Here is a 225815-nt window from a genome sequence, read left to right as displayed (position 1 = left end):
GCTTCAGCCCGGCCGAGGGGCAGCCGGGGCACACGCTGGCGGTCTGGCGCTACAACTTCACCTGTCGGCCCAGGTGGCTGGCACCGCTCGCCGAACGGATCGGCGTGCTCGTGCTGCAGCGGGACATCGACCGGCGCATCGCAGGGTTCGCGCGCGGCTGCTCCGACCCGGTGGTGCTGGCGCACGTGGCGGGGACCCCCGCGGCCTGAGTCGCGGTGCCCGGTCGGTGCCGAGCGCCGGCGGCGGGACCGGTCAGAACCAGCGCAGGACGAACTGCTCGAGCACGTTCCGGGCGACCGCGACCGGACCACTCGCCGGCTCGCCGCTGTCCTTGCCGATCGCCCGGAGCAGCGCGGTCTGTGCCTGCTCGTAGTCGCGCCGCTGCTCGCCGGAGTAGTCCTCGGGCGGGGTGGTCCGGCTCGTGCTGACCGACTCCAGCTGCCGCATGCCGTACCGGAAGCCGACCGGGCGCGGGGCGGAGTCGATCAACTGCGCCAGCCGCATGTGCGGGTAGCGATCGGGGGCGCCGGACGCCGCCGCGATGCAGTCCGTCAGTCCGCGCAGGCCGGCCTCGGCGCCACCCGTCCGCAGGTGCACGAGCCGCGCCCGGCTGCAGAGGTCGTAGAGCACTGCCTCGTCCATGCGGTCCCCTTCCGTCCACCGACAGCGTGGCACAGACACCGCCGCAGCGGGACTCCTCCTTTCGATGCAGGTCCGACAGGTGCCTCCCTCCGCCGGTCGTCCCGGAACGGCGGAGTTCCTAGCGTCGACGTCATGACGAACACCATCGAAGCCCGGTCGACGACCGGCACCCCGCGGCAGGACCGCCGCGGCGTCCGGGGCGTGATCACGCGGCACCCCCTGCTGACCTTCTTCACCCTCGCCCTCGGCCTGAGCTGGCTGGCCTGGGTGCCGTACATCCTGTCGCCGCACGGCGTGGGCGTGTGGGACCTCCACTTCCCCGAGGTCCTGGGCACCGCCCAGTTCAGCGGCGTCCTGCCCGGCGCCCTGCTCGGCCCGCTGGGCAGCGCGTTCATCGTGACCGCGGTCGCCGACGGTCGCACCGGCCTCCGCCGCTGGGTGGGACGGCTGTTCCGCTGGCGGGTCGCCTGGTACTGGTACGCGCTGGCGCTCGTCGTCGTGCCGGGCCTGGTCGTCGTCTCGGCGATCCCGTTCGCCGGCGGGGACGTGCACGCCCCCTCCGCCCTGGCGCTCTCGGCCCTGGTGCCCGGACTGGTCATCCAGCTGTTCTCCACCGGCCTGAGCGAGGAGCCCGGCTGGCGCGACTTCGCCCTGCCCCGCCTGCAGCACCGCTTCGGTGGACTCGGTGCCGCCGCGGTCCTCGGTCCGATCTGGGCGCTGTGGCACATGCCGCTCTACCTCAGCGACTGGGGCGGATGGCCGGACGCGCACTGGAGCGAACCGGTCGTGTTCGCCCTCTTCACGATCACGTTCAACGTCGTGATGGTCCAGGTGTTCAACAAGACCGGCGAGAGCCTGCCCCTGGCCATGCTGCTGCACGTCGGGCTGAACAACACGATCTCGTCGCTGTTCCCCGAGATGTACCCGAGCATGACCGGCGGCACGCTGATGATCGGCCTGACGATCATGTCGACCGTCGCCGCCGTGGTGCTGCTCGTCGTCACCCGCGGCCGACTCGGCTACGACCCGGCGCGTCGGGCGCTGCCGATCGACGCCCCGATCCCGTCGCGTGCCACCACGAGCCTCGTAGGATCGCACGATGGCAACCGCTGAGCCGCGCCGGAGTGCGCCCGAGGCGGCGCCCGCGTCCGTGTCGCCTGCGTCCGTGTCGCCTGCGCCCGCGCCGGCCGGCCGGCCCCGCGCGCTCTGGGTCGTCGCGCTCGTCACCTTCGCGGTCGCCCTCGCGCTGATGCTCGCCCTGCCGCCGCTCGACGCCGCCGATCCGGACCCGGTCGGCCCTGTCTCCCGCTACCCGGCCGTCGCCAGCGCGGCGTGGACGATCCTGTCGCTCGGCCTCGCCGCCCAGTCCGCCGGGTTGCTCCTGGCCCGACGGGCGCCGCGCACCATGCTCGTCGTCGCGGCGGCGATCCCGATCGCGGTCGCGGCGCTCGCCCCGCGGTCGTTCGACCTGTTCGGCCTCACCACCCTGCCGGTGGTCGTCGCCGTCGTGCTGGTCGCGCTGCGGGTCCCGCTCGCCCGGCTGTGGCCCGCGCTCGCTGCAGCGTCCGTCCTGGTCGTCACCGGGGGAGCGGTGTTGTGGGCGCTGAACGCGGGCGGCTTCCGCGCCGACTTCGTCCAGGGCCTGACCGGCTCGATCGGGCAGGGCGTCCTGCAGGCCGTCGGCGCGATCGGGCTGCCGCTCCTGATCACCCTGGTCGTGCTGTCCCGCCGCGAGGTCCGCGCCGCCCGCACCGCAGAGGCCACCGCCGTCGACCGGGAGGCCGACGCCCGCATCGACGCCGCGGTCTCCCGCGAACGCGCCGCCATGGCCCGGGAGCTGCACGACATCGCCGCCCACCACCTGTCCGGCATCGCCCTGATGTCCGCCGTCATCGACCGCCAGATCGACACCGACCCCGAGCGTGCCCACGAGGGGGTCCGCCAGGTCCGGGAGCAGAGCACCGCCGTGCTCGAGGACCTGCGCCGCCTGGTCGGCCTGCTCCGCGACGACAGCCCCGCCGAGCGCGCGGTCGAGACCGTCGCCGGGGTCGTCGACCTGGTCGAACGGGCCCGGTTCCGCAGCGACGTCCGACTCGACGTCCTGCCAGCGGCGGCCGGCCCCCGTGCGTCGCGCCCGCTCGGCGACGGCGTCGGACCGCTCGCCCAGCTCGCCGCCTACCGCACCGTCCAGGAGGCCCTCGCCAACGCCGCCCTGCACGCCCCCGGAGCGCCGTGCACCGTCACGATCGACGACCGCGCCGACGACCACCTCGCGATCCGCGTCGAGAACGGGCCGGCCACCGTCCCCGCGGTCGGCAGCACGCCGGCGGGGGGAAACGGGCTGCGAGGCATGCGTGAGCGGGCAGAACTGGTGGGGGCGAGCCTCCAGGTCGGTCCGACGGACGCCGGCGGCTGGACCGTCAGCCTGCGTCTCGGCCGGGAGGACCTGCCCACCCCCGCCCCGCCGGTCACGGACGCGGACACCGCGGCCCGACCCGCGACCGACGCCACGGAAGGCCCCCGATGACCGACACGACGCCCGACGGCCCGACGATCCGCGTCCTTGTCGCCGACGACCAGCCCCTCGTCCGCGCCGGCGTCTCCGCCCTGCTCGACGCGGAACCGGACATCGAGGTGGTGGCCGTCGCCGCCGACGGGGGCCAGGCCCTCGAGCTCGCCCGGAGCACCCGGCCGGACGTGGCGGTCCTCGACATCCGGATGCCGGTCCGGAACGGCATCGAGGTCGCCCGCGAGCTCTGCCGGCCCGACGCCGACCCGGCCGTGCCCGCGCTCATGCTCACCACGTTCGACATGGACGACCTGGTGTTCGGCGCCCTCGAGGCCGGGGCGTCCGGGTTCCTCCTCAAGGACGCCGAACCCGACGTCATCATCGGTGCGGTGCGGCAGGTCGCGGCCGGCAACGGCACCCTCGACCAGGCCCTCACCCGGCGGGTGCTCCGCGAGTTCGCCTCCCGCCGGAGCCTGCAGCCCGTCACCGGGGACCGGGTCGACGGCGTCCTCACCGCCCGCGAACGCGACGTGCTGCTGCTGCTCGCCCAGGGGATGTCGAACGAGGAGATCGCTGCGTCGCTCGTCGTCGAGGTCTCCACGGTGAAGTCGCACCTGGCGCGCATGCTGCCGAAACTCGGCGTCCGGTCGCGCCTGCAGGCCGTCGTCTGGGCCTACCAGAACCGGATCGTCACCGTCCCGGAACCGGACGCGTAGAGCCGATCGGCGCTGGCACGCGTGCGCCTCGCGACCTGCTGTCACTCCACGGGTGCATGATGAGCGCGGCCGTCGTCCGCACGGCCCGGACTGGAGAGCACCACCGTGACCGAGACCCGCGCCTCGTCGCAGTCGTCAGACCACCCCTCGGGTGGGCACGACTCCCAGCCCGGTGACGCCGGCCCCGGCGACGACGCCACGCACCCCGCCAAGGCCGCGCAGCGGCCCACCAGCCGGGAGGCCCCGGGTCGCCGTGGCAAGGCCGGTCTCGCCCTCGCGGCGCTCGGCGTCGTGTTCGGCGACATCGGCACCAGCCCGCTCTACTCGATGCGCACCGTGTTCAGCGTCGACGGCGGCATCGTCCGACCCGTCCCGGAGGACGTGTACGGCGTCATCTCGCTGCTCTTCTGGTCGATCACCATCGTCGTGTCGATCAAGTACGTGCTCGTGCTGATGCGCGTCGACAACCACGGTGAGGGCGGGGTGATGGCGCTCGCCGCACTCGCCCGACGCCTGCACGCCAACCGGCCCGGCGGCACGACGGTGTTCCTGATCATCGGCATCGTCGGCGTCTCGCTGTTCTACGGCGACTCCGTGATCACCCCGGCGGTGTCGGTGTTGTCCGCGGTCGAGGGCCTGGGTACCGCTGCCCCGTCGGTCGAGCACCTCATCGTGCCGATCGCGGCCGTGATCCTCATCGGGCTGTTCATCGTGCAGCGATTCGGCACCGCGAAGGTCGGCGCCTCGTTCGGCCCCGTCATGCTGCTCTGGTTCGTCGTCATCGCTCTCGCCGGCATCCCGCGCATCGTCGAGCACCCGGGCGTCCTGCAGGGCCTGTCCCCGACGTGGGCGATCGCGTTCCTGTTCGCGCACCCGTTCATCACCTTCATCGCGATGGGCGCCGTCGTCCTCGCCATCACCGGAGCCGAGGCGCTGTACGCCGACATGGGCCACTTCGGGCGGATGCCGATCCTCCGGGCCTGGTTCTTCGTGGTGTTCCCCGCGCTCGTCTGCAACTACCTGGGCCAGGCGGCGCTGGTGCTCGAGGACCCGACCGCCACGAAGGACCCGTTCTTCCTGCTGTTCCCGAACTGGGCGCAGCTGCCCGTCGTGATCCTGGCGACCGCGGCGACCGTGATCGCCAGCCAGGCCGTCATCTCCGGCGCGTTCTCGCTGACCCGTCAGGCCGTGCAGCTCGGACTGCTGCCGCCGCTGACCATCCGCCAGACCTCGAAGCGCGAGGGCGGCCAGGTCTACCTGCCGGCCGTCAACCTGCTGCTCTTCATCGGCGTCATGGCGATCATGCTGGCGTTCCGGTCGTCGGCTGCACTCGCCACCGCGTACGGCGTCTCCGTCACCGGTGCCCTGGTCGTCGACACCCTGCTGCTGCTCGTCGTCGTCAAGCCGCTCTGGCGCTGGGCGACCTGGAAGCTCGTCACCGTCGCCGTGGTGTTCGGCGGCCTGGAGCTGACCTTCCTCGCGGGCAACCTGTCGAAGGTCCTGCACGGCGGATGGGTGCCGCTGCTCATCGCCCTCGCCGTGATCACCCTGATGACGACGTGGCACCGCGGCCGGCAGCTCGTGCAGATCGAGCGGCGGAAGCGTGAGGGCTCGCTCGCCGAGTTCATCGAGACCGTCAACGCCGACCACATCCCGCGCGTCCCGGGCATCGCCGTGTTCCCGCACCCGAACAAGGAGACGACCCCGCTCGCACTCCGGGCGAACGTCGAGCACAACGGCGTCGTGCACCAGCGGGTCATCATCGTGTCCGTCCTCACCGCGAACGTGCCGCACGTGGCGCTGGAGGAGGCCTTCCGTCGCGACGAGCTCGGCTACGACGACGACGGCATCGACCACATCACCATCACGTTCGGGTTCTCCGACGACCAGGACCTGCCCGCCGCGATGCGTGCCGCGTGTGCCGGTGGCGTGATCGACCTGTCGCAGGAGGACATGTCGAAGGCGTCGTACTTCATCTCGCGCGGCGCACTCCGGACCGGGGCGGGCAAGGGCGGCATGGTGTCGTGGCGGCGGAAGCTGTTCGTCGCGATGGCGCACAACGCTGCCGACCCGGCCGCGCGGTTCGGGCTGCCGCTCCGCCGCACGGTGACGATGGGCAGCGACGTCGAGGTCTGACGCGCGCCGCGCCGCGCCGCGCGCCGCGCGCCGCGCCGCGCGCCGCGCGCCGCGCCGCGCGCCGCGCGCTGCGCCGCGCGCTGCGCCGCGCGCTGCGCCGCGCGCTGCGCCGCGCGCTGCGCCGCGCGCTGCGCCGCGCGCTGCGCCGCGCGCTGCGCCGCGCGCTGCGCCGCTCGCCGAGCCTCGGCTGGGCGGACACATTGCGCCCGTCGGCAGCCGCAGAGTGTCCGCCGGGCCGAGCCTCGGCGTGGGTGGCCGGCGCGCGGCGCGCGGCGCGGCGGCCGCGGCTAAGCCGGGAGGCGCTCGGCGGCACCCGGGACGACCAGCTGCCACGGGCCTCCACCCCGGACCCGCGTCAGGTACAGGCGGTAGCTACCGAACTCAGCGAGCGGGTCGCCGTCGACGTACTCGACGGGCTGGCCGCTCGACGTGCACTGGTCGGAGGTCGCGATCACCTCGATCCGGTCGCCCAGCGTCCGGCCCTTCCGCACGTCGGTGATCGCTGCCTCGTACACGCGGTACTCGCCGGAGGCCTCGACCGTCCGGTCCGTCGAGCGGACATCGGCGTCGACGATCAGTGACGACTGCTGCGCCTGCTCCGCTGGGGTCAGCGAGACGTGGTCGATGCACTGCCCGCTCCTGATCCCAGCGCACCCGGCGAGCCCGCCCCCGAGCACACACGCGATCCCGAGCGCCAGCGCTCGCTTCCCCCAGCCCATGCCGTCAGTGTGCGGCACGCGCCCGCCGCCGTCCAGGGCTCGCCGAGCCTCGGCCCGGCGGACGAGACTCGCGCCCCGGAGCCCGCAGAGTGTCCGCCTGGCCGAGGCTCGGCCGAACTTCCGGGCCGCGCCGCACCACCTACCGCCGCAGGCGCGCCAGCTCGCTCCGGTAGCTGCTCAGCTGCGTGACGAGCACCTCGCTGGCCCGGGAACCGCTGAGGTCCCCGAGCAGCCGGTCGACCCGCCGGAGCACCGCCTGCTGGTCCGACCGGGAGAGCCCGTGGAACCGGTCGGCGTCCGGCAGCTGCCCCGGCCACCCGCCGTGCTCCGAGGTCGCGGCGGTGGTCTGCACGGTCGTCGAGGTGGTCGCGGGACGCACGGTGTCCGACGAGGCCTGCGGGCTCGCGATGGTCGCCGCCGCGACGCCCGTCCCCGCGATCGCCAGGATGAGCGCCAGGGTGGCCAGGCTGACAGCGGTCTTCTTCTGCATCTCGTGCTCCGTTCGACGGCCGCTCACCGCGGCGCTGCCGCGGAGTGCGGCAGACCGCTCACTGCGGCAGGTCCAGCCTCCGACGAGGCGGGCGCAGGGCGCATCGGCGGAAGGTGGTGGGCCTCCCGTCCGTTCGACTGATCACCGGCCGACGCGCGCTCCGTCCTTCGGAGGAGGCGCGGAGTCGCCCTGGGCGGCTAGCCTCACGCCATGCGTCCACTCTCGATCCCGCCGTGGGCACGTGCTGCCCTGGCCGGGATCGGGTTCCTGGCGGTGGCCCTCCTGGCGATGGAGGGGCTGCACCGCGCCGGCTGGTACCCGACGAGCCTCGACGACTACCGGATCACCGCGGCCCTGGTCGCGCTCTGCATCGGCGTCGGCCAGCGCCTGCCGTACCCGCTGCTCGTGGTGGTCGGGGTCGTCGTCGGCTGGCCGATGTGGACGTTCGGCGTGCCGACGGTGCGGCTCATCCCGCTCGTGATCGCCGTCTACCTCGCCTGCGCGGCCGGGCGCCGGGTGCTCGCCGTGCTGGCGGTCGTGGTCGTGCCGACGCTGTCCGCGCTGTTCCTGCCGCTCGCGTTCGCCCCCGCGGAGTCCTGGGTGCTCGCCGTCCAACGGTGGCCCCTCGCACTGCTGCTGGGCCGGACGCTCCTGGAGACTTCCGACTGGTCGACGATCGTCCTGATGGGGATCCTGCTCGTGGCGTCCGCGTTCCTCGGTCGCGCCACCGCCCGCCGTCGTCGTTCCGAGCTCGTGCTGCAGCGGCGCAACGAGGAGCTCGTCCGCCTGCGGGAGGCCGACCAGGCCCGCATCGCCTCCGAGGAGCGGACCGCCGTCGCCCGCGAGGTCCACGACGTCGTCGCCCACCACATGGCCGCCATCGTCGTCCGCTCCCAGGCCCTGGTGCGGGTCGGTGTCGCGGACCAGGCCGAGTTCGCCGAGTACGCCTCGTGGGTCGCGGGCACCGGGCAGCAGGCGCTGTCCGAGATGCGGAAGGTCGTCCGGGTCCTCCGCGCGGGCGGGGACGGCGGCACGACCGACGCCCCGGTGTCGCTGCGGAGTGCCCTCGAGGCCGCCGTCGACCGCGTCCGCGCCACCGGTGTCCGGGTCGACGCCGACCTGCGCGTCCCCGAGACCCTGGGCGTGATGCAGGACTTCGCCGTGCTCCGCGTCTGCCAGGAGGCCCTGACCAACACCCTCGTGCACTCCGACGGCTCCTCGGTGCGGATCAGCCTGGCCGCGTCCGAGGACCGCATCCGCCTGGAGGTCCTGGACGACGGCGGCTCCGGCGGCAGCCCCCGGGTGCCCGAGCTCGCCGCCGGTGGCGCCGGGATCCGCGGGATGCGGGAGCGCGCGGCCTCGATCGGCGGGGTCCTGGACGCCGGACCGGCGGAGGGCGGCGGGTGGCGCGTCACGCTCGAGGCACCCCGGGAGGCCCGTGGCCAGACCGCGGGCAGCGTCCGGCCCGTCCCGGGGTCGGGTGCTGGGCCGGCCGGGCCGGCTGGGCCCGTCGGCCTGGCTGGGCAGGCATCGGCTGGCTCGGCTGCTGCTGCTGCTGCTGCTGCCGACCGTCGGGTGGTCGCGTCGTGATCCGCGTGGTGATCGTCGACGACCAGGCCGTGGTCCGCACCGGCCTCAGCATGATGGTCGACGCCGAACCCGACCTGACCGTCGTCGGCCAGGCACCGAACGGGGCCGAGGCGATCGCCCTCTGCGTCGACCTTCGCCCCGACGTGGTGCTCATGGACGTGCGGATGCCCGTGCTCGACGGCATCTCGGCCACCCGCTCGATCGTCTCCGCCGGTACCGCGGGGGCGGTCGTCATCCTGACCACGTTCGACGACGAGGAGTACCTGCTCGACGCCGTGCAGGCCGGTGCGCTCGGGTTCCTGCTCAAGGACGCGGGCCCGGACCTCATCGCCGCCGGGGTCCGCGCCGCCCACACCGGCGACACCCTGATCGCGCCGTCGATGACCCGCGCGCTGCTCGAGAACCGGTTGCTCGGGGTGCGGTCCGGCAGCGGCACTGCCGGCAGTGTTGCCGGTGGCGCTGCCGGCGGCGCTGCCGGTTCGGCCACGCCTGCGCCGCCCGCCGAGCACGCCCCAGCGCTGGCGTCACTGAGCGCACGCGAGCGGGAGGTCCTCACCGCCCTGGTCCGCGGCGCCAGCAACGCGCAGATCGCGAAGGACCTCTGGATCAGCGAGGCCACCGTGAAGACCCACATCAGCAGCGTGCTCGGCAAGGTCGGGGCCGCGAGCCGCGTGCAGGCCGTCGTGTTCGCCTACGAGAGCGGCTTCGTCCGTCCCGACTGGTCCGCGTAGCGCCGGGCGCGCCGGCGCGTTTCGCGCTGGGCGACAGTGCTCGCGTGCGGCGGTGCGAGCGCTGTCGCTGGGGCCGAGCCTCGGCCTGGCGGACAGTTCGTGCCTGCCGGGGGCCGCAGCATGTCCGCCCAGCCGAGCCTCGGCCGGGAGGCGCGGCGCGGGGCGGGGCCGGGGCGGGCCTCCCGTCCGGCGCGGTTCGCGCTGGGCGACAGTGCTCACGTGCGGGGGCGCGAGCGCTGTCGCTGGGGCCGAGCCTCGGCCTGGCGGACAGTTCGTGCCTGCCGGACGGCGCAACATGTCCGCCCAGCCGAGGCTCGGCGGGAGACGCGGGGCGGGGCCAGCGCGGTTCGCGCTGGGCGACAGTGCTCGCGTGCGGCGGGGCGCGAGCGCTGTCGCTGGGGCCGAGCCCCGGCCTGGCGGGAGCTGGTTCGAGCGTGGTGGGTGACAGCGCTCGACACTGGTGCTCGAGCGCTGTCGCCAGTCCCGACTCGGAGGTCGGTCAGTCCAGCGTCAAGCGGATGTGACGTTGGTGAAGTGCGCGATGAACTCCGGAGTGATTCCGTAGAACGTCTCGGTGAGGTTGCCCTTGCTCAGGCAAGACGAGTCTCCGGCGGCCATCTGCGCCGAGAACTTTACTTTTTGTCCTTCCTTCATGGCTACGAGGTTGTTGAAGAACGGAGCGGACGGATCTATCAACGTCTGGTCGTTTAGGTCCGAGAAAGCGTTGTTCCACGTCATGACGGTGATCCCAGATGCAATCTCGACCTCGACGTAGGCCTTCCCCTCCCCATTTGCGCCGATGTTCTTGATCTTCCCGGTCCAGTCGGTAGCGGCGGCGTCGCCAAGGGTCGTGCAGAGAGAAGCATCGCGATTCCGAAGCGCCTGAGAGCGCTGCAGGTCAGTGAGGTCGCCGCGAAGGTCAGCCGTGGTTGCCTGCACGCCCGCGATGAAGGCTGCTTCATCGGCTGGGTACGTTCCGAACTCGCCGTCTGCCGGCGATTCGGCCTCAGCCGGTGCTTTCGCTGCCGGTTCCGAAGCTGCCGGCGCCGGAACAGGTGCTGGCTTCGTGCTCTTCACCGGAGTTGTTTCTGCATCCTTTGACGGTGCCTGCGTAGCTTCGGTCGTGGATGCGCTGCGGCTGCGCTCGTACCCGTCTTTGAAACCGTCCGAGAAGTCGCCGGCACTGGCGACACTGACAGCTATAGCCACGACCAACGCAGCCGCTCCTTCGATGAGGCCGGCGAGGGCTCGCCCGTGCGGGTGCCCAGCTTTGCGGAGGCCGATGATCCCGAGGATTACCGCCGGGATTGCGAAGAGCCATGCAATGTACGAGAGGCCCGGAACGATCGACATGATCGCGGCGACGATGCCCAGGACCATCGCCGTCGTACCCACCCCGCTCCTCGCTGGCTTGGGCGGAGGTGACACCTGTTGGAAGTGGGGAGGGCCGTTCGAATCGAACGCGGGCGGCGTGAAGCTCATGTCGACAGTTTCTCAATCCTTGGAGTCACCTGAGTATCCCCAAAGTGGGTGACGTTCTACGACCCGAGCGATCGCTGTCGCTGGGGCCGAGCCTCGGCCTGGCGGACAGTTCGCGCCTGCCGGACGGCGCAACATGTCCGCCCAGCCGAGGCTCGGCGAGCCCGGCCCGCCGGCCCGCGCCGGCGTCAGGCGCCGCGGCCCCGGGACAGCGGCGCAGCCGCGACCTCGGTCGGCTCGGCCGGGGCGGCCTCGCGGCGGATCGCGATGACCGTCACGTCGTCGTCGTGCGGCACCTCGGCCGCGCGCTCCGCCAGGGCTGCGACGAGCGCCGCCGGCGACCGATCGGCACGCGCGAGCTCGGCGACCGAGTCCACGGCGTCGTCGCGTCCGCCGAACAGGTCGAGTACGCCGTCGCTGAACGAGATGAGCAGGTCGCCCGGCTCGAGGGTCCCGGTGGTGGTCGCCCACTCGTCCCGGAGGCCCATCCCCAGCGGCAGGTCGACCGAACGCAGGCGCTCCACCCCTCCGGCAGCACGGAGGATGAAGCTCAGCCCGTGCCCGGCGTCCGCCCACTGCAGCGACCCGTCGTCGTCGATGCGGGCGTGGAACAGCGTGGTGAAGGTGACGTCCGTGCCGGCACCCTCGGCGGCGAGGCCGTCGGAGGCACGGCGCAGCGCCTCGGACGCATCGTCGACCGTGCGGGCACTCCGGATCGTGGCCCGGACCGCGGCGGCGATGAGCCCGGCGCCGACGCCCTTGCCCATCACGTCGCCGAGCCCGACGGCGATGCCGTTCTCGGTGCGGTACCAGTCGAAGAAGTCGCCGCCGACGCTCTTCGCCGGCATGCAGGCCCCGGCGACGGTGACGCCCTCGCCCAGGCCGTCGCTCGAGGTCGGCAGCAGGGAGCGCTGGACGGCGGCGGCGCGGTCGATCTCCTCGCGGACCAGGCCCTCGCTGTCCTGGGCCGAGCGCACCGAGCGGCGGGAGCGGCGGGAGAGCTCGTGCACGATGACGGCGACGGTACCGAACACGACGACGGTGATGCCGAGGCGCACGAGCTCGCTCGGTCGGGGTGCCATGCCGGGCTGCAGGACGTAGGGCGCCAGGATCACGAGCGTCACGCCGATGACCGAGTAGACGATGGTCCGACGGCCGTTGAGCGAGGCCCACCACACCACCGGCAGCACCACGAGCGAGGTGAACACGGACGCCCCGGCCCCGGTGCCGGTGCGGAAGAAGGCGAGCGAGACGAAGTCGACGGCCAGCAGGATCGGCACGAGGGGGACCGCACGCGGGAAGTGCGCGGCGAACGCGGCGAGCAGGGTCGCGACTGCCGTGGCGACCAGGCTGGCGAGGAACATCGGCATGTCGCTGATCTCGAGCGTCGGCAGCAGCAGCGTCAGCAGCGCACCGAGGGCCAGCAGGCCGCTGATCGGAGCCTGCCGGACGAAGGGGTTGTCGATGACGCTGGTTGGGCGAGACATGCTCAGTGGAGGCTACTGGAGAACCGGGCGCACAACGGGGTGTCGGCCCGAAGAGGGGCCACGCCGATCGACAGGTGTCGGGCAGGACCGGCGTCGGGCACGACAGGTGTCGCGCAGCGAGGGGGGCCCGGACCGTCACCCGGCGCGGGCGCCCCCTAGACGCCCGCGTCACGATGTGGGGGAACTGTAGGGCCTCGAAGGTCCCGCTGGGAAGACCGCACGCGAGATGCGTCACGTCGTCGACGCTCCGCGGACCGGCCAGGAGGCGCGGGTCACGTCAGCAAGGCCCGATCGCGTCAGGCAGGAAGCCCGGTCACGTCAGGCAGGAAGCCCGGTCAGGTCTGGCAACGAGGCCGGGGCATGTCAGCGCGGCCAGGTCGCGATCACCGCGACGGCGTTGAACAGCACGTGCGCCAGGATCGCGCCCCCGATGCGGTTCGTCATCGCGACCAGGGTGCCGGTCAGCGACCCGAGCGCGAAGATCGTCAGGAACACCCGGAAGCCCTCGAGCTGCGTCCCGGCGGCGCCGAGCAGGACGTGCAGGACCGCGAACAGGAACGCGGTCAGCAGCACGGCCAGGAACCGGGTGCGCGGGGTGAGTTCGGCGGCCATCCGGCGCTGGAAGAGCCCGCGGAAGAAGACCTCCTCGAGGAACGGGCTGACCAGCACGATGCCGATGGCGGACACGATGAGCAGCGTCTCGTCCGGCGTCCCGAGGCTCGGCGCCGGCGCGAGCCCGGTCGAACCGGTGAAGGCCAGGCCGAGGAACACGTCGAACACCCGGCACAGGATCACGATGCCGATGGCGAAGATCGCGTCGCCGACCCCGAGACGCAGGCGTGCCGCACGGTCCGTGCTCGCCGATCGACGCAGCACCCACACGATGCCGGCGATGAGCGGCAGCCAGACGGCGACGTCGGCGACCAGCACCTGCAGGACGGGCGGCTGGATCGAGCCCGAGGTCGTGAACCCGGACGCGACCCGGGCCAGGATGACCGCCACTCCCAGGGCGACCAGCAGGATCACGAGGTCCCGCTGACGGCTGGTGTCGGGCTGGGCGCTGGCCACGTCGGACTCGGTGCTCATGGGCTCACCGTAGAGGACGGGAAGCCCAGAACGGCAGATACAGCCGAGCGTTGCTCGATCATGTGGCACTATTTGAATGCCGTACACCGGGACATCCCCGGTGCACCTGTGCTGGGAAACACAGGAGAGCGGCGTGATCGTCGGGGAAGGCGGGCCGCGTGGAACTACGCGACTACATCACCGTGCTGCGGAAGGGATGGGTTCTCATCCTGGTCCTGGCACTCGTCGGAGTCGCCGCTGCTGCGGGCTTCTCCCTGATGAAGAAGCCGGTCTACTCGGCGTCAGCGCAGGTGTTCGTGTCGACGGAGACATCGGGCAGTGCGAGTGACCTGGCGCAGGGGAACACCTTCACCCAGCAGCGGGTCCTGACGTACTCGAACCTGGTGTCGACGCCGATCGTGCTGCTGCCGGTCATCGCGAAGCTCCAGCTCGACATGAACGCCGACCAGCTCGCGACGATGGTGTCCGCGACCGCGCCGACGAGCACGACCCTGATCGCGATCAACGTCAACGACACGGACCCGGTCCAGGCGGCGGACATCGCGAACGCGACCTCCCAGAGCCTGACCAACGTCGTCGAGGACATCGAGGCCACCGACGCCGACGGCAAGAGCAGCGTCAAGCTCACCCGCGTGAAGCAGGCCGACGTGCCGAGCGTGCCGGTCAGCCCGAACGTGCCGGTCAACGTCGCACTCGGGCTGCTCGTCGGGCTCGCCCTGGGCGTCGGCATCGCCGTGCTCCGCGAGACGCTGGACAACCGCGTCCGCACCGAGCAGGACGTCGAGAAGATCAGCGACAAGCCGGTCGTCGGTGGCATCGCCTTCGACAGCAAGGCCTCGGAACGTCCGCTCATCGTGCAGGTCGACCCGCGCAGCCCACGCGCCGAGTCCTTCCGCACACTCCGGACGAACCTGCAGTTCCTGGACATCGGCACCGGCGCGCGCACCTTCGTGATGACGTCGTCCGTGCAGTCCGAGGGCAAGAGCACCACGGTCGCCAACCTGGCCATCGCGCTCGACAGCGCCGGGTTCCGCGTGATCCTCATCGACGCCGACCTCCGTCGTCCCCGCGTCGCCGAGTACATGGACGTCGAGACCCACGCCGGTCTGACCGACGTGCTCATCGGCCGCGCCGAGCTCGAGGACGTCGCCCAGCCCTGGGGCCGCGGCAACCTCGTCGTCCTGCCGGCCGGACAGATCCCGCCGAACCCGTCCGAGCTCCTCGGTTCCCGCGCCATGCAGGACCTGATCGAGCGGCTCGAGGGCGAGTTCGACTACGTCCTGTTCGACGCCCCGCCGCTGCTGCCCGTCACCGACGCCGCGATCCTGGCGAAGAAGGCCTCCGGCGCGATCGTCGCCGTGGCCTCGGGCAAGACGCACAAGGGCCAGTTCGCCGCCGCCGTCTCCGCACTTGAGAGCGTGGGCGCGCCCATCGCCGGCTTCGTCATCACGATGATGCCGGTCCGCGGCCCGGGTGCCTACGGCTACGGCCGGTACGGCTACGGGTACGGCTACGGCATCGAGGACGAGGACGCCCCGAAGGTCAAGCCGCCCAAGCGCGGCGGCAAGAAGCTCGGCGCGTTGAGCCGCGCTGAGCGCTGAGACGGGGTCGGGGGACATGGCCGCTCGCCGGGGGACCCGAAACCTCGGCTCGTCGCTCACGCGGACGACCCTGGTCTGGGTCGCCATCGTGATCGTCGTGCTGGTCGTCATCGACATCGCACTCGTCACGCTCGCCCTGGGGCGGACCGCCCCGAACGCGGGCGACCCGGCTGGTCCGATCCCGACCTTCTCCAGCTCGCCGCGCACCGACGAGAGCGCGTCGCCGACGCCCACGGGGACCGCTGACGCCGTCGCCTCGCGTCGGTCCCTCTCCGCGGTCGACGGCCAGGAGGCATGGCGCGCGTCCGGTGGGACGTGCGGCGGATCCGCACCCACCCTCGAGCACACGACCGACGCGGGCGCGACCTGGAAGCCGGTCGCGCTGGGTGCCGACGTGTCGTCGGTGATGGCGATCCGTGCCTCCAGTGCGGACCTGACGATCCTGGCCGGTGTCGGAGCCGAGTGCACGCCCACGGTCCGGTCCAGCACCGACGACGGCGTCACCTGGACCGCTGGCGCCGCCGGGGCGGCCGGAGCCGGCGTCTCGCCGGCGGGCCTGGTCCTGTCGACCGGAGTCGTCGACCCGCCCTGCAGCGAGCCGGTCGAGGCGTTCCAGGGCAAGCAGACCGCCGTCGTGATCTGCGACGGGCACCTCGAGTGGCGGGCAGGCTCCGGCGACTGGGTGGACGTGCCGCTCGCCGGTGTCCGCTCGATCGCCGACGCCGGCAACGAGTACTCGCTCGCACGTGTCGGCGCGACGACGTGTGCCGGGGTGCAGGTCGAGTCGATGCCCGCGATCAGCGTCACGCCCGCGACGACCACGACCCCGCTCGGCTGCGATGCCGACGCCACGACCGACGGCCCGATCAGCCTGGCCCGAGCCGGCGAGGACGTCTGGCTCTGGGCCGGCGACACCGTCGCGGTCTCGACCGACGGCGGGGCCACCTGGTGAGCCGGTGGTCGAGATGACCGCGGGCGCGGTGCGGGTCTCCCCGTCGACAGGGTCCACCGAGGAGTGGAGCCGGTCGTTCTCGCGCCGTGTCCTGGTCACCGACCTGCTCGCCCTGTTCTGGGTCGTGTTCGGCGTGCAGATCGCCTGGCTCGGCCTGGACTCCAACCTGGCCACCAACACGGCCGACCTGCGCCTGAGCTACACCGGCATCTCGATCGTCGTGATCGTCGTCTGGATGACCGCCCTGGCGCTCTACGACACCCGCGGACACCGCGTGATCGGTGTCGGCAGCACCGAGTACCGCCTGGTCGCCGACGCCAGCGTGCGCGTCTTCGGCTTCCTGGCGATCGTCGCGTTCCTGCTGCACGTCGACCTGGCCCGCGGCTACATCCTCATCGCGTTCCCCGTCGGCATCCTGGTCCTGCTCACCTCGCGGTGGATCTGGCGCCAGTGGCTGGTCGCCGAGCGCAAGCGTGGCAACTACTCGGCCAAGGTCCTGCTCGTCGGCTCGACGAGCAGCGTGCTGCACCTGGCCCGCGAGCTCGGCCGGTCCCCGGAAGCCGGCTACCGGGTCGTCGGAGCAGCCGTCTCCGCCGGCACCCACGGCGTCCTGCCCGGCTCGACCGTGCCGAGCTTCGGCGGCTTCGACGACCTCACCGCCGCCCTCGCCACCACCGGGGCCGACACCGTCGTCATCACCAGCGCCGACGACCTGCCGCCGGAACGCGTCCGCCAGCTCAGCTGGTCGCTCGAGCCCGGCCGCCAGCACCTGGTCGTCGCCCCGAGCCTGACCGACATCGGCGGTCCCCGCATCCACACCCGCCCGGTGCAGGGTCTGCCGCTCATCCACGTCGAGACGCCGACCTACACCGGCCGCAAGCTCTACACGAAGCGGGCCTTCGACATGATCGGCTCGACGCTGCTCATCCTGGTCCTGTCGCCCGTCCTGCTCGTCCTGGCCGTGCTGGTGAAGACCACGTCGCCGGGGCCGGTGTTCTTCCGCCAGGAACGCGTCGGTCTGAACGGCAGCACCTTCCGGATGATCAAGTTCCGGTCCATGGTCGTCGACGCCGAAGCCCGCCTGCAGGAGCTCAGCCAGCTGGACCGGGCTGCGGGCAACGACGTGCTGTTCAAGATGAAGAACGACCCCCGCGTCACCCGGGTCGGGGCGTTCATGCGGCGGTACAGCCTGGACGAGGTGCCGCAGCTGTTCAACGTCCTCATCGGCGACATGTCGTTGGTCGGGCCGCGCCCGCCGCTCAGCCGTGAGGTCGCGCGCTACGACCAGCACGTGCACCGCCGTTTCCTCGTCAAGCCGGGCATGACCGGGTTGTGGCAGGTCAGCGGGCGGTCCGACCTGTCGTGGGAGGACTCGGTCCGTCTCGACCTCTACTACGTCGAGAACTGGTCGATGGTCGCCGACATCGTGATCCTCTGGAAGACCCTCCGAGCCGTCCTCCACAGTAGTGGGGCGTATTGATGGCCCGTAAGGGGCGCGGTGGTCACCGCGGCCTGGCAGGGGTCCTCAGCAGCGCCGGCGCCGGTGTCGCCGGACTGATCGCCGGTATCGTCCTGCTGCCCGTCATCATCAGCACGGTGTCCGCCGAGCAGTACGGGATCTGGCTCGTGGTGTCGGCGATCGCGCAGTACCTCAACTACTCGGACCTCGGGGTCGGCACTGCGATCGTCCACTTCGGGTCGCGCGCTCGAGCCGGCGGTGAGGAGCGCGACCTCGGGGCGTTCCTGCAAGCAGGACTCATCTGGAACACGCTGGCCCTGGTGGTCGTGGCACCCGTGTTCATGGTCGTCGCCTACCTGTACCTCTGGTCGGGCAAGGCCCAGGACGTCCTCACGCAGCCCGAGTCCGTGACGTTGCTGCTCGTGGGTGTGGCGATGCTCGGAGCACTGCTCCTCAAACCGTTCGGCTCGGCGCTCAACGGCGCCGGACTCCTGCCGATCGAGCGACGCAACCAGGCGATCGGGGTGCTCGTCCGGGTCGTGCTGACGCTCGTCGCGTGCCTGGTCCTCCGGGACATCGTCTTCGTCGCGATGGCCGAGGCGATCGCCGTGATCGTGCCGGTCTGCTTGTCCTGGGCAACGGTCCGCACGCGGAAGCTCGCGCAGATGAAGTGGGCCGGGTTCCCCGGGGGAACGCTCCGCTACATGCTCTCGTACAGTGTGCGGTCGTTCGCGGTGAACGCCGTCGGCGCGTTGCTGCTGCAGGCGGGGACCATCGCGGCCGGCATCACGCTGCGGCCGCAGGACGTCACCTACTACAACGCTGCCTTCCGGGTCTACACCAGCGTCCGACAACTCATCGGGTGGGCCAACGATCCCTTCCGTCCGGCGCTGAGCCGTCTGAACGTGGCTGCACCTGCCGAAGCGCGACGGGCACTGTTGTCGATCTGCTTCGTGACCCTGTCGCTCAGCGTCGCGGGTTGCGCCGTCCTGATTATCGCAGCGCAGGACGTCGTCCGCATCTGGCTCGGTCCTGGCGTACCCATCGACACGATCGCCGTGACGATGGTCCTGCTCCTCGCCGGCCTCATGGTCAACGCGATCCACCTGCCGCTGATCCCCGCTGCAGACGCGTCCGGCGCACCGGGTGTGTTCTTCATCCCGCAGCTGATCTGGATGGTCCTCACGGTCGGCGGGTCGCTGCTCTTCGGAGCACTGCTGGGCCTGCCAGGCATCGCGCTCGGTCTGACGTTGCCGCTGATCGTGATCGAACCGTTCTACCTCTTCCGGGCCGCCCGGGTCCTGCGCTTCACCCTGCGCGACTGGTCCAGCGCGGTCGCCCGACCGGTGCTGCTCCTCGCAGCGGGCGGCGGTGCTGCTGTGGGCGTGTGGCTCCTCGTCGCGATGGCGAGTGACCTGCGCGGCTCGGGCATCCTCAACGCGGTGGCCTTCCTCGTCGGGAGTGGAGCCACCGCAGTCCTCCTCAGGAAGGTGTTGCCGTGGCGGAGTTTCGTGACCATGGGAAAGCTGGAGCTGTGAACCGATCAGGTGACGAGGAGACGGCCGCGCGCCCGCAGAGTCTCGAGCAGCTCCGGGAGGAGACTCGCTCTGTCCTGGAGGCGCTCATCGGGCCGCACCGGGACGTTGCCCTCCTGGACTTCCCCAACCACCAGAACGTGGGCGACACGATGATCTGGCGCGGCGAACTCGACCACCTGGCGAGTCTCGGCCTGCGTGTGCGGTACCGGACCGACATCCAGCGATTCTCCCGGGAACTGCTGGACAGGTTGGTTCCCGACGGTCCGATCCTGCTGCACGGCGGAGGCAACTTCGGTGACCTCTGGCCGGAATTCCAGCGGTTCCGAGAGCGCATCGTGTCCCTCTACCCGAACCGCCGTGTGATCCAGCTCCCGCAGTCCATCGAGTTCCGTGATCCCGCTGCAGCAGCGGGAGCGAACGCGGTGTTCGGGCAACACGACGACTTCCACCTCCTCGTTCGCGACTGGCAGTCCCACGCCCGCGCACGAGCGACCCTTCCCGATGTGCAGGTGCAGTTCTGCCACGACGCCGCTCTCGGGTGGCAACCCGCGAGCGGAGGCGTGCGCAAGGACGGAACGACCGACGTACTGGTCCTCGCGCGGCGAGACCACGAGCGCGGGGTCGGGATCAGCCGGTTCGTGCCGACGCGACCCGGACGTCGTGACCGCACGGCCGACTGGGGGCTGCGCGGCGTCGACGGGCTGCTCTGGCGGCTGGCTCGGATCCCGCTCGGACTTGCCCGGGCGGCTCCGGTGCTCGCATCGCTCCCGGCGTACTACCCGGCCATGTCGCTTGCCTACCGGGCGCTCGCGGGACTCAACCTCCGAGACGGGCTCCGTCTCTTCCGAGGAAGCCGGGTCATCGCCACTGATCGCCTCCACGCTCACGTTCTCGCCCTCCTGCTGCGGAAGCCCCACGTCGTGGCCGACAACAACTACGGCAAGATCGCCGGTGTCATGAACGCGAGTACCGGCGACCTGGGCGACTTCCTGTTCGTGTCGAGCGATGACGACGTCGAGGCAGCGACGACCTGGATCGACGAACGCCTCCAGCGGGACGAGGCGCGATGACGTCACGAGCCGGCGGTCACGACCCAGCGGTGAACATCGTCTTCGCTCAGGGACGGGATGTTCCGTCCTGGGAGCAGCGTCACGCCAGTGGGCTGATCCCCGATCGATGGCCGTACGGACTGGACGGCGTCACGCGACACTTCTCGGCAGCACGAGCTGTCGAAGTCGGCCCGCTCCGACCGCTGCGACTGCTCCGTGCTCTGACCAGTCGGCGAGAGTCGCAGGGCGACCCCGGACAGAGGACGATCTCACTCAGCTGGGAAGAGGACGTGGCGCTCCGGATGCTCGAGCAGTACCCGGCGGACGTCGCCCTGAGCGGCGTGATCTGGGCGACTGACCCTCCGGAGTCGATGGCTGCTCGGCTGAAGCAACGTCTCTCACGTCTGGCTCTCCGTCGGATGAGTCTGGTGTGGACGTTGAGCAAGCCGCAGGTCGAGGTCGTCGAACGTTGGCTCGGCGCCGGCGGGCCGCCGGTCCGGTACCTCCGCTTCGGGGTCGACCACGAGTTCTTCGCCGAGAAGCCGTTCCCGAGCACGCCCATGCTGTTCAGCGCTGGGGGCGACCGTGACCGGGACCCCGCGACGCTGTTCCGGGCCATCGAGATCGTCCGGCGTGAACACCCGGGCATCGAAGTCTCGGTCCAGTCGCGAACGCAGCTGCAGCCGCCGGACGGTGTCACGGTCGTCCCGTACCTGACGCACCAACAGCTGCGGGAGGCGTACGAACGAGCATCGGTCGTCGCGATCGCAACCCGACCGAACCTCCATGCTTCCGGCATGACCGTCTCCCTGGAAGCCATGTCGGTCGGGCGTCCCGTGGTGATCACCGAGACACCGGGCCTGGACGACTACGTCCGCGACGGGGACACCGGCTTCTTGGTGCCGTGCAACGATCACCGTGCCCTGGCAGCAAGGATCGGGACCCTGCTCGAGGACCACGCTGCAGCAGAAGCTATGGGGGAACGGGCTCGCCGACGAGTCGTCGCGAGCTTCACCTCCGCGCAGATGGCTGATGAGCTCGCGAAGTTCGCGGCCTCCTCCAGCGGCACCAGGGGACGGTAAGCGTCGTTGAGACGGGCTCTGGACCGACGGAACCCGTCAACGGGTAGCTGGACGCGCACAAGTGCCGTGTCGGTGCGCTGAAGGGCACACTCTGGTCAACGCGGACGGATCACTGCGAGGCGAAGACCCGGACCGGCTCGTCTGCCGGTTCCACTCGGTCTGACCGATCGGTGGCCGCGGTGAGGGCTCCGAGTAGACCGCCGAAGAGGAGTGCCGAGTTCGTGCTCAGCGCTACCGGCGCCACAACGGACACTGCCAGCATGGCGGTGAAGGCTGCCCCAAGAGCAAAGGACGTCTTTGACGTTTCCCGAAGCGATCTCAGCAGCGGACTCCCGACTGAAGCTACCAAGAGCAGCATGCTCAGTACGCCGCCTTTCACGGCGAGCCAGCCGTAGAAGTTGTGAGCGAAGTACGGGGCGTAGTCCAACAGGAAGCTGGCAGTACCCGCCGAAGGTTTGTAAGCAAATCCGAACCCGTGACCGAAAACCGGCGACGACAAGAAACCCTGCAGCAGGTATGAGTTCTCACGTGTCCGGAACTGCACCGATGGGTCGGTGGCCTGCACCGTGGAACTCAACCCCCCTACGACTCGGTCACTGTAGCTCTGCACCTGCGTGTTGATGAACTCCCCACCAGGGAGTTGCGCCAGCACGGGGCCGAGCGCAACGAGTAAACCGAACACCGCCAGCGCCGAGACGACAATGAACGAACCGCGGATGAAGGTCCCTGTGCGGCGGTTCGCGATCATGGCGAACAGGATCGCGACGGCGACTGCGAGGATCGAGTTTCGGGAGAAGCTGAGCACGACGATCAGGAGCGCAGGAGTGCTCAGCATCCATGAATCACGGACGCGTATCCGGTTGGCGATCGCCAGAGCGAGAACGCCGCAGAGAACCGCCAGGGCGGGGAACGTCGCCTCGGTGAGGAGACGCGTCGCCGCCGCGCTGTCCCCGGTCACCGACGTGAGTGACGCGTCCTCGGTGCGACCTCCCACTGCGAGACCGGTCGTCGCGCCCGCCAAGGTCACGACGGCCGAGATCCACAGCACCCAGCCAAGAACTCTGAAGCAGCGCTCGGCGATGGGGGTTCCGTACACGCGACTTGCGATGACCACGGCGGCAGCGGTCTCGAGGAGAGGCCGCACGTCGTAGAGGATCTTCGAGAGGGAATTCTGGTGCGCAAACCCCACGAGCAAGGCCACGGCGATCGACCCGGCGAAGGCGAGCAGGATGAGGTTCGCACGCCGGCTGGCCGGGAACTTCGCCACTGAGTAGGCCAGCCCGACGAGCAGGAAGGGTTCGTGCGCGTGCAGAGTGAGGCCAGCGACCTCGAAGGTGGTCGGCAGGAACGCCGGCAGTGCGATGCTCGACAGGATCAATGCGAGGTAGATGGACCACGTCGGCCGCATCACGAGCAGGAGAGCGACCGCTGCGCCGAGCACCACGAGGAGCGCCAATGGCGACTGCACGACCGCGTAGGCCGCCAAAGCCGTCGCGAGCACGCCCCCGACCGCGACGATGATTCTCTGCACACGGGCGACACTACAGGCAGTGACAAGCGCTCAGAAGAGCCCGTAGGCTACTGACCACCGGACGGAAGGGGCCTGGTGGCCGTCGAACAGCCCCGCGTGAGCCGCGAGAACAGTCTCGATTTCCTGCGCCTTGCCGCGGCGTCCGTTGTCGTCCTCGCTCACGCCCAAGCCGACTTCCGCACGAGCTTCCTGTGGAACGCGTCCCAACTCGTCGACGGCGTTGGCATGTTCTTCATCATGAGCGGCATGCTCGTGTATCGGTCTGGCGAGTCGACGTGGAGCCGGACTGGGCGTTGGAGAGATTTCTTCTGGAATCGGTACCTGCGAGTCGCGCCCGGTATCTACGCGTTCGCTGTGATCGCGCCGCTCGTCCTCGTCGCAGCCGGTGCCGTGACCCTCTCCAGCCTCTTCAAGTTCCCGCTGGTCGTCTGGCTCGGGAGTGCCTTCTTCCTCCTGCCGAACTACGACCCGCCGACCTGGCAACACGTGGGCACAGGCGTGATCAACGGTCAGCTGTACACGATCCCCGCTGAGGTCAGCTTCTACCTGATCGTCCCGGTGCTGGTTCTCGTCGCTCGTCGTTTCGGCTTCTTGCAGATGCTCGCCAGCTTCATCCTGGTGTCCATCGCCATCAGCATCGGGGTCACGCTCGGCGGTCACACCGCGGAAGCGATCGCGCACCACACGTTCGTCGAGCGCGCCGGGTTCTTCGCTGCTGGAATATTCTGGGCGAAATACCGCGAACGCGTTCCTGCCCGGTGGTGGCTCTTCGTCGCCGCCTGCGCCATCTACGTCCCAGTGAAGCTGTTCGCGCTCGATACGGATGTGCTCGGGCCCTTGTCTCCGTTCGTGATCGCAATCCCGTTGAGCTACATGGTCGTTTTCTTCGGCTACCACGGACCGCGAGCTCTCGGCCACCTGACGGAGAGGGTGGGCGATCTCAGCTACAGCACGTACATCTGGCACGTACTGGTCATCAACCTCCTGCTCTTCTTCGGTTTTTCAGGTGAATGGTGGCTTGTCCCGCTGACTCTCGCTGTCACGTGGTGCATCGCTTGGTTGTCCTGGCGGCTCGTTGAGAAGCCAGCGCTGCGGTTGAAGCGGATCTCGAGCCGCAACGTGACACGAGTATCGCGTTGAACTGAGTGCACCCCGTTGGAACGACTCTCCTGGCTCACTTGCGATGTAGGGCGTGCCGCAACCCGCTAGTCTTGAGCAGCAGTTTTAGTGACTGTTTAGCGTGAGTTCATTGCCGAGGTCTGGTGAATCGAGGTAATGAATTCACCGGAGCGACGCGAACGGTCCCTCATCGAGGCTGTTCAAAAAGCCAGCCCAGAGGTGCGTGGCCCGCTCTCGGGCATCCCGACTGAGCTCGTGCAGCTCCTCTGCAGAGAGATCGATCGCCGCTCCTGCGGCGCGCGTCCAATCCGCTGAGCGCTCACCCGCCAACAGCTCCTCGTGAGCGGCGAGGAGCGCCCGGAGCGAGCTGTTCCTCGGGCCTACCACGGGTGTACCGAGCTCCAGGCACCGAACCGCGATACCGCTCTGGAAGAAGCGTCGATAGGGGATCAGGACCACAGATGCGCTTCGGATCAGATCGTCGAGCTCGTCCTCGGGCACGAAGCGATCGTCAACATGCCACCCTTCGACCGCAGGCCAGCCGCGACCGGTGATCGCGTAGCGCCCCGCGGCGCCGTCTTCGGCGATCGACTTGAGGAGGTCGAGGTCTCTGTCGGCCTTGTACTGACCGAGCACCCGCACGACCTCGTCTTCGGGGCGAGACCGCCCGATCTCCGGTTCCAGGATCGGATGCGGCAACAGGACGAGTGTGGCTGCCGGCAGCGCCTTGCGGACCTCGTCGGCTGCCGCTTCGCTGAGGACGATGATCCTCGCGCGTCGACCGAGTAGCCGGGCGAAGGAACGGGACACCGGACCGTAGCCCAGTGACCGGACCAGGGGGACAGGATCGTGCACCGTCAACCAGGCGCCGGGCAAGCACGCCGCGATGATCAGCAGATCCACGTACCCGAGCACGGGCCAGGTGACCACGACGCGTGCGGGTCGCGACGGTCGGCGTCCCCTTCGACGGAGCTCCCACAGCGCCTGCACGTACCGGAGGACCCACCGTGAGCGAGACCCGCCACCAGCGGAAGGCTCAGGGAACTCAAGCACGTCGGTCGGCTGACCCGACGCCTCGAGCACGCTGACCAGTTCACGGCGGTAGTGCAGCAGGGCCGCGCCGAGCGGGTTCAGGACGACCGTTCGCGTCGTCATCGAGCGAGCCGTTCTGTGAGTCCGCGGCTGATGCCACGAACCACGTCGAGAACGGGCCGCACGGTGCGCCGTCGGATCGACTGCGGGAGGGCAGCCCGCAGCGCGACGAACGGCACGAATGCGATCCGCAGGCGCTGGCCGTTGAGGCGGAGAAGCAACACGAGGTTGCGGCCCAGGTAGAACATCGGTGTCCCGCCGGAGCTCTGGTGGACACGAGCGGCGGGCACCCAACCGATCGCATGGCCCGCACGTTCGAGGCGGAGGTGCAAGTCGACTTCCTCGACGTACATGAAGAAGGACTCGTCGATGCGGAAGCCGGCCAGGAGCGGAGCTCGGTAGAGGACGAAGGCTCCGTCGAGCCACACCCGGCGAACGACGGCCGACTCACGGCGGGCGAAGACGACATCGGGCGCCGCGCGATGGTCGTGGTGCCGCGGGATCCGAGCCCAACGGGTCAGCTTGCCCCCCGTCGACCACACTTCGTCTCGACCGTCGTCCGTTGTGGTGAGCAGCGTCGGGCCCACAGCACCCATGGCTGGGTCCGCGTCGAACGCCGCTTCGAGGTCGGTCAGTGAACCGGCTGCGATGCGGACCTCGTGCGTGGCGACCAGGAGGAACTCGTAGGAACCACGTGCCTGGATCGCACGTACTCCCTGGTTGACGGCCGCCCCGTACCCCTGGTTCGCAACGAACAGCAGAGTGATCTCCGGCGGTACGACGTCCCGCAGCTGCTGCTCCGACGTCTGTTCTTCACTGTTGTCGACGATCAGGATGTCGGCCTTCGCAACTCCTTCTGACATCAGGTCGGAGACGACTGCTCCGATGGTGTCGTAGCTACGGTGGTGCACCACGACTGCTCCGGTACGACCTGTCATCGTGCGTTCTCCTGTCCGACGCGGAGCCATCGATCGGCCACGATGCGTCCGTCTACGGTCGGAAGAGCCGCGACGACCGCCTGCGGATCGAGTGGCTGGGACAACGCAGTCGCTACTGCATCCGACAACGCACGGTCGGTACCGTCCGCGATGAGGTGACCATGGGCGGCGAGCCACGACGAAAGCCCGGTGTCGGATGTGCTGACCACGGTGACTCCGGCCGCCAGCGCTTCCTTGATGGGGAGCCCGATCTGCTCGCGCCAACGGCCGTCGCGTCGGGAAGGGGCGACCAGTACGGCGCTCTCCCGGAGGAGCTCAGCAACGCGAGCATGGGGGAGACGGCCCATCACCTTCCGGCGATCCGCATTGCCCCGAGCCCATGTCAGGACGTCGTCGGACAAGGGGCCATCGCCGACGATCGTCAGGACTTCTCCCGGCAAGGCCAGTTCGACCTGCTCCCACGCCGCTTGCAGTTCAGCGATCCCCTTGCGTGCTTCGAGCGCGCCCACGAAGATCGCGCCACGGCGTCCGCTCGAGCCAGGCACGTGCGTGGTCGGCCGACCAGGCAGTTCCTCGATGAGCGCGCTCCGCACCCGGCGGAGGAACGGCAGCGCCTCGTAGCTCTGCTGCGCCCCGCGCGAGCCGAAGGCGATCGCGTCGACCAAGAGCCGAGCGGTTCCTCCGACGAGCGCCAGGGCGAGGGTGACCGCCGGCTTCGGGAGAGACCTCATCCCGAAGAGCGCACGACGAGGATCGTTGTTCTCGATCGCGTAGAACACCCTCCGACTCGGACCGCGCGTGCAGATCTTGTGGACCACCAGGACCGCGACCGTTCGAGGAAGCTCCCTCGCCCACAGGAGTTCGGGCACCTCGAGAAGGCGCACGTCTCCGCGGGCGACCGCTCGCATCGCCGACCGAGTGGTCATCGCGACGAAGTGCTCCGGAACGTCCGCAGCCGGCAGATCGTAGTTCCTGCTGAAGAACCAGCCTTCCGCAGGCGTCAACCGGGAGTCCCGCTGCACCTGCGCCGCTCGGAGCTCCGGGTAGATGCGAACCGAGCGGGTCGCTGTCCTCATCGCTGTTTCTTGTCGATGAGATCGACCAGTGCCGTCTCGTACGCGCTGCAGACTCCGTGCCAGGAGTACTCGGTCTGCGCGCGGTCACGTGCGGCCTGCCCCAACCGTTCCCCATCGCCAGACGTCATCATCTCGTTCACTCGTTCGACGATCGAGTCTGCATCCGGCTGCACGAACACCCCGGTTCCAGCCAAGGTCTCGCGGTTGTAGACCGTGTCTCGTGCAACCGTCGGGGCGCCACTGGCCATCGCCTGGACCAGCGCAGGGTTGGTGCCGCCGACACTGTGCCCGTGGAAGTACGCTCCGGCGTGCTGCCAGAGAGACTTCAATCGATCGTCGTCGTTGACGTGCCCGAGCCACTGGATCTGCGACGAACCATCTGCGAGCGCCTTCGCAGCCGTGTCGAAGTCTCCGTGGAACCCGTCGCTTCCGACGATGACGACGGGCCACCGGCGGGAGAGGACCTCTGCTGCCCGGAAGAACTCGTTGACGCTGTTCTCCGGGACGAACCGGGCGACGTAGAGCACGTACCCGCGGTGCTGCAGGCCTGCGTCGACCGGGAGCTCCTCGTGCGTGTCGCCGCCGTACGGGATGAAGGTCCCATCCGCCTTGAACTCGTGCTTCCAACGATCGCCGATCGCCCGAGCATCGAACACGAGCTCGTCAGCCCAGCGAGCCGACATCACCGCTCCTGCTCGGAAGACCGACTTCGCGGCTCTGTTCCACTTCGCACGGTCCCACTCGATGCCGTCGACGTTGAGCAGCGTGGGAACGCCTCGAGCGCGGAGGGCAGGCAGGAAGAACCCGTTGGCAACGTTCATGATCAGGGCCACATCAGGCTTCCGCAGGACAGCGGATGCCGTTGCGGTGGCCCCGAAGGACAGTGTGCTGAGCGACTTCGAGTTCACTCCCCAGCTGTAGACGCTCCGCACACCATCGTGGCGCTCGGGGTCGTCTGCCTGGACCGAGCCCTTCCGGCCGTACACGGTCACGTCCCACCCGGCGTCCGCGAGGAACGGTGCGAGTCGGCGAACCGCAGTCTCGAACCCTCCGTAGTAACTGGGATACCCGCGAGTACCGATGATGGCCACGGATCGTTTCACAGATGGCTCCGCTCGATGTCTTGGACGGTCGGACCAATCGTAGGTGCAACGTGGAGGAAGACTCATTGCTCTCGACTGTCTTGCTGATGCGGAGACCCGCGTGAACGGCAAGCAATCCAGCGACGCGCTACCGAGCGAGGCGTCTCGGCGTGAGGAACCCTAGAATCAGATCATGTCCGACCTGCCCGAGTCGCGACGCGCTGCCGTACGCCGGGGGTCAGGGGCCCGCGTCGTGCTGTGGATCGTCCTCGCCATCGTTCTGCTCTTGCTCGCTGCCGTCGTCTGGGTCGGTGTCAGGGGACTGCTCGCCAAGCAGCACCTCGAGCGCTCGGTGAGCCTCGTCGACACGCTCAAGACGGAGATCGTGGCTGGCGACTCCGACGCCGCGAAGCGGACTGCGCAGGAACTGGAAGACAACGCCGGATCGGCGCGGAGCCTGACGGGTGACCCGGTGTGGGGTGCCGCGCAGTACACACCGTTCTTCGGGACGAACCTGCGCGCGGTCCGACAGGTGGCTGTGGTCGTCGATGACGTCGCGACCGGAGCGGTCCGCCCGGTCGCCGGCGTGATCGGGGACCTGAACACCGAGGGGTTCGCCCCGAAGAACGGGCGGGTCGACCTGCAGCCGCTCGTCGATGCGCAGCCAGCCGTGGCCCGGGCCACCACGACCCTGACGCGCGCCGACGCTGCCGCAGCGAAGATCGACACCACCGCGACGCTCTCGCCGGTCACCGCCGCGGTGAACCGGCTGCGCAACGCCCTCGGTTCCGTCTCCCAGCAGGCCGCCACGGCGAACAAGGTCGTGCAGCTCGCTCCGGCGATGCTCGGACACGACGGGGACCGGAACTACGTCCTGCTGTTCCAGAACAACGCCGAACTCCGCGCCGGCGGCGGGATCCCGGGAGCAGTGGCGCTCCTGCAGGCCAAGGACGGGGCGATCAGTCTTGGTGACCAGGCCGCCGGGTCCTCCTTCGGCCCGTACGACCAGCCCGTGCTGCCGCTGTCGGCCGACACGACGAGCCTGTACGGCAACATCACCGGGCGCTACATGCAGGACGTCAACCTGACCCCGCGGTTCGACGTCACCGGAGCGCTCGCCCGCGAGATGTGGAAGCAGAAGTTCGGCCAGCAGGTCGACGGCGTGCTCGCCATCGACCCCGTGACCCTGGGCTACATCCTCCGCGCGACCGGCCCGGTGCAGCTGGCGACCGGCGACACCCTGACGTCGGACAACGCCGTGAAGCTCCTGCTCAGTGACGTCTACGCGAAGTACCCGGACCCGACGGTGCAGGACGCGTTCTTCGCCTCGGCCGCGAGCGCAGTGTTCGACAAAGTGTCGAGCGGCGGGTTCGACGCGAAGAAGCTCATCGCTGCGCTGGCCGACGGGACCGCTGACGGTCGACTTCGGCTCTGGAGCGCAGACGCTGCCGAGCAGAAGCAGATCGCCGGAACAGCGGTCGCGGGCGCACTGCCCACGACGTCGAAGCGGACTCGTGAGTTCGGCGTCTACCTGAACGACGGCACCGCCGCGAAGATGGACTACTACCTCGACAAGAAGGTCTCGGTCGGCAGCTCGGTGTGCCGGAAGGACGGCCGACCGACCTCCGTGGTCGAGGTCACACTCAAGAACACCGCTCCGGCCGATGCCGCGACGAGCCTACCTCGCTACGTAACAGGCGGGGGCGCGTTCGGGACCGAGCCCGGCAAGATCAAGACCCTCGTCGCGGTCTACGCGCCGGCGAACGCGATCTACCTCGGCGCATCGCAGGACGGCAAAGGTGCGGCGCTCCAGACGACGGTCGACGGCGAGCACCCGGTCGCACAACTCGAGACGCTGCTGGCACCGGGGCAGAGCACCACCTTCCGCGTGGCGTACCTCGGCGACGCGAAGTACGCCTCGGCCGGTGTGCAAGCGACGTCGACGCCCGGAGTCCGGTCGTCGAAGGTCGAGCCGCTGCAGTTCGACTGCGCGAAGCCGGTCCCGGTCGGTTGAGACGCCCGTCGGCCGTGCGCTGGCGAACTGTAGGGTCCGGACCTCGTTCTCTGCCGCATGTGAGCGCGGTGAGTCGCCGCATAGCGCTGTGTTACGAGACCCCCACTCCTGGGGGTCTCCAGCGCGCTGAGTGGGTACCGAGGCTTCACATCTCGTTGCAAGATCGACGTTCGAGTGTCCGGATGTCCTCTTGACCTGGGGTTTTCTCGGACCCGCAGTCGATTCGAGTCGGATCCGGTGGTAACGAACGCTGTTGCCTGGGAGTCGATTCAGCCCCAGTTCACACATTCGTTGCATGAAGGGTGGCAACAGACTGAGAAAGTCCGCTAGATTGAGGGAACTTCGCCAATCGCACTCGCCGTCACCGGTCGTGGGGGATTGACATCTGCGGAGGCAGGACTCTGGTATCAGGGTCTGTCAGATCAGATAACTAGGGGAACTACTTCATGAAGAAGATCATCGCCGCGGTCGTGCTGGCTGGCGCCGCACTGCTCGCAACTCCGGCCGCCGCCAACGCCGCCGGTTACGCACCCGACTCCAGCGTTGCCGTCTCCGGCAACTACGTCGCTGGTGGCGTCGCCAACGTCAGCTTCACCGATGGCGCGTTCCAGAACAACGAGACCGTCAACGTCCAGGTCACCGGTGCTGGCGCCGTGACCCTCGGTGCGCTGCCGACCACGACCGTCTCGAAGGCGTACACCGCCTCCCCGACCGGCGCGCTCGTCGTCAAGGTCACCTTCCCCCAGGGCGCCTCGGGCACCTACAACCTGACCGCCACGGGCGCCACCTCCGGTGTCACCGGCCTCGCGTCCTTCACGGTCGCCCCGGCTGACGCTGCTGCTGTCGCCGCCGGCAACGGTGCGACCGGTGTCAACGGCACCAACGGTTCGCTCGCCTTCACGGGTTCGACCATCTCCGCCCTGGCCCTCTGGGTCGCCGGTGGCGCAGTCGTCCTCGGTGGCGGCCTGCTCGTCGTGCGCGGCTCGGTCCGTCGCCAGCGCGAGACCGTCTGAGCTTCAGCTCACTGAACGAAACCCCCGGGGCCGAGAGGCTCCGGGGGTTTCGTCGTTCGCGGGGCGTGGGTCAGGTCACGACGAGCAGGACGGCGACCACGCCGATGACGAGGAGTGGGGCGACCACCCACAGCCACAGCGGGAAGGCGGAGGGCCGACGGTACGGTCTGCGATTCGGGTTCACGTGCTGACCGTACGACCCCCGAGTGGTGGACAACGCTGGATCAGAGCCCGCGATGCTGAATACCATCGAGTTTTCGGCTGATCGTCACACGTCGGACACAGAGCCCGGCGCCTTCGGCAGTTCCCACACCTCGGCGTACCGCTCTCGCACCAGCGGCCACACCTGCGCCACGGCGTCCTCGACCGAGCGAACCGAGTCGCTGAGCGGCGGGGTGAGCACGAACTCGTGGGGGATCGGCCGGCCAGAGCGGTCCTGCCGTCCTTCGGGGTCGGGGAACCGCACGGCGAGGAACCCGGTCCGGCGCCGGATCGTCGCCGGCACGTCCCGGACACCGGCGAACGCCTCCTCGTAGCGGGCGAGCGGGTCCTGACCGGGCTGCTCGGTCGCCAGGAAGCGGAAGCCCCACGTGCGGCCGCGGGTGGCCCAGATGAAGCTCATGCGTCGTCTCCTCGGCGGAGCACCCGGTCGTCGACCCCGCGGTCCAGGTCCTCGGCGAAGCGGGCGAGGATGCGTGTGGTGAACTCCCGTTCGGCTTCGGCCTGGTCCTTCACCTTCGCGACCTTCTTGCTCGCGAAGCTGACGGCCTTCGAGCCGAGCCCGCCGCCGATCATGCTGACGGCGGCGCCGACCAGGTTCGACTTCACGAACTTCGACGTGCCGAGGAACCCGACGACCGGGCCGACGAACTTCAGCAGCTGCTCGGCGACCTGCGCGCCGCGCTGCCGGGTGGAGGCCCACTTCGCGAACCGCTCGAACGGCAGCATCGCCGTCATCGGCAGCAGCAGGTCGACACCGGTGCGGGTGGTGACGTCGATGGCGTCCGGCTCGAACTTCGCCGAGGACAGCAGCAGGAAGTCCTCGCCGACGTCGAGCGCGTCGGGGTCCTCGACGAAGCTCTGCAGCACGCTCCGCAGTTCGTCGAGCTCCCCGCCGGCCTTGCCGATGACGAGCTCACGGAACTCCTCGACGTCCAGGTCGGGCAGCAGGTCGGCCTTCGACAGCGCGAGGGTCCAGATCCGGGGGAACCGGGTCAGGCGCTTGCCGTCATCGAGCACGTCGTCCCGCAGGGCGTAGAGCCCGGTGTGGAAGTCGGTGAGCAGGGCCTTCAGGTAGCGCTCCTCCTCACCCGCGTTCTCGGCGAGCAGCTGTCCGTCGACGAGCACGAGGGCGACGTCTGCGCTGAGGAGGGACCGGAAGGTCTCGACACGGCGGGCTTCCTCGTCCGCCGAGCTCGGGTCCTCCTCGAACCACTCACCGGGGTAGTCGTGCCACACGATGCCCAGGGGCTTCGCCGCCCTCTGCTTCGATCGGCCCTTCGGCAGGTCGTCCGCCGACGGCTCGATGACGAACCGGTACGAGGCGGCACTGAAGCGGTTCGCACTCGGCAGGGTCGAGCTGTCCCGCATCCCCAGGTAGTTGCGGTGCAGCGCCCGCCCCTGCGCCCGGTCCTCGGCGGTCACGGCGTACCGGTTCGCCCGCCGCACCTTCGGCTCCTGCGCCGCACCGTAGAACGACGAGAGCAGCACGGTCTTCCCGCTACCACTGCCGCCGAAGACGGCGATGTGCTGTTCCATCGTGGTGCTGGTCGAGGCCATGCTCCGACCGTAGGCGCGTGCACCTGCGCGCTCTGCCCGCCACCCCGCCGCTGAGCGATCACGAAGGATAAGGTCGAGGGAAGCTCGGGCCCGGGCCGGATCCGCACGACGGGGGACGCAGATGCAGGTCAAGCACGTGATGGGGGTCGCCCTCGGGGCGGCGGTGCTCGCGACGACACTGGCGGGGTGCACGGCCTCGGCCTCGGTGTACCGCACGGTGAGTCCGGACAGCTTCGAGTCGACGGTGGTCAAGGCGCTGCAGAAGATCTCCGACGCCACACCGGAGGTCGACTGCGGGGACGACGACATCGCACTCAAGGACGGCGCGAAGGTGCACTGCGACGTCAACACCAAGGGGTACGACGTCGTCTACGACTCGGTCGTCACCATCAGCACGAAGGGCACCGAGTCCTACAGCGTGCACGTCGAGGTCGACGACCAGCCCAAGTCGTGACCGACCAGCAGCGCTAGACCCGCCGCCGCCTAGCGGCCGCCGCGAGCAGCACGACCCCGAGCACCGCTCCGAGGACCGCGCCCATCGTGTTCGCGACGACGTCGTCGATCGTGGCGAACCGCGCCGGCAGGAACAGCGCCTGGCCGGTCTCGATCGTCGCGCTGACGAGCAGGCCCGCGCCCGCGCCGGCCCACCACCAGCGTGCGCCGGCGAGCAGGACGACGAGCAGCCCCAGCGGCACGAAGAACGCCACGTTCGCCAGCGACTCGATCATCACGTAGTCGAACCAGCCCGGCGCGCCACGTCGTTGCGCGGCACCGATCAAGCGATCGAGCCACGGCTGCGCGCTGGCGTCGACGGGCGTGCCCCAGAAGCCGATGAGGACCACCGCCACCCCGTAGGCGACGGCCAGTACACCGGCGACCCGGCGACTGCGGCCGGTCGCGTGGGCGCTCGTGCCGCCGCGGCGGCGGAGCGCGTGTCCGGAGGCGACCACCCGTCGGACCGCGGCCGACGTCACGTCGGGCACGTCGGGTTCCGATCGGTCGGGGGTCACGGGAGCGACGCTACCGGTGCGTGCCTTTAGACCGGGTCCGCCGCGGGGCGGACCGTCGGACGGGAGGCGCGCCCCACCCAGCTGGATCCCGTCCAGAAAGCGAGTACCCCGGTTTGTCCCCTGTACCCCGGAAACGTGACGTTCCGTCCCGGTTTTCCGGGCTTCGATACCGGAGTGCATCAGGAGAACCCGTGAATCGACGGGGATGGCTCGTGGGGGATCGGTGCGCGCCGTACCGTTGTCCCGCAAGCAGATGTACCCCAGAACGTGAAGGAGCAGGGCCATGACGATCATCAGCCACGACGTGCACCAGGTCGAGGTGACGCTGGACACCGACACGGTGGACACGATCGCCGTGCTCGAGGCCCAGGTGGCCCACACTCCGTCGCGCGCCTCCCTGTCGTGGGCCGAGGTCGAACCCGGCCTCTGGTCCGCCAACTACGGCGGCTACTTCGGTGGCACGGTCGACAAGCGCGACGGGCACTACTTCGTGTCCGACACGTTCGGCCAGTACGTCGGGGACTTCCGCTCGCTGGAGGACGCACAGTCGCGTCTCGCCGAGCGTCTGCACATCGTGCTCCCGTCGGTCATCCGCCCGGTCGACTGACCGCCACGGACGACTGATCACGGTCACCCGACCACGAGGGATCGCGCGCAGCAGCGAAGCACCACCCGGAGCACGACCTCCGGAACAGCACGACCAGGGCCCCGCCGGAACACCGGCGGGGCTCCGACGTTCCCGGGACAGTCGGGCGCCGGTCAGTCGGTGCGGAGGGTGTCGTTCTCGTCGGAGGCCACCGGCTCGACCGGCTTCCAGCCGTACCAGCGGCCGTCCACCTCGGTGGTGAGGCGGCCGTCGCCGCAGGTGACGAGTGACGAGGTCGGCAGGCGATCGGGCAGGAAGCCCGCGGTCATCGCCGGGCCGCCCTTCGCGCCGTCGACCGGCTTGCACGCGCTCGTGTCGACGCCGTCCGCCGAGGTGAAGCCGATCACGTAGCCCGGCTTGCTCGTGTCGATACGGACGTCGATGTCCTTCGCGTCCGCCGGCACCCATTTCGGCATGAACCAGGCGAGGTCCTCGGAGTCGGCCTTCGACGGGGCGTCGGCGTAGGTGTCGTAGTGCTCCTGCTGCTCGGGCAGGTACGGCTTCACCACGCTGCAGCCGGCGAGGGCCAGGACGACGACGCCCATGCCGAGGACGCCGACCGCGGAGGTCAGGGCGGAACGCTCGGATCGGGTGGTGGGCTGGGTGGTGTCGTTCGTGGTGGGGTGCTGCGTCGAGGTCATGTGTCCATCGTCTCGGCGGCGTGCCTGCCCGGGAATGTGGCCACCTGCCGGACCGGGGTGGGGATGACCCCCGGGTGGCGGGATTACTGTGCGGGGATGGCTGACGATTCGATGCGCGCGCTGTTCTCGAGCGCGATGACCGTGGTTCCGGGTGGCGGCGACGTCGGGCGGGCGGCCGGGCTCGTGGGGCTGCTCGGGCTGCTCACCGCGATCGTGTCGGGGGTCGGCGCCGTGGTGGTGGGGGTCGGCACGTTCGTCGTCGTGTTGGCACCGATGGTCCTCGGGTTGGGTCTGTTGCCCGGCTTGCTGCCGAGTCCCTGACGGGTTCGTCGCCGTCGGATCCGTCGTGTCAGGCGATCCGTTGCCAGGTGGACAGCGCCTCCCAACGCGTCGGGTCGAACCGGAACGCGCTGCCCATGCCCGGCTGGTCGAGCTCACGGGTGATCGGGACCCGGGTCAGGCTCGCCAGCAGGAGCGCTCCGACCCCGCCGTGTGCGACGAACACGATCGAACGCTCCGGCGTCTCGGCGACGAGCCGACGGACCGCGTCTTCGACCCGGCGTTGGGCGTCGACGGCTCGTTCCCATCCGCGGACCGACTCGACGGGCCGAGCGAAGAACGCGTCCACGGTCGGCTCGAACTCCTGCGGGTCGAGGTAGCCCGTCGCGCTGCGGTCCATCTCGCCCAGCCGCGCGTCGACCTCGGCGTCGAGCTGCCACGACCTGGCGAGGACGCGGGTGGTGTCGAGCGCCTTCCGCTCGGCGCTGCTGACCAGGCGCTCCGGCCGGGGCAGGACGGAAGCGGCACGTCCGGCGCGGGCTTCGCCCTGTGGTGACAGGCCCCAGTCCTCGATCGGCACAGCGGGGTCCACGACGACCTCGGGGTGGGTGAGGAACGTGCAGTGCATCCGACGACAGTACTGTCGAGGTGTGGTCCTCGTCGGTGGTCGAACCGTGCTCGAAGTAATCTCGCCGGAGCTCGCGCGCCGCATCGTCGCCCGCGACGAGCAGCCGGGCGACGACTGGGATCCGGAGTACCCCTTCGCGGACGAGCTCGACCCCCTGCGTTCGCTCGCGGCTGCGTCGAGTACCGACCCGGTCTTCACCATGTACCTGGTCCGGCGGCGATCGGACGGCCTGGCGGTCGGCGGCATCGGATTCTTCGGCCCACCGGACGGAACCGGCACCGTGGAGTTCGGGTACGGGCTCGTGCCGTCGGCCCGGGGTGCAGGACTCGCGACCGAGGCCGTCGAACTGGCACTCCGGCACGCGGCGGACAACGGAGCACAGGCGGCCGTGGCGGACACGGACGTCACGAACCTCGCCTCGCGGCGGGTCCTCGAGAAGAACGGCTTCGTCGAGGTCGAGGTCGAGGTCGAGGTCGAGCGCCGTGCGGCGTTCCTGTACTACCGACGGGAGCTGGCCTGACGGACGGTCGCCGCGCCTCCCGACCGGTGCCCGTCGCCGTCAGACCTCCCAGTCCGACGAGTACGTCCTGCCCTGCAGCAGTCGTGCCAGTTCGACGTGGACCGACACCGTCTTGTCGAGACGACCGGCGCGGTCGGGCCGCAGCTGGTCGCCGTCCCAGTCCCGCTCGGCGAAGTACGCCGTGTAGGGGTTCACGATGCACTTGAAGTCGAGCATCAGTGACTGCGCGAGTGGTCCGGTGGCCATGGTGCTGTGCGGCAGACCGGCAGCGCAGACGAACGTGACGACCTTGTCGAACCACGCCGCGCGCCGACCTGCTCCGGTCGCGCCGGTGGACTCGATGAGCGACTTCACGGTCGACGACGGCGCCCAGTTGTAGATCGGGAAGGCGAGGACGACGCCGTCCGCTTCGTCGATGACGCGGTGCACGGTGCTGAACGCGTCGCTGTCGAAGACCTGGTCGTTGTCGAACTGCGGTAGCGAGACGTCCGCCAGGTCGATGACCGTGCTCCGATGTCCCTGCGAGGAGATGGCGTCGGCCGCGTGCTCGGCGAGACGGCGACTCACGCTCGCAGGGTCGAGGCTGCAGGAGAAGACCGGGAGGCTCAGCGACGACACACGAGCACGGTACCGAAGCGACGGGTCATCCGGCGGTGGGGTTCCCCAGCGGGATCGCATAGCGGCGGAGTCGGACGGCCCCACGGTCCTCCCGAGCGACGACGACCCCACCCACGTGTTCCAGCGTCGCGATCGACCCCGCGTTGTCGTCGTGACAGACGGCGGTGACCGAGTCCCACCCGTGCTCTTCCGCGAAGGCCAGCACCTCACGGAGCGCCCACGTGCCGACACCTCGACCGCGCGCGGACGGGCGGACGCCGTACCCGACGTGGCCCAGTCGCGGTACCCGCTCGTCCTCCGCGCACCTCAGGGCGATGCCGCCCAGCACGGTTCCGCCGTCGACGATCCACCAGAGGGACGTGGGGTCGTGCCGCCCGCGTTCGAGCCACGCCCGGAACCCGTCCGCGCTTTCGACGTCGTCCGTCGGTCCGATGCCGAACCCGTCCTCATGGAGGCCCGGCCTCCACTCGTGATGGGCCTCCAGCCAGGCGTCGCGCAGCTCCGGACTCGGCTGCACCAGCTCCAGCGTCGACCGAGGACGCGATGTCATCCAGCGCGACGGCTCCGCTGCCGCCGGACCTGCACGAGCATCACGACCAGTGCGAGCCCGATCAGCACCGGGATCCAGACGGACCCGGATGCGGCCGGAGCCACGACCACTCCGAGCACCAGACAGATCCCCGCACACACCGCGATGACGATGTCCCCAGCAGTCCACTTCATGGTCGTCCCCTCGTTCGACTTCCTGACACGCTACGACGTGGCTGCGCTGCAGTCACCCCGGGAGGCCATGGTCGAGAACACGAGGTCCCTGACGGTCGCCGCGTCCTGCGTCGCACGGTCGATCAGGACGCCTCGCATCCCGGCAGATCGAGCGCCGGCCACGTCGCGGACGGGATCGTCGCCGAAGAAGGCGCAGTCGGCGGGGCGGACCCCCACCTCGGCCGCGAGTGCCGCGAACGCACCGGCGTGGGGCTTCTGGAACCCGATCCGCTCCGAGACGCAGACGACGTCGAACAGCTGGTCGATCCCGGTCTGCGCGAGCTTGTCGAGCTGCTGCTCCTCGGATCCGTTGGTGAGGAGCCCGACGCGGTACCCCTGCGCGCGGAGGTCTCGCAGGAGGTCCGCGACGTCGGGGAACGTCCGCCACGCAGCCCGGTACGAGCGGAGGTAGTCCGCGAACATCGCGTCCACCCCCGCGTCGTCTGCGGCGACGACGCAACCGAGCGGCGGCAGGACGGTCCGGAGGCGCTGCCGACGTTGCTCCGGGAAGCTGACCTCCCCGAGGCGCCACCGTTCGAACTGCTCCTCCTCGGCGGCGAACCAGGAGGCGAGCGCGGCCTCCGTGCTCTCCGCTCCCTGACGCTCGAGGAACGCCGCTGCCCCGACCTGAGCTGCGCCGGCGTGGTCGAACAGCGTGCCGTCCAGGTCGAAGCAGGCTGCCAGTGGTGTCGTCATCCGAGGTCCAGACAGAACGCCATGACGGCGTCGAGGGTGGTGAGGGACCGCATGGCACCACCGTAGACAGTGAGTTGCCCGCTGACGGGTGGGACCTACGCCGCGTTCACCACTGATCCCGCTGTCAAGGCCCGTGACGCCAGGGCAGTCGCGAGGCCGGCAGCGATGACGGTGAGGACGAGTGATGCAACGATCGGGAGACCCGGGACCGCGGTGACGACGTAGTGCCCCGCGATCACCCGGAGACCCAGAGCGCTGCCGACGAGCCCGGCGAGCAGGCCGACACCGACGACGATCGCCGTCTGCAGGACGAGCACGCCGCGAGTCCAGGACGGCCGGATGCCGAGTGCCACCAACTGCTCCGAGTAGCTCCGGAGACGATGCGCCTGGTCGGTGATGACGAGGAGCAGGACCACGAAGCCGCCGAAGACGAGCCCCGCGAAGAACACCAGCGCAGCAGCCGGCAACTCCGGAGCCGGCGGTGGCACGTGGTAGTGCACGAACTCACTGTCGTACCCAGCACGGACGGTGGCCCGCACCGCGGAACGGATCTCGGTGTCGTTCACCGACGGGTAGAGGTACTTCACCGGAGGACTCACTGGCAGTCCGAGTCGACGAGCGGTACTGGTGAGGACAGCACCGGAGAACTGGCTGCTGAAGGCACGAGCAACGTGCGCCTTGACCGTCCGCAGGGCGGGGGTGGTCAGTTGTCGTTCACCACCGTTGGCGACCACGACGAAACCCTGCGCTCCTCGCGCACCGCTGAAGTCGACGACGCCGCCCGATCGGAGCACGGACTCGGCGTTCTGCGGCAGGCCATCGCCCACGAGCTTCCGGAGGTCGTCGGGGTTCGCGAGGGTCATGGTGGCCGTCCCGCCGTCGGCGGCATGCGAGAAACGTGCAGCCGGGCCCGCTGCTCCGGACGCGGTCGGTGGATCCGCGAGGCCGCGGACCACCACTGGCCGCCCGAGCCCGGGGACGGAGGCGACAGCACGGGACACGCCGTCCACGTCCCCGGTGTCACTCGCCTTCTCGACCCACAGCTGACCGGCCGGCACCGTACTGAACGTGAACGCGCTGTCGTTCGCTTGCTTGCTCGCCAGCTGCGCACCGACGGTGATCGGCACTGCGATGCAGACGGCGACCACTGCCGCGGCAACACCCTGTCGCACGACCGAGGCACGCATGATCCCCCGTGCGACGAACAGACGAGGACGACTTCTCGGAAGGAGCCACACCACGAGTCGGATGACGTCGGGTGTGAGCAGGACCACCGCCGCGATGGCCGCGTAGGCGCCGAGCAGCCAACCGCGCGACGTCGTTCCGAACGCGAACGCCGCGACGACGAGCAGCGCGACCAGCACACGGCGGACGAGCCCGACGTGGATGTCGTGCAAGAACGGAGTCAGCCCCGGGAACGACGACGCAGCCGCTCCCTGTCCTGGCCACAGCGCGCCCACCGCGAGGACTGCGACCGGCAGTGTGACGACCACCCAGGATGCTGCGGTCATCCCGCCGATCGGGGAGAACGGTTGCGTCGCCATCGGTGCGAGGACCGTGATGCGGAGGAGTGCAGCGACGGCCACGCCGACCACGACACCGGATGCGACGGCGACCGCGGCACTCACGGTGAGGACCCCGGCCTGCAGCAGTGTCACTGTGCGGCGGCGGAGGCCGAGCTGCACGAGCCGGTCGGTCATCACGAGGGTCGGTCGGCGCATCGTCGCGATCGCCAGGGCCGCGACGAGCAACGCGATGAGGAGCAGCGGGGCGTAGGACACGACGACCTGGTCGCTGCCGAACGCCACGGGGCGAGCGGCCTCCAGAGAGGCACGCGTCGCGTGGTTCGCCTTCCACGCATCGGAGCGATCGCCCTGTTCAGCCGGCAACGGCGGGAGGACTCGGTCAGCTGCACTGCCGATCTGGACCGCGTCTGCCGATCCACGCCAGAAGACGGTGATCTGGCCCTCCGCGGGTTGGTACTGCCGGGCTGCCGGTCGGGGTGTCAGTCCGGCCCAGGTACCGGGGCCAGCGACCATGCTGTCCCCGTGACGGTCATCGTCGTCGCGGATGACTCCGGTGACGTGGAACCGGGTCTGCCCGGACAACACTGTGAAACTCGATCGATCGCTGGTCGGCAATCCGTCGAGGAGGTGCTCGGACACGACGACGTCGTTGGACTTCGTCGGCCAGGCGCCACGCAGCAGTTCGTACCGACCAGGGAAGGTCGTCCGCAGTGATGCGTCTTCGAGGTACCGCACCACGTCGGTCGGTGCTTGGAAGTAGAACTTCGGGTACGCGTCGGGACGGAGTGTCCGCGACTCGACGAGGACATCGGAGTCGGCCGCTACTGCCGATACCGAGCGTCGCAACGCCGGTACGTCGCCGGTCCCGAGGTCGCCGACGTCGATCGCGTTGTACGTCGAGTCGTCGTAGACGCCGAACTGCTGCCGGGCTGTGTGCGACGGCGTCTGGGTGAACGAGTTCACGCAGATGACGACCGTCGTCAGCGCCATGAACGCGACACCGAGCAGCAGCGCTGCTCGACGCAGAGCGGCACCGCGCAGCCATCGTCTGACCAGCAACCGGGCTGCGGGCAGCGGCAAGGCAGTCACAGCGCCGTGACCTTCCCGTCCACCATGTGGAACGCGACGTCCGAGTACTCCTGGGCGATCGGATCGTGCGTCGCCAGGAGGATCGTCGTCCCATCGGAACGCGCACGTTCTCGGAGGAGGGCGAACAATGCGCGTGAGTTCTCGAGGTCCAGGGCTCCCGTTGGCTCGTCCGCCAGCAGGAGTTCCTGCTCTCCGGCGAGCGCTCTCGCGATCCCGATCCGCTGGCGCTGTCCGCCGGACATCTGCGCCGGGAGTCGGTCAACGAGGTGTTCGACACCGACCGCTGCCAGCGCTCGGCGTGCGGCGGCGCCCGCGGCCGCACGCTCCATCCCCTTCACGAGCAGTGGGAGGACGACGTTCTCCTCGGCGGTGAACTCGGGCAGGAGGTTGTTCGTCTGGAAGACGACACCGATCCGCCGCAACCGGAGATCGGCACGCTCGGCTTCGTTCCGTCGGGTCAGGTCTTCGCCGGTGACCATCACTTGCCCCGAGTCGACTGTCTCGATGCCGGCCAGGACACTCAGCATCGTGGTCTTCCCCGAGCCGCTCGCGCCGTACAGACACGCGACCTGGCCTGGAGCCAGATCGAGGTCGACCGCGTCGAGCGCAGTGACGACGTCTCCGTTCGTCGAGAACGTCTTCGAGGCGGCGCGGAGTTGCACGACCATGGGGTGCCTTTCCGGTGGGAGACGACCTTGCCTCCGGTCCTGCAAGGTGAACAACACTCGGTTCGAGCTTGGCCAGGATCAGCCGGGGCGTGGGGATCCTGTGGAGAGCGAAAGCCGATTGTGACCTGGAGTCGAGAGAACGGCGTCAGTCCGTGATGGCGAGGTCACCCGGCGCGAGTGTCCGCCCGTTCCTGGTTCCCCAGCCACTCGGCGAACCGCGGACCGATGACCTCGGCGTCTGCTCCGGGAACCAGCGCCCCGTTCCGGAAGGCCCGCCCCATCGCGCCCGGGATCGGCAACGGGACCGCGACCACACCGCGGTCGGGCAAGGACCGCGTCATCTCCCACAGCGTCGTCGTCTCCGGGCCCGCGACGTCGACCTCCGTCTCGGTCCGGAGGCCCGTGGCGACGTCGGCGACGACCGTCGCGACGCTGTCGAGTGCGACCGGCGCGATGGTCATGCCGGGCACGAGTGCGAACGGCCCGGTCCGCATCCGCTCGAGGTTCTGTCGCGCGAACTCGAACCACTGCGTCGAGCGCACGATCGTGAGTCGCGGGCTCACGTCCCTCGCGATCTGCTCCTGGATGGTCTTGCCGGCGAAGTACCCGTAGCCCTGCACAGTGGGCAGCATGCAGTTGACGATCGACAGGAGCACGTGGTGCGCCTGGAGGTCCGCCGCGGCTGCGGCGATCGCTCGTGTCGAGCGGCCGAAGAAGTCCGTCGCGCGCCGCCGGCTCGTGGTGAACATGCCGGTCGCCTCGACGATGACGTCAGCTCCCGCCAGTCGCATCGTGGCGTCTTCACGGAGCATGTCGAAACCGGTCGCTCGCGAGTGCTGCGTCACGTCGCACCCCCGTGCCCGCAGTGCCTGCTCGATCGCGCGTCCGGAAGCGCCCCCACCCACCACTGCAACCTGCATGCCGTCCCCCTCGTGTCTCTACAGATGTAGAGGATACTACGATCGACTGGTGTCCGAGCGGCGGAAGTCCCTGGCAGACGCTGGTCTGCGGCTGGTCGCACGCGAGGGTGTGCGCGCACTGACGCACCGGGCGGTCGACGCAGAGGCCGGGGTCCCAGCGGGATCGACCTCCTACTACGCGCGGAGTCGGAACGAACTCACGGCCCTCGTGGTCGCTCGGATCTCCGAACGGCTCGCGACCGCGCTCGAGACCGTGGCCGTCCCTCCCGTCCTCGACGTCGATGCCGCGACCGGCATCGCGGAGGCGTTCCTCGAGACGCTGGGGCGAGAGCACGATGCCCAGGCAGCGCGACTGGCGTTGCTCGCCGAACTGCGGGCCGACGATGCGCTGCGGACGCCCCTGACCGCGGCGGACCCGGTCCGCGCCGCACTCATCGCCACCGCAGAGCAGATCCTCCGGGCGCTGGGCTCACCCGACGCCCCTGCGGCCGCGGTCGACTTCGTCGGCCTGGTCGACGCACTCCTGCTCTACCGCATCGCTCGCGTCGGCCCGATCGACTCACGTCGCGTCCTCACCGCCTACCTCGGAGGCCTCGCGTCGCGGTGACGGAGGGGTGGATCCCCGGGGAGGATCGGGTGATCAGAACAGCGGCTCGATGAGGTGCGGCCCGTCGTTCCGCACGCTGTTCACGGTCCGCGCGACCTCGTACTGCTCGAGGCCCGCCGCGACCTCGAGGGACTCCCGGTCGAGGAGGGCGAGCAGGTCGTTGGTGCCGGCACCGTCGCCGAGCCAGGCGTCGTAGCCGTCGGGGGTCAGGAACGCCGGCATCCGGTCGTGCACCTCACCCGGAGCGACATGGGCGTCCCGCGTGATGATCGCGAGCGACAGTCGCCACTTGTCCGGATCGTCCTCGGGCTTCGTGGGGTCGGGCCAGGCGCTGACGACACCGGCCATCGCCAGCGCTCCGCCGGGCTCGTGGACGAAGTGCGGCTCCTTGCCGTCCTCGCGCACGACCCATTCGTAGTAGCCCTGCGCTGGCACGATGCACCGGTTCGTCGCGAACGCACGCTTGAACATGCCGCTCGTGGCGACGGTCTCGATGCGGGCGTTGATCGGCTTCGGGCGCTGCTTCTGGAAGTCCTTCGCCCAGCTCGGTACGAAGCCCCAGCTGATCTGCGGCAGTTCACGCTGCCTGTGCCGCTGCCGGACCGCGTACACGGGGTCGGTCGGCGCGACGTTCCAGCTCGGCGCGAGGCCGGCGTGGACCTCGCCGGTGTCCTCGTCGACGTGCTCGGTGCGCGCCGCGAGCTCCCCGACGAGTTCGGGCAGCAGGTCAGCGGTGGTGTCGGAGACGACGAAGCGGCCACACATGAGCCCAGTGTGCACGGAGCCGCCGACGTGTGCGCTGGTCAGCTGGCGCGGAACGCCAGTCGCGCTCGCCGAGGAACCAGGGGATGAGGACGTCGATCTGTGCTCCTCCTCGCACCCAGCGATGCTGGTGGCCCTCCAAGCTCTCGCCGTCGGCGACGAAGCCGAGCTCACGCAGTGCGGTCGTGAACTCGAGGAGCATGCGCGGCCGGGCTCGGACGTCGAGGGCAGTGTCGGCATCGTGGGTCGGACGGTTGGGGAGCGCGCCACGCTCCCAGCACAAGGACTGCACCATCTGGCCTCCGACCAGCGCCCAGCCGGTCGGGAGTCGGTCGTGGAGATCGAAGAGCGCATGCCAAGCCGCTGCCTGCACCGGGCGCAGGGGCGGTGCGACGACGGTCACAGCGCAGTCCTGACCAGGTCGCCCACGACCGAGCGCTCGCGAGGTCCGGCACTGTGCGCGAGGTCGAAGATCAGCGTCCCGAGCGGAACGGGTCGGTTCGGGCGCTCGTCGTCGACGTACAGCAGGACGTTTGGACGATCGGGCACCCGCACCAGGAGGAACTCCTGCTCGACCGCCCGCAGATCGGCGCGGGCGACGTGCGCGACCACGATCCCCGCGTCGCTGACGCCGACGCGCGGATCACTGACACCGGTGGCGACCAGCCGGTGGTCCTGCGCGAGATCGTCGAGGTCGCCGTCCGCCACCCGGTACCCGACCGGCGCAGCATGCTCTGCTCGCGTCCAGTCGGCGATGACCTGCCACGGGACCCGCGACTCGGGTAGCGAGTCCAGGCGAGCGCGGACCCGCGCTCGCTCGGTGTTCGACAGTCCGTCGGCCCAGTCGGGGTCGCCGGAGAGACGGCTGCAGAGCGCCCGGGACGAGCGTGCGGACAGTGGTCGTCCGGCCCGGCGCCGGCGTGGTGCCCCGACATCGATGAGCCATCGGCCGGCGAGCCGGCGGGCGGGGAGCGCTCCGGAGGCTGCTGCCGCCTGCACCCGGCGCACCGAGATCCCCTGGGCAGCCGCGTACTCGGCGGCGGTCATCTCGGCCATGGCTCCTCCGATCGCGTGACGATGAGTACCAGAACTGTACGCCGAGGCGAACAGTTGTGGTACCTACGCGATCAGAGCACGCTGTAGCCCGCCGGCAACGCCCCACGGCCCGACAGCGCCCGCAGCAGCAGCGGCCCGTCCCCACGCCGGACCGCCACCTCGGTGAGCAACAGACTGGAGGCCCGCACCGCCTCCACCGGCACCTCGACCGTCACGACGTGGCTGGCCCCGGCGACCGCACGCACCAGGTCGTCCCCGTGCACGACGAGTTCCAGCACCCGGGTGTGGAGGTACTCGTCCACGGGGAGACGGAGGCCGCCCACGACGGTGATGCGGGCCTCCCGTCCGGTGGTGTCGACGGCGGCGAGCGCACGGTCGCGGGCGAGGGCCACCGCGGCCGCCGGGGCGGAGCCGAGCGCAGCGCCGGCGGCGACGCCCCGTGCGGCGACGTCGTCGGGGTCGGCGACGGAGCCCGCGATGGCGCGGAGGTACCCGACGGCGTCCCCGACGTCGTCCCCGACCTCGGGGGAGTGGGCGGGCCCGTCCTTCGCCGAGAGGTAGGCGGCGACCGTCAGCAGTGCGCGGTTGGTGTGGCCGACGAGGGCGCGGACGTTCCAGACGCCGAGCGCCGGGGCGGCCCAGAGTGCCGGGTCGTCCTCCGGTGTCGGCAGTGCGCCGACGACCTCGACGAACCAGGCCGCGGTCGTGGCGAAGAGCTGGCGGGGGTCCATGCGCTCATCCTGTCCTGCGGGGCGGCCGGAGTCACCCGTCCTCCGGTCAGTCGCCGGGCAGGCTGATCTTCGAGCCCGACGGGAACCGGTTGCGGCCCGGGGGTGTGGTCGGGGCCTCGTGCGGAGCGAGTGCGGCCGCGGTGCGGTGCGCACGCTCGGTCCGGCCGAGCTGCACGAGTCCGGGCAGGAGGGTCCAGAGGAACAGGATCGTCATCGTGAAGCCCACCGTGTGCCGGTCGCCGGTGGTGAGCAGCGCGACGCCGGCGAGCGAGCAGCCGATCAACACCGCCGCGGCCCGTGCGACGTCGACCACGAGTGTCCGCCGCACCAGTGCCGTGTCGTGCAGGACGTCGGCGCGGTCCTCGGGTCGCATCTCAGGCGGCTGCCGGACCAGGTAGCGCTGCACGGAGTCGCGGGCCAGACGCATCGTCTCCGGCCGGACCGGTTCGCCGTCGATCGTGGCGCGCGGCTCCCGGGTCTGCGCGAGCGGGAAGCACCCGACGGTGACCAGGCCGGCCGCCAGCGAGGCGAGCACCACCACGATCGTCGCCCGCACGGGTCCGGCGTCTGTCCAGCCGGTGGTGGCTGCGGTGAGGCCGAGAGCCAGGGCAGCGACGACACCGACGGTGATGCCCCCGGTGATGGCTCGTCGGAAGCGCTTCGGCGAGACGTCCTCGCCGAACCGCGCACGGAACACCTGCCACCCCAGTCGGAACACGACCCCTGTCTACCGACTCCCGCTGAGGATCGCTCGGACACGCCCGGCCATGTGTGGCGGTGCGGTGCGTCGTCCGCGCGACCCCGGGCCTCCCCAGCGATCGTCCAGCGACGCTCGATGACCTGGCGGCATGAGTCTCGACATCGTCTACACCGCAGCCGCCCACGCCACCGGAGGCGGCCGCGACGGACACGTCCGCACCGAGGACGACCGGATCGACCTCGACACCCGACCGCCGAAGGAGATGGGTGGCAGCGGCGAGGGCACCAACCCCGAGCAGCTCTTCGCCGCCGGGTACGCGGCCTGCTTCCTCGGCGCGCTGCACGCCGCCGGCCGTGAGCTGACACTGGACACCACAGGCGCCGAGGTCTCCGCCGAGGTCAGCATCGGCGGCAACGGCTCCGGCGGCTTCGGCCTGGCGGTCGAGCTCGACGTGTACGCACCGAGCGTCGCCGGACCCGAACGGCAGCGACTGGTCGAGCTCGCGCACACGATCTGCCCGTACTCGAACGCCACGCGCGGCAACATCACGGTGACGCTCTCGCTCGTCGACTGAGGCCCTCGCGCCGCTCGCCGCTCACCGCTCCCTAGGCTGGAGCGGTGAGCACCGACCGCTGCCCCTGCCTGAGCGGCAACCCCTACGACGAGTGCTGCGGCCCCCTCCACGCCGGCGCACCCGCACCCACCGCCGAGCGGCTGATGCGGTCGCGGTTCTCCGCCTTCGCGCTCGGCCTGCCGGAATACCTGCTCCGCAGCTGGCACCCGCGCACGCGTCCCGCGTCGCTGGACCTGGACCCTGACCAGCGCTGGACGCGGCTCGACATCCTCGGCACCCGGTCGGGAGGCCCGTTCGACTCCGCCGGCACCGTCACGTTCCGCGCGTGGTGGCGTTCCGACACCGAGCGCGGGACGCTCGAGGAGACGAGCGACTTCGTCCGCGAGGGCGGGCACTGGTACTACGTCGACGGCCTGGTGGCCTGAGGGTCGGCCTCGGGGCGGGGTGCACACCACGCGGCGGCCTGCTGAGAAATACTGGTGCGTAGAATTTCAGGTATGGCAGGATCGATGGGCGACGACGACGTCGCGATCCTGAACGGAAGGCCCACCATGGCATTGCGGAAGTCCTTGCTCGTCCTCGTGAGCAGCATCGCCCTCTTCATCTCAGCAGTCGGAGCCAGCCCGGCGTCAGCGTCGACGATCGAGGGGGTAAGTTCTCCTGCGGCCGCATTGCTGCCCGACGTCGTTCTCGCTGACGGTTCCGTGTACGCAGTACCGACGCAGGCCGCAGCGCAACTCGAGCGGGCACGACAGCAGCTCTCCGCATCTGATCCCGTCCTGTTCGCCGAGGTTGAGCGCACGTACGAGCAGACAGTGCGGGCCCTGCAGGCCGATTCCGCATCGACAGCAGCTGTGGTCCTCGCGCCGAAGCGCGCCTGCGTCACCGTGACCAAGTCTGCCGTCATCGCTTTCGCATGGGTCGTCATCGGCTACGGGTCACTCCTGGCGGCGGTCGGTGGGTTCCTCGATCTGACGATCGTCGGGCTGCCCGCGGGGGCGGTCCTCAATGCGATCGGCATCGGGGACGTCTTCGTCGGCACCGTGTTGCTCGACCGAGCGAACCGGATCAAGTGGTCCAGCAAGCGCGTCTGCATCTGAGGCGCGGCTGATGGACAGCTCTGTCATCCTTGCTCTCGGTGTCTTACTGGCGGTCGTGGCCACCTCTGGCGCACAGGCGCAACGTCGGCGATCGCGACGTCGGAACGGCGAGGTGTCGCAGCATCGCAGTGGTCCCGTGACGACCGTGATCGTGGTGCTCGCGATCGCAGGGCTGTCGTGCCTCCTGATCGCTCTGCTCCTCCTGCCGATCATCTGACCCGCTGCCGTCCGTCCGCCGGGACGCCGCGGTCTGCTCGAGACGCCGCGGAAGTCGGCGGCGTCTCGGGCGAACGGCGGCGCCGGACGGAGACGGGGCCGTCTCGCCGCGGGGTGCCGCGGGTCCCGCGTCAGCCGATCGACTCCGGCAGGCCCACGGCCGTGCGCATGGCCCGGCGGACCTCGGCCTCGGCGGGCAGCAGCTCGTCGTCGTCCCCGGTCAGGAAGAAGCGGATCTGCCCGATCGCCTGCTCGACGAGCATGTCCAGGCCGTTCAACACCCGCCCACCCGCAGCCGTCCACGCCGCGGAGGCCCGGGTCGGCCACGGCGCGTACGCCACGTCGAGCAACACCGCGTCCGGACCCGACGGCACGAGGGGCAGCTCGTCCGCAGCACCGCCCGGCAGCGTCGACACCACGAAGCCCATCGGGTCCGCCGAACCGAGGTCCTGCAGGTCGTGCACCTCGAGCGTCACGCCCAGCCGAGCGGCCAGCAGCACCAGGTCGCCCGCCTTGCCGGTGTCACGCAGGAACACCCGGACCAGCGAGGCGCCGAGTCGCAGTGACGCGGTGAGGGCGCTCGCCGCGGTCGCCCCGCCGCCCAGGATGACGGCCTCGCCCGGCACGTGACCGAGTGCGGCGACCGGACGGACGATCCCCTCGACGTCGGTGTTCGCACCCGCCAGGACGACCGACGAGCCCTCGCGGCGGAACGCGACGGTGTTCGCGACTCCGAGCTCGTCCACGAGTGGGGTCGTCCGGTCGAGCAGGGGGAGCACCTCGCGCTTCAGCGGCATCGTGAGGCTGAGGCCACGCCATTCCGGGCCGAGCCCCGCGACGAACGCGGCGAGCCCACCGGAGGCGAGCTCGTGCCTCCCGTACGAGAACGGCAGACCGAGCACGTCGTAGGCCGCTGCGTGCAGCCGGGGGGAGAGTGAATGCGCGATCGGGGAGCCGAGAACGGCGAGTTCGGTGCGGTCGGCGTCGGGGAAGGTGAGGGCCACGGCCGCAGCCTATCCAGGCAGGACTCGGCGCCCACCCGGCGGGGGAACCCTTAGGTTAGGCTACCCTTCGTGATCCGTTCCTCCCTCTCCAAGCGCCGTTTCGGGCGTGTGCTCGCCGCGGCCGGCGCCGTCGTCGCGGCCTCGCTCGTGCTGGCCGGCTGCTCCTCGTCGAGCCCCTCGTCCTCGTCGTCCGCCGCCGGCTCGTCCGACGGCGCCTTCCCCGTGTCGATCACGACCGGGCTCGGCACCACGACGATCGACTCCGCCCCGAAGCGCGTCGTCGCCCTCGGCTGGGGAGACGCCGAGACGGCACTCGAGCTCGGCGTGCAGCCCGTCGGCGCCAGTGACTGGCTCGCCTTCGGTGGCGACGGCGTCGGACCGTGGCTCAAGGGGGCGTACAAGAAGTCCCCGAAGATCATCAAGACGCTCGAGCCCAGCTACGAGGACATCCTCAAGCTCAAGCCGGACCTGATCCTCGACGTGAAGTCCTCGGGCGACAAGGACCGCTACGACAAGCTGTCGGCCATCGCCCCGACCGTCGCGATCCCGAAGGGCGGCGAGAACTACCTCGCCTCCACCACGCAGCAGGTCGACATGATCTCGAAGGCGCTCGGTAAGGAGGCCGAGGGCAAGAAGCTGCTCAGCGACCTCGACGACTCGTACGCCGCCGCACGCACGGCGCACCCCGAATTCAAGGGCAAGACCGCCGCGATCGGCGCCTACACGTCGGAGGGCTTCGGGGTCTACGCCTCCCGCGACAGCCGCGCCACGTTCATGCAGAACCTCGGCTTCACGATCCCGTCCGCGATCGACAAGGCCGCCGGCAAGGAGTTCTCGGTCTCGCTGTCGAACGAGAACCTCGACCTGCTCGACGCCGACCTGACCGTCGTCCTGCCGATCTACGTCGACGCGTCGAAGGCCACCGCGGACCCGCTGTTCCAGAAGGTGCCGTCGGTCGAGGCCGGGCACTCCATCGTGGTGGACGACGCCGACGTCTCGAACGCGTTCTCGCTCGGGACGACCGCGGCCATCGAGTGGGCGCTGAAGCGGCTGCCGGACGAGTTCGCGAAGAAGCTCGGCTGACGCCGGGGCCGGCGGCGGCGGTGGCGCGCCAGCCCGGCGGCCGGCTGGCCGGCCGGCGCCGGGGCGCCAGCCGGACCCGCACAACAGAAACCGGCCCGCACCACGAGATCTCGTGGTGCGGGCCGGTTTCTGTTGTGCGTGGACGCGGCAGCGGCGCCGGCAGCGGCGCCGGCCGGGCGCCGTGGGCGCGGCAGCGGGGTGTCGGGGCGGGCGCCGGCGCGGGCTTCGTTGCGGGGGTGGGGCGGGCCTCCTGGCCGGGCGCGTCGCGTGCCGGACGGGAGGCGCGGGTCAGGATCCGAAGGTCGAGCCCACGAACGCGAACAGGAGCGCGAGCAGCGGGAAGGCGCCCTGCATCGAGGCGGAGCGCAGGTACTTGCGGCCGGTGCCGACGAGGACGACGGCGGCGCCGAGCATGCTCGCGCACGAGAAGACGACGAGCGTCCAGCCGGTCGCACCGTTGCCGGCGAGCACCAGCACGACACCGAGGATCGCGCCGATCGCCAGGAACAGGTTGTAGAAGCCCTGGTTGAAGGCGAGGGAGCGGGTCGCCTGCGCTTCGGCCTCGCTCGAGATGTTGAATATGCGTCGAACCCGGGGGCTCGTCCACGCCACCGACTCGAGGAAGAAGATGTACGCGTGCACCAGGCCCGCCAGGACCGCAAAGACACCGGAGATCGCCAGCAGAACCGTCATGATGACCATCCTCCCAGCAACGGGAGGATCCTGCCGTCACATCTCGTCCGGAACGACCTCGATCAGTAGGCTCTGACCATGAACGAGGCCCCAGGGATGACCGACGACGACGCCGTGGCCGAGCTGCAGGGCATCCGGCAGAGCATCGACAACATCGACGCTGCCGTGATCCACATGCTCGCCGAGCGGTTCAAGTACACACAGCGGGTCGGGTACCTCAAGGCCGCGGCGGGCATGCCGGCGGCCGACCCCTCGCGCGAGCAGATCCAGGTCGCCCGTCTGCGCGCCCTGGCGGCCGAGTCGCACCTCGACCCCGCCTTCGCCGAGAAGTTCCTCAACTTCATCGTGGCGGAGGTCATCCACCACCACGAGCGCATCGCCGTCGGTGAGATGTGAGCCTGCCGCCGCTGAACCTGCTCATCGGGTCGTACACGGCGACCGGGGGCGGGAACGCGACCGGCATCTCCATCGTCTCCGGTGGCCTGGTCTCGACGATCGCGGTGCTCGACGACCCGGCGTTCCTGGCGGTCGACGGTGACCGGGTGTACGCCGTGTCCGAGACCCTCGACGGCGGGGTCCACGCGTTCCGCCGGTCCGGGTCGGCGCTCGAGCACCTGTGGGACGCTCCCGCCGGTGGGGACGCGCCCTGCCACGTGCGGGTCGACGGCTCGGGTGCGCTCGTCGTCACGAACTACGTGTCCGGGACGGTGACCGCGATCTCGCTCGCGGCAGCCGAGGCGTACGCCGTGTCCACGGCTGACGGCGGCGCGGCCGTGCACGGGGTCGGCGGACAGGGAGCGGGGGTGTCCGCGGTCCTGCCGGACGCCGCCCTCGCGACCGAGGTCCTGCCCGACGCCATCGGCCCCGACGAGAGCCGGCAGGAAGGCCCGCACGCCCACCAGTCGATCGCCACCCCGGACGGCACCGTGCTGGTCGCCGACCTCGGTGGGGACGCACTGCACGAGTTCCGGATCCGCGCCGATGCCGGGTCGGTGTCGATCGAGCCGGTGCGCGTCCACCACGTCACCCCGGGGGCCGGACCGCGCCACATGGACTGGGTCCGCCGGGGACACGGCGCTGCCGACGCCGACGGCGACGCCGGTGCCGGTGGCGGTGTCGACGGGGGCGGAGCTGCCGGTGCCGGTGTCGACCTGATCGTCGCGGGGGAGCTCGACGGGCGGGTGTACCGGCTGCGCCGCGACGAGTCCGGGTCGTTCCGCGAGGTCTGCGCCACCTCGGTCCTCGACGGCCCCGGTGTGCCGTCGCTCCTCAGCCACCTCGAGGTCGACGAGCGCGGCCTGGTCACCGTCGCGGTGCGCGGCCGCGACCAGATCGTGGTCCTCGACACGGCTGACGACGGGCTCCGCGTGGTCGGGGCAGCGTCGGCCGGTGGGCTCTGGCCGCGCCACTTCGCCCGGGTGCCCGGCTACCTGCTCGTCGCGAACCAGCGGTCGGACGCGGTGGCGGTGCTGCCGGTCGGGGACGACGGGGTACCGGGCGAGGCCGTCGGGCAGATCGCCGTCGGCAGCCCGGCGTGCGTCATCCCGCTGGAGTAGCGCGGACGGACGGACGGACGGACGGACGGACGGACGGGCGGACGGACGGCGCGGCCGGGTGGGCGGGCGCCCGCCCGGGTGGGCGGGTGTCCGGGCCAGCCGGGCTGCGGCGGGCCCGACCGGGTGTCGGGTCAGCAGCGGGGTGGGGCCGGCCGTGGTCCGAGGCTGCCGTGGTTCGCGCGCTGCGCGGTCAGTCGTGCTGCCGCGGTCAGTCCTGGTGCACCGGCCAGTCCGGAAGCGGCGGTCAGCCCTGGTTCACCGGTAGGTCGATGACGTTCTCGAACGCCCGGCCCTCCGCCAGCGCGGCGACCTGGCGGCGGATCAGGTCGAGCGACCGCGGGATGCTCAGGTCCGTGTTGCCGCCGACGTGCGGGGTGAGCACGGTGTTCGGCGTCGTCCAGAGGGCGTGGTCGGCGGGCAGCGGTTCCGGGTCGGTGACGTCGAGCGCCGCCGAGATCCGGCCCGAGCGCAGTTCCGCCACGAGGGCGTCGGTGTCGACGACCTTGCCGCGGGCGACGTTCACCACGAGGGCGCCGTCGGGCAGTGCGGCGAGCAGGGCCGCGTCGACCAGCCCCTCGGTCTCGTCGGTGAGCGGCGCGATGAGCACGAGCACGTCCGTGGTGCGTGCGAGTTCCGGCAGCTCGCCGAACGCGTGCACGTGCCGACCGTCCTGGTCACGGGCCGTCCGGGCGACGACGGTGACGTCGGTGCGGAACGCCTCGAAGCGGGTCGCGATGGCCGAACCGATCGCACCGTAGCCGACGACGGTCACCCGGCGGTCGGCCAGCGACCGGGTCTCGCGGGCGTCCCACCGCTGTTCGGCGCGGTCGAACTGGAACGCGGCGATCTCGCGGAGCGAGGTCAGCGCCAACCCGACGGCCAGCTCGGCGGTCTCGTCGTCGTGGATGCCGCGGCCGTTCGCCAGCCGGGCGTGACCGGGCACGTGCGGGGTCGCCCACTCGTACCCGGCGCTCGGCAGCTGCAGCAGCTCGAGGTTCGGCAGGTCGTGCACGAACTGCCACCGGTGCCGTCCACCGAAGTAGAACGGCAGGAACGCGATGGCGACCTCGTCGGCCCGGGCGTACGGACCCTCGACGTCCCAGACGTCGAGCTCGATGCCGTCCGGCACCGGGCCGAAGCCGTCGACCAGTTCCTGCAGGGGCAGTGTGACGATCGGCACCGGGTCAGGAGTCCGCGCGCGGCGAGAAGGAGCCGTGGTCGTCCAGCGGTCCGCGGCCGACGTAGCCCTCGGTGACGTTCTCCTTGATGACGTCCCCGAAGTACGACGGCAGGGTCCCGCCGTGTGCACCACGGAGCTCGTCGATCGTCGCCTCGAACGCACCCTGGACCTCGAGCGAGCCCGACGCGGCGTCGGTCACACCGATCCGCAGCACCGGGTAGCCCCGGCCCGTGCAGAGGCCCTGGAAACGGACGTCGTCCTCGCGCCGGACGGTCACGATGACGCGGCCCGTCGACTCGGAGAACAGCGCGGTCGCGGTGTCGACACCGTCGCGGGACTCGAGCTCGTCGAGCACGACGCGGGCGCCGAGGCCGAAGCGGAGCACCGACTCGGCGAGGGTCTGACCGAGGCCGCCGTCCGCCAGGTCGTGTGCGCTCGTCAGCAGCTGCTCGTCGGCCGCGGCGGCGATGAGCTCCGCCAGGGCCTTCTCGCGGCCGAGGTCGACCATCGGCGGACGCCCACCGAGGTGGTCGTGCACGGTGCCGGCCCAGGCCGACCCGTCGAGCTCCAGGCTCGTGGTGCCGAGCAGGTAGATGTTGTGGCCGTCGTCCTGCCACCCCGAGGGAATGCGCTTGGCGACGTCGTCTATCACGCCGAGGACACCGACGACGGGCGTCGGGTGGATCGGGGTGTCACCGGTCTGGTTGTAGAACGACACGTTGCCGCCGGTCACCGGGATGCCGAGTTCCATGCAGCCGTCCGCCAGGCCCTCGACGGCCTCGGAGAACTGCCACATGACCTCGGGGTTCTCCGGCGAACCGAAGTTCAGGCAGTCGGTGACCGCCGCGGGCACGGCACCGGTGACGGCGACGTTCCGGTACGCCTCGGCCAGGGCCAGTCGGGCGCCCTGCTTCGGGTCGAGCTGGCAGTAGCGGCCGTTGGCGTCCGTGGCGATCGCGACCCCCAGGCCGGTCTCCTCGTCGACGCGGATCATGCCGCCGTCGTCGGGGAAGGACAGCGCGGTGTTGCCGAGCACGTACGTGTCGTACTGGTTCGTGACCCAGCGCTTGTCGGAGAGGTTCGGCGACCCGAGCAGCTGCAGGAACTGCGCCTTGAGGGCCGGACCGGTCTCCGGGCGGTCGAGCGACTCGGCGCCGTCGGCCTGCAGTGCGTCGATCCAGGTGGGGTAGGCGACCGGGCGGTCGTACACGGGGCCGTCGACGGCGACGGTGCGCGGGTCGACGTTGACGATCTCCTGGCCCTGCCAGTCGATGACGAGACGACCGGTGCCGGTGACCTCGCCGAGCACGCTGGTCTCGACCTCCCACTTGCCGACGACCTCGAGGAAGGCGTCGAGCTTGTCGGGGCGGACGACCGCCATCATGCGCTCCTGGCTCTCCGACATGAGGATCTCCTCTGCCGTGAGCGACGGGTCGCGCAGCAGGACGTCGTCGAGGGAGATGTGCATCCCGCCGTCGCCGTTGCTCGCGAGCTCGCTCGTCGCGCAGGAGATGCCCGCGGCGCCGAGGTCCTGGATGCCCTCGACGAGCTCCTTCTGGAAGAGCTCGAGGCAGCACTCGATGAGGACCTTCTCGGCGAACGGGTCGCCCACCTGGACCGCCGGACGCTTGGTCGGGCCGCCCTCGGTGAAGGTGTCGGACGCCAGGATCGAGGCGCCGCCGATGCCGTCGCCACCCGTGCGGGCACCGAACAGCACGACCTTGTTGCCCGCGCCGGACGCGTTGGCCAGGTGCAGGTCCTCGTGGCGCAGGACGCCGACCGCCAGGGCGTTGACCAGCGGGTTGCCCTGGTACACCGGGTCGAAGTAGGTCTCGCCGCCGATGTTCGGCAGGCCCAGGCAGTTGCCGTAGAACGAGATGCCGCCGACGACCCCGTGCACGACGCGTGCGGTGTCCTCGTGGTCGATCGCGCCGAAGCGCAGCTGGTCCATCACCGCGACCGGGCGTGCGCCCATCGAGATGATGTCGCGGACGATGCCGCCGACACCGGTGGCCGCACCCTGGTAGGGCTCGACGTAGGAGGGGTGGTTGTGCGACTCGACCTTGAAGGTCACCGCCCAGCCGTCACCGACGTCGACGACACCGGCGTTCTCGCCCATGCCGACCATCAGGTTCTTGGTCATCTCCGGCGTGACCTTCTTGCCGAACTGCCGGAGGTAGTTCTTGCTCGACTTGTAGGAGCAGTGCTCGGACCACATGACCGAGTACATGGCGAGCTCACCCGAGGTGGGGCGGCGACCGAGGATCTCGCGGATCTTCGCGTACTCGTCGGCCTTCAGCCCGAGTGCCGCGTAGGGCTGTTCCTTGTCGGGCGTCTCGGCGGCGTCCTGGACGGTGTCGGGCTTCGGGCGGACGGGCGTGGTCACGGTGTTGTCGTTCCCTGTCACTGGATTCGCGGGCGAAGGAGTCGCGGTCACTTGACGAGCGCGCGCTCGATCACGGAGGTGAAGAAGGTGAGGCCGTCGGTGCCCGAGGCCATGGCCGCGCGGGTGTCCGGGCCGAACCCGGGCTCCGTGGCGTGCTCGGGGTGCGGCATCAGGCCGACGACGTTGCCGCGCTCGTTCGAGACGCCGGCGATGTCGTCGATCGACCCGTTCGGGTTGACGCCGACGTAGCGGAAGACGACCTGGCCGTTGTCCTCGATGCGCTTGATCTCGTCCGCGTCGGCGACGAACCGGCCGTCGGCGTTCTTCAGCGGGATGGTGATCTCCTGCTGCGCGTCGAAGCCGGAGGTCCAGGCGGTGTCGGCGTTCTCGACGCGGAGCACCTGGTCGCGGCGGATGAACTGCTGGTGCGCGTTCCGCGTGTGCGCGCCGGGGACCAGACGGGCCTCGGCGAGCATCTGGAAGCCGTTGCAGATGCCGAGCACGGGCATGCCCTTGCCGGCGACGTCGATGACCTCGGCCATGATCGGGGCCTTGGCGGCGATGGCACCGGCACGGAGGTAGTCCCCGTACGAGAACCCGCCCGGCAGGACGATCGCGTCGACACCCTGGAGGTCGTGGTCGCCGTGCCAGAGCGCCACCGGCTCCGCCCCGGCGAGACGCACCGCGCGCTGCGCGTCGCGGTCGTCGAGCGACCCGGGGAAGGTGATGACCCCGATGCGCATCGTCACTCGACGACGCTCACGGAGACGACGTCCTCGATGACGGCGTTCGAGAAGACGTCGACCGCGATCTCGCGGACCTCGGCGAGCTTTGCGTCGTCGACGGGGCCGTCGACCGACACCTCGAATCGCTTGCCGATGCGGACGTTGGTCAGGTCGTTCTTGCCGAGGCGGGCGAGGGCGTTGCCCACCGCCTTGCCCTGGGGGTCGAGGATCTCGGCCTTCGGCATGACCTCGACGACGATCGTTGGCACGTGTTCACTCCAGCACAGGGGTCGGGTGGGGACGGCACCAGTCTAGGTGGCGCGCGAGGGGCGACGAAGCGGTTGTGGACAGATCATCGGCGACGTACTATTCGATGTCGAACAATCGGCATCGAACACCCGCTCGCGACCGGACACCGACTCGCGACCGAACCCCCGGAGACCACGTGACCGACCTGACGCCGCTCGCGTTCGCGGCGCTCGGCCTGCTCGCCGAGTCGCCGATGCACCCCTACGAGATGTTCCAGACGATGCTCCACCGCCGTGAGGACCGGAACGTCAAGGTCCGACCCAGCACGCTCTACCACCAGGTCGGGCGGCTCGCGGACCTCGGGTACGCCGAGGTCGTCGGCACCGACCGTGCGGGCAACCGACCCGAACGGACCACCTACTCGATCACGGAAGCCGGACGCGCGGCGCTCGAGGCGGGCCTCCGCCACATGGTCGCCGAACCCGCCGACGAGTACCCACAGTTCCGACTGGCGGTGTCCCACGTCGACAACCTGCCCGTCGAGGACGTGGCGGCCGCCTTCCGGGCGCGCATCGCCGCACTGCGCGCCCAACGCGACGGGTACGACGACGCAGCCACGGGCCTCCAGGCCAAGGGGCTGGCCGAACGGTACTGGCTCGACGTGTCGTACGTCCGTGCAATGCTCACCGCGCAACTCGAGTGGCTGACCGCCATCGCCGACCGCGTCGAGCGCGGCGACATCCCTTGGGACGGCCCGGCCGTCCCCGCAGAACCCACACAGAACAGCAAGGACACCACTCGATGACATCCGCATCAACCGCCGCCGACCTGGAGCACGGCAAGAAGCCGTGGCCAGCGCTCTGGGCACTCGTCGTCGGCTTCTTCATGATCCTCGTCGACTCGACGATCGTCTCGGTCGCGACCCCGACCATCGCCACGGCGCTCGACGCCGACATCAACGCCGTCATCTGGGTGACCAGCGCCTACCTGCTGGCGTACGCCGTCCCGCTGCTCATCACCGGCCGCCTCGGTGACCGCTTCGGCCCGAAGGTGCTCTACCAGGTCGGGCTCGTCGTCTTCACCCTCGCCAGCCTGTGGTGCGGTCTCGCCGGCTCGATCGAGATGCTCATCCTCGCCCGCGTCGTGCAGGGCCTCGGCGCCGCGATGATGACCCCGCAGACGATGTCCGTCATCACCCGCATCTTCCCGCCGCAGAACCGTGGCGCGGCCATGGGCCTCTGGGGTGCAGTGGCCGGTGTGGCCTCCCTCGTCGGCCCGATCGTCGGCGGCCTGCTCGTCGACGGCTTCGGCTGGGAGTGGATCTTCTTCGTCAACGTCCCCGTCGGCGTCGTCGCGTTCGTCCTCGCGCAGAAGTTCGTGCCGTCGTTCGAGCGCCACCGCCACCGCTTCGACACCCTCGGCATCGTGCTCTCCGCCGTCGGGCTGTTCCTGCTCGTCTTCGGCATCCAGGAGGGCGAGACCTACGACTGGGGCACCATCACCGGCCCGATCTCGGTCTGGTCGCTGATCATCGCCGGCATCGTCGTGCTCGTCGCGTTCGTCGTCTGGCAGGGCGTGCAGAAGGGCGAGCCGCTGCTGCCCCTCGGCCTGTTCAAGGACCGCAACTTCACCCTGGCGAACATCGCGATCACCGCGGTCGGCGTCGCCATCTCCTCCTTCGCGCTGCCGATCATGCTCTGGGCGCAGGACGTCCTGCGCTTCTCGCCCACCCAGGCCGCCCTGCTGCTCGTGCCGCAGGCGGTCATCTCGGCAGGCCTCGCACCGTTCGTCGGCAAGAAGCTCAACGTCTGGAACCCGCGCTGGGTCGCGTCCTTCGGCCTCGCCTGCTTCTCGGGTGGCCTGTTCTGGTTCGGTGCGCTGATCGCGGCGAACGCCGACTGGGGCTGGGTGCTCCTGCCGAGCGCCCTGCTCGGCCTGGCGAACGCCTGCATGTGGGGACCGCTGTCCGTCTCCGCCACGCGCAACCTGCCGCCGCGTCTCGCCGGCGCCGGCTCGGGCGTCTACAACACCACCCGTCAGATCGGTGCGGTGCTCGGTTCCGCCGGCATCGCCGCCCTGATGGAGGCCCGCATCACCGCCGAGTTCCCGCAGCAGTCCGGCGGTTCCGGCGCGGGTGCCGAGCAGACCGGGTCGCTGCCCGGGTTCCTGCTCGAGCCGTTCTCGCGGGCGATGGGGCAGTCGCTCGTCCTGCCGGCCGTCGTGCTCATCGCGGCGATCGTGGCGGCGCTGTTCCTGGCGAAGCCGAAGCAGACCGTCGCGTGGAAGCAGACCGATTCGGTCGCCACGCAGCCCGACGGGTCCGCCGACTCCGCGCACGCAGACGGTGAGCGGGAGCACGTCGGTGCCCACGCCTCGGCCGCCGCACCCGCGACCGCCGCGGACGAGCTCGCTGCCGGTCAGCACACGGGCAAGCACGTGGAGGCGTAGCCCGAGCGTCGTTCACCACCGGAGCCCCGGTCCCTCGCAGGAGGGGCCGGGGCTCCGTCGTGTCCGGGTGCCCTGGCGGTCCCGAGGCGTCTGGGCGTCCCGGTGTCTGGGTGTCCGGGAGTCTGACGGTTCCGGGTGCCTGGCGGTCCTGGTCGGCCGGCGTGGTTGCCGAGCGGGCGGAAGTGCGCCGCTGGCGTCCGCCGCACCAGGGTCTTCCGCCCGCTCGCGGGATGCGCGGCCCGCGAGCCGTCGCCGAGGCGGGCGCAGGGCGGCGAGCGGGCGGGAACGTGCCTCCCGGGTCGCCCGGGCCGGGGGATTCCACCCGCTCGCCGCGTCGCGCGCACTTCCCCGCCAGGCCGGGCCAGGCCGGGAGGCCCGCCCCGCGTCGAGCGGGCGGTTTCGCGTCCGCTGTGCTGACGCCACCCGGGTCTTCCGCCCGCTCGCGGGTCGGGGAGGCGGTGCCCTGACGGGCGGTCGTCGGCGAGTGGGCGGAAACGTGCGTCCAGGCCGGGCGGGGGGCGGGGGACTCCGCCCGCTCGCTCGCTGTCCGGGGCGGCGGTGCCGTGACGGGCGCGCATCGGCGGGCGGGCGGAAGCACGCCTCCAGACCGGGCAAAGCCCTGGTGTTCCGCCCGCTCGGCGGCGGGGCGGCCGGCGAGCTGACGCGCACCGGCGAGCGGGCGGATGTGCGGTCCGTGCGCTCGTCCGGCCCTGGTGTTCCGCCCGCTCGCGTGCGGCGGACGCTCGGCGCGGATCGAACGGGCAGATCTGCGCGGCCCGAGGTGCTCCGGCCCCGGTGTTCCGCCCGCTCGCGTGCGGCGGACGCTCGGCGCGGATCGAACGGGCAGATCTGCGAGGCCCGAGGCGCTCCGACCCTGGTGTTTCGCCCGCTCGCGCCGGGCGGCCGGACCTCCAGCCAGCGCACCGCGCCCGCCCGCCGCGCCCGTCCGCCCGCCCGCCGCGCCAGCGCGCCCGCTCAGGGCCGACGCTGCAAGTGCTCCCGCGTCAGCGCGTCCATCTGCTCGTCCGTCAGCTCGTCGACCTCGCGGGCCTCGCGGCGGTCGGACCGCTGCCACCGGATGAACAGGGCGATGAGCACGGGGACGTCCGCCACCTCCGCGATGAACCACAGCAGGTCGCCCGCCAGGTGCTGGTCCAGCAGCGGCGAGGGGGCCCACGGCACGTGCAACGGCACCCTCCCGACCCCGTCCAGCACGTGGTCGCTGACGCGCATCACGACCGCCGGCACCGCGTCGAGCACGAGCTCCACGAACGCCAACAGGAACTCCGCGGTGGCGAAGGCGGAGGAGCGGAGCACCCCGACCTCGGACAGCGGCGCGAGCAACCCGAAGCCGAGGACGGGCACCAGCACCGTGATCCCCACGCTGCTGACCACGGACTGCCGGAGCACGGCTGCCAGCGGGGTGAGCATCACGCAGAACAGCGCGAGGGCCACCAGGGGCGAGACGATCGCGTTGCCGAGGAACCGTGCCGGGCGCGACCGCAGGACGGCGTCGGCGGTCCCGGCGAGGCGGGTCGGGCCTCCCGTCCGCAGCAATGCGAACGGGCCGGACAGCGCGGCGAAGGTGGGGACCGCGAAGAAGAGGACGGCGATCCGCAGGACGAAGGCCCACCGCAGCTGCCGGTCGTACTGGCCGACGATCCCGAACTGCACGACGGCGAACAGGGTGAGCGCGGCGACGAACGCCAGCGTCCGCCACCACGGCCAGCGGGCGCCGCGTCGGTGCGCGGCGACCAGGCCGGCGCCGTACGCGACGGCGGCGACGACCAGGAGCACCGCCGCCAGGGGGTCGACGTGCCAGGTGCTCCAGAACTCGGAGGGTGACGGCGTGGGGTGCCTCCCGGTGGTCGCGCTGCGGGAGACATCTTCCTCCCGCCGGGAGGCGCCACCCGGCTCCGGCAGATGAGGATCCCTACATGGTCCGCACGCCCGGCGCCGCGACGGTCTTGCTCAGCAGCCACGTCCCGACCGGGATCGCGACCGCGCCGAGGAGCGCGAGCGGGAACGAGAGGTGCAGCTGCATCACCGCGAACGCCGGGCCGATCGTGCAGAGCGCCGCGACCGCGAGGACGGGCCACGCCGGCCGGTCGGCACCGGGGACGAGGCGGGGGAGCGGCCGGTCGAAGCGGCGCACGGCCCGGGCGACTCCGAGGGTCGCCGCGAGCAGCACGACCACGGCGATCACGCGCGTGGCCCACCAGGTCCGCGAGCCCGGGTCGGGGAACGGCAACCCGACGAGCAGTCCGATCCCGTTGAGCAGGATGAAGAGCGGCAGGTGCCACAGGTAGATCGTCATGCCGTCGCGGCCGAGCAGGAACACGACGGCCTGGGCGGGGCGGGTCTGCATCAGCCGGGTCAGGGGTGCGTGCACGAGCTGGACCAGGCAGGCCTGCCCGACCGCGAGCAGGGCCAGCGGCAGCATCGGCGGGTTGAGGTCCTGCAGCATGTCCGGCGCCCAGAGCCCGACCGAGGTGATCGGCACGAGGACGGCGTAGGCGACGGCCGCGATGCCCGCCAGCAGGAGCTTCGAGCGTCGGGCGAACCAGCCGTCGGCCCAGAGGAAGCCGAGCTGCTGCGCGAACAGCCACACCGGGCCGAGGTTGAGCAGCCCGACCTCGGCGACCCCGGTGCCGAGCCGGACCGCGTCGACCACCGTGGCCAGCAGGAGCAGCACCGCCAGGGTGCGCCACGGAGCGGTGGCGTGCAGCCGTGCCATCAGCGGCACGCAGCACTGCGTGATGCCGTACGCGGCGAGGAACCAGAGCGGCGACCCGATCCCGAACGCCAACTCGCTCAGCAGGTCCGCCGGTGTACCGAGGACGGTCGCGATGCCGAGCCCGACCGCGAGCACCGCGAACAGGGGTACCGCCGGCCGGTACAGCCGCACGAGCCGGGTTGCGACGTAGTCCCGCGCCCCACCGCCGCGTGTGACGGTGCTGCGCCAACCGACCGCGCTCGCGAAGCCGCCGACGACGAAGAAGAGGGGCATGACCTGGCCGATCCAGGTCGCCGCCACGTACCAGGGCAGTTCCTGCAGCGGGCTCGTCACCCGGAGCCCGGAGGCGTCCGAGCCGACGCCGACCATCGTGACGTGCACGATGACGACGAGGACGACGCAGGCCGTCCGGATGAGGTCGACGACCAGGTCCCGCTGCGCGATGGCCCCCCGGACGTCCTGAGCGGTGTTCGCCGACGCGTCGGCCTGCTGCATGGACATGGCAGGACGCTACCGGTCGTTCCACCCCTCCCAGGCCGGTTCCAGCCGATCGCGACAGGATCGTGACACATTGCATTCCGGGAGGCGCATGTGTCGCCCGCAGGACCGCCTCCGCCGTGTACAGTGGGCGTTGTCTTGAATCCTGCAAGAGAAGGGCTCCGCATGGTCGACGACACCGAACTGCTCCGCGGAGCCGGTCTGCGCGTCACCGCGCCGCGCCTCGCCGCCCTCCGGGCCATCGAGACCCGCCCGCACACCACCGCCGACGACCTGGTCACGGCGCTCGCCGCCGAACTCCCGACGACCAGTCACCAGGCGGTCTACGGCGTCCTCGGTGCACTGACCGGCGCCGGACTCGTGCGCCGCATCGAACCGGCCGGCAGCCCCGCCCGTTACGAACGGCGGACGGGCGACAACCACCACCACATCGTCTGCACCATGTGCGGCGCGATCGGTGACGTGGACTGTGCCGTCGGCCACGCGCCGTGCCTGACGCCGTCCGAGACCCACGGCTTCGCCGTCACCACCGCAGAGGTCACCTACTGGGGGATCTGCGAGCAGTGCGCGGCAGCCGAGCAGAGCGGCGTCGACTCCGACGCCGTCGCTGCGAACCGACCCGAGCCATCCTGACCGCACCTACGTTCCACCTGAGGAGGAACCGTGTCCGACCAGAACACGCCCACCACCACGACCAACAGCGGTGCCCCGGTCTCCAGCGACCAGCACTCCATGGGAGTCGGGGCCGACGGCCCCCTCGCCCTGCACGACCACTACCTGGTCGAGAAGCTCGCGCAGTTCAACCGCGAGCGCATCCCGGAGCGTGTCGTCCACGCCAAGGGCGGCGGTGCGTTCGGTACCTTCACCGTCACGCACGACGTCTCGCAGTACACCCGTGCCGCGTTCCTCCAGCCCGGCCAGACCACCGAGATGCTCGCCCGCTTCTCGAGCGTCGCCGGTGAGCAGGGCTCGCCCGACACCTGGCGTGACCCCCGCGGCTTCGCGCTGAAGTTCTACACGTCCGAGGGCAACTACGACCTGGTCGGCAACAACACCCCGGTGTTCTTCATCCGCGACGGCATCAAGTTCCCCGACTTCATCCGCTCGCAGAAGCGCCTGCCGGGCTCGCACCTGCGCGACCACGACATGCAGTGGGACTTCTGGACCCTGTCGCCCGAGTCGGCGCACCAGGTCACGTGGCTCATGGGTGACCGCGGTCTGCCGGCCAGCTGGCGGAACATGGACGGCTTCGGTTCGCACACCTACCAGTGGGTCAACGCCGAGGGCGAGCGCTTCTGGGTGAAGTACCACTTCAGCACCGAGCAGGGGCACAAGACCCTGACGCAGGAGGACGCCGACCGCATCGCCGGCGAGGACGCGGACTTCCACATCCGCGACCTCCACGAGGCCATCGAGCGCCAGGACTTCCCGCGCTGGACCCTCAAGGTGCAGGTCATGCCCTACGACGAGGCCGCCGAGTACCGCTTCAACCCGTTCGACCTGACGAAGGTGTGGCCGCACGCGGACTACCCCCTGATCGAGGTCGGCACGATGGAGCTCAACCGCAATCCGGAGAACTACTTCGCGCAGATCGAGCAGGCGACCTTCGCCCCGTCGAACTTCGTGCCCGGCATCGCGGCCAGCCCCGACAAGATGCTCCTGGCACGCATCTTCAGCTACGCGGACGCCCACCGCTACCGCGTCGGCACGAACCACGCGCAGCTGCCCGTCAACGCCCCGAAGAACGAGGTGCACTCGTACTCGAAGGACGGCGGGATGCGCTTCGACTTCCAGAAGTCGGAAGTCCCCGTGTACGCGCCGAACTCGCTCGGCGGTGCCCACGCCGACCCGGACGCGACCGACGACGCCCCCGGCTGGGAGTCCGACGGTACGCTGCAGCGCTCCGCCGCCACCCTGCACCCGGAGGACGACGACTTCGGCCAGGCGGGCACGCTCTACCGCGAGGTCCTCGACGACGCCGCACGTGAGCGTCTGGTCGGCAACATCGCCGGGCACGTCTCCAAGGTGACGCGCGACGACCTGCGCGAGCGCGTCTTCGCCTACTGGACCAGCGTCGACCCTGACCTCGGCGCCCGCGTGCGCGCGGCCGTCGCGCCGAGCGCGCCGGGCTCGAACGAGGACCCGCAGAAGGTCGCCGTCGAGGCGTAGCAAGCCGGACGAAGACGGGAGGCGCGGTGCGAGTTCGACTCGCACCGCGCCTCCCGTCTGTGGTCCGGCGGCCCGCCTGATCGGCGTGCGGCACGCGGCGAGCGGTCGCGACTCCCCGCTCAGTTCCGTCGAGTGGCCAGCAATCGTCGTTCCGGGAGGCCCGGTGCGACCGTTCCTGACCGCTCGGCGACCGCAGTCGGGCGCGTCGGGACCGGGCCCCTCAGACCTGCTGGCCGTTGAGGAGGATCGGACCCTCCGGCCAGTCCTCGAGCCGGGCCGTCACCGGACGGACCATCCAGCCGCCCTGCTCGGTCTCGACGATGCCGGCACCGTCCGCGGTGAAGGCGCTGAAGGTACCCACCGCCTCGGGGAACTCGTGCCAGCCCAGGTGGGCGTAGAAGGGGATCCGGTCCTCGCCGGCACCGAGGAAGCCGTACGGCACGCGGAGCCCGTCGAGCACGTCGTGCACCCGCTCCATGAGCTCGCGACCCACCCCGGAGCCCTGCAGGCGGGGTGAGACACCGACCAGACCGGTGTCGCCGACCAGGACGTCCTCGCCCCCGACCGTGACGAACATCCGGCGGATGCCGACGTGGGCCAGGACGACGCCGTCCTCGGTCCGGCCGAGCACCCGCCGCTCGGGCTGCATGCCGGCCCAGCTCCGACCGCCGACGTACCAGTGCGACCAGCTCGGGAACGCCTGCGCCAGCATCGCCGCGATCGCCTCGTGGTCGGTGAGCGTCAGTGCGCTCTCCTCGACCACCTCCCACCGGATGTCTTCGCTCATCCGACCATCCTGCCCGGGAACCGCCGCGCACGCTGACACGGCCGGTATTCCGGATACCGCGAACTGGCATTCCGGAGTCGGATCGCCCTACCGTGGCGCCGTCCACGAGAGAGCTCGTGGCGAGGGAAGGAACTCGGATGATCACGAAGTTGGTCCTCGGCGCAGCAGTCGTCGGCACGCTCCTCAGCGGCACCCTGGCGCTCGACGCCGCGACCGCACCCCGGGCAGAGGCGGCGGCCTGCTACGGCTCGGTCAGCATCTGGAAGGGCAAGAACAACACCTGCTCGTCTGCGCGTCACTGGGACGCGATCAAGAACGCGAAGTCGAAGTACGGCGCGTGGGTGACGCGGGGCCGGTACTCCACCCAGAACGCCTGCTGGGCGAACGTCGTCTCGTACGGGATGACGGCGAAGTAGATGCGTCGTCGAGAGCACGGCCGCGTCATGGCGGTCATCGCTGGCGCGGCCGTGGTCTCCATCGGCCTCGCCGGCTGTACCGGAGGGCAGCAGCGACGAGCCGCATCGACGTCCGACGCGAGATCGCTGACGGCCACCGGGCCGTGGGCGGACGAGTTCCGCGATGCGGTGCAGCACGGCGTCTCCTCGTACGAGGCAGCGATCCTCCGTGATGGCGAGATCACGCCGGCGGAGCTCGCGGACGCGCACCACCACGTCCGGCAGTGCCTAGGGGAGTCGGGGCTCGACATCGCGTACGCCACGGACGGCGGGTTCGAGCTGGAGTCCCGTGACGGCAAGTACCCGGATGACTTCTTCGAGCGGTCCGACCCGGTCCTCCGTGCCTGCGAGGAGCGGTACGACCAGTACGTGACGATGCTCTTCGAGGAGACGCGTCGGAACCCGCAGAAGCAGGACGAGGCCGCGATCACCGTCAGGTGCCTGCAGAAGGCCGGGCTGGTCGGCAAGGACTACAGCGAGCGGAAGTGGCGGGCCGAGTACGACGCGGGGGTGTTCTCGTTCCCGGAGTACGACACGGCAGCGAAGCAGTGCACGCTCGATCCGCTCGGGCTGTGGCGGACGCCGTGAGGCGGCGGCGGTGGTGCGTGGCGTGGGCGGTGTCCGCCTTGGCCCTGAGCGGATGCGCCCAGTCGGCTCCAGATCCCGTCGAGCCGACCCCTCATCGGATCGACCCAGCGGTCTTCGCGGCCGCTGGCCCCTGGGCGGCAGAGTTCGCGGAGGCAGCGGTGGCTCCGTACCAAGTGGGGATCCTTTCGGACGGAGTCATCACCGCCGAGGAACGCGCTGATGCACGAGCACGGACGAGCAAGTGCATGCGGGGCCACGGGTACCGGTACGAGGAGCACCGTGACGGTGCTGCCGACATCGACCCGTTGCATCGTCAGAGCGAGAGCATCGAGCAGGTGGCGTCGTACCTGGCTGACTGCTCGCGGCGGTTCGACCATGACATCTCGATGCTGTTCGACGCGGTCCGACGGAACCCGGAGCACCGGGCCGAGGCCGCGATCCAGGTGGCCTGTCTGCAGCGCTCGGGAGTCGTCGGCGCGGACTACACCGAACGGCGATGGCGGAGCGAACAGGCCGATGACCACTTCTCCTTCGAGGAGTGGTCCCCGGAGGCGACCCGGTGTCGACTCGACCCTCTCGGCCTCTTGCGGCAGGGATGAGCTGGCGGCGCACCAATGCCGTGTGCGGGCGGCGGCGTGACCACCGCGGAACTCATGGACTCGCACAGCAGCGGAGACACGCGGATGCGTCCGGGTTCCGCATCACGTGGTCCGAGGAGGACGCGTGCGAGATCGCCTCGATCGGAAACGAACTGACCAAGCGCGCACACGGCCCGCCTGCCCGGTCAGGGTGGGGTCACAGCATCGCGGGTGTGCCGCGCACCCGCCGCCCTCGGGCTTCGCCTCGCGCTGTGGGGCCGTCGTTCCTCCTGCGGCTCAGCGCGTAGTCACGCCAGCACAACAGTCCAGGGGTCATTGACGATGTCATATTCGAGTTGACCTGATGGAAGAAACCTAATACTTTGCACTTCACCGCGAGGCGCTCGCGGAGCGGAAGGAGAAACAAATGCTCATGAAGTTGATGGTCGGAGTTGCGAGCATCGGGACCATCCTCGGTGTTGGTGTCGCAATCGACACAGCGACGGCAGCTGATGCTGAGGCGACTGCGTGCTGGGGGCAGATCACCCAGATGAAGGGGAAGAACTACACGGGTTGCGGAATGGCCCATCACTTCAATCGCATCAACAACAAAGACCTCAAATACGGCAACAACGCCAAAGCAAACACCTGGTCCTACGAACCGCTTTGCTATGCGAATGTGACGCAGTACGGGATGGTCCGGGTCTGAGGTGGTACTGAGAAGGCGCGCTCGCGGCGTTGCGATCATGGTGTTGGCGACGCTCTTCATGAGCGGATGCGCCCATGACCGAGCGTCGGCACCGTCAACTCCCCAGCGCCTTCCGGCCGCCGGTCCCTGGGCACAGGAATTCGGAGAATCTCTGGCACTCGCCAGCGACTACGAGGCTCGGGTTCTGCGAGACGGTGAGATCTCCGCAGCGGAGCTCGCGGACGCGCAGGCCCGAGACCGTGCCTGCATGCGTGATGCCGGGTACGACCTGCAGGTGGCCGATGACGGAACTTCGAGCCTCAGTAGGATCGACGGAGCGGATCTCCCTGAGACGGGCATCGTCGACTCCGTGAGGCGGAGATGTGCTCACCAGTTCGACAGGAGTATCACGTATCTGTTCAACGAGGTGCGGCGGAACCCGGAGAAGCAGGACGAAGCGAAGATCACCGTCGCCTGCCTCCGGAAGTCGGTGCTCGTCGGGAGGGACTACACCGAGCGGAAGTGGCGGTCGGAGAACGACACCGGGATGTTCTCGTTCGACGAGTACGACCCCGCTGCCGTGCAGTGCCGGCTGGACCCACTCGGCCTCTGGCGGCAGGGATGAGCGTGCGGCGCAACAGCACGCTGTCCGGCTCGCTCCTCGGCCTCAGCAGTCTGCTCGTCGCTGCGGTGGCAGCCGTCGGCGCGGTCATTGCGCTCCCGGCCGACCCGCCCGCGGCACTGCGGACGGCGACCCCGGTCGAGACGGTGGCGGTCACCGAGCGGACGGACGCCGATGAACACCAGGTGCAGCTGGCGCTCGACACCGGTGCACCCCGAGCCGTGGTCACGAGCCGCACCGGCATCGTCACGTCCTCGTCGTGCTCGACCGGCGGAGCCCTCCGGAGCGGCACGGAGATCGCCCGGGTCGACGACCTGCCGGTGATCGCGTTGGCCAGTGGGACGCCGCTGTTCCGAGACCTCCACGACGACGACCGGGGTGAGGACGTCCGCGGACTGCAGCGGGAACTCGCCCGACTGGGGTCGACCATCACGGTCGACGGGATCGTCGGACCGGGGACGCTCCGGGCAGCGCGGTCGTTCCTCCTGGCCCACGACGTTCCCCGTTCCGCGCTCTCGGACGACACGATCGAGCGCTCGGCCTTCGCGTGGATCCCCGCGGCAGAGGCAACGGTCCGGACCTGCACGGCGGTGGTCGGGGCCCCGGTGGACGCCGACGGCACGCTCGTCGAGCTGCCCGCCGAACTCCGCGGAGCACGGATCGAGCAACTCCCCGCCGACGTCGTGGCCGGCGCGCGTGCGGTCACCGTCGGGCAGTTCCGCAGTGCGGTCGACGACCACGGGGTGGTGACGGACCCGGCGGCACTCGCGCAGATCGGCGCGCTGCCGGAGTACGCCGCGACGGTGGCGTCCGCCGACGGTGTCCCGACGCTGCCGGCGACGTGGGCGCTCGCCGACCCGCTCACGGTCCAGGTCGTACCGCCGACCGCGCTCTGGGATCTCCGGGACGACCACGCGTGCGTGCAACCGGTGGCGGAGGATCCGGTCCGGGTGGAGGTCGTCGGTTCCGAGCTCGGGCAGTCCTTCGTCCGCGTCGATCCCGGAGCCACGCTCGACCGCGTCCGCGCGGCACCGGACGGCGGCCGGCCGTGTCGGTGAGCCTCCGCGGTGTCGGGCACCGCTGGCCGAACGGCACCGAACTGTTCCATGACGTCGACCGGACCTTCGACGAGGGCACCGTGACGGCGTTGGTCGGCCCGAGCGGCTCCGGGAAGTCGACGCTGCTCGCGATCCTCGCCCGGATGACCGCTCCGACATCCGGACGCGTGGAACTGCCCGACGACGCCGCCGTGCTGTGGGTGTTCCAGAACCCGCACGGGGTGGCACGCCGGACCGCGCTCGACCACGTGACCCTGCCGTTGCTCGCCCGCGGGATGCGTCGACGTGCGGCCGAGGACCGGGCGATGGTCGTCCTCGAGCGCTTCGGTCTGGCCGTGCGGGCCACGGCGCGGTTCCGCGAACTCTCGGGTGGCGAGGCACAGCGGCTGATGCTCGCGCGGGGCGTCGCCGCGGCCCCGACGCTGATGCTCGTCGACGAACCCACCGCGCAGCTCGACCGGACGACCGCGGCCGAGGTGAACGACGTGATCGCCGAACTCGCAGCCGCCGGCACCACGGTCGTCGTCGCGACGCACGACGACGCCACACGGGCGGCATGTGGCGCTGTCCTCGACCTCGGGGCCTTCCGGTGAGCCGGCCCGGCATGCGGATGACGGAGGTGCTCCGTGAGGGCTGGCGGGACGTCGCCTCGGGCGCGGGTGCGGCGGTCGTCTGCGCCGGGGTCCTGGCGGTGCTGCTCGCGGGAGTCGTCGGCATCCGGACGATCACCGTCGCGGATGACGTCCGTGCCGCCGCCCGGTGGGTTGCATCCGGCGCCGCCACGCAGGTGTTCACCGCAGCCGGGCGGATCGACGGGCGAGCATGCGCAGCGCTGGCCGACGAGCCGGACGTGCTGGCCGCCGGGGCCTTCCGGAAGACCGAGGACGGCATGGTCGTCTCGGCGCTCCCGGGGGCGTCGATCCCGACCTACGAGGTGACCGGCGGAGCGACGGCACTGTTCAGCGTCACCGGGGCCTCGGGTGACGCGGGAGTCGTCGTCGCCCCCGAGGTGGCCGAGGCCCTCGGTGTCGGTCCGGGGCAGCAGATCGCGACGCCGGACGGTCCGGTCCCGGTCGCGGGGGTCTACGCGTACCCGGACGACGGCCGCGACCCCGAGCTGTCGTACGCGGTCCTGGCACCGACCGCTGACGACGGTGCGCCCTTCGACGCGTGCTGGGCGACCGTCTGGCCCGAGGACGACACCGCCGTCAGCGCGCTCCGGCGGACACTGCTGTCGGCGTCCGGGTCAGCGGACGGCGAGCGGTCGACGCTCGGCCAGCTGAACCCCCGGTCCGGCACCACGTTCCTGCCGAGCGAACCGCCTGCCCCGGGCGTGCTCGAGTCGGTGGCGCTCGCCCTCGGGCTCGTCGTCGGGTCCGCTGCGGTGCTGCGGCGGCGGCTGTCGATCGCGTCGGACCGTCACGTCGGAGTCAGCGCGGCGGCGCAGGCACTCGGGATCGCCGTCCAGCACCTGGCGTGGGGCACGGTCGGCGCGGCCCTGGCGCTCGCCGTGTCCGTCGTGCTCGTCCGCGGTCTCCCGCCCGGCGACGGGCTGCCGATCGTCGCGGGCGGTGCGGTCCTCTGCGTGCTCGGACTCGTCGGAGCGGTCGCAGGTGGCGCAGCCGCGGTGCCGCTCATCCGCGAACGCGCGCTGCACCGCTACTTCCGCACCCGGTGACGGTCGCCGGGAGGCGCGGTGCACGCCCGACACGTCACCCGCGACCGGCGGTGGTCACCTCGATGCGGTTCGCCCACGGGTCCTCGAACGCGACCGTCCGTCCGTCGTCCGCGGTCTGCACCCCGGCATCCCGCATCCGAGCGGTCAGCGCACCGAGGTCGTCGACGGCCGGGACCTCGATCCGGACCAGCCCGAGGCCGAGCGCCTGCTGCCGACGGCCCGCCCCTCGGGAGTTCCACGTGTTCATCGCCATGTGGTGGTGGTACCCGCCGGCGCTGACGAACAGTGCCTGGCCGCCCATCGCCGCGGTCGTCGCGAAGCCGAGCGTGTCGACGTAGAACGCCTTCGCCGAGGCCACGTCCCCGACCGACAGGTGCACGTGGCCGACGCGTCCGGGCCGGGTGTCGGCGTGCTCGAGTGCCTCGGCGGTGAGGTGCTCCTGCAGGAAGGCGTTCGGGTCGATGTACACGGTGTCCATGTCGATCGAGCCGTGGGTCCACGACCACTCGGTGCGGTCGCGGTCCCAGTACAGCTCGACGCCGTTGCCCTCCGGGTCGGTGAAGTAGAACGCGTTGCTCACCAGGTGGTCGGCGCTGCCGGTGAACGACTGCGGGTACCGCGTGGCGACGGAGTACAGGGCGGCTGCCAGGTCGGCACGGTCGTCGAAGACCACGGCGGTGTGGAACAGTCCGGCCTGCCCGGGTCCCGCGTGTCGGAGTGCGGGCTCGTGTTCGAGCACGACGACCGGCACGGCGAGCGAGCCGCCAGCTGGCACAGTGCCGCCGACTGGCACAGCACCGCCAGCCGAGACAGCGCCGCCACTCGGTGCGGGCCGCCCGAGCACGACCCGGGCACCCTCCTGCGCGAGCACCGTCAGCCGCACACCGTCCCGGTAGAACGCCGTCACGGCGTCGAGGTCGGCGACCCGGAGCGTCACGGCGCCCATCCCGGTGTCCGCGGCGAGGAGGTCCTGCGAGTTCATCTCCTCAGTGTGCGCCGACTTTGTTGACGCGTCAACTAAATGCGACACGACGTGACGCGCACGGCACCGCACCGCCCAGCACCGCGCCGCCCAGCACCGCGCCGCCCGTCACTTCGCGCTGAACCCGCCGTCGGTCTTGAGCAGCTGCCCGTTCACCCACCCGCCGTCCGGCCCGCACAGGAACCCGACGAGCGCCGCGGTGTCCGTGGGCATCGACGGCCGTCCGAGCGGGGTCTGGTCGACGGCGGACTGCCGGATCTCGTCCGTCATCCACCCGGTGTCGTTCGGCCCCGGGTTGATCGTGTTCGCACTCACCCGGACGTCGCCGAGCTCGATCGCGGCGCCGACGATCAACCGGTCGAGCGCACCCTTGCTCGTGCCGTACGGCAGGTTGAACCCGACGTGGTCGCTGGTCAGCGCGATCACCCGGCGCCGCTCGAGCGGCGCGTCGGCTCCGTCGCGCAGTCGTCGCGCGTACGCCTGGACGATGAGGAACGGCGCGCGGACGTTCACGGCCAGGTGCTTGTCGAACGACTCGACGGTGGTCGTCGCGAAGTCGGAGTCCGACGACTCGCAGTGCGACAGGACGACGGCGGTCACCGGTGCGCCCGCCTCGGCCTCGGCACGGCCGACGAGTGCGGCTGCCTGCTCCGGATCGCCCAGGTCGACCGGGAGGCGCGTCACGGCAGCCCCCGCCGCCACACACTCCGCGACGACCGCGTCCACCCCCTCCCGGTCGGCTGCCCCGTGCACCCGCTCGTCGTACGGTCCCCACCAGCTGATCGCGAGGTCCCAGCCGTCGGCGGCGAGGCGGATCGCGATGGCGGCGCCGATGCCGGCTCGTCGGCCGACCCCGGTCACCAGGGCGAGTGGTCTGCGATTGGTCATGCGGGCCTCCATCCCGACCGTGCGGCGGTGCACGGTCCTGACCACCTTGGCATCGCATCCGGTTGCTCGTCAGCCGGACCGGGCCGGGACGGGCCAAGATGGACCGATGCCCCCTGAACGCCGAGGTCGCGGCCCGCGGCCCGAAGACCTGCCGGTCGAGTCCGCCCGCGACCGCATGTCGTCGTACATCTACGGCAACATCACCGTGCTCGCCGTCGCGATCGCCGTCGCGCCGGAGCAGATCGAGCACGGGGCCGCGGTGTTGACCGTGCTGGCGACCGCGGTCCTGACCTACCTGGCGCACGTGTTGGCGCACTTGGTCGCGCACTCGATCGGTGCCACGGGGGACGAGGACGCCCGGCGCGAGACGGTCGCCGTGATCACCCGGGACGCGAACCCGATCGCGACCTCCGGCCTGATCCCGGCCGTGCTCTACGCGGTTGCCTGGATCGGGTGGTTGCCGGCGGAGTGGGCGCAGATCGCGGCCGTCGTGATCCTGGTCGTCCGCATCGGCCTGGTCGGGGTGTTCCTGCAGCGGTTCAGCGGCAAGCAGCCGTCGTTCCTCGGCCTGTGGGGCGGGGTCGTGCTCGCCGCGGTCGCCCTCGCGATCTCCCTCGTGAAGGTCGTGGCGACACATTGAGCGACCAGACGAACAGCGACGACACACCCAGCAACGACGCATCGAGCAGCGCCACAGCGGACACGGCCGCAGCGGACGAACGGCGCCGGTCGACGCGGCGGTTCATCCGCGACCTGGTGATCATCGTCGTGGCGGCGCTCCTCGCGTCGTTCCTGGTGAAGGCCTACCTGGTGCGCTCGTTCTACATCCCCTCGGAGTCGATGGAGAACACCCTGCTCGTCGGCGACCGGGTACTGGTGAACGAGCTCGTGCCCCACGCGATGCGGCTGGAGCGCGGGGACGTCGTGGTCTTCCGCGACCCGAACGCGTGGCTCGGCCCGGGGCAGGGCGACGACCTCATCAAGCGCGTGATCGGCCTGCCGGGGGACCGGGTCGCGTGCTGTGACGCCCAGGGTCGGCTGTCGGTGAACGGGCACGCCGTCGACGAGCCGTACGTGCGGCTGCCGGCCGACGTGAAGCGGGTGTCGGGCGATGACTTCTCGATCACGGTGCCGAAGGGCCGCATCTGGGTGATGGGCGACAACCGGTACAACTCGGCGGACTCGCGGATCCACGGCAACGTCCCGCTGGACGACGTGGTGGGTCGCGCGTTCGTCATCACGTGGCCGGCCGACCGGTGGTCGGTGCTGTCGCGCTACGGCGCGGAGTGGGACGCGGTCCCGGACCCGGAGTGAGCAGCCGGGCTGGCGGCGGTCGGCGGGCTGACGACGCCGGCTGGCTTGGCGGCGCCAGCCGGGCTTGTGGCGCGAGGCGGGCTGGCACCGCGCCTCCCGGCCGGGAGGCTCAGCACCCGACGGTCGTCAGCGTCACCTTCGCGACCTGGTCGGCCCGCACCCGGGTCCGCTCCGGGCACAGGTCGCCGGCGCGGACGGTGACCTCGCCGAGGGGCACGCCCGCGAAGTCCGCGGTGTCACCCGGGTAGACCTGCTGGTGCGAGGAGGGCTCCCCGTTCGGCAGGAACACCTTCACCTGGTACGGGTGGTCGGCGGCGTTCTGCGACACCGTGACGGACACCTGCCCGGTCGGGTTCTGCGCGCCGCAGCCGGTGAGGGCCAGGGTCGCGCCACAGACCAGGGCGAGGACGGGGACGACACGGCGGAGCACGGCCCCAGAGTACGCGGCGGTGGCCGGGTGACCCGTCCACTGGGGGCATGCGTTCTGGACACTGGACGAGGGTGCTGTCCGCTATCCGCGTTAGCGTGGAGACATGAGCATCGAGCACGTGGAGCAGCATGCGGATCAGGCTTCCGCTCCCGAAACCGCTCGTCGTGCTGCCCTCCTGGCCGCCCTGGACGTCGTGCAGGGTGGGCCCGAGGAGCGCTTCGAACGCATCACCCGGATCGCTCGCGAGGCCTTCGGCGTCGCCGGCTCCTTCCTCAACCTGGCGGGCGACGACCTGCTCTTCCACAAGTCCCAGCAGGCCGACGCCGTGTTCCCCGGGGCGACGCCGCTCCGGGACACCTTCTGCGGTCGCACCCTGCAGCAGGACGGGCCCGTGGTCGTGGCGGACGCCCGCGTCGACCAGCGGTTCTCGGACCTGCCGATGGTGAACAACGACCCGAACGTCCGCTTCTACGCCGGGGTGCCGCTGCACGTCGGGGCCGACGCGACCAAGGTCGGCACGCTCTGCCTCATCGACCCGCAGCCCCGGACCCTCACCGCGGACGACGTCGCCCTGCTGCAGGAACTCGCAGTGTGGGCGGAACGCGAGCTCGCCACCGGCCTCGACGACGACCGGATCCGCGCGGTCCTGTCGGGACTGCAGCCGCAGACCGTCGACCTGCCGGGCTGGACCATCGGCGGCACGTCGATCCCGCACGGCATCGTGTCCGGCGACTTCCACGACTGGCGGGTCTCCGGGGACGCCGTCGACCTGACCGTCGCCGACGTGATGGGCAAGGGGATGGCCGCCGGTCTCCTCGCCGCCGGCATGCGCGGGGCGCTGCTCGCACGGTGCAACGAGGTCCCGACGACCGCGGTCGCCGCGCTCGAGGAGCAGGTGGCGCCGGACCTCAGCGCCGCCGAGGCCTTCGCGACCCTGTTCCACGGCCGGCTCGACACGACCACCGGCATCCTCGACTTCGTCGACGCGGGGCACGGCCTGGTGCTGCACCTGCACGCCGACGGCACCGAGTCGGTCCTGCGCTCGGTCGACCTGCCGATCGGCCTGCACCCGATCGGCATCGACCGTGCCGTCGGGCAGCTCGTCCTGCAGCCGGGCGACTCGCTCGTGCTGGTCAGCGACGGCGCGCTCGAGCTGTGGGACTCGACCCTGGCGTCGCTGTCCCGCCTCGGTGCGCTGTACCGGAGGTCGTCGGACCTCGGCGCGTTCCTGGCCGGTGTCCGTGGGCGTGCGATCGAGCACGACCCGGGTGACGACCTGACCGTCGTCGTGGTGTCCCGCGACGCCTGACGGACCTGCCCGAGCCGCGGGTCACGGCGCGGAACCCCGGCGTCAGGCCCCGAGGCGCTCGATCAGTTCGCGGTACCGGGCCGCCGTCCGCTCGACGACCTCGTCCGGCAGCACCGGCGGGGTACCCGTCCGGTCCCAGTGCGCACTGAGCCAGTCGCGGACGATCTGCTTGTCGAACGAGTCCGTGCGGTTGCCCGACTCGTACGCGGCGGCGTCCCAGTAGCGGCTGGAGTCGCTCGTCAGGACCTCGTCCGCGATGCGGATCAGCCCGTCGGCGTCGCGACCGAACTCGAACTTCGTGTCCGCGATGACGACCCCGCGCTGCAGGGCGATCGCCGCCGCTTCGGAGTACACCGCGAGCGACAGGTCGCGGAGGGCAGCGGCATCGGCCGGTCCGACCAGCTCCTCGGTGCGCTCGAACGAGATGTTCTCGTCGTGCTCACCCTGCGGCGCCTTGTACGCCGGCGTGTAGATCGGTTCCGGCAGGCGGTCGCCGTTCGACAGCCCGGCGGGCAGGGCGACACCGCAGACGCTGCCGGACTGCTGGTACTCGGCCCAGCCGCTGCCGACCAGGTAGCCGCGGACGACGCACTCGACCGGGAACATCCGGAGCGGCATGACGTGCATGGAGCGGGCGTCGACGTCGGCGGGCACCGGGGTCGTCGTGCTGCTCGGGGTGATCAGGTGGTTCGGGACGTCGCGGAGCTGGTCGAACCAGAAGCGGGACAGCCGAGTCAGCAGCTCGCCCTTGCCGGGGATCGGCGGTTCCAGCGCGAAGTCGTACGCGCTGACCCGGTCCGAGGCCAGCAGCAGCAACTCGGTGGCGCCGGCGACGTCGGCGGTGTCCGCCGGGACGTAGAGCTCGCGGACCTTGCCGGACGAGACGTGTCGCCAGCCGGCGACGACGGGTGCGGTGCTCATCGGACGACCTTCGTGGCGATGTCGGTGCGGAACTGACCGCCGGGCAGGGTGATGTCGTGCAGTCCCGCGTACGCGCGGTCGCGGGCCTCGGCGAAGTCGGCCCCGGTCGCGACGACGCTGAGCACGCGGCCGCCGGTGGCGACGAGGTCCCCGTCGAGGGTGCCGGTCGCGGCGTGCAGGACCGCGACGCCGTCGCGGGCGTTCGCGTCGTCGACGCCGGTGACGACCCGACCGGTGACCGGGTTCTCCGGGTAGCCCTCGCTTGCCAGGACGACGGTGACGGCGGCCTGGTCGCGGAACTCCGGCCGCGGGGTGCTGCCGAGTTGCCCGGTCGCGGCGGCCAACAGCAGGCTGCTCAGCGGGGTCGCCAGGCGGGGGAGGACGACCTGGGTCTCGGGGTCGCCGAACCGGGCGTTGAACTCGATGACGCGGACGCCCTGCTCGGTGACGATCAGGCCGCAGTAGAGCAGGCCGACGAAGGGGGTGCCCTCGTGCTCGAGCTGGCGGACGGTCGGCAGCGCGACGAGCTCGGTGACCTCGTCCACGAAGACCTGCTCCGAGCCCCAGCGCTCGTCGAGCCACGGCAGCGGCGAGTACGCGCCCATGCCGCCGGTGTTCGGCCCGAGGTCGCCGTCGGCCAGGCGCTTGTAGTCCTGCGCGGGGGAGAGCGGCCGGACGTCGTGCCCGTCGCTGAGGAAGAACAGCGACACTTCTTCGCCGTCGAGGAACTCCTCGACCACGACGTGCCCGTGCTGCAGCCAGTAGGCCGCGTGGTCGAGTGCCGCCTGCCGGTCCTCGGTCACCAGGACGCCCTTGCCGGCCGCCAGCCCGTCGGCCTTGACGACGTACGGGGCGCCGAGGTCGTCGAGCGCCGCCGCGGCTTCGTCGACCGTGCCGGCGTACACCGGGCGTCCGGTCGGCACCCCGGCCTCGGCCATGATCCGCTTGGCGAACGCCTTCGAGCCCTCGAGCTGCGCGGCGGCCTTGCCGGGTCCGAAGACCGGGATGCCGCGGGTGCGGAGCGGGTCGGCGACACCGGCGATCAGCGGGGCTTCCGGACCGACGACGACCAGGTCGACGTCGTTCTCGAACGCGTACTCCGCCACCAGCGCGCCGTTCGACGGGTCGAGCGCCACCGTCTCGACGTCGGCCGCGATGCCGGCGTTGCCCGGCGCGGCCGTGATGACGTGGCCGCCGCGGTCCGGGGACGCGGCGTTCTCCGCCAGGAGGGCCGTGATGATCGCGTGCTCGCGGGCACCGGAACCGAGGACGAGGATTCGCACCCGATCACCCTACCGAGCCCGACTCGCCGCCCGCAGCGCACCGGCTAGCCTGTGGAGATGCCGCCGAGGACCATCGAAGACGCCGTCGGACGGGCAGCCCTGGACGCCGTGACCGCCGGTGCGACGGACCGGGCCTCGATCGCGACCGCCGTCCGCTGGACCCTGCAGCGCCTGGCCGAGGACGTGCCGGGCAACAGCGTGGAGGTCCGGGTCCCACCGTTCGCCGCCGTGCAGGCCGTGCCCGGACCCCGGCACACCCGCGGCACCCCGCCGAACGTCGTCGAGACCGACCCGACGACGTGGCTCGCGCTCGCCACCGGCCGACTGCGCTGGGACGACCCCGACACCGCCCGGCGGGTCAGTGCGTCCGGGTCACGGGCGGACCTCGCCGCGTTCCTGCCGGTTCGTCTGCGCTGACGACTCCGACTGCGCTGACCGGTCCGTCTGCGCGTCCGCCTGCGCTGACGACTCCGACTGCGCTCGCGCGTCCGTCGTCCGACCGCGCCGCACCAGCAGCAGCACGAGCGCCCCGACGACCAGCGTCACCGCGACCGTCGGTGGCAGCGCGAACGCCTCACGGAGCACGACCGTGCCGACGCCGCCGTCGTCGAGGGCGACCGACCCCGCGGTCACCAGCGCGACCAGCAGGACGGCCGCGAGGGCGGCGACGGGGACGGTGCGGGCCTCCCGTTCGGAACGGACCGTCGCGACCGCCGCGCGGTCCGGCCGGGAGGCCCGCCCCACCGCCGCCACGTCGCTCGCCGCCGCCGCGCGTCGCGCCCACCGCAGCAGCAGGACGAGGAGCAGGAGCAGCCCGCCGACGCTCGAGCCGTCCTGGACGAGGGCGGACACGGGGTGCCCGCCGACCTCGGACCGGAGTGACGGCACGTGCCGGACGACCCAGCCGTCCGGGTGCGAGCAGGCGTCCCAGACGACGTGCGTCACGCTGCCGAGCAGACAGGCGAGGACGACCTGGGGGATCCGCGTCGGCGGGATCCGTTCGGGCCGGTCCCAGCCGGGCAGCTGCGCGCGGTACCGGGCGGGCAGGACCGGCGTCCACGCGGGACGGACGAGGAACCACCACGCGGCGAGCACGACCAGCGACACCGCCAGGTCGACCGTCACGACACCGGGCCAGGAGTGCGCGAAGCCGTACGGCGGCAGGACAGGTGCGAAGAGCACGGCGTCGGGGGCCATCGAGCCGACGGCGACCGCCGCGACGGGCAGCGCGGAGCGGCGGAACGGCAGGGCGACGACCGCGTGGCTGATGGTGAACGGCACGCGACGAGCCTGGCGTCCGGCGGGACGTGGGCACATCGGCCGGAAGACGGAGACGGCTGCCGGTCCTGTTCGGTACCGGCGGGAATTAGGTAGGTCCTACCGATGTGGACCGTGCGCCTGCTTCTCTAGCCTTGCTGAAGTCGCCGGGATTCGGACCCGACCCGAACGGGTCCGAACCCGGCGACGTACGCAACGCTACGCGAAACCGGGCCCGCTGTGTCAACAAGAACGGCGAGTCGTGCTGCATCGCGCAACTTCTTGCGGCCGATCCGTCGCGCCCGGACGACAGCGGCACGATCGGGACGGTGACGGTGACGGCGGCGTCCGACCGGGCTGCTGCACGGGTCGCTGCCCGCCTGGGTCGGCCGAGTGTCCGGTTCCCGTCGCCAGCGAGACGGGCCCGCCTCCGGAGGACGCCGCCGACTTCGCGAGACGCCGCAGGATCCGGCGGCGTCTCGGGCAGATGGCGGCGCCTCGGGCTGACGCCGGCGTCTCGGGCAGATGGAGGCGCCTCGGGCTGACGCCGGCGTCTCGGACAGCCGGCGTTCCGGGCAGCCAGCGTCTCGGTGCGGCCAGGTCAGACCAGCTCGGCGAGCTCCGACCGCGCGTGCAGGTCCCACTTCGCGAACACCCGCGACATGTGGGCGTCGATCGTCCGCACCGACAACCCCAGCTGCTCGGCGATCCGGCGGTTCGAGAACCCCTGCGCCGCGAGCTGGGCGACCTCGTACTCCCGCTTCGTCAGCGGCTGCGTCCGCCGCCCGGCCGACACCGCCATCCCGCACGCGGCCAGGTCGGCCTGGGCGCTGGCGATCCAGCCGCGGTCACCGGACCGCAGCGCGTCGACGTACCGGGTGATCGCGTGCGCCAGGGGACCGTCGACCCGGGTGGTCGCCTCCTGCAGCCGACCGAGCGACGCCGCGGTGTCCCGCCCGGACGAGACGTCCATCACGTAGTGCAGCGCCTGCCCGTAGAGCACGTGTGTCCAGGCGCCCGAGGCGGTGCCGCGGGCGATGAGCTCGTCGGCCCGGTACAGCCCGGCGGGGTTGCCGAGCAGCGCCTCCGTCCAGGCGATCGTCATCTCGATCTGGTCGGCCAGGATCCGCATCGCCCGCAGCGGGGTCGTCCGTGCCCGCTCGACGGACTCGGCGGCCGCGTCCGTCATCCCCGCGTAGGCCTGCGACATCGCCAGGCGCGCCCACGCGTACGCGGCGAACCCGCCCGGGTCGTCGACGGCGTACCGCTCGCAGGCGGCCGTGAACGCGGTGACCGCATCCGACCACCGGCGCTGGCCGAGGGCCCGGTTGCCGATGCCGAACAGCTCGAGCGTGAAGTCGTACTTCAGGAACGGGTCCGACCGGCTGACCGGCACCTGGGTCACCATCTCGGCGATGTCGCCCCGCCAGACCTGCACCTGGTGCATGACCGACACGATCTCGCCGACGCTCCACGGGGAGTCCTCGAGGTGCACCGCCGCCGTGGCCAGGCACGCCTGCGCCAGCCGCAGGGCGTCGTCGAGCCGGCCCCCGGTGCCCAGGGCCGCGACGGCGCAGGGGGCGATCGGCAGGAACGACCGGGGGATCGCGGGGGCGTGCAGGACTCCCGTGCGCTCGATCTCCTCGCGGACCTCGGCGAAGTCGCCGCCCCAGCCGAGGTGCGACAGCCGCAGGACCCGCAGCTGCTCGAGGGTGTCCGGGCCGACGAACCGCATCGCGGCCTCGGTGAGCGTCACGGCTGCCGGGGTGTCGTCGTCGTGGAACTGACGGAGGTTCGCGAGCGTCTCGCAGGCCTCGACCACGGCGACGTCGTCGACCGGCACCCCCGAGGTCACCAGGCCCCAGGCTGCTTCGGCGTCGAGTCGTCCTGCCTCTCGACCGCTGCTGTAGCCGTACGCCAGGGACCGGAGGCAGTGGGTGCGCACCCGGTCGGTCGGGGTCAGACCGGCGTCGGCCCCGGCGTTGAGGGCCGCGGTGGTCAGGGCGATGGCGCTCTCGTGCTCCTGCAGGCCGCCGGCGACCCGGGCGGCGTCGAGCAGCTGGTCGACCGGGGGCACGATGCCGCACTCCAGCGCCCAGAGGGTGGAGCGGAGCCGGGCGGCCGGCGGTGCCCCCTCGGGTCGGTCGGTACGGAACGCGTTGGCCCGGGCGAACAGGGCGGTGCGGCGGGCGACCGGCACCAGGGCACGGACGACCTCGCCGATGAGCGGGTGCGAGGACCGCGCGACCGGGCTGCCGGTGTCCGTGGAGTCGATGCGGACGAAGCCGAGTCCCACCATGCGGTCGAGGTCGTGCCCGTCGACCAGGGTGATCAGGCGGGACAGCGGGATCGGTTCGGCGAGGGCGACGATCTCCACGACGTCCCGAAGTTCGCCCGGCAGCGCCCCGAGTTCGGTGCGGTACATGTCCGCGAGGCTCAGCGACGCCGTGACCCGCCCACGCCAGTACCAGCTGAGGGCGGTGTGCTCGAGCGCGCCGGAGGACAGGCCTGCCCGGACGACCTCCCGCAGGTACAGCGGGTTGCCCTGCGTGGCGCGGTGCACCTGCTCCACCGACGCCGGTTCGAGGGGGGCGCCGAGTGCGCGCTCGATCAGCGACGAGGTCTCGGCCAGGTCGAGCGGTTCCAGGTCGATGCGTTCGAGCAGGTCGTCCTGCCACAGCGCACGCAGCGGTTCGGCCAGGGCGGTGAAGTCCCGGCAGGTGAGGACGAGCCGTGCGTGCTGGTCACGGACGAGCCAGGCGACGTACCGGGCGGACAGCGCGTCGAGCAGGTCGGCGTCGTCCACGCGGAGCAGCAGGTCGCGTCCCTCCGCCTCGGCCGCGTCACGCAGGCGCGCCTCGGCCGGGACGGGTTCGGTCAGGTCGTCGCCCAGGACGTCCCCGAAGCGGTCCGACACCGCGCCGAACGGCATCGACGAGCCGGCCGCCACGGCGGTGATCGGCACGACGAGCGGATCCGCCTCGCGCTCCTGCTCGGCGACCCGGTCGGTCACGCGGGCGGCGACGGTGGTCTTGCCGAGTCCGGCGGTGCCGACGAGGGCGACGCTCCACCGGTGTTCCCCGACGACGGCGACGGCCCGGTCCTCTTCGTCACGGGTGATCACCGGCCAGGACAGACGTGCGGGAGCGGTCGTCGGACGGCCCTCGCTCGACGCGGTCTCCTCGACCATCGCGTCCCTCCGTCCTCGACACTCTGCGGTAGTGGACCATCATGTCGCGTCCACCGGACGAACTGCCTGGCGTGCCGCCTCCCAAGGTGGGGGACAATGGGCGGGTGAGCAACACCGATCGACCCGACGAACGCCCGGCACCGGCGCCCAACGCGGTCACCAGCCCGGACCAGGTCACCATCCGACGCGCACCCCGCTTCAGCGTCTTCATCCTCGGCGGCGCCGTCCTCGGCTTCTTCGTGACCGTCATCGTCGTCGCGCTCACGATGGGCATCGACCGGGGGAACCAGCAGGAGACCACCGGCTTCGCGGGCCTCGTCGGCTACTTCAGCCTGTACGGCGTGTCGATCGGCATGCTCGTCGGCGCGGTCGTCGCCGTCGTGCTCGACCAGCTCTCGTCCCGCCGTGCGGCCCGGCTGACGGCCGAGCGCGTCGCGGTCGACCCGGCCCCCGAGACCGTCGAGGGCGAGCTCGAGGACCACGCGGCACCGGACGTCCGGCCCGCCACCGACGTGCCCGCCACCGACGTCACGGCCGACGAGCCGGAACAGCCCGAACCGCGGGAACAGCCCGAGCGCTGAGGCTGCGGTCGCGGACGCGACCACGCAACGGAACTGGAGGCCCGTCACCAGCTGGTGACGGGCCTCCAGTCCGTTGATCCCGCGTCGCGGAACCAGCGTCAGCTGAGCTGGTTCGCCTCGACCCAGGCCAGGTACTCGGGCGACACCGAGCCGGTGACGTACTCGCCCGTGAAGCAGCTCATCTCGAGGTCCGTGACGTCGGAGCCCTCGATGATCGCGTCCCGCATGTCGCCGACCTCCTGGTAGATCAGGTGGTCGCTGCCCAGGACGCGGTTGATCTCCGGGATCTTCCGGTCGTGGGCGATGAGCTCGGCGCGCGTCGGCATGTTGATGCCGTACACGTGCGGGAACCGGACCGGCGGAGCCGCGCTCGTGAACGTGACCTCGTTGGCCCCCGCGGCCCGCGCCATCTCCACGATCTCCTTGCTCGTCGTGCCGCGCACGATGGAGTCGTCGACGATCAGGATGTTCTTGCCCTTGAACTCGGACGACATCGCGTTGAGCTTCTGGCGGACCGAACGCTTGCGCTCCGCCTGCCCCGGCATGATGAAGGTGCGGCCGACGTAGCGGTTCTTGTAGAAGCCCTCGCGGTACTCGATGCCGAGCTTCCGTGCGACCTGCATCGCTGCGGGACGGCTGGAGTCCGGGATCGGCATCACGACGTCGATGTCACCGGTCGGGGCGTACTGCTCGATCGTGTCCGCCAGCCGGTTGCCCAGGCGCAGCCGGGCGTCGTACACGGAGATGCCGTTCATCACGGAGTCCGGACGGGCCAGGTAGACGTACTCGAACGAGCACGGCACCAGGCGCGGGTCCTTCGCACACTGACGGGCGTGCATCGTGCCGTCCATCTCGACGAAGACGGCCTCGCCCGGGGCGACGTCGCGGACGATGTCGTAGCCGCCGGACTCGAGCACCAGCGACTCGGACGCGACGACCCACTCGCTCTTGCCCGCGTCGTCGAACCGGTGCCCGAGGATCAGCGGCCGGATGCCGAACGGATCGCGGAACGCCAGCAGGCCGTGCCCCGCGATCGTGGCGATCGTGGCGTACGAGCCCTCCACCCGTTCGTGCACGCGCTCGACGGCGTCGAACACCTGCGCGGGGTCGAGGTGCGTGCCGCGGACCTGACCCTGCAGCTCGTGCGCCAGGACGTTCACCAGGAGCTCGGTGTCCGAGGTCGTGTTGAGGTGCCGGCGATCGATGTCGAACAGCTCGCGGGTGAGTTCCCGCGTGTTCGTCAGGTTGCCGTTGTGCACGAGGACGATGCCGTACGGCGCGTTCACGTAGAACGGCTGGGCTTCCTCTTCGTTCGCGGCGGCACCGCGGGTGGCGTAGCGGACGTGGCCGAGGCCCATCGTCCCGAGGAGTGCCCGCATGTCACGGGTACGGAACCCCTCGCGCACGTGGCCGCGGGTCTTGTGCATGTGGTGCACGTGCCCGTCGACCGTGGCGATGCCCGTGGAGTCCTGTCCCCGGTGTTGCAGGAGGAGCAGGGCGTCGTAGATGGATTGGTTTGCAGGCCCCTGCGAAACGAGGCCGACGATGCCGCACATTCGCGGGGTGCTCCAGACCGTAGGATCGGGTGGTACCGAACAAGTCTGCCATGCCCCGCGGAGGACGACGTATGCCCAACCCCTACGCCGAGGCCGGCGTCGACACCGCTGCCGGTGACCTGGCCGTCGAGCTCATGAAGTCCGCCGTCTCGGCGACGCACAACGCGTCCGTCCTGGGCGGGGTCGGCGGCTTCGCCGGCCTGTACGACGTCTCGTTCCTCAAGGACTACGAGCGGCCCCTCCTCGCCACCTCCACCGACGGCGTCGGCACGAAGGTCGCGATCGCGCAGGCCATCGACAAGCACGACACGATCGGGCAGGACCTGGTCGGCATGGTCGTCGACGACATCGTCGTGGTCGGTGCGACGCCGCTGTTCATGACCGACTACATCGCCTGCGGCCGGGTCATCCCGAACCGCATCGCCGACATCGTTGCCGGCATCGCCCGCGGCTGTGCGGCCACCGGCACCGCTCTGGTCGGCGGTGAGACCGCGGAACACCCGGGTCTGCTCGGACCGGACGACTACGACGTCGCCGGTGCCGCGGTCGGCGTGGTCGAGGCCGGGTCGCAGCTCGGCGCGCACCTGGTGCAGGACGGGGACGTGGTCATCGCCATCGAGTCCTCCGGGCTGCACTCGAACGGGTTCTCGCTCGTCCGCCACGTCCTGGGCCAGCGCGGGATCGGCTACACGGACACGCTGCCAGAGCTCGGTGGCCTGGTCGGCGAGGCGCTGCTCGAGCCCACCCGGCTCTACACGACCCCGCTCCTCGAGCTCATCGACGGGCACCCGGGCGACGTGCACGCGCTGTCGCACGTGACCGGCGGTGGCATCGCGGCGAACCTGGCGCGGGTGCTGCCCGTCGGCTCGTGGGTCGAGGTCGAGCGCTCCACCTGGCAGCCGCTCCCGGTGTTCCGCGTCCTGGCGGACCTGGCCGGCACGCCCGTCGAGGACACCGAGAGCACCTGGAACCTGGGCATCGGGATGTTCGCCGTGGTCTCGGCGGCGTCGGTCGACGGGGTCACCGCGACGCTGCGCTCGGCCGGGCTGCCCGCGTGGGCGGTCGGCACGGTGTCGATCGGGACGCGCGACCTGACCGGGTTCGAGCAGGGTGCGAAGGGTGTCGACGGCGGGGCCGTGCGGCTCGTCGGGTCCTACGCGAGCTGAGTCCCGTCCGGCGCTGCGTCGGCGCTCCGGCTGCGGTTCGTCCGTGCTCGAGGTCGCACGACGAGCCGCCTCCGGCTGCCCGGGCGGCAGTTCGTGGGACCTCTGCGGCCCGCTACCCCGGCTCCGACCTCGGCGCCGCCCCGCCCGCACCACCCCCGGGGACGACGAACGCCGCGCTGCCCGGAGGCGCGCGGCGTGATCGACCCGGAGGTCAGGCGGACTTGTTGGTGTCCGTCTGGTTCTCCAGGTCTCCTTCGTCACCCAACTCGTCGCCCCAGCGGTCGACGTAGTCGGGCTCGTCCGACTGCTGTGCGACGGAGAGTTCGCGTTCGAGAGCACCGTAGTTCGTGTCCGGGCTGAAGTACTTCAGCTCCCGGGCGACCTTGGTGTGCTTCGCCTTCTGACGGCCGCGCCCCATGCGTGACCCCCTCTGTCTCGGCTCGTGTCCGGTCTCGGCGGGCAACGAGTGTGCACCCGGGAAGAACAGACGGTTCGTGGTTTGAAATCTGTCGTCCACTTTACCATGTACCCCGTTGCCGACTTCGCCCGGCGCGTCCCGAGCACAGCAGAATCGAGGGTGATGATCCGCCCAGCAGAACGAGCCCGCGTCGTCGTGATCGGTGCTGGTCAGGCCGGACTCTCGGTCGCCTGGCACCTGCAGCGCGCCGGGCTCGTCGCCGGCCGTGACCTGGTGGTCCTGGACCGTGCTCCGGGGACGGGAGGCGCGTGGCAGTTCCGGTGGGACGCGCTGCGGCTCGGCCTCGCGCACCGGGTGCACGACCTGCCCGGGATGCACGAGATGGGCCTCCGCTTCGACGACGCCGACCGGCAGCGGCCGGCCCGGGAGGTCGTGTCCGAGTACTACCGCCGGTTCGAGGAGCACCACGACCTCCGGGTGCGTCGGCCGGTCGGGGTCACGGCTGTCCGGCACGGTGACGACCGCGGATCGGACGCCCTGGTGGTCGAGACCCGGGACGAGCACGGTGTCGCGGGGGCGATCCGGACCGAGGTGGTCGTCAACGCCTCGGGGACGTGGGGCACCCCGTTCGTGCCGTGGGTCCCCGGTCGTGACGTCTTCGGCGGCCGGCAGCTCGACACGACGGGCTACCGCGACGCGGCGGAGTTCGCCGGGCAGGACGTGGTGGTCGTCGGCGGCGGGACGAGTGCGATCGGCTTCCTGCTCGAACTCGACGGCGTCGCCCGGTCGACGCGGTGGTTCACACGTCGGCCCGTCGTCTGGTCGGAGGAACCGGGCCTGGCCGTCGGTGCGGCCGTGGCGGCGGTCGAGGACCAGGACCGCGCCGCCCGGGCCGGTCGGGCGCTCCCGAGCATCGTCAGCGGGACCGGGCTGCCGGTGTCCCCGAGGATCCGACGGGGGATCGCTCGCGGGCTCCTGGAAGCTGAACCGATGTTCACACGACTCGATGCGCACGGTGTCCTGACGGCCGACGGCGAGCACGTCCACGCCGACGCGGTGCTCTGGGCGACCGGCTTCCGGGCCGACCTCCGGCACCTCGCGCCGCTGCACCTCCGGACCGAGTCCGGCGGGGTCGTCGTCGAGGACGGCCGGTCGAGCGCCGAGCCCCGGCTGTTCCTCGCCGGCTACGGCCCGCAGGCGTCGACGATCGGCGCGAACCGGGCCGGGCGTCGGATCGCCCGCCAGGTCCTGGCCGTGCTGGCCGACGACGAGGCGGCGGATCGCGCGGAGGACCACGGCCCGGCCTGACCCGTCGCGACTGCCGGGCAGTGAGGCCGGACCCCTGGTCAGGCGGCGACCGGCTCCTGCGCCCCACGACGACCGCGCGAGCGCCGCACGACGACGGCGTCGACCGAGTACCGCCCCGGGCCGGTCAGTGCGACGGCGAGGGACCCGGCGGCCAGGACGAGCACGTACTCGAACCCGCCGTCCTGCGAGAAGAACCCCGAGGGCAGGTGCGCCAGTGCCCCGGCCACGACCATGTCGACGGCGAGCAGGACGGCCACCACGCGGGTCGCGACGCCGAGCACCAGCAGGGCGCCGCCGACGAGCTCGAGGCCGGCGACGAGCGGTGCGGCGACCTCGGCGAAGGGGACGCCCATGCCGGCGAACCCCTGCGTGACACCGGGGATCCCCTGGCTGAACTTCTGGGCACCGTGGGCGATGAAGACGACGCCGAGGACGACGCGGAGCACGGTCAGGCCGATGGAGGTCGAAGTGGTTCGCATGGCCACGACGCTAAGTGGTGACGTGTCATCGATCCGGTCTGCCCGGGCGACTGCCGGGGGTCTGTCAGGTGGATGCCAGACGGCGGTCCGCAGAACTGCGGACCGCCGTACAGCAACGACTGTTGCTCAGGAAGAAGCGCCGCGTCCGGTCTTCTCCTGCAGGCGCTCGATGTGCTCCGAGGCCTCGGCCTTGGTGAGGTCGGCCGACAGTTCCTCGCCGGCTTCGCGGGCGAGGGTGTCGAGGTAGCTGCGCTGCGGGCCGGTCATCGGCTCGTCGCCGGTGACCCACTGCTCGGGGTCCTTGCTCGCGGTGGTCGAGGGGTCCGGGCGTTCTCCGCCGAGGGTCTCCGGCTGGTTCTGGTCTGCATCACTCATGCCCCGGACCGTACGCCGCACCCCCGACCAGCGGCGCAGTCCGGCGTCCCCCGCAGGCCGTGAGCGGACAATGGGCACCCGGACGCACCTCGTGGCCCGGGAGCGCCGTGCTCAGGCCGGCGTCGCGGTGTACCGGACCAGGTCGCCGCCGACGTCGCTCGCCGCCACCGGGACGACCCGGCCGCCCCGCTCGATCCAGAGCGTGTTCGCGGGCTCGTCCAGTCGGTCCACCCGGTGCATCGACCCGTTCAGCAGGACCGCCGCGGTGACGTCGACCCGTCCGGACGCGGGTCGCGGCGGCAGGCCCGGGACGTCGTCGGCGTACACGGGGTACGCACCCGGGGGCAGCACCGGGATGACGGGCGTGGTCACGATCTCCACCCCGGACGCTCCGGTCAGGGTGTCGGTGACGCCGGACGACACGACGACGAGCCGGACCACCTGGTCCATCGGCAGCGGTACGTCCGCCTTCGGCGCGTCCGCGGTGCCGGCCAGTGCCCGGAAGGCGGGCCGACCGTCGGCGGCGAGGTGGGCCTCCCGGCCGTCGATGCGGACGCGACCGCGTCCACGCGAGTCGGCGAAGACCCCCGGTTCCAGCCCGGACCGTCGGGCGTCCAGGAGGCTCACCACGACCCGGTCGGGCCGGTACCAGTCGCGGAGCGTGGCCGGGTCCACCCAGCCGATGCTGGCGACACCGCGGGCGAGCTCGGCGGAGTCGTCCGCCGCCCGCTCGTCGAGGGCGCCGAGGGGGTGCTCGCCACGCACGGCGACGAGGCCGTCGTAGCGGCCGTCCGGCGACACGGGCGGCATGTGGTCGAGCACCTCGACCCGCTTCGAGACCTTGCCGCCGTGTCCGTCGAAGGTCGCGAAGGTGCGCAGGGCCTCGGGAGCGGTCGTCATGGGGTCACATCGTACGACCGGGCACCGTCACGCGTCGTCATCGTGCGGACGGGGGACCGGCGGGGAGGCCGCGACGAGCGAGCGGACCTCGCCGGTGCAGAGCGCGGGGTCGACGCCCTCGGCGGGGCCGGCCGGCCGGGTGGCGCGACGGGAGGCGGCGGACGGCTGGTGCGCGAGCTTCTGCGGCTCCAGGCTGTTGCGCTGGGCGGAGCGGATGAGCCGGTCCTCCTCGGCCTCCGAGCGGAAGACGCCGTGCGGTGAGCGGCGGAGCGGCGGCCGGACGGGCTCACCGCGGCGGTCCTGCCCGGGGAAGGGGCGGGAGCGCTTGCCGTACAGCAGTTCGGAGGAGTCGAGCAGCCACGGCACGAGCGCGACCGTGACGCCGTGCATGAGGAGCAGCTTGCGGCGGATCCGACGACCGCGGTGGTTGTGGAGCAGGCCCTCCCACCAGTGGCCGACGATGAAGACCGGCGTGTACACAGTGACGACCTCGGAGCCGTGCTCGAGCCGGTGCGCCTTGATGTACTTGATGAGCGGCATCGAGATGTCGCGGTACGGGCTGGGCACCATCGTCAGCGGGACCTCGATGCCGTGCTCGGCCCACTGTTCGCGCAGTCGGGCGGCGTCGGCGTCGTCGATGGCGACGTGCACGGCCTCGAGCCCGGCGTGCTTCGCCGCGATCGCGTAGTCGAGGGCCTTGAGGACGGGCTTCTGCAGCTTGTTGACCAGGACGATGGCGTGGTCGCCGGTCGCGCCGAACTCGGTCTCGACGTCAGCCTGGATCTCGTGCGAGACGTCGCGGTAGTAGCGGTTCACGCCGAGCATCAGCACGAACAGCACGGGCATGATCACGAAGACCAGCCAGGCGCCGTGCGTGAACTTCGTGATCGTGACGATGACGAGCACCACGAAGGTGAAGGTCGCACCGATCGAGTTGATCGTCAGGCTCCGGAGCACCTGCCCGCGGTTCACCGGCTCGTCGGCGGTGCCGGCCCGGTCCGCACGGAGCAGGCTCACCCAGTGCTTGACCATGCCGCTCTGGCCGAGCGTGAACGACACGAAGACGCCGATGATGTAGAGCTGGATGAGGCTCGTGACGTTCGCCCGGTAGACGATGAGCAGCGCCGCCGCGACGAGTGCCAGCAGGATGACGCCGTTCGAGTAGATCAGGCGGTCACCGCGGGTCGACAGGGCCTTCGGGGCGTACGAGTCGCGGGCCAGGATCGAGCCGAGCAGCGGGAACCCGTTGAACGCCGTGTTCGCCGCCAGGAGCAGCACCGCCGCGGTCGTGGCCTGGATGACGAAGAACAGCACCGAGTTGTTGCCGAACGTCGCCGCCGCGATCTGGGCGATCAGGGAGCGCTGCGGGGTGGTGCTGCAGTTCGCGAAGCCCTGCAGGTCGCAGGCGCTCTCGGCGTAGTGCACGCGTGAGACCAGCGCGAGCGTGATGAGGCCGATGAACAGCACGATCGCGATGCCGCCCATGAGCACGAGCGTCTGCTGGGCGTTCTTGATCTTCGGACGACGGAACGCCTGCACGCCGTTCGCGATCGCCTCGACGCCCGTCAGCGCGGAACAGCCGGACGCGAAGGCGCGGAGGAGCAGCAGGATGAAGGCCGCCTGCGTGGTGTGCTCGACGTTCTGCACCGTGTACGCGGCGGACTCGGCGACGGGGGCGTTGCCGGCCGCGACCCGGACCAGGCCGGTGACGACCATCACGAAGACGCTCGCCACGAACAGGTAGGTGGGGACCGCGAAGGCCTTGCTCGACTCGCGGACACCGCGGAGGTTCGCGGCCGCCAGCAGCACGACGAACAGGATCGCGAGTTCGACCCGGAACTCGTTGAGCATCGGCAGCGCCGAGATGATGTTGTCCACGCCCGAGGCCACCGACACCGCGACCGTCATGACGTAGTCGACGAGCAGGGCACTGGCGACGACCAGGCCGGCCCGTTCGCCGAGGTTCCGGTGTGCGACCTCGTAGTCGCCGCCGCCGGACGGGTACGCCTTGATGAGCTGTCGGTAGGACGCGACGACCACGACGAGCAGCAGGACGACCATCGCCGCAACCCACGGGGCGAACGTCAGGAACGCCATCCCGCCGAGCAGCAGGATCATCAGCAGCTCCTGCGGCGCGTAGGCCACGGAGGAGAGCGGGTCGCTGGCGAAGATGGGGAGCGCGAGGTGCTTCGGCAGCAGCTGCCCCTCGAGTTTCTCGGAGGGGAGTGGGTCGCCGATCAGTCGGGCTTTCAACGACCGGGTCTCGTTGGTCACGAGCGACGAACTTACTCAATCGGTGGGCGAACGCAACACCGCGGGCCCGAACGGTATTCCGCCGTGACCGAACCGGATGCGACGAACCCCTCCGATCCGCGACACGGCGCGGATCGGAGGGGTTCGGGGTGGCGTTCCTGAAGGAACGGACAGGCTGGGCCGACGCACCGGCGCCGGACGGGAGGCGCGGATCGCGCCCGCCTCGTCCCGCACCGGTCAGCCTCGTCCCGCACCGGTCAGCCTCGTCCCGCACCGGTCAGCCTCGTCCCGCACCGGTCAGAGGGACTTGCGCAGTGCCTCCAGGCCGTCGCGGAGCCGCTGGACGGCCGCGTCGTCGAGCGTGCCGCGGGCGGCTCGGCGGCGGAGGTCGGCGCGGAGCTGCTGCCGGAACACGGCGACGGCCATCTCGGCGTCACGGAGGGACCGGACGCCCGCTGCCGGCACCGCGGTCGGGCCCGCGGTGGACGACCCGCCGGACCCACCCGGCTCGGCGGCGGCCGCCAGGTCCGCACGGAGCGACTTCATCGCGGCACCGACCGAGGCGCGGACGCCGTCGGCCAGGGACTTGACGCTGTCGGTGACGCCGTTCTCGAGCAGGGCGACCTCGTCCGCGCGGGCGTCGAGCTCGGCGCGTCCGGCGTCCGTGATGGCGTACACGGTCTTGCGGCCGTCGGAGGTGCCGGTGATCAGGCCGTCCTCCTGCAGCTTGGCCAGGCGCGGGTAGACGGTGCCGGCGCTCGGGACGTAGGTGCCGCCGAAGCGGTCGCCGAGCGCGGTGATGACCTCGTACCCGTGCATCGGGTGGTCGGCCAGCAGGACCAGCAGGTAGAGGCGCAGGTGGCCGTGCGCGAAGACCGGGCTCATGCGATCGTCCCGCCCTGCTCGTCGAAGGACGGAGCGGTCGGCGCCGCCGGTGCGGGCGGTGCGCCGGGCGTCGTCGGGGCGTCCGGGGTGGTCGGGGCGTCGGGGGTGGTCGGTGCCTCGGGCGTGCTCGGCGCGTGGCCGTGCACGATCGCGACGTCGCCGGACACCGAGTTGATGCGGATGTCGACGTAGGACCCGGCGAGCTCGCCGTCGGTCCGCGTGTACGACCCACGGGTGCCGCGGATCTCGGCGTCGTCGAACTGCAGGCGACCGGTCGCGGTGTTGATCGTGCTCGTGTACGGCGTGCCGTGCTCGAGGCGGACGTCGACCGACCCGGACACCGTGTTCACCTTCACCTGGTCGGGCGAGCCGTGCAGGTCGAGCACGACCGCCGAGGACACCCCGTCCGCGGTGAAGCGGCGGATCTCACCGGTGGCGACGACGTCACCCGAGACCGTGCGGAGCGCGACGGCACCGACCTGGTCGCGGAGGGTGGTCGTGCCGGAGACCGCGTTGACGACGACGTCACCGATGACCCCGTCGAGGACGACGTCGCCGGAGACGCTGTTGAGCGTCGCGCCGCGTTCGGTGCCGGAGAGCAGGACGCCGGCGGAGACGACGCCGATCGTCACGGTGACGTCGCGCGGGACCAAGATGCTGACGTCGGCTCGGGCACCGCCGCCGCGGAAGGACTTGAGGAACCCGAGGACGTCGTCCCAGCGCATCTGCGGGTGGTCGACGGTGAGGGTGTCGCCCTCGATCTCGACCTTGATGGGCTTGCCGGAGACCTGGTGGATCTCCACACGGGCGGTGGGCTCGTCGTGCGTGACGACGTCCACCTGTCCGCCGACCAGACCGATCCGCAGGGCGCGGACGATCCCGGTGTCGATGACCTTCGGCTCGTCGACGAGCCACTTCTCCTGTGCCATGACGTCTCCCTGTCCAGACGCGATGTGTCGCGTCTTCTGCGACACGATACATCGCGTCTCCGCGGTGCGGCCAGGGTCAGTGCCGGATGCTCGGCGCAGGGTCAGGAACCGGCGTGGCGGGGGCGGGACGGGCCTCCCGGACCGGACTCCACGGGAACCGACGGAAGTGGCGCATCAGCGGCTGGACCATCGGGCCGATCGCGAACGCGGCGATGACCGTGCCGACGCCGACGTCACCGCCGAGCAGCCAGCCGACGACGACCACCGTGACCTCGACGACCGTGCGCGCCACCCACACCGGCCACCCCAGGCGTTCGTGCAGCCCGACCATCAGGCCGTCGCGGGCGCCGGTGCCGAAGCCGGCGCCGATGTAGCAGGCGGTGGCGACCGCGAGCAGGACCAGGCTGCCGCCGAAGAGCAGGACGCGGCCGACCAGGCTGCCCGGTTCCGGCACCAGCCAGAGCACCAGGTCGGCGGCCGGACCGATCGCCAGGGCGTTGCAGAGCGTCCCGATGCCCGGCTTCTGGCGCAGTGGGATCCAGAACAGCAGGATCACCAGGCTCGACACCACCGTGATGACGCCGAACGACCACGGCAGCACGTTCTCGAGACCCTGCGTCAGGACCGTCCACGACGAGACGCCCACGACCGCGCGGACCTGCAGCGCCACCGAGGCGCCGTAGAGGAAGAGGCCGACGGCGAGTTGCACGAAGCGCAGGGACAGGGCGGTGGAGCGGGGCATGGGTCGATCGTCCCGCAGATTGGCCTGCTGTGCGAGAGCCAATCCGGCTACCGTGGACCCATGACCCCCGTCCTGCTCAGCGCCCGGTCCGTCGCCCTGCTGCTCCGACACTGGCGCGCAGGGTCCGACGCCGCCGCCTACGAGGCGCTCGCCGACGCCGTCCGGGTCCTCGTCATCGACGGACGGATCCCGCACGGCGCCGGGCTGCCCGCCGAACGCGGACTCGCCGCCGCGCTCGGCGTCTCCCGCACCACCGTCGCCAACGCCTACGCGCGCCTCCGCGAGGACGGCTACCTCACCTCGCTCCGCGGCTCCGGCAGCGTCATCCGCCTGCCGCTCGAGGGACGCCCCGACCCCGAACACCTGGCCGGCGTCGTCCCCGACGACCTGCTCGACCTGCGGAAGGCCGCGCTCCGCAGCGCCCCGGGCGTCGCCGAGGCCGTCGAGCGGGCGATGCGCCACCTGCCGGCGGCGCTCGCCGGGATCGGCTACGACACCGTCGGCGACGCCGGTCTCCGCGCCGCCATCGCCGACCGCTACACCGCACGGGGCCTGCCGACCACCCCGTCCGAGGTCGTCGTGACGATCGGCGCGCAGCACGCCATCGCCCTGCTCGCCCGGGTCCTGGTCCGCCGCGGCGACCCCGTCCTGGTCGAGTCTCCGACGTACCCGCACGCCCACGAGGTCCTCCGCGAAGCCGGCGGCCGACTCGTCTCGGTCCCCGTCGACGTCCGCGGCGGCTGGGACGAGGGCGTGCTCGACGCGACGATCCGACGCTCGGCCCCGACGCTCGCCTACGTCATGCCCGAGCTGCACAACCCGACCGGCGCGACGATGGCCGACTCCGCCCGTCGGGTGCTGCTCGAGGCCGCCGCCGCGGTCGGCACGGTCGTCGTCGCCGACGAGACGATGGGGGAGCTCCGCATCGACGGGCTGCCCTCACGGCCCCTCGCCGCGGACGCGCCCGGCCAGGTGGTCATGGTCGGGTCCGCCGACAAGGTCTTCTGGGGCGGGCTGCGGATCGGGTGGGTGCGCGCCGCCCCGGAACTGCTCCAGCGGCTGCTCCTCGCCCGACCGACCGGCGACCTCGGCACGCCCGTCCTGGACCAGCTCGTCGCGCGTGAGCTCGTCCCGCAGACCGCGGCCGTCCTGGAGGCCCGGCGTCACGTCCTCCGCGACGGTCGCGACGGTCTCGTGGCCGCGCTCCGAGCGCGGCTGCCGGAGTGGGACGTGCCGTCCCCGGCGGGCGGGCTGACGCTGTGGGTCGGGCTCGGGCGGCCGGTGTCGAGCGCGCTCGTGCTCGCGGCGCGGTCCGAGGGGGTGGTGCTGGCCTCGGGCGGGGTGTTCGGGCCGGACGGCGGGTTCGAGCGCTCGCTGCGGGTGCCGTTCACCGTCTCGGGGGCGGACCGGGAGCGGCTCGTCGGGGCGCTGGCGCGGTCGTGGGAGCGGGTCGGCGGAGCTGCTGTGGAGACGCGGGGGTCGGCGGCGGCGGTGGTGTGAGGCGGGCCTTCGCGCTTGTCGGCCTCGCCCGGATGTCGGTCGCGCCCGGTTGTCGGTCGCGACCGCTTGTCACTCTCGCGGGGGATGCGGGTGGCCCTGTCGGGTGACGCGCTGCGCGGTGCCGAGGCGGGAGCATCGGACCATGAACAGCACCCTGTCCTCCTCGTCTGCCGCACTGCCCGGGACGCCGGCGGGTTCGTCTGGTTCGTCTGGTCCGGCTGGCGCGTCCGTCGGGGTGCCGCCGCTGGCCCGGGTGACGATGGCGCTGACGGGGGCACTGTTGGCCGGGGTCGCGACGAGCTTCGGCCAGGCGGTGCCCGGACTCGGCACGGTGTCGAACTCGGCCGGCCCGTGGTTCGTCGTCGCGGCGCTGCTCGTCCTCGCGTCGGGTGTCGGCCGGGGCGCCGGTGTCGCCGAGCGCGCCGGTGTCGCCGAGCGCGCCGGTGTCGCCGGGCGTGCGAGTGGACGTGTCGGGCGGCTGCGGGTGGCCCTGGCGATGGTGCTCGGGGCGGTGCTGCTCGAGCTCATGCACATCGGGTACTGGGCGGCCACGAACCTCCGCGGCTTCGTCGACACCCTGTCGATCACGAGCTTCTGGGTCGTGGTCGCCCTGCCGGCCGGGCTGCTCGCCGGGGCGGTCGCCGTCGCGGTGCGCTCCGCCGACGGCCGCTGGCGTGGTGCGGCAGCCGGGGTCACCGCCGCCGTGCTCATCGGCGAAGGGGTCCGCGGACTGCTGCAGGTCGCCGCGACCACCGGTTCGGCGACGTGGATCGTCCAGATCGCCGTCGGGATCGCCGTGCTCGTCGTGGGGATCGCGCTGGCCCGGACACCGGTCGGACGGGTGGTCGCGCTCGGCACCGGGATCGTCGGGTCGGTCGCCGTCGCCGTGGTGTACGTCGGGATCGCCCTGGTCTGACCGGGTCCGCGGCCCGCGGTCTGCGGGCTTCGGTCTGCGGGCTTCGGCCGGCCAGCGCTCCGCCGCACTGCTCCTGCACATCCCGCCGAAACTGCACGTTCGTCCACAGAGTGCACCGCCGGGGCGCGCGCGGCCGCTGCGACTGCGAGGATCGAGACGTGCACCTCCTCTCCGTCTTCAGTCTCCGGAACCGCGCCCTCATCGCCCTCGTGACGATCGTGGTCGCCGTCTTCGGTGGCGTCGCCCTGTCGAGCCTGAAGCAGGAACTCATCCCGAGCGTCGAGTTCCCGCAGGTCGCCATCGTCAGCGCCTACCCCGGAGCCACGCCAGAGGTGGTGTCCAACGACGTCTCGACCAAGATCGAACAGGCGATCCAGGTCGTGCCGGACCTCGAGTCGACCAGTGCGACCTCGTCCACCGGGCAGAGCGTCGTGTCGGCCTCGTTCAAGTACGGCTCCAACCTGGCCAGCGCCGAGGACAAGATCCAGACCGCGGTCAACGCCCTGTCGCTGCCCGACTCCGTGCAGACCCAGATCGTGACCGGGTCCTTCGACGACCTGCCGGTGCTGCAGGTCGCGGTGTCGGCCTCCGGCAACCAGGAACAGCTCGTCGACCGGCTGCAGGCCTCGGCGATCCCCGACCTCGAGAAGCTCGACGGCGTGCGCCAGGCCGACGTCTTCGGCAACCCGGGCCGCCGCGTCGTCATCACGCCCGACCAGGACGAGCTCGCCGCGCGTGGGCTCAGCCAGACGGCGATCTCCGACGCGCTCGACGACAACGGCACGCTGATCCCCGGCGGCACGCTGACCGAGGACGGCTCGACGCTGTCCGTGCAGACCGGCGAGCGGATCGCGTCGCTCAAGGACATCCGTGACCTGCCCCTGACGAGCTCGTCGTCGGGCTCGGGTTCCTCGGGCTCCGGTTCCTCGAGCGCCGGCAGCACGACGACCGGCAGCGGGACGACCGGGGCCGGTGCTGCCGGCGCCGGTGCCACGGGGGCTGCGACCGGAGCCGGCGGTACCGGTGCGACCGCGACCGGCGGGACGACCACGACCGCCCCCACCGACGGCACAGCGGCCGGCGGCGCGACCACCGCGGCCACCCCCACCGACACCACGCTCGGCGACGTCGCGACGGTCGCCATCAAGGAGTCCCCGCGCACCTCGATCAGCCGCGTGAACGGCGAGCAGGCGCTGACGATCTCGATCACGAAGACGCAGGAAGCCAACACCGTCGACGTCTCGAAGACCGTGCGTGACGCCCTGCCCGGCATCGAGAAGAAGATCGAGGGCGACCCGCGCTTCACCGTCGTCTTCGACCAGGCGCCCTACATCCAGCAGTCGATCGACTCCCTCGCCGAAGAGGGCCTGCTCGGCCTCGGCTTCGCGGTCATCGTGATCCTGGTGTTCCTGCTCTCGTGGCGCTCCACCCTGGTCACCGCGATCTCGATCCCGACCTCGGTGCTCCTCGCCGCGATCGGCATGCGGGCCGCGGGGTACACGCTCAACATCATCACGCTGGCCGCCCTGACCATCGCGATCGGCCGCGTGGTCGACGACTCCATCGTCGTCATCGAGAACATCAAGCGGCACATGGTGCCCGGCGTCGACCGTGGGCGGGCGGTGCTCGAGGCCGTGCGCGAGGTCGCCGGGGCCGTCACCGCCTCGACCCTGACCACCGTCGCCGTGTTCCTGCCGGTCGCCTTCGTCGCGGAACTGGTGGGCGAGCTCTTCCGACCGTTCGCCGTGACCGTCACCCTGGCGCTCATCGCCTCGCTGCTCGTCTCGCTGACGATCGTGCCGGTGCTCGCGTACTGGTGGCTGCGCCCCGCGAAGGCGAAGCAGGGCGAGGCATCGTCCGCGCAGGCAGCGCCCGCGCAGGCGGGGACCGATCCGGCAGTCGCCGACCTCGACACCATCCGTCCGGGGTCCGAGGGGACGCTCGCCTCGGCAGACGACCTGCACGACGCCGGCAGCTCCGACCGACTGCGCCGCGTGTACCTGCCGGTCCTCCGCTGGGCCGTCCGCAAGCCCGTCGTCGTCGTGCTGCTCGCCGTGGTCGTCCTCGGTGGCACGGTCGCTTCGCTGCCGTTCGTCACGACGAACTACCTCGGTGACTCCGGGCAGAACACGTTCACCGTCACGCAGGACCTCAAGGCCGGGTCGAGCCTCGCCGTGCAGTCCGACTCCGCACGCAAGGTCGAGCGGGCGCTGCAGGACGTCTCCGGCGTCGACACCGTGCAGACCACCATCGGCACGAGCGGCCAGTCGATCCAGGCGGCGTTCGGCGGGGGCGGGACCGCCTCGGTGCAGTACGCCGTCACGACGGACGCCGACGCCGACCAGACGACGATCCAGGCCGATGCCCGGAAGTCGCTCGGGCGGATCGACGGCGTGGGTGAGATCACCATCGCGTCCTCCGGCGGTGGCTTCGGCGGCAGCAGTGACATCGAGGTCGACGTCACCGCGCCGACCCAGTCGCAGCTCGAGACGGCGTCGCAGAAGGTCCTGAAGACCATGCAGTCGGTCGACAACACGACGGCAGCGTCGAGCAACCTGTCGGCGGCGGAGCCGTTCCTGGCCGTCCGCGTCGACCGGGCGAAGGCCGCATCCCTCGGGCTCACCGAGACCCAGGTCGGCGGGCTCGTCGCCGCAGCGGTCTCGCCGCGGGACACCGGCAGCATCGAGATCGACGACGCGACGCTCGACGTCTACATCGCCGACGCCGAGCCGCCGACGACGATCGCCGCACTCCGTGACCTCGACGTCCCGACGAGCACCGGCACCGTCAAGCTGACGGACGTCGCGACGGTCGAGAAGTCCGAGGGACCGACCACCGTCACCACGACGAACGCGGCCCGCACGGCGACGATCACCGTGACGCCGGACGCCGCGAACCTCGGTGCCGCGGTGCAGTCGGTCACCAAGGCGGTCGACCAGCTCGACCTGCCGCGCGGTGCGACCGCGTCGATCGGTGGTGTCGCCGCCAGCCAGTCGTCCGCGTTCTCGCAGCTCGGGCTCGCGCTCGTCGTCGCCGTCCTGATCGTCTACGTGATCATGGTCGCGACGTTCCGCAGCCTGCTCCAGCCGCTGATGCTGCTCGTGTCGGTGCCGTTCGCCTTCACGGGTGCACTGCTGCTGCAGATCATCTCCGGCGTGCCGCTCGGCGTCGCCTCCCTGATCGGCCTGCTGATGCTCATCGGCATCGTCGTGACGAACGCCATCGTGCTCATCGACCTCGTGAACCAGTACCGCAGACGAGGGCTCCGCGTCCGCGACGCCCTGCTCGAGGGAGCGGCCCGTCGTCTCCGGCCGATCCTCATGACGGCGACCGCGACGATCTTCGCGCTGCTGCCGATGGCGATCGGACTGACCGGCAAGTCGGGCTTCATCTCGCAGCCGCTCGCGCTCGTCGTGATCGGCGGTCTGGTGTCGTCGACGCTGCTGACGCTCGTGGTCCTGCCGGCGCTGTACGCCCTCGTCGAGGGTGCGCGCGAGCGTCGGGCCGAGCGGAAGGCTCAGCGGGCGCAAGCCTGATCGGCTGCCGGCCGGGGGCTCAGCGGTCGCTGGGCTCCCGGTCGGCCGGACGGAACCACGACACGACCGCGCAGGTCAGGGTGACGAGGAACACGACCGCAGCGACCTCCGCCACGACGGACACGTGCCCGGCCGCGGCCCCGGCGCCACCGAAGGACACGACCACCAGGAACGACAGCCCGAGCAGCAGCTCAACGGAGGTCCGGACGCCGGTCAGCGGCGTGGTGGACGGACGCGGGGCGCGGGGGACCGGCGTCTGGGTGACGGGCGTGGAGGGCACCCCGGAAGTCTGGCGACCACGCGGGCCCGTCGGCAGTCCCGTTCCGGGGGCCACCCACCCGGGGGCGTCAGCGCAGGCCGGCGCGGAGGAAGTTCGTCACCCGTCGACTCATCGCCTCGTCGAGCTGCGCGATCGAGTGCGCCGACCCCTGCACCGCCACGAACGTCACCGGGACGCCGTGCGAGCGCAGCGTCGATGCGAACCGCTGTGACTCCCAGAGCGGGATGAACTCGTCCGTCGAGTGCCCGATGAAGAACGGCGCGGTCGCCTTCGTCACGTGGTACTCCGGCGACGCCCGCTCGGCCGCCGGGCACGCCCGGTACGACGCACACCCGAGGTAGAGCAGCTGCTTCCGCTGGAACGCCGCCGCGACGCCGTCCGACCCGGTGGAGCGGGCCGTCAGGTCGGTCGGCCCGCTCAGGTCGACGACGGCCCGGATCCGGAAGCCGTCGGCGTAGGCGGTGGACCGGTGGTCCTCCACGGCGAGCATCGCGGCGAGGTTCCCTCCGGCACTGCCGCCGAACACCCCGACGCGCCCGGGGTCGACGTCGTACGTCTGCAGCGTGGTCTCACGGAACACGAAGTCCAGCGCACGGCGGACGTCGTCGAGTCCGGCGGGGAAGGGGTCGGTCGGCGCCAGGCGGTAGTCGACGTTGAAGGTCACGAACCCCTCGGAGGCGAGGTACTGGCACACCGAGCGGTACGCGGCGGTCGCCTTGTCGCCGTGCGACCAGCTGCCGCCGTGGATCATCATCACCGCCGGACGGGTGCCGACCTCGACCCGGTCGGGGGCCTCCGTCGGCGCAGCGGTCGGCGTCGCCGTCGGGGTGGCCGTGCTCTCCGGCGGGCTGTCGGCCGGCAGGCACACGTCGAGCTGCTGCAGCGGGTCCCGCCCGTAGGGGACGTCCTGGACGACGTCGATGCCGTGGTAGCGGAGGGACAGCGGGTAGATGACCGGCCCCGCGGTGACCGTCGAGTTCCGGTCGCCCGTGCCGTCGGCGCTGCAGGACGCGACCGCGCCGACGATCGCGACCGCGGCGACGAGCGCGAGCAGGAGACGACGGCCGGACTTCATCGCCAGCCACGCTACATGGGCTCGTCGGGGGTGCCAGGATGGTGGTCACACCCGCAGGAGGATCCCGTGAGCCGTCAGAAGTCCTGGAACGCCGATCCGGAACCGCTCCTCCGCGTCGGTCCCGGGTTCCGACTCGACACCGTCGACCCCGACGGCACGCCGGGTTTCCCCGGCCGGAAGATCGACGGGCTCGAGGCGCTGGCCGCCGGCGCCTCGCGACTCACCGCCCTGCAGGAGCGCCTCTGGGCAGGGGCGACCTCGGGCGACCAGCGACGTGTGCTGCTCGTCCTGCAGGCGATGGACACCGCGGGCAAGGGCGGCATCGTCTCGCACGTCGTCGGCGCGGTCGACCCGAACGGCGTCCACTACGCCGGCTTCACGGCCCCGACGGCCGAGGAGCGCGAGCACGACTTCCTCTGGCGCGTCGAACGACAGCTGCCGGACGCCGGCCAGCTCGGGGTGTTCGACCGGTCCCACTACGAGGACGTCCTGATCCAGCGCGTCCGTGGGCTGGCGGAACCGGCGGAGATCGAGCGGCGCTACGGCGCGATCGTCGACTTCGAGTCGCGCCTGGCCGAGCAGGGCACCACGATCGTCAAGGTGATGCTGCACATCTCGAAGGACGAGCAGCGCGAACGGCTCGGTGACCGGCTGGACCGGCCGGACAAGCACTGGAAGTTCAACCCCGCGGACATCGACGAGCGCCTCCGGTGGGACGAGTACCAGCAGGCGTACCAGGTGGCGTTCGACCGCACCTCGACCGAGCAGGCGCCCTGGTACGTCGTGCCGGCGAACCGCAAGTGGTACGCCCGCCTCGCCGTGCAGCAGCTCCTGCTCCGTGCCCTCGAGGACATGCACCTCTCGTGGCCGGCCGCCGACTTCGACGTGGCCGAGCAGCGACAGCGACTCGCCGAGTCCTGACCCGCTGCGGGTCCGAGCCTCCGGCCGGGAGGCCCGGCGCACCCCCGTCACGGCCCCGTCGGCCTCGACGGGGCTGGCCTTCGGGCATCCGGTCGCGTAGACTCGGTCGGTCGGCCTTCGACACCGTGGCTCGCGAGTCGCGGACGTGTTTGGGTGTTGTGTAGTTCGAGGGCTGGAATCACGTCGATCGACGACGCGATGAACCCCCTCTCCACGAACCGCCCCCGCCGATGTCGCTGCCGGGCCGCGTGGGACGTCTGCACCCCGGAAAGAACACATGGCCCCGTACGACAAGGGCGCGAACTCCCGCGCCGACCGCTCCGACCGCGCTCGTCACCCGAACGGCACCCCCGCCGCTCGCAGTGCCAAGCACCGCGGCTTCCGCGCCCCCGAGCCCACCGCCCCGCGCCAGAAGCAGCGCTGGGACGCCGAAGAGCGTCGCGCCCGTCCCTCGTCGGGCGAGCGCCCGAACTGGGAGCCCCGCGACAGCCGCGGCAGCCGTCCGGCGTGGGAGCCCCGCGGTGCGGGTCGTCCCGCACGCGGTGACGACCGAGCCCCGCGCAGCTTCGACCGAAACGACCGTAGCCCCCGTCGCGACGACGACCGCGCACCCCGTCGCGACTCCGGCGACCGCGCCCCGCGCAGCTTCGACCGCAACGACCGTGCGCCCCGTCGGGACGATGACGACCGCCCGCGTCGCTTCGACCGTGACGACCGCGCTCCCCGCAGCTTCGACCGCAACGACCGCAACGACCGTGCCCCGCGTCGTGACAACGACGCCCCGCGCTCGTTCAACCGTGACGACCGTGCGCCGCGTTCGTTCGACCGCAACGACCGCGCGCCCCGTCGTGACAACGACGCCCCGCGTTCGTTCGACCGCAACGACCGCGCACCGCGTCGTGACAACGACGACCGCCCGCGTCGCTTCGACCGCGACGAGCGCGCCCCGCGCAGCTTCGACCGCAACGACCGCGCGCCCCGTCGTGACAACGACGCCCCGCGCTCGTTCAACCGTGACGACCGTGCCCCGCGTCGGGACAACGACGACCGTCCGCGTCGCTTCGACCGCGACGACCGCGCCCCGCGCAGCTTCGACCGCACCGACCGCCCGACCGAGCGCACCCCGTTCGTCCCCGCGGACGACGTCAAGCTCGAGAAGCTGCAGGCCGAGGCGACCATCGCCGCCGACGTCGACGGTGTGACCTTCGGCGACCTCGGCATCGGCGGCAACATCTCCCGCGCCCTCGCCGAACTGGGTGCGGCGAGCCCGTTCCCGATCCAGGCCGCGACGATCCCCGACGTGCTCGCCGGCAAGGACGTCCTCGGCCGCGGCCGCACCGGCTCCGGCAAGACCATCGCGTTCGGTGCCCCGCTCGTCGAGAAGCTCATGGAGCACGGCGGCGGCACGAAGCGCAAGATGGGCCGCGCCCCGCGTGCGCTGATCCTCGCGCCGACCCGTGAGCTCGCCCTGCAGATCGACCGCACGGTGCAGCCGATCGCCCGCTCGGTCGGGCTCTTCACGACGCAGATCTACGGCGGCGTCCCCTACGGCCGCCAGGAGGGTGCGCTCGAGCGTGGCGTCGACATCATCGTCGGCACCCCGGGCCGCGTGCAGGACCTCCTGAACAAGGGGAAGCTCGACCTCAGCGAGGTCGTCATCTCCGTCCTCGACGAGGCCGACCACATGTGCGACCTCGGGTTCCTCGAGCCGGTGCAGGAGATCCTCCGCGCCACCGCCGAGGTCACCCCGCAGGGCAACCGTGCGCAGAAGCTGCTGTTCAGCGCCACGCTCGACACCCAGGTCGCGGCGCTCGTCGAGCAGTTCCTGCACGAGCCGAGCGTGCACGAGGTCGCGGGTGAGGACCAGGCGTCCTCGACCATCGACCACCGTGTGCTCGTGGTCGAGCAGCGCGACAAGGACCGTGTCCTCGAGGAGCTCGTCGCAGGCGAGGGCAAGACCATCGTCTTCGCCCGCACCCGCGCCTACGCCGAGCGTCTGGCCGAGCAGTTCGAGGACGCCGGCATCCGTGCGACCTCGCTGCACGGTGACCTCAACCAGTCGCGCCGCACCCGCAACCTGTCGCTGCTCACCAGCGGCCGGGTGAACGTGCTCGTCGCCACGGACGTCGCAGCGCGCGGCATCCACGTGGACGACATCTCGCTCGTCGTGCAGGCCGACGCGCCGGACGACTACAAGGCGTACATGCACCGCTCCGGCCGCACCGGTCGTGCCGGCAAGGAGGGCACGGTCGTCACGATCGTCCCGCGCAGCCGTCGCCGGAAGATCGAGGGCATCCTCGAGCACGCCGAGATCGAGGCGGACCTCGTCGAGAGCGGTCCCGGCGACCGCATCCTCGCGGAGCTCGCCGCGCGCTGATCGGCGCACGCACCACGTGACGGACGGGAGGCCCGGTACCAGCTGGTACCGTCCCTCCCGTCACGGCCGTCGTGCCGCTGGCGCGTCACGCCGGTACCGGCGGGTGGGGCCCGCCTCCCGTCCGTCCGTCGTCCGTCGCGTCGCGCGACCCGCGTCAGCGGTTGAAGAACAGCACCCCGCGCGCGTAGCCGGCCTGTCCGGCGTGCTGGACGCAGTCGTCGAGGATGCTGACGAGGCGGACGCCGACCGTGACGGGCGGGTCCCAGGCCTCGTCGACGACGGTGTCCAGGTCCTCGGGCGACAGGGTGTGCAGGTAGGCGACGGTGCGCTCGTGCACCGCGCCGAGGTAGCCGTTCAGGAGCTCGGCGGACGCGCGGACACGACCGACGTCGTCACGGGACATGCCGTACCCGAGCGCCTCGGCGGGGAACGGCAGGCCGAACCGCTCGACCCAGCCGTCGGCGGTCCAGACCTGCTCGGACCCGGCGAGGTCGGCGATCTGGGCGTCCTGGCCGCGCGCGATGTGCCAGGCGAGCCAGGCGAGCGTGTTGGCGCCGGTGGCCGGTCGGGAGGCGAGCTGGTCCTCGGACAGACCGTCGACGGCACGTGCGACCGTCTCGGGGACGCGGGAGAAGGCTTCGACGAGGAGTTCGGCGGGGGTCATGTCCCCGACGCTACGCTCGCTCGGGTTCAGACGCTGGTGGCTCCGGAGTGACGCTCGAGTGCCGTGCCGAACAGCGAGAACTGCGTCGCGAGTCGAGCGCGGTCCGCCGGGGCGACGACCTCGCGGACGGCAGCCGACCAGACCGCGCTGATCTGCTGCGCGACGGCCGCACCCGAGGGGGTGAGGTGCAGCAGCACGCTCCGACGGTCGGTGGGGTTCGGGCGCCGCACGAGGTGGCCGTGCCGCTCCAGGCGGTCGATGAGCGAGGTGGTCGCTCCGGTCGAGAGCCCGAGGTACTCGCCCGCCTGCTTCGGGGTGGCGCCGCCGACGGCCGTCTCGAGGAAGAACACCAACCGGGTGTCGGTGGCGTTGAGTCCCCGGGCGGTGCTCTCGCGGGTCAGCACCCGCGCGTTCTGGGTCTGGAAGCGACGGAACGCTGCCATCAGGTCGGTGAGGTCGTCGCCGTCCCCGGTCGTGGGCGCCACCACCACGGGTGAGGTGGGGGCCGCACCGGGGAGCGGGGTGGCGAGGAGGAACGGGGGGTTCGAGGGGGTTTCCGACATGCGGGGGAGGAGCTCTTCTCGGGCGAGGGCGGGTGCGGACGGATGGCCGCGAGGCGAACGCCGTGCTCGTCATCATCCGCTCGGGCCGGTGCCGCGTCCACCCCCAGGAGAGGGGGTGTCCCTTTCCTTGTGAGCAGCACGCCTGCGAAGTAACTTGATCGTCGTACCACCTCGGCACGCAGCGCGACCAACCACCGCGGACCCGGCCGGACCACCGATCAGACAACTTCTCCTCAGGAGCACCGCCATGTCCTCTGCAACGCCTCGTGCTGCCCGCCTCGCCGCCTGGATCGCCATCCCGGTCGCGCTCATCGCCTCCGGCGCCGTCGTCTCGACGGCCTCCTACTCCGCCTTCTCGGCGACGACCGACAACCCGACGAGCAACTGGAAGGCGGGCAGCGTCGCCCTCACCGACGACGACTCCAGCTCGGCGCTGTTCAACGCCACCGCGCTGAAGCCCGGCTCGACCGGGTCCAACTGCATCACCGTCACCTCCACCGGGACGCTGCCGTCCGCGGTGAAGCTGTACGGCACCGGGGCCGCGACGACCAACGCGCTGTCGAGCTCCATCAACCTGACGGTCGAGCAGGGCACCGGCGGCGGCTTCGGGTCGTGCACCAACTTCGTCGCCGCCACGACCGGCGGCACGGTGTTCTCCGGCACCCTCGCGTCGTTCGGCTCGTCGAAGACCGACTACTCGACCGGGGTCGGCTCGTGGGCGCCGAACGGTGCCGGCACGCAGGTCTACAAGATCACGTACACGGTGCCGACCAGCGCGCCGAGCACGGTCATGGGCGGCACCGCCTCGCTCGGGCTCACCTGGGAGGCCCAGAACTCCTGAGCGGACTGACGCCCCGGCGTCGGATCCCGCACCACACACAGGCCCCGGTCGAAGGCAGTCATGGTGAGCAGCGAAGTCAGCGGTGGGTCCACCCCGCAGACCCGTGCCCGTGTCGCCCTCGACTGGGGCCGTGTCGTCGTCGCGGCCTCCGCACGCGGGGTCGTCATCACCCTGCTCGGGCTCGCGCTCTGGGCTGCGGCACCCGCGGCCATCGGCTGGTCCCCGACCACCGTGATGACGGGCTCGATGGAGCCGCGGCTGATGCCGGGCGACGTCGTCGTGTCCCGACCGGTCGCGTCCGACCAGGTGAAGGCGGGGCGCGTCCTGCTGGCGGACGACCCGGACCAGGACGGGCTCCTGCGGATGCACCGGTACGTCAGTGACGGCCCGGACCGCACGATCATCACGAAGGGCGATGCGAACCCGCAGTCCGACTCGACACCCCTGCACCGCTCGGCCGTGCACGGGGTCGGGTACCTCCGGATCCCGTACGTGGCTGCGCCGATCGTGTGGGTGCGGACCGGCGAGTGGGCCCGTGTCGCGGTCGTCGTGCTCGGCTTCGTCGCGCTCCTCGCCCTCTGTCGGGCCGACGGGCGGATCCGGCGACGCAGCGAGGCAGCGGCCGTCGGCAGCGACGAGCCGGACGGGCCCGGTGGGCCGGACGGCCCTGGTGGACCCGCCGGGCCTGGTGACGACGCCGGCGGACCGGGCACGCGCGCACGAGGCGGACGGGAGGCGCGGCACCGCGCCGCCACGGGCCTCCCGTCCGGCGAGTCCCACCGGACCGCGACCGTCGCCGGCTCCGGTGCCGCCCCGGGGCGGCGGGCGGCACGGGTGCAGGCCGCGGCGCAGCACCGGAAGCGACAGCGACACGTCCGCCGGGGCGGCGGCGTCGCCGTGGTCGTGACGGCAGCGGTGGTCGCGGCGCTCCTGCCGGGGGCCGCGGTCGCCGCGCCGTGGACCGCACGGACGGTCAACCCGGGCGTGCAGCTCGCGACGCTCCGTCCCACCGTCCTCTCGTCGTTGAAGTGCACCTCGAACACCTCGCCCCTGGGTGTGAAGACCGCCACGGTCTCCTGGGTCGCGACCGGTGGTGATGCGCCGGTCCGAACCGAGCTGATGAGCGGCTCCACCGCCGTGGCCGGCGTCACCGGGACCACCGCGTCAGCGACGGGGACACCGCAGTCGTTGACCCTGACGGGCGGCAGCGGGCTGTCGCTCGGGGGCTCCACCGTCCTGACCCTGCGCGCGGACTACGGCGCCGGATGGACGGTCGCCGCTCAGGGCACGACCACGGTCACGGTCCGGACCTTCACGATCGCCGGCATCGGCGCCGCCGCGGAGTGCGTCGCCTGACCGTCCTCCACCGGTCCCGCACGGCGTCCCGGGATGTCCGCGGCGGCCGTTACCGTGGCTCGCATGCGGATCCTGCACACGGGCGACTGGCACCTCGGACGCACGCTGCTCGGTGCCGACCTGCTCGAGCACCAGGCGGTGTTCCTCGACCACCTCGTGCAGGTGGTGCGCGATCGCGCGGTCGACCTCGTGGTCGTCGCCGGCGACGTCTACGACCGGGCGATCCCGCCGGTCGAGGCCGTCCAGATGCTCTCGCACGTGCTCGAACGGCTGTCCGAGACCGCGACGGTCGTCGTGACGCCGGGCAACCACGACTCCGCGGTCCGGCTCGGGTTCGGCGCCGGGGTGATGAGCGATCGCGTCCGGATCCTCGCCGAGCCGTCCCGTCTGGCGGAACCGGTGCTCGTCGACGCCGACGACGGGGGCGGTCCGGTCGCCGTGTACGGCCTGCCCTACCTGCAGCCCGACATGGTCCGGTACGCGCTCGCGCCGGTGCCGGACGAACCCCTCGCCCGCTCGCACCAGGCCGTCGTCGGAGCCGCGATGGACCGGGTCCGTGCCGACCTGGCCGGCCGTCCGGGCACCCGCTCGGTCGTCGTCGCGCACGCCTTCGTCGGGGGCGCCCTGGCCAGCGACAGCGAGCAGGACATCCGCGTCGGCGGGGTCGACCGTGTCGCCGAGTCCACCTTCGACGGCGTCGACTACGTCGCCCTCGGACACCTGCACGGCCCGCAGCGCGTCGGGGCCGGGGACCGCATCCGGTACGCGGGCTCCCCGCTGGCGTTCTCGTTCGGCGAGCGGAACCACACCAAGTCCGTGACGCTCGTCGACCTGGCGGCGGACGGCGCGGTCGCGGTCGAGCTCCTGCCGACCCCGGTGCCCCGTCCCCTCGTCGACGTCCGCGGCAGCATCGAGCAGATCGAGTCCGGGGTGTTCGCCGAACACGTCGACGCCTGGGTCCGCGTCGCCGTCACCGACACCGTGCACCCCGAGCGGCTGTACGCCCGGGTGAAGGACCGCTTCCCGCACGCGCTCGCGATCACCCACGAGCCCGCCGACGCCCCGGAGCGCTCGGCCGCGCGGACGGTCAGCGCGACGAGTGACCCGGTGGAGGTCGCCGCCGACTTCGTCACCTACGCCACCGGCGGCGCACCGGACGACGTCGAGCTCGCGATCCTCCGCGACGCGTACGAGTCCGCGGCCGCCGCGCTCGCCGAGCAGGGGGCACGCTGATGTACCTGCACCGCCTGGAACTCCGCGCCGTCGGGCCGTACCCGGACCTGGTGTCGATCGACTTCGCGTCCCTGGCCGCCTCCGGGGTGTTCCTGCTCGAGGGGCCGACCGGGTCGGGCAAGTCGACCATCATCGACGCCGTCGTCTACGCCCTGTACGGCGGCCTGGCCGGCAGCGACGCCAGCACCGATCGCCTGCACAGCCAGCACGCCGACCCCGCGGTGGAACCCTTCGTCGACCTGGTGTTCGAGACGAGTGCCGGCGTGTACCGCGTCCGCCGCACCCCGCCGTACGACCGCCCGAAGCAGCGCGGTACCGGCACGATCCGGCAGCAGTCCTCGGCGCAGCTGGTCCGGCTGGCCGACCCGTCGGACCTGGTCGGCGAACCGATCTCGCACCGGGCGCCGGAGATCGGCGTCGAGATCGCCCGGATCATCGGGCTGAACCGCGACCAGTTCCTGCAGACCGTGGTCCTGCCGCAGGGTGAGTTCCAACGGTTCCTGCGCGCCCCGGGCGAGGACCGTCGGAAGCTCCTGCAGTCCCTGTTCGGCACCGCGATCTACGACCGGACCGCCGACGAACTCGCTGCCCGACGCCGGACGGCCGTGGCAGAGGTCGAGGCCGCGGACGCCCGGGTGCGTGACGCCCTCGGCCGGTTCCGGCAGGCGTCCGGGGACGACGACGTCGACGAGTCGCAGGCACCGGACGTCGTCGTGGGACTGCGGGGGACCGCCACCGAACTCGAACAGGCTCGTACCCGGGCACGTGCCGACGCCGAGCACGCCGTCGCCCACCTGCACGACGTGACCACCCGGCTGGCGGCGCTCGACCGACGGCGCGGACTGCTCGCCCGGCAGGACGCCCTGGCGGCGGACGCTCCGGCGATCGCAGGCCACCGGACCGCCCTGGGCCTCGCCGACCACGCCGCGGTCGTCGTCGCCGTCGCGGACGGGGCCGCCGCCGCCGAGGACCGGCTGACCGCACTGGTCGGGGAACGCTCGGCCGTCCGGGACCGGCACGAGGTCACCGACCACGCGCCCCGGGACACGCACGACCGGCTCACCACGGTCCGCTCCGAGATCCGGCACCTGGTCGACCTCGAGCAGTCCCTCGACCAGCGTGCCGCCGCCGTGCAGTCGTCGACGGCCGACCTCGAGCAGACGCAGACCCGGCTCGCCGAGGCCGCCACCGCGCTCGCGGCACGGCCCGACGAACGTGCCGCGATCGTCCTCGACGCCGCGCGGTCCGCCGAGGCCGCTGCCGACACCGGCGCTGCCGAGCGCGCGGTCGAGACGGCCCAGGAGCTGGCGGGTCTGCTCGCCGCGCGTGGGATCGCCGTGGAGCGGACCGCGGACCGCGCCGCCGCGGTGACGACGGCCGCCGCCCACGCCTCCGCCGCCCTGGCGACCGAGAACGACCTGCGCGCCCGACGCATCGCCGGACTCGCCGGTGAGCTCGGCGCCGCGCTCGTCCCCGGCGACCCGTGCCCGGTGTGCGGTGCCGTCGAGCACCCCGCCGTGGCACGACCGCAGGACGACCACCCGAGCGCCGAGCAGATCGACGCCGCCGCGGTGGCACGCGCCGACGCCGAGCGGGCCCTCGCCGCCGCGACCGCCGACCACGCCGTCGCCCGGGCCGAACTCGTCCGGTTGACCGAGGCGGTCGGCGAGCACGACGACGACTCGGTGGCCCGACAGCGCGCCGACGCCGACGCACGCCTGGCCGCTGCCCGTGCCGCAGCGGCCGCGGTGCAGGAACACGAACGGCGGCTGCAGGCCCACGACCGCGCCACCCGGGCGCTCGAGGACGACCACACCGACCTGGTCACCCGGAGCCGGCTGCTCGCCGACCGGATCGAGGGGGACCGGTCCCGCCTGGACGAGGACCGGGCCCGGGTCCACGAGGCCCGGCAGACCGTCCGGGCCGTGCTCGAGCACGCCGTCACCGCGGGTGCCGGCGTCGAGGCCCGGGCCGCGGCGGACCTCGACGCCGATGCCGGTGCCACCCTCGCCGAGGTCGTGGCGCGGGTCGACGTCCTCGTCACGGTCCTCCGCACCGTCGCGGACCTCGACGACCGGGTGACCGCCGCCGAGCGGGACGTCGCCGACCGCAAGGCCGAGGTCGACGCCGCACTGCAGGCCCAGGGCTTCACGGACGTCACCGCCGCCCGGACCGCTGCGCTCGGGCGCGCCGACGCCGACCGGTTGCGGGCACTCGTCGCGGCGGCGGACCGGGAGCAGGCCGTCGTGGAGGCCGGACTCGCCGAACCCGCGGTGGTCGCGGCCGCCGACGATGCAGACGCCGCCGCTGCCGCTGCCGCTGCCGCGGCCGCTGATGCAGACGCCGCCGATGGGCCAGCCGTGCTCGACCGGGACGCTGCGCAGGCCGCACGGGACGCCGCAGCCGCCGCCCTCGACGACGCGACCCGCGCTGCTGCCGCCGCGGCCGACCGGGCGACCGCCGCCGAGAAGTGCGCCACCGACCTGGCCCGGGCCGTCCGCGCCCGGGACACCACGAGCGCCGAGAGCCGGGCCGTGGTCCGCCTCGCCGACATCGCCGCCGCGGCCACCAGCGTCAACCCGACCGGGATCACCCTCGGCACCTACGTGCTGATGCGCCGCTTCGAGGACGTCGTCGCCGCGGCCAACGACCGGCTGCGGGCGATGCTCGCGGGCCGGTTCACCCTGGAGACCTCGGACGAGCGGGAGTCCGGCACCCGGGCTCGTCGGACCGGGCTCGCGCTGGCCGTCCGCGACCACCTGACCGACAGCACGCGGGACCCGCGGAGCCTGTCCGGCGGCGAGACCTTCACGTTCTCGCTCTGCCTGGCGCTCGGGCTCGCCGACGTCGTGCAGGCCGAGGCCGGCGGGGTGTCCCTCGGCACACTGTTCGTCGACGAGGGCTTCGGCACGCTCGACCCGGAGACGCTCGACGACGTCATCGGCCAGCTGTCGCGCCTGACCGCCGGCGGACGCCAGGTCGGCATCGTCAGCCACGTCGAGGAGCTCAAGCAGCGGATCCCGGAGCGGATCGCGGTGCGCCGGACGCCCGAGGGCGGATCGCGCGTGACGACGACGGTCTGACCACCTGGAGCGGTCAGACCGTCGTCACACGGCACGTCAGTACCGGGGACGTCAGTGCCTGACGGGTCAGTGCCCGACCCGTCAGGGGTGCGGCGTGGCGTCCACGGTGCCGTCGGGCGGCGGCAGGATGTCGGCCGCGATCCACGGGAACACCCACGTGAAGAGCACGAACACGATGGCGACGAGCAGCACGAGCAGCTCGAGCACCTTCAGCGCGGTGGGTCCGGGCAGGATGCGCCAGACGAGGGGGAAGATCACTTGGCAGCCTCCGTCAGTTCCTTCGGCGTGCCGTCGGACGCCTGCATCCAGTAGTCCATCTTCGCGTGCACGACGTAGCGCTGAGCGGCGGACCACATCGGGTGGCAGGCGGTCAGGGTGAGCCAGCGGTCCTCGGCCGAGGGCTCGACACCGGGCTTGTTCGGGACCGGGGCGATGGTCTCGATGTGGTCGGGCGTGACGATCTGGCTGTCGGTGACCTTGTAGACGTACCAGACGTCGAACTTCGTCTTGGCGTCGGTGACACGGACGACGATCGGGTCGCCGGGCTTCAGGTCGGCGATCTGGTTGAGGGGCTTGCCGTAGGTGACGCGGTGGCCGGCGACGGCGAAGTTGCCCTCGGCGCCGGGCATCGCGGTGTCCTGGTAGTGCCCGAGGCCGATCGTGTTGAGGACCTTCTCGCGGTCGGTGCCCTCACCGATGGGCCGGTTGTAGTCCGAACCGAAGCGCGGGATCTGCATCGTGCCGAACACCGTCGAGAGCCCTGGCGGTTCGCTGAGCACGGGTGCGGCGTCGTGGCGCTCGGTGCCGGTGATCTTCTTCGGCTCCGGCTGGTCGAGCGTCTGGACGAGCTTGGACTGCTCGTTCACGGCGACGACGTCGGTCCACCAGGCGGTCCAGACCACGTAGAGCCCGGTGCCGGCGCCCGCGATGATCAGGAGCTCGGCCAGCAGGGCGACGAGCGCGCCGCCGACGGTCTGGCGTGGTCGCCGACGTCGGGGCCGTTCGGTGCCGTCGTCGTCGCGGGCATCGCGCCGCGACGGCAGCGTGTCGTGAGAGGTCACAGGGGCTCCGGATCGGTGAGGTCGGCGCAGTAGGTCTATCAGACCACGACGACGGCCCGCTGCGGGCGTCTTCCACAGCTTGGGCCGACATCTCATGATCGATCCTCAGCCAGGATCCTCGCTACCGTGGTGCGGATGGAGCCCGTGATCCGTCCCTTCCGCCCCGCCGACACCGAGGCCGTCGTCGCGCTCTGGGAGTCCTGCGGGCTGGTCCGACCGTGGAACGACCCGCGCCGCGACATCGCGCGGAAGGCCACCGTGCAGCCGGAACTGTTCCTGGTGGCGACCGACCAGGAGGCCGTGGTCGCCGCCGGCATGGCCGGTTTCGACGGGCACCGGGGCTGGGTCAACTACCTGGCGGTGTCGCCGGAGCGGCAGGGTGGCGGGCTCGGCCGCCGGCTGATGAGGGAGTTCGAGCGGCTGCTCACCGACCTCGGCTGCCCGAAGCTCAACCTGCAGGTGCGCGCCGGCAACGAGCAGGTCATCGCCTTCTACGAGTCGCTCGGGTACGCCGACGACCACACGGTCTCGTTCGGCAAGCGCCTCATCCACGACGACGCCCCCTGAGTCGATCCGCAGGCGGACCGAGCCGATCCGCAGGCGGACTGTCAGGCAGCGACGGGCGGACCCGGCCGGTCAGGACACCGCGAGCCCGACCGACGCCGCGAAGGCCAGCACGATGCCCGTGGTCTGCAGCGCGGTGAGCCGTTCGCGGAGCACGACGCCGGCGAGCAGCACGGTGCCGATCGGGTAGAGCGCGTTGAGGACGCTGATCACCGGCAGGGTCGAGGGGTCGTCGCTCGAGTGCAGGCCGGCCTGGATGAACACGTTCGCCATCGCGTCGAACACCCCGCAGCCGACCACCACGAGCACCAGCACCCGACCGGGCTGCACCCGACCGGGCTGTACCCGACCGGCCACGGGGCGGACGTCCGTCGTCGCCGGGGCGGGGGACGTGCCTCCCGGCCGGGGACGGAGCCGCGCACCCAGCCGCAGCGTGACGAGCGCCGCCGTGCCGAGCAGGACGACCTGCAGCGTCCGGGCGACCAGCAGGGTCGCGACGCCGGAGTCCGGCGGCGAGGCGTCGTACCCGAGCACGACCCCGCCGAAGCCGCACCCGGCGACCGCGGCGGTGACGACCCCGCGGAGGGTGAGGCGCGCGCCTCCCGGGTCGGGGACCGACGCGACGAGCACCACCGCGACCACCGCCACCACGAGCGCGACGACGCCGAGCGGGGACAGCACGGTGCCGCGGAGCAGCGCGACGACGACCGGGACGACCGCGGAGAAGACGGCGGTGAGCGGGGACAGGACGCTCATCGGCCCGATCGCGAGGGCCGCGTAGAGCAGGAGGACGCCGACCGCGCCGGACAGCCCCGCGACCACACCGGCGACCGCGGCCTGCTCGGAGAACCGACCACCGAGGACCGCGAAGCCGACGAGCAGCGGGACCAGCCCGACCACGGCCGCGACGGCCGCCACGCGCACCGGCCGGAGGCGCCGCGACGCGAGCCCACCCAGGAAGTCCGCGGCCCCGTAGACGAGGGCGCCGCCGAGGCCGAGCAGCACGGTGATCACGGGTCCCATCCTGCCCGCACCGGTACTCTGCACGGCGTGAGTGTTCCCTACCACCGGTTGCCCCGTGTCGACGCGAACTGGCGGTGGTGGCGGCCGCTGGTGGCCCTGGCGGTGTTCCTCGGCTTCTACCTGGCCTCGCAGGTCGTCATCGCGATCGCGTACTTCGTGCCGATCGGCGCGCAGCGTGGACAGGCCGGGCTCGCCGACCTGACGGAGAAGCTGTCGTCCGGCGCGCTCGACCCGACGGACCCGCTCGTCCTGTCGTTGACGCTCGTGTCGCTCGTGGTGCTGCTGCCGGCGATCATGCTGTCCACCAGGATCGCCGGGCTCGGCCCGTACGGACTGCTGTCGTCGGTGCGGACCCGCATCCGCTGGGGGTGGCTCGGCTGGTGCCTGCTGCCGCTCCTGGTGCTCGCGGTCGTGATGTTTCTGTTCCAGGGCAGCGGGTACCTGGCGACCGACGGTGGTCTGCACTGGAACACCGCGGAACTCGGCCAGTCCACCGTGACCCTGCAGACGCTGACCCTGACGATCCTGCTGGTGGTCCTGCTCGTGCCGTTCCAGGCCGCCGCCGAGGAGTACCTCTTCCGCGGGTTCCTCATGCAGACGATCGGCTCGTGGATCCCGCTCCGGGCCGGGGGTGCGGTCGTCGCGGTCGCGGTGTCGACCGTGCTGTTCGCGGTGCTGCACGTGCCGAACGGCTACAACATCTGGGGCATCCTCGACGTCGGCTCGTTCGGGCTGGTGGCGGCCGTCATCGTGCTGCGGACCGGCGGGCTCGAGGCGACGGTCCTCCAGCACGCGCTCAACAACATCATGATCTTCGTGCTGCAGGCGCCCGGCTGGTCGAAGGTCGACCTGACCGGCGAGGGGTCGCAGGGCACCTGGCAGGGCTTCGTCGTGACGCTCGGCACCTCGTTGCTCTACTGGGGGCTCGTCGAGCTGACGGCGCACTGGCGGAAGCTCGACCGCCGGTTCCCCGGGCCGGAGGCACCCCGGTTCCGTGGGGACGCACCGCTCTGGGCGGGCGGCCGGCAGTGGCTCCGGCCGGGAGGCGCGGGCTGGTCGACCGCGCCGACGCGCGGTGACGAGACGGGCGCGTCCGGCGACCCGGTGCTGGTCGGGGCGGGTGCGGGCGGGTCGGTGGCGTCGGCTGTGGACAAGTCCGGTGGTGTCGGCACGCGGCCGTAGGCTCGTCGCATGAGTTCGAGTGGTGTCGCTGCGCCCGGAACCGAGGCAGCTGGGCCCCGGTCCGCGGCGCTCGACGTGCTGCACCGGGTCTGGGGGTACGACGCCTTCCGCGGCGAGCAGGCCCAGATCATCGACCGTGTGGTCGCCGGCGGGGACGCCCTCGTGCTCATGCCGACCGGTGGCGGCAAGTCCCTCTGCTACCAGGTCCCCTCGCTCGTCCGTGACGGCATCGGGGTGGTCGTCTCCCCGCTGATCGCCCTCATGCAGGACCAGGTCGACGCCCTGGCCGCCAACGGTGTCCGGGCCGCGTTCCTCAACTCCACGCAGGGTCCGGACGAGCGTGCCCGGGTCGAGCGCGACGTCGTCACCGGCCAGGTCGACATGCTCTACCTGGCGCCCGAGCGGCTGAAGATCGAGTCCACGCGCTCCCTGCTCGACCGGGCTCGGATCGCGCTCTTCGCCATCGACGAAGCGCACTGTGTGGCGCAGTGGGGGCACGACTTCCGCCCGGACTACCTCGAACTCAGCGTGCTGCACGAGCGCTGGCCGGACGTCCCCCGCATCGCGCTGACGGCCACCGCGACGCCGCAGACCCACCGCGAGATCTCCGCCCGGCTCGGACTCGACGACGCCGCGCACTTCGTCGCCGACTTCGACCGGCCGAACATCCAGTACCGGATCGAACCGAAGACCGGGGCGATGCAGCAGCTCCTGACCTTCATCCGCACCGAGCACAGCGGCGACGCCGGCATCGTCTACTGCCTGTCCCGCAACTCGGTCGAACGCACCGCCGCGGCACTCGTGCAGCAGGGCATCGCCGCGCTGCCGTACCACGCGGGTCTCGACGCCCGGGTGCGCGAGCGGAACCAGGCGCAGTTCCTCCGCGAGGACGGCATCGTCATGGTCGCCACCATCGCGTTCGGCATGGGCATCGACAAGCCCGACGTCCGCTTCGTCGCGCACCTCGACATGCCGAAGTCGGTCGAGGGCTACTACCAGGAGACGGGGCGTGCCGGGCGTGACGGGCTGCCCTCCACCGCGTGGCTCGCCTACGGGCTGAACGACGTCGTGCAGCAGCGGCGGATGATCGACCAGTCGGAGGGCGACGCCGCGCACCGCCGGCAGCTCAGCGCGCACCTCGACGCCATGCTCGCCCTCTGCGAGACGATCGAGTGCCGTCGGGTCCGTCTGCTCGCGTACTTCGGGCAGGAGTCGTCCGCGTGCGGCAACTGCGACACGTGCCTGGCGCCGCCGGAGTCGTGGGACGGCACGGTGCCCGCGCAGAAGCTGCTCTCCACCATCGTCCGGCTCGACCGCGAGCGCGGGCAGCGCTACGGCGTCGCGCACCTGGTCGACATCCTGACCGGCAAGCAGTCACCCCGGGTGACCGAACTCGGACACGACTCGCTCGCCACGTTCGGCATCGGGCAGGACCTGTCCGACGCCGACTGGAAGGCCGTCGCCCGGCAGCTGCTCGCCCAGGGCTACGTCGCGGTGTCCGGCGACGGGTACGGCACGCTCGTCCTCAGCCCGACGAGCGCCGAGGTGCTGGCCGGTCGCGTCGAGGTCCGGATGCGCCGCGACCCGGTGAAGACCCCGCGTGCCGGACGCACCCGTCGGGCTGCCGTGGTGTCCGACATGCCGCAGGAGGCCATGCCGCTCTTCGAGTCGCTGCGACAGTGGCGCGCCGGGCAGGCACGCGAGCAGGGGGTCCCCGCGTACGTCGTGTTCAACGACGCGACCCTCCGCGGGATCGCCGCGGTGAAGCCGTCCGACCTCGACGAGCTGTCCGAGATCTCCGGCGTCGGTGCGGCGAAGCTCGAGTCCTACGGACGGGCCGTACTGGACGTCGTGGCGGCCGTGGTCTGACCCATGCCGCTCGGGGCATGTCGCCCCGCAGCCCGTCACTACACTCGGTACCTCCCGCCCGACAGGAGGCCGTGTGACCGGTTCGACGAAGTCCGCCACCGTGCTGAGCCGCGCCGTGGTGGCACCGCTGGCACGGCTGCTGTGGCGGCCCGAGGTGGTCGGTCGGAAGAACGTCCCGAAGCGCGGTCCGGTGATCCTGGCGAGCAACCACCGGTCCTTCATCGACTCGCCGACGATCACGCTGCTGGCACCGCGGAAGGTGTCCTTCCTCGCCAAGCAGGAGTACTTCACGGGGACCGGTTTCCGGGGCGCGCTGTCGCGGGCGTTCTTCTCCGGCATCGGCGCGATCGGTGTCGAGCGCGGCGCGGGTGCCGCGGCGCAGCAGGCCCTGGACCTCGGTCTGGCGCGGCTCGAGGCGGGTGAGGCGTTCGCGATCTACCCCGAGGGCACGCGGTCGCTCGACGGTCGGCTGTACAAGGGCCGGACGGGTGTGGCCTGGCTCGCCCTGACGAGCGGGGCACCGGTCGTCCCGGTCGCCCTCACCGGCACCGAGGACGTGCAGCCCGTCGGGTCGAGACTGCCCCGGCTGGCTCGGGTGCGGATCGAGTTCGGTGCGCCGATGGACCTCTCCGCCTTCGGTGCCGCGAGCTCCGGCCGGGCACGGCGTCAGGCGACGGACGCGGTGACCGCGGCGATCCAGGCGCTCAGCGGCCAGGAGCCCGCCGGTGTCTACAACGAGCCGCCGACGACCATCGTGGAGCGGGTCAAGCGGATGCTGCACCACGACGACCGTGGGGACGCGCAACCCGACTGAACTGCACTATTGCAGATGTGAAATACACACACTATGCTCGATCCGGCCCGTCGGGATCAGCATCGGTGGGTCACCCGAACTCCTCCAGGGAAAGGCCCACCATGTCCTCGACGCCCCTCTTCGACGCGATCGCCCGCCGCAGCGCGCAGCCCTCGAACCCGCCGGTCGGGTCGGCCCCGGCTGCTCGTCTCGATGCGCCGGCCGGTCTGACCGTGCCGAGTGCCGGTGCCCCGCCCGCCCGCACCGCCCGGTCCCACACGCCGTCGTCCCCGGTGGACGCACCCGCCGCGATGGCCCCGGTCGTCCCGATCACCCCGGAGGCGGTCGTCGCCCCGGACGCGGTCGTCCCCGCGGACCTGGTCGAGATGATCGACGGGATCCCCGCCAGCCTCCGCGCCTCCCTCGCCCGGGAGCACGTCGTCTGCCGCGAGCAGCTGCCCCTGGTCGAGGCGGTCGTGGACGCGGTGACCCGTGCCGTGGTCGACGCCGTCGCGATCGAGGTCGAGCGGATCGTCGCCAGCGGCGTCGTCCGCGTCTGATCCCGCGGCCGCGACCGTGACCCTGAGCAGCTCGACCGCTCCGGCCCTCCTGACCGATGCCCGTCGGACGGCGCCGCGCGCATCGGCCCGCCGGTCGTCCTGGATCGATCCGGAGGCGCGGGTCGGCCACCGCAGGGCGCGACGTGCCCCGGCGGTCCACGCGCCGCGACGTGCCTCGGCGGTCCCCGCACCGCGGCGCGTCCCGGCGGTCCCCGTAGCTCGGCGCGTCACCGCGGCACGACGCGGTCGACGGGTCGCAGCGGCACACCGTGCGATCGGCCCCGGGGCGTCGCTCACCGTCGCCCTCGTCCGGGCGTCGGTCGTCGCCACCGCGCACGACGTCCGGGACCACTGCTGGGGACGGCGCGGACTCGCGCTGACGTCCCTGGCACTCGCCGCCTGCCTGGCCGTCACGGACACGGCACCACCGTCGGCGGTCGCCGCCCCGGTCGAGACCGTCGCGCCGGGCCCGGCGAACCAGGACTACCGCGTCCGCGGGACCGGTCCGGACACCTGGGCCCGCGCGGACTTCACCGTCGTCGGACGGACCGCGGGCGGCGCCGTCCTCACCCGGCTGCCCGGGTCCGACGAGGCCGTGGCGCGACCGGTCGCGGGCACGGTCCCGTCGGCGGGCAACTTCGGCGGGCGGAACGTCGCGGGCTGTGCCGCCTGCTCGACGAGTCACCAGGGCACCGACTTCGCGGCGGCGTCCGGGACGCCCGTGTACGCCGCCATGTCCGGCACGGTCGAGTCGGCCGGGGTGCTCGGGGGCTACGGCAACCAGGTGCTGCTCCGGCACCCGGACGGCACCGAGACGCGCTACGGACACCTCTCGGTCATCGGGGTCCGAGCCGGGCAGACGGTCGGCGTCGGCGAGCAGATCGGCGAGGTCGGCAGCACCGGGGTCTCCACCGGACCCCACCTGCACTTCGAGGTGATCCTCGGCGGCCGTCCGGTCGACCCGGAGCCGTGGCTGGCCGCGCGGGGTCTCCTGCACTGACGAGCCTGTGCCGGTCGTCGTCCACTGGTACCCCGGATGGTGCGTCGGTACCCCGGCGAGCCGCGTAGCGTCGACCTGGTCGTGGCAGGGAGCCACGCGGTGAGGAGACCACGGTGCGCGTGTCGGTGTTGGGAACGGGAGCGATGGGAGCAGGCGTCGCGCAGTCGCTGCTCCGGGCAGGGCACGACGTCACGGTGTGGAACCGCACGGTGGACCGCGCCCGTCCGCTCGCCGAACACGGTGCGACGGTGTCCACGGACGCAGCGGAGGCCGTGGCCCGGGCGCAGGTGGTGCTGCTGACCCTCTTCGACACCGACGCGGTCATCGACGTCCTCGAGCGCGCCGCCGGTGATGCGCCGGAGGACGCCGTCTGGGTCCAGGCGTCGACGATCGGTGTCGCCGGCACCGAGACCGTCGTGCAGCTCGCCGAGAAGTACGGCATCACCCTGGTGGAGGCGATGATGCTCGGCACCAAGGCACCGGCGGAGCAGGGCAAGCTGACGATGCTCGTCGCCGGTCCGGAGCACCCGGTGTCGGTCGTCCAGCCGGTGCTCGACGCCGTCAGCGCCAAGGTCGTCCACGCGGGCGAGCAGGTCGGTCAGGGCACCGCGCTCAAGCTCGCCGCGAACGCCTGGATCGCATCGATCACCGCCGCGACCGGACAGTCACTGGCGATCGCCCGTGCGCTCGGGCTCGACCCGCAGCTGTTCCTCGACGCGATCGACGGCTCGGCCAGCGACTCCGCCTACGCCCACACGAAGGGGGCGGCGATGATCGCGGGCGAGTTCCCGGCGCAGTTCGCACTCGACGGTCTGCGCAAGGACATCGGCCTGATCACGGACGCTGCGCGGGACGCGGACGTCGACACGACCCTCCTCGACGCCCTGGGCCGGGTCTACGCGGAAGCCAGTGCGGCCGGACACGGCGGCGACGACATCGCGGCGGTCGGCACCGCGTTCTGACCGGGCCCGTCAGGACCGGCGGAACAGGTCCCGCAGGCGCCGGGCGAACCGGCTGACGGACTCGTCGTTCAGGGTGTTCGCCAGGTCGAAGGCCTCGCGCGTGGGGTCGGCGCCGTCGCGGATCCGTCGGAGGGCGGCGTCGGCACGGGCGCGGGCGTCGAGCTCGGCCGTCGGCATGTCGTCCTCGGGCTCGCGCATCGTGTCAGCGTACGCCGGGCCCCCGGGCGGTGGGCTGCCTCGTGCCGGGCTCCCGGGCGCTGGGGGCGCCAGTGGACTGGTCAGTCCTCGTCGGTGTCGGTCTCGTCGACCGCGCCGGCCATCTGCTGCAGGAACGCGACGACGACGGCCATGTCCTCGGGCGGCAGGTGCTGTGCGACCTCGACCGCTCGGGAGTCCAGGTCGCCGATCACGGCGAGGGCCCGGCGCATCGACTTGCCCGTGGCGGTGAGGATGACCCCGCGGCGGTCGGCCGGGTCGGCGTGCCGCTCGACGTGTCCGGAGCGGACGAGCCGGTCGACGAGCGCCGACGTCGACGCCGCCGTGATGCCGAGGCGCTCCGCGAGCTCCTTCGAGTTGACGGTCCGGCCGGAGGTCTCGGCGTCGACGAGCACCCGCAGGGCCATCAACGCGTTCTCACCGATCCCGAGTTCCTCGCGCACACGTCGCTGCGCGGAACTCTCTGCCGTGCGGTACCGACGCAGGGCGTTCAGCACGTCCACCGCGTCGACCCGGGAGTCCTCGCCGTACCAGAACCCCGGGGCCGCTGTCGTCACCTCGGAAGTCATACCGGCAATGCTAGACGCTCTAGTTAGTTTGTCTAGCGAGCTTGATGAGTTCCACGTCCAGCGTCCAGGGTGCGACCGGTCGGCGTCCCCCGAGCGCCCGCCGACGTCTCCCGCAACACCGGTGACGCGGCTCTGAAACACCCCGGCAACGAGCCCTCAGTAGGTTCGGCGCATGCAGGAGTCGCCGTGCTGAACCGACTCGCCAGGAGCGTCCACAGTGTCGGGGGCGCGGTCGAGCGGACGGACGTCGTCGCGCGCCTGCTCGACGTGCACCTGGCCCGTCGGGACCCGTCGGTCGAGGACCCGGGCCTCGGTCGCGATCTGCGGACGGTGGTCGGGGCGGTGGTCCGTCCGGGCGCCGACCTCAGCCCCGCGGCGACCCTCGACGCGCTGGCACTGGACCGGCACGAACCGGCGTCGATCGCCGCGGCCGTGGCCGTCGCCCGGGACGACGCCCGTCGGGCCCGGGACGTCGTGTCCACCGACCTGTGGGACTGCCTCAACACGACGCGGTCCCGGCTGCCCCGGAAGATCGTCGGCGAGAAGGCGCACGAGTTCCTCGGCTGGGTCCGCGAGCGCAGTGCCCTGGCCGTCGGCGTGGTCGACGGGGACGTCAGTCGGGACGAGGTGTGGGAGTTCTTCACCCTCGGGCGCTCGCTGACGCGGTTGACCGTGACCGCCCGGATGCTCGCCTCGGACCTGCTCGACCCGGGCTCGGCGGCGTCGTGGTCGACCGCGCTCCGGGCCTGCGGGGCGGGGGAGGCGTTCCACCGGGAGTTCCGACACGGCAGCACGTCGGCGGACGCGGCCGCGTTCCTCCTGCTCGACGAGCACAGTCCGCGCTCGCTCCTGTTCCTGGCCCGTCGCAGCGAGGGGTGCCTGGACGACCTGGTCGGCGCGCACCTGGCGGCGGAGGTCCACGCGTTCGCCGAAGCCCGTGCCGAGCTCGAGACGGTGACGCCGGAGACCGCGGTGGACGCTGCCCGGACGGCGGGCTCGCGCCTGGCGGCCGCCGCGGAGGCGATCACCGCGGCACTCGACCGGCGGGTGTTCACTGCACCCGAACCAGCGCTCTGACGTCCCGACCACCCAGACCACACCGACGCCACCGACGCCACCCCCACACTGCGGCCGCCGCACGACGGCGACTGAACAGCGGCCACCGCACCACGGCGACACCACGACCGACCACGGACCTGGCCGCAGCGCGTCCGCGGCAGGTGCGGCTCAGACCGCGCTGGATCGCTGGGCGACCGCCTCGTCGTGCTCCAGGTCCCGCCGGACGGCTGCCCGGGCCGCCCGGGAGCCCGGTGCCGGGGTGACGACGGGCAGCGACCGCGTGACGGCCAGGTGCAGACGGTTGTCCGCGTCGTAGCGCAGCCGGACGTGCTGGAACCGGACGAGCCACACGAGGGCGATGGCCAGGGCGACGAACCCCGACAACGCGCCCACCCCGATCGCCCAGCGCGGCCCCCAGGCGTCGGCGACCGCACCGACGATCGGGGCGCCGAGCGGGGTGCCGCCCGCGAAGACCGCCATGTAGAGGGCCATCACCCGGCCGCGCATCGCCGGCGCGGTGGTGGTCTGCACGAGCGCGTTCGCCGTGGTCATGAACGTCAGCGAGGCGAGCCCGAGGAAGGCGAGCAGGATCGCGAACGTCCAGTACGTCGGTGCGAAGGCCGCGGCGGTGCAGGCGAGTCCGAACCCGCCGGCGGCGATGGTCAGCGTCCGCATCCGGGGGACCTCACGCCGTGCCGACAGGAGGGCGCCGAGGACCGACCCGACCGCCATCACCGAGTTGAGCAGCCCGAACTCACCGGCGCCGCGGTGGAACTCCACGCGCGCCATGGTCGACGTGAAGATCGCGAAGTTCACGCCGAAGGTCCCGACGACGAAGATCATGCAGAGCACCACGATGATGTCCGGTCGGGTCCGGACGTACCGGAAGCCCGCGATGAGCTGCCCCTTGCCGCGTGGGGCCCGTGCCCGGTCGGCGAGCTGCTTCGGGTCGACGAACCGCAGCGCGATCAACACGGCCAGGAACGACCCGGCGTTGATGACGAACACCCAGCCGGAGCCGATCGCCGCGATGAGGACACCGGCCACGGCGGGGCCGATGAGTCGGGCGGCGTTGAAGGACGCGGAGTTCAGCGCGACGGCGTTCGAGACCTGCTCGCCGGTGACGACGTCGGAGACGAAGGCCTGGCGGACCGGGGTGTCGAACGCGGCGACGACGCCGAGTGCGAGGGCGAACCCGTAGAGGGACCAGAGCGTGGCGGTGTCGGTGAGGACCATCACGGCGAGCCCGAGGCCGAGCAGCCCCATCAGCCCCTGCGTGAGCATGAGCATCCGGCGTCGGTCGAAGCGGTCGGCGACCAGGCCGGTCCAGGGCAGCAGGACCAGCTGCGGTCCGAACTGCAGCGCCATGGTGACCCCGACGGCGACGGCGTCGTCGTGCGTCAGCTGGGTGAGGACGAGCCAGTCCTGGGCGGTGCGCTGCATCCACGTGCCGATGTTCGACACGAGGGCACCCGCGAACCAGATGCGGTAGTTGCGTCCCGAGAGGGACCGGAACATGGCACTCACTGGGCGGCGAGCCTCCGGAGGATGTCGGTGGCGGCGGTGAGCGTCTTCCGCTCCGCCGGCGTGAGCGCCGCCAGGCGTGGGGTGAGCCAGCCGTCGCGCCGCTGCCGGGTCTCGGTGACCAGGTCGTCGCCGTCGGGGGTCGGGCAGAGCAGGACCTTGCGGCGGTCGTCGCCGTGGTCGTCTTTCGTGAGCAGGCCGCGGTCGAGCAGCGCGGTGACGGTCTTCGTCATCGAGGGCGGGGTGACGCCTTCGCGGCGACTGAGGTCGGCGAGGGACATCGCGCCCTCGCGGTGCAGCAGGGCGAGGGCTGAGAACTGGGCGTCGCTGACGGTCGTGTCGGCCTTCTGCGCCCGCAGGGTCCGCGACAGCCGGTTGACGGCGATCCGGACGTCGCTGGCGAGCGAGGGGTCGGGCGACGGACGGCGACGCGCGGCGGTGGGGAGCGGGTCGGTGACGGTCACGAGCCGTTAGCCTACCTCATTAGTTCAGCGAACGAATCGGTTGCGCCTGACCACGCCGGGAGTGGACGCCAGACCGTTCGACGAACCCCCGGTCGGCAGGCGTAGAGTGCGGCTTTGAGCAACATGTGTTGCCCACACGACACGGGCCGGAAGGCACGGGAGGAGCAGGACAGATGAACGGGTTCGAGGGCAAGGTCGCCATCGTCACCGGCGGTGGCAGCGGCATCGGTGAGTCGATCGCGAAGGAGCTCGCGGCAGCGGGCGCCTCCGTCGTCGTCACGGACATCGAGCAGGAGGCCGCCGAGCGCGTCGTCGCCGAGATCGAGCAGGCCGGTGGCACCGCGGCCGCCGTCTCCGCGAACTCGTCGATCGCCGCCGACAACGAGCGTGCGGTCCGGTTCGCCGTCGACACCTACGGCGCGCTGCACCTCGCCGTCAACAACGCCGGCATCGGCGCCGCCCCGCAGCCCATCGGCGAGTACGACGTCGAGGCGTGGGACCGCGTGCGCGCCGTCGACCTGGACGGCGTCTTCTACGGCCTGCGCTACGAGATCCCGGCGATCCTCGCAGCCGGCGGCGGCGCGATCGTGAACATGTCGTCGGTCCTCGGCTCGGTCGGCCTCGCGAACAACGCCGCCTACGTCGCGTCGAAGCACGCCCTCGTCGGCCTGACCAAGGTCGCCGCGCTCGAGTACACGGCGAAGGGCGTCCGCACGAACGCCGTCGGCCCGGGCTTCATCGACACCCCGCTCGTCCGCTCGTCGCTGAGCGGCGACGAACTCGCCGGCCTCGAGGCGCAGCACGCCGCCGGACGCCTCGGCACCGACGCCGAGGTCGCCGCGCTCGTCCTGTTCCTGCTGAGCGACCAGGCGTCGTTCATCAGCGGCAGCTACCACCTGGTCGACGGCGGCTACTCGGCGCACTGAGCACTCGGCGGCACACTGCGCGCTCAGCGGCACAGCAGGCACCCGCGGGACGCGGGTCCGGACGGGAGGCCCGGCGGACGTGAGCAGATCCGCTCACGTCCGCCGGGCCTCCCGTCCGTCAGCCCGCTGTCCGCGTCAGGACCGCGTCGTGCGGGAGGAGCGCGTGCACGCCCCAGGTGCGGTTCGCGACCTGGGTGACGCGCATGCTCACGGCGACGCTCGCCATGCCGAGCGCCTCGGCGCGGGTGATGGCGTACGTGCCGGCGATCCAGTCGACCATCCGGTCGAGGGCGGTCGTGGTCGCGGCGTTGAGGTCGGCATCGAACCCGAACGTGATGCGTCCGGCCGGGGTGTCCGCGTGCACGCCGTCGACCGGGGCCTCGTCGAGCAGGGTGAGGGTCATCGTGGTCGTCATGCCGCACTCGACGGCGGTGCCGGAGACCTCGCCGTCGCCCTGGGCCGCGTGGCCGTCGCCGACCGAGAGCAGCGCCTCCGGGACGGTCACCGGCAGGTACAGGGTGGCACCGGCGACGAGCTCGCGGCAGTCGATGTTGCCGCCGCCGAGGGGTCGCGGCGGGATCGTCGAGTGCTCCCCCGTCGCCTCCGGGGGCAGGCCGACGACGCCGAGGAACGGGGCCGTCCGGACGCCGAGCCCGAGCTGGTTGTGTGCCGTGCCCGCGGTCGCGTCGACGTCCCAGAGCAGCGGGCCGCGCGTGGACGGATCGGCGAGCCCGAGGTCACGGTTCAGCGGGGTGTCGACGCCGCCCGAGCCGGTGTAGCCCCAGTCGTCCGGCACGAGCTCGTCGAAGCGGACGGCGAGCACCTGCCCGGGTCGGGCACCGGTCACGGCGATCGGGCCGAGCAGGCAGTGGCCGCGGCGGGAGGCGATGAGCGTCGGCGCCTCGACGCCCGGGGCGGGCAGACGTTCGGTGTACCCGGCGGCGCTGAGGGTGCGGACCGTGACGGTGTCGCCCGGTGCGACGGTCAGCACCGGTGCACGTTCGGCGGTGAGGACGTCGACGGCGGTGTCGGGGGTGGTCTCGATGCGGTGGCGGGTCACCGGCCGATCATCCCAGGCTCGGCTCCGGGTGTGCGGAGCCGGACGCCGGCGTCAGTGGAACTGCGGGATCGTCATCCAGATGCCGTACAGGACCGCCGCGATGCACAGCGCGAAGCAGACGCCCGCACCGAGGTACGCTCCCAGCGGCGTCGTGCCCGAGCGCTGCGTCTCCTCGGAGTACTGCGTCTTCTCGCCGGCGGCGTCCGCGGGCTGACCGGTCCCGAGCAGTCGCAGCCCGAGCGTGTAGAGCAGCACCACGCCGACGGCGGCGACGAAGCCGACGCCCGCGACGGTGCCGATGGCGGTGAAGTCGATGTCCATCGGTTCCTCCCTCAGTTCCCGGCGGCCACGGGCTCGCGCTCCGCGGTGCCCTCGTGGACGTCGTCGGCGCTGATCGGCCTGCGCCGGGCCAGGACGTAGAAGGCGAGTCCGCCGGCCAGGGCCAGCACCGCCACGATGATCAGGCCGATCGGCGAGGTCGAGGCCAGCCAGGTGGCGAGGCCGCCGACGACCGCGGCCGACGGCAGCGTGATGACCCAGGCGATGACGATCTTGCCGACGACGCCCCAGTGCACGTCCGCCAGCTTCTTGCCGAGCCCCGAACCGATGACCGACCCGCTCGTCACGTGCGTGGTCGACAGCGCGAAGCCCAGGTGCGAGGAGACCAGGATCGTCGCGGCCGAGCTCGTCTCCGCCGCGAAGCCCTGCGGGGACTGCACGTCCGAGATCTTCTTGCCGACGGTCTGCATGATGCGCCAGCCGCCCATGTAGGTGCCGAGGGCGATCGCGAGACCGCAGGCCAGGATCACCCAGAGCTCCGGACCGGTGCCTGCGCCCTGGTAGCCCGCGGCGATCAGGGTCAGCGTGATGACACCCATCGTCTTCTGCGCGTCGTTCGTGCCGTGCGCCAGGGACACCAGCGACGCGGAGATCGTCTGCCCGTGCCGGAAGCCCGTCGCGGCACCGTGCGTGGTGGCGTTCTTCGTCAGGCGGTAGGCGAAGAACGTCGCGACGAGGGCGATCACGCCCGCGATGGCCGGGGAGAGCAGTGCCGGCAGCACGACCTTCGAGACCACGGTGGCCCAGTCGACCGAGTTCAGCCCGGCGCCGATGATCGATGCGCCGATGAGCCCGCCGAACAGCGCGTGCGTGGAGGACGACGGCAGCCCGAAGTACCAGGTCCCGAGGTTCCAGAGCACCGCACCGACCAACCCCGCGAAGATCATCGTCGGCGAGATGTGGATGCCGTCCTGACCCTCGCGGATGATCCCCTGCGAGACGGTCTTCGCCACCTCGGTGGACAGGAACGCACCCACCAGGTTGAGCACGGCGGAGATGATGACGGCGGTGCGGGGCTTGAGGGCACCCGTGGCCACCGAGGTGGCCATGGCGTTCGCGGTGTCGTGGAACCCGTTCGTGAAGTCGAACACGAGGGCCACCACGATCACCAACACGACTGTGACGAGGACGTCCATGCGCGGAACGTTATTACCCGGGGACGCGCCCCCGGGTGAACGCGGGGTGAACAGGTGCGGGGTCTGCCAGGATGCTGCCGTGCCCACGTTCTCCGCCGCCCGCGGCGACTCCTCGTTCACGGACGCCCACGGTGTCGAGATCGTCTACTCGACCTGGCGTGCCGGCAAGCCGCGGGGCATCGTGCAGATCGCGCACGGTGTCGGCGAGCACGGCCTGCGGTACGAGCCGCTCGCGCAGGACCTCGTCCGCGCCGGCTGGACCGTGCACGTCAACGACCACCGCGGGCACGGCCGCACCGGGCTGGGGCAGTGGGACGGCGACCACACCAAGCTCGGTCGTCTCGGGCCGGGCGGGCTCCGGGCGGCGATCGCGGCCGTCGAGCAGATGACCGCGGTCGCGAAGGCCGACGACCCCGGCCTGCCCGTCGTGCTGCTCGGCCACTCGTGGGGCTCCCTGATGGCCCAGCGGATCGTGAACACCTCGTCGGAGCAGTACGCCGGCGTGGTCCAGTCGGGCAGCGCGCTCCGTGTCCCCGGGCTGATGAACGGCGGCGACCTCAACCGTCGGCACGCGGCGTCGGGCCCGACGAAGCACGAGTGGCTCACCCGCGACCGGGCGGTCATCGAGGCGATCGGCCTCGACCCGCTGGTCGTCGAGGCGGACGTCATCGGCCTGTTCGGGCTGCCCGACACCCTGCGGCTGCTCGGCCTGCCGCGCCGACGGATCCCGCACGACCTGCCGGTGCTGCTGCAGGTCGGCTCGGACGACACCCTCGGCGGCCCCCGCTCCGTCGAACTCCTCGCCCGCACGTACCGGCGGTGCGGTCGGCTCTCCGACGTCACCGTCCAGGTCTACGACGGGGCGCGGCACGAGGTCTACCGGGAGACGAACCGCGACGAGGTGGTCGCCGACCTCGTCGGGTGGCTCGACCGGGTCGTCCCGCGGCGCTGAGCACGGTCGCGCCCGTCGGACGGGAGGCCCGTGGCGGGCCCGCCACGGGCCTCCCGGAATAGGGTGGCGGCATGCACGGTGAGTACAAGGTGCCCGGAGGCAAGCTCGTCGTCGTCGACCTGGAGGTCGTCGACGGCAAGATCGACCAGTTCCGGCTGGCGGGTGACTTCTTCCTCGAGCCGGACGACGCGCTGCCGCTGATCGACCAGGCGGTCGACGGCCTGCGCGCGGACACCGACGCGGCCGGCATCGCCGCCGCCGTCCGACACGCGCTGCCCGAGGACGCCGTCCTGCTCGGCTTCACGCCCGAGTCCGTCGGGGTCGCGGTCCGCCGGGCGCTGTCGCGGGCCTCGTCGTGGCGGGACTACGAGTGGCAGGTCGTCCACGAGGGGCCGATCAGCCCGAACGAGCACCTGGCGCTCGACCAGGTCCTCACCGAGGAGGTCGGCGCCGGACGCCGTGGGCCGACGCTCCGCATCTGGGAGTGGGACCAGCCGGCCGTCGTGATCGGCTCGTTCCAGTCGCTGAAGAACGAGGTCGACCCCGCTGGAGCCGAGAAGTACGGCGTGCAGGTCGTCCGGCGCATCTCCGGCGGCGGCGCGATGTTCATGGACGCCGGCGCGATCATCTCGTACTCGCTGTACGTACCGACCGAGCTCGTGCAGGGGATGACCTTCGCCGACTCGTACGCGTACCTGGACGAGTGGGTGATCGAGGCGCTGAAGTCCCTGGGCATCGAGGCGTACTACCAGCCACTCAACGACATCACCTCGACCAAGGGCAAGATCGGCGGCGCCGCGCAGAAGCGCCTGGGCACCGGATCGCTGCTGCACCACGCCACCATGAGCTACGACATGGACGGCGAGAAGATGGTGCAGGTCCTGCGCATCGGCCGCGAGAAGATGAGCGACAAGGGGACGACGAGCGCCGCGAAGCGTGTCGACCCGCTGCGGTCTCAGACCGGCCTGAGCCGCGCGGAGATCATCGACCGGCTCGTCGGCACCTTCACGTCGCTGTACGGGGCGACCGAGGGGCACGTGACCGATGCCGAGCGGCAGAAGGCGCGGGAGCTCGTCGACACGAAGTTCGCGACGCGGGAGTGGATCGAGCGGGTGCCCTGAGCGCGCGGCCGCGCTTGCGCGCGGCCCGCGGCTGCCGGTGCCCGGCTGCGCCGGCCCCGGCCCGGCCGGCTCGGCGCCGAGCCTCGGCCTGGCGGACACTGTGCGGCGCCCGAGTGCGGCAATGTGTCCGCCGGGGCGAGCCTCGGTGCCTCGGCGACGTCCGTGCGGATCGCCAGGATCAGCCGCGCGGCGGATGTCCTCCGCCGGACGGCCACGTAACGTCGCTGCCGTGAACTGGTTGATCTTCCTGGGGGCGGTGGCCGCTGCGGTCGTCGTGATGTGGATCGCCGACCGCGTGGGCTGGATCGACCTGTCGAACAAGTCCACACGCGGGGGCGGATCCGGTGGCGTGGTGTCGATGATGGACGAGGTGTTCGCGCCGACCCGACACGAGACGCAGGCCGAGTACGAACGGCAGGCGCGCCTCCCGCGCGAAGCGCCGACGCCGTCGCGCGACGACCACGACCTGCTCAGCGGGACCGTGCTGATCCGGGTGCCCGCGTCTCGCGCCAGTCGCGGCGCACACCGGGCGGGGACGCACGACCGCTCGTACTGAGCGGCCCGGTCCGGTCCAGTCCGGTCCGGCCCGGCCCGGTCTGGTTGCTGCGTTGCGCGGCTCGGGGCTGCCCTGCGCCGTGCCGCGCTGGTCAGCGGGTGAGCAGGTCCTGGTGGTTCGGGTGCCGCTCGAGCCACGCGGCGACGTAGCTGCACTCGGCGACGAGCCGGCGGTCGGAGTTCGCCCGCACGTCGTCCAGCGCTCGCTCGACGAGGATCGAGGCGTGCCCGCCGCCACGGTGCTCCGGGTCGACCTCGGTGTGCACGAAGTGGATCGCGTCGCCGTCGATCTCGTACGCGGCGAGGCCGATGACGGTGCCGTCCTCGACGAGGGAGTACTGGTTCTGGTCGGTGTCGTTGCGGACTTCGAGACTCATCCTCCGGACGCTACGCCCGACACCTCCCGCGGAACGCAACGTGGGCGGTTGCACGCCGCGGAGTACCGCTGCGTGCAACCGCCCACGTTGCGTTTCGCGAGGGGCTAGCCGGCCGTGTGGCGACCGTGCGGGTGCTCGTCGGCGGGCGGCTCGGTCTCGCCCGCGGCGTGCGCGCCGTGCTGCGTCCGGATCGCACCGGTCGCCGCGGGAGGCTCGTCCACCGGCGTCGACGACGAGTGCGCTCCGTGGGTGGACGCGTGGGGCAGGGGCGCCCGGGTGTCGTCCGTCGTCGTCCCGGCCGCGGTGCTGGTCGCGGCGGGCAGCACCGACACCTGCGGTCCGCCGGCCGTCCGGGCCGAGCGCGGCTGCGCGGGCACGTCGGGCGAGGTCGGGACGACCGACATCGACCCGGTGTCCGGCGACACGAGCGAGCCGGAGCCCGACGCCGCCTGCTGTGCGTCGACGCTGAGACGGTCGTCGTCCTCGGTCTTCCGCGCGGCGTCGGCCTGCTCCTGCAGCGCCGAGGTCTTGCGCAGCGGCGGCACCTTGAAGAACCAGGTCAGGACGAAGGCCACCAGGATCACCGCCAGACCGACCCAGTAGACCGTGACCGCCGAGTCGCTGAACCCGACCAGGAACGGACGGCTCAGGCGCTTGTCGGACCCGTTCAGGAACGACGTGTCGTTGGTGGACGACGTGCTCGACGAGGTACCGCCCTTGCCGTCGCGCAGCTGGTCGACGAGCTTCGGTGCGACGGTGTCGACGATGTTGCTCCGCTGCGCAGCGTTCGAGTAGTCGACCTGCAGGGTGCCGTCGACGACGTCCGCACCGACCTTGGCCGCCGCGGTCTGCAGCGCCTTCTGCTCGGCGTCGCCCTTCGCGTCGGCGACCTGCTGGGCGATGACCGTGTCGGCTGCCGCAGCGGGGATGGTGCCCGCGTCGACCTGCTGCTGGACGGCGGCGGTGACCTGCTTCGTCACGGCCTGGTCGGCGGCCTGCTTCGCCTGTACGGCGCCCTGGTCGAGACCGTCCTGCACGTTCTTCTTGATCGGGGTGACGATCGGGTCCCAGATCTGGTTCATCACGCCCTTGTTCGACTCGGCGTTCGCCACGGCCGGGTTCAGTGCGGCGTTCAGGGCGCTCTTCAGGTCGGACTCGTTCTGCAGCGCACCGGTGATGTTCGTCGGCATCAGGCTGAACAGCACGGACAGCAGCACCGCGGTGCCCATCGTGCCGCCGATCTGGCGGAAGAACGTGGCGGCACTGGTCGCGACACCGATGTCCCGCGGTGAGACGGAGTTCTGCGCGGCGAGGGTCAGCGTCTGCATGAGCTGGCCGAGCCCGAGTCCGATGAGGAACATGCCGGTCATCAGGAACCAGAGCGGCCGGTCCGCGGTGAGGAACGTCAGGACGGTGTAGCCGACGGCGGTGAAGGCCGTCCCGGTGACCGGGAAGATCCGGTACCTGCCGGTGCGGGACACGATCTGACCCGAGGCGATCGAGGAGATCATCAGGCCGAGGACCATCGGGAGCATCGCGAACCCGGACTCGGTCGGCGTCACGCCCTTGACGATCTGCAGGTACAGCGGGATGGTCAGCATCGCACCGAACATGCCGAAGCCGATGAGGACGGACAGCACGGCCGACATCGAGAACACGCGCGAGCCGAAGAGCTTCAGCGGCAGGATCGCGTCGTCGCCCATCACACGCTCGACGATGACGAACGCGATCAGTCCGAGCGCGCCCACTCCGTAGCAGGCCAGGGCGCCGGGGGAGCCCCAGCCCCACTCGCGGCCCTGCTCGGCGATCAGGAGCAGCGGGACGAGCGTCACGATGACGAGGGACGCACCCCACCAGTCGATGCGCGGCTTGCGACGCTCGCCGTACTTCGGCAGGTGCAGGAACGTCAGCACCATGAAGAGGGCGATGATGCCGATCGGGACGTTGATCAGGAAGACCCAGCGCCAGCCGGAGATGAAGAGGAGTTCGTTCGCGCCGGCGAACACACCGCCGACGAGCGGGCCGATGACGGACGAGATGCCGAACACCGCCAGGAAGTAGCCCTGGTACTTGGCGCGCTCACGCGGGGCGAGCATGTCGCCCATGATCGCGAGCGGCAGCGACATCAGGCCACCGGCGCCGAGGCCCTGCAGGGCACGGAACCCGGCGAGCATGAGCATCGAGGTCGAGAAGGACGCGGCGAGCGAGCCCAGGATGAAGATCGCGATCGCCGTGATGAACAGCGGGCGTCGCCCGAAAAGGTCGGAGAGCTTGCCGTAGATGGGCGTCGTGATCGTCGAGGCGATCAGGTACCCGGTCGTGACCCACGCCTGCTGGTCGAGACCGTGCAGGTCGTCGCCGATGGTGCGGATCGCGGTGCCCACGATCGTCTGGTCGAGGGCGCCCAGGAACATACCGGCCATCAGGCCGTAGATCACGAGCAGGATCTGGCGGTGGTTCATCACGACGTTCGACGACGTCGTGGGGGCCGCGGGTGCGGTCGCGGTCTGTGTCATGTGCGGGACTCCCGAAGATTTTGCGCTGCGTGCAAAGTTACAACTCCGGCAACGGCAGTGCGCACCGCGAACGCGTTCCTGTGGAGATCGGCAGCCGTCCACAGCGGGATGTGGGGCAGACCTCCGGCGTACCCGGCGAGACCCCGGTCAGGCGACTCCCGGTCAGGCGACCGCTTGCTCCAGTGCTTCCTGGAAGCGCTCGTCGACCTCGATGCGGAGCTCGCCGGTCTCGTGGTCGAACGACGACACGGGGGTGACCTGGTCGTGACGGGAGAACATCAGGTGCGGGCTGAGCAGTCCACCGGGCAGGCCGGCGTCCTCGTCGCCGAGGACCCGGACCAGCAGTCCGGCGAGCGTCTGGATCGCCTGCAGACTGTCCGCGTCACGGATCGGCACGGCGAGCAGCAGGTGGCGGTGCGGGACCGCGAACACCGTGCCGAACGGTGCAGCGCCGAACAGGGCGGGCAGGTTGACGGCCTTCGACGCGATGAACAGCGACTCGCCCTCGACGAGGTGCACGCCCGGGGCGATCTCGGCGTTCGCGTCCACCGCTTCGGCGTCGGTGTTGAAGCGGGCCATCGCCCAGAGTTCGTCCGGACCGAGCGCGAGCTTCGGCAACGTCTGCGTCGCCAGGGTGCTCACCATCGTCGGGTAGTCGACGCAGAGCCCGAGCACGAGGCCCGGCGCGAACGGGCGCGCGTAGTTCAGGTCGGTCGGGTCGGCGCCGTCCTCGGCGAGCAGGCGGAGCCGGACGCGGTCGCGGAGTTCGTCGGCGCTCAGTTCCTCGGGCGTCGGTTCGCGGTGCGCCTGCAGCATCCGGTCGAAGTGCGCCCGGACGATGGCCGTCCGGCGCTCCTCGTTCTCACCGCGGACCTGTGCGACCAGGTTCGCGAGCAGGTACACCTGTCCGTCGGCGCCGAGCAGGCGCGCCTGCATCGGATCGCCGGGAGGCCCGTCCAGCGTCGTCTCGACACCGCGCTCCGCCAGGGTGCGCTGCGCGAGCACGACGAGGGGCAGCGGCTCCGCCGCCGGCTTCTTCCGTCCGAACAACGCCATGGGGCTCAGCCTCGCACGGAACCGAGCGGCTGTCAGGCCCCGAGCGCCGCGTCGACGATCTCCTTGGCCTCGCGCTGCACCTGCTCCAGGTGCTCCTGCCCGACGAAGCTCTCGGCGTAGATCTTGTAGACGTCCTCGGTGCCGGACGGGCGGGCCGCGAACCAGGCCTTGTCCGTGACGACCTTGACGCCACCGACGGCCGCGTCGTTGCCCGGCGCCTTCGACAGCTTCGCCGTGATCGGGTCGCCAGCCAGGGTCTCGGCGGTGATGGCGTCGCCGTCGAGCTTCGACAGACGGGCCTTCTGCTCCTTGCTGGCGGCTGCGTCGACACGCTGGTACACCGGGTCGCCGAAGCGCTCGGTGAGCTCGGCGTACAGCTGCGACGGGGTCTTGCCCGTGACGGCGACGATCTCGGACGCCAGGAGCGCCAGGATGATGCCGTCCTTGTCGGTCGTCCACGCGGTGCCGTCCATGCGGAGGAACGACGCGCCCGCGGACTCTTCGCCACCGAAGGCCACGGAGCCGTCGATCAGGCCGGGCACGAACCACTTGAAGCCGACCGGGACCTCCCACAGGCGACGGCCCAGGGACTCGGCGACCCGGTCGATGATGCTCGACGACACCAGGGTCTTGCCGATCGCGGCGTCGTCCCGCCAGTGCGGACGGTGCGCGTAGAGGTACTCGATCGCGACGGCGAGGTAGTGGTTCGGGTTCATCAGGCCACCGTCGGGCGTGACGATGCCGTGGCGGTCGGAGTCGGCGTCGTTGCCGGTCAGGACGTCGAAGTCGTCCTTGCGCGCGACCACCGAGGCCATCGCCGACGGGCTCGACGGGTCCATCCGGATCTTGCCGTCCCAGTCGAGCGTCATGAACGACCAGGTCGGGTCGACGTCGGGGTTCACCACGGTCAGGTCGAGCCCGTAGTGGTCGCGGATGAGGTTCCAGTACGGCAGCGAGGCGCCACCGAGCGGGTTGGCGCCGATCTTCACCCCGGCGCGCTTGATCGCCGCGATGTCGATGATGTTCTCGAGGTCGGCGACGTAGTTGCGCAGGAAGTCGTAGCCGTCGTGCGTGGCGTGCTCGGCGCGCTGTACCTCGGTGTTGCCGCCGGCGATGATCGCGTTGGCCCGGTCGGCGATCCACGTCGTGGCGTCGCTGTCCGCCGGGCCGCCGTGCGGCGGGTTGTACTTGAACCCGCCGTCGCGCGGCGGGTTGTGGCTCGGGGTGATGACGATGCCGTCGGCGGTGTCGTCGTGCCCGGCGGTGTTGTACGCGATGATCGCGTGGCTCAGTGCCGGCGTCGGGACGTACCCGTTGTCGGCGTCGGCGAGCACGTGCACACCGTTGGCGGCCAGGACCTCGAGCGCGGTGCGTTCGGCCGGGCCGGAGAGCGCGTGGGTGTCACGGCCGATGAAGAGCGGGCCGTCGGTGCCCTGCGCGGTGCGGTACTCCACGATCGCCTGCGTGATGGCGGCGATGTGCGTGTCGTTGAACGCACTGTCGAGCGAGGAGCCGCGGTGGCCCGAGGTGCCGAACACGACCTTCTGCTCGGGGTTCGTGACGTCCGGGACCCGGTCGTAGTACGCCGCGGTGAGCGCATCGAGGTCGACGAGGTCGTCTGCGGTCGCTGGGGTTCCGGCACGGTCGTTCATGACCCCATCCTGGCATCGCCGCGGTGGATGCGCCCACGGTTGTGGAGAACCGTGCGGAGCGTGTGCGGGGAACCGTGCGGAGCCGGTGCGGGGAACCGCGCGACGGACTGCTGGAACGAACGCGAGCGGCCGCCTTCCTCGGGCTGGGGGGAAGCCGAGGAGTGCGACCGCTCGCGGTCTGGCTGCTCACCGCGGGGGCGAGCCGTTCTGGGGGCGGGCCGAGACGGCCTGCCAGGGCGGGCCGAGACAGCCTGCCGGCGGCGGTCAGGCCGTCCGGAAGGACCCGGTCGCGGTACGGACGGACCCGGTGACGGTCCGCGTGCTCGCCGTCACCGTGCTCGGGCGACGGAACGCGGTGTCCACGAATCGACCGACCCGTCCGGCCGCGACGCCCGTGTAGGTGCCGACCGCCGCGTCGACCCGCAGCGCCCGCCCGGTCGAGGTGTACGTGCCGAGCTCGTCACGCTGACGGAGACCGCTGACGAAGGTCCCGCCGAGGGGGAAGGTGCTCATGGTGCTCTCCTCGCTGTCGTGCCGAGGCGTCGCGCCCACCGAGCCGACGGGTCCGCGACACCATCGACTGCTGGACACCACACTACGTCCTTCTCTTGCATCATGCAAAAGAAGCGCGCTCCGTGCGCGGGGAACGGTTCAGGCGATGAGCTCGCAGAAGTGCCGCCCGCCGTCGGTCCAGCTCTGCCGAGCGGTCAGCCCGGCCGTGGCGGCGTGGGCGTGCAGCGCGGCGAGGCCGACCTCGGCCCACGGGAACGCGGAGCTCGCGTGGCCGTCGGCGTCCGTCACGGTGGCGACGTAGGTGCGGTCGGCATCGGCGTCGCGGTTCGTCTCGACGACGACACGGCCGCCGACCCGGACGATCTCGGCAGCCCGGGCGAGCAGGGCGACCGGGTCCCCGCCGATGCCGATGTTGCCGTCGATGATGAGTGCGGTGTCCCAGTGGCCCTCGTCCGGCACCGGTTCGAACACCGATCCCTGGACCGCGCGACCGCCGGACCGCGTGGCGATCGCGACCGCCTCGGCCGAGACGTCGACGCCGAGTGCCGGCAGCCCCATCCGCAGCGCAGCCACGAGCATCCGGCCCGGCCCGCAGCCGAGGTCGATGACCGGACCGTCGGCACCCTCGAGCAGGGACCGGTCGACCCGGTCCGCCGCGGCGCTCCAGCGGCCGACGTCCATCGTGACGACCTCGCCCGGACGGTCGGGGTCGGTGAGGCGCAGTCGGCCGTCGGAGCGGAGGGCCCGTGCGTACGGCTCGTCGCCGCCGGCCCCGAAGGCCTGCAGGGTGCTCGTCGTGTCGGTCATCGGACACCTCCGGTGGTCGTCGTGGACTCGTCGGCCAGGGCCGCCGCGAACCGCGTGGTGGGAGCGAGGGCGGCGACGCGCTCGGCGTCCGGCAGCGTGTCGACGTCGAGCAGTTCGGCCAGGAGGCCCGTGTCCAGCCCGGCGGACCGCAACCGTTCGAGCTGCACGGCGCCGGTGTCGTCCTGCGACATCGGGACGCCGCGGATCAGGTCACCGGTCGGCTCACGCATGAACAGGGACCAGAAGCCGCCGTCCTCGGCCGGACCGAACCAGGCGTCGCGCTCGGCGCCGTCGAACACGGGGGCCAGGGCATCGACCGAGACCTGCGGGGTGTCCATGCCGACCAGCAGGAGCGGCTCCTGCACGGTGTCGAACAGGAAGCCCAGGCGCTCGTCGAGTCCGCCGCCCGGCTGGTGCAGGACGTCGAAACCGTCCGCGCCCTCGGGCAGGACGTCGCCGTCGTAGAAGAGGACCCGGCGAGCCGCCGGCAGGGCCGACACCGTGGCGAGCGTGTCCGCGAGGCTGGCCGCGGCGACCCTGGCAGCACCCTCAGGCGTCAGGGCCGGGGTCAGGCGTGTCTTGACCTTGCCGGGCAGGCACTCCTTCGCCACGACGGCTACCGTGATGCCGGTCACGAGCGGACCTCGGCGGTCGTGGGTTCCGCAGCCGCGGAGGTGGAGGCGACCCGCTGGCGGACCGACACGGGCGCGACGGTCCGGGTGCGGGCCTCCCGTCGGTAGGCACGGAGGAGGCGCGACATGTCCTTGACGGCGTTCACCGTGCCACGGAGCGTGCCGGTGACCTTGCTGTCACCGATGCGCTGCGCGTACCCGATGTCGGACTCGTCGACGCGCCAGCCGGCGGCGTGCGCGGCGAGGACCATCTCGAGCGGGTAGCCGCTGCGGCGGTCGCGGAGGTCCAGGGCGACCAGGTCCTCGCGGCGCATCACGCGCATCGGGCCGAGGTCGGTCAGACGGTACCCGGTCGCACGACGCATCAGGACGGCGAGGACGCGGTTGGCGAAGCGTGCGTGCGGCGCCCAGGCCCCGCGGCTGGTGGGGACGCGGCGGCCGAGGGCCAGGTCGACCCGGCCGTCCGCGACGCGCTGGACCAGGGCGGGGAGCTCGGCGGGGTCCATCGACGCGTCGGCGTCACAGAAGGCGACGTAGTCGGCGGTCGCTGCGGCGACACCGGCGGCGCAGGCGGACCCGAAACCACGGACCGGCTCGGTCACGACGAGGGCGCCGTGTGCGCGGGCGACGTCGGCGGAACCGTCGGTCGAGCCGTTGTCGACGACGACGGCCCGGTACCCCTCGGGCAGGCGGCCGATGACGGACGGCAGTGCGTCCGCCTCGTCGAGGCAGGGGAGGATCACGTCGACGCTCATGGAGACCATTCGGTGCGGGTCCTCGGAGCGATGGGTCGGGTCCGTCGCCTCGCCGGTCGGGCGCGTCGGATCAGGTCCGACGGCGTCCGCTGCGGGGTGTTGTGTCATGCACCCAACCCAACACGTCCTTGCTGATCGGGGTACGTGTCCGCGCGCTCCGCTGGCCGTTCTCCGCACCGTGGCGGTGGCGCGACCACCGGACGGACGGGAGGCGCGCCCCGAGTGGGGGACGTGCCTCCCGTCCGGTGGGTGGCTGGGTGACAGGACCCGTGATCGGGTCCGGACCTGTCGGCCCGGCCCTGTCTGCCCGGACCCGTCGGCCCGCGGGTCAGCGGACCGCGGCGCGGAGCGGAGCCGTCGCGAAGTCGCGCATGCCCTCGGTGAAGTCGACCTGCGCGTGCCAGCCGAGCTCCTCGGCGATGCGGGCCGAGGAGGCGGTCACGTGACGGACGTCGCCCAGGCGGTACTCGCCGGTGACGACCGGCTGCGGGCCGTCCGGACCGGCGATCGCGGCCGCCATCTCGCCGATCGTGTGGACCGTGCCGGAGCCGACGTTGAACGCCCGGAAGGACTCCGACGGGGCGGACTCGGTCGCGGCGATGGCCGCGAGGTTCGCGCCCGCGACGTCGTCGACGTGCACGAAGTCGCGTCGCTGCGCGCCGTCCTCGAAGACCCGCGGGGCCTCACCGCGAGCGAGGGCCGAGCGGAACAGGGACGCGACACCTGCGTAGGGGGTGTTCGCCGGCATGCCCGGGCCGTAGACGTTGTGGTAGCGGAGCGCGATCGCACGACCACCGGTGGCGCGGGTCCACGACGATGCGAGCTGCTCCTGCGCGACCTTCGTCTGCGCGTAGACGTTCCGCGGGTCGAGCGCTGCGGACTCGTCGATCAGGCCCGGCAGCAGCGGCCGGCCGTCGGGGCCGATCGGGTCGAACTGCCCGGCGTCCAGGTCCTCGCGGCGTCGGGCCGGCGGGCGCAGGGGCTCGCCGTCCGCGGTCGTGTACGCACCCTCGCCGTAGACGACCATCGAGCTGGCGACCACGAGCCGGCCGAGGTCCAGGCGGTCCATCGCGGCGAGCACGTGCGCGGTGCCGGCGTCGTTGCTCGAGACGTAGTCGGGCGCGTCCTGGAAGTCGACGCCGAGGCCGACCTTCGCGGCCTGGTGGCAGACCACGTCGACCTCGTGCAGCGCCGCGTCGAGCGCCACCCGGTCGCGGACGTCGCCGTGCACGAGCTCGATGCCGGCGGTGCGGTGGGCGGTGACCACGGCCTCCGGGTCTCCGTGCACGTCGGTGCGCAGGGAGTCGAGGACGCGCACCTCGTACCCGGCGGCCAGGGCCTGGCGGACGATGGTCGAGCCGATGAACCCGGCGCCACCGGTGACGAGCAGGCGGGTCACGGGCGGCGCTCCAGCACGCGTGCGGAGGCGCTCGCCGGAACGAGTTCGCGCGGGGTGTAGTCGTCGGGGACCGCGGCGACGATCGAGCCGATGGCGCGGACGATGACCTCGTTCGCGCGGGCCAGGCGGTCCATCACGGCCTGGTGGGTGACCGGGGCCGCGGCGTCGGCGGTGCCGGCGGTGCTGGTGCCGGTGCTCGTGCTGGCGGTCTCGTCCGTGGCAGGGGCGAGGCCCGCGTCGGCGTCCGTGACGAACGACAGGTTCACCGTACCGATGCCGAGCTCGGCGGCCAGGGGGACCTCGGGCGACATCGTCATGTTGATGGTGTGACCGCCGGCCTCGCGCATCCACACCGACTCGGCGCGGCTCGAGAACCGCGGACCCTGGATCACGACGCACGTGCCGGTCGGGCGGAACGGCACGTCCAGCGCTGCGATGGCGTCGATCGCCGCGCGGCGGAGCACCGGGTCGAACGGGTCGGCGAAGGAGAGGTGCTGCACCTCGTCCTCGAAGTAGGTGTCGGCGCGGCCCCACGTGCGGTCGATCAGCTGGTCCGTCACCACGAAGGTGCCGGGGGCGTAGTCGGGGTGCAGGCCGCCGACGGCGCTCGAGGAGACCACGGCCCGGACCCCGAGCGAGCGCAGTGCCCAGAGGTTCGCGCGGTGCTCGATGCGGTGCGGGGCGACCGAGTGCGCGCGACCGTGCCGGGTGAGGAACGCGACCCGGCGGCCGGACATCGTGCCGATGCTGATCGGGCTCGAGGTGGCGCCGTACGGGGTCGGGACGTCGATCTCGTCGGCGGTCCCGGGCTCGAACAGCTCGTACAGGCCGGATCCACCGATCACACCGATCGTTGCCGTCTTCTCGTTCTCCACAGGTCCTCCGGTCGTCCTCGGCGCTGGTCGGCGCCGTCGTTACGCTACAGATGCAGGCCAGGAACGGCCCGCGAGCGGTGCACCGTCCGATGCGCCGCGTCAGGACCATTCGGAGGCGCGCGTGCGAACGATCGGTCAGCACCGGGAAGCAGTCCAGGCGCTCGTCGAGCCGGCGCTGCCCGGGGGACGAGGAGCCGGATCCGGGTCGGCGTCGGCCTCGGCGTCGGCGTCGGCGCCGGTCGAGACCGTGTCCGTCGTCGACCTGGCGGTCGCGTCCGGTGCCGGGCGGGGGTACCGGGTGCTCGCGACGGCCGTCCCCGCCCCGACACCGCTGCCGGCGTTCAACAACAGCCAGATGGACGGGTTCGCCGTCCGCGCTGCCGACGCCGGCACCACCCTGCGCGTCGTCGCCCCGATCCCGGCCGGCCTCGTGCCCCCGCCGCTCGAGCCGGGCACCGCGGCACCGATCATGACCGGGGCGCGGATCCCCGACGGCGCCGACGCCGTGTTCCCGGTGGAGTCGACCCCGGCCGGCGCCTTCCCCGCCGCCCTCGACGCCGACGTCGTGCCGGTGCCGGACGACCTCGCCGCGGGGACCTTCGTCCGGGTCGCCGGTTCCGACCTCCGCGCCGGTGCCGCCATCGCCCGTGCGGGGCAGCCCGTCACCCCCGCCGTGCTCGGCGCGCTCGCCGGGGCCGGTGTCGCCACGGTCGACGTGGTCCGCCGTCCGCGGGTCATCGTCGTGTCGACCGGCAGCGAGCTGCTCGACGACGGTGGGGTCGGCACGGCCGGTGACCTGCGGGACGGCGCGGCGATCGGCGACGCGAACGGTGTCGCGCTGTCCGCCGCGTTCGCCGAGGTCGGCGTCGAGACCCGCCGCGTCCGGGTGCCCGACGACGCCGAACGGTTCGTCGACGCGCTCGACCAGGCCGTGGGGGAGTGGGCCGACGTCGTCCTCACCACGGGCGGCATCAGCGCGGGCGCGTACGAGGTCGTCCGACAGGCGCTCGAGCCCCGGGGGCTCCAGGTGACCCCGGTCGCGATGCAACCCGGCGGTCCCCAGGCCCTCGGCAGCGTCGTGATCGCCGGCCGGCCGGTGCCCGTCGTCGCCTTCCCCGGCAACCCCGTCTCGGCACTGGTCTCGTTCGAGGTGTTCCTGCGCCCCGTCCTCGCCCGCGCCGCCGGACTGCCGGGAGCCCGTCCGAGCGACGACCTGCCGAGCGCCGACACGGCGACCTCGCCCGCAGGGAAGCACCAGGTCCGGCGCGGCACCATCGTGGACGGCCGCGTGCAGTTCGTCGGCGGGCCGAGCTCACACCTGCTCTGGCACTACGCGGAAGCCACGCACCTCGTCCACGTCCCGGTCGGCACCAGTCAGGTCGACCCGGGCGACGTCCTGACCGTCTGGAGCATCCGATGACCGACCTGTCCCACGTCCGCGCCGACGGCAGCGCGCACATGGTCGACGTCTCCGACAAGGACGTCACCGCACGCTCCGCCACTGCGACCGCGACGCTTGTCACCCGGCCGGACGTCGTTGCCCGGATCCTCGACGGCTCGCTGCCCAAGGGCGAGGTGATCGGCACCGCCCGGATCGCGGCGATCATGGCGGTGAAGAAGACCGCCGACCTCATCCCGCTCTGCCACCCGCTGCCGATCGCCGGGGTCGAGGTCGACATCACCGGCACCGAGGACCGCGTCGTCATCCAGGTCTCCGTGCGCACGACCTCCCGCACCGGGGTGGAGATGGAGGCCCTGACCGGCGCCAGCGTCGCCGCGCTCACCGTCTACGACATGGTCAAGGCCGTCGACCGGGCGGCCTCGATCACGGACATCCGCGTGCTCGAGAAGCACGGCGGCCGTTCCGGCGACTGGAGCGCATCATGACGCTCGACACGACCGGCCGCAGCCGCGCCGCCGTCCTCGTGGTCTCGACCTCCGCCGCCACCGACCCCGCGCTCGACCGCACCGGACCCGTCATCGCCGAGTGGCTCCGCGCTCGCGGGTTCAGCGTCGGCGACCCGGCGATCGTCCCCGACGGCGGACCGGTCGCCGACACCCTCACCGCAGCCGTCACCGGCGGTGCCCAGGTCGTCATCACCACCGGCGGCACCGGCGTCACCCCGACCGACCGCACCCCCGAAGCCGTCGCGCCGCTGCTCGACCTGGAACTCCCCGGCATCGCCGAGGAGATCCGCCGCCGCGGTCTCGCCGGCGCCGGACCCACCGCTCTGCTCAGCCGCGGGGTCGCCGGGGTCGTCGGTGGCCGGGCCTTCGTCGTCACGCTGCCCGGGTCCCGCGGCGGGGTCGCCGACGGGCTCGCCGTGCTCGACGGACTCCTCGACCACCTGCTCGCCCAGCTGCACGGCGACGGCCACGCACCGCGGAGTGCCTCGTGAGCGCGACCGCAGCCGAGCGGGTCGTCGTGGCGGACGTCGTCGACCGGGACATCACCGTCGACGAGGTGTCCGCGGTCGTCGCCTCGGACCACGACGGCGCCGTCGTCACCTTCGCCGGGGTCGTCCGCGACCACGACGGCGGCAAGGGCGTCACCGCGCTCGACTACGAGCGGCACCCGAGCGCCGGCGACGTCATCGCCTCGGTCGCCCGCACCGTCGCTGAACAGCACCCCGAAGTCCGCATCGCCGTGCTGCACCGCGTCGGCGCGCTCGGCATCGGGGACGTCGCGCTCGCCGCAGCCGTCGCGTCCGGGCACCGGGCCGCGGCCTTCGCGGCCTGCGGCGCCCTGGTCGACCTCGTGAAGGAACAGGTGCCGATCTGGAAGCACCAGCGCTTCACCGACGGGTCCGACGAGTGGGTCGCGGCGCTCTGACCGGCACGTGCCGCCTGACCGCAGCCCGCCCGGCCCGGCCCGCGAAGTCGGGCGTAGCGGGAGGACACAGCGGACCCATAGGATCCGGAGCCATGGGAATCCTGCTGTCCGGCGTGGGCGTCGTCCTGCTCGTGTTCGCGCTGATCGACATCATCACGCGCACCGACAGCGAGGTGCGGGGGCTACCGAAGGTCGCATGGATCATCCTCGTGATCCTGCTGCCCGTCGTCGGCAGCATCGTCTGGTTCGCGATCGGGCACGACTGGGCGGCCGGACCCCGGAACCACGGGCGCTACCTCGAACCCACCCGCCACGAGGACCGCTACGCCACGCTCGGCGCCGCCAAGAGCGCGCACGGCGACAAGCGTGTCTCGAGCACCGAGCAGGAACTCGCCGAGCTCGAGCGGGAGATCGAGTACTGGGAAGCGCAGGCGCGCCTGAAGCGGGCGAAGGACGCCGCAGGCGAGGGCGACGCGACGTCGGCGTCGTGAGTCGCGCCTCCCGGCCCGACGACTGGGACGACGTCCCAGCGCTCTCGTTCGACGACCGCCGGTGGGACGTCGTCGAGCAGCGGTCCGCCGTCCTGTCCGGTGGCGACGAACCAGGCGTCGCCGACCACGGTCGCCGACGTCTCCGCGTGCGGCTCGTCACGGCGGCCGCGCTGGTCGTGCTCGCCGGTGCGGTCGGCGTGTGGTCGGCCGTGCAGACGACGGTGCCCTCCCGGGAGCCGTCGGACACGCAGCTCCTCATCGGGTCGGTCCTCCTCGCGCTGGGACTGGTCGTCTGGGGGATCGGGGGCGCACGGGTCGTCCGGGCAGGTCGCGCGCACTCCTGGCGGGCGATGTGGTCCGACCCGCTGTCCGGCCTGTCGATGCGGGAACGGCGTGGGGTCGAGCGGGTCCTCCGCGGTCGCGCGCCCGCGGAGCCCCACCGGGTCCGGGTCCTCCGACGTCTCGCGAAGGTGCGACTGGTGCAGAGCGAGTGGGCCGTCTGGTTCACCGCGGGGTGGGTGCCGTTGGCAGCAGGGCAGTCACTCGCGGCGAGCGACGACCTCATGCTCTGGGTCGAAGGTGTCCTCGCGCTCGTGTTCGGGGCGATGTTCCTCGTCGTGACGACGCAGCGGGAGCAGTGGCGGGCGTTCCTCGACCGCACGGCCTGAGCCGCGCCTCCCGACCGGCAGCCCGACCCGGCGCGAGCCGGACCGGCGGCGCGGGCCGGACCCGCACAACGACATCGGCCTCGCGCCACGGGATCCCACGGTTCGAGTCGGATCTCGTCGTGCCCAGCCGGTCGGAACCGGCGCAGCCGGTCGGAACCGGCCCAGCCGGCAGCCGGACCCGGCGCAGCCGGCAGCCGAAACCGACGCAGCCAAACGGAACCGGCCGGCCGACCGCCTACCCTGGTCAGGTGGCTCATCTCCTCGGCGCCGAGAACGTGCATCTCGAGTTCCCCACCCGTGTCGTCTTCGACAGCGTCACCATCGGCCTCGACGAGGGCGACCGGATCGGCGTGGTCGGACGCAACGGCGACGGCAAGTCGACGCTGCTCTCCCTCCTCGCGCAGCGTCTGGAACCGGACGGCGGCCGGGTGACGCACCGGCGCGGGGTGACGATCGGGTACCTCGACCAGCGCGACATCCTGCCCGAGGGCATGACCGTCGGGCAGGTGGTCGTCGGTGACCTCGCCGAGCACGAGTGGGCCGGCGACGCGAAGATCCGCGACGTCATCGGTGGCCTCGTCTCGGACATCCCCTGGGACGTCACGGTCGACGAGCTGTCGGGCGGGCAGCGGCGTCGGGTGGCGTTGGCGCGCCTCCTGGTCGGCGACTGGGACGTGCTGTTCCTCGACGAGCCGACCAACCACCTGGACGTCGAGGGCATCCAGTGGCTGGCCGAGCACATCAACCGACGGTGGTCGGCGAACCAGGGCGGCATGGTCGTCGTGACCCACGACCGGTGGTTCCTCGACGCCGTGTCGACCGACACGTGGGAGGTGCACGACGGCGTCGTCGAGCCCTTCGAGGGCGGCTACGCCGCGTACATCCTGCAGCGCGTGGAGCGTGACCGGCAGGCGGCATCGAGCGAGCAGCGCCGCCAGAACCTGGCCCGCAAGGAGCTCGCCTGGCTCCGCCGCGGTGCCCCCGCCCGGACGAGCAAGCCGAAGTTCCGCATCGACGCGGCGAACGCCCTGATCGACGACGTGCCGCCGATCCGCGACACCGTCGCGCTGTCCCAGATGGCGACGGCGCGCCTCGGCAAGGACGTCGTGGACCTGATCGACGCGGGCGTGTCCTTCGACGGGACGATGATCATCGAGGACATCGAGTGGCGCATCGCCCCCGGTGAGCGGACCGGCATCCTCGGCCCGAACGGTGCCGGCAAGTCGACGCTGCTCAACCTGGTCTCCGGCAAGCTCCAGCCCACCACCGGCCGGGTGAAGACGGGCAAGACGGTGCAGATCGCGGTCCTCGACCAGCAGCTCGCCGACCTCGCCCAGTTCGCCGACGACCGGGTCCGCGAGGTCGTCGCACGCAAGAAGACCAGCTACGTCGCCGACGGCAAGGAGATGACGCCGTCGCAGCTGCTCGAGCGCCTCGGGTTCACGTCGGAGCAGCTCTCCACCCCGGTGAAGGACCTGTCCGGCGGGCAGAAGCGCCGCCTCCAGCTCATGCTCATCCTGCTCGACGAGCCGAACGTGCTGATCCTCGACGAGCCCACGAACGACCTCGACACGGACATGCTCGCCGCGATGGAGGACCTCCTCGACACCTGGCCGGGCACCCTGCTCGTCGTCAGTCACGACCGGTACCTGCTCGAGCGTGTCACCGACCAGCAGTACGCGGTCCTCGGTGGCCACCTCCGCCACCTTCCCGGTGGCGTCGACGAGTACATGAAGCTGCGTGCCGCGGGCACCGGTGGCGGGACGGCGTCGGCTGCTGCCGCGGCATCGGCCGGGAGGCCCGACACGGCTGGGTCCTCCGCCGTCGCCGCCGCCTCGGGGCTGCGTCCGGCAGGGACGGCGGCTGCGCCGACGCTCTCCGGCGCGGAGCGTCGCGTGGTGGAGAAGGAGATGTCGGCGCTCGACCGCCGTATCAGCAAGCTCGCCCTGGACCGAAAGAAGCGGCTCGAGGCGTTCGGCGCGCACGACCAGACCGACTACGAGGGGCTCGGGAAGCTGCAGGCGGAGCTCGGTGCGTTGGACGCCGAGGTCGAGCAGCTCGAGGAGCGGTGGCTCGAGGTCGCGGAGCAGCTCGGGGTGTAGCGGGACGTTGGGCTGCTGCCGGGCTGCTGCCGGGCGGCCGGGCTCCTGCCGGCTGCCGGGCTGGCGGGCAGCCGTGGTCCTGCCGGACGGGGGCTAGTCGCCGAGGCCCAGGATGAGTCGGCGTAGCAGTCCCGCCAACTGACCCTGGTCGGCGTCGGACACCCCGGCGAGGATGTCCCGCTCCGCCCGGAGCAGGTCCGCAATGGCGGCGTCCACCGCCCGACGTCCGGCGGCCGTCAGGGACACCAGGATGCCGCGGCCGTCCCGGGGGTCCGTCCGGCGTGCCACCAGTCCGCGCGAGGCCAGCCGGTCCACCCGGTTCGTCATCGTGCCACTCGACACGAGCGTCTGCTGCAGCAGGGTCTTCGGGCTCAGCTCGTACGGGTCGCCCGCCCGCCGCAGTGCCGACAGGACGTCGAACTCCCACGGCTCCATGCCGCCCGCGTCGAACGCCTGCCGCCGGGCCCGGTCCAGGTGCCGGGCGAGTCGGTCCACCCGGGACAGCACGTCGAGTGGGGCGAAGTCCAGGTCCGGTCGCTCCCGGCCCCACGCCGCGACGATCCGGTCGACCTCGTCCTCTGGCGGCATCCGTCCATCATGGCGTGGATCGGCGGCGCACGACCAGTGTCGGGCACATGGGAGGATGGTCGGGCTCCTCCGGGGGTGTTCCGCCTTGGTGTAATGGCAGCACGACGGCCTTTGGTGCCGTTAGGTCCGGGTTCGAATCCTGGAGGCGGAGCTCCGTGCAGACGAGGTGACGATGATCCCGAAGACCCTCGCCGTGAGCGCGGTCCTCGCAGCCACGGCACTCCTCGTGACGGGCTGTCGAGCGACACCGGTCCCACCCGACGAGACGAGCGCGACCTCGATCACGCCCGATGCGGCGAAGCAGTCCGTCACCGCGTTCGTCGACCGCTCGACGGCGACGCTCGGCGGGGACTGGACGCCCCGGGGAGGTGCCGGGCTCAGCCCGTGCACGACGGGCGACGGCGTCTCGTGGGTCCTCATCGTCGACCGCCCGGCCGGGGACGACCCGCACGCTGACGTCGACGCGATCGAACAGCTGTGGAAGCAGCGGGGTGTGACCACCGAGCGGTACCAGAGCGGCGGTGCCGATCCGATCGTGGGGATCCGCGGCGCCGGCGGCCCGACGACCTCCGTCGACTTCTCCGCCGACCCTCGTGGGTACGCGCTGACGGCGGAGTCCGAGTGCGCCGAGGGCGACTACGCCGACATGGTTCGTCGCCAGGGTGACACGGCCGAGCGGTAACGCGACCGAGGTCTGACGCGACCGCGGGATGCGGTGGTGGTCGGTCAGTGACCAGCGGTCGACGTCATGCCCTGGCGGTCCAGGCTGCGGAGACGCTGCGGTCGACGACCCGGCGCCATCCGTCGGGCGCACCAGGGTCGTGGCTGGCCATCCCCGCCATCCAGAGCACGGTCATCAGGTCATCGGTGGTGAAGTCCTCGGCGAGCACTCCGGCAGTGTGGGCGTTGGCGACGAGTTCCGCTCCGAGCGCCATCGACCGTTCGCACGCGTTGATGAGGAGGACGGCGTCGGGGTACCGACGGAGCATCGCGTCGTTCATGGCCGGGTCGCTCCGCTGCAGGTCGATCATCTCGGCGATGAAGGTCTCCAACTGTGCGCGCGGGGTGTCCTGGGCCAGTGTCCGTTCCCGGAGGGTCCGGAGCTTCGCGCCCGCGATGTCGGGCACGACGGCGTCGATGAGGTCTTCGCGCGACCCGATGCGGTTGTAGAGCGTCCCGATGCTCACGCCGGCCTCGCGGGCGATGTCCTCCAGCGGCGCGGACAGCCCTCGCCGTGAGAAGACCGCGATGGCGGCGGCGCGCAGCTTCTCGACGTTCGCCTGCGCGTCTCGGCGCAGGCGGGGTGCGGTGGTCACAGCGACTCCGGAGGATCTTGAGGGCGGTCTCAACATATGCTCAACGGGACTTGAGGATGACCTCAACATACGGCACCGACACCAGGTCCCACCCGCGGGCCACGGAAGGACGCACCATGCCCCTCATCACCATCATCGGAGCAGGACCCGGCCTGGGGCTCGCGATCGCCCGGGCGTTCGGGCAGAAGGGCTTCGACGTCGCCCTCGTGGCCCGCGACCGATCGAGAGTGGACGCCCTCGCCGCCCAGCTCACCGCGGAGGGCATCCAGGCCCGCGGGTTCACGGCCGACGTCGGCGCGCCCGACACGATCAGGAACGCACTCCGCTCGATCCGGGAAGCGCTCGGCCCGATCGACGTCCTCGAGTTCTCCCCGGCCGACCGGGCTCTGGAGTCGGTCGACGCCGTGGACGTGACGATGGAGAACCTGCAGCCGCAGATCGACTTCTACCTCGGGGGTGCGATCGCCGCCGTCGGTGCGGTCCTGCCGGACATGGTCGCCGCAGGTGCCGGCACGGTACTCGTGACGACCGGCGGCGGTGCACTCGCGCCGACGCCGGTCCGCGGGAACGTCAACATCGCCGCGGCGGGGCTCCGCAACTGGACGCTCAACCTCCACGCGGCCCTGGCGGAGCAGGGCGTCTACGTCGCCTTCGTCGCCATCACCGCACTGATCGGAGGCGGGCGACCGGACGCCGAGCCGGCGGTCATCGCGCAGTCCTACGTGAGGCTCCACGACGAGAAGCGGGACGCCGAACTGCACTACGTCGCGTACGACGGCTGACGCGTCTCCCGCCCGGGCTGCCGGCCCGGGCGGGATGCCCGTCCCGACTTCCGGGCCGTCGCGCTTCCCCGGTCAGCCGGCGGCTGCGGCGGCCGCTGCGAACGACCTGAGCGTGGCGACCTGCTGTGCGGTGCTCGGCGGCTCGTCGGCCATCTGCCAGGTCGACACGAGCGCGATCATGCCGCCGATCGTGAACGTGCGTGCGTCCCCGCTGAGTGCGATCTCCGGTCGATGGTGATCGTGATCCGACTCGGTCAGCCACGTCGTCATCGCCGACGCCAGCACCTCGGCGACGCGCTCGCCGCGTGGGATGGCGCGGAGCTTGTCGAAGAACTCCCGATCCGCTCGCCCCGCGGTGAGCAACGGTTCGATGCCGCGCGCCCGGACTGCGTCGGTGAGGGCCTGCGGGAGGTTCGCCGCGCTCTGGTCGAGGGGGACCCAGTCGTCGAGCAGGCGGCCGATCCAGACGTCGGTGGCGAGGTCGCCGACGTTGCCGTAGTGGTTGTGGAGCGCCTGTCTGCTCAAGCCGGCTCGCTGCGCCACCGCGCTCATCGAGATCGTCTCGCCCTTCGGCGCCTCGGACACCAGGGCCGCCAGTGCCCGGATGAGGGCCGCGCGGGTGCGGGTGACCCGCGGGTCCACGCGCTGCAGTCCGAGTGTCGCCGTGCTCGTTGGGTCGGGCATGCGTCCATCTTGCCAGGGTCTGATCTCTGATGTACGTTTGCCATCTATTGGACAACTGTAAAGGAAGTCATGACACACGCGACTGAGACGGCACCTCGCCGAGGCGACGTCCCGCAGCACCCCGAGTTCGAAGCGGCCGTCGCCGGCGGCTCGCTGGACTCCGAAGGGCCGGGCTCAGCCCACCGCTACCGGAACCTGGTCCTCGGTGGGATCGCGATCCTCCTCCTGGCGATGGCGATGCTGACGAGCTACTCGAGCGCGTTCGGCAACCCCACGCCGAACAACGTCCACCTCGCAGTCACCGGCGACGCCGATGCGATCGTCGCGCTCGAGCAGCAGGGATCACTGGACGTCACGGTCGTGGGGTCTGCACGGCAGGCGCGCTCCGCGGTGCTCGACCGTGACGTCGACGGCGCCGTCGTCCTGCCGGCGCCGGGGAAGGGCGCCGGCGTCACCACCTACATCGCCAGCGGCGGTGGGCGCGGTCTCGGCCAGGCAGTGTCCGGTATCGGCGACTCGATCGCGGCGAAGCTGCGGACCACCAACACGGCCACGGACCTCGCACCCCTGCCGAAGAAGGACCCGGTCGGGTCGATCGAGTTCTACGCGATCCTCTTCGCGGGGCTCGGTGCTGCCCTCGGTGCGACGGTGTTCGGGCGCATCCTCGGCACGGTCGACACGGCGGCGAAGTTCGTCGAGCGCAGCATCGTCCTCGTGCTCTACGCCGGTCTCCTCGCCGGACTGATCACGCTGTGGATCGACGCCGCACTCGGGGCGGTGACCGTCGGTCCCTGGGCGGTGTTCGGGATCCTCTGGCTGACCGGAGTCGCCATCGGCGGAGCGGTCACGGGCGTCGCCGCACTGGGCGGGACCATCGCGGCCCTGGCCATGACACTCGCCCTGGTGATCCTCGGGAACACGTCCTCCGGCGGGCCACTCGGGATCCACGTCCTCAACGACTTCTTCCAGACGCTCTACTCCGTCTTCCCGCAGGGCGACGCGCTCGACCTGCTGCGGTCCGTCCAGTACTTCGACGGGGCCGCGGTCGCCGCCCCGATCATCCGGCTGAGCATCTGGGCGGTTGCCGGCATCCTCCTCACCCTGACGGCGATGCTCATCCGGAACCGGCGCGAAGCCGCGGCTCGTTCCGGAGCCGGCCGTGGACAGGCGTCCGTGCCGTCTGCTCCCGGCACCGAGACCGCCACGGTCGCGTCCGGTTCGGCGCTCCTGCCGCTGGCGCCGTCGCCCTGAACGCATCGGGACGCGGGCGTCCTCCACCGGTCGATCGGTTTCCGGTCCGAACGGCGGAGGCCCACCACCACCACCACTTCTGAGACACAACCCGCCCTCACCACCGAGGGCGATCGGAGGACCGCACCATGCCCGGAAAGATCGACGTCCACCAGCACCTGCTCCCGCCCCGCTACTTCGAGGCGCTGGCAGCGGCAGGATCGAGAGCGATGGGGGCCGGCGCCGTGTCCGGCGCGCCGGGGGACGCGCCGGCCCCGACCGGAGGATCCGCGCAGTGGGATCCGTGGGGTGCGGACGGCGGGACGGCGCCGCGACGCGGTCCTCGGGCCATCGGCGGCTGGTCGATGCCGGAGTGGAGCCCCCGAGGGGCGATCGCGATGATGGACGAGGTCGGGATCGAGACCGGGATCCTGTCGATCAGCGCCCCGGGTGTCCACTTCGGTGACGACGCCGCGGCCCGCGAACTCGCCCGCGAACTGAACGACTACCAGGCCGAACTGGTCCGGGAGCAGCCGGACCGCTTCGGACACTTCGCCGTGCTGCCGCTGCCGGACTTCGACGGCGCAGTCGCCGAAGCCGTGCGTGCACTCGACGAGCTCCACGCCGACGGTGTGCTCCTGCTGTCGAACGCGCACGGGCGGTACCTCGGCGATCTCGCGTACGAGCCGCTGTGGGCCGAGCTCGCGGCACGCTCGGCCGTGGTCTTCGTCCATCCCACCGCCCCGCCGATCCAGCAGCTGCCCGGCATGCCCACCGCGCTGCTGGACTTCCCGTTCGACACCACCCGCACGGCCGTCGACCTCGTGGCCCACGGCGTGTTCGACCGTCACCCGGACCTCCGCGTGATCCTCTCCCACGCCGGCGGGTTCCTGCCCTACGCCGCGAGCCGGTTCAGCGCCGCCGCGATGTTCAACCCCGGGACCACGCCGGAGAGCATCCAGGCGGGGCTGCGCAAGTTCTACTTCGACACGGCGCTGTCTGCGACGCCGACGTCGCTGCCGTCACTCCTGGCCTTCGCGGAGCCCGGCCACGTCCTCTACGGCAGCGACTTCCCCTACGCGCACCCGGACTGGACCGCCCGCTTCGACCACGACCTCGACACCTACGACGGCCCGGGTGCAGAGCGACTGGGCGAGGTGCACCGGACCGCCGCCGAACAGCTCTTCCCCCGCTTGGCGGGAGTCGACGCCCCGTGAACCACACGGCCGCCGAGTCGCAGACGACCCGTTGCGCCGCCGGCTGAACCCGTCCTCAGCCACTCAGCGCGGTCATCGCCATACGATCGTCTTGCGAAACCGATCACGCTCCGGAACGACGGTCGACCACATCGCTGCGGGCGTGCCACCCACCACGAGGAGATCACCATGAAGCGTCTGACCACACTGTCCAAGGGAGTGCTCGTCGTCGGCCTGGGCGTCATCGCCGCCGGCAGCCTCGCACCCGCGTTCACCGCGCAGGCGAGCACGGCCCCAACCTCGGTCCACGCGGAGGTCAGCCACGGAGGCGGCGACCAGGGCAGCCTGGGCTGGTTCATCCACTACTAGGACGACCGATCGGCCGCCGGAGTCCAGCTCACGCCGAGGTGGTCCGACGGCCGGTACGGTGGCGGGCCGCCGTCGGTCTGCGCGCCGCCAGCCCGCACACGGCCAGGAGCAGCAGCTGCAGCAGCGTCCGCCGGACGAGGGGCGTGTTCGGCGCAGACGGCTCCGAGACCCCGCGAGCGGCGACGACGTTCGCGGGGAACATGGCCACGAGCAGGAGGCCCGCACCCGCAGCGCCGGCTCGGCGGCTCCGGGGGAACACGAGGCTCGCAGCGAGCACCCGCTCCAGCAGGCCCGTCGCGGTCACGACGGCGCCGGCCGGCAGAGGCTCGGGCACGATGGCGACCAGGCCCGTTCGCTGCGGTTCCCGGAAGTGCGTGCCCGAGGCGGCGAGGAGCACGGCGGCGATGGCGATCCCGGCTGCCGCCGGCCACGAGGACCAGGGCCGCACCCACCTCACACCCTTCCTCGTGGCGATCGCCGTGGCGGACCGGGTGCCCAGCAGGCCGATCAGGAGCGGGACGAGCAGGGACATGGTGCCTCCTGGTGGCGGTGTCGGACGCGTGGCAGCGAGACCACGATGACAGACTCGTCGTCCATGACCCTCGCGACCAGCGACACCACCGAGACATCGACCACCGTGCTCCTCGTGATCGACCTCCAGCAGGGCGTGGTGCGCGGGTGCTTCGACGCCGACGGTGTGCTCCGTCGCACGGCGCAGCTCGTCGACCGTGCGCGGACGGAGGGCGTCGCGGTGGTCTGGGTCCAGGACCACGGGAGCTTCGCCGAGGGCACCGCGGCATGGCGGCTCGCCGCACCGCTGGTCCGGCTCGACGGCGAGCCACTCGTGCGGAAGGAGTACCGCGACTCCTTCGTCGAGACCGACCTGGCGGACGTCCTCGACGCGCTCGGTGCGCGACACCTGGTGGTGGCCGGGGCGCAGAGCGACTACTGCGTCCGCACGACGACCCAGGCCGCTGCCGCGCGTGGGTTCGACGTCACCCTGGTCGCCGATGCGCACACGACCACGGACGCCGAGCACGACGGTGTCGCCATCACCGGCGAGCAGGTCGTCGCCCACACCAACATGTTCTTCGGCGGCCTGCGGTACCCCGGCCGCCGGTTCGCCGCCGTGCCGCACGACCGGGTCAGGCTCGTGTCCGACCGGTGAGCCCGTGGCGGTCGGGTCCGGCGTCGACCCGGGCCGCCGCCGCACGGGCCGCCGCCGCACGGGGCGACGACGACCCGGGCGACGACGCCCTGGGCTGACGACGGCCGGGGGACGGTCAGCGTCCGCTGAGGTCGTACGGCCGCACCGTCGAGTCGACCGTCGTGAGGTACCCGCCGTCCGACAGGTCCGACGGCACGGTGATGGTGCGGGTCACGGACGGCGTCGCGCCCGCCGTGTCGATCTGCGTGATCGTGCCCTCGCCGCCGCGCGTCACGAAGACGCTCGTGCCGTCGTCGGTCGCGGCGGTGAAGCGCACCGCTGCTCCCGTCGCCGACTGCCCGGCGACCGGACCGTGCCGCAGCGGCTGGAGCGCGATCGAGGTCCGGCGGCCGTCGTAGATGCCGTCGGCCTGCTTCCGCACCAGGACGAGCGCGTCGCCGGAACCCGACGACAGCGCCACGGCGGCGAACCGCGACGTGACGGCGGCGCGGGTGAACAGTCCCGTGCCGAGCGGCACGCTCCGGATGCTGCGCGAGGCTGTCGAGGACGTGGTCAGGTACGCGGGGACCTGGTCCCAGCTGGTGCCCGCGGTCGTGGCGCCGGCCTGGCTCCCCACCGCCGTCGATCCGTCGGGTGCCATCCGGGGGCGGTAGCTCTGCACGCTCGGCTGCGGGTAGGCGACGGAGCGGGAGGCCGTGAAGCCGTTCTTCGTGACCCGGACCGTCTGCACGCCGGCGGCCAGGTCCGAACCGATCACGGTGCCGGTCGCGTCCACGATCGGCCCGTGCGGGTACGCGCCCAGCGGCGTCGTCGCGATCCGGTGCGGCCGCGCCTCGCCCCGCATGATCGCGGACACGGAGTAGGCGTCGAGCCGGCCGCCGGCGGTGACGACGAGGCGGAGCGGGCTGCCGACCAGGAAGGTCTCGACCTCCTCCGTCCCGCGCTTGCCCGTGGTGGCGAGCGTCACGGCGGACGTGGTGATCTGGGCGGTGCGGGCGACCTGTCGCTGGAGGTCGATGACGGTGACGCGCTGGTGCGTGGAGCCGTCGAAGTCGGAGCCGACCGCGAGGTGCCGGCGTGCGGTGTCGGTGGCGAGCCAGCCGGCGCGCTCCCAGCGGTGGTCGGCGTCCGGGATCGCGTAGTGCTGCACGATCCTGGCCGTCCCACCGGTGCCGATGGCGAGGACGTCGAGCTGCGGTTTCGACTCGTCCATGAACGCGATCCGGCCGTGACCGAGCTGGACCGTGCCGGCGTGGGTGCCGAACTCGATCCCGCTCAGGGTCGCGGTCCGTCGCCCGGTGGCGGCGTCGTTCACGTACATCCGCTCTGCGTGCGGGTCGGCGGTGACGAGCCAGCTGTGGTGGGCCGGCGTGCTGGGGGCGGCTGCGGCGGGGGCGACGGCTGCGGCGAGGGGGAGCACCGCGGCCAGGACGAGCGCGGGGACGAGTGCTGGGACGAGACGGGGGAGTCGGGACGACATGGGGCTCCTGGATCGAGGGGACGGGTCGCTTGATGATAACGGTTCTCAACAACGATCCGGCAGCTCGTGCCGAGGAAAGCATTCAGCTTTGCTGTGGAGTCATATCACTGTGATGCTACTGTTCGACCGGAGGTGACGCCCGTCACCCCCGGACCGAAGGACACCCCATGCCGACCACACCGCACCACCGCCCCCGCGTCCTGGTCACCGGCGCGAGCATCGCCGGCCCCACCGTCGCCTGGGGCCTCGACCGCTCCGGGTTCGACGTCACCCTGCTCGAGCGCTCGCCGGAGCAGCGGACCACCGGCCAGAACATCGACATCCGCGGACTCGGGCGGGACGTGCTGCGGCGCATGGGCCTCCGTGACACCGTGATGCAGCACCTGACCGGCGAGGAGGGCACCCGGTTCGTCGGCGAGGACGGGACGCCCTACGCGGTGTTCCCGCGGGCGGAGGGCGAGGACGGCCCGACGGCCGAGATCGAGATCCTCCGCGGCACCTTCGCCGGCATCCTGGTCGACGCGCTGCCGGACTCGATCGAGCGTCGCTACGGCGACTTCGTCGTGGGTGCCGAGCAGGACGACTCCGGCGTGCGGGTCCGCTACGACCGCGGCGCTCCCGAGCGCTTCGACCTGGTCGTCGTCGCCGAGGGCCGCAGCTCCCGCACCCGGCGCATCCTGTTCGCGGACGAGACCGAGTACCGCGACTTCGGCGTGAGCATCGCCTACGGCACGATCGACCGGACCCCCGAGGACGTCGACCACTGGGACTGGTACACGGCGACGCGCGGCCGGGTCGCCTCGGTCCGCCCGGACAACGAGGGCACGATCCGGGCGAGCATGTCCTTCGAGTCCGAGCCGATGGGGTTCGAGCGCCTGCCCGTCGACGTGCAGCTGTCGATCCTGCGTGAGCGCTTCCGTGGTGCGGGCTGGCAGTCCGAGCGGATCCTGGACGGCTTCGCGGCGCGGTCCGACGAGTTCTACACCCAGCGCATGGAGCAGGTCGTCGTGTCGCGCTGGAGCACGGGGCGGGTGGTCCTGCTCGGCGACGCCGCCTGGGGGTCTGGCCCGACGGGCATGGGCACGACCCTCTCGCTGGTCGGCGCGCACGTCCTGGCCGGCGAGCTGGCCCGCGAGCTGGCCCGAGCCGTGCAGGACGGTGACGGGACCCTCACCGCGACCGCGGTGAGCCGAGCCGCCGGACAGTACGAGGGCCTCCTGCGCGGCTACGCCGACAGCGCGCAGGGGCTGCCGCGCGGCGGTGCCCGGCTGATGCACCCGTCCTCCCGCCTCGGCGTCCGGGCGGTGCAGACGGCCCTCCGGATCGCGGCGTCCGCGCCGGTGCGGAGGTTCGCGCAGGCGAACCTGCTGACCAGCGAGAAGCACGTGCCGGTGCTGCCGCAGTACCCGACCCTCCAGGTGGTGTGACGGTCGCCCGCCCGGATCGGCCAGGATGGCCCACATGAGCGAGCTGCGGACCCAGACCCTCGAAGCCCTCCGCCACTACGCGGTCCGCTACCAGGAGTCGGCACACCGCTTCGCGGCCTGGATGGACCTGCCGATGTCGGACGGCTCCGCGCTCGGCGAGGTGATCTGGGCGGAGAACGAGGGCGACCCGCTGTCGGCTGCGCGCCTCCGGTGGCGGATCGGGATGACGTCGGGTGCGACCAACGCGCTCGTGAAGCGACTGGAGGAACGTGGCCTGGTCACACGGACCCGCGAGAGCACGGATCGACGGATCGTGACGCTCCGCGCCACCGACGCAGCCCGCCAGCGAGCCGACGGGTACTTCGGTGCGCGGGCCGAGGACCTGGAGGTCGCGCTCGGCCGTTACGACGACCGAACGCTGGAGGTCGTCCGTGAGTTCCTGGACCGGTTGGCGGCGGTCCTGCCCGGAGACCCGGGCAGGACCGCCGATCCGGAGGCCTGAGAGCCTCGATCTGAGAAACGGGCACGTTTGCGGTGGGTGTCGCGTCCTCACTACGGTCAGACTGTCAAGAACGCGAGACGTTGCCGAGGGACGGCGCCGTCGTCGACAGGAGCACCCGTATGACCACCGAATCCGTGATCACCAGCCCCTACCGGAAGACCGGAACAGCGAACGGCCCTCGCACCGGCGGCACGTCGACGTACTCTTCCCTGCTGCAGCAGGTCAAGGACGCCGGGCTCCTGCAGCGCCGTCGTGGCTTCTACTGGTCGATGTTCGCCGCCCTCGTCGTGGCGACCGCCGCGTGCTGGGTCGTCTTCGCCCTGCTCGGGGACTCCTGGTTCCAGCTGATCGTGGCCGGCGCGCTCGGTGTGCTCTTCACCCAGTTCGCGTTCCTGTCGCACGAGGCCGCGCACCGCCAGGTCTTCGACTCCCGCAAGTGGAACGACCGTGCGGGTCGCTGGCTCGGCACCTTCGTCGTCGGCCTGTCGTACTCGTGGTGGATGAACAAGCACACCCGCCACCACGGCAACCCGAACACCGTCGGCAAGGACCCCGACATCGCCCCGGACGGCGTCGTCTTCATCCCCGAGGACGCCGCCGCGACGACGGGCCCGATGCGCTGGCTCGTCCGGCACCAGGGCTGGCTGTTCTTCCCGCTGCTCACGCTCGAGGGCATCAACCTGCACCGCCACGCGGTCACCTCGGTGCTCCGCGGCGTCGAGGGCAAGAGCGACCGCCGCGACCGTGTGGTCGAGGGCCTCATGCTCGCGGCGCGGTTCGCGATCTACCTGCCCGTGGTCTTCGTCTTCCTGCCGTTCGGCATGGCGTGCGCGTTCCTCGGTGTGCAGCTGGCCGTGTTCGGCGTGATGATGGGCGCCTCGTTCGCCCCGAACCACAAGGGCATGCCGACGATCGCCCACGATGCGAAGGTCGACTTCTTCTCCCGCCAGGTCCGCACCTCGCGCAACATCCGCGGTGGCTGGTGGGTGTCGTTCCTGATGGGCGGCCTGAACTACCAGGTCGAGCACCACCTGTTCCCCTCGATGCCCCGCCCTGCACTGAAGCAGGCACGGCTGCTGGTCCGGGACCACTGCGACAGCCTCGACGTGCCCTACACCGAGACCACCCTGCTCCGCTCGTACGGCATCGTCGTCCGGTACCTCAACCGGGTCGGCCTGGCCGCCCGTGACCCGTTCGACTGCCCGATGACCAGCGAGCTCCGCATCAGCTGACCCGCGCGGAGACACCAGCTCCGGAACGGACCGCGGCCGACTCGAGGTGATCGAGTCGGCCGCGGTCCGTTCATCGTGCTGTCACCCGGGAAGCCGGGCGGTCGTGCGGTCGGGCCGTCAGATCGTGATCGTCTCGCCGTCGGCCAGGGTCACCAGGTCGATGCCGGTGAGCTGCCCCGCGAACTGTGCGAACGAGCCCTTGCCGGCGTCACTGAGCATGAGGTCGTGGATCTGCACGGCACGCTCCGGCTGCACGGCGCGGACGAAGTCGACGAGCTCGCCGAGCTTCGCCCACGGGCCGGAGGTCGGCACGAGCAGCGTCTCCACCGGCACGCCCGGCGCCGAGTACGCGTCGCCCGGGTGGAACACGCGGCCGTCCACCAGGAAGCCGACGTTCGTCATCGGCGGCAGGTCGGCGTGGATGACCGCGTGGTCGCCGCCGAACACGCGGACCTCGAAGCCGCCGGCCGTGACCGTGTCACCGGGGGAGACGGCGACCACACGGCCGTCGTGCGCACCGAGCGCGTCCACGACGGAGGCCGGCGCCCAGACGCGGAGGTCGGGCTGCGCGTCGAGGGCTGCGCTGAGGACCTCGGCATCGAAGTGGTCGGGGTGGTCGTGGGTGACGAGCACGGCATCGGCTGCGGCGACGAGGTCAGCGGACGCCGACGTGTAGGCACCCGGGTCGAGGAGGACGCTGCGGTCGCCGTCGCGGAGGACCACGGTGGCGTGGGTGTGCTTGGTGAGTTCCATGACCCGAAGTGTACAGCCGACCTGTACACTTTCGCCCATGGCCCTGCGCGACTTCACGCTCGACGACGCGAACGCGCTGCGCCGCGCGATCGGCGACAGCACCCGTGCCGTCCGCCGCACCGAGACCACACCCGAGGGCCAGGTCGAGACCCTCGGCTTCCTGGCCCGTGACGGCGCCCAGAGCATCGCCGCGCTGGCACGACTCCGTCGCGTGCGGCACCAGTCGATGCGGGTGACGGTCGCCGACCTCGAGGCGCAGGGGCTCGTCGAGCGCAGCCCCGACCCCACCGACGCCCGGGGTGTCCTCGTCGCGTTGACCGACGCCGGTCGCCAGACCGTCGAGGACCTCCGCCTCCGCCGCTCGGCCCGTGTCCTCGACGCCGCCGAGCGTGCCCTCACACCCGGAGAGCGCTCCACCCTCGCGCACGCGGCGGACGCGCTCGTCAAGCTCACCGCCGCGCTGGAGGCCGACGGCCGCTGACCGCACCGGCGAGCCGACGGCGGACTGGAGGCGCGGGGCGGGCCCGCACCGCGCCTCCCGTCCGCCGCTCGCCCATCGGGCGTCCCGGCCCGACCTGTCAGGTCAGGAGGCCGGCTCGAAACCGTAGGCCGAGGGATCCCGACGGATGGCGTGCAGGACACCCCGGATGTTCCACGAAGCAGTACCGACCTCGATCCGGTACTCGCCGGGTGGGGACAGTCGGGCGGCGATCTGCTCGTTGTTGGACCGGGTCACCCCGTCGCGCAGGAGGAGCCGGCCACAGTCCCGGGTGGAGATGACGACCTGAGGGATCGGCCCGCCGATCCCTCGAGAGGATGACGACTGCATCTCGCCTTCCGCTGCTGTGACGTCGCAGGTGATCGTCGTCCTGTGTTCAGCGTCGTAGGAACGGACCACGGCGGGGCCGACGAAGACCACTCCGACGATCACGAGGACCGCAACGACAGCGGCGCCGAAGCGGAACCAGGCGCGCCGCTGTCCGGGGCGGACCGACCGTGACGCCGATCGGTCGTCTGCCGTGCTCGCGCTTCGACTGCCCACGTCTGCCATTCCTTCGGTGTCATCCGTCATCCTGCCCGGTCAGCGAACACGGCTCCCGACGGGCAGCGGTCCCTCGCCGCCGCCGAGGAAGCCGTTCCAGGCGTCGCGCCTGAGGTCTTCGCCGGTGTCGCCCTGCGGCTTCAGCGTTTCGTTGAGCACGGAGCCTCCAGCGCCGGCCACGCTGTCCGCACCGAGACCGACGGCACCATTGGCGAACGCGAAGCCCCGCGACGAGGCGCCGTGATCGCCGGACAGCGGTGCCGCGTGCCGTCCGGTCCCGGCCGGCAGGAGGTCGTTGAGGTCGAGCCCCTTCTGCATCGCAGACGACGCCACGCTGCTACCCGCCCCGCTCACCACACCGGCTCCGGTGGTCTGCAGGAAGTCCGACACGTTGCGCTTGCCTTCGAGTGCCGGGTCCGTCATGTAGTCGACGCCGTTGGACGCGCCGCCCTCGACACTCGCGGCGGTCGCAGCACGACCGGTCTGGCTCATGATCCCGCGGCCCACCGTCGACGCCACACCGGTGCCCGTGCTGCCCACGACGGTCGAGGCGCCGGCCGCGGCCTTCATCCCGGACGCGACACCGCCGCCGAGCAGGCCGGTGCCGAACCCGATGAGCGACTGCCGTCCGACTTCGCCCCAGTTCACGTTGCCGCTGTCCGGCCCCTGCTTCAGGACCGAGAAGCCACCCGCGAGCAGACCACCGGACGTCGCGGCCATCGCCAGGGTGACGAGCGCGCCCCCGGGCACGAACATCAGGGCGACCCCGACTCCGATCGCGGCGTAGGCGGCGATCGCCTCCTTGTGGTCGGCGATCCAGTTCCCCGCCGTGGCGAAGTTGCCGACCCGGGCGTCGTTGTACGCCTTGAGGTCCTCGTCCGTCGCCGGGCGCAGTCCCAGCGGGTCGATCGCGTGCAGCGGGTCGTTGCCCGCGTACGAGTACGGGTTGCCGGCCCAGCCGGCGCCCACGACGGGCGCAAGCGGGTCGGCCGAGAGGAAGCCCCGCGCGACCGGGTCGTAGACGCGGGCACCGAGCCACTCGAGACCGCCGACACCGAGGCCGCCGGTGGCGGACAGCGTCACGCCGGTCGGCAGACCCAGTTCGGACTGGAGGCCCGTGGCAGCCGCCAGCACCGCCCACGGGTCCTGCGCATCGGTCGCGCGGGCACCGCGCCAGCCGTTCGTGTCGGCGGCGTCCCCGACCAGGGTGACCCCGCCCGGGAGTTCGAGCAGCGAGGTCCCGGCGACGCTGACGAGCGTCGGCACGAGGGCGGCGGTGTCCCACCACGTCTCGGCCCCGCCGGCGTCGGCGAGCTCGCCGAGCACGTCCACCCAGAGGTCGACACGGTCGGTCTCGCGGTACTCGGCGTCGCGTTCGACGACTCCGCCCAGGTACCCGAGCGCGGACCAGGTGTACTCCGTGGTCGCGCCGTCCGGCGTGGTGCGGCGGACCCGACGTCCGAGGCCGTCCGCGACGTACTCGGTCCGCTCGCCGTCCGTCGTCGACGCCAGGAGGACGCCGGCGGCGTCGTACTCGTGGCGGGTCTCCACCCCGTCGACGGTCTCGGCGACGAGTCGGCCGCCAGCGTCGTACGTCCAGGTGCGCCCACGACCGTCGTCGTCGAGCGCGCTGACCAGCTGACCGGCGGCATCGTGCCGGTAGGTCACGCGTCCGTCGGCACCGGAGATCGCGGAGATGCGGTCGTCGTCGTCGCGCTCCACGGTGGTCTCGGACACGCCGTCGGGCGTCGTGGCGGTGTGGGCGACGAGGGCACCGGCGCGGTACGTCCAGTGCTGCACGAGGTCGCCCGAACCCGACTCGACCACCCGACCGGCGGCGTCGTACGAGAAGGTCCCGGCCGGGCGTCCGTCCCGCTCGACGGCCACGAGTCGGCCGGCGGTGTCGCGGCGCATCTCGCTGCGGGTGCCGTCCGGGTCGGTGCGTGCTGCGCGGAGACCGTCGGCGTCGTACTCCCACGCCACCGCCTGGTCGCCGCGCGCGCGACGGACGAGCAGCCCGCGGCGGTCGTACTGCAGTTCGTGGTCGAGCGTCCGGCCCGCGCCACGGGTGTGGTCGGTGACGATGATCCGGCGACCGACGGGGTCGTGCGAGACCTCGCCCTGCAGGGTGCCGTCGACCTCGAGTCGCTGGCGTCGGCCGGCCGCGTCGTACGACCAGACGACGACCCGCCCGTCGCGGCCGGTCTGGCGCACCGGACGGCCGGCGTCGTCGTACTCGATCGTCGACGTCCGGCCGAGCGGGTCGGTCTCGGCGACCAGACGGTCCGCGGCGTCGTACGCGCGGCGGGTGACCGCGCCGGTCGGGTCGGTCACCGTGACCACGCGACCACGGGTGTCGTACCCGTAGCGGGTGATGCCACCGAGCCCGTCGACGACCTCGGTGACCTGCCCCGCGGCGTCGTGACGGAACCGACGACGGCCGAAGCGTGCGTCCTGGACGGAGACGAGCCTCCCGGCCGTGTCCCAGCGGTACCGCGTCGTGCCGGAACCCGGCGTCGAACGGGTGACCACTCGTCCGACGGCGTCGTACTCGGTGCGCTCGACCTCGCCCGTGGGCAGGGTCCGCGCGATGACCCGGGACTCGGCGTCGTACGCCAGGGTGGTCCGCGCGCCGAGGGGGTCGACCGAGGCGGCCGGACGGCCACACGCGTCGTACTCGTAGGTGCTGCGGGCGCCGGTGGGCGTCGTCAGCGCGACCACCCGACCGGCCAGGTCGCGCTCCAGGCGGGTCAGGCCGCCCTCGCCGTCGACGAGCTCGACCGGGTTGCCCGCGGCGTCGTACGTGACGAGCTCGGCTCCGGTGGCGTCACTGGTCCGCTCGACCGGACGACCGAACTCGTCGAACCGCACGGCCGACGTCGAGAACGCGTCACGGAGGGTCTGGACGCCGGTGCTCGGGTCCGCGCTCGACTCCTGCCGGACGCCGGTCGGGTCGACCGTCGCCGTCAGCGCGCCGTCCACCGAGTACTCCCGCAGCCAGCGTGCGCCGGTCGGGTCGGTGACCGCACGCAGGCGTGAGAGGGCGTCGTGTGCGAAGGACCACGAGGCGCCGTCCGGGAGGGTCACCGATGCGGTGTTCCCCTGGTCGTCGTGGGTCTGGCTGGTGACGCGACCGAGCGCGTCCGTCACCGAGGCGACCTCGCCGTCGGGACCGTACGCGATGCTCGTCCGGGCGCCGGTCGCGTCGACCTGCGCGGTGACGCGTCCGGCCGGGTCGAACTCGGACCGCCAGACGGCACCGTCCGGGTCCTGCCGCGCGACGACGTTGCCGGCCGCGTCGTACCGGTACTCCGTCCGAGCGCCCGACGGGCTCACCACGGCGGTGACCTGCCCGAGGAGGTCACGCTCGATGCGCGTCGTGTCGCCGACGGTGTTGGTCACCGACGCCAGCTCGCCGTGGGCGTCGTGCGTCAGGGTGAACGCCACCCCGGTCGGGTCGACCGCGCGGACGAGCAGGCCGTCCTGCCAGGTCAGCTCGGTCCGGCCGCCGAGCGGGTCGGTGATCACCGAGGGGTCGCGGTCCTCGCCCTGGTACGCGAACGTCGTGACGGCTCCGGACTCGGCCACCACGGTGGTGACGCGGTCGTGCTCGTCGTAGCCGGTGGTCACGTCGGCACCCGAGGGCGTCACCGTGCGGACGCGGCGGCCGCGTGCGTCGTAGGCGTGCACCGCCACCGAGCCGTCGCGGGCCGTCGACGACACCAGGTTGCCGTGCGGGTCGTACGACATCGACTGGCGCTGGTCGTCCGAGTCGATGACGCCGACCAGTCGGCCCTTCGGGTCCGCGATCCAGGCGTTCGACCGCGACCCGTCGTCGTCGGAGATCGCCGTGACGCGTCCGGGCAGGTAGGCGAAGCGGACACGGCGCCCGTGCGGGCTGCGCTGCTCGACGACCCGTCGGTCCGCGTCGTACGTGTTGTCGGCCTCGACCACGCCCGCCGCGTTCGTCACCGTGACGACGAGGTCGTCCTCGTTCCACCCGTACCGCCGGGTGCCGGTCGCCGCGGTCACCGAGACCAGACGGAGCCGGTCGTCGTAGCCGTACTCGACACGACGGCCGTCGGAGGCCCGGAGCACGGCGACGCGACCGCCGACGTACTCGACGTCCACCGACCGCCCGCGCTCGTGGCGCAGGCGCACCGGGAGGTCGTCGGCATCGCGGTCGACGTGGACGGCGGTCCCGGGGCCGGCGCTCTGGCCGACCCAGACCCCGGCGGGGGTGAAGTCGATCCGGACGCCGGTGTTGTCGCGGACGACGAGCAGGTCGTCCTCGGCGGCGAGCCACCGGTTCTCGCCGACACCACGGTCCCAACCCGCGCCGCTGCGGGGGAACCGGATCTGACGGCCGTCGGCCTCGACCAGGGACGCGCCCTCGTCGTCGAGCAGCAGTCGGGTCTCGAGGACGGACGCCCAGCCGGGACCGAACAGACCGACCCGCCGGTCGAGCGAGTTGTACATCCGCGTGACCGCGAGGCTGGCCGATGCGGGCAGGAAGGTCAGGTCCGTCTCCGGCTCGACGAAGTTGCCGGTCGTGGTGTTGACCGGGTCCATCGAGAAGCCCGTCGTGGGCTGCGCGCCGTACGCCGTCGGCGGCTCGAACGCGAGCGCGGACCGGGTCGCCGAGACACCTGCGGCCTGCAGTGCGGCACCCAGCGCGGCATCCGAGACGGTGGACACCGATCCCTCGCCACCCGCGGCGGCGAAGGCGTCCGCGACGGTGTTCGCCCACGTGACGTCCTGGTCGTTGTCGCTGAGCCACTTCTCGAACCCGCTGACGAGTCCGGACGAGCTGATCGTGCCCCAGTGACACTTCGCGGCGAAGTCCTCGAACTTGCCCCGCAGTGCGCCGGGCTTGCCGGACAGGTCGGCGTTCAGCTGGGACGAACCGGTCGCGAAGGAGCGGAGGTCCTCGGGCTTCGCGGACGAGGTCCCGCCACCGCCCCCGCCGCCGGAACCCGGGTTCGGGGTCTGCCGGCTGCCGACCGAGACGGTCGGGTCGCTGAAGGTCGGCTTCGGCTCGGCCTGCTCGGTCGGTGCCTTCTCGCCCCCGAACCAGTCGTCGTGCCAGCGCTCGACCAGGTTCCGGTTCGCCTGCCGCTCGTCGAACTCCCGCGCACGGCGACGACGGTCGTTCTCGCGTTTCGCGGCCGCCTGCATCGTCTGCACCCAGCCCGAGACCGTGCGCATCGTCGACACCAGGTCTCGTGCACCGATCGCTGCGGTGGTGCCGTTCTGGTCGAACAGCTCCGCGAAGTGCCCGCGGAACTCCGCCAGGCCCGTGGTCTTGTAGGAGGAACGGGGCCCGCTCTGCGACTCGACGCTCGACGCGGTCGTCGACAGTGCGCTGATGAGCGCCTCTGCCGTCGCGTCGTCGAACTCGACCGGTTCGTTGCCGTGCGGATCTGTCATGATGTTCCCCCCGAGTCGTCGTCGAGCACTGTCGATGTCCCCACAGCAGCGCCGAACATCCCGATGCTACCGGACCAGCCGACTTCTCGTAGGGTGTTCTGCATGGCGACTCCAGCACCATCCCAGGGCGAGCGCAGTGCGGGCCGCAGTGCAGCCGGCGACGGGCCGCTCTTCCGTGTCCGACGGCGTCGATGGCAGTACATGGTCGCCCGCGTCGTGGCGGTCGCCGGGTTCCTCGTCGCGGCGCTCCTGCTGCTGGCGACGGCCGGGCGTGACGACACCGAGACCGGGTTCCTCATCGCCGTCGTGGTGTTCCTCGTCGTCTGCGCCCTGGTGGTCGTCCTGACGATCGGCCTCGCCCGCTCCGCCGTCGAGGCGTTCCCGGACCACCTCCGCGTCCGCTCCGGCTTCGGCCAGTGGCGGACGGTGTCGGCGTCCGACATCGCCACGATCGAGACCGAGGCCAGCCGCTGGTCGGGCTTCAACGCCCGCGACGCCCGGCGCCGGAAGCTCTTCGCGGTGTTCTCCGTGTACGCGGGTTTCCGTGAGCTCTGCGCGTGGCTGGAGCAGCACGCTCCCGGTCCGTGGGGCGCGTACGTCGCCCCCGGCGGACCGACGAAGCGCTGACCGGGCCCCGGGCCTCCCGCGCGTCCGACGCTCAGCGGTCCGTCGTCGAAGGGCCCGGCGTCGACGGGTCCGGCGTCGACGGGTCCGGCGTCGACGGGCCCGGCGTCGACGGGTCCGGCGTCGGCCCGTGCCCGTCCGTGCTCTCCGCTCGCCGGGTGCGGAACACGCCGGTGTCCGCGTACTCCCCGGCGAGCCGGATCGTGGCCATCCAGCCCCACACCAGGGTCGACTTGCCGACGTAGCTGGGCCCGGTCCACTGCTCCTGCCCGGCGTCGGCGGGTTCCACGGTGTCGACGACCTGCAGCCCGCCCTCCGTGAAGACCTCGATGCGGGTCAACGCCCGGTCGATCGGCGGGAGCCCACGGACCGCGTCGGCCGTCGGTGGGCCGTCGCCCTGCCACGGCAGGAGGGCGACGATCAACGGCGTGCGCTTCCGGGGCATCAGCTCGACGACCTGGAGGCACGCCCACCGCCCGGTGGTCCCCTGGACCCCGATGAGGTCCCCGATCCGCAGCGCAGTGGCACTCCGCGGTGCGCAGGGGAGCACCCTGGCCGTCACCACGACACCACCCGGTCCTCGGACATCCGGCCCCCGCTCCCCGACACGATCGTACGGGGGTGCGCGGACGGCGGCGGACGATCGAGCGGCCCGCTGCTGGCCCGGGTCGACGGCCAGGGTCGACGGCCCGGGTGAACGCTGGACGACAGCCATCGTCGAACCGGGACCGCCGGTGTAGGTTGAGCCCCGTACGGACCATCCCGATGCGTGCGTTCCCGACGAGACCGTTGCCCTGACTCGGTTGCGGGTGCCCCGCCTCTCCCCGGGGGTCCACACCTGTGCACACACCGCCGGCCTCCGCCGTGCACGCATCGAACTGGTCAGAACCCGGTTCACCATGAAGTACGTCGTCTACGGACTGACATCCGTCCTCACCAGCAGTGCCGCCGCCTCCGCGGTGATGCGGTACGCGGTCGCCCTCGGACAGGCCGGCAGCAGCGACCTCGTCGCGATCCCGGCCGTCGACATCGCGGGCGTGCCGATCGCCGTCGAGGTGCTCCTCGGACCCGGCGTCCCCCTGCTCGCCGAGCCCGCGGCGGACGACCTGCTCGAGCCCGAGCACCGGGAGTTCATCGGCGACCTCGAGGAGCGCACCCGCACCGTCCTGGCCCGCCGGTCCGAACGGGCCTGACGGCCTGACGGCCTGACGGCCTGACGGCCTGACGGCCCGACGGCCCGACGGCCCGACGGCCCGACGACCGCCGGCCCGGTCGGTTCCTCAGCCGCGCACGACCAGCGTCCCCGGCCCGAACGGCAGCGCACCGGCCCGGTACTCGATCACCGCACCCGCCGCTGCCGCCGCATCGACGCGCACCGAGGCCGCGCCGAACCGCCACCTGCGGTTGATGCCGAAGACGGCGAACTCCACGCTGCCCGCGTCGGGCAGCGCCCACGTGCCGGACCCCCACTGCGCCGGCTGGCTGACGCCGTCCACGACGACGGTCGGCCGCGCGCCCCAGGCGAACCACGGCTCGTGCAGCCGGAGCTCGACCCGGCGACGGGTGGTGCCGGACGGCAGCGGAGCCTCCGTCACCACCCGAGCGTCCCCGGCTCGCCCTTGAACGGACCGACGATGTCCGCGGTGATCCAGCCGCCGTAGAAGTCACCGGCCTGCGCGCGGACCCGTTCGCCGGCGATCTCGCACGAGTCCATCTGCGACGGGTACACGGCCACCAGGTCGCGCAGTTCGCCGTAGCCCTCCCACGGCGTCCGGTAGGTCCAGGCGCCGCGCCCGACGACCTGGTCGCCGCCGTGCACGTCGAAGTACGAGGCACTGCCCTTGAACTCGCACATGCTCGACCCGCTGGTGGGGACGAGGGCGTCGGGCACGAAGTCCGCGATCGGCAGGTAGTAGACCGGCGGGTGACTGGTCTCGAGCACCCGGACCGCCCCGGTCGTGTCGGCGATGACCTGACCGCCGAGCCGGACGACGACGCGGGCGTCGGTCCGCTCGACCCGCGGCGGGCGCGGGTAGTCCCACACGGACTCCTGACCGGGTCCGGGGATGTCGGGGGTGGGGTGGAAGGAGCTGCGTCGGGTCATGACACCAGTTCTACCCGTCGGTGCCGACCGCACTGGAGGCTCGCCACCAGCTGGCGCCTCGACTGGCCCTGCACAGGTGGTCGTGACCTCGTCGGTTCTCCACAGAACGGGGCGGTCGCTGGCCGTGTGGCCGCCTCCACGGCACCATGGTCATCGACGACCAGTACGACGACCAGTACGACGACCAGTACGACGACGGGGGACGACATGTTCGGGATCGGCAAGAAGAACAAGCAGGACGAGGTCGCAGCGGCACCTGCGGCACCTGCGGCACCGGCCGCGCCGGCGACCGGCCCGGTCACGGACCTCGGCGTCGCCACCGGACGCATCAGCCTCGAGAAGCGTCAGACCGTCAGCCTCCGGAAGACCCAGAAGACGACGGTCACGATCTCCTGGCCGAACAGCACCGACTACGACGTGTACGCCCTGGTCCGCTACCGGGACGGGCACGTCGAGACGGTGTCGCAGTTCGGCACGAAGACCGACCGGGCGTTCACACCGCGGACCGCCGACGGCGCCGTGGTGCACCTCGGCGACCAGCGACGCGGTGCCCGGGGCGCGACGACGATGGCGGACGAGGTCGTCGAGATCACCCTGACGCCGGAGATCGACCGCATCGTGCCGGTGGTCTACTCGGCGCAGTCGAACGGCACCGGGTCGTTCCGCCGGTACCAGGTCGGCATGACGATCGACAACGGCGCAGGCGACGTCGTCGAGATCGCGGCTCGCGACGCCGACAGCAACGACAAGGTCTACTCGTGCGTGCCCGGCGTCATCACGAACGGCGAGCAGGTGCACGTCGAGAAGGTCGAGCTGTACTCGGCGCCGAAGTCCGAGCGGCGGCCCGTGGTGAACGCCGACGGGTCCGTGACGATGGACGCCGGGCCGGTCAACGCCTACAAGTAGGGAGCCGGGTGACAGCGCGGCTCAGCGGAGCGGACGCGGCGTCGGCACGCCGTGCTCAGCTGCGCAGCGTCGCCCGCGGGTACTCGCCGAACTCGTTCCGGTACGCCGCCGAGAACCGGCCGAGGTGCGCGAAGCCCCAGCGCCGTGCGATGTCCTGCACGGACGTCGCCGAGGCGTCCGCCTGCAGGAGGTCACGGCGGACCCGGTCCAGCCGAGCCCGCAGCAGGTACGTCATCGGGGTCTGGTCCAGGTGTCGCTGGAACGCCTCCTGGGTGGCGCGGACGCTCAGCCCGGCGGCCTCGGCGATGTCCGAGACGCTCATCGGCTCGGCGACGTGTTCGTGGACGTACTCGACGGCGGCGCGCAACCGGGTCCGTCGGGGCAGCAGCACGGCGGGCGGCAGGGCCGTCGCGGTCGGCGGGTACATCCGGAGGAACGCGGCCGCGGTCCCGCGCGTCAGGGTGTGCCAGAGCAGGGTGTCGACGCCGCCCGTCTTCAGCTCCCGGGACAGCATGGCCAGGCTGCTCCGCCACTGCGTGATCGCGGCGGGGTCGAGGGTGCGCAGGTGGTCGATGCCGAGGTCGGTGACCTGTCCGGTGTGGAACAGCTCGTCGGCGACCTCGTGGACGAGTCGGCGGGACATGTGCACGAGCCGTTGGTCGTAGTCCTGGTACTCGAAGACGAACTCGCGGGCGGTCGGGAAGAGCATCGGCACGTCGAGCTGCAGCGGCACCCGGTCCTCGGTGACGTCGGGGACCCCGTACCCGGCGGTGATCCACTGCACGACGTAGTCGGCTGACCGGGGGATCGCCCCGCGGATCGTGCCGCCGATCTGGGAGCGGCGGAGCGTCACGTCGCTGTCGCCGACCGCGCTGTACCGGTAGGCGAAGGGGTGGTCGGTGGTCCGGGCCTCCCAGTCGTGTCCGTCGTAGAGGCGACCGACGTCGGCGACGACCGCGTCGCTCGAGCTCCCGGCGGCCTCGATCCGCACCGGTCCGACCGCATCGGCTCCCCGCGTCGTGGTCTCGGCCCGCCGGGCGATGGCGTCGAGCATGCTGGTCATGATCGTCTCCCTGTCGACCACCGCGCAGGCGGCCGGATCGCTGCTGTCCCTGTCAGCACTCCGTCGACGTTCGCGGAACTGGACGTCGAGCGGAGCTCGCTGATTGACACGGTACGCAGCCGTCCGTGAAGCGTTCAGGGGTTGACGCGCTCGTCACGGAGGTGTTATCACCGACCAGCTGTCGCCGGTCAGGCAGCGACCACCTGGCCCGCCGCCCGGTCTGCCGCCGCGTCCCCGCGGAGCATGCGGTCGGCCGTCCGCAGGGACAGCGCCATGATCGTCAGGGCCGGGTTGGCGATGACCGCACTCGGGAACACCGAGTTGTCGCAGACCCACAGGTTCGGGACGTCCCACGAGCGACCCGCGGCGTCGACGACCGAACTGCCGGCGTCGGCACCCATGCGCGCGGTGCCGATGGTGTGCGCGGTCCGTTCGAGGACCCGGACGTCCTGCCCGCCGGCCGCCTCGACGATGGCCGTCATCGTGCGCACCGCGTGCCGGCCGATGGCGTCCTCGTTCTCACCCGGGGTGAAGGTGATCGTGGCCTTGCGGATGCCGTGCTCGTCGACCTCGTCACCGAGCACGAGCCGGTTGTCCTCGTACGGCAGGCACTCGGCGTTGATCCCGACGCCGGCCATGTGCGGGTAGTCGCGCATCGCCTGCACGAGGGCCGCGCCACGGAGGCCGCCGCCCCGGACCAGGGAGGTCGCGAAGGTCAGCGGCTGCACGCCCAGGCTCTGGATCAGGTAGCCACCGGCGAAGTCCGCGTCGCTCGGGCGGATGAAGTCCTCGGTGATGATCGACGAGGGGTAGCCGCGGTACGACCGCATCGACTCGTCGAACCGTGCCCACACCTGGGTGGCGCCGTGGGCGGTGAAGTTCCGACCGACCTGGTCGCTGCTGTTCGCCAGTCCGGTGTGCAGCAGCAGGCGTGGGGTCTCGACACCACCGGCGGCGAGCACGAGCGCGCGGGTCCGCTGCCGGTGGTCGCGGCCGCCCTGGCGGTACACGACCGCCTCGACCTGGCCGCGGGCGTCGAGCTCGATGCCGTGCACGAAGGCCTCGGGGCGGATCTCCGCACCGAACGCGACGGCGGCGGGCAGGTAGGTGGTGTCCATCGACACCTTCGCGCCGTTGCGGCAGCCCTGGTGGCAGGAACCGCACGAGACGCAGGCGTGCCGGAGACCGTGGTGCTCCTGGTGCCGGTCCTCGGTGGTGAGGGCGACCGGGGCGTCGGTCGCGGTGATGCCGACCGCCGCGGCGCCCCGCATCATCATGTCCGACGACGCGTTCCGACCGGGCGGGCGCATCGCGTACCGACGGGACGGGTCCCACGGGTAGTGCTCGGGTCCGGCGACCCCCACGTCGTGCTCGACCTGCTCGATGTAGCGGATCAGCTCGGCGTGGTCGATCGGCCAGTCGTGCCCCTGCCCGGACTCCGTCGCCAGGTGCAGGTCGTGCGCACTCGGACGGGGCGTGAAGGCTCCCCAGTGCAGTGTCGAACCGCCGACCCCGGTGCCGCTGTTGTTCGGACCGAAGGCGGTCGGGGCGCCGCCGCCGCTGATCCGCTCCTCCATCCAGTTGATGTCCGCCGGTGCCTCGACCTCGTCGGGCAGGTGGTCGCCCGGTTCGGTGTTGCGGCCGGCCTCGAGCGCGACGACGCGGAGGCCCGCGCGCGCCAGGCTCGCGAGCAGCGGTGCGCCGCCCGCTCCGGTGCCGACGACGACCGCGTCCACGATCTCGTCCTCGCCGTGGTGGCGCTGGTGTTCGAGCCTCATGGTGTTGCTCCGTCCGGTTCCCATGCTTCGCGTTGTCCGGCTCCCAGCAGCTGGAAGCCCTGCTTGCGCACGCCGTCCCCGCCGTTGGCGAAGCCGTCGTAGTCGATCGCGGCCATCGTCGCCGGGTGGGCGAGCCACTGCTTGACGAGGTCGACGCCGGCGTCCTCGAACCAGGCGCGCAACTGCCCGCCGTCGAGGATGCCGCCGGCGGGGGTGTACGTGCCGTCGTCGACCGCGTCGAGGACGTCGGCCAGGCGCTCGTCCGAGACGGCGGCCTCCGGGGCGAGCACGTCGAGCGCTGCCCGGTAGGCGTCCGCGTCGGCGGGCAGCCCGTCGACGCGCCAGCCGTCACCCAGACCGTCGGCCAGCTGCGCGTCGACGCGGATCGCCAGGTCGATCTGTCGCTCGGCGGGCTGCGGCACCACGACGCGGGCGACGGCGCGGAGCGTGTCGAGCTGTGCGACGGAGAGCGCGCGCGGTCGTGCGGCCGGGTCGTCCGGCAGCGCGCGGGCGGCCAGGACACCGCGGTTCTTGGCGCTCACGCGGGGTGAGGCGATGATCCGGGCCGACGCGGCGGGGACGGCGGGGCCGTGGTCGACTCGGCGTTCCCAGAAGGAGCGGATCCGGTCGGCGACGGCGTCGGGCTGCTCCCACGGCAGCAGGTGGGCGGCTCCCGGGACCACGTCGAACTCGCCGCGCGGCCAGTGCGGCAGGTTCACCTCGCGCTGAGCGTCCGGTCCCAGGTCGCCGTCCTCGGCTCCGGCGAGCACGAGTGCGGGCACCGGGCTCGGTGCGATCGCGTCGGACCAGTCCTCGCGGCTGCCGCGGAGCAGCCATGCGGTCCAGGCTGCGGGGTCGGCGCGCCGGACGTCGTGGACGGCCATCGCGTACGGCTCCGGAGCGAGTCGGTCGGCGGTGTTCGCGTCGACGAACTCGGCGGCTTCGTCGGGACCGATCTCGTGGTCGGCGGCCCAGGCGAGCATCGACGCGCGGCGCTCCTCGTCCATGGGCTCGGGGGAGAGGGGAGACGCGGCCAGGAGCACGACGGCCCGCAGCCCGAACAGTCCGTTCGCCCCGCTCATCGTGCGACCGGCGACGACCGAGGCGACCTTGCCGCCCATCGAGTGGCCGACCAGCGCCCACTCGGTGGCGCCGCTCGTGCCGATGGCCCGCTCGACGTGCACGGCCATCTCCTCGACGGTCGTGCCGGTGACGGCGGAGCTGGACCCGAAGCCGGGGAGGTCGATGCCGACCAGGTCGACCGTGCCGCTGAGCCGGGCGCGCAACGCGGCGAACTCCTCAGAACTCGACCCGAGGGCGTGGAGACAGAACGCGGTCGCAGTCATGACTCGTTCCTACCGGTCGAGCCGCCCGGCTCCCCAGCCCCGCTGTACCCCTCGTGCGCGCGAGCGTCGGCCGCGCGTGCCCACGGCCGGGAGGCGCGGCACCGGTCGATCGCCGTGCCCACGCGGATCGGTGGGTCACCCCGGATCGGGGATCCCGCGCACGGACCGAGCCGCTATCGGCAGTCGGACGGCATCGGGGTACAGATCAGACCCCCCGGAGGGGCGCGTTCCTGGCATCCCGCTGGAAGTCGTGACGACGCCGTGACGAACGTCCTCTCCAGCCCGTCTCATCCGTGAACAGCACCCGCTGGGAACGCCCGGCGGGCCATTCGGAAGGAGACACCATGGCTGACACCACCACGACCACCCCGAGCACCCTCGCCACCAGCGCGACGGGGACGAAGAACACCGGCAACCACGCCGCCTCGGGCAAGACCGTCATCGACGACACCGTCGTCTCGAAGGTCGCCGGCATCGCCGCCCGCGAGGTCAACGGCGTGCACTCGCTCGGCAACGGCGCAGCGCGTGCCATCGGTGCGATCCGCGACGCCATCGGCCAGCGTGACCACGGCCAGGGCGTCAAGGTCGAGGTCGGCGAGAAGCAGGTCGCCGCCGACATCACGATCGTCGCCGAGTACCCGGTGCCGCTGCAGCAGGTCGCCGAGGGCGTCCGCTCGTCGGTCTCCCGCGCGCTCGAGCAGATCGTCGGCATGGAGGTCGCCGAGGTCAACGTCACCATCCAGGACGTCTTCATCCCGGGTGACGACGACGAGGACGACGACAAGAAGGAGTCGCGAGTCGCATGAGCACCACACTGAGCGGCGCCCTGATCGGCGCCATCCTGGCAGTCGTCGCACTGCAGTTCGGCTTCTGGGGCTTCGTCCTGGTCGTCGTGTTCGCCGCGATCGGAGCACTCGTCGCGGCCCTCGTCACCGGTCGCATCGACCGGAACGCCCTGACCGACGTGCTGACCGGACGCCGGAGCTCCCGGTGACCGGCGGCCCGGGCACCGTTCCGGGCCGTGTCGAGATCACCACCCGCGCCCTGACCTCGTGTGCGCGCGCCGTCGCCGCCGAGCGGCTCGGAGCGCCCGCGAAGCGGGTGCGGGTGGAACTCGGCGACGCCCGTGGGGCGTTGGCCCTGGAGATCACCGGCCCGGTCGCTGCCGGTACGGACCTGGTCCAGGAGGCCACCACCGCGGCGGCCGAGGTCCGGAGCCGTGTCAGCGCCCTCACGGGGCGTCGTGTCGGGTCGGCACGCATCGAGTTGACCGGGATCGTGCGCGAGCGCGACACCCGGGTCCGGTAGGAGGAGAACACCATGAGCAGCAGTTCCGTCGAACGCCGGCTGCGTCGCCGCAGCGTGCACCGTTCCCGGTCCACGGCAGTGTCCGTGGCGTTGGTGGTGCTCGTCCTGGTCGCGGCGTGGATCGGCACCGAGTCGGTCCTCCGTGCGGTCGGTGCGGCGCCACTGCTGGCCGACCCGCAGACCGCGGTGGACGCCGCACTCAAGCCGGACGCGACCTTCGTCACCCTCGTCGAGGTGATCGCCGCGGTGCTCGTCATCGCCGGTGTGGTCCTCGTCGTCCTGGCCCTGAAGCCCGGCCGGCAGCACCGCTCCGTGGTGCCGCACGACCGCGGCGCCGTGGTCATCGACTCGTCGATCATCGCCTCGACCGCCCGGAACGCCGCCGGCCTCGCCGCCGGTGTGCCGGACGCCCACACCACCGCGAGCGCCCGTGGCGCCCGGACCGAGGTGCACGTCGTCCCGATGTCCGGCGTCCCGGTGGACTCGGCAGCCGTCGAGCACGCCGTCGCCGAACGCCTGGGTCGCCTGGACGACCGGTTCGGCCGCCACGTCACCGTCCGCGTCAGCGAGAAGGGCACCCTGTCATGACCTCGAGCAACCGCACCCTGAACCGGATCATCCTGTTCGTGCTCGGCCTCGTCGCCGTCGTGGTCGGCCTCGCCATGGGCGCCGGTGTCCTGCCGGCCGTCCGTGACGCACTCCAGCCGTACCTGACGTTCCCCGACCGCGTCGAGGTCCCCGCGACCTCGCTGTGGATCGTCGCGGCGGTCTGCCTCGTCGTGGTCGTCCTCGCACTCGTCTGGGTCTTCACCCGTGGCCGTGGCGGCACCGCCGTCGCCGTCCGTGAAGCCCAGGGCGACGACGAGGTCACCGTGAACGTGGCCCTCGTCCGTGACGTCATCGACCACGAACTGGCCGGCGTGCACGACGTCGTCTCGTCGAAGGTCGACATGTACACGGTGCGCAAGCACCGTGCCGCACGGCTCCGTGTCGCGGTCCGCCGCGGCGGGGACGCCGTCACGGTCCTCGATGCCGTGGACTCGGCGATCGCCACCCTCGACCGGACCCTCGGTCGCGAGGTGCCGGTCCTGGTCCACCTCACCGGCGGCACCCGCTCGGCCCTCTCGAAGGCCAAGCGCGTCGCCTGACGGACGTGCCACGGGCCTCCCGGCCGGCGGCACCACCAGCACCACCAGTACGACCAGTACGACCAGTACGACCCACACCACACCACCGCGGTCGAACCATTGACCGCACGAACGGAAGGAGCCCGTCATGGGACTCGACGACAAGATCAAGAACGCTGCTCAGGACATCGCGGGCAAGGCCAAGGAGGCCTTCGGCAACGCGACCAACGACGACTCCAAGGTCGCCGAAGGCAAGAAGGACCAGGCCGCCGCGAGCGCGAAGCAGACCGGCGAGGACGTCAAGGACGTCTTCCGCAAGTAGCGACCAGCTGACACGACGGGGCACGCGCGCGTTCGAGCGCGGTGCCCCGTCGTGCGCTCACGGCCCGCTCGATCCGAGGAGGAAACCATGCAGAACGACACCCCCGTGCAGCACGACACGCACGCACACACGCAGCTCACCCCCGTTGACCTGCCCGCGTCCCTGACCGCCCCGCTCCCCGAGGACGCCGCGGCCGTCACCGTCGCTGCCCGGACCGCGGCGGTCACCGCCCTCGGTGTCGACGGGGTCCACCACCTCGGCGGGCTCGCCGAGCGTGCGGCCGACCAGGTCCGCAGCCGACTCGGACGCAGCGGCAGCGCCCTCGGCGTCCGCGTCGACGACGCCGACGGCACGCTCGACGTCTCGGTCGCCGTCGTCGTCAGCTACCCGCACCCCGTGATGGCGGTCGCCGCCGAGGTCCGCTCGCAGGTCGGCGCCGCCCTCGCCCAGCTCGCCGAACTGCCCGACCACGTCGAGGTCGACGTCCGCGTCCTCGACGTGCACGGCCCGTTCGACGACGAGCCCTCGAAGCTCGACGAGGCCGTCGAGTCCGTGCGTGGCGCGGCCTCGGACGCGGCGGACACCGTCTCCGACGCGGCGAAGTCCGCAGGGGAGCGCGCTCGATCGGCGGCCGACACGACGAAGTCCGTCGCTTCCGACGCCCTCGCGGCGGCGTCCGCGACGGCCTCGGACGCTGCCGCCTCGGCACGGGACGCCGCCGGGCACGCCCGTGACGCGGTCTCGGACGCCGCCGACGCCGCCGGCGAGGCGACCTCGGACGCGGCGGACACGGCACGGCGCACCGCCTCGGACGTCGCCGACCGCGCCGCCGATGCGGCCGACTCCGCACAGGAGGCGGCGACCGCCGCGGCCGAGCAGGTCGGCGACGACGTCGCGGACGGCATGGCGGAGGCGCGACACCGGGCCGACGCGGCCGACGCGGCAGACGTACCGGCCCCGGCGGACACGGCGGCGCCGGCAGACGCTGCGGCCCCGGCGGACACGGCGGGCTCCGGCCCGGAGGCTGCTGCCGACGCCCTCGAGGACGCTGCGGACGACGTGCGCCGCGCGGCACAGGCCGTCCGCGCCGGCGCCGTCGACGACACGGCCACGGACCGACCGTGAGCGCCTGGGCCGAGCGGCGGATCCGCCGTCAGGTGGCTGCCACCCGGCCCAGGCCGCGCGGGGTCTGGGTCGCGAGCGGCGTCGGACTGGTCGCGGTCCTCCTGCTCGGGATCGGGGCGTTCCTGCCGCTCGTCGGCTTCCTCGCCGGCATCACGGGGACCACGGCCGGGCTCGTGCCGTTCCCGTTCCTCCGCGTGACGCTCGTGACCCTCGTCGGCGCGGTCGTCGTCCTGGCGCTCCTGCTCCTGGCGGTGACACGGCGGCACAGCGCGACCGCCTGGACCGCGGTGGTGCTCGCGCTCCTCGCCACGGTCGGGGTCACGCTCTTCCCGCTCGTCGCCGTCGCGATCGGGTCGGCGGACCGCGCGGGCGACGTGTGGCCCGTCGTCTCGGGCCTCTGGTCGCGTTTCGTCGGCTGAGCTCGGCAGCTCTTGTCCGCATAGCGCAACGTCGACTGTGTAGTGTGCCTAACTACTTTTCCGAGAGCAGAGTGGAGCGGTACACGCAGCACCTCGGAAGGACCGGTCAGATGCACTCGACGCCCACGCGCCCCACATCCGTGGACGGGGACACCCCGACCGAAGCCATCGACATGACCGCTCTGTTCGCCGAGCAGTCGCGTGACGGTCTGCTCGACAGCATCTGATTGGCACTGCCGGTCACCACCTGATCGGTACCGCCCATCCGGGAGCGTCGAACTCGACCGCTCCGCCGCCCGACCGGGTGGCACACCTGCACCACAACGGCACCTCGCGGTGCCCGTCCTGAAAGGCACTCCCATGAGCTTCCTCGGCTTCATCCTCCTCGGCCTCATCGCCGGCGCCATCGCCAAGCTGATCCTCCCCGGTCGTCAGGGTGGCGGCTGGATCGCCACGCTCGTCCTCGGTGTCATCGGCGCCCTCATCGGCGGCTGGCTCGGCGGCCTCATCTTCAACGTGGGCTACGACGGCTTCTTCAGCATCCAGTCGTGGATCATCGCCATCGTCGGCGCGATCATCGTCCTCCTCATCTGGGGTGCGATCACCGGTCGTCGCGGCGCCCGCGCCTGACAGCCCTCCCCGGCGCACGTCGTCGGGAACTCGGAGAGCCCCGCACCTGCTGGTGCGGGGCTCTCCGTGCGTCCGGGGCGCTCCGATCCTGCGGGGCACGGGTTGTCGGTGGTCGGCGGCACACTGGGCAGTGCATGGACTCCGTCGAACAACCCCTCGTCCACGTCGACCGCCGCGGCATCGCCGTCGACGAAGCGGTCGCGTTCTACGAGCACGTCTACGGAAGCCAGGACATCCACATCGGGGACGCAGCGACCGAGGGGTTCTCGTGGCGGTACCGGGCCGTCGGGGACCACGACGTGACGGTGGGGACCTCGTCCGTGGCCGCACGGCGCTGGGGGACGATCGACCCCGGGGACGACTACGTGCTGGCCTGGGCATCCGCCCCGGGCATCCGGATCGACACCGGGTCCACCGCGCCGGTCGACATGCTGCCGGGCGTCCCGGTGATGTACCCGGCCGGGCGGGACTTCACGTTCAGCGCGGCGCCGACCGTGCAGCACCTGATCCGCTTCGACCGGTCGTTCCTCGAGTCCGTCGCCGCGGCACGCCAGGGCGACCTGCCGGCACCGCTGCAGTTCGCCGCGCGGCCCGATCCCGCCGCGCTCCAGCAGCTCCGTCTCGTGATCTCCGCCGCGGCCGGCGCACTGCTCGATCCCGGCACCGCCCGCGACCGGCGCGCAGCCGTCAACACCACCGTCGCCGAAGCGGTCGCCGCGACCTTCGACGCCCGTCCGGTGCCGCCGGCCGGGCTGCTCAGCGAGGGGCCGGCGACCATGCGGCTCGCCCAGGAGTGGATGGTGGCGAACGCCCGGCGGCCGATCACGATCACCGACGTCAGCGTCGCGGCCGGTGTCGCCGTGCGGTCGCTGCAGGCCTCGTTCCGTCGGCACACCGGCGCGTCACCGATGCACTTCCTCCGCCAGGTCCGGCTGCACCGGGTGCGTGCCGAACTCAGTGCGGCCGACCCGGACACGGCGACCGTGGCGCAGATCGCACTCGGCTGGGGCGTCGGGCACCTGGGGCGCTTCTCGGGCACCTACGCGGCCACGTTCGGCGAGCCGCCCTCGGTGACGCTCCGTCGTCGTCGGAGCGTGTGACGGCCCTCCCACGGACCGCGTGACGCGCGCTCGTCGGAACGCGTGACGGCCCTCCAGACGGAACGCACGACGCACCGCTCGTCGGAGCGCGTGACGCGCCTCCCGTCGGACCACGTCACGGGCCGCCCCGACCAGCCCGGAGCAACCGCGGTGCGCGGACCGGACACCGTGTCCAGCGGGCGTACTCCCGGGGCTGCGGGCTTGGCTCCGCGGGGCCCGCGGGAGATGCTGTCCCTGCGCCTCCGAACCCTTCGGGTCGGGCGCACCAGCAGGAAGAGCGCACCGTGAACGAGCGCGTCCGACCCTCCCTCCACGAACTCCGGCTGCAGGCCGACGAATGGCACCGCCGTGGTCTCAGCCACCCCGACGAGATCGACGCGATGGTCTCCCGTCGCACGGCCGGCTCGACGCCCGCCGAACCCACCTACGCCGACTTCTTCACCGTCGTCTGAGCCGCGCCGACCGCGCCACCCGTAGGCTCGGCCACATGTCCGACTTCCCCGCAGACCAGGCCGCCGTCGTCCGCATCGAACGCTCCGGGGACGGCCGGTGGGACCTCACCCTGCTCGGTGCCAGCGGCGTCGCGATCGGGCACGGCGTGCACGTGTTCGACCGCGCGGAGGACGACGGGGTCGACGAACTCGCGGCCGCGCAGGACTTCGTCGGCGGCTACGGCTGGCGCTTCGAGGGCGACGCCGTGCAGCAGGACGGCGCGGACGCGTTCTGGGCACCGCTCATCCGCACCTGAGCGGTCCTCACCCCAGTCCGGGTGAACCTCGGGATCCTGCGTTCTCTGGATGAGAAGATGGTCGGGTGCCACCGATCGACGACGCCAACGGGTTCCGCAAGCAGCGGTTCACGGATGCGGGCGGCTCGGACTACACCGCGATCTTCCGGTCCGAGTACTCCGGCCAGGACCTCCGCCGCGACACCGCCGTCGCGTCCGAGACCTACGCGACCGCGGGCACGCAGTACGAGTACTTCGTCATCGGCAACGACGACCTGACGCTCCGCCGTATGAACGCCCGCGGCGGCCGTCGCGGTGGGGTGATCGGCCCGCGGGACGACCACGTCGTGTTCTGGTTGCAGCAGGGGCGCCTCGAGATGCACTTCGCCGACCGGACCCGGATCATCGAACCGGGCAGCCCGTACATCGCGTCCGCCTCCGAGGCGTACCGCTTCGAGTCCGAGGAGACCGTCTACAACGGCGTCCACATCTCGGACGCGTTCCTCCGCAAGACGGCGGGCGAGCTCGGGTACCCGATGCCGGACGGGCCGGTCCTGTTCGACCAGCAGGACGAGCGGGTCGCCCGGCGCGAGCCGCTCCGACGACTGCTCAGCGAGGTCAGCCCGACGCTGATGGACGAACGGGTCCGCGGGGCGATGCGGACGGCGCTGAACCGGCGCCTGGCCACCGTCGTCCTCGACACCTTCCCGCTCCGTGACCGCGGTGACGACGTCCCGACCGCCAGCCGCCTGCGGGACGCGATCGCCTTCGTCGAGGAGCACGCCCGCGAACGCCCCTCGGTGCCGGCCATCGCCGCCGCCGCCGGGCTGAGCGAACGAGGCCTGCAGGAGGTCTTCGCCCGGACCCTCGGCGTCACCCCGAACGGCTTCCTCCGCGACCAGCGGCTGGACGAGGTCCGCCGCGAGCTGCTCCGCGGGGAGTCGCCGAACAGCGTCCTCGAGGTCGCCCGCCGCTGGCGCTTCACGAACCCCAGTCGGTTCGCGACCGCCTACCGTGCCCGGTTCGGCGAGGACCCCTCGGTGACCCTGCGGGCGGCCACCTCGCAGCGGCCGGACGGGCGGTCGTCGTGGCGCATCCGACAGGCGGTCGCCTACATCGAGAACCACCTCGACGACGTGTGCACGGTCGCCGACATCGCCGCGGCCGCCGGGCTGCGTCCCCGCCGGCTCCAGCAGCTCTTCAAGGAGGAGCGCGGCACCACGCCGACCGCCTTCCTCCGCGACCTGCGCGCGCTCCGGCGGTCCGGCGACCGCTCCTGACCGGCGACGCTGGCCGCCGGGTGGTCGGCAGCCACTGACCGGCGACCGGCTGCCGGACGGGAGGCACGGATCCCGCCCGCCCCGGACCTCCCGGCCGGATGCGCTGCCGACCTCCACGTCCTCTGTGGACGCGCCGCGACCGCCCGGCAGGATGTTCCACATGGGAACCAGTTCGCGACTCCGTCCCGCCGTGCTCCGCGGCCTCGTCCCGCTCGGGCTCGTCTCGATCGCGCTCACCGGGTGCTCGTCGGGGTCGGCCCCGGCACCGACGCCGACGGTCACGCAGACCGTCGCACCGTCGGGCGGGTCGACGGCGACCCCGACGGCAGCGGCGACGACTCCGGCACCGGTGCAGACGCCGCAGCCGAGCGCGACGCCGACCTGCGGCGCCGAGGACCCGACGAGCGCGATCCAGCAGGCGGCGGACCGTCTCGGACCGCCGGCCGGCATCGAGGGTGCGACGTGGGACACCGCCGCGGCCGAACGGGGCGGGTACGACCCGTGTGCCGCACTGTCGTGGGTGGTGCTGCGTCCGGCCATGTCGAGCGGCAGCTCACCGTCGGCGATCCTGCTGTTCCACGATGGCACGTACCTCGGGACGGCAACGAAGGAGCAGTACTCGTTCGAGCCGGGCGTGACGCGGACCTCGGATGCGGCCCTGTCCGTGACCTACGAGTTCCCGCGCGACGGCGAGTCGAACGCCGAGGCGAGCGGCCGCGCCACCGCGACCTACCGGTGGGACGACGCGGCCGGCCGGGTCGTCATGACGGGGGACGTGCCTCCGACGCCGTGATCGGCGGGGTCGGTCGGGTCAGCGGTCGGTGACGAGCGCGGCCATCTCGGCGACGACGCCCCGGAGGCGCGTGGCCAGGTCCGCCTGGCTCTGCACGCTGAAGCGGTGTGCCGCCTCGGTCAGCGCCGACATCACGAGCGCGACGGCGGTCCGTGCCGTGTCCTCGTCGGTGCGGGTGCTCACCGCGGCGACGAGGGACTGCCGCGACTCCGCCATCCAGCGCATCACCATCGAGGTCATCTCGGGACGACGGACCAGCAGCTCCTTCGCGCGGGCACGGTCCGCGGAGAGCGGCACGGTGTGCGCGACGAGGTCGCAGACGTCGTCGATCAACCGACCGTCGGCGGCGGCGAACCGGTCGCGGACGGCGTCGGGGACCTCGACGGTGTCGAGGCCGATGGCCGCGTGGGCCTTCGACGAGAAGTAGTTGAAGAACGTGCGGGGGGACACGTCGGCGTCGGCGCAGATCTGCTCGACCGTGACACCGTCCAGGCCGTGCTCGGTGATGCGGGTCAGTGCGGCGTCGTGGATCGCCTGCCGGGTCTGCTGCTTCTTGCGCTCGCGGAGCGTGCAGGGCTCGGTGCTGCCGACGGCGCTGTCGGGCGCGGGTGCTGCCGTGGTGGTCACGGGCGACCTCCGGTTGGGGAGAAGGGGAACGGGCCGCCCGCGCGTCGCCGACGGGTGTCGGCGGCCGTGCGGGCGGCCCGGGTGGTCACCGACGCTGGGTCGGCGTGGAGCCGGTCATCGGACCGGTGAAGGAACCAGCCTCGGCCGCGGCCATGCCGGCGTCGGCCTCGAGCTGTGCCTCCGCGGAGATGTCCGCCTGCTCCTGCAGGGCCGAACGCTGCCGCAGCGGCGGGACCTTGAAGAACCAGGTGAGCACGAAGGCGAGCAGGATCACGGCGAGTCCGACCCAGTAGATCGTGACGGACGAGGCGTTGAAGCCGGCCATGAACGGACGGGTCAGGCGGGTGTCGGCACCGGTCAGGAACGAGGTGTCGTTCGTGGCCGAGGCGCTCGAGTCGTCGTTCGCGCCCTTGTCGATCTGCTTGACGAGGTCCGGGACGACCTGGTCGACCCAGTAGCCGCGCTGTCCGGCGTCCGTCCAGTCGACCGCGAGCTGTCCGTCGACGACGCTGGCGTGCGCCTGGTCGGCGGCCGTCGCGAGGGCGGTGGCCTCGGCCTGCGGGGTGGCGTCGGCGACCTGCTGGGCGATCACGGTCTCGGCGGCGGCCGCGGGGACCGTGCCGGCGGCGACCTGCGCCTGGACGGCTGCTGTGACCTGCTGGGTGACGGCCTGGTCCGCGGCCTGCTTCGCGGCGGTGGTGCCGCGGACCAGGCCGGAGTCGATGCTGTCCTGGATCGGGTCGACGATCGGGTCCCAGATCTGGTCCATGACGCCCTGGTTCGCCTTCGCGCTGGCGACGGTCGGGTTGAGCGCTGCGTCCAGTGCCGCTGTCAGGTCGGCCTTGTTCGCGGTGGCGTGCACGATGTTGGCGGGCATCACCGAGAACAGGATCGAGAGCAGCACGGCGGTGCCGAGCGTGCCGCCGATCTGGCGGAAGAAGGTCGCCGAGCTGGTCGCGACGCCCATGTCCTTCGCCTCGACCGAGCCCTGCGACGCGAGCGTCAGGGACTGCATGACCGAACCGAGTCCGAGACCGATGAGGAACATGCCGATCATCAGGAACCAGAGCGGCTTGTCGATCGACATGAAGGTCAGGACGACGTAGCCGGCGGACACCAGCGCGGTGCCGATCACCGGGAAGACCCGGTAGCGGCCGACGCGGGCGACGATCTGACCGGACGTGATCGAGGCGATCATCAGGCCGCCGACCAGGGGCAGCGTGGCGAAGCCGGACTCGGTCGGGCTGAGGCCGACGACGATCTGCAGGTACAGCGGGATGGTCAGCATGGCGCCGAACATCGCGAAGCCGACGAGGAACCCGATGATCGTCGCCATCGAGAACGTGCCCGAGCGGAAGAGCTTCAGCGGGATGATCGCCGCGTCGCCCATCTTCGACTCGATGATCAGCAGGGCGACCAGGCCGACGGCGCCGATGACGTAGCAGGCGAGGGCGGCGGGGGAGCCCCAGCCCCACGTGCGGCCCTGCTCGGCGACCAGGAGCAGCGGGACGAGGGTGACGATGACCGAGGTCGCGCCCCACCAGTCGACGACCGGCTTGTCGCGCTTGTCGTGCACCTTCGGCAGGTGCAGGAAGACGATCACCATGATGAGCGCGGCGATGCCGATCGGCACGTTGATGAGGAGCACCCAGCGCCAGCCGGTGATGAACAGGATCTCGGACGCGCCGGCGAGCAGACCGCCGATGAGCGGGCCGATGACGCTCGAGATGCCGAAGACGGCGAGGAAGTAGCCCTGGTACTTGGCGCGCTCACGCGGGGCGAGGATGTCGCCCATGATCGCGAGCGGCAGCGACATCAGTGCGCCGGCACCGATGCCCTGCACCGCGCGGAAGGCGGCGAGCATGAGCATCGACGTGGACATCGACGACAGGACGGCGCCGAGGATGAAGACCACGATGCCGAAGATGTAGAGCGGACGGCGGCCGAAGATGTCGGAGAGCTTGCCGTAGATCGGTGTCGCGATCGTCGACGTGATCAGGTAGGCGGTGGTCACCCACGCCTGCTGGTCGAGACCGTGCAGGTCGTCGCCGATGGTGCGGATCGCGGTGCCGAAGACCGTCTGCCCGAGGGACGACAGGAACATGCCGGCCATCAGCCCGTAGATGACGAGCAGGATCTGGCGGTGGGTCATCAGGGGTTGCTGACCGGGCGCGCCGGTGGTGGCGGCGCTCCGGCCCGACACCGGCGTCTGTGCGGTGGCTGTTGACAATGCGGGTCCTTCTGGTTCGACGTGCCGGACGGCGAGTGCGTCGTCGGGCGGAGGCGAGGCGGGTACGTGGGCCACGGAGGGGCCGCTGCGCAACCTGAAACCTTGCAGGCTCCGCAACTTTACATCCATTGCGTTCTGCAAGCAACTAGTTGGCGCGTCGTACGATGGCGCCGTGCCCGAGGACCCCCGCCCCGACGACGATCGGCGCGTCGACGATCGGCCTTCCGGGGATCGGACCGAGGCCGAGCGGCTGCTCCGCCGCCAGCTCGACCGCCTCTGGGTGCGCCAGACCCTGCGGACCGTGCTCATCGAGCAGTCCGGCGGCCTCGACCCCACCGCGCGGGTGATCCTGCGGGCCGTCGAGCGGCTGGGGGAGGTCCGCTCGACCGCCGTCGCGGAGCGCACCGGTCTGTCGCGGCCGGTGGTCAGTCGGCGGATCGCGGGGCTCGTCGAGGCCGGCTACGTCCGCACCACCCCGGACCCGGACGACGGTCGCGCAGCCCTGCTCGCCCTGGCGCCGGCCGGACGTGCCCTGCTCGACGGCCTCGACGCGCAGGGGGACGCGGTGTTCGACGACGTGACGAGCGTGTTCGACGGGGACGAGCTGCGCGACCTCGCCCGGCTGCTGGCGCGGTTCAACGACCGTGCTGCCGAGGTGCTCGGCGCCGGTGGCGAGGACGGACGCCCGCTCGGCGAGCAGTCGGAGGGCGGGCGCTCGGTGCCCTGAGTCGACGGAGGCGTCAGGCGAGCCCGCGCAGCGCCCGGTCCACGACGTCCTCCGGTCGCCCGTCGTCGTGCTCCGCCCACCAGGTCAGGGCGGCGATGGCGGCCCCGGCGTAGGCGGCTGCACGCACCGCGGGGCCCAGGTCGGACGGGTCCGCGTGGTCACGCTCGGCGACGAACCGTGTCAACCGGTCCTCCAGCCCGGCGATCCGGGGTGCGCCCTCCCGGTCGAGCGTCGGGTTCGTGCGGATCACCCGGAGCCGGTGTCGGGTGGTCTCGACGGCGGCGTCAGGGAAGGTCGCGGCAGCCCGATACGCGGCGCGGAGGCCGTCGCTGCCGGACTCGTCGAGTGGCCGGTCGTCGAGCGCTGCACGGAGACGGTCGGCGAACTCCTCGAGGCCGCCCCACACGAGCGACGCCTTCGTCGGGAACAGCCGGAACAGCGAGCGTCGGCTGACCCCGGCGGCCGCGGCGACCTGGTCCATCGAGACGCTGTCGTAGCCCCGGTCGTCGAACAGGCGCAGTGCGGCGAGCGACACGGCGTCCGGATCGATCGTGCGGGGACGCCCTGTCGGCCGGTCGGTCATGTGCTCATCCTCTCGCAGGCGAACTTCCGGCACTCAGTGCTACAACTGGGTCCGCGCACCGCGCACCGCGCACCGCGCACCGCGCACCGCGCACCGCGCACCGCGCACCGCGCACGACTCGAAGAGGAGACACCATGACCGACACCACCGCAGGACGGTTCACCGGCAGCACCGTCGTCGTCACCGGGGCGGGATCCGGCATCGGCCGGGCCACCGCCGTCCGCATCGCACGGGAGGGCGGCCGGGTCGTCGCCACCGACGTCGTCGCCGACCGGCTCGACGACCTCCGCACCGAACTCGACGGCCACGACCTCGAGACCGTCGTCGGGGACGTCACCGCCCAGGAGACGATCGACGCCGTCCTCGTCGCCGCCGGCGACCGGGTCGACGGACTGGCGAACGTCGCCGGCATCATGGACCGCTTCCTGCCGCCCACCGAGGTCGACGACGCGACCTGGGAGCGCGTGTTCAGCGTCAACCTGACCGGGCCGATGCGCCTGACCCGTGCCGTGCTGCCGCTGATGATCGCCGCCGGCAAGGGCTCGGTGGTGAACGTCGCCTCCGAGGCCGCCCTCCGCGGGTCCACCGCCGGCGTCGCCTACACGTCGTCGAAGCACGCGGTCGTCGGCTTCACCCGGAGCGTCGCGTTCTTCCACGGCCCGCAGGGGATCCGGGCGAACGCCGTCGCACCGGGAGCGGTCGCGACCAACATCGAAGCACCGATGGGCAGCGAGTACGCCGCCGGTCGCATCGGGCCGATCAGCCAGCTCATCGTGCCCGCCGCCGCCTCCGCGGACCAGCTCGCAGCGGCCATCACGTGGCTCCTCAGCGACGGCTCCGCGAACGTCAACGGGGTGGTCCTGCCGAGCGACGGCGGCTGGTCCGTCGTCTGAACCGACCCCGTGACGGACGGGAGGCACGTGGCGGCGCCGCCACGCGCCTCCCGTCCGTCTGGGGTCCAGCCCGAAAACGGGATACCGTTCTCACCATGAGCACCGAGAACACCACCCCCGCCGAAGCCGTCGACGAGGAGCCCGTGATCACCTTCGCCGACCTCGGGCTCAGCGACCCCGTCCTCAAGGCCGTCAAGGACATCGGGTACGAGACCCCCTCCGCGATCCAGGCCGCCACCATCCCGATCCTGCTCGAGGGCCGCGACGTCGTCGGCCTGGCCCAGACCGGTACCGGCAAGACCGCCGCGTTCGCGCTGCCCGTGCTGTCCCGCATGGAGGCCGGCTCGAAGCTGCCGCAGGCGCTCGTCCTGTCCCCGACCCGTGAGCTCGCACTCCAGGTCTGCGAGGCGTTCGAGCAGTACGCGGCCCACATGAAGCACGTCCACGTCCTGCCCGTCTACGGCGGCCAGGCGTACGGCGTGCAGCTGTCCGCCCTCCGTCGCGGCGTCGACGTCGTCGTGGGTACCCCCGGTCGCATCATGGACCACATCGCCAAGGGCACCCTCGACCTGTCCGAGCTGAAGTACCTGGTGCTCGACGAGGCCGACGAGATGCTCAAGATGGGCTTCGCCGAGGACGTCGAGACGATCCTCGCCGAGACGCCGGACACGAAGCAGGTCGCGCTCTTCTCCGCGACGATGCCCGCGCAGATCCGCCGCATCTCGAAGCAGTACCTCAACGACCCGGCCGAGATCACGGTCAAGGCGAAGACGACCACCTCGGCGAACACGACGCAGCGCTACCTGGTCGTGTCGTACCCGCAGAAGGTCGACGCGCTGACCCGCATCCTCGAGGTCGAGGACTTCGAGGGCATGATCGTCTTCGTCCGCACCAAGAGCGAGACCGAGACCCTGGCCGAGAAGCTCCGCGCCCGCGGGTACGCGGCCGCCGCCATCAGCGGTGACGTCGCCCAGGCCCAGCGCGAGCGCACGGTCAACCAGCTCAAGTCCGGCAAGCTCGACATCCTGGTCGCCACCGACGTCGCCGCCCGCGGCCTCGACGTCGACCGCATCACCCACGTGGTCAACTTCGACATCCCGATCGACACCGAGTCGTACGTGCACCGCATCGGCCGCACCGGTCGTGCCGGCCGTTCGGGTGCCGCGATCAGCTTCGTCACCCCGCGTGAGCGTCGCCTGCTCACCGCGATCGAGAAGGCCACCCGCCAGCCGCTCACCCAGATGCAGCTGCCGAGCGTCGAGGACGTCAACTCCACGCGCCTGACCCGCTTCGACGACGCGATCACCGCCGCCCTCGGGCAGGAGTCCCGCGTCAGCGCGTTCCGCGACATCATCGCCCACTACGTCGAGCACCACGACGTGCCGGAGTCGGACGTCGCCGCGGCGCTCGCCGTCGTGGCGCAGGGGGACACCCCGCTGCTCCTCGACCCGGCGGACGACCGCGCGCGCCAGCAGATCGAGCGTGACGAGCGTCGCAGCCGCGACGACCGCCCGGCCCGTGACCGCGACGGCGACAGCGGTGGCGGGGACCGTCGTCGCCGCTCGGTGCCGATGACCGCCTACCGCATCGAGGTCGGCCGCCGCCACCGTGTCGAGCCGCGTCAGATCGTCGGCGCGCTCGCGAACGAGGGCGGCCTGCGCCGTGACGACTTCGGGGCGATCCAGATCCGTCCGGACTTCTCCGTCGTGGAGCTGCCGGCCGACATGGACTCCGGCGTCCTCGACCGTCTGCGCGACACCCGCATCAGCGGCAAGCTCATCGAGATCCGCGCGGACAGCCGGGGCGGGGTGCGTCGCGAGAGCGGCACCCGTCGTGACGGCGCGCGCTACGGCGACCGTGACGACCGCAGTCCGCGTGACGACCGCGGCGGCTACGACGACCGCAAGCCGCGCCACACGCGCGACGACCGCGACTGACGCAGCGACGACCGCGACCGACGCGTCCTGACGGGAGGCCCGACACCAGTTGGTGTCGGGCCTCCCGTCCTGTCTGTGGAGAACCTGGCCTGTCGGCCCCGGGAGCCGGTATGGTTGAGCACGTCAGAGCCTCCGGGGGATCTTCTGCGCGGGGGTGCAGGTACGAAGAGAAAAAGAGGGGTTCACCATGTCGCGTGTGCTTTCGACCGAACAGGCGAAGACCGCCATCCGCCAGATCCAGTCCATCGTGAACGGTGGCTTCACGGACCAGATCTCGCAGCTCGACGCCCAGGGGCGCGTGCTGTCCGACTCGAACGTGTGGGACGGCCCGCTGGCGTCGAACTTCCGTGGGTCGACCTGGCCCGAGACGAAGGCTGCGCTGGACAAGGCGAAGACCGAACTCGAGCAGCTCCGCACGCAGCTCGACAAGATCTCGCAGGACATCTTCACCGCGGGTGGCGGCGCGTAAGCAGCCGTTCGGACAGGGCCCGGGCCGTCGATCACCTCGACGGGCCGGGCTGCTGTCGTCCGTGGGGGATCGGGTCACCCGGGCTGCTGTCAGCACCAGCGCGACCAGAGATGTCTCGGCGCTGGTCGGCCGTGGGATCGGGACCGCCACCGACACGGTGCACGAGGGGATGAAGGACGGGGAACCGTGGCCGGAGTGACCAAGGCGCGGCCGTGGCGCGGTCAGCGTCAGCACCCCGTCAACCTGATCGCGGCGGCGTGCCTGCTGGTGGTGGGCATCGCCGTACCGATCGGCATCGCGGGACCCGGTGGGAGTGTCCTCCTGCCCTCGCTCGTGGTGGGCTTCGTCGTGGGTCTGCTCTGGGCGGCGATCGTGTTCGCGGTGTTCCGGCCCGACGTCTCGGCCGTCCTGATGGTCGGCGGGATCATCGTCGCCGCCCTGGTCTTCACACGGGTGCTCGACGGCTGGGGGGCAGCCCTCCTGCCCTACATGATGTGCAGCCTGGCGGGGTCGGTCTTCGGCGCGCACCTGCGGTGGATGGTGGAACGCCGCCGCGTCTGACCTGCGGTCAGCGGGGGAGCGCGTGGACCCACTCTCGGAATGAGACCAGCGCTGCCCACACCAGCTGTACCGGCGGTGGCGTCGTCCGAACACGGCGGCGCGTCTAGGCTCGCGTCGTGCGGGGGCGAGTGGAACGACTGGCGGACGCGGTCGATGCGATCGTGCCGCTCGTGCGCGAGGTCGACGACGTCGGCGGCCGCAACGCCGAGCGCTTCCAGGCCGCGGCGGACCGGCTACGGAGCGTCCCACTCACCCGAGCGGATCGGAACACGGTCCTCCGCGATCTCGAGGCGCTGCTCGGAGCCGGATCCGGACGGCTCTCCGACCGGTACCTGGTGCACGACGACGGCCGACCCGACCTCGAGCGATCGCGGACGTTCACCGAACTGGTCGGGCGGATCCGCTCCCACGCGTGGTGGATCCGGCACCTGCCGTCCTGACCGGCTGTCCTGCACATCGCCGCGACGCGCATCCGGCGTCCCCAGATCGGGGCATCGTGCTGACAGGTGTCGCCCTGCTGCGGTAGACAAGACAGCACGCCGGAGTCGACCCGAACGACGCCGAGCGGACGGCGTCGCCCGCGGACCCTGGACCCACTGACGGCTTCGGTGCGACACCCGTGCGCGGCAACCGCGTGCACGGGATCTCGGGGATCAGGAGGGACGCCGTGCACTGCAGCGACGGTTCAACAGGGGTGCGCCGATGACGGCGTTGGACGTCGGTCGACGCGATCGACGTCGACTGACCGTCGGAACGCCGCGCCGCCGGCTCCTGGCCGTCCGGACCGTGGCCGTGCTCGCCGCGGTGTCCGGCCTGAACTACGTCGGCTGGCGCTGGATCGCCTCGGTGAACTGGCACTCGTGGTGGATAGCCGTGCCGCTGATCCTCGCCGAGACGTACAGCGTGATCGACTCGGTGCTCTTCGCGTTCGGGGCGTGGAAGCTCCGCGAGCGTGGCGAACCGCCGACGAAGCCGAGCACCGACGTGACGGTCGACGTCTTCATCACCACCTACAACGAACCGATCGACCTGGTGATGCGCACCGCCCTCGCGGCGAAGGCGATCACGCACCCGCACACCACGTGGATCCTCGACGACGGCAACCGCCCCGAGATGCGTGCGGCCGCCGAGTCCGCGGGGCTCGGCGTGATCACCCGCGGCAAGGACTGGGTGGACCGCCCCCGGCACGCCAAGGCCGGCAACCTGAACAACGCGCTGCTCGCCACGCAGGGGGAGTTCCTGCTCATCCTCGACGCCGACCAGGTGCCGGAGCCGTCGATCCTCGACCGCACCCTCGGGTACTTCAAGGACGAGCGGATGGCGCTCGTGCAGACCCCGCAGTGGTTCGAGAACGTGCCCGACTCGGACCCGCTCGGCAGTCAGGCGCCGCTGTTCTACGGGCCGATCCAGCAGTCGAAGGACGGCTGGAACGCCGCGTTCTTCTGCGGGTCGAACGCGATCCTCCGGCGGGAGGCGCTGATGCAGCTCGGCATCACGCGGTACGTGCGCGAGGTCGAGACTAGTGTCCAGCGCACCATCAAGACCGCCAAGAAGCTCCTGGGCCGGGCGCGCGAGACCGAGACCGACGAGCGCGTGCTCATCGCCCTCGACGACGCCGAGGGGGTCGTCGACCGTGCGCGCGACGAGAGCGCCGCGGGCGAACCGCTCGGCGACGTGACCTACCGGTTCCAGCGCGGCATCGACGCGATCGCGTTCCGGTTCGCCGCCGCGGACCTCGAGTCGGTACGCGCGGACCTCCAGGAACTCGCCGCGATGTCGACCGACGCGAACACCTTCGCCGGTCTCGACGACGCCGCGCTCGACGTCCTCGGACAGCGGGGTGCGTCCCCGGTGGCCGCGATCGAGTCGATCGCGGTGCTCGCCCGGGCGCTCGACGTGAACCGCGACGACGAGGCCCAGGCGATCATGCCGCTGGCCACCATCTCGGTGACCGAGGACATGGCGACCGCGATGCGCCTGCACGGCCTCGGCTGGCGGTCCGCGTACCACGACGAGATCCTGGCGAAGGGGCTCGCACCCGAGGACCTCGAGACGATGCTCGTGCAGCGGCTCCGCTGGGCGCAGGGCACCATGCAGGTGTTCTTCCGCGAGAACCCCCTTGTGCAGAAGGGCCTGTCGTTCGGGCAGCGCCTGATGTACTTCTCGACGATGTGGAGCTACCTGTCGGGCTTCGCCGCCGTGGTCTACATCGCTGCGCCGGTGCTCTGCCTGTCGTTCGGCGTCGTCCCGGTCCAGGCGTACAGCACCGACTTCTTCGCCCGGCTGATCCCGTTCCTGGTGCTCAACCAGCTGCTGTTCTGGGTGGTCGCGGCGGGCAGACCGACGTGGCGCGGGCAGCAGTACTCGCTGGCACTCTTCCCGGTGTGGATCGAGTCGGTCACGAGTGCGTTCGAGAACGTGTTCCGCGGCCGACCGCTCGGCTTCCGTGTGACGCCGAAGGTCCGTGACACCACGGACGTCAAGCCGCGCTGGGACCTGGTGAAGCCGCAGCTCGTCGCGATGGCGGCGCTCGCCGCGGCCCTGGTGATGATCGGCATCCGGTACCTGACCGGGCAGGCGGAGGGCATCGCGCCGCTGGTCAACACCGCCTGGGTCGTCTTCGACCTGTTCATCTTCAGCATCGTGATCCGGGCGGTGCGGTACCGCGGGCCCGAGGCTCCGGTGCCCCTGGAGCACGAGTCCACGACGGTCGGAGGGCCTCTGTGAGCACGCACGCGAGCATCGACGTCCCCGCGGTCCCGGCGTCGCTCGACACGGTGCAGGACACCTTCGCGGCGTGGTGGGACGGCCAGGGCATCGACGACCCGACGATGCGCTTCCGGTTGGAGACCGCCCTGGTGGAGGTCGCCGCGAACGTCATCGAGCACACCCGACGGTCGGACCCGCACGAGGGGCGCCGGTTCGTCCTCGACCTGACCGCCCACGACACCGAGCTCGTCGCGGTCCTGTCGGACAACGGCATGCCGGTGGACATCGACCTCGGCGCCGTGACGATGGCCGACCCGGAGGACGAGGGCGGCCGCGGCCTGGCCCTGGCGATCGCGGCGCTCGACCGACTCGAACACCACCACGAGGGTGGGCGGAACGTCTGGGTGTTGGTGTGCGACCGGTGAGGCAGCTCGTGGCGCGCATCGTCGCCCTCCTCCTCGTCGCCGGCGTGGTCCTGCTGGGCGGTGCCCTGCCGGCGAACGCGGCGACGAGCGCACCGACGAGCACACCCACCAGCACTGCGACGAGCGGACCGACGGGTACCGCGACGAGCACGCCGACGGGCACGCCGACCGCGACGCCGCCGAAGGGATCGGCCGTCGGACCCGCATCCGGCCGGACCTGGTTCGGCCCCGACCTGGACTGGGGCTCCGACGCTCCCGACGGCTACGAGGGCCGCCTCGGTGCGACCCCGTCGATGTACGGCGTCGAGATCGCCTACCCGCTCGACGGGGGCGCCCAGGAGCAGTTCCTCCGCTCCACCCGGGCCGCCGCCGCACAGGGCGCCGTGCTCGTCGTCAGCCTGGTGCCGGACCAGTCCCTCGAGTCCCTGACGACGGCCGATGCCCGCCACGCGAACACGCTGTTCGAGCGCGCCCACCGGCAGTACGACACCCAGGTCCTGGTCCGCTTCGCCCCGCAGATGAACGGCACGTGGGTGCGCTGGGGCCAGCAGCCGACCCAGTTCGTGCAGGCCTTCCGGACCCTGGCGCGCCACGTGCACGCGGGGAAGTCGGACGCCCGCATGGTGTGGTCGCCCTCGTACGGTGCCGGCTACCCGTTCGGCTCGTCGGCCGGCCGCCTGGCGGACCTGTCGGCGACCGACACCGAGAAGCTCGACACGAACGGCGACGGCCAGATCACCGCGGCCGACGACCCGTACGAGCCGTACTGGCCCGGGGCGTCGTCGGTGGACTGGGTCGGGCTGTCGATGTTCTTCTTCGGCAAGGGGAAGGCCACCGAGGCCGCCGGCCGCGACGTCCCGCTGACCCGGAACGAGGTGCCGGCGTCCGACGAGGTCGCGCAGCGCTTCGCCGAGCGCTGGGGCTACGACCAGCAGCAGTCCCGCTCGTTCACGGACCGGTTCGCCGTCGACCGGGACCGACCGTTGCTCCTGGACACCGGTGCGCTCTACGACCGCTCGCTCAGCGGCGTCGCCACGGAGCTCGCGGTCAAGCAGGCCTGGTGGCGACAGGTCATCGCCGAGGTGCGCACGACCCCCGAGATCCGCGGCGTCACCTTCGTGGAGGCCGAGCGCCGCGAACCGGAGGCCGGCAACCGCGTCGTCGACTGGCGCTTCACCGATGCGTCGAGGACGGCCGCGTCGTTCCGGTCCGACCTGGAGGGCGCCGACCGCTTCGTGTTCGGTCCGGTCACCGACCGGGTGACGGCCCAGCAGGGTGCCGTCGCGACGAACCAGCAGCTCGACACCGGCGGCGACCAGATGGCGTGGATCGTCTGGCTGTCGGCGGGGCTCGCGCTGGTGTTCGTGGTCAGCGGCCTGGTCGGACGGCTCGTGCCCAGCTGGCGGTACCCGGACGACGGCAAACCGGGGCGTGACCTGCGGCTCGACCTGTTCCGCGGGTTCATCATCCTGGCCGTGGTGATCACGCACATCGAGGTCGCCGGCCCGTACTCGTACCTGACGCTGCACGCGGTCGGGGCGATCACCGGCGCCGAGATGTTCGTGTTCCTCTCCGGCATGGTGCTCGGCATGGTCTACCCGCTCGGCATCGCCCGGTTCGGCGAGTGGGCGTCGGCGATCGGTGCGTGGAAGCGCGCCCGGAAGCAGTACCTCGTCACGCTCGCGGTGATCCTCATCGTCTTCGCCCTGAGCTTCGTCCCGCTGCTCGACACGGACGCGATCACGACGTTCACCGACCGGGGGACCGGCCTGGGCGGCATGCAGGCCGAGGGTCGCGTGTACGACCTGTACCCGAACGCGATGCAGCTGCTGGCCTACCCGCCGCCCTGGTACGCCATCCGGCAGTTCCTGCTGCTCGAGATGGGCCCGTGGCCGTTCAACATCATGGGCCTGTTCGTGGTGCTCAGCCTGTTCATCCCGGTGTTCATGTGGGTGATCCGGCGCGGGTACTGGTGGGCGCTGCTCGTCGTCAGCTGGGCGCTCTACGTCTTCCAGGCGGTGAACCCGGACTTCAAGCCGTTGAACTCGCAGTTCGACGCGGTCTTCCCGCTGCTGACCTGGCAGGTGGTGTTCACCCACGGCCTGGTGCTCGGGTACTACCGTCGCCAGATCACGCGGGCGCTGACCGGCCGGCTCGGCAAGGTGCTGATCGGCGTGCTGATCTGCGGGTACGCGGCCTTCCTGGTCTACGTCTGGGCGGGCGACCGGTTCGACTTCACCCCGGTGCCGTTCCCGGCGTCGATGTACCAGGACCTGTACAACACCGCGTACCAGCGCGTGGACCTGCAGTGGGGCCGCCTGGTCGACATCGCGTTCTTCGCGATCGTCTCGTACGCGATCCTGACGGTGTTCTGGAAGCCCGTGAACGCCGTCATCGGGTGGCTGTGGATCCCGCTCGGGCAGGCCAGCCTCTACGTGTTCGTGTGGCAGGTCTTCTTCGCGCTGGTGATCGCGTCGCTGCCCCTGGACTACGGCAACGTCTGGATCGGCACCGCCGTCCACACCGCGCTCATCCTGCTCAGCTGGTACATGATCCGGCGGAAGTTCCTGTTCTCGGTCATCCCGCGCTGACACCCGGCAGCGGCGCGCGCCCGGCAGCAGCCCGGCCACGACACGGACGGGAGGCCCGTCACCAGCTGGTGACGGGCCTCCCGTCCGTTGTGCCCCCGGAGCGTGCCCCCGGAGCGTGCCCCCGGAGCGTGCCCCCGGAGCGTGCCCCCGGAGCGTGCCCCCGGAGCGTGCCCCCGGGGCACGCCCCGCCCACGTGCGCCGGGCCGCCGCCGTCAGTCGCTGTACTCCCGCGTCAGCTCGCGCCGCAGCACCTTCCCGCTCGGTCCGATCGGCAGCACGTCCACCACGTGGTAGACCCGCGGGTACTTGAACGAGGCGACCCGCTCGCGGACGAACGCGTCGACCCCGTCGGACCCGGCGGCGCCGTCGCGGAGGACGACGGCCGCGTGCACCTCCTGTCCGTGCACCGGGTGGTCGACGCCGAACACCGCGGCCGACGCGATGTCCTCGTGCCGGTGCAGCACCGCTTCGATCTCGGACGGGTAGACGTTGTAGCCGTTCCGCAGGATCAGGTCCTTCTTGCGGTCCACGATGCTGACGTACCCGTCCTCGCTGAGCACGCCGATGTCCCCGGTGCGCAGGTACCCGTCGGCCATCGCGGCCTCGGTCGACTCCGGGTCGTCGAGGTAGCCGAGGAACAGGTTGTGGCCCCGGACGACGATCTCGCCCGGTTCCCCGACCGGTACCGGCACGATGCGCCCCTCGACCTCGGCGTCCACGACGACGACCTCGACACCCCAGACGGCGGGGCCGACGCTGCCGGCACGGCCCGGGACCCCACGCGGGTTCACCGAGACGACGGGGGAGGTCTCGGTCAGCCCGTAGCCCTCCTGGATCGGCGCCCGGAAGGTCGACTCGAACCGCTCCAGCACGGCGGCGGGCAGTGCGGCGCCGCCGGAGACGCACCAGCGGAACGGCGGCCGGGCGTCGTGCTGCTCCGCCGCCCCGAGGAGGGCGATGAACATCGTCGGGACGCCGAGGAACGCCGTCACCTGCTGTTCGGTGCAGAGCTGCAGTGCGGTCGCAGCGTCGAAGCGGGGGAGCAGCACGATCGTCGCTCCGCGGCGGAGCGTGGTGTTCATCACGACCGTCTGCCCGAACGTGTGGAACAGCGGCAGGCCGCCGAACACGATGTCGTCCTCGCGCAGGTCGAACACGTCGATGATGCAGACGTTGACCTGCTCGACGAGCGCGAAGTGCGACCCGACGGCGCCCTTCGGCTGACCGGTGGTGCCGCTGGTGAACAGGATCGTGGCGGGGTCCAGGGGGTTCGTCGCGACGACGGCGTCGAGCGGCTCCCCCTCGGACGACAGCGTGGTCAGTGAGAGGACGTCCTCGCCGGCACCGACGCCGACGACGAGAGCGCCGGTGTCGGCCGCTGCGGGACCGGCCTCGGCCAGCACGGAACCGGCGGCGATGAGCATCCGGGCACCGGAGCGACCGAGGACGTGCGTGATCTCCTCACGCTTGAACAGCAGGTGGATCGGCACGACGACGGCCCCCATCGCGAGGACGGCGAAGTACGCCACCAGGAACTCGGGCACGTTCGGCAGCATCACCGCGACCCGGTCGCCGCGCTCGACCCCGCGGGCCCGCAGGCCGCCGGCGGTCTGGCGGACCCGCTCCCACAGGTCGCCGTACGTCAGCTCGTGGACGCCGTCGGGCAGCGCGGTGACGACGGCGACCTTGCTGCGGTGCCGTCGCGCCCCCTCGGCCACGATCGTGGCGACGTTCAGTGTTCCCAGTCCGGTGGTGGTGGACATCGTGCCCCTCTTCGTCGGTGCGGGCGTCGTCGCCCTCGGTCGCGCCGCTGGTGAGACGACGCGCGCGCGGCCGTCGGGTGCGACCACCCTCCTGACGCTACCCAGCGCCGGGGTCCGCATGCAGCCCCCGTTCGGCGGCCACCGGGGGGGGGGGGAGAGAGGGACGGCCCCAGGACGGACGGGAGGCCCGTGGCGATCCCGCCACGGGCCTCCCGTCAGTGTCTCGACGCCGCTGCGTCGAGGGCGCTGGATCAGCGCGGTTCGGTCGTCGCCACGAAGAGGTCGTCGAACAGTCCCTGGTCCTCGGTGGGCTGCTCGCCGTGCTTCCAGCGACGGCGCATGCGGCGGATGGTGGTGATGCGCACCGGATCGACGCCCGGTTCGGTCTCGTACATACCCATGGTGTCCCTTCCCGTCGGCGGTGACCCCCGTGCGAGGGGAGTCCCGGTCGATTCCGACGGTACGGCGACGTTCGGAGCCGTGCCCGTGCAAGTAGGTAGAGAAGTGACCCATCCGCGCTGCGTGGACAATTGCTTCGCCCACGAACCGACAGGCCCCTAACCTGCACTACGTCGTGGGCGGCACTCCGCCGTCGAGCGCCGCGACGATGCGGTCGACGATGCGGACGAGGCGTCGCCGCTCTCGTTCCGAGAAGGAGGACAGGAGTTCGTGCAACTGCTCGTTGGTGCTGTCCAGCGCTGCTGCGAACACCTGCTCCTGCCCGGGCGTCAGCTCGATGAACCGGCTCCGACCGTCCTCCGGGTTCGGCACACGCTGCAGGATCCCCTGCCGTTCCAGCCGGTCGATGATCCCGGTCACCGCGGGACCGGTCAGCCCGAGGTGCGACGTCAGGTCCTTCACGCGCACCGAACGGTCGCCGGACTTCGCACGCCACACGTACTGCAGCACCGACAGGTCCGTGCCGGACACACCGGTCCGGTCACGCAGTCGGTTGCGCAGCGCTGTCGAGGCCTGCTCGAGACGGGTCAGGGCACCCATCACGTCGAGGTCACTCACCGGATGCCCTCCTCCGTGCGTCACGACACACCGGAGTGGGGACCGGCATGCTCGCGGCAAGGATATCCAGATACCGCTGGTTCCCGGTCCAGTGTGGTGACGACGTGAGCGCGCCGCTTGCGCCCGAGCCCGCAGAGACCCGCGAACTCGCCGGACGGGAGGCGCTCGCCGACTCCGCGGTCCCGGTGCGGTTCGAGGTGGTCGGCACCGACCCCGACGCAGCCGTCCGCGACCTCGCCGGCATCTACTCCGGCAAGCAGTGGCTGTCGCGCCGGACCGAGGGGGAGTTCTCCTACCGCTACACAGCGGTCGGCGACTCCGACGTCTCGATGCGCCGGTCCACCATGAACGGCTTCCTCCGTGGGGCCTCCGCACCGAGCGACGACCTGGTGATGAGCTGGCTCACCGCGGGCTCCGGCACACCGGACACCCTGCGCGACCGGGTCCCTCTCCGGGTCGGGCAGCCGATGCTGTTCCCGGCGCACCGGGACGTCGTCTTCGTCGCCACCGACTACGACCAGCAGCTGGTCCACCTGGACCGCGGCTTCGTCCGGGAGGTCGCTGCCGAACGCTTCGACGTCGGCACCCTCGAGATGCGCTTCGACCACCTGCGACCCGCGGACGCCCTGGCCGTCCGGCGGTGGCGGGACTCCCTCGGCGCCCTGGCCCGTGCACTGCGGGAGGGCGGGACCGGCTCGCTCGTCTGGAACGAGGCGAAGCGGCACACCGTCGACGCCTTCCTGCAGGTCGTGCCGCCGCAGCTCGACCAGCTGCCCGCCGAACTGCTGCACCCGCGGCAGGCCAAGCTCCGCGCCGTCGTCGAGCACATCCACGCGCACGCCGACGACCCGATCACGATCACCGACCTGGCGCGGGTCGCCGGGCTCAGCGTCCGCAGCGTGCAGGAGTCGTTCCGGCGCACCTTCGGGCTGTCGCCGCTGGCCTACCTGCGGCAGGTGCGGCTGGACCGGGTGCACGAGGAGCTCCTGGTCCGGGACTCCCGGACGGTCTCGGTCGGACAGGTCGCCACGCGGTGGGGCTTCGCGCACCTCGGGCGGTTCTCGGCGGCGTACGCGGAGCGGTTCGGCGAGTACCCGAAGCAGACCCTGCGGCGGTGAGTCGCGCCTCCCGTCCGTGGGTCGGACGCCACCGGGCACGGTGCCGGACACGCTGCTGGACACCTCCGCGGACACCCGGAGGCGCTACGGTTCCGCCATGACCGGTACGCCGACGACCGCCGAGGCTCCGCCGACCCCGCTCCGGCGTCGGGCACTGCTGTCGTGGGCGCTCTGGGACTGGGGCTCCGCAGCCTTCAACGCCGTCGTCACCACGTTCGTGTTCAGCACGTACCTGGCCAGCCGGGCGTTCGTCGACCCGGCACTCGTCGCTGCCGAGGGGTCCTCGTCCGCCGCAGCCGCCGCCGTCGAACGCGAACTCGCCCACAACGCCGCGACCGTCTCCACCGCGCTGACCGTCGCCGGCATCGTCGTCGCCCTCGTCGCACCCGCGATCGGCCGGCTCGCCGACACCTCCGGTCACCGGAAGCGCTCGGTGTTCATCGCCACGATCGGCATCGTCCTGTCGATCGTCGGCATGGTCTTCGTCGCCCCCGCCCAGCCCTACCTGGTGCTCGGCGCCGCCCTGATCGGCATCGGCACGGTCGCGTACGAGATCGCCTGCGTCGGGTACAACGCCATGCTCGGCCAGGTCGCCACCGGGCCGAAGACCGGCCGGGTGTCCGCGATCGGCTGGGCCGCCGGGTACTTCGGCGGCATCGTCCTGCTCATCGTGCTGCTCCTGCTCTGCATCCAGGACTTCGGCGTCGACGGCAAGGGCGGGCTCCTGCAGCTGCCCGCGACCGTCGCCACCGGGCAGTGGGACGTGCGCGTCGCGATCGGCATCGCCGCCGTCTGGCTCGCCGTCAGCTCGATCCCGCTGTTCGTCGTCGTGCCCGAGGCCCCGGCCGACCCGAGCCGCCGCGGGTCCCTCTGGTCCGCCTACGCCGACCTCGGACGGGACGTCGCCCGGCTCTGGCGCACCCGCCGGAACGTCCTGGCCTTCCTGCTCGCCAGCGCCGTGTTCCGCGACGGCGTCGGTGCCGTGTTCACGTTCGGCGGGATCATCGCCGCACAGGTGTTCGGCTTCAGCCCGTCCGGCGTCATCATGTTCGCGATCGTGGCCAACGTCGTCGCCGGCATCTCCACCGTCGTCTCCGGCCGGCTCGACGACCGCTTCGGGTCCCGGCCGCTCATCATGGTGTCCCTGGTCGGCCTGTCGGTGTTCGGTACCGCGGTGCTGTTCGCCGGGTCCGCGCAGGCGTCGTTCTGGGTGCTCGGCCTCGGGCTCTGCATGTTCGTCGGGCCGGTGCAGTCGTCCTCCCGGGCGTACCTGGCGAAGCTCGCGACGCCCGGCCGCGAGGGTGAGCTCTTCGGCCTCTACGCCACGACCGGGCGGGCGGCGTCGTTCATCGCGCCGGCGTTGTTCGGGCTCGCGGTGACGATCAGCGGGTCGACGCGGTACGGGATCCTCGGGGTCGTCGTGGTCCTGGTCGCGGGGCTGGTGCTGATGGCCTTCGTCCGCGACGAGCCGGCGGCGGCTGCGGCGGCCTGAGGCCTGCGGCCTGCGGCCTGTGGCCTGCGGCCGACCGGTCACAACACCCCGCTCAGTTCCGCCGAGGGGTCACAAAACGTCGTTCTCGCACGCTGGGAGCGACACTTCGTGACCTCTCGGCGCCGGGCCCCCGGGGGTGTCGCGGCCGGCGGGCGGGCGGGAGGCTCGGTGCCGGACGTTGTGTGTGCCTCCCGTCCGTCGGCTGCCGGGGTCGCACGACCTGCCGCTCAGTTCCGCCGAGGGGTCCCGAAACGTCGTTCTCGCGCGCTGGGAGCGACACTTCGTGACCTCTCGGCGACCGGCACCCGGGGGTGTCGCGGCCGCCGGGCGGGCGGGAGGCTCGGTGCCGGACGTTGTGTGTGCCTCCCGTCCGTGGGCTGCCGGGGTCGCACGACCTGCCGCTCAGTTCCGCCGAGGGGTCACGAAACGTCGTTCTCGCACGCTCGGAGCGACACTTCGTGACCTCTCGGCGACCGGCACCCGGGGGTGTCGCGGCCGCCGGGCGGGCGGGAGGCTCGGTGCCGGACGTTGTGTGTGCCTCCCGTCCGTGGGCTGCCGGGGTCGCACGACTTGCCGCTCAGTCCGCCGAGGGGTCACGAAGCGTCGTTCTCGCGGGCTCGGAGCGACACTTCGTGACCTCTGGGCGACCGGCACCCGGGAGTGTCGCGGTCGGCTGGCCGGCGCCTGGCACGGCGATCGGTGACAGCCGGGAGGTCCGGGGCCGGCCTGGCCAGGTGTGGCGGTGTCGGTCCGGTGCGGGTTCTCCTGCACCGATGCGGTTCACCGCGGAGTTCTCCACTGAACGGCACGACGGTCGGACGATGCCGGGGCCGTGGGCCAGGATGGGACGCATGACCGACCAGCGGATCGCCGTCGTCGTCCTCGCCGCCGGGCAGGGCACGCGCATGAAGTCCTCGCTCCCCAAGGTGCTGCACCGGCTCGCCGGCCTGCCCCTGATCGCCCACGTGCTCCGCACCGCGGAGTCACTGTCCCCGGACCACGTCGTCGTCGTCGTGCGACACGAGCGTGACCGCGTCGCCGCGGAGATCACCGAGCGAGCACCCGACGCCCGCATCGTGGACCAGGACGACGTCCCCGGCACCGGGCGCGCTGTGGAGGTCGCGGTGGACGCGCTCCCTGCCGACTTCGACGGCGTCGTCGTGGTGCTGTCCGGCGACGTCCCGCTGCTCGACGCGCCGAGCCTCCGCACCCTCGTCGACGCCCACGGCGACGGCGGGCACGGAGCCACCTTCGTCAGCGCGATCGCGCCCGACCCGACCGGACTCGGACGGATCGTGCGTGACGCCGACGGTGCGTTCGCCGGGGTCGTCGAGCACAAGGACGCCACACCGGAGCAGCTGCGGATCACCGAGGCGAACGCCGGCATCTACGCGTTCGACGTCACCCACCTGCGTGCGGTCCTGCCGTCCCTGACGACCGAGAACGCCCAGGGGGAGAAGTACATCACCGACGTCCCGGAGCTCGTCGCAGCCCGCGGCGGACGGGTCGACGTCGTGACGCTCACCGACCCGTGGCTCGTCGTCGGCATCAACGACCGCGCGCAGCTCTCCGACGCCGCGCGTGAGCTCAACGCCCGCATCGTCCGTCGGCACCAGTTGGCCGGCGTCACCGTGCAGGACCCGGCCTCGACCTGGATCGACCTGGACGTCACGATCGAACCCGACGCCGAACTGCTGCCGGACACCCAGCTGATCGGCGCGACGGCCATCGCGAGCGGGGCCGTCGTCGGGCCGGGCACCACCCTGCGCGACACCGAGGTCGGCTCCGGCGCCACCGTGAACCGGGTCGACGCGACCCTGGCGGTCATCGGTGACGGTGCCTCGGTCGGGCCCTTCGCGTACCTGCGTCCCGGTACGTTCCTGGGCGCGCGCGGCAAGATCGGTACCTTCGTCGAGACCAAGAACGCCGTGATCGGCCGCGGCAGCAAGGTCCCGCACCTGTCGTACATCGGCGACACCGAGGTCGGGGACGACTCCAACATCGGTGCGAACACCATCACGGCGAACTACGACGGCGTGCACAAGCACCGCACCGTCATCGGCTCGGACGTCCGGACCGGGTCGCACAACGTGTTCGTCGCCCCGGTTAGGATTGGCGACGGGGCGTACACCGGTGCAGGCACGACCGTCCGCAAGGATGTGCCGGCCGGGTCGCTCGCGATCAGCTACGCCCCACAGCGCAACACCGAGGGATGGGTCGAGGAGAACCGACCCGGAACCCCGGCGGCCGAGGCAGCTCGGCGCGCGCGAGGCGAATGACACCTTCGACGGTCCCCGTGGCCGTCAGCGGTGGGCCCCGACCGGAGCCCAGGACATCGGCCCCGGCGGGTCAGATCGACCCCTTCACGGGGTCAGGGAGTGAGCACCACACGTGTCCGGAATCAAGACAACCGGCCAGAAGCGACTCGTCCTGGTCGCAGGGCGAGCGCACCCGGAGCTGTCGAAGTCGATCGCGGAAGAGCTCGGTGTCGACCTCGTCCCGACCGACGCCCGGACCTTCGCCAACGGTGAGCTGTACGCCCGCTTCGACGAGTCGGTCCGCGGATGCGACGCCTTCGTCATCCAGTCGCACACCGCCCCGATCAACGAGTGGCTCATGGAGCAGCTCATCATGGTCGACGCACTGAAGCGTGCCTCGGCCAAGCGCATCACCGTCGTCGCCCCCTTCTACCCGTACGCGCGCCAGGACAAGAAGGGCCGTGGGCGCGAGCCGATCTCGGCCCGCCTGGTCGCCGACCTGTTCAAGGCCGCCGGCGCCCACCGCATCATGAGCGTCGACCTGCACGCCCCGCAGATCCAGGGCTTCTTCGACGGCCCGGTCGACCACCTGTTCGCCATGCCGGTGCTCCTCGAGCGCTTCCGCGAGATGCTCGACCCCGCGACCCTGACCGTGGTGTCGCCCGACATGGGCCGCGTGCGCGTCGCCGACATCTGGTCCGAGAAGCTCGGCGCACCGCTGGCGATCATCCACAAGCGCCGAGACCCGCTCGTCCCGAACCAGGTCTCGGTGCACGAGATCGTCGGTGACGTCGCCGGCCGCTGGTGCCTGCTCGTCGACGACCTCATCGACACCGGCCGCACCATCGCCAAGGCAGCCGAAGCGCTCAAGGCCAGCGGCGCCAAGGGCGTCGTCGTCGCAGCCACCCACGCGGTGTTCTCCGACCCGGCGACCGAGCTGCTGCAGAGCGAGTTCATCGACCGTGTCGTCGTCACAGACACGCTGCCGGTCCCGCTCGAGAAGCGCTGGGACAAGCTCGAGGTCCTGCCGATCGCACCGCTCATCGCGCGCGCCATCCACGAGGTGTTCGACGACGGCTCGGTGACGTCGATGTTCGACGGCGCCGCCTGAGTCCTCGGACGCATCCGTGGCACCGACCCCGCGGGACGCCCTCGCCGCCCGACTCCGGGCCGGCGGGAGCGTCTTCGCCGAGGAAGAAGCCGACCTGCTGCTCGCGGCCGGGGACGGCGACCCGACGCGGCTCCGCGGGCTGCTGCAGCGGCGCCTGGCCGGGGAGCCCCTCGAGTACGTCCTCGGCTGGGCGGCCTTCGACGGGCACCGCGTCCGCGTGACACCCGGCGTCTTCGTGCCGCGGGCTCGCACCCGGGTCGTCGTCACCGAGGCCGCCCGGCGTCTGCACCGCTACGACCGGGTCGTCGACCTCTGCTGCGGTGCCGGGGCGATCGGGATGGCGCTGCTCGAACGGATCGGCGCGCTCGACCTCGTCGCCGCCGACATCGACCCGGACGCCACCGAGGTCGCCGCCGAGAACCTCGGCGACCGGGGGATCGTCGTCACGGGTGACCTCTTCGCGCCCCTGCCGACCCGGTTCCGTGGACAGGTCGACGTCCTCACGGTGAACGCCCCGTACGTGCCGACCGACGCCATCGCCTCGATGCCGACCGAGGCTCGCGACCACGAGCACCGGGTCGCCCTCGACGGCGGGGCGGACGGCCTGGACGTGCACCGGCGGATCGCTGCCGGTGCGGCCGAGTGGCTCCGGCCGGGCGGCGCCGTCGTCATCGAGGTGTCGGGCGTCCAGGCGCCGGTGTCGGCGGGACTCTTCCGGGCGGCCGGCTTCACGGCCGAACTCGCCCGCGACGACGAGGTCGACGGCACCTGCGTCGTCGCGACCCTCCCCGCCTGACGGCGCCGGGCCGAGACGCCGTCGAGCGCCCCGAGACACCGCCGAGTCGCTGAGACGCCGCAGAGTCGGTGAGACGCAGCGCAGTCACCGAGACGCAGCGCAGTCGTTGAGACGCCGCAGAATTCAGCGGCGTCGGACCACTTCGGCCCCGCCGGGTGACGACGGGGGCGTCTCGCCGACGGGACGGACGCGCGGGCGGTGACCCACGCCTCCCGTCAGGACGCGGAGATGGTGACCCCGTGCCAGCCGGTAGCGCCGTTCGGGGCCGGCGGACGCTGCACGCTCGTCTGCACCTCGCCGTCGGCGCTGACCGCGCGGACCTGCACCTCGTGCTGCCCGGCGACGGCCGTCCACCGGTAGACCCACTGCCGCCAGGTGTCGGCGGAGACCGAGTCGGCGAGCTCGGCGTCCTGCCACCCGGCGGACCCGACCTTCACCTGCACGGCCTTCACACCGATGTGCGGCTGCCAGGCGACGCCCGCGATCGGGACCCGGTCGCCGACCTTGACCGAGGTGCCGTCGGAGGGGGTGTCGATCCGCGACTCGAGCTTCACCGGACCGCGCTCGGACCACCCGCGCGGCGTCCAGTAGCCCTGCGCCTTCGCGAACCGGGTGACCTCGAGCTCGGTCACCCACTTGGTGGCGGAGACGTACCCGAACAGGCCCGGCACCACCAGTCGAGCCGGGAAACCGTGCTCGGCCGGCAACGGCGAACCGTTCATGCCGACGGCCACGAGCGCCTGCGTGCCCTCGTCCTGCAGCACGTCGAGCGGCGTGCCGGCGGTGAACCCGTCGATGCTCCGCGACAGGACCATGTCGGCACCGGACGTCGGCCGGGCGCGGGCGAGGAGCGACCGGATCGGGTACCCGAGCCAGAGCGCGTTGCCGATCAGGTTGCCGCCGACCTCGTTCGAGACGCAGCTCAGGGTGGCCATGTGCTCTTCGAGCGGCAGGGCCAGCAGTTCGGCCCAGGTGATCTCGACCGTCTCCTCGACCTCGCCGTGGATCTTCAGTGACCAGTCGGCGGGGTCGATCGACGGCACGCGGAGGGCGGTGTCGATCCGGTAGAAGTCGGCGTTCGGGGTGACGTACGGCGTGATCCCCGTGACGTCCAGGCTGGCTCCGCTCGGCACCGGTGCCGCGGTGGTCGCCGGTTCCGGCAGGCGCACGGCCCGACGGATCGCGGCTGCCGCCTGCAGGGACGCCGACCCCAGACGGGAGGCGCCGCCCACCGCCGCCGCGACCGCTGCGGTGGTCACCGCCCACCCGATGAAGGCCCGTCGCTGGACCGCTCCGGCGCGGTCCGCTCCGGTCCGGTCGGCAGCGGCGGTCGGGACGGCGCGTGCGTCCTCCCACCGGCGGAGGCGCTGCAGGAGGAGCCGGAGGGCGATGATCGACGCGGCGACACCGAGGACCGTGGGGGCGCCGTCGAAGGTGCCGCTGCCGGAACGGGTGGTGACGGCGAGCAGCGCGAGCACCCCGCCGGCGGCGAAGACCAGCGCACCGAACGGCGGTCGGCGACGCTCGAGGACGCCCGCGCCGGCCGTGATGACCACGAGCAGGACCGTCATCAGCGCGAACAGGGCCACCTTGTCGCCGGTGCCGAACAGCGACACCATCAGGTCCTTCGCACCTCGGGGTGCCAGGTCGATGACGGCGGAACCGACGGCGACCAGCGGGCTGCCGGCACCGCCGAGCAGCAGCGCACCGAGCTCCGCGACGGCCAGGAACGCCAGCATCGCGATCACCCCGACGAGGGCTGCGGCCCAGCGACGGTTCGGGAGGAGGCGCGGGTCAGGCTCGGTCACCTTCGGATGGTAGGTCAGTGCCGCTGTGAACGGGCGGTCCACCGCGGGGACGGGTTGGCGGATCGTTCATCCCGGGGCGTGCCGGTGGACGCCGTCGTCGTGGCAGGATCGTCACCGTGCCGAGGCGACCGATCCGTGTTCCGGGTCCTGGTCGTGCCCGCGGCGACCGGGAACGCTGGTCGCCGTACCGTCGGCTCCTGGCACTGCGGTGGGCGATCGTCGGACTCTGGGCCGCCCTGGTGACCGCCCGCATCATCGTCGTGAACGCCGACCCCGACGCCGACCTGACCGCGTTCGGCATCGCCGAGGTCGCCGCCGTCGCCATCGGGGTGACGGTCATCGTGGTCGCCGTCGTCCGTGCCCGAGCCATCGCCCGTCGGCGGGCGGACGACGTGCTCGCCGTCGCCGTCCGTCGGGTCGACCCGACCGTGTGGCTCGTGCCGGCCTCGGCGACCCCGGAGCTCCGGGGAACGCTGGAGGCCGTCCGTCCCGAGGTCCCGCTCGCGCAGCACGTGACCTGGGCGTTCGGAGCCACCGAGGCGTCCCTCTGGGAACTCGACGAGCGCCGGGCCACCCGGTTGCTCGTCATCCGGTGGAGCCGCGTCGTGCACGTCGGGGTCGAGGACGTCCTGGTGCCGGGTGCCGGGCGACGGACCGCGCCGGCGATCGTCGTGCACTACGTCCGCCCCGACGACACCACGGCGGTCGCGACGTTCTTCGTCCGGGCCGCTCCCGGTTCGGATCGTCTGCTCGGCCGCGGTGACCGCCTGGACGAGCTCCTGGCCCGCCTGGCCCGCGAGCGCATCGTCGCCTGAGCCAGCCCGGCCGGGCCCAGCCCAGCCCAGCCCAGCCCAGCCCAGCCCAGCCCAGCCCAGCCCAGCCCAGCCGGCCCGCGCACCGGCGATGCCCTGCCCGGACGCACCGGGGGCCTCGTCCACGACGAGGCCCCCGGTGTCGGAACGGTCGGTGTCAGTGCGTCGACGGCTCCTGCTCGACCTCGGGACGCCCGTCGTCGGACCACAGCGTGTGGAACGTGCCGTCCTTGTCCGTGCGCTGGTACGTGTGCGCGCCGAAGAAGTCACGCTGCCCCTGGATCAGGGCGGCAGGCAGGCGCTCGGACGCCAGCGAGTCGAAGTACGACAGCGCCGACGAGAACCCCGGTGCCGGGATCCCCGACGCCGCGGCGATCCCGACGATGCGACGCCAGGCTGCTTCACCCTCGGCGACGGCGTTCGCGAAGTACGGGTCGACGAGCAGGGACGCGAGCTCCGGGTCCTTGTCGTACGCCTCGACGATGCGGTTGAGGAACTGCGCACGGATGATGCAGCCGCCGCGCCAGATCTTCGCCATGTCGCCGAGCGCGATGTCCCAGTCGTACTCCTTCGCCCCGGCGATGATGAGGTCGAAGCCCTGCGCGTACGCGACGACCTTCGAGGCGTAGAGCGCGGCGCGGACGTCGTCGGCGAAGGTGTCCGGCACCTCGGCGATGTCGGGGCGCTTCGTGACGGACTTCCGCACCGCTTCGCGCTGCGTCGGCTTCGACGACACCGCACGGGCGAAGACCGCCTCGCCGATGCCGGAGACCGGGATGCCGAGCCCGACCGCGTTCTGCACGGTCCAGACCCCGGTGCCCTTCGAGCCCGCTTCGTCGCGGATCAGGTCGACGAGCGGCGTGCCGGTGTCGGCGTCCTGCTGCTTGAGGACTTCACCGGTGATCTCGATCAGGTAGGACTCGAGGTCGCCCTTGTTCCACTCGTCGAACACCTGCACGAGCTGGTCGACGCTGTAGCCACCGACGCGGCGGAGCAGGTCGTACGACTCGGCGATGAGCTGCATGTCGGCGTACTCGATGCCGTTGTGGACCATCTTCACGAAGTGACCCGCTCCGTCGGTGCCGACGTGGGTCACGCACGGCTCGCCCTCGGCCACGGCGGCGATCGACTTGAGGATCGGCCCGAGGGTCTCCCAGGCCTCGTCGGAGCCGCCGGGCATGATCGACGGCCCGTGCAGGGCACCCTCTTCGCCACCGGAGATGCCGGTGCCGACGAAGTTCAGGCCCTTGTCCTTGAGGTCGTGTTCGCGGCGGATGGTGTCGTGGAAGTTGGCGTTGCCGCCGTCGACGATGATGTCGCCTTCCTCGAACCGGTCGGCGAGCTGCGAGATCACCGCGTCGGTGCCCTTGCCGGCCTGGACCATGATGATCGCGGTGCGCGGCTTCGACAGGGACGCCACGAACCCGTCGATGTCCTCGGACGCGATGAAGCCCATGTCGCCGTGCTCGTTCATGAGCTCTTCGGTGCGGGCGTAGGTGCGGTTGTAGACCGCGACGGTGTTGCCCTCGCGTGACGCGAGGTTCCGCGCCAGGTTCGAGCCCATCACCGCGAGGCCGATGACCCCGATGTTCGCCTGACCGTTGCTGTCTGCCACGATGTTCTCCCTCGTCGTCATGTCCTGCCCACGCTACGTCTGGCGGGCTGGGACCGCCGGGGTGTTGCGGCAACCTGGGGAGAACGCGTGCCCTCGCCCATACGGTGGAGGGATGAGCGATCGAACGCCCCTGCCTCCCGTCCTCGTCATGGGGGTCTCCGGCTCCGGGAAGTCCACGATCGGCGCTGCCCTCGCGACGGCGCTGCACGACCGTGGGGAACCCGCGGAGTTCGTCGACGCCGACGACCTGCACCCGGCGTCGAACAAGGAGAAGATGCGGCAGGGCACACCCCTGACCGACGAGGACCGCTGGCCGTGGCTCGACGCGTGCGCCGCTCGGATCGCCCAGGTGGAGGACGCCGGGAAGCGCTGCGTGATGGCGAACTCCGCCCTGAAGCGCGTCTACCGGGACCGGCTGCGGTCGAGTGCACCCGAGCTCTTCGTCGCCTACCTCGACGGCTCGCGGGAGCTCATCGCGGACCGGCAGTCGCACCGGCACCACGAGTACATGCCGAACTCGCTGCTCGACTCGCAGTTCACCACGCTCGAGCGTCCCGCGGACGACGAGGCCGGCGCTGCCGTCCCGATCGTGGGCAGTGTCGACGAGACGGTCGCGCGCATCCTCGCCCTCCTGCCCTGACGAGGAGCGCCAGAGCCTGCCCTGACGAGGAGCGCCAGAGCCCGGAGCGCGAGCCCGCACCACGAGCTGCGCGCCACACCCCTACAACTTGAACGTCGCCCGCGGGATGTCCGACACGATCCGCTGCGCCACACGGACGGCGTCCTCCTCGGACACCTGGTGCGTCACGACGAGCGACGCCAGGTACGCAGCGTCCGCCCGCCGCGCCATGTCGTGCCGCGCGGGGATGGAGCAGTACGCCCGGGTGTCGTCGATGAACCCGGACGTCTTCGTGAACGACGTCGAGTCGGTGATCGCCGACCGGTAGCGGCCGATCGCTGCGGGGGTGTCGATGAACCACCACGGTGCCCCGGCGTACACCGCGGGGTAGAACCCGGCGAGCGGCCCGATCTCCCGCGAGAACACGGTCTCGTCGACGGTGAACAGCACCAGGTGGAAGCCGGGAGCGGTGCCGAAGGCCTCGAGCAGCGGCCGCAGCGGCTCGGTGAACGCGCCGACCCCGGGCAGGTCGTGCCCGGTGTCCGGCCCGAAGCGCTCGAGGGTCGGCGCGTGGTGGTTCCGGACGACCCCCGGGTGCAGTTGCATGACCAGGCCGTCGTCGACGCTCATCTCGGCCCACCGGAAGAGCATGTCGTGCCGGTAGGCCACGGCCTCCGCCGCGGTCACCCCGGCCGGCCCCTGCAGCGCAGCGGCGTGGATCCGCGCGCGCTCCGACGGTGACAGCGGGGTCGACCCGGCGTCGAGCACCCCGGTGTCCGTCGCGGTCGCACCGTGCTCGATGAAGTACTGCCGACGTGCGCGGAGTGCCGCGAGCAGCCCGTCGTGGGTTCCCGTGTCGATGCCGGCGGCCTGGCCGACGGACGCGACCACGAGCCTCCAGTCCGGTCGGGACGGGTCGAAGACGGCGTCCGCACGGAAGGTGGGGACCACTCGGCCGCGGAAGGTGGGGTCGGCGGCGAGCCGTGCGTGCGCGGCGAGGTCGGCGTCCGGGGCGTCGGTGGTGGCGAGGACCTCGATGCCGAAGGCGTCGAACAGGGCGCGCGGCCGCATCTGCGGCTGCTGCAGCAGGGCGGCGATGTGGTCGTACTGCGCGTCCGCGTTCGCGGCCGACGGCTGCTCCGTCAGCCCGAAGACGTCGTGCAGCTCCGTCTCGAACCAGTACCGGACGGGGGTGCCGAGGAAGTCGTCCCAGTGCTCCGCCAGGTTCCGCCAGATCTGTCGGCCGGGAGGCACGGTGCCGGTCCCCGACAGGTCGGCGCGACCCAGCGCCTCCAGTCCGACACCGTTCGCGTGCAGGAGCCGCAGGACGTAGTGGTCCGGCGTGATCAGCAGCGCGGCGGGGTCGGCGAACGGCTGGTCGTCCGCGATCAGGGCCGCGTCGACGTGCCCGTGCGGGGAGATGATCGGCGCATGGGCGACAGCCTCGTACAGGGTGCGCGCGACCGCACGCGCTCCCGGGTCGGCGGCGAACAGCCGGTCGGGGTGCGGCGCCAGCGGGGTGGCGGTGGCGGTGTCGGTACGGGGCATCGTCGGCTCCTTCAGGACGGACGGTGGTGGATGGCCGGCACGGGGCCGGTCGACTCGCGGACGGTGAGGTGCGTCGGCAGGGCGACGGCACCGCTCATCTGCTCGCCGGGGAGCTCGTCGGCCGGGACGGCACCGAGCCGGCCGAGGAGCATCCGGATCGCGACGCGGCCGGCCCGTTCGATCGGTGACGTCATCGTGGTGAGCGGTGGGTTGCAGAAGTCAGCGCCGAAGATGTCGTCGCAGCCGACGATGCTGATGTCCTCGGGCACGCGGACACCGCGCTCCCGGAGCCGGCCGAGCATGCCGATCGCGATGAGGTCGTTGAACGCGATGCACGCCGTCGCTCCCGCGTTGACGGCGGCGTCCGCGGCGGCGGCACCCGAGTCGACGAACGGGGCGTGCGGACCGATGCGGGCGACGCGGACGTCCAGGCGCTTCGCGACACGGACCAGGGCGCGCCAGCGACGTTCGTTCGACCACGAGCTGTCCGGTCCGGCGACGTACAGGACGTCACGGTGCCCGAGCGACACGAGGTGCTGCACGGCCTGCTCGACACCGCCCGGGGTGTCGATGAGCACGGACGGCACCCCGGCCGGTCGGCGGTTGACCACCACGAGCGGGGTGCGCTCGGTGAACTTCGCGATCTGGACGTCGGACAGGCGCGACGCGGTGAGCACGACGCCGTCGGCCTTCGTGGACACCGCGCTCAGGGCGGCCATCTCGGCGTCGGCGGACTCCTCGGTGTCGACGAGCAGCTGCGTCCACCCGGCGGCGGCGAGCTGGTGCTGCGTGCCCCGGATGACGTCGAAGTAGAACGGGTTGGTGATGTCGGACACCAGGACCGCGACCGCCCGCGTCCGGCCGGACGTCAGCGCCCGGGCCTGCGAGTTCGCGACGTAGCCGAGGTCGCGGGCGGCCTGCTGGATGCGCTGCTGCGTGACGGGGTTCACGCGGTCGGGGAGTGACAGGGCACGGGACACCGTCGACGGTGCGACACCGGTCGCGGTGGCGACGTCGCGGATCGTGACGCGGCGGGACGAGTCGGTCTCGGTCACGCGAACCTCCCTGTCCTGTGCTGCACGTCCCGAACGCTAGGCCGCTCTGGCAACAAGTGGCAACCGGTTGCCGCCTGTTGCCACCCGCGCGACAGTGGTCGTCAGCCGGCTCGCCCCGGCGACACCCCGAGCAGCGCCGCTCGGGTGGAGGCTTCGAGGAGGAAACCCCCATGAAGACACGGACCTTGATCGGTTCCGTGGTCGTGGTCGCCCTCGCGACGCTGTCCCTGCAGGGATGCGCGATCGTCAACGGCAGTGGCGACGACCCCAACACGCTCCGCGTCATGATGGGCGCGGACACGACCTACCCCGACCAACGCAAGCAGTGGCAGCGGGACACCGCCGCCGAGTTCAAGCGCACCACCGGTGCGGACATCCAGTGGGAGACGTACTCCTCCGGCCAGGAGGAACTGACCGCCATCCAGACGAGCGTCATCTCGGGCCAGGGCCCGGATGTCTACGCGATCGGCACCACCTTCACCCCGACCGCCTACGCCACCGGCGCCTTCGTCCGGATGGGCAAGGAGCAGTGGGACGCCATCGGCGGCAAGGACCAGTTCGACCCCGCGTCGTTCGGCATCTCGGGTCCGAGCGCGTCGAAGCAGATCGGCATCCCGTTCGCCAGCCGCCCGTTCGTGATGGCGGTCAACACGGACCTGCTCGCCCAGGCCGGCATCACCGAGATGCCGACCACGTGGGACCAGCTCACGGCGGACGCGAAGGCCACCACCACCGGTGACCGGCACGGCATGGCGATCGCCTACGCCGACGGGTTCGACCCGTGGAAGTTCATCTGGGGGATGTCCGAGAACGCCGGCAACACGATCGTCGACGGCTCGAAGGCCGAGCTCGACGCGGACGCCGTGCAGCGGGCCTACCGGACGTACTTCGACTGGGTCACGAAGGACGGCGTCGTGGACAAGGCAGCGATCGGGTGGAACAACGCCCAAGCCCTCGCGCAGTTCACCGACGGCAAGGCGGCCTTCTTCCCGATGACGACGACCACCGCCATCAACTCGTTCAAGGACACGAAGGTCGACGGCAAGTACGCGTTCGCCCTGCTGCCGACCGTGCCGCCCGGCGCCACCGAACGCCCGACCGACGGCATCGAGGCCGCCAGCATCCTGTCCGGCGACAACTTCGTCGTCGCCGACTACGGCACCAAGCAGGACCTGTCGTTCCGGTTCATCAAGCAGCTGAGCACGAAGAAGGCGCAGCTCGAGTACTACGACCTGTTCGGCAACCTGCCCACCAACGTGGACGCCGCCGCGCAGCTCGCGGCGGAGAACCCCCAGCTCAAGCCCATCATCGACGCCGGGCGCCTGTCCAAGCCCACCGCCTTCACCGGCGCCTGGTCGGACATCCAGCTCGCGCTCGTCGACGTCGTCGTGCAGTCGATCCCGTCGCTCAAGCGCGGCGAGGTCACCGACGACCAACTCCGCAAGCGCCTGCAGGACGCGCAGCGGGACGCCCAGGCCACGCTCGACCGGCAGAAGAACGGAGGGCTGTGATGACCGACACGCAGCCACGCACCGACACGCAGTCACGCACCGCGTCCGCACCCGGGCGGACGGACGGGCACCGCCCGGTCCGCCCGCACGGCACGACCCCGCTGTACAAGCGGGAACGTCCGCTCTGGATGCTGCTCCCCGGTGGTCTCCTCATGCTCGCGATCATCGTGGTCCCGCTGCTCGTCGGGTTCTTCATCGCGATGCTCGACCTCGACCAGTACACGCTCCGGCAGTGGTTCAGCGCGCCGTTCGTCGGCTTCGCGAACTTCACCGAGGCGTTCACGAACTCGCCGCTGCTGCACTCCATCTGGATCTCGGTGTCGCTCGCCGTGCTCGTCACCGCCGTCACCGTCCCGATCGGGGTCGCCGCCGCGATCTCGACGCAGAACCGGTTCCGCGGTCGGGGACTCGTCCGCTCGGTCTACCTGATCCCCTACGTGCTCCCGGCGTTCGTCGTCGGCACGTTCTTCCGCACGATGCTCCAGCCGCAGGGCGTCGTCAACTCGGTCCTGCACACCGACGTGCTCTGGCTGAACGGTCCGGCGTCCTACTGGGCGCTCGCCGGCGTCATGGTCTGGACGTCGTGGCCGTTCGTGTACCTGCTGAGCCTGGCGGGCCTCCAGGCCGTGGACCTCGAGGTCCACGAGGCCGCGTCGCTCGACGGCGCGACCTGGTGGATCAAGCTCCGCGACGTCGTGTTCCCGTACCTGCGCGGTCCGCTGAGCCTGGCGGTGATCATCGCGATCCTGCACAACATCAACAACTTCACGCTGCCGTTCGTCCTGTTCGGCATCCCGCTGCCGTCGAGTGTCGAGGTCATGCCCGTCCTGACGTACATCGCGAGCTTCCAGTCGTTCCGCTTCGGCCTCTCCGCCGCGATGGCGATCTGCTCGCTCGTGATCGTCGCCATCCCGCTCTTCGTCTACCTGCGGGCCGTCCAGCTCGACACCGGTGACGACGCGGGCCCGAACCGGAAGCAGCGCCGCGCCGACCGCGCCGTGCTGGCCGCCCCGGCCGCCGCCGACGTCGAGGGAGCACGCGCATGAGCGGGTACAGCACCACCAGGACCCGTCCGACCGCCACGCTCACCGAGAGCATCACGGCCCCGGGCGGTGGTCGCCGGCCGAAGCGTCCCTACGACACCGACGTCACCCGACTGCTGCCGCGCTGGCTGCTCGTCACCGTGATCGCCGTCATCGTCGCGTTCATCGCCGTCCCGGTGCTCTACATCGTCTTCGGCTCGGTCAACTCGGACGTCGCGGTCGCCCGCGGCGAGTACTTCCCGTCCGAGTTCACCCTCGCCAACTACACCGACATCTGGTCGACGGTCGCCCTCGGACAGGGACTCGTCAACAGCATCCTGACCGCCGGCGCGGTCGCCGTCTGCAGTGCCGCGCTCGCCGTGTCGACGGCCTACGTGCTCGTCCGCTTCCGGTTCCTCGGGCGCCTGACGTTCCTCCGCGGCCTGCTCGCGTTGCAGTCGATCCCCGGCACGCTCCTGCTGCTGCCGGTGTTCGTCGTCTTCGCCAACATCGCCAGCGCCACGGGTGTGCAGATCATCGGCACCCGGTGGGGCCTGTTCGTCACCTACCTGACGTTCGCCCTGCCGTTCTCCACCTGGGTGATGGTGACCTACCTCCGCGGGCTGCCGAAGGAACTCGAGGAAGCGGCCCGCATCGACGGCGCGTCCTCGACGGGGATCCTCACGAAGATCGTCCTGCCGCTGTCCTGGCCGGGGATCGTCGTGTCCGCGATCTTCGCCTTCCTGCTCGGCTGGAACGACGTCCTGTTCTCCACGATCATGACGACCCCGAACACCCGGACCGTCGCCGTGGTCCTGCAGGTGCTCGGGACGACCCAGGAGGGCGGCGCGGTCCCGATCTACGGCCAGATGATGGCCGCGTCGATCGTCTGCGCGCTGCCGGTCGTCGCCCTGTACCTGATCTTCCAGCGCTACCTCGTCGGCGGGCTGACCGCCGGGAGTGTGAAGTAGCGACTCGTCCACAGATCGGACTGGAGGCCCGGCGCGCGTCCGCCCCGCCGGTCACCCTGGTCCTCATGAAGGGAACGCAATGACCCAGCCCACCAGCGATCGACCCACTTGGGAACTGTCCGGCTTCGGCGACGAGATCGACGCCGACCCCGTCGTCCAGGTCGCGGTCCTGCAGGCCCTCGGCGCGCACGCGATCGAGGTCCGCAGTGCCTGGGGCGTCAACGTCGTCGACCTCGACGACGAGCAGCTCGCCGGGCTGCACCGCCTGTTCGACGAGCGTGGCCAGACCGTGTCCGCGATCGCGTCGCCGATCGGCAAGGTCCCGGTCGACGAACCCGTCGAACACGAGCTCGTCCGGCTCCGGCGCGCGATCGCCGCCGCGCACGCCCTCGGCACGACGAACATCCGGATCTTCTCGTTCTACTTCGCGGGCCGCGCCGCCGAGTCCGTCCGCGACGACGTGCTCGTCCGGATGCGGGCGCTCGCCGACCTGGCGGAGCGCGAGGGCATCACCCTGCTGCACGAGAACGAGAAGGACATCTACGGCGACGTGCCCTCCCGGGTGCTCGACCTCGTCGAGAGCGTCGGGTCCTCGTCGCTCCGGCTCGCGTGGGACAACGCCAACTACGTCCAGTGCGGCGTGCGGCCCTTCACCGACGGCTGGGCGCAGCTCGCCCCCTACGTCGACTACCTGCAGGTGAAGGACGCCCTCGCCGCCGACTCGTCCGTGGTCCCCGCGGGCCAGGGCGACGGCGAGCTCCTGCGCACGCTCACGGCACTGCTGGACGCCGGCTACTCCGGGTACGCCTCGCTCGAACCGCACCTGACCGACGTCACAGCCCTCGGCGGGTTCTCCGGCCCCGCGGCGTTCGGCCGCGCCGGCCGGGCCTTCCGCACCCTCACCGACCAGATCGGAGTGACCCTGCGATGACCGCAGACACCACCAGCCCCACCGCACCGCTCCGCCTGGCCGTCGTCGGCGCGGGCGTCATCGGGCGCCACCACGCCCGCGTCGCCCTCGCGAACGACGGTCTCGTCGTCGTCGCCCTCGTCGACGCGGTCCCGGCCGCGGCCACCGGCGCCGCCGACGAGATCGAGGCCACCGGGGCACCCCGCCCGCTCACGACCGCCACCATCGAGGACGCCATCGCCCAGACCGACATCGACGTCGTCGCCATCTGCTCGCCGTCGGGCATGCACGTCCAGCTGGCCGAGGCGGCGCTCGACGCGGGCAAGCACGTCGTGATCGAGAAGCCCCTCGACACCACCATGCCCCGCGCCCGGCAGATCGCCGCGCTCGCCGCGTCCGCCCGTGAACGCGGGCTGGTCGTCAGCGTCATCAGCCAGCACCGCTTCGACCCGGCGTCCGTCGCGGTAGCGCGAGCCGCACACGGAGGCGGCTTCGGCCGGGTGACCTCGGGTGTCGCGAGCGTGGCGTGGTACCGCTCGCAGGGCTACTACGACTCCGGCGACTGGCGCGGCACCTGGGAGCTCGACGGCGGCGGCGCGGTGATGAACCAGGGGGTGCACACCGTCGACCTGCTCGTCTGGAGCCTCGGACGTCCGGTGGAGATCTCCGCGCAGATCGGGCTGCTCGCCCACGACCGGATCGAGGTCGAGGACACCGCCGTCGCCACCGTCCGCTTCGACACGGGCGCGCTCGGGGTCATCCACTGCACCACGGCCGCGTACCCGGGCCTGTCCGCCCGCTACGCCGTGTACGGCACGCAGGGGTCGGCCGTCGTCGACGACGACCGACTCGCCTACTTCCACGTCGCGCCGGACGCCGACACGCTCGAGTCGGCCGCCACCACGGCGAACGCCACCGCGGTCGCCGACGCCGTCGACCAGAAGTCCGACGTCGTCCCCACCGAGCACGTCGTCGGTGGGCCGCCGGAGGCCGAGCACTTCCTCGCCGGGCACGGCCGGCAGTACGACGACATCGTCGACGCGATCCGCACCGGTCGCGACCCGGGCGTCACCGTCGACGACGCCCTCGTGTCCCTCGCCACGGTCCGCGGTCTCTACGTGAGCGCCACGCTGGGACAGCCCGTGCGCATCGACGACGTCATCGACGGACGGTACGACGACGTCGTCCCCGTCGTGCACGCCTCGCCCGTCGCCGCAGCAGAAGGAGCCACCCGATGAAGTTCTCCGTGTTCACCGCGTCCACCCCCGACTGGACCCCGTCGCAGGCGGCGGAGACCCTCGCCGCGCAGGGCTGGGACGGCATCGAGTGGCGGATCGTCGACGACCGTCCCGCCGACGGCACCACGGTGCCAGCCGAGCGCGCCTTCTGGGCCGGCAACGAATCGACCTGGCAGTACACGGGCATCACCGACCAGGTCGGGGAGATCGCCCGGATCACCGACGGCGCCGGGCTCGCGTACTCGGGCATCGGCGGCTACCAGCAGGCGTCGGACCACGAGGGCGTCGAGACGATGCTCCGCGTGACGAGCGAGCTCGGTGCCCGGCAGGTGCGGGTCAGCATGCCCGTCTACCGGCAGGAGAAGACCCGCACCGGTGAGACCTACCCGCAGCTGTTCGACCGCACCCGCGCCGACCTCGAGTGGGCGGTGTCCCGTGCGGCGGACCTCGGAGTCAAGGCCCTGGTCGAGCTGCACCACATGACCATCACGCCCTCGGCCTCGGCGGCCCTGCGGCTCGTCGACGGCCTCGACCCGGAGCACGTCGGGGTCATCCACGACCTCGGCAACCTCGTGATCGAGGGCCACGAGGACCACCTCGCCGCGTTCGAGCTCCTCGGCCCGTACCTGGCGCACGTGCACGTGAAGAACGCCCGCTGGGTCGACACCGGCGACACCCGGGCCGACGGCAGCAGCACCTGGCAGCACGAGTGGGCGCCGCTGCGGTCCGGTCAGGCCTCGGTGTCGGCGTACCTCGACGACCTGCGCACGTTCGGGTACGACGGCTGGGTGACGATCGAGGACTTCTCCACCGACCTACCCCTGGCAGAGCGCACGGCCGACAACCTGGCCTACCTGCGCTCCCTGGTGCCGGTGACCGCGTGAGCCGTCGACCCGGCATCGTCCACCTCGGGGTCGGTGCCTTCGCTCGCGCCCACCTCGCCTGGTACACACAGCACGCGACGGGGCAGCCCTGGGGCATCACCGCGTTCACCGGGCGTTCCCCGGACATGGCCGAGGCACTCGCCGCGCAGGACGGTCGCTACACGCTCGTCACCCGCGCGGCGGACGGCGACACGGCCGAGGTGGTCGACGTCGTCGTCGCGGCGCACCCGGGCAGCGACGACGCCGCGTGGACGACGGCGCTCGCGTCACCGGACACGACCGTCGTCACCCTGACCGTCACCGAGCAGGGGTACCGCAAGGGCTCCGACGTCCCGGCACGCCTCGTCAGTGGCCTCGACGCCCGCCGGCGTGCGGACGCCGGGCCGCTGACGCTCATGAGCCTCGACAACCTCACCCACAACGGCGAGGTCCTGCGCCAGGCCGTGCGCGACGCCGTGACCGACCCGGGCCTCCAGGTCTGGATCGACGCCTCCGTGACGTTCCCGAGCTCGATGGTCGACCGGATCACCCCGGCGACGACCGAGGACGACGTCGCGGCGCTCGCCGCGCTGCCCGGAGCCCTTGACGGCGACCGGGTGCCCGTCGTCACGGAGCCCTTCACCGAGTGGGTGGTGGAGGACGCCTTCGCGGGGGAGCGCCCCGCGTGGGAGACCGCGGGCGTCCGTGTCGTGGACGACGTCACCCCGTACGAGCAGCGGAAGCTGTGGCTCCTCAACGGGTCGCACTCCCTGCTCGCCTACCTCGGACTGCTGCTCGGCCACGAGACCGTCGAGCGGGCGATGGCCGACCCCGTGTGCCGCTCCGCGGTCGAGGCCCTCTGGGACGAGGCCGCCCAGGAGCTCCCGCTGCCCGCGGACGAGATCGCGGGAGCACGAGCTGCCCTGGTGGAGCGCTTCGCGAACCCGCGCATCCGGCACACCCTGGTGCAGATCGCGTCCGGCGGCTCGCAGAAGCTGCCCGTGCGCGTGGTCGACGTCGTCCAGCACCGCCTCGACCGTGACCCGGCGGCCGGCATCGGTCCCGGGGCGGCGACGCTCCTCGCGGCGTGGTGGCTCCACGTGACCACGCAGCCGGACCTCGTGAACGATCCGGGTGCACCGGGAGCAGGCTCGGACGTGCACGACGTCCTGGCCGTCGTCGCGCCCGACCTCGACACCACACCCGTGGTCGCGGCCGTCACCGCCGCGGCCGACCGCATCCGCACCGCCGCGGCAGCGGCCCGCCAGCTCGCCGACGAAGGAGTCACCGCATGACCGACGCCACCCCCGTCCCGACCGGGACGACGAACACGACCGACCCGGCAACACCCGTGCCGGGCGCGACGGACGACCGCAGCGGCGACGCCACCGCGGGGCGCCCCGACACCTGGGCCAGCGCCGACCGCGGACAGCTGATCGACACGGCCGAGGTCATCGTGACCAGCCCGGACCGGAACTTCGTCACCCTGCGCATCACGACCGCGGACGGCGTGGTCGGGCTCGGCGACGCGACGCTCAACGGGCGGGAGCTCGCCTCGGCTGCGTACCTGTCCGAACACGTCGTGCCGCTGCTGATCGGTCGCGATGCCAGCCGCATCGAGGACACCTGGCAGTTCCTGTACCGGTCGTCGTACTGGCGGCGCGGCCCCGTGACCATGGCCGCGATCGCCGCCGTCGACATGGCGCTCTGGGACATCAAGGCCAAGGTCGCCGGCATGCCGCTCTACCAGCTGCTCGGCGGCGCCTCCCGCACCGGACTGATGGCGTACGGCCACGCCTCGGGCAAGGAACTACCCGAGCTGTTCGACTCGATCCGCGCGCACCAGGCCGAGGGCTACCGTTCGATCCGCGTCCAGACCGGTGTGCCGGGCCTGGAGTCCATCTACGGCATCGCGTCCAACACCACCACGTCGGGCAACGAGGGGGTGCGGTACGACTTCGAGCCGGCACAACGCGGAGCCTTCCCGGCCATGGAGGACTGGGACACCCGCGCCTACATGCGGCACGTGCCCGCCGTGTTCGAGGCGGTCCGCAACGAGTTCGGCCCCGAGCTGCCGCTCCTGCACGACGGCCACCACCGGATGACCCCGCTGCAGGCCGCCAAGCTCGGCAAGTCCCTCGAGCCGTACGACCTCTTCTGGCTCGAGGACTGCACCCCCGCCGAGAACCAGGAGGCCCTGAAGCTCGTCCGGCAGCACACCACGACGCCGCTCGCGATCGGCGAGGTCTTCAACACCATCTGGGACTTCAAGGACATCATCCGCGACCAGCTGATCGACTACGTCCGTGGCGCTGTGACGCACATGGGCGGGGTCACCCCGTTGAAGAAGACGATGGAGTACGCCGCGCTGTACCAGGTCAAGTCCGGGTTCCACGGGCCGACCGACATCTCGCCGGTGGGGCTCGCCGCCCAGATGCACGTCGGACTCGCGATCCACAACTTCGGCATCCAGGAGTACATGCAGCACGGTCCCCGCACGAACCAGGTGTTCCGGCAGTCGTTCACGTTCACCGACGGCTACCTGCACCCGGGCGACGAACCCGGCCTCGGGGTGTCGCTCGACGTCGACGAGGCGGGCAAGTACCCGTACGAGCAGGCCTACCTGCCGTTCAACCGCCTGGCCGACGGCACCGTCCACGACTGGTGAGACACCGCGGGTAGCCTCGGCGAGCGTGGACATCGACACGCTCGCCGCGGCCGCCCGCGAGCTCCTGCTCGTCGTTCCCACGGACTTCGTCGCCGAGCGGACCGTCAGGCAGCGGGCAGTGCGCACGGACGACCGCGAGACCGCCGCGGCGATCGGGAAGCTCCGGAAGCCGGCTCCGGCCGCCTGGGTGGTCGACCTGCTGGCGAACGAGCAGGCCCTCGACGAGGCGGTCGACCTCGGCCCGTCCCTCCGCGCGGCCCAGGCGAACGCGGACCCGCAGGAGATCAGCGTGCTCCGTCGCCAGCGCACGAGCGTGGTGCGGGCCCTGGTGCAGGCCGGGGCGGACCTGGCCGACGACGCCGGCCACCCCGTGACGCCGGCGGTCCTGCAGCAGGTCCGCGCCACGATCGAAGCCGCGATGGCCGACCCGCACGCCGGAGCCGCCGTCCGCTCCGGGCTCCTCGTGCAACCGCTCGAGAGCGTCGGCTTCGAGGACGTCGACCTCGACGGCGCCCTCGCCGTGCCGGACGCGGTCCCCGACGCGTGGTCCGGCAGCGACGCCCCGCCCATCCCGATCACGGCCGGGAGGCGCGGCGCACGTCGATCCCGCTCCTCCGGTCCCGTGGGCACCCGCGACCGCGACCCTGCCGACCCTGCGGACACGAGGACGGACGCGGCGGGGCCGGGGCGTGCCTCCCGTCCGGCGGCTCCCGCGGAACGCGACCCGGCGGCTCCCGCGCAACGCGACCCGGCAGCGGAGCGTCGGGCTGCCCGGGACGCCGAACGGCAGGCCCGCCAGGCGTCCCGTGACGCCGATGCCGCGCTCGACGGCGCCGAGTCCGCCCTCGAGGACGTCGCGGCACGACGCACCGACCTCGAGCGCCGCAGGCAGGACCTCGAACGACAGCTCCGTGAGCTCGGGGGAGACCGGGCGGACCTCGACGCCGAGGCCGAGCGCCTCGGCCACGAGCGCGACGACGCGGAGCAGGCGAGCGACCGGGCGCGTGCGGACCTCGTGGCAGCCCGCCGTCGGCGCCACGACCTGGACTGACCG

At 71.8% G+C, this 225815-nt stretch carries 227 protein-coding genes, 1 tRNA gene and 1 pseudogene (1 of these 229 running past the window's edge); 129 read left to right on the top strand and 100 right to left on the bottom strand.

What is annotated here, in order from left to right; genetic code table 11:
* Window positions 1–209: the end of an SRPBCC family protein gene (locus JOD51_RS14075; protein WP_204609550.1), read on the top strand. It extends 283 nt beyond the left edge of the window; only the last 209 of its 492 coding nucleotides appear in the window; its start codon lies beyond the left edge, outside the window; the stop codon is at window positions 207–209.
* Between the two features lie 43 nt (window positions 210–252).
* Here the strand turns inward: JOD51_RS14075 and JOD51_RS14070 are convergent, their stop codons facing one another.
* On the bottom strand, window positions 253–642 hold the full coding sequence (locus JOD51_RS14070) for a hypothetical protein (protein WP_204609548.1): 390 nt from the start codon (window positions 640–642) through the stop codon (window positions 253–255).
* A 132-nt stretch (window positions 643–774) separates the two neighbouring features.
* On the opposite strand from JOD51_RS14070, the gene JOD51_RS14065 reads away from it, so the two are divergent.
* From JOD51_RS14065 to JOD51_RS14050, 4 genes are all read left to right on the top strand, one after another.
* Window positions 775–1755, top strand: coding sequence for a type II CAAX endopeptidase family protein (locus JOD51_RS14065; protein WP_204609546.1), 981 nt, complete (start codon window positions 775–777; stop codon window positions 1753–1755).
* Window positions 1742–3169, top strand: coding sequence for a sensor histidine kinase (locus tag JOD51_RS14060; protein ID WP_204609544.1), 1428 nt, complete (start codon window positions 1742–1744; stop codon window positions 3167–3169). The genes JOD51_RS14065 and JOD51_RS14060 overlap by 14 nt, the downstream gene beginning before the upstream one ends.
* Window positions 3166–3867 (top strand): response regulator, encoded by a 702-nt coding sequence (locus tag JOD51_RS14055; protein WP_204609542.1) that lies wholly within the window; start codon window positions 3166–3168, stop codon window positions 3865–3867. The genes JOD51_RS14060 and JOD51_RS14055 overlap by 4 nt, the downstream gene beginning before the upstream one ends.
* A 105-nt stretch (window positions 3868–3972) precedes the next feature.
* The gene (locus tag JOD51_RS14050; protein WP_204609540.1) at window positions 3973–6003 is read left to right on the top strand and encodes a potassium transporter Kup; all 2031 of its coding nucleotides are present in this window, start codon (window positions 3973–3975) and stop codon (window positions 6001–6003) included.
* 287 nt (window positions 6004–6290) lie between these two features.
* Here the strand turns inward: JOD51_RS14050 and JOD51_RS14045 are convergent, their stop codons facing one another.
* Window positions 6291–6722, bottom strand: coding sequence for a hypothetical protein (locus tag JOD51_RS14045; RefSeq protein ID WP_204609538.1), 432 nt, complete (start codon window positions 6720–6722; stop codon window positions 6291–6293).
* A gap of 139 nt (window positions 6723–6861) precedes the next feature.
* On the bottom strand, window positions 6862–7212 hold the full coding sequence (locus tag JOD51_RS14040; protein WP_204609536.1) for a hypothetical protein: 351 nt from the start codon (window positions 7210–7212) through the stop codon (window positions 6862–6864).
* A 210-nt stretch (window positions 7213–7422) separates the two neighbouring features.
* Between JOD51_RS14040 and JOD51_RS14035 the strand changes: the two genes are divergently transcribed.
* Both JOD51_RS14035 and JOD51_RS14030 read left to right on the top strand, forming a co-directional pair.
* Window positions 7423–8802 (top strand): sensor histidine kinase, encoded by a 1380-nt coding sequence (locus JOD51_RS14035; RefSeq protein WP_204609534.1) that lies wholly within the window; start codon window positions 7423–7425, stop codon window positions 8800–8802.
* A complete protein-coding gene (locus JOD51_RS14030; RefSeq protein WP_204609532.1) occupies window positions 8799–9533 on the top strand; it encodes a response regulator in 735 nt (244 codons plus the stop codon). Before JOD51_RS14035 ends, JOD51_RS14030 begins: the two co-directional genes overlap by 4 nt.
* Before the next feature lie 510 nt (window positions 9534–10043).
* Here JOD51_RS14030 and JOD51_RS14025 read toward each other — a convergent pair.
* The 3 genes from JOD51_RS14025 to JOD51_RS14015 form a co-directional block, all read right to left on the bottom strand.
* Window positions 10044–11015 (bottom strand): DUF4190 domain-containing protein, encoded by a 972-nt coding sequence (locus JOD51_RS14025; protein ID WP_204609530.1) that lies wholly within the window; start codon window positions 11013–11015, stop codon window positions 10044–10046.
* A 185-nt stretch (window positions 11016–11200) separates the two neighbouring features.
* Entirely contained in the window at window positions 11201–12499 is a 1299-nt protein-coding gene (locus tag JOD51_RS14020; RefSeq protein WP_204609528.1) for a PP2C family protein-serine/threonine phosphatase, read from the bottom strand.
* 363 nt (window positions 12500–12862) lie between these two features.
* The gene (locus JOD51_RS14015) at window positions 12863–13585 is read right to left on the bottom strand and encodes a CPBP family intramembrane glutamic endopeptidase (protein WP_204609526.1); all 723 of its coding nucleotides are present in this window, start codon (window positions 13583–13585) and stop codon (window positions 12863–12865) included.
* Between the two features lie 158 nt (window positions 13586–13743).
* Here JOD51_RS14015 and JOD51_RS14010 point away from each other — a divergent pair, with 158 nt between their 5' ends.
* The 6 genes from JOD51_RS14010 to JOD51_RS13985 all read left to right on the top strand — a co-directional run bounded on the left by JOD51_RS14010 (window position 13744) and on the right by JOD51_RS13985 (window position 21266).
* Entirely contained in the window at window positions 13744–15186 is a 1443-nt protein-coding gene (locus JOD51_RS14010) for a tyrosine-protein kinase domain-containing protein (RefSeq protein ID WP_204609524.1), read from the top strand.
* A 16-nt stretch (window positions 15187–15202) separates the two neighbouring features.
* On the top strand, window positions 15203–16138 hold the full coding sequence (locus JOD51_RS14005) for a beta propeller repeat protein (protein WP_204609522.1): 936 nt from the start codon (window positions 15203–15205) through the stop codon (window positions 16136–16138).
* A gap of 13 nt (window positions 16139–16151) precedes the next feature.
* Entirely contained in the window at window positions 16152–17618 is a 1467-nt protein-coding gene (locus tag JOD51_RS14000) for a sugar transferase (RefSeq protein WP_204611246.1), read from the top strand.
* On the top strand, window positions 17618–19135 hold the full coding sequence (locus JOD51_RS13995) for a lipopolysaccharide biosynthesis protein (RefSeq protein ID WP_204609520.1): 1518 nt from the start codon (window positions 17618–17620) through the stop codon (window positions 19133–19135). The genes JOD51_RS14000 and JOD51_RS13995 overlap by 1 nt, the downstream gene beginning before the upstream one ends.
* Entirely contained in the window at window positions 19132–20205 is a 1074-nt protein-coding gene (locus JOD51_RS13990; protein WP_204609518.1) for a polysaccharide pyruvyl transferase family protein, read from the top strand. Before JOD51_RS13995 ends, JOD51_RS13990 begins: the two co-directional genes overlap by 4 nt.
* Before the next feature lie 416 nt (window positions 20206–20621).
* Window positions 20622–21266 (top strand): glycosyltransferase family 4 protein, encoded by a 645-nt coding sequence (locus tag JOD51_RS13985; RefSeq protein WP_204609516.1) that lies wholly within the window; start codon window positions 20622–20624, stop codon window positions 21264–21266.
* A 109-nt stretch (window positions 21267–21375) separates the two neighbouring features.
* Here the strand turns inward: JOD51_RS13985 and JOD51_RS17610 are convergent, their stop codons facing one another.
* Window positions 21376–22797: an O-antigen ligase family protein gene (locus JOD51_RS17610; RefSeq protein ID WP_204609514.1), complete on the bottom strand. Its 1422-nt coding sequence runs from the start codon at window positions 22795–22797 to the stop codon at window positions 21376–21378.
* Between the two features lie 75 nt (window positions 22798–22872).
* Between JOD51_RS17610 and JOD51_RS13975 the strand changes: the two genes are divergently transcribed.
* Window positions 22873–23937, top strand: coding sequence for an acyltransferase family protein (locus JOD51_RS13975; RefSeq protein WP_204609512.1), 1065 nt, complete (start codon window positions 22873–22875; stop codon window positions 23935–23937).
* Window positions 23938–24078: 141 nt separating this feature from the next.
* On the opposite strand, the gene JOD51_RS13970 is transcribed toward JOD51_RS13975, so the two are convergent.
* From JOD51_RS13970 to JOD51_RS13955, 4 genes are read right to left on the bottom strand one after another with little or no spacing between them, the layout of a single operon-like run.
* The gene (locus JOD51_RS13970) at window positions 24079–25071 is read right to left on the bottom strand and encodes a glycosyltransferase family protein (RefSeq protein WP_204609510.1); all 993 of its coding nucleotides are present in this window, start codon (window positions 25069–25071) and stop codon (window positions 24079–24081) included.
* Window positions 25068–25946 carry a glycosyltransferase gene (locus tag JOD51_RS13965; protein WP_204609508.1) on the bottom strand — a complete coding sequence of 293 codons (879 nt, stop codon included), beginning with the start codon at window positions 25944–25946 and terminating at the stop codon, window positions 25068–25070. The genes JOD51_RS13970 and JOD51_RS13965 overlap by 4 nt, the downstream gene beginning before the upstream one ends.
* Entirely contained in the window at window positions 25943–27022 is a 1080-nt protein-coding gene (locus JOD51_RS13960; RefSeq protein ID WP_204609506.1) for a glycosyltransferase, read from the bottom strand. The genes JOD51_RS13965 and JOD51_RS13960 overlap by 4 nt, the downstream gene beginning before the upstream one ends.
* Window positions 27019–28113 (bottom strand): glycosyltransferase, encoded by a 1095-nt coding sequence (locus tag JOD51_RS13955; protein WP_259557452.1) that lies wholly within the window; start codon window positions 28111–28113, stop codon window positions 27019–27021. The genes JOD51_RS13960 and JOD51_RS13955 overlap by 4 nt, the downstream gene beginning before the upstream one ends.
* Before the next feature lie 184 nt (window positions 28114–28297).
* Here JOD51_RS13955 and JOD51_RS13950 point away from each other — a divergent pair, with 184 nt between their 5' ends.
* Both JOD51_RS13950 and JOD51_RS13945 read left to right on the top strand, forming a co-directional pair.
* The gene (locus JOD51_RS13950; protein WP_204609502.1) at window positions 28298–30118 is read left to right on the top strand and encodes a DUF4012 domain-containing protein; all 1821 of its coding nucleotides are present in this window, start codon (window positions 28298–28300) and stop codon (window positions 30116–30118) included.
* Window positions 30119–30564: 446 nt separating this feature from the next.
* Window positions 30565–31131: a hypothetical protein gene (locus JOD51_RS13945; RefSeq protein WP_204609500.1), complete on the top strand. Its 567-nt coding sequence runs from the start codon at window positions 30565–30567 to the stop codon at window positions 31129–31131.
* Window positions 31132–31399: 268 nt separating this feature from the next.
* On the opposite strand, the gene JOD51_RS13940 is transcribed toward JOD51_RS13945, so the two are convergent.
* Together JOD51_RS13940 and JOD51_RS13935 are read right to left on the bottom strand one after the other, a co-directional pair.
* On the bottom strand, window positions 31400–31753 hold the full coding sequence (locus JOD51_RS13940; RefSeq protein ID WP_204609498.1) for a hypothetical protein: 354 nt from the start codon (window positions 31751–31753) through the stop codon (window positions 31400–31402).
* Window positions 31750–32910: a TRAFAC clade GTPase domain-containing protein gene (locus JOD51_RS13935; RefSeq protein ID WP_204609496.1), complete on the bottom strand. Its 1161-nt coding sequence runs from the start codon at window positions 32908–32910 to the stop codon at window positions 31750–31752. Before JOD51_RS13935 ends, JOD51_RS13940 begins: the two co-directional genes overlap by 4 nt.
* 121 nt (window positions 32911–33031) lie before the next feature.
* Here JOD51_RS13935 and JOD51_RS13930 point away from each other — a divergent pair, with 121 nt between their 5' ends.
* A complete protein-coding gene (locus JOD51_RS13930) occupies window positions 33032–33364 on the top strand; it encodes a hypothetical protein (protein WP_204609494.1) in 333 nt (110 codons plus the stop codon).
* A 13-nt stretch (window positions 33365–33377) separates the two neighbouring features.
* On the opposite strand, the gene JOD51_RS17605 is transcribed toward JOD51_RS13930, so the two are convergent.
* A complete protein-coding gene (locus JOD51_RS17605) occupies window positions 33378–33920 on the bottom strand; it encodes a VanZ family protein (protein WP_204609492.1) in 543 nt (180 codons plus the stop codon).
* A gap of 283 nt (window positions 33921–34203) precedes the next feature.
* On the opposite strand from JOD51_RS17605, the gene JOD51_RS13920 reads away from it, so the two are divergent.
* Window positions 34204–34527, top strand: coding sequence for a hypothetical protein (locus JOD51_RS13920; protein WP_110904938.1), 324 nt, complete (start codon window positions 34204–34206; stop codon window positions 34525–34527).
* A 152-nt stretch (window positions 34528–34679) separates the two neighbouring features.
* Here the strand turns inward: JOD51_RS13920 and JOD51_RS13915 are convergent, their stop codons facing one another.
* Window positions 34680–35207, bottom strand: coding sequence for a hypothetical protein (locus tag JOD51_RS13915; protein WP_204609490.1), 528 nt, complete (start codon window positions 35205–35207; stop codon window positions 34680–34682).
* Between the two features lie 96 nt (window positions 35208–35303).
* Between JOD51_RS13915 and JOD51_RS13910 the strand changes: the two genes are divergently transcribed.
* Complete coding sequence (locus JOD51_RS13910; protein WP_204609488.1) at window positions 35304–35528, top strand: hypothetical protein; 225 nt, start codon at window positions 35304–35306, stop codon at window positions 35526–35528.
* A 28-nt stretch (window positions 35529–35556) separates the two neighbouring features.
* On the opposite strand, the gene JOD51_RS13905 is transcribed toward JOD51_RS13910, so the two are convergent.
* A complete protein-coding gene (locus JOD51_RS13905) occupies window positions 35557–36114 on the bottom strand; it encodes a histidine phosphatase family protein (RefSeq protein ID WP_204609486.1) in 558 nt (185 codons plus the stop codon).
* Between the two features lie 22 nt (window positions 36115–36136).
* On the opposite strand from JOD51_RS13905, the gene JOD51_RS17190 reads away from it, so the two are divergent.
* Window positions 36137–36634 carry a GNAT family N-acetyltransferase gene (locus JOD51_RS17190; RefSeq protein WP_204609484.1) on the top strand — a complete coding sequence of 166 codons (498 nt, stop codon included), beginning with the start codon at window positions 36137–36139 and terminating at the stop codon, window positions 36632–36634.
* A gap of 39 nt (window positions 36635–36673) precedes the next feature.
* On the opposite strand, the gene JOD51_RS13895 is transcribed toward JOD51_RS17190, so the two are convergent.
* The 7 genes from JOD51_RS13895 to JOD51_RS13865 form a co-directional block, all read right to left on the bottom strand.
* Window positions 36674–37312 carry an NADPH-dependent FMN reductase gene (locus JOD51_RS13895; protein WP_239539885.1) on the bottom strand — a complete coding sequence of 213 codons (639 nt, stop codon included), beginning with the start codon at window positions 37310–37312 and terminating at the stop codon, window positions 36674–36676.
* Window positions 37278–37769, bottom strand: a complete 492-nt coding sequence (locus tag JOD51_RS13890; protein WP_204609480.1) for a GNAT family N-acetyltransferase — start codon at window positions 37767–37769, stop codon at window positions 37278–37280. The genes JOD51_RS13895 and JOD51_RS13890 overlap by 35 nt, the downstream gene beginning before the upstream one ends.
* A gap of 29 nt (window positions 37770–37798) precedes the next feature.
* Entirely contained in the window at window positions 37799–37975 is a 177-nt protein-coding gene (locus JOD51_RS13885; RefSeq protein ID WP_204609478.1) for a hypothetical protein, read from the bottom strand.
* A gap of 30 nt (window positions 37976–38005) precedes the next feature.
* Window positions 38006–38710, bottom strand: coding sequence for an HAD family hydrolase (locus JOD51_RS13880; protein WP_204609476.1), 705 nt, complete (start codon window positions 38708–38710; stop codon window positions 38006–38008).
* Window positions 38711–38805: 95 nt separating this feature from the next.
* Window positions 38806–41325 carry an ABC transporter permease gene (locus JOD51_RS13875; protein WP_204609475.1) on the bottom strand — a complete coding sequence of 840 codons (2520 nt, stop codon included), beginning with the start codon at window positions 41323–41325 and terminating at the stop codon, window positions 38806–38808.
* Entirely contained in the window at window positions 41322–41993 is a 672-nt protein-coding gene (locus JOD51_RS13870) for an ABC transporter ATP-binding protein (protein WP_204609473.1), read from the bottom strand. Before JOD51_RS13870 ends, JOD51_RS13875 begins: the two co-directional genes overlap by 4 nt.
* Before the next feature lie 164 nt (window positions 41994–42157).
* Entirely contained in the window at window positions 42158–42913 is a 756-nt protein-coding gene (locus tag JOD51_RS13865) for an SDR family oxidoreductase (protein ID WP_204609471.1), read from the bottom strand.
* Window positions 42914–42962: 49 nt separating this feature from the next.
* Between JOD51_RS13865 and JOD51_RS13860 the strand changes: the two genes are divergently transcribed.
* A complete protein-coding gene (locus tag JOD51_RS13860; RefSeq protein WP_259557464.1) occupies window positions 42963–43520 on the top strand; it encodes a TetR/AcrR family transcriptional regulator in 558 nt (185 codons plus the stop codon).
* 33 nt (window positions 43521–43553) lie between these two features.
* Here JOD51_RS13860 and JOD51_RS13855 read toward each other — a convergent pair whose 3' ends face one another.
* The 4 genes from JOD51_RS13855 to JOD51_RS13840 form a co-directional block, all read right to left on the bottom strand.
* Window positions 43554–44285 (bottom strand): SOS response-associated peptidase, encoded by a 732-nt coding sequence (locus tag JOD51_RS13855; protein ID WP_204609467.1) that lies wholly within the window; start codon window positions 44283–44285, stop codon window positions 43554–43556.
* 396 nt (window positions 44286–44681) lie between these two features.
* Window positions 44682–45338 carry a hypothetical protein gene (locus tag JOD51_RS13850; protein WP_204609465.1) on the bottom strand — a complete coding sequence of 219 codons (657 nt, stop codon included), beginning with the start codon at window positions 45336–45338 and terminating at the stop codon, window positions 44682–44684.
* A 71-nt stretch (window positions 45339–45409) separates the two neighbouring features.
* Window positions 45410–46069: a maleylpyruvate isomerase N-terminal domain-containing protein gene (locus JOD51_RS13845; RefSeq protein WP_204609463.1), complete on the bottom strand. Its 660-nt coding sequence runs from the start codon at window positions 46067–46069 to the stop codon at window positions 45410–45412.
* Between the two features lie 46 nt (window positions 46070–46115).
* Window positions 46116–46787, bottom strand: coding sequence for a hypothetical protein (locus tag JOD51_RS13840; RefSeq protein ID WP_204609461.1), 672 nt, complete (start codon window positions 46785–46787; stop codon window positions 46116–46118).
* Window positions 46788–46917: 130 nt separating this feature from the next.
* Here JOD51_RS13840 and JOD51_RS13835 point away from each other — a divergent pair, with 130 nt between their 5' ends.
* From JOD51_RS13835 to JOD51_RS13820, 4 genes are all read left to right on the top strand, one after another.
* On the top strand, window positions 46918–47343 hold the full coding sequence (locus JOD51_RS13835) for an organic hydroperoxide resistance protein (protein ID WP_111074879.1): 426 nt from the start codon (window positions 46918–46920) through the stop codon (window positions 47341–47343).
* Window positions 47344–47387: 44 nt separating this feature from the next.
* Entirely contained in the window at window positions 47388–47768 is a 381-nt protein-coding gene (locus JOD51_RS13830; protein WP_204609460.1) for a YchJ family protein, read from the top strand.
* 84 nt (window positions 47769–47852) lie between these two features.
* A complete protein-coding gene (locus tag JOD51_RS13825) occupies window positions 47853–48443 on the top strand; it encodes a hypothetical protein (RefSeq protein ID WP_204609458.1) in 591 nt (196 codons plus the stop codon).
* Between the two features lie 10 nt (window positions 48444–48453).
* Window positions 48454–48660 (top strand): hypothetical protein, encoded by a 207-nt coding sequence (locus JOD51_RS13820; protein ID WP_204609456.1) that lies wholly within the window; start codon window positions 48454–48456, stop codon window positions 48658–48660.
* 130 nt (window positions 48661–48790) lie between these two features.
* Here the strand turns inward: JOD51_RS13820 and JOD51_RS13815 are convergent, their stop codons facing one another.
* Entirely contained in the window at window positions 48791–49663 is an 873-nt protein-coding gene (locus JOD51_RS13815; protein ID WP_204609454.1) for a shikimate dehydrogenase family protein, read from the bottom strand.
* Window positions 49664–49732: 69 nt separating this feature from the next.
* Here JOD51_RS13815 and JOD51_RS13810 point away from each other — a divergent pair, with 69 nt between their 5' ends.
* Window positions 49733–50746, top strand: coding sequence for an iron-siderophore ABC transporter substrate-binding protein (locus tag JOD51_RS13810; RefSeq protein ID WP_259557465.1), 1014 nt, complete (start codon window positions 49733–49735; stop codon window positions 50744–50746).
* Window positions 50747–51034: 288 nt separating this feature from the next.
* Here JOD51_RS13810 and JOD51_RS13805 read toward each other — a convergent pair whose 3' ends face one another.
* Window positions 51035–51439, bottom strand: coding sequence for a DUF1304 domain-containing protein (locus JOD51_RS13805; protein ID WP_204609452.1), 405 nt, complete (start codon window positions 51437–51439; stop codon window positions 51035–51037).
* A gap of 78 nt (window positions 51440–51517) precedes the next feature.
* On the opposite strand from JOD51_RS13805, the gene JOD51_RS13800 reads away from it, so the two are divergent.
* Both JOD51_RS13800 and JOD51_RS13795 read left to right on the top strand, forming a co-directional pair.
* Window positions 51518–51835 carry a chorismate mutase gene (locus tag JOD51_RS13800; protein WP_239539883.1) on the top strand — a complete coding sequence of 106 codons (318 nt, stop codon included), beginning with the start codon at window positions 51518–51520 and terminating at the stop codon, window positions 51833–51835.
* Window positions 51832–52995 (top strand): lactonase family protein, encoded by a 1164-nt coding sequence (locus tag JOD51_RS13795; protein WP_204609450.1) that lies wholly within the window; start codon window positions 51832–51834, stop codon window positions 52993–52995. The genes JOD51_RS13800 and JOD51_RS13795 overlap by 4 nt, the downstream gene beginning before the upstream one ends.
* Window positions 52996–53239: 244 nt before the next feature.
* On the opposite strand, the gene JOD51_RS13790 is transcribed toward JOD51_RS13795, so the two are convergent.
* Genes JOD51_RS13790 through purS form a run of 4 tightly spaced genes read right to left on the bottom strand, consistent with a single transcriptional unit; the run spans window position 53240 to window position 57555 of the window.
* Complete coding sequence (locus JOD51_RS13790; protein ID WP_204609448.1) at window positions 53240–54175, bottom strand: NAD(P)-dependent oxidoreductase; 936 nt, start codon at window positions 54173–54175, stop codon at window positions 53240–53242.
* Between the two features lie 4 nt (window positions 54176–54179).
* The gene (purL, locus tag JOD51_RS13785) at window positions 54180–56561 is read right to left on the bottom strand and encodes a phosphoribosylformylglycinamidine synthase subunit PurL (RefSeq protein ID WP_259557470.1); all 2382 of its coding nucleotides are present in this window, start codon (window positions 56559–56561) and stop codon (window positions 54180–54182) included.
* Window positions 56562–56608: 47 nt separating this feature from the next.
* Window positions 56609–57304 carry a phosphoribosylformylglycinamidine synthase subunit PurQ gene (purQ, locus tag JOD51_RS13780; protein ID WP_111074887.1) on the bottom strand — a complete coding sequence of 232 codons (696 nt, stop codon included), beginning with the start codon at window positions 57302–57304 and terminating at the stop codon, window positions 56609–56611.
* 2 nt (window positions 57305–57306) lie between these two features.
* Window positions 57307–57555, bottom strand: a complete 249-nt coding sequence (gene purS / locus JOD51_RS13775; RefSeq protein WP_110823495.1) for a phosphoribosylformylglycinamidine synthase subunit PurS — start codon at window positions 57553–57555, stop codon at window positions 57307–57309.
* Window positions 57556–57731: 176 nt separating this feature from the next.
* Here purS and JOD51_RS13770 point away from each other — a divergent pair, with 176 nt between their 5' ends.
* Complete coding sequence (locus JOD51_RS13770; protein ID WP_259557475.1) at window positions 57732–58340, top strand: PadR family transcriptional regulator; 609 nt, start codon at window positions 57732–57734, stop codon at window positions 58338–58340.
* A 23-nt stretch (window positions 58341–58363) separates the two neighbouring features.
* Window positions 58364–59983: a DHA2 family efflux MFS transporter permease subunit gene (locus tag JOD51_RS13765; protein WP_204611241.1), complete on the top strand. Its 1620-nt coding sequence runs from the start codon at window positions 58364–58366 to the stop codon at window positions 59981–59983.
* Between the two features lie 975 nt (window positions 59984–60958).
* On the opposite strand, the gene JOD51_RS13760 is transcribed toward JOD51_RS13765, so the two are convergent.
* Together JOD51_RS13760 and JOD51_RS13755 are read right to left on the bottom strand one after the other, a co-directional pair.
* Window positions 60959–61780, bottom strand: a complete 822-nt coding sequence (locus JOD51_RS13760; RefSeq protein WP_204609442.1) for a cytochrome c oxidase assembly protein — start codon at window positions 61778–61780, stop codon at window positions 60959–60961.
* Between the two features lie 136 nt (window positions 61781–61916).
* Window positions 61917–63221, bottom strand: a complete 1305-nt coding sequence (locus JOD51_RS13755; protein WP_204609440.1) for an acyltransferase family protein — start codon at window positions 63219–63221, stop codon at window positions 61917–61919.
* Window positions 63222–63383: 162 nt separating this feature from the next.
* Between JOD51_RS13755 and JOD51_RS13750 the strand changes: the two genes are divergently transcribed.
* Window positions 63384–63851 (top strand): Fur family transcriptional regulator, encoded by a 468-nt coding sequence (locus tag JOD51_RS13750; protein ID WP_204609438.1) that lies wholly within the window; start codon window positions 63384–63386, stop codon window positions 63849–63851.
* Window positions 63852–63881: 30 nt separating this feature from the next.
* Entirely contained in the window at window positions 63882–65387 is a 1506-nt protein-coding gene (locus JOD51_RS13745) for a catalase (protein ID WP_204609436.1), read from the top strand.
* Window positions 65388–65607: 220 nt separating this feature from the next.
* Here the strand turns inward: JOD51_RS13745 and JOD51_RS13740 are convergent, their stop codons facing one another.
* Entirely contained in the window at window positions 65608–66174 is a 567-nt protein-coding gene (locus tag JOD51_RS13740) for a GNAT family N-acetyltransferase (protein ID WP_204609434.1), read from the bottom strand.
* A 137-nt stretch (window positions 66175–66311) separates the two neighbouring features.
* On the opposite strand from JOD51_RS13740, the gene JOD51_RS13735 reads away from it, so the two are divergent.
* From JOD51_RS13735 to JOD51_RS13700, 8 genes are all read left to right on the top strand, one after another.
* Window positions 66312–66590: a hypothetical protein gene (locus JOD51_RS13735; RefSeq protein WP_111237830.1), complete on the top strand. Its 279-nt coding sequence runs from the start codon at window positions 66312–66314 to the stop codon at window positions 66588–66590.
* Between the two features lie 27 nt (window positions 66591–66617).
* Window positions 66618–67217: a hypothetical protein gene (locus JOD51_RS13730; RefSeq protein ID WP_204609432.1), complete on the top strand. Its 600-nt coding sequence runs from the start codon at window positions 66618–66620 to the stop codon at window positions 67215–67217.
* On the top strand, window positions 67202–67816 hold the full coding sequence (locus JOD51_RS13725) for a hypothetical protein (protein WP_204609428.1): 615 nt from the start codon (window positions 67202–67204) through the stop codon (window positions 67814–67816). Before JOD51_RS13730 ends, JOD51_RS13725 begins: the two co-directional genes overlap by 16 nt.
* A gap of 406 nt (window positions 67817–68222) precedes the next feature.
* The gene (locus JOD51_RS13720) at window positions 68223–68504 is read left to right on the top strand and encodes a hypothetical protein (protein ID WP_166779862.1); all 282 of its coding nucleotides are present in this window, start codon (window positions 68223–68225) and stop codon (window positions 68502–68504) included.
* A 247-nt stretch (window positions 68505–68751) separates the two neighbouring features.
* On the top strand, window positions 68752–69108 hold the full coding sequence (locus JOD51_RS13715) for a hypothetical protein (RefSeq protein ID WP_204609426.1): 357 nt from the start codon (window positions 68752–68754) through the stop codon (window positions 69106–69108).
* Window positions 69105–70163, top strand: a complete 1059-nt coding sequence (locus JOD51_RS13710; RefSeq protein WP_204609424.1) for a peptidoglycan-binding domain-containing protein — start codon at window positions 69105–69107, stop codon at window positions 70161–70163. The genes JOD51_RS13715 and JOD51_RS13710 overlap by 4 nt, the downstream gene beginning before the upstream one ends.
* On the top strand, window positions 70154–70756 hold the full coding sequence (locus JOD51_RS13705; RefSeq protein ID WP_204609422.1) for an ABC transporter ATP-binding protein: 603 nt from the start codon (window positions 70154–70156) through the stop codon (window positions 70754–70756). The genes JOD51_RS13710 and JOD51_RS13705 overlap by 10 nt, the downstream gene beginning before the upstream one ends.
* 11 nt (window positions 70757–70767) lie before the next feature.
* The gene (locus JOD51_RS13700) at window positions 70768–71841 is read left to right on the top strand and encodes a hypothetical protein (RefSeq protein ID WP_204609420.1); all 1074 of its coding nucleotides are present in this window, start codon (window positions 70768–70770) and stop codon (window positions 71839–71841) included.
* 34 nt (window positions 71842–71875) lie between these two features.
* On the opposite strand, the gene JOD51_RS13695 is transcribed toward JOD51_RS13700, so the two are convergent.
* Window positions 71876–72823 carry a VOC family protein gene (locus tag JOD51_RS13695; protein WP_204609417.1) on the bottom strand — a complete coding sequence of 316 codons (948 nt, stop codon included), beginning with the start codon at window positions 72821–72823 and terminating at the stop codon, window positions 71876–71878.
* Window positions 72824–72931: 108 nt separating this feature from the next.
* Window positions 72932–73711, bottom strand: coding sequence for an SDR family oxidoreductase (locus tag JOD51_RS13690; RefSeq protein WP_204609414.1), 780 nt, complete (start codon window positions 73709–73711; stop codon window positions 72932–72934).
* A 106-nt stretch (window positions 73712–73817) separates the two neighbouring features.
* Here JOD51_RS13690 and JOD51_RS13685 point away from each other — a divergent pair, with 106 nt between their 5' ends.
* Both JOD51_RS13685 and lepB read left to right on the top strand, forming a co-directional pair.
* Complete coding sequence (locus tag JOD51_RS13685; RefSeq protein WP_204609412.1) at window positions 73818–74351, top strand: hypothetical protein; 534 nt, start codon at window positions 73818–73820, stop codon at window positions 74349–74351.
* Entirely contained in the window at window positions 74348–75025 is a 678-nt protein-coding gene (gene lepB, locus JOD51_RS13680; protein ID WP_204609409.1) for a signal peptidase I, read from the top strand. The genes JOD51_RS13685 and lepB overlap by 4 nt, the downstream gene beginning before the upstream one ends.
* Before the next feature lie 109 nt (window positions 75026–75134).
* Here lepB and JOD51_RS13675 read toward each other — a convergent pair whose 3' ends face one another.
* Complete coding sequence (locus tag JOD51_RS13675; RefSeq protein WP_204609405.1) at window positions 75135–75455, bottom strand: hypothetical protein; 321 nt, start codon at window positions 75453–75455, stop codon at window positions 75135–75137.
* A gap of 103 nt (window positions 75456–75558) precedes the next feature.
* Between JOD51_RS13675 and JOD51_RS13670 the strand changes: the two genes are divergently transcribed.
* Window positions 75559–76764, top strand: coding sequence for a PP2C family protein-serine/threonine phosphatase (locus JOD51_RS13670; RefSeq protein ID WP_204609402.1), 1206 nt, complete (start codon window positions 75559–75561; stop codon window positions 76762–76764).
* Window positions 76765–76806: 42 nt separating this feature from the next.
* On the opposite strand, the gene JOD51_RS13665 is transcribed toward JOD51_RS13670, so the two are convergent.
* Entirely contained in the window at window positions 76807–77685 is an 879-nt protein-coding gene (locus JOD51_RS13665; protein WP_204609399.1) for a phosphoribosylaminoimidazolesuccinocarboxamide synthase, read from the bottom strand.
* Window positions 77682–78968, bottom strand: a complete 1287-nt coding sequence (purD, locus tag JOD51_RS13660; RefSeq protein WP_204609396.1) for a phosphoribosylamine--glycine ligase — start codon at window positions 78966–78968, stop codon at window positions 77682–77684. Before purD ends, JOD51_RS13665 begins: the two co-directional genes overlap by 4 nt.
* A 57-nt stretch (window positions 78969–79025) precedes the next feature.
* On the opposite strand from purD, the gene JOD51_RS13655 reads away from it, so the two are divergent.
* Window positions 79026–79385, top strand: a complete 360-nt coding sequence (locus tag JOD51_RS13655) for a sterol carrier family protein (protein WP_204609394.1) — start codon at window positions 79026–79028, stop codon at window positions 79383–79385.
* Here JOD51_RS13655 and JOD51_RS13650 read toward each other — a convergent pair.
* Together JOD51_RS13650 and JOD51_RS13645 are read right to left on the bottom strand one after the other, a co-directional pair.
* Window positions 79341–80249 (bottom strand): DUF4184 family protein, encoded by a 909-nt coding sequence (locus tag JOD51_RS13650; protein WP_204609392.1) that lies wholly within the window; start codon window positions 80247–80249, stop codon window positions 79341–79343. The two genes, JOD51_RS13655 and JOD51_RS13650, sit on opposite strands and share 45 nt — an antisense overlap.
* Window positions 80250–80826: 577 nt before the next feature.
* A complete protein-coding gene (locus JOD51_RS13645; RefSeq protein WP_204609390.1) occupies window positions 80827–83415 on the bottom strand; it encodes a LuxR C-terminal-related transcriptional regulator in 2589 nt (862 codons plus the stop codon).
* 104 nt (window positions 83416–83519) lie between these two features.
* Here JOD51_RS13645 and JOD51_RS13640 point away from each other — a divergent pair, with 104 nt between their 5' ends.
* A complete protein-coding gene (locus JOD51_RS13640) occupies window positions 83520–83996 on the top strand; it encodes a hypothetical protein (RefSeq protein WP_204609388.1) in 477 nt (158 codons plus the stop codon).
* Between the two features lie 98 nt (window positions 83997–84094).
* Here the strand turns inward: JOD51_RS13640 and purF are convergent, their stop codons facing one another.
* A complete protein-coding gene (gene purF / locus JOD51_RS13635) occupies window positions 84095–85552 on the bottom strand; it encodes an amidophosphoribosyltransferase (protein WP_204609386.1) in 1458 nt (485 codons plus the stop codon).
* A gap of 71 nt (window positions 85553–85623) precedes the next feature.
* Between purF and purM the strand changes: the two genes are divergently transcribed.
* Window positions 85624–86718, top strand: coding sequence for a phosphoribosylformylglycinamidine cyclo-ligase (gene purM / locus JOD51_RS13630; protein ID WP_204609384.1), 1095 nt, complete (start codon window positions 85624–85626; stop codon window positions 86716–86718).
* Between the two features lie 211 nt (window positions 86719–86929).
* Here the strand turns inward: purM and JOD51_RS13625 are convergent, their stop codons facing one another.
* Window positions 86930–87136, bottom strand: a complete 207-nt coding sequence (locus tag JOD51_RS13625) for a DUF3073 domain-containing protein (RefSeq protein ID WP_166779844.1) — start codon at window positions 87134–87136, stop codon at window positions 86930–86932.
* 162 nt (window positions 87137–87298) lie between these two features.
* On the opposite strand from JOD51_RS13625, the gene JOD51_RS13620 reads away from it, so the two are divergent.
* Entirely contained in the window at window positions 87299–88444 is a 1146-nt protein-coding gene (locus tag JOD51_RS13620) for an FAD-dependent oxidoreductase (RefSeq protein WP_204609382.1), read from the top strand.
* A 38-nt stretch (window positions 88445–88482) separates the two neighbouring features.
* Here the strand turns inward: JOD51_RS13620 and JOD51_RS13615 are convergent, their stop codons facing one another.
* The 7 genes from JOD51_RS13615 to yczE form a co-directional block, all read right to left on the bottom strand.
* On the bottom strand, window positions 88483–88923 hold the full coding sequence (locus JOD51_RS13615) for a DoxX family protein (RefSeq protein ID WP_204609380.1): 441 nt from the start codon (window positions 88921–88923) through the stop codon (window positions 88483–88485).
* 126 nt (window positions 88924–89049) lie between these two features.
* Window positions 89050–89298 carry a DUF3072 domain-containing protein gene (locus JOD51_RS13610; protein WP_111074916.1) on the bottom strand — a complete coding sequence of 83 codons (249 nt, stop codon included), beginning with the start codon at window positions 89296–89298 and terminating at the stop codon, window positions 89050–89052.
* Window positions 89299–89409: 111 nt separating this feature from the next.
* Window positions 89410–90198 (bottom strand): hypothetical protein, encoded by a 789-nt coding sequence (locus JOD51_RS13605; RefSeq protein ID WP_204609378.1) that lies wholly within the window; start codon window positions 90196–90198, stop codon window positions 89410–89412.
* A gap of 27 nt (window positions 90199–90225) precedes the next feature.
* A complete protein-coding gene (locus JOD51_RS13600; RefSeq protein WP_259557492.1) occupies window positions 90226–92472 on the bottom strand; it encodes an APC family permease in 2247 nt (748 codons plus the stop codon).
* Between the two features lie 276 nt (window positions 92473–92748).
* A complete protein-coding gene (locus tag JOD51_RS13595) occupies window positions 92749–93336 on the bottom strand; it encodes a PadR family transcriptional regulator (RefSeq protein ID WP_204609376.1) in 588 nt (195 codons plus the stop codon).
* Window positions 93333–94265 (bottom strand): DUF4097 family beta strand repeat-containing protein, encoded by a 933-nt coding sequence (locus JOD51_RS13590; protein WP_204609374.1) that lies wholly within the window; start codon window positions 94263–94265, stop codon window positions 93333–93335. The genes JOD51_RS13595 and JOD51_RS13590 overlap by 4 nt, the downstream gene beginning before the upstream one ends.
* A gap of 76 nt (window positions 94266–94341) precedes the next feature.
* Window positions 94342–95007, bottom strand: coding sequence for a membrane protein YczE (gene yczE / locus JOD51_RS13585; protein WP_204609372.1), 666 nt, complete (start codon window positions 95005–95007; stop codon window positions 94342–94344).
* A gap of 60 nt (window positions 95008–95067) precedes the next feature.
* Between yczE and yczR the strand changes: the two genes are divergently transcribed.
* The 3 genes from yczR (at window position 95068) to JOD51_RS13570 (ending at window position 100959) form a co-directional block, all read left to right on the top strand.
* Window positions 95068–96507: a MocR-like transcription factor YczR gene (gene yczR, locus JOD51_RS13580; protein ID WP_204609369.1), complete on the top strand. Its 1440-nt coding sequence runs from the start codon at window positions 95068–95070 to the stop codon at window positions 96505–96507.
* A gap of 142 nt (window positions 96508–96649) precedes the next feature.
* A complete protein-coding gene (locus tag JOD51_RS13575) occupies window positions 96650–97423 on the top strand; it encodes a DUF6518 family protein (protein ID WP_204609367.1) in 774 nt (257 codons plus the stop codon).
* A 158-nt stretch (window positions 97424–97581) separates the two neighbouring features.
* The gene (locus JOD51_RS13570; protein ID WP_204609365.1) at window positions 97582–100959 is read left to right on the top strand and encodes an efflux RND transporter permease subunit; all 3378 of its coding nucleotides are present in this window, start codon (window positions 97582–97584) and stop codon (window positions 100957–100959) included.
* A gap of 19 nt (window positions 100960–100978) precedes the next feature.
* Here JOD51_RS13570 and JOD51_RS13565 read toward each other — a convergent pair whose 3' ends face one another.
* A complete protein-coding gene (locus JOD51_RS13565) occupies window positions 100979–101239 on the bottom strand; it encodes a hypothetical protein (protein ID WP_204609363.1) in 261 nt (86 codons plus the stop codon).
* A gap of 67 nt (window positions 101240–101306) precedes the next feature.
* A complete protein-coding gene (locus JOD51_RS13560; protein ID WP_204609361.1) occupies window positions 101307–102314 on the bottom strand; it encodes an alpha/beta hydrolase in 1008 nt (335 codons plus the stop codon).
* Between the two features lie 66 nt (window positions 102315–102380).
* On the opposite strand from JOD51_RS13560, the gene JOD51_RS13555 reads away from it, so the two are divergent.
* Both JOD51_RS13555 and JOD51_RS13550 read left to right on the top strand, forming a co-directional pair.
* Window positions 102381–103235 carry a PPK2 family polyphosphate kinase gene (locus JOD51_RS13555; protein WP_259557498.1) on the top strand — a complete coding sequence of 285 codons (855 nt, stop codon included), beginning with the start codon at window positions 102381–102383 and terminating at the stop codon, window positions 103233–103235.
* A 277-nt stretch (window positions 103236–103512) separates the two neighbouring features.
* Window positions 103513–105612, top strand: coding sequence for a DEAD/DEAH box helicase (locus JOD51_RS13550; RefSeq protein ID WP_204609357.1), 2100 nt, complete (start codon window positions 103513–103515; stop codon window positions 105610–105612).
* 154 nt (window positions 105613–105766) lie between these two features.
* Here the strand turns inward: JOD51_RS13550 and JOD51_RS13545 are convergent, their stop codons facing one another.
* Window positions 105767–106276 (bottom strand): mycothiol transferase, encoded by a 510-nt coding sequence (locus tag JOD51_RS13545; RefSeq protein WP_204609354.1) that lies wholly within the window; start codon window positions 106274–106276, stop codon window positions 105767–105769.
* Window positions 106277–106302: 26 nt separating this feature from the next.
* Window positions 106303–106839, bottom strand: coding sequence for a MarR family winged helix-turn-helix transcriptional regulator (locus JOD51_RS13540; RefSeq protein ID WP_239539881.1), 537 nt, complete (start codon window positions 106837–106839; stop codon window positions 106303–106305).
* Window positions 106840–107086: 247 nt separating this feature from the next.
* Between JOD51_RS13540 and JOD51_RS13535 the strand changes: the two genes are divergently transcribed.
* The 4 genes from JOD51_RS13535 (at window position 107087) to JOD51_RS13520 (ending at window position 113352) form a co-directional block, all read left to right on the top strand.
* A complete protein-coding gene (locus tag JOD51_RS13535; protein WP_204609351.1) occupies window positions 107087–107680 on the top strand; it encodes a hypothetical protein in 594 nt (197 codons plus the stop codon).
* A gap of 63 nt (window positions 107681–107743) precedes the next feature.
* On the top strand, window positions 107744–109036 hold the full coding sequence (locus JOD51_RS13530) for a S24/S26 family peptidase (protein ID WP_204609349.1): 1293 nt from the start codon (window positions 107744–107746) through the stop codon (window positions 109034–109036).
* Between the two features lie 63 nt (window positions 109037–109099).
* Window positions 109100–110269, top strand: coding sequence for an exonuclease SbcCD subunit D (locus JOD51_RS13525; protein ID WP_204609347.1), 1170 nt, complete (start codon window positions 109100–109102; stop codon window positions 110267–110269).
* Window positions 110269–113352, top strand: coding sequence for an AAA family ATPase (locus JOD51_RS13520; RefSeq protein WP_204609345.1), 3084 nt, complete (start codon window positions 110269–110271; stop codon window positions 113350–113352). The genes JOD51_RS13525 and JOD51_RS13520 overlap by 1 nt, the downstream gene beginning before the upstream one ends.
* An 81-nt stretch (window positions 113353–113433) precedes the next feature.
* Here the strand turns inward: JOD51_RS13520 and JOD51_RS13515 are convergent, their stop codons facing one another.
* Both JOD51_RS13515 and JOD51_RS13510 read right to left on the bottom strand, forming a co-directional pair.
* Window positions 113434–113610: a hypothetical protein gene (locus tag JOD51_RS13515; protein ID WP_204611387.1), complete on the bottom strand. Its 177-nt coding sequence runs from the start codon at window positions 113608–113610 to the stop codon at window positions 113434–113436.
* A complete protein-coding gene (locus JOD51_RS13510; protein WP_259557505.1) occupies window positions 113607–114413 on the bottom strand; it encodes a class E sortase in 807 nt (268 codons plus the stop codon). The genes JOD51_RS13515 and JOD51_RS13510 overlap by 4 nt, the downstream gene beginning before the upstream one ends.
* A 135-nt stretch (window positions 114414–114548) precedes the next feature.
* On the opposite strand from JOD51_RS13510, the gene JOD51_RS13505 reads away from it, so the two are divergent.
* Window positions 114549–114980 carry a GNAT family acetyltransferase gene (locus JOD51_RS13505; protein ID WP_204609343.1) on the top strand — a complete coding sequence of 144 codons (432 nt, stop codon included), beginning with the start codon at window positions 114549–114551 and terminating at the stop codon, window positions 114978–114980.
* Window positions 114981–115049: 69 nt separating this feature from the next.
* Here the strand turns inward: JOD51_RS13505 and JOD51_RS13500 are convergent, their stop codons facing one another.
* Complete coding sequence (locus JOD51_RS13500; protein WP_204609341.1) at window positions 115050–115991, bottom strand: EamA family transporter; 942 nt, start codon at window positions 115989–115991, stop codon at window positions 115050–115052.
* A 36-nt stretch (window positions 115992–116027) separates the two neighbouring features.
* Between JOD51_RS13500 and JOD51_RS13495 the strand changes: the two genes are divergently transcribed.
* The 6 genes from JOD51_RS13495 to JOD51_RS13470 all read left to right on the top strand — a co-directional run bounded on the left by JOD51_RS13495 (window position 116028) and on the right by JOD51_RS13470 (window position 122366).
* On the top strand, window positions 116028–117182 hold the full coding sequence (locus JOD51_RS13495; RefSeq protein WP_204609339.1) for a CPBP family intramembrane glutamic endopeptidase: 1155 nt from the start codon (window positions 116028–116030) through the stop codon (window positions 117180–117182).
* Between the two features lie 9 nt (window positions 117183–117191).
* Window positions 117192–119051 (top strand): DNA helicase RecQ, encoded by a 1860-nt coding sequence (gene recQ, locus JOD51_RS13490; protein ID WP_204609337.1) that lies wholly within the window; start codon window positions 117192–117194, stop codon window positions 119049–119051.
* A gap of 73 nt (window positions 119052–119124) precedes the next feature.
* On the top strand, window positions 119125–119865 hold the full coding sequence (locus JOD51_RS13485; RefSeq protein WP_204609334.1) for a lysophospholipid acyltransferase family protein: 741 nt from the start codon (window positions 119125–119127) through the stop codon (window positions 119863–119865).
* Window positions 119866–119966: 101 nt separating this feature from the next.
* Window positions 119967–120404 carry a hypothetical protein gene (locus tag JOD51_RS13480; RefSeq protein ID WP_204609332.1) on the top strand — a complete coding sequence of 146 codons (438 nt, stop codon included), beginning with the start codon at window positions 119967–119969 and terminating at the stop codon, window positions 120402–120404.
* A gap of 16 nt (window positions 120405–120420) precedes the next feature.
* Window positions 120421–121404 (top strand): M23 family metallopeptidase, encoded by a 984-nt coding sequence (locus tag JOD51_RS13475; protein ID WP_204609330.1) that lies wholly within the window; start codon window positions 120421–120423, stop codon window positions 121402–121404.
* 113 nt (window positions 121405–121517) lie between these two features.
* Window positions 121518–122366, top strand: a complete 849-nt coding sequence (locus tag JOD51_RS13470; RefSeq protein ID WP_307839493.1) for an NAD(P)-dependent oxidoreductase — start codon at window positions 121518–121520, stop codon at window positions 122364–122366.
* A 9-nt stretch (window positions 122367–122375) separates the two neighbouring features.
* On the opposite strand, the gene JOD51_RS13465 is transcribed toward JOD51_RS13470, so the two are convergent.
* Together JOD51_RS13465 and JOD51_RS13460 are read right to left on the bottom strand one after the other, a co-directional pair.
* A complete protein-coding gene (locus JOD51_RS13465) occupies window positions 122376–122564 on the bottom strand; it encodes a hypothetical protein (RefSeq protein WP_166779815.1) in 189 nt (62 codons plus the stop codon).
* Between the two features lie 80 nt (window positions 122565–122644).
* Window positions 122645–123151 carry a MarR family winged helix-turn-helix transcriptional regulator gene (locus JOD51_RS13460; protein WP_204609327.1) on the bottom strand — a complete coding sequence of 169 codons (507 nt, stop codon included), beginning with the start codon at window positions 123149–123151 and terminating at the stop codon, window positions 122645–122647.
* A 186-nt stretch (window positions 123152–123337) separates the two neighbouring features.
* Here JOD51_RS13460 and JOD51_RS13455 point away from each other — a divergent pair, with 186 nt between their 5' ends.
* Window positions 123338–124228 (top strand): alpha-E domain-containing protein, encoded by an 891-nt coding sequence (locus tag JOD51_RS13455; RefSeq protein WP_204609325.1) that lies wholly within the window; start codon window positions 123338–123340, stop codon window positions 124226–124228.
* A gap of 150 nt (window positions 124229–124378) precedes the next feature.
* Here JOD51_RS13455 and JOD51_RS13450 read toward each other — a convergent pair whose 3' ends face one another.
* The gene (locus JOD51_RS13450; protein WP_239539877.1) at window positions 124379–125728 is read right to left on the bottom strand and encodes an MFS transporter; all 1350 of its coding nucleotides are present in this window, start codon (window positions 125726–125728) and stop codon (window positions 124379–124381) included.
* A 5-nt stretch (window positions 125729–125733) separates the two neighbouring features.
* Entirely contained in the window at window positions 125734–126198 is a 465-nt protein-coding gene (locus tag JOD51_RS17185; protein ID WP_204609321.1) for a MarR family winged helix-turn-helix transcriptional regulator, read from the bottom strand.
* 173 nt (window positions 126199–126371) lie between these two features.
* Between JOD51_RS17185 and JOD51_RS13440 the strand changes: the two genes are divergently transcribed.
* The gene (locus JOD51_RS13440; RefSeq protein WP_204609319.1) at window positions 126372–127124 is read left to right on the top strand and encodes an SDR family NAD(P)-dependent oxidoreductase; all 753 of its coding nucleotides are present in this window, start codon (window positions 126372–126374) and stop codon (window positions 127122–127124) included.
* Window positions 127125–127242: 118 nt separating this feature from the next.
* Here JOD51_RS13440 and JOD51_RS13435 read toward each other — a convergent pair whose 3' ends face one another.
* Genes JOD51_RS13435 through JOD51_RS13425 form a run of 3 tightly spaced genes read right to left on the bottom strand, consistent with a single transcriptional unit; the run spans window position 127243 to window position 129659 of the window.
* The gene (locus tag JOD51_RS13435; RefSeq protein WP_204609315.1) at window positions 127243–128184 is read right to left on the bottom strand and encodes an acetamidase/formamidase family protein; all 942 of its coding nucleotides are present in this window, start codon (window positions 128182–128184) and stop codon (window positions 127243–127245) included.
* 51 nt (window positions 128185–128235) lie between these two features.
* Complete coding sequence (locus tag JOD51_RS13430; RefSeq protein WP_204609313.1) at window positions 128236–128505, bottom strand: hypothetical protein; 270 nt, start codon at window positions 128503–128505, stop codon at window positions 128236–128238.
* Between the two features lie 11 nt (window positions 128506–128516).
* Window positions 128517–129659, bottom strand: a complete 1143-nt coding sequence (locus JOD51_RS13425) for an inorganic phosphate transporter (RefSeq protein ID WP_204609311.1) — start codon at window positions 129657–129659, stop codon at window positions 128517–128519.
* A gap of 79 nt (window positions 129660–129738) precedes the next feature.
* Here JOD51_RS13425 and JOD51_RS13420 point away from each other — a divergent pair, with 79 nt between their 5' ends.
* From JOD51_RS13420 to JOD51_RS13410, 3 genes are all read left to right on the top strand, one after another.
* Entirely contained in the window at window positions 129739–130611 is an 873-nt protein-coding gene (locus JOD51_RS13420; protein WP_259557520.1) for an alpha/beta hydrolase, read from the top strand.
* 71 nt (window positions 130612–130682) lie between these two features.
* Window positions 130683–131732: a lipoate-protein ligase LplAB gene (gene lplAB, locus JOD51_RS13415; protein WP_204609307.1), complete on the top strand. Its 1050-nt coding sequence runs from the start codon at window positions 130683–130685 to the stop codon at window positions 131730–131732.
* Window positions 131733–131961: 229 nt separating this feature from the next.
* Entirely contained in the window at window positions 131962–132288 is a 327-nt protein-coding gene (locus JOD51_RS13410) for a hypothetical protein (RefSeq protein WP_204609305.1), read from the top strand.
* Window positions 132289–132379: 91 nt separating this feature from the next.
* Here the strand turns inward: JOD51_RS13410 and JOD51_RS13405 are convergent, their stop codons facing one another.
* From JOD51_RS13405 to JOD51_RS13360, 10 genes are all read right to left on the bottom strand, one after another.
* Entirely contained in the window at window positions 132380–132664 is a 285-nt protein-coding gene (locus JOD51_RS13405; protein WP_204609303.1) for a GNAT family N-acetyltransferase, read from the bottom strand.
* Between the two features lie 104 nt (window positions 132665–132768).
* Window positions 132769–135180 carry an MDR family MFS transporter gene (locus JOD51_RS13400; protein WP_204609301.1) on the bottom strand — a complete coding sequence of 804 codons (2412 nt, stop codon included), beginning with the start codon at window positions 135178–135180 and terminating at the stop codon, window positions 132769–132771.
* 162 nt (window positions 135181–135342) lie between these two features.
* Window positions 135343–136236 carry a hypothetical protein gene (locus tag JOD51_RS13395; protein ID WP_204609298.1) on the bottom strand — a complete coding sequence of 298 codons (894 nt, stop codon included), beginning with the start codon at window positions 136234–136236 and terminating at the stop codon, window positions 135343–135345.
* Window positions 136237–136268: 32 nt separating this feature from the next.
* Window positions 136269–137888, bottom strand: a complete 1620-nt coding sequence (gene pgm / locus JOD51_RS13390) for a phosphoglucomutase (alpha-D-glucose-1,6-bisphosphate-dependent) (RefSeq protein WP_204609295.1) — start codon at window positions 137886–137888, stop codon at window positions 136269–136271.
* Window positions 137889–138152: 264 nt separating this feature from the next.
* Window positions 138153–138401 carry a hypothetical protein gene (locus JOD51_RS13385; RefSeq protein ID WP_204609292.1) on the bottom strand — a complete coding sequence of 83 codons (249 nt, stop codon included), beginning with the start codon at window positions 138399–138401 and terminating at the stop codon, window positions 138153–138155.
* A 138-nt stretch (window positions 138402–138539) separates the two neighbouring features.
* Entirely contained in the window at window positions 138540–139208 is a 669-nt protein-coding gene (locus JOD51_RS13380; protein ID WP_204609290.1) for a class I SAM-dependent methyltransferase, read from the bottom strand.
* Entirely contained in the window at window positions 139205–139843 is a 639-nt protein-coding gene (locus JOD51_RS13375; RefSeq protein ID WP_259557536.1) for a TIGR04282 family arsenosugar biosynthesis glycosyltransferase, read from the bottom strand. Before JOD51_RS13375 ends, JOD51_RS13380 begins: the two co-directional genes overlap by 4 nt.
* Window positions 139840–140595 carry a glycosyltransferase family 2 protein gene (locus tag JOD51_RS13370; RefSeq protein WP_307839492.1) on the bottom strand — a complete coding sequence of 252 codons (756 nt, stop codon included), beginning with the start codon at window positions 140593–140595 and terminating at the stop codon, window positions 139840–139842. The genes JOD51_RS13375 and JOD51_RS13370 overlap by 4 nt, the downstream gene beginning before the upstream one ends.
* Before the next feature lie 328 nt (window positions 140596–140923).
* Window positions 140924–141994, bottom strand: a complete 1071-nt coding sequence (locus tag JOD51_RS13365) for an NAD-dependent epimerase/dehydratase family protein (protein ID WP_204609286.1) — start codon at window positions 141992–141994, stop codon at window positions 140924–140926.
* Window positions 141991–142869, bottom strand: a complete 879-nt coding sequence (locus JOD51_RS13360; protein WP_204609284.1) for an MTAP family purine nucleoside phosphorylase — start codon at window positions 142867–142869, stop codon at window positions 141991–141993. Before JOD51_RS13360 ends, JOD51_RS13365 begins: the two co-directional genes overlap by 4 nt.
* 121 nt (window positions 142870–142990) lie before the next feature.
* Here JOD51_RS13360 and JOD51_RS13355 point away from each other — a divergent pair, with 121 nt between their 5' ends.
* From JOD51_RS13355 to JOD51_RS13325, 8 genes and pseudogenes are all read left to right on the top strand, one after another.
* Window positions 142991–144289 carry a molybdopterin molybdotransferase MoeA gene (locus tag JOD51_RS13355; protein ID WP_204609282.1) on the top strand — a complete coding sequence of 433 codons (1299 nt, stop codon included), beginning with the start codon at window positions 142991–142993 and terminating at the stop codon, window positions 144287–144289.
* Window positions 144286–144756 (top strand): cyclic pyranopterin monophosphate synthase MoaC, encoded by a 471-nt coding sequence (moaC, locus tag JOD51_RS13350; RefSeq protein ID WP_204609280.1) that lies wholly within the window; start codon window positions 144286–144288, stop codon window positions 144754–144756. The genes JOD51_RS13355 and moaC overlap by 4 nt, the downstream gene beginning before the upstream one ends.
* A complete protein-coding gene (locus JOD51_RS13345) occupies window positions 144753–145268 on the top strand; it encodes a MogA/MoaB family molybdenum cofactor biosynthesis protein (RefSeq protein ID WP_204609278.1) in 516 nt (171 codons plus the stop codon). The genes moaC and JOD51_RS13345 overlap by 4 nt, the downstream gene beginning before the upstream one ends.
* Entirely contained in the window at window positions 145265–145702 is a 438-nt protein-coding gene (locus JOD51_RS13340; protein ID WP_204609275.1) for a molybdenum cofactor biosynthesis protein MoaE, read from the top strand. Before JOD51_RS13345 ends, JOD51_RS13340 begins: the two co-directional genes overlap by 4 nt.
* Window positions 145703–145794: 92 nt before the next feature.
* Complete coding sequence (locus tag JOD51_RS13335) at window positions 145795–146193, top strand: PLD nuclease N-terminal domain-containing protein (RefSeq protein WP_204609273.1); 399 nt, start codon at window positions 145795–145797, stop codon at window positions 146191–146193.
* The gene (locus JOD51_RS13330) at window positions 146190–146861 is read left to right on the top strand and encodes a hypothetical protein (RefSeq protein ID WP_204609270.1); all 672 of its coding nucleotides are present in this window, start codon (window positions 146190–146192) and stop codon (window positions 146859–146861) included. The genes JOD51_RS13335 and JOD51_RS13330 overlap by 4 nt, the downstream gene beginning before the upstream one ends.
* Window positions 146831–147578, top strand: a pseudogene (locus JOD51_RS17685) (ATP-binding cassette domain-containing protein); the annotation flags it as partial. The gene JOD51_RS13330 and the pseudogene JOD51_RS17685, both read left to right, overlap by 31 nt.
* A 56-nt stretch (window positions 147579–147634) precedes the next feature.
* Complete coding sequence (locus JOD51_RS13325) at window positions 147635–148963, top strand: ABC-F family ATP-binding cassette domain-containing protein (RefSeq protein ID WP_443651561.1); 1329 nt, start codon at window positions 147635–147637, stop codon at window positions 148961–148963.
* Between the two features lie 93 nt (window positions 148964–149056).
* On the opposite strand, the gene JOD51_RS13320 is transcribed toward JOD51_RS13325, so the two are convergent.
* The gene (locus JOD51_RS13320; RefSeq protein WP_204609266.1) at window positions 149057–149551 is read right to left on the bottom strand and encodes a MarR family winged helix-turn-helix transcriptional regulator; all 495 of its coding nucleotides are present in this window, start codon (window positions 149549–149551) and stop codon (window positions 149057–149059) included.
* Between the two features lie 79 nt (window positions 149552–149630).
* Between JOD51_RS13320 and JOD51_RS13315 the strand changes: the two genes are divergently transcribed.
* Together JOD51_RS13315 and JOD51_RS13310 are read left to right on the top strand one after the other, a co-directional pair.
* Window positions 149631–149702: transfer RNA gene (locus tag JOD51_RS13315), tRNA-Gln, on the top strand.
* A 21-nt stretch (window positions 149703–149723) separates the two neighbouring features.
* Window positions 149724–150233, top strand: a complete 510-nt coding sequence (locus JOD51_RS13310; protein WP_204609264.1) for a hypothetical protein — start codon at window positions 149724–149726, stop codon at window positions 150231–150233.
* Window positions 150234–150297: 64 nt separating this feature from the next.
* On the opposite strand, the gene JOD51_RS13305 is transcribed toward JOD51_RS13310, so the two are convergent.
* A complete protein-coding gene (locus tag JOD51_RS13305) occupies window positions 150298–150867 on the bottom strand; it encodes a TetR/AcrR family transcriptional regulator (protein WP_204609262.1) in 570 nt (189 codons plus the stop codon).
* 116 nt (window positions 150868–150983) lie between these two features.
* Between JOD51_RS13305 and JOD51_RS13300 the strand changes: the two genes are divergently transcribed.
* Complete coding sequence (locus JOD51_RS13300) at window positions 150984–151649, top strand: SDR family NAD(P)-dependent oxidoreductase (protein WP_204609260.1); 666 nt, start codon at window positions 150984–150986, stop codon at window positions 151647–151649.
* 72 nt (window positions 151650–151721) lie between these two features.
* Here the strand turns inward: JOD51_RS13300 and JOD51_RS13295 are convergent, their stop codons facing one another.
* Window positions 151722–152333, bottom strand: a complete 612-nt coding sequence (locus JOD51_RS13295) for a TetR/AcrR family transcriptional regulator (RefSeq protein ID WP_204609258.1) — start codon at window positions 152331–152333, stop codon at window positions 151722–151724.
* 69 nt (window positions 152334–152402) lie between these two features.
* On the opposite strand from JOD51_RS13295, the gene JOD51_RS13290 reads away from it, so the two are divergent.
* From JOD51_RS13290 to JOD51_RS13280, 3 genes are all read left to right on the top strand, one after another.
* Window positions 152403–153584, top strand: coding sequence for an ABC transporter permease (locus JOD51_RS13290; protein ID WP_204609256.1), 1182 nt, complete (start codon window positions 152403–152405; stop codon window positions 153582–153584).
* 128 nt (window positions 153585–153712) lie between these two features.
* Window positions 153713–154780: an amidohydrolase family protein gene (locus JOD51_RS13285; RefSeq protein WP_204609254.1), complete on the top strand. Its 1068-nt coding sequence runs from the start codon at window positions 153713–153715 to the stop codon at window positions 154778–154780.
* Window positions 154781–154948: 168 nt separating this feature from the next.
* Entirely contained in the window at window positions 154949–155128 is a 180-nt protein-coding gene (locus tag JOD51_RS13280) for a hypothetical protein (RefSeq protein WP_204609252.1), read from the top strand.
* Between the two features lie 28 nt (window positions 155129–155156).
* Here JOD51_RS13280 and JOD51_RS13275 read toward each other — a convergent pair whose 3' ends face one another.
* Window positions 155157–155660 carry a DoxX-related protein gene (locus JOD51_RS13275; protein WP_204609250.1) on the bottom strand — a complete coding sequence of 168 codons (504 nt, stop codon included), beginning with the start codon at window positions 155658–155660 and terminating at the stop codon, window positions 155157–155159.
* A gap of 63 nt (window positions 155661–155723) precedes the next feature.
* Here JOD51_RS13275 and JOD51_RS13270 point away from each other — a divergent pair, with 63 nt between their 5' ends.
* On the top strand, window positions 155724–156296 hold the full coding sequence (locus JOD51_RS13270) for an isochorismatase family protein (protein ID WP_204609248.1): 573 nt from the start codon (window positions 155724–155726) through the stop codon (window positions 156294–156296).
* 115 nt (window positions 156297–156411) lie between these two features.
* On the opposite strand, the gene JOD51_RS13265 is transcribed toward JOD51_RS13270, so the two are convergent.
* Window positions 156412–157776, bottom strand: a complete 1365-nt coding sequence (locus tag JOD51_RS13265; protein WP_204609246.1) for a hypothetical protein — start codon at window positions 157774–157776, stop codon at window positions 156412–156414.
* Between the two features lie 167 nt (window positions 157777–157943).
* On the opposite strand from JOD51_RS13265, the gene JOD51_RS13260 reads away from it, so the two are divergent.
* The 3 genes from JOD51_RS13260 (at window position 157944) to JOD51_RS13250 (ending at window position 160937) form a co-directional block, all read left to right on the top strand.
* Window positions 157944–159203, top strand: a complete 1260-nt coding sequence (locus tag JOD51_RS13260; protein WP_204609243.1) for an FAD-dependent monooxygenase — start codon at window positions 157944–157946, stop codon at window positions 159201–159203.
* Between the two features lie 34 nt (window positions 159204–159237).
* Window positions 159238–159705: a MarR family winged helix-turn-helix transcriptional regulator gene (locus JOD51_RS13255; protein WP_204609240.1), complete on the top strand. Its 468-nt coding sequence runs from the start codon at window positions 159238–159240 to the stop codon at window positions 159703–159705.
* Between the two features lie 119 nt (window positions 159706–159824).
* Window positions 159825–160937 carry a fatty acid desaturase family protein gene (locus JOD51_RS13250; protein ID WP_204609238.1) on the top strand — a complete coding sequence of 371 codons (1113 nt, stop codon included), beginning with the start codon at window positions 159825–159827 and terminating at the stop codon, window positions 160935–160937.
* A gap of 117 nt (window positions 160938–161054) precedes the next feature.
* Here JOD51_RS13250 and JOD51_RS13245 read toward each other — a convergent pair whose 3' ends face one another.
* Window positions 161055–161690, bottom strand: a complete 636-nt coding sequence (locus JOD51_RS13245) for an MBL fold metallo-hydrolase (protein ID WP_204609236.1) — start codon at window positions 161688–161690, stop codon at window positions 161055–161057.
* A gap of 37 nt (window positions 161691–161727) precedes the next feature.
* On the opposite strand from JOD51_RS13245, the gene JOD51_RS17400 reads away from it, so the two are divergent.
* Window positions 161728–162171 (top strand): MarR family winged helix-turn-helix transcriptional regulator, encoded by a 444-nt coding sequence (locus JOD51_RS17400; RefSeq protein WP_275578891.1) that lies wholly within the window; start codon window positions 161728–161730, stop codon window positions 162169–162171.
* A 102-nt stretch (window positions 162172–162273) separates the two neighbouring features.
* On the opposite strand, the gene JOD51_RS13235 is transcribed toward JOD51_RS17400, so the two are convergent.
* Window positions 162274–162609, bottom strand: a complete 336-nt coding sequence (locus tag JOD51_RS13235; RefSeq protein ID WP_204609232.1) for a hypothetical protein — start codon at window positions 162607–162609, stop codon at window positions 162274–162276.
* 162 nt (window positions 162610–162771) lie between these two features.
* Window positions 162772–168162 carry a DUF6531 domain-containing protein gene (locus tag JOD51_RS13230; RefSeq protein ID WP_204609230.1) on the bottom strand — a complete coding sequence of 1797 codons (5391 nt, stop codon included), beginning with the start codon at window positions 168160–168162 and terminating at the stop codon, window positions 162772–162774.
* 102 nt (window positions 168163–168264) lie between these two features.
* Between JOD51_RS13230 and JOD51_RS13225 the strand changes: the two genes are divergently transcribed.
* On the top strand, window positions 168265–168789 hold the full coding sequence (locus JOD51_RS13225; RefSeq protein ID WP_204609228.1) for a hypothetical protein: 525 nt from the start codon (window positions 168265–168267) through the stop codon (window positions 168787–168789).
* A gap of 31 nt (window positions 168790–168820) precedes the next feature.
* Here JOD51_RS13225 and JOD51_RS13220 read toward each other — a convergent pair whose 3' ends face one another.
* The gene (locus JOD51_RS13220) at window positions 168821–169351 is read right to left on the bottom strand and encodes a hypothetical protein (RefSeq protein WP_204609226.1); all 531 of its coding nucleotides are present in this window, start codon (window positions 169349–169351) and stop codon (window positions 168821–168823) included.
* Between the two features lie 334 nt (window positions 169352–169685).
* On the opposite strand from JOD51_RS13220, the gene JOD51_RS13215 reads away from it, so the two are divergent.
* Window positions 169686–169979 (top strand): hypothetical protein, encoded by a 294-nt coding sequence (locus JOD51_RS13215; protein ID WP_204609224.1) that lies wholly within the window; start codon window positions 169686–169688, stop codon window positions 169977–169979.
* An 87-nt stretch (window positions 169980–170066) separates the two neighbouring features.
* Here JOD51_RS13215 and JOD51_RS13210 read toward each other — a convergent pair whose 3' ends face one another.
* Both JOD51_RS13210 and JOD51_RS13205 read right to left on the bottom strand, forming a co-directional pair.
* Window positions 170067–170381: a hypothetical protein gene (locus tag JOD51_RS13210; RefSeq protein ID WP_204609221.1), complete on the bottom strand. Its 315-nt coding sequence runs from the start codon at window positions 170379–170381 to the stop codon at window positions 170067–170069.
* Window positions 170378–170890, bottom strand: coding sequence for a DUF427 domain-containing protein (locus JOD51_RS13205; protein WP_204609219.1), 513 nt, complete (start codon window positions 170888–170890; stop codon window positions 170378–170380). The genes JOD51_RS13210 and JOD51_RS13205 overlap by 4 nt, the downstream gene beginning before the upstream one ends.
* A 207-nt stretch (window positions 170891–171097) precedes the next feature.
* On the opposite strand from JOD51_RS13205, the gene JOD51_RS13200 reads away from it, so the two are divergent.
* Window positions 171098–171796 carry a TerD family protein gene (locus JOD51_RS13200; protein ID WP_204609217.1) on the top strand — a complete coding sequence of 233 codons (699 nt, stop codon included), beginning with the start codon at window positions 171098–171100 and terminating at the stop codon, window positions 171794–171796.
* Window positions 171797–171851: 55 nt separating this feature from the next.
* Here the strand turns inward: JOD51_RS13200 and JOD51_RS13195 are convergent, their stop codons facing one another.
* The 3 genes from JOD51_RS13195 to JOD51_RS13185 form a co-directional block, all read right to left on the bottom strand.
* Window positions 171852–172859: an AraC family transcriptional regulator gene (locus JOD51_RS13195; protein ID WP_204609215.1), complete on the bottom strand. Its 1008-nt coding sequence runs from the start codon at window positions 172857–172859 to the stop codon at window positions 171852–171854.
* 188 nt (window positions 172860–173047) lie between these two features.
* Entirely contained in the window at window positions 173048–174637 is a 1590-nt protein-coding gene (locus JOD51_RS13190) for a GMC family oxidoreductase (RefSeq protein WP_204609213.1), read from the bottom strand.
* Window positions 174634–175983, bottom strand: coding sequence for an alpha/beta fold hydrolase (locus JOD51_RS13185; protein WP_204609211.1), 1350 nt, complete (start codon window positions 175981–175983; stop codon window positions 174634–174636). Before JOD51_RS13185 ends, JOD51_RS13190 begins: the two co-directional genes overlap by 4 nt.
* Window positions 175984–176327: 344 nt before the next feature.
* Between JOD51_RS13185 and JOD51_RS13180 the strand changes: the two genes are divergently transcribed.
* The 14 genes from JOD51_RS13180 (at window position 176328) to JOD51_RS13115 (ending at window position 184814) form a co-directional block, all read left to right on the top strand.
* Window positions 176328–176789: an Asp23/Gls24 family envelope stress response protein gene (locus JOD51_RS13180; protein ID WP_204609210.1), complete on the top strand. Its 462-nt coding sequence runs from the start codon at window positions 176328–176330 to the stop codon at window positions 176787–176789.
* Window positions 176786–176977 carry a DUF2273 domain-containing protein gene (locus JOD51_RS13175; RefSeq protein ID WP_111075799.1) on the top strand — a complete coding sequence of 64 codons (192 nt, stop codon included), beginning with the start codon at window positions 176786–176788 and terminating at the stop codon, window positions 176975–176977. Before JOD51_RS13180 ends, JOD51_RS13175 begins: the two co-directional genes overlap by 4 nt.
* Window positions 176974–177291 carry a hypothetical protein gene (locus JOD51_RS13170; protein ID WP_204609208.1) on the top strand — a complete coding sequence of 106 codons (318 nt, stop codon included), beginning with the start codon at window positions 176974–176976 and terminating at the stop codon, window positions 177289–177291. The genes JOD51_RS13175 and JOD51_RS13170 overlap by 4 nt, the downstream gene beginning before the upstream one ends.
* Window positions 177292–177303: 12 nt before the next feature.
* Window positions 177304–177879 (top strand): Asp23/Gls24 family envelope stress response protein, encoded by a 576-nt coding sequence (locus JOD51_RS13165; RefSeq protein ID WP_204609206.1) that lies wholly within the window; start codon window positions 177304–177306, stop codon window positions 177877–177879.
* The gene (locus JOD51_RS13160; protein WP_204609204.1) at window positions 177876–178439 is read left to right on the top strand and encodes a hypothetical protein; all 564 of its coding nucleotides are present in this window, start codon (window positions 177876–177878) and stop codon (window positions 178437–178439) included. Before JOD51_RS13165 ends, JOD51_RS13160 begins: the two co-directional genes overlap by 4 nt.
* 127 nt (window positions 178440–178566) lie before the next feature.
* The gene (locus JOD51_RS13155; RefSeq protein WP_111075803.1) at window positions 178567–178740 is read left to right on the top strand and encodes a CsbD family protein; all 174 of its coding nucleotides are present in this window, start codon (window positions 178567–178569) and stop codon (window positions 178738–178740) included.
* An 87-nt stretch (window positions 178741–178827) separates the two neighbouring features.
* Window positions 178828–179865 (top strand): Asp23/Gls24 family envelope stress response protein, encoded by a 1038-nt coding sequence (locus tag JOD51_RS13150; RefSeq protein ID WP_204609202.1) that lies wholly within the window; start codon window positions 178828–178830, stop codon window positions 179863–179865.
* A complete protein-coding gene (locus JOD51_RS13145) occupies window positions 179862–180284 on the top strand; it encodes an MFS transporter permease (RefSeq protein ID WP_239539876.1) in 423 nt (140 codons plus the stop codon). Before JOD51_RS13150 ends, JOD51_RS13145 begins: the two co-directional genes overlap by 4 nt.
* Before the next feature lie 360 nt (window positions 180285–180644).
* Window positions 180645–180914, top strand: a complete 270-nt coding sequence (locus tag JOD51_RS13140; protein ID WP_111075805.1) for a GlsB/YeaQ/YmgE family stress response membrane protein — start codon at window positions 180645–180647, stop codon at window positions 180912–180914.
* 134 nt (window positions 180915–181048) lie between these two features.
* Window positions 181049–182014, top strand: coding sequence for an AraC family transcriptional regulator (locus JOD51_RS13135; protein WP_204609200.1), 966 nt, complete (start codon window positions 181049–181051; stop codon window positions 182012–182014).
* A 284-nt stretch (window positions 182015–182298) separates the two neighbouring features.
* Complete coding sequence (locus JOD51_RS13130) at window positions 182299–182466, top strand: hypothetical protein (protein ID WP_181432932.1); 168 nt, start codon at window positions 182299–182301, stop codon at window positions 182464–182466.
* 35 nt (window positions 182467–182501) lie between these two features.
* On the top strand, window positions 182502–182762 hold the full coding sequence (locus JOD51_RS13125) for a hypothetical protein (RefSeq protein ID WP_204609198.1): 261 nt from the start codon (window positions 182502–182504) through the stop codon (window positions 182760–182762).
* Window positions 182763–182827: 65 nt separating this feature from the next.
* Window positions 182828–184021 carry a helix-turn-helix domain-containing protein gene (locus tag JOD51_RS17600; protein WP_204609196.1) on the top strand — a complete coding sequence of 398 codons (1194 nt, stop codon included), beginning with the start codon at window positions 182828–182830 and terminating at the stop codon, window positions 184019–184021.
* A 160-nt stretch (window positions 184022–184181) separates the two neighbouring features.
* Complete coding sequence (locus JOD51_RS13115; protein ID WP_204609195.1) at window positions 184182–184814, top strand: LppP/LprE family lipoprotein; 633 nt, start codon at window positions 184182–184184, stop codon at window positions 184812–184814.
* A gap of 18 nt (window positions 184815–184832) precedes the next feature.
* Here JOD51_RS13115 and JOD51_RS13110 read toward each other — a convergent pair whose 3' ends face one another.
* Together JOD51_RS13110 and JOD51_RS13105 are read right to left on the bottom strand one after the other, a co-directional pair.
* Window positions 184833–185441 (bottom strand): TetR/AcrR family transcriptional regulator, encoded by a 609-nt coding sequence (locus JOD51_RS13110; RefSeq protein ID WP_204609192.1) that lies wholly within the window; start codon window positions 185439–185441, stop codon window positions 184833–184835.
* Window positions 185442–185526: 85 nt separating this feature from the next.
* Complete coding sequence (locus JOD51_RS13105) at window positions 185527–187593, bottom strand: MDR family MFS transporter (protein WP_204609190.1); 2067 nt, start codon at window positions 187591–187593, stop codon at window positions 185527–185529.
* Between the two features lie 250 nt (window positions 187594–187843).
* Between JOD51_RS13105 and JOD51_RS13100 the strand changes: the two genes are divergently transcribed.
* Window positions 187844–188398, top strand: coding sequence for a MarR family winged helix-turn-helix transcriptional regulator (locus JOD51_RS13100; protein ID WP_259557574.1), 555 nt, complete (start codon window positions 187844–187846; stop codon window positions 188396–188398).
* Window positions 188399–188411: 13 nt separating this feature from the next.
* On the opposite strand, the gene JOD51_RS13095 is transcribed toward JOD51_RS13100, so the two are convergent.
* Entirely contained in the window at window positions 188412–188981 is a 570-nt protein-coding gene (locus tag JOD51_RS13095; RefSeq protein WP_204609188.1) for a TetR/AcrR family transcriptional regulator, read from the bottom strand.
* A gap of 134 nt (window positions 188982–189115) precedes the next feature.
* Here JOD51_RS13095 and JOD51_RS13090 point away from each other — a divergent pair, with 134 nt between their 5' ends.
* From JOD51_RS13090 to JOD51_RS17595, 8 genes are all read left to right on the top strand, one after another.
* Window positions 189116–189874, top strand: coding sequence for an SDR family NAD(P)-dependent oxidoreductase (locus JOD51_RS13090; protein WP_204609186.1), 759 nt, complete (start codon window positions 189116–189118; stop codon window positions 189872–189874).
* A 95-nt stretch (window positions 189875–189969) separates the two neighbouring features.
* Window positions 189970–191811, top strand: coding sequence for a DEAD/DEAH box helicase (locus tag JOD51_RS13085; protein ID WP_204609184.1), 1842 nt, complete (start codon window positions 189970–189972; stop codon window positions 191809–191811).
* A gap of 187 nt (window positions 191812–191998) precedes the next feature.
* A complete protein-coding gene (locus tag JOD51_RS13080) occupies window positions 191999–192280 on the top strand; it encodes a pyrophosphorylase (RefSeq protein ID WP_111075815.1) in 282 nt (93 codons plus the stop codon).
* 186 nt (window positions 192281–192466) lie between these two features.
* Window positions 192467–192841, top strand: coding sequence for a hypothetical protein (locus JOD51_RS13075; protein WP_204609182.1), 375 nt, complete (start codon window positions 192467–192469; stop codon window positions 192839–192841).
* Window positions 192842–192957: 116 nt separating this feature from the next.
* On the top strand, window positions 192958–193281 hold the full coding sequence (locus JOD51_RS13070) for a hypothetical protein (RefSeq protein WP_204609180.1): 324 nt from the start codon (window positions 192958–192960) through the stop codon (window positions 193279–193281).
* A gap of 262 nt (window positions 193282–193543) precedes the next feature.
* Window positions 193544–195568 carry a glycosyltransferase gene (locus tag JOD51_RS13065; RefSeq protein WP_204609177.1) on the top strand — a complete coding sequence of 675 codons (2025 nt, stop codon included), beginning with the start codon at window positions 193544–193546 and terminating at the stop codon, window positions 195566–195568.
* Entirely contained in the window at window positions 195565–195975 is a 411-nt protein-coding gene (locus JOD51_RS13060; RefSeq protein WP_204609175.1) for an ATP-binding protein, read from the top strand. The genes JOD51_RS13065 and JOD51_RS13060 overlap by 4 nt, the downstream gene beginning before the upstream one ends.
* The gene (locus JOD51_RS17595) at window positions 195972–198566 is read left to right on the top strand and encodes an OpgC family protein (protein ID WP_204609173.1); all 2595 of its coding nucleotides are present in this window, start codon (window positions 195972–195974) and stop codon (window positions 198564–198566) included. The genes JOD51_RS13060 and JOD51_RS17595 overlap by 4 nt, the downstream gene beginning before the upstream one ends.
* A gap of 212 nt (window positions 198567–198778) precedes the next feature.
* Here JOD51_RS17595 and JOD51_RS13050 read toward each other — a convergent pair whose 3' ends face one another.
* From JOD51_RS13050 to JOD51_RS13040, 3 genes are all read right to left on the bottom strand, one after another.
* Complete coding sequence (locus JOD51_RS13050) at window positions 198779–200329, bottom strand: AMP-binding protein (RefSeq protein ID WP_204609171.1); 1551 nt, start codon at window positions 200327–200329, stop codon at window positions 198779–198781.
* 251 nt (window positions 200330–200580) lie between these two features.
* Window positions 200581–200730 carry a hypothetical protein gene (locus tag JOD51_RS13045; RefSeq protein ID WP_204609169.1) on the bottom strand — a complete coding sequence of 50 codons (150 nt, stop codon included), beginning with the start codon at window positions 200728–200730 and terminating at the stop codon, window positions 200581–200583.
* 166 nt (window positions 200731–200896) lie between these two features.
* Window positions 200897–201346: a MarR family winged helix-turn-helix transcriptional regulator gene (locus JOD51_RS13040; protein WP_204609167.1), complete on the bottom strand. Its 450-nt coding sequence runs from the start codon at window positions 201344–201346 to the stop codon at window positions 200897–200899.
* Between the two features lie 104 nt (window positions 201347–201450).
* Between JOD51_RS13040 and JOD51_RS17590 the strand changes: the two genes are divergently transcribed.
* The 5 genes from JOD51_RS17590 to JOD51_RS13015 all read left to right on the top strand — a co-directional run bounded on the left by JOD51_RS17590 (window position 201451) and on the right by JOD51_RS13015 (window position 208121).
* Window positions 201451–202464: a helix-turn-helix transcriptional regulator gene (locus JOD51_RS17590; protein WP_204609165.1), complete on the top strand. Its 1014-nt coding sequence runs from the start codon at window positions 201451–201453 to the stop codon at window positions 202462–202464.
* A gap of 97 nt (window positions 202465–202561) precedes the next feature.
* Complete coding sequence (locus tag JOD51_RS13030) at window positions 202562–203956, top strand: MFS transporter (RefSeq protein ID WP_204609162.1); 1395 nt, start codon at window positions 202562–202564, stop codon at window positions 203954–203956.
* Window positions 203957–204807: 851 nt separating this feature from the next.
* Complete coding sequence (glmU, locus tag JOD51_RS13025; RefSeq protein WP_204609161.1) at window positions 204808–206235, top strand: bifunctional UDP-N-acetylglucosamine diphosphorylase/glucosamine-1-phosphate N-acetyltransferase GlmU; 1428 nt, start codon at window positions 204808–204810, stop codon at window positions 206233–206235.
* Between the two features lie 112 nt (window positions 206236–206347).
* On the top strand, window positions 206348–207325 hold the full coding sequence (locus tag JOD51_RS13020) for a ribose-phosphate diphosphokinase (RefSeq protein ID WP_204609159.1): 978 nt from the start codon (window positions 206348–206350) through the stop codon (window positions 207323–207325).
* A 16-nt stretch (window positions 207326–207341) separates the two neighbouring features.
* Window positions 207342–208121: a putative protein N(5)-glutamine methyltransferase gene (locus JOD51_RS13015; protein ID WP_204609157.1), complete on the top strand. Its 780-nt coding sequence runs from the start codon at window positions 207342–207344 to the stop codon at window positions 208119–208121.
* Between the two features lie 215 nt (window positions 208122–208336).
* Here JOD51_RS13015 and JOD51_RS13010 read toward each other — a convergent pair whose 3' ends face one another.
* Window positions 208337–209929 (bottom strand): molybdopterin-dependent oxidoreductase, encoded by a 1593-nt coding sequence (locus tag JOD51_RS13010; protein WP_307839488.1) that lies wholly within the window; start codon window positions 209927–209929, stop codon window positions 208337–208339.
* 116 nt (window positions 209930–210045) lie between these two features.
* Here JOD51_RS13010 and JOD51_RS13005 point away from each other — a divergent pair, with 116 nt between their 5' ends.
* Window positions 210046–210744, top strand: a complete 699-nt coding sequence (locus tag JOD51_RS13005) for a hypothetical protein (protein ID WP_204609155.1) — start codon at window positions 210046–210048, stop codon at window positions 210742–210744.
* Window positions 210745–210898: 154 nt separating this feature from the next.
* Here the strand turns inward: JOD51_RS13005 and gnd are convergent, their stop codons facing one another.
* Window positions 210899–212377, bottom strand: coding sequence for an NADP-dependent phosphogluconate dehydrogenase (gene gnd, locus JOD51_RS13000; protein ID WP_204609153.1), 1479 nt, complete (start codon window positions 212375–212377; stop codon window positions 210899–210901).
* A 91-nt stretch (window positions 212378–212468) separates the two neighbouring features.
* On the opposite strand from gnd, the gene JOD51_RS12995 reads away from it, so the two are divergent.
* Window positions 212469–212996 (top strand): gluconokinase, encoded by a 528-nt coding sequence (locus tag JOD51_RS12995; protein WP_204609151.1) that lies wholly within the window; start codon window positions 212469–212471, stop codon window positions 212994–212996.
* Between the two features lie 81 nt (window positions 212997–213077).
* Here JOD51_RS12995 and uxaC read toward each other — a convergent pair whose 3' ends face one another.
* A complete protein-coding gene (gene uxaC, locus JOD51_RS12990) occupies window positions 213078–214523 on the bottom strand; it encodes a glucuronate isomerase (RefSeq protein ID WP_204609149.1) in 1446 nt (481 codons plus the stop codon).
* Between the two features lie 11 nt (window positions 214524–214534).
* Window positions 214535–215578 carry a LacI family DNA-binding transcriptional regulator gene (locus tag JOD51_RS12985; protein WP_204609147.1) on the bottom strand — a complete coding sequence of 348 codons (1044 nt, stop codon included), beginning with the start codon at window positions 215576–215578 and terminating at the stop codon, window positions 214535–214537.
* A gap of 170 nt (window positions 215579–215748) precedes the next feature.
* Between JOD51_RS12985 and JOD51_RS12980 the strand changes: the two genes are divergently transcribed.
* From JOD51_RS12980 to JOD51_RS12940, 9 genes are all read left to right on the top strand, one after another.
* The gene (locus JOD51_RS12980) at window positions 215749–217089 is read left to right on the top strand and encodes an ABC transporter substrate-binding protein (protein WP_204609145.1); all 1341 of its coding nucleotides are present in this window, start codon (window positions 215749–215751) and stop codon (window positions 217087–217089) included.
* The gene (locus JOD51_RS12975) at window positions 217089–218135 is read left to right on the top strand and encodes a carbohydrate ABC transporter permease (protein ID WP_204609143.1); all 1047 of its coding nucleotides are present in this window, start codon (window positions 217089–217091) and stop codon (window positions 218133–218135) included. Before JOD51_RS12980 ends, JOD51_RS12975 begins: the two co-directional genes overlap by 1 nt.
* Entirely contained in the window at window positions 218132–219082 is a 951-nt protein-coding gene (locus JOD51_RS12970) for a carbohydrate ABC transporter permease (protein ID WP_204609141.1), read from the top strand. Before JOD51_RS12975 ends, JOD51_RS12970 begins: the two co-directional genes overlap by 4 nt.
* Before the next feature lie 79 nt (window positions 219083–219161).
* Window positions 219162–220013 carry a sugar phosphate isomerase/epimerase family protein gene (locus tag JOD51_RS12965; RefSeq protein WP_204609139.1) on the top strand — a complete coding sequence of 284 codons (852 nt, stop codon included), beginning with the start codon at window positions 219162–219164 and terminating at the stop codon, window positions 220011–220013.
* The gene (locus JOD51_RS12960; RefSeq protein ID WP_204609136.1) at window positions 220010–221230 is read left to right on the top strand and encodes a Gfo/Idh/MocA family protein; all 1221 of its coding nucleotides are present in this window, start codon (window positions 220010–220012) and stop codon (window positions 221228–221230) included. Before JOD51_RS12965 ends, JOD51_RS12960 begins: the two co-directional genes overlap by 4 nt.
* Window positions 221227–222114: a sugar phosphate isomerase/epimerase family protein gene (locus JOD51_RS12955; protein WP_204609134.1), complete on the top strand. Its 888-nt coding sequence runs from the start codon at window positions 221227–221229 to the stop codon at window positions 222112–222114. The genes JOD51_RS12960 and JOD51_RS12955 overlap by 4 nt, the downstream gene beginning before the upstream one ends.
* On the top strand, window positions 222111–223388 hold the full coding sequence (locus JOD51_RS12950) for a mannitol dehydrogenase family protein (RefSeq protein ID WP_259557611.1): 1278 nt from the start codon (window positions 222111–222113) through the stop codon (window positions 223386–223388). The genes JOD51_RS12955 and JOD51_RS12950 overlap by 4 nt, the downstream gene beginning before the upstream one ends.
* Window positions 223385–224761 (top strand): D-mannonate dehydratase ManD, encoded by a 1377-nt coding sequence (manD, locus tag JOD51_RS12945; protein ID WP_239539875.1) that lies wholly within the window; start codon window positions 223385–223387, stop codon window positions 224759–224761. Before JOD51_RS12950 ends, manD begins: the two co-directional genes overlap by 4 nt.
* 25 nt (window positions 224762–224786) lie before the next feature.
* Window positions 224787–225812: a hypothetical protein gene (locus JOD51_RS12940; protein ID WP_204609131.1), complete on the top strand. Its 1026-nt coding sequence runs from the start codon at window positions 224787–224789 to the stop codon at window positions 225810–225812.
* The last annotated feature ends 3 nt before the right edge of the window (window positions 225813–225815 follow it).

Source organism: Curtobacterium herbarum (assembly GCF_016907335.1).
In the GTDB taxonomy this organism is placed as follows: domain Bacteria; phylum Actinomycetota; class Actinomycetes; order Actinomycetales; family Microbacteriaceae; genus Curtobacterium; species Curtobacterium herbarum.
This window is presented reverse-complemented; position numbering and strand designations above follow the sequence as displayed.

Coding starts and splice junctions, on each gene's coding strand:
- JOD51_RS14070 (WP_204609548.1), bottom strand. CDS start 642: ATGGACGAGGCAGTGCTCTACGACCTCTGCAGCCGGGCGCGGCTCGTG.
- JOD51_RS14065 (WP_204609546.1), top strand. CDS start 775: ATGACGAACACCATCGAAGCCCGGTCGACGACCGGCACCCCGCGGCAG.
- JOD51_RS14060 (WP_204609544.1), top strand. CDS start 1,742: ATGGCAACCGCTGAGCCGCGCCGGAGTGCGCCCGAGGCGGCGCCCGCG.
- JOD51_RS14055 (WP_204609542.1), top strand. CDS start 3,166: ATGACCGACACGACGCCCGACGGCCCGACGATCCGCGTCCTTGTCGCC.
- JOD51_RS14045 (WP_204609538.1), bottom strand. CDS start 6,722: ATGGGCTGGGGGAAGCGAGCGCTGGCGCTCGGGATCGCGTGTGTGCTC.
- JOD51_RS14040 (WP_204609536.1), bottom strand. CDS start 7,212: ATGCAGAAGAAGACCGCTGTCAGCCTGGCCACCCTGGCGCTCATCCTG.
- JOD51_RS14035 (WP_204609534.1), top strand. CDS start 7,423: ATGCGTCCACTCTCGATCCCGCCGTGGGCACGTGCTGCCCTGGCCGGG.
- JOD51_RS14025 (WP_204609530.1), bottom strand. CDS start 11,015: ATGAGCTTCACGCCGCCCGCGTTCGATTCGAACGGCCCTCCCCACTTC.
- JOD51_RS14020 (WP_204609528.1), bottom strand. CDS start 12,499: ATGTCTCGCCCAACCAGCGTCATCGACAACCCCTTCGTCCGGCAGGCT.
- JOD51_RS14015 (WP_204609526.1), bottom strand. CDS start 13,585: ATGAGCACCGAGTCCGACGTGGCCAGCGCCCAGCCCGACACCAGCCGT.
- JOD51_RS14005 (WP_204609522.1), top strand. CDS start 15,203: ATGGCCGCTCGCCGGGGGACCCGAAACCTCGGCTCGTCGCTCACGCGG.
- JOD51_RS14000 (WP_204611246.1), top strand. CDS start 16,152: ATGACCGCGGGCGCGGTGCGGGTCTCCCCGTCGACAGGGTCCACCGAG.
- JOD51_RS13995 (WP_204609520.1), top strand. CDS start 17,618: ATGGCCCGTAAGGGGCGCGGTGGTCACCGCGGCCTGGCAGGGGTCCTC.
- JOD51_RS13970 (WP_204609510.1), bottom strand. CDS start 25,071: ATGACGACGCGAACGGTCGTCCTGAACCCGCTCGGCGCGGCCCTGCTG.
- JOD51_RS13965 (WP_204609508.1), bottom strand. CDS start 25,946: ATGACAGGTCGTACCGGAGCAGTCGTGGTGCACCACCGTAGCTACGAC.
- JOD51_RS13960 (WP_204609506.1), bottom strand. CDS start 27,022: ATGAGGACAGCGACCCGCTCGGTTCGCATCTACCCGGAGCTCCGAGCG.
- JOD51_RS13950 (WP_204609502.1), top strand. CDS start 28,298: ATGTCCGACCTGCCCGAGTCGCGACGCGCTGCCGTACGCCGGGGGTCA.
- JOD51_RS13945 (WP_204609500.1), top strand. CDS start 30,565: ATGAAGAAGATCATCGCCGCGGTCGTGCTGGCTGGCGCCGCACTGCTC.
- JOD51_RS13940 (WP_204609498.1), bottom strand. CDS start 31,753: ATGAGCTTCATCTGGGCCACCCGCGGCCGCACGTGGGGCTTCCGCTTC.
- JOD51_RS13935 (WP_204609496.1), bottom strand. CDS start 32,910: ATGGCCTCGACCAGCACCACGATGGAACAGCACATCGCCGTCTTCGGC.
- JOD51_RS13930 (WP_204609494.1), top strand. CDS start 33,032: ATGCAGGTCAAGCACGTGATGGGGGTCGCCCTCGGGGCGGCGGTGCTC.
- JOD51_RS13920 (WP_110904938.1), top strand. CDS start 34,204: ATGACGATCATCAGCCACGACGTGCACCAGGTCGAGGTGACGCTGGAC.
- JOD51_RS13915 (WP_204609490.1), bottom strand. CDS start 35,207: ATGACCTCGACGCAGCACCCCACCACGAACGACACCACCCAGCCCACC.
- JOD51_RS13910 (WP_204609488.1), top strand. CDS start 35,304: ATGGCTGACGATTCGATGCGCGCGCTGTTCTCGAGCGCGATGACCGTG.
- JOD51_RS13905 (WP_204609486.1), bottom strand. CDS start 36,114: ATGCACTGCACGTTCCTCACCCACCCCGAGGTCGTCGTGGACCCCGCT.
- JOD51_RS13895 (WP_239539885.1), bottom strand. CDS start 37,312: ATGCGATCCCGCTGGGGAACCCCACCGCCGGATGACCCGTCGCTTCGG.
- JOD51_RS13885 (WP_204609478.1), bottom strand. CDS start 37,975: ATGAAGTGGACTGCTGGGGACATCGTCATCGCGGTGTGTGCGGGGATC.
- JOD51_RS13880 (WP_204609476.1), bottom strand. CDS start 38,710: ATGACGACACCACTGGCAGCCTGCTTCGACCTGGACGGCACGCTGTTC.
- JOD51_RS13870 (WP_204609473.1), bottom strand. CDS start 41,993: ATGGTCGTGCAACTCCGCGCCGCCTCGAAGACGTTCTCGACGAACGGA.
- JOD51_RS13865 (WP_204609471.1), bottom strand. CDS start 42,913: ATGCAGGTTGCAGTGGTGGGTGGGGGCGCTTCCGGACGCGCGATCGAG.
- JOD51_RS13855 (WP_204609467.1), bottom strand. CDS start 44,285: ATGTGTGGCCGCTTCGTCGTCTCCGACACCACCGCTGACCTGCTGCCC.
- JOD51_RS13850 (WP_204609465.1), bottom strand. CDS start 45,338: ATGGCCGAGATGACCGCCGCCGAGTACGCGGCTGCCCAGGGGATCTCG.
- JOD51_RS13845 (WP_204609463.1), bottom strand. CDS start 46,069: ATGGACCCCCGCCAGCTCTTCGCCACGACCGCGGCCTGGTTCGTCGAG.
- JOD51_RS13835 (WP_111074879.1), top strand. CDS start 46,918: ATGAGTCTCGACATCGTCTACACCGCAGCCGCCCACGCCACCGGAGGC.
- JOD51_RS13825 (WP_204609458.1), top strand. CDS start 47,853: ATGGGCGACGACGACGTCGCGATCCTGAACGGAAGGCCCACCATGGCA.
- JOD51_RS13820 (WP_204609456.1), top strand. CDS start 48,454: ATGGACAGCTCTGTCATCCTTGCTCTCGGTGTCTTACTGGCGGTCGTG.
- JOD51_RS13805 (WP_204609452.1), bottom strand. CDS start 51,439: ATGACGGTTCTGCTGGCGATCTCCGGTGTCTTTGCGGTCCTGGCGGGC.
- JOD51_RS13800 (WP_239539883.1), top strand. CDS start 51,518: ATGAACGAGGCCCCAGGGATGACCGACGACGACGCCGTGGCCGAGCTG.
- purQ (WP_111074887.1), bottom strand. CDS start 57,304: ATGCGCATCGGGGTCATCACCTTCCCCGGGTCGCTCGACGACCGCGAC.
- JOD51_RS13755 (WP_204609440.1), bottom strand. CDS start 63,221: ATGTCCATGCAGCAGGCCGACGCGTCGGCGAACACCGCTCAGGACGTC.
- JOD51_RS13750 (WP_204609438.1), top strand. CDS start 63,384: ATGGTCGACGACACCGAACTGCTCCGCGGAGCCGGTCTGCGCGTCACC.
- JOD51_RS13740 (WP_204609434.1), bottom strand. CDS start 66,174: ATGAGCGAAGACATCCGGTGGGAGGTGGTCGAGGAGAGCGCACTGACG.
- JOD51_RS13735 (WP_111237830.1), top strand. CDS start 66,312: ATGATCACGAAGTTGGTCCTCGGCGCAGCAGTCGTCGGCACGCTCCTC.
- JOD51_RS13730 (WP_204609432.1), top strand. CDS start 66,618: ATGGCGGTCATCGCTGGCGCGGCCGTGGTCTCCATCGGCCTCGCCGGC.
- JOD51_RS13720 (WP_166779862.1), top strand. CDS start 68,223: ATGCTCATGAAGTTGATGGTCGGAGTTGCGAGCATCGGGACCATCCTC.
- JOD51_RS13715 (WP_204609426.1), top strand. CDS start 68,752: ATGCGTGATGCCGGGTACGACCTGCAGGTGGCCGATGACGGAACTTCG.
- JOD51_RS13710 (WP_204609424.1), top strand. CDS start 69,105: ATGAGCGTGCGGCGCAACAGCACGCTGTCCGGCTCGCTCCTCGGCCTC.
- JOD51_RS13700 (WP_204609420.1), top strand. CDS start 70,768: ATGCGGATGACGGAGGTGCTCCGTGAGGGCTGGCGGGACGTCGCCTCG.
- JOD51_RS13695 (WP_204609417.1), bottom strand. CDS start 72,823: ATGAACTCGCAGGACCTCCTCGCCGCGGACACCGGGATGGGCGCCGTG.
- JOD51_RS13690 (WP_204609414.1), bottom strand. CDS start 73,711: ATGACCAATCGCAGACCACTCGCCCTGGTGACCGGGGTCGGCCGACGA.
- JOD51_RS13685 (WP_204609412.1), top strand. CDS start 73,818: ATGCCCCCTGAACGCCGAGGTCGCGGCCCGCGGCCCGAAGACCTGCCG.
- JOD51_RS13670 (WP_204609402.1), top strand. CDS start 75,559: ATGAGCATCGAGCACGTGGAGCAGCATGCGGATCAGGCTTCCGCTCCC.
- JOD51_RS13665 (WP_204609399.1), bottom strand. CDS start 77,685: ATGAGCACCGCACCCGTCGTCGCCGGCTGGCGACACGTCTCGTCCGGC.
- JOD51_RS13655 (WP_204609394.1), top strand. CDS start 79,026: ATGCCGCCGAGGACCATCGAAGACGCCGTCGGACGGGCAGCCCTGGAC.
- JOD51_RS13645 (WP_204609390.1), bottom strand. CDS start 83,415: ATGGTCGAGGAGACCGCGTCGAGCGAGGGCCGTCCGACGACCGCTCCC.
- purF (WP_204609386.1), bottom strand. CDS start 85,552: ATGTGCGGCATCGTCGGCCTCGTTTCGCAGGGGCCTGCAAACCAATCC.
- purM (WP_204609384.1), top strand. CDS start 85,624: ATGCCCAACCCCTACGCCGAGGCCGGCGTCGACACCGCTGCCGGTGAC.
- JOD51_RS13625 (WP_166779844.1), bottom strand. CDS start 87,136: ATGGGGCGCGGCCGTCAGAAGGCGAAGCACACCAAGGTCGCCCGGGAG.
- JOD51_RS13620 (WP_204609382.1), top strand. CDS start 87,299: ATGATCCGCCCAGCAGAACGAGCCCGCGTCGTCGTGATCGGTGCTGGT.
- JOD51_RS13615 (WP_204609380.1), bottom strand. CDS start 88,923: ATGCGAACCACTTCGACCTCCATCGGCCTGACCGTGCTCCGCGTCGTC.
- JOD51_RS13610 (WP_111074916.1), bottom strand. CDS start 89,298: ATGAGTGATGCAGACCAGAACCAGCCGGAGACCCTCGGCGGAGAACGC.
- JOD51_RS13605 (WP_204609378.1), bottom strand. CDS start 90,198: ATGACGACCGCTCCCGAGGCCCTGCGCACCTTCGCGACCTTCGACGGA.
- JOD51_RS13595 (WP_204609376.1), bottom strand. CDS start 93,336: ATGAGCCCGGTCTTCGCGCACGGCCACCTGCGCCTCTACCTGCTGGTC.
- JOD51_RS13590 (WP_204609374.1), bottom strand. CDS start 94,265: ATGGCACAGGAGAAGTGGCTCGTCGACGAGCCGAAGGTCATCGACACC.
- yczE (WP_204609372.1), bottom strand. CDS start 95,007: ATGCCCCGCTCCACCGCCCTGTCCCTGCGCTTCGTGCAACTCGCCGTC.
- yczR (WP_204609369.1), top strand. CDS start 95,068: ATGACCCCCGTCCTGCTCAGCGCCCGGTCCGTCGCCCTGCTGCTCCGA.
- JOD51_RS13575 (WP_204609367.1), top strand. CDS start 96,650: ATGAACAGCACCCTGTCCTCCTCGTCTGCCGCACTGCCCGGGACGCCG.
- JOD51_RS13560 (WP_204609361.1), bottom strand. CDS start 102,314: ATGAAGTCCGGCCGTCGTCTCCTGCTCGCGCTCGTCGCCGCGGTCGCG.
- JOD51_RS13550 (WP_204609357.1), top strand. CDS start 103,513: ATGGCCCCGTACGACAAGGGCGCGAACTCCCGCGCCGACCGCTCCGAC.
- JOD51_RS13545 (WP_204609354.1), bottom strand. CDS start 106,276: ATGACCCCCGCCGAACTCCTCGTCGAAGCCTTCTCCCGCGTCCCCGAG.
- JOD51_RS13540 (WP_239539881.1), bottom strand. CDS start 106,839: ATGTCGGAAACCCCCTCGAACCCCCCGTTCCTCCTCGCCACCCCGCTC.
- JOD51_RS13535 (WP_204609351.1), top strand. CDS start 107,087: ATGTCCTCTGCAACGCCTCGTGCTGCCCGCCTCGCCGCCTGGATCGCC.
- JOD51_RS13525 (WP_204609347.1), top strand. CDS start 109,100: ATGCGGATCCTGCACACGGGCGACTGGCACCTCGGACGCACGCTGCTC.
- JOD51_RS13520 (WP_204609345.1), top strand. CDS start 110,269: ATGTACCTGCACCGCCTGGAACTCCGCGCCGTCGGGCCGTACCCGGAC.
- JOD51_RS13505 (WP_204609343.1), top strand. CDS start 114,549: ATGGAGCCCGTGATCCGTCCCTTCCGCCCCGCCGACACCGAGGCCGTC.
- recQ (WP_204609337.1), top strand. CDS start 117,192: ATGAGTTCGAGTGGTGTCGCTGCGCCCGGAACCGAGGCAGCTGGGCCC.
- JOD51_RS13480 (WP_204609332.1), top strand. CDS start 119,967: ATGTCCTCGACGCCCCTCTTCGACGCGATCGCCCGCCGCAGCGCGCAG.
- JOD51_RS13465 (WP_166779815.1), bottom strand. CDS start 122,564: ATGCGCGAGCCCGAGGACGACATGCCGACGGCCGAGCTCGACGCCCGC.
- JOD51_RS13460 (WP_204609327.1), bottom strand. CDS start 123,151: ATGACTTCCGAGGTGACGACAGCGGCCCCGGGGTTCTGGTACGGCGAG.
- JOD51_RS13450 (WP_239539877.1), bottom strand. CDS start 125,728: ATGTTCCGGTCCCTCTCGGGACGCAACTACCGCATCTGGTTCGCGGGT.
- JOD51_RS13440 (WP_204609319.1), top strand. CDS start 126,372: ATGAACGGGTTCGAGGGCAAGGTCGCCATCGTCACCGGCGGTGGCAGC.
- JOD51_RS13430 (WP_204609313.1), bottom strand. CDS start 128,505: ATGGACATCGACTTCACCGCCATCGGCACCGTCGCGGGCGTCGGCTTC.
- JOD51_RS13425 (WP_204609311.1), bottom strand. CDS start 129,659: ATGGACGTCCTCGTCACAGTCGTGTTGGTGATCGTGGTGGCCCTCGTG.
- lplAB (WP_204609307.1), top strand. CDS start 130,683: ATGCACGGTGAGTACAAGGTGCCCGGAGGCAAGCTCGTCGTCGTCGAC.
- JOD51_RS13405 (WP_204609303.1), bottom strand. CDS start 132,664: ATGAGTCTCGAAGTCCGCAACGACACCGACCAGAACCAGTACTCCCTC.
- JOD51_RS13400 (WP_204609301.1), bottom strand. CDS start 135,180: ATGACACAGACCGCGACCGCACCCGCGGCCCCCACGACGTCGTCGAAC.
- JOD51_RS13395 (WP_204609298.1), bottom strand. CDS start 136,236: ATGGCGTTGTTCGGACGGAAGAAGCCGGCGGCGGAGCCGCTGCCCCTC.
- pgm (WP_204609295.1), bottom strand. CDS start 137,888: ATGAACGACCGTGCCGGAACCCCAGCGACCGCAGACGACCTCGTCGAC.
- JOD51_RS13385 (WP_204609292.1), bottom strand. CDS start 138,401: ATGAGCACCTTCCCCCTCGGCGGGACCTTCGTCAGCGGTCTCCGTCAG.
- JOD51_RS13380 (WP_204609290.1), bottom strand. CDS start 139,208: ATGACCGACACGACGAGCACCCTGCAGGCCTTCGGGGCCGGCGGCGAC.
- JOD51_RS13370 (WP_307839492.1), bottom strand. CDS start 140,595: ATGAGCGTCGACGTGATCCTCCCCTGCCTCGACGAGGCGGACGCACTG.
- moaC (WP_204609280.1), top strand. CDS start 144,286: ATGACCGACCTGTCCCACGTCCGCGCCGACGGCAGCGCGCACATGGTC.
- JOD51_RS13345 (WP_204609278.1), top strand. CDS start 144,753: ATGACGCTCGACACGACCGGCCGCAGCCGCGCCGCCGTCCTCGTGGTC.
- JOD51_RS13335 (WP_204609273.1), top strand. CDS start 145,795: ATGGGAATCCTGCTGTCCGGCGTGGGCGTCGTCCTGCTCGTGTTCGCG.
- JOD51_RS13325 (WP_443651561.1), top strand. CDS start 147,635: ATGGTCGTCGTGACCCACGACCGGTGGTTCCTCGACGCCGTGTCGACC.
- JOD51_RS13320 (WP_204609266.1), bottom strand. CDS start 149,551: ATGCCGCCAGAGGACGAGGTCGACCGGATCGTCGCGGCGTGGGGCCGG.
- JOD51_RS13310 (WP_204609264.1), top strand. CDS start 149,724: ATGATCCCGAAGACCCTCGCCGTGAGCGCGGTCCTCGCAGCCACGGCA.
- JOD51_RS13300 (WP_204609260.1), top strand. CDS start 150,984: ATGCCCCTCATCACCATCATCGGAGCAGGACCCGGCCTGGGGCTCGCG.
- JOD51_RS13295 (WP_204609258.1), bottom strand. CDS start 152,333: ATGCCCGACCCAACGAGCACGGCGACACTCGGACTGCAGCGCGTGGAC.
- JOD51_RS13290 (WP_204609256.1), top strand. CDS start 152,403: ATGACACACGCGACTGAGACGGCACCTCGCCGAGGCGACGTCCCGCAG.
- JOD51_RS13285 (WP_204609254.1), top strand. CDS start 153,713: ATGCCCGGAAAGATCGACGTCCACCAGCACCTGCTCCCGCCCCGCTAC.
- JOD51_RS13280 (WP_204609252.1), top strand. CDS start 154,949: ATGAAGCGTCTGACCACACTGTCCAAGGGAGTGCTCGTCGTCGGCCTG.
- JOD51_RS13275 (WP_204609250.1), bottom strand. CDS start 155,660: ATGTCCCTGCTCGTCCCGCTCCTGATCGGCCTGCTGGGCACCCGGTCC.
- JOD51_RS13270 (WP_204609248.1), top strand. CDS start 155,724: ATGACCCTCGCGACCAGCGACACCACCGAGACATCGACCACCGTGCTC.
- JOD51_RS13265 (WP_204609246.1), bottom strand. CDS start 157,776: ATGTCGTCCCGACTCCCCCGTCTCGTCCCAGCACTCGTCCCCGCGCTC.
- JOD51_RS13260 (WP_204609243.1), top strand. CDS start 157,944: ATGCCGACCACACCGCACCACCGCCCCCGCGTCCTGGTCACCGGCGCG.
- JOD51_RS13255 (WP_204609240.1), top strand. CDS start 159,238: ATGAGCGAGCTGCGGACCCAGACCCTCGAAGCCCTCCGCCACTACGCG.
- JOD51_RS13250 (WP_204609238.1), top strand. CDS start 159,825: ATGACCACCGAATCCGTGATCACCAGCCCCTACCGGAAGACCGGAACA.
- JOD51_RS13245 (WP_204609236.1), bottom strand. CDS start 161,690: ATGGAACTCACCAAGCACACCCACGCCACCGTGGTCCTCCGCGACGGC.
- JOD51_RS17400 (WP_275578891.1), top strand. CDS start 161,728: ATGGCCCTGCGCGACTTCACGCTCGACGACGCGAACGCGCTGCGCCGC.
- JOD51_RS13230 (WP_204609230.1), bottom strand. CDS start 168,162: ATGACAGATCCGCACGGCAACGAACCGGTCGAGTTCGACGACGCGACG.
- JOD51_RS13225 (WP_204609228.1), top strand. CDS start 168,265: ATGGCGACTCCAGCACCATCCCAGGGCGAGCGCAGTGCGGGCCGCAGT.
- JOD51_RS13215 (WP_204609224.1), top strand. CDS start 169,686: ATGAAGTACGTCGTCTACGGACTGACATCCGTCCTCACCAGCAGTGCC.
- JOD51_RS13205 (WP_204609219.1), bottom strand. CDS start 170,890: ATGACCCGACGCAGCTCCTTCCACCCCACCCCCGACATCCCCGGACCC.
- JOD51_RS13200 (WP_204609217.1), top strand. CDS start 171,098: ATGTTCGGGATCGGCAAGAAGAACAAGCAGGACGAGGTCGCAGCGGCA.
- JOD51_RS13195 (WP_204609215.1), bottom strand. CDS start 172,859: ATGACCAGCATGCTCGACGCCATCGCCCGGCGGGCCGAGACCACGACG.
- JOD51_RS13190 (WP_204609213.1), bottom strand. CDS start 174,637: ATGAGGCTCGAACACCAGCGCCACCACGGCGAGGACGAGATCGTGGAC.
- JOD51_RS13185 (WP_204609211.1), bottom strand. CDS start 175,983: ATGACTGCGACCGCGTTCTGTCTCCACGCCCTCGGGTCGAGTTCTGAG.
- JOD51_RS13180 (WP_204609210.1), top strand. CDS start 176,328: ATGGCTGACACCACCACGACCACCCCGAGCACCCTCGCCACCAGCGCG.
- JOD51_RS13175 (WP_111075799.1), top strand. CDS start 176,786: ATGAGCACCACACTGAGCGGCGCCCTGATCGGCGCCATCCTGGCAGTC.
- JOD51_RS13165 (WP_204609206.1), top strand. CDS start 177,304: ATGAGCAGCAGTTCCGTCGAACGCCGGCTGCGTCGCCGCAGCGTGCAC.
- JOD51_RS13160 (WP_204609204.1), top strand. CDS start 177,876: ATGACCTCGAGCAACCGCACCCTGAACCGGATCATCCTGTTCGTGCTC.
- JOD51_RS13155 (WP_111075803.1), top strand. CDS start 178,567: ATGGGACTCGACGACAAGATCAAGAACGCTGCTCAGGACATCGCGGGC.
- JOD51_RS13150 (WP_204609202.1), top strand. CDS start 178,828: ATGCAGAACGACACCCCCGTGCAGCACGACACGCACGCACACACGCAG.
- JOD51_RS13140 (WP_111075805.1), top strand. CDS start 180,645: ATGAGCTTCCTCGGCTTCATCCTCCTCGGCCTCATCGCCGGCGCCATC.
- JOD51_RS13135 (WP_204609200.1), top strand. CDS start 181,049: ATGGACTCCGTCGAACAACCCCTCGTCCACGTCGACCGCCGCGGCATC.
- JOD51_RS13125 (WP_204609198.1), top strand. CDS start 182,502: ATGTCCGACTTCCCCGCAGACCAGGCCGCCGTCGTCCGCATCGAACGC.
- JOD51_RS13115 (WP_204609195.1), top strand. CDS start 184,182: ATGGGAACCAGTTCGCGACTCCGTCCCGCCGTGCTCCGCGGCCTCGTC.
- JOD51_RS13105 (WP_204609190.1), bottom strand. CDS start 187,593: ATGACCCACCGCCAGATCCTGCTCGTCATCTACGGGCTGATGGCCGGC.
- JOD51_RS13095 (WP_204609188.1), bottom strand. CDS start 188,981: ATGACCGACCGGCCGACAGGGCGTCCCCGCACGATCGATCCGGACGCC.
- JOD51_RS13090 (WP_204609186.1), top strand. CDS start 189,116: ATGACCGACACCACCGCAGGACGGTTCACCGGCAGCACCGTCGTCGTC.
- JOD51_RS13085 (WP_204609184.1), top strand. CDS start 189,970: ATGAGCACCGAGAACACCACCCCCGCCGAAGCCGTCGACGAGGAGCCC.
- JOD51_RS13080 (WP_111075815.1), top strand. CDS start 191,999: ATGTCGCGTGTGCTTTCGACCGAACAGGCGAAGACCGCCATCCGCCAG.
- JOD51_RS13065 (WP_204609177.1), top strand. CDS start 193,544: ATGACGGCGTTGGACGTCGGTCGACGCGATCGACGTCGACTGACCGTC.
- JOD51_RS13050 (WP_204609171.1), bottom strand. CDS start 200,329: ATGTCCACCACCACCGGACTGGGAACACTGAACGTCGCCACGATCGTG.
- JOD51_RS13045 (WP_204609169.1), bottom strand. CDS start 200,730: ATGGGTATGTACGAGACCGAACCGGGCGTCGATCCGGTGCGCATCACC.
- JOD51_RS13030 (WP_204609162.1), top strand. CDS start 202,562: ATGACCGGTACGCCGACGACCGCCGAGGCTCCGCCGACCCCGCTCCGG.
- glmU (WP_204609161.1), top strand. CDS start 204,808: ATGACCGACCAGCGGATCGCCGTCGTCGTCCTCGCCGCCGGGCAGGGC.
- gnd (WP_204609153.1), bottom strand. CDS start 212,377: ATGACGACGAGGGAGAACATCGTGGCAGACAGCAACGGTCAGGCGAAC.
- JOD51_RS12995 (WP_204609151.1), top strand. CDS start 212,469: ATGAGCGATCGAACGCCCCTGCCTCCCGTCCTCGTCATGGGGGTCTCC.
- uxaC (WP_204609149.1), bottom strand. CDS start 214,523: ATGCCCCGTACCGACACCGCCACCGCCACCCCGCTGGCGCCGCACCCC.
- JOD51_RS12980 (WP_204609145.1), top strand. CDS start 215,749: ATGAAGACACGGACCTTGATCGGTTCCGTGGTCGTGGTCGCCCTCGCG.
- JOD51_RS12975 (WP_204609143.1), top strand. CDS start 217,089: ATGACCGACACGCAGCCACGCACCGACACGCAGTCACGCACCGCGTCC.
- JOD51_RS12970 (WP_204609141.1), top strand. CDS start 218,132: ATGAGCGGGTACAGCACCACCAGGACCCGTCCGACCGCCACGCTCACC.
- JOD51_RS12965 (WP_204609139.1), top strand. CDS start 219,162: ATGACCCAGCCCACCAGCGATCGACCCACTTGGGAACTGTCCGGCTTC.
- JOD51_RS12960 (WP_204609136.1), top strand. CDS start 220,010: ATGACCGCAGACACCACCAGCCCCACCGCACCGCTCCGCCTGGCCGTC.
- JOD51_RS12955 (WP_204609134.1), top strand. CDS start 221,227: ATGAAGTTCTCCGTGTTCACCGCGTCCACCCCCGACTGGACCCCGTCG.
- manD (WP_239539875.1), top strand. CDS start 223,385: ATGACCGACGCCACCCCCGTCCCGACCGGGACGACGAACACGACCGAC.